This window comes from Alistipes putredinis DSM 17216 (assembly GCF_000154465.1).
Taxonomy (GTDB): Bacteria; Bacteroidota; Bacteroidia; order Bacteroidales; family Rikenellaceae; genus Alistipes; species Alistipes putredinis.
The window spans coordinates 755,584-986,269 of sequence record NZ_DS499577.1 but is presented as its reverse complement, the minus strand read 5'-3'; the positions used below and the strand labels follow the sequence as shown (position 1 = coordinate 986,269).

The window sequence follows — 230,686 nt, the reverse complement described above, 5'->3', positions numbered from 1 at the left end:
GACATCGTTACCCAGGAACAATTTGACCGCTTCCTGAAAAAAGTGGACTATTCCAAACTGCCTTCCGGCATCGAATTCCAACTCAAATCCGCGTGACATGATACAGGTACAATACATTCAGGAATGCGTATGCGGAGCGATGACCGTAACATTCGAGAACGGCGCAAGTAACAGTATGAGCCGCGAGGTTTTCAACCGTATAGGATTTACGGGAGAACGTTTGCCGCAGGTCTTCTGTAATTGCAATCATTGCGTCAACCATTGGGGCATCGATCTCTGCAAATGCGGCTCAGGGCAGCCCGTCGGCAAATGTGACTGCGGAAGCGATGAGGCCAGCGAGGAATTCGGCATAAAAAGACCTTTTATCGGATGGGTATTTTAGCAGACCAAATCAACGCACTCGACCGTTTGGAAGAACAGTATAAACGGGAGAAAGAACGTATTGAACAGGCCATTGCCGATACCGTGCGCAGCGTAGGGCAAAATCCGGCTGTCAGGCCAATCGGGAAAAACATGTTCACGATTCCCATGTCCGAACTGATAAACGCCCCTTGGTCTCCGGAATTTCACGACTGGACGATTCAAGCGGAACGCCTGTTGGCCGTACTGAACAAAAAACCGGTCAAAGATTGGCTGACATTCATAAGGGAACTGCTCGACAAGAACTCCGGTAACGGGTGGTCCGGTGTCACAGTCTGCAAACAGGTACTGAGCAAAAAATTCCTCCGGAAGGTTCTCGAACGACTATAAAAATTAACACGAGAGAGAAGGTTATCGCCTTCTCTTTTTCATTTTCAACTATTCTTCAACAGATAAAACAGAAACATCATGAGATACGTCGTAGATGCCCCGATGGTCGCCCATCTATGGGCACATCAAAGTCAGGATAGCGCACGGAATGGGCGCAACTTCTACTTCGAGGGCAAAGATATTTATTCCTATGGGTCACATTTCCGATGTGCCTCGGTAGAAGCAAATCAACAAGGGCAAAAAGCCTATCTGGTAACAACCCGGACCTATTCCAACACCACCTGCAAACACATGGGCATGGTGCGGAAAGCGATTCCCTACGGAGAACTGATTTTCTACACGCCCCGGTCGGTTTCCCTACACAACGACAGGCTGTCGGAATACAGCTATTACGAATCGGCATATTACATTGTCGATCAAGTAGAAAAAATCAGTGATTACATCAATGCACAGCAGAAATCCCGCACTCAGAATTATACGGAACATGTCAAAGAATGCCTGCTCAACATCGGTCGCTGGATTGAATTCTGGGGACTTGACAAACGGCAAAAGTCCGCAACCGGTCGCTGGCTCATGCCGGTACTGGCCAAATTGAGCAGTACCGCAAAAAAAGACATTACGAAATTCTGGACCGTAACAGGCGAACGACCTCGTTATTCCAGTGAACTACCGAGAGAAAACAAGTCCGAATATCAGGAGTTGTTCCTCGATATTCTTGCACGCGGTCTGCTTCAAACCACATCAGCCGCAGAATACAAAACCCGGCTCTCTCAACTCTTTATTGACCGTACCGACGACCCGCTGCTGTGGGAGCATTTTGCCGAACGTAAAGAACGGCAGGACGCAATCAATCGTCGAAATGAAGAACTACGGGAGCAGCGGTATGCCGAACGTCGTGAGAGATGGTTGCGTGAGGAAGAGGAGCGGCACCGTATAGCCAACATGTCTTTTGAGGAGAAAAAAGAGCTATGGTATTCGGGCGAAATTTCAAATAGATGGTTCACCGTTCCTTACGGCCTTGACTTCAATGCGTTGCTCCGGGTACACAACGGGTGCATCGAGACCTCAATGGGCATTCAGGTCAAAGCCAAGGAAGCTGTCCGCCTTTGGAAACTGGTTGAACTGTTCCACAAAAACGAAGCCGACTTCCGACATGACCTTGTCCATGATGCCAACAACCATAATTGGAGTATCAATTCATACAAGAACGACATTCTGACGGCCGGTTGTCATCGCATCAGATACGAAGAAATGCGGAATGCCGCAATGAAACTGGGCATTGCAGCCGATGGAACAGAAAACAATCCGCCAACTCAAAAAAGGAGAGCTCTTCCGCCTCTCAGACCGCGAAACCGCTCCGGTCTGGGTACGTGGAGAATATATCCGTGAAGCGAAGAAATACATCACCTACAAATACGATGATGTAAATCACGAGCGGTTACTCTCCGGCGACAAGCGTGTCATCGTCGATTTCATTTTTTGACCGACAATAAAAATCTATACAATATGAGCAGAAGTTTACACACCGGAAAAATCTACCGCATCGAATACATGAATTGCAACCACGGAATGTTCGGCGGTGACGGACAAGAAGCATTTTACAACATCCTATCAATGTTCGATATCGCCAATTCGGCAGAAGACGAGTTCGATGACGATTACGAAGTTCAACGCATTGAATTGGAACGCTTGCGAACGATCATTGGTGAGGAAAATGAAACATATCAGGCACATGCCGAGGAATTTCACGAGGAGTTGAACCGAGCACGAACAAGCAAAGAAGACTTTATAAATATGCTCGACCTCCTGATCAAAGAAAGCGATCCGAGCAATGATTGGGTTCTCATCTCTTGGTTCTAAAACATCTGAAAATATGAAACGAACAAATGAAAACATCGTCTCCAGCTTCTTCTACTACATGTGGAACCGCTGGAGCAAAGCGGAATGCAAAACCGTATTCGGTGGCATGGCCGGGCATTTCTGGGCAAAATGGTGCGGTCTGAGCAGTGCCACGTTGTCAGGTGCCGCCGAACGCTTCTATGCTGAACTGGGCAACAACGCCCGTGACAAAATCGTGGAACGGGCGTGCGAACTCTATGACGGACAAAGGTTCGTTACCGAAAGGGAGGAGGAAGATGAAAGTCAAATCAATGTATGCGAATGTTGCGGCTCCCGTGATATTCAGGTACGGGCATGGGTCGATGGCAATACGAATGAATACATCTCGGACATTGATGATTCCGATGACGATTTTTGGTGTGACTCGTGTGAAGAGGCTCACTATTTCGTCTCAATGAAAGAGTACAAAGAACGAATGTACCAATGGTGGAAACACCTTGATCTGGAAGAAAACAAACGGCTGTCCGGCGATGCCGAGGACCTCGACGCCTGGTGGAACTCCTTGTCTTTCGACCAGCAGCGGGAGCTGTACAAGAAAAACTATTGGGACGAAGAGTAGGAGGAACCAAAATGATGAAAGAATTGCATACTCTCGACCACTCTGTCGCCATTACCGATGACGAAGAGGAAATCGTTGAGGTTTGGACGACACCCCAAACCAACCCGAAAACTTTCCGAGAAAGGGTAAAAAGCCTGATGATTTCCGGTTTGTCGCAATCAGAGGCCGAACAAATTGCCTCCACCGAACCGATGAAACTGGAACTCTTCTATGATGTGGAACTCGGCAGCTTTGCCATTGACGCCGAAGCTGTCGGCAACACACCGTTATATCATCCCTTTACGGGCAATGAAATACCCGATGAAACGACTTAGTAAACACAATTTATTCACCCGAGGCGGAGAGCGAAAGTTCTTCGCCTTTTTAATTTTTCAGACATGAAATACAAGAAAGCAACTCTCCAAAAACGGCTGGAGCGTCTTGAAGAAAGCCGCAGCAAAGAGAACGCCCGACTCACACGGGTCGCCAACAACATCGGTTGGGGTGCCGGAATGCGCCGCACCAAATGTACCCCTTCGTTCGCAAAGCTGGACAGCATCGACGAGAAAATCCGCAATGTAAAACGCCTTCTGGCAGAATGTGAAGATTAAGATTATGGCAAAAGGATACAACGCCCCGGCAGAAGTCCGGGAACTGGAAAAACAAATCAACGACTTCACGTATCGGAACGGACTGGACGTGAAGACCGTCTTTCAGGACCTGTTGCGCTACATCGTACACGGGTTCTCGCTCCCTGACACGCCTCCGCTCTCCGATTGGAGGTATAATAAAGAACAGACCAAAGTATTCTACGACATGTTCGCCACATGGATTCAAATCATGTCACAGCAAATCAAACGGCACGGCTGGTACGATGCATTCGGTGACCTGTTCATGGCTCTGACTTCCCAGAGCGGCCAGCAACAGAAAGGCCAGTTCTTCACGCCTGCGCACATTACCGACCTGATGTCGAAAATAACAATGGGCAAGCAAGAATCGGATGCCAAAATCCTATCGGTGTGCGACCCTACGGCAGGCAGTGGCCGGACGCTGTTGGCGGCCAAGGCCGACCGACCGCAAAGCTATCTGGTCGCATGGGACATCGACTACACCTGCTGCCTGATGTGCGTGTGCAACTTTCTGATAAATGGCTGTGTGGGCGAGGTGGTCTGCATCGACTCACTCCGGATGGATAACTTCCGGGGAGCCTGGATTGTCAACGAAGCCCTATGCAGAACGGGACTTCCCACGGTTCGCAAACTCGACGAAAAAGAGTACAACCTTTTCAAGCAGGCCGACATTCCGCCTTACGTCTTCTTCATCAACCAGAAAGGCTACGACGACTATTTCCGGATGCGGGAAACGTGGGCGAAAGTCATGTCCCTCTTTCAGGAATCCCCGACACCCCAAACAGGCATGTGATGTCGCATTATTAACATAAATTCTATATGCCTATGTCAGTCAAAGGTCAAATCACTACCGCCGAACCTTTGGAATTCAAGGATTTCCTCCGCCTGCTCTCCAGCCTTCATGAAGACGGCAATTATCTTTGGGAACTTTACTGCTGCATCTCTTTCTGTACGGCCTGCCGTGTGTCCGATGTCCTGTCAATGACATGGAAAGACGTGCTCGATAGAGATGCACTTTACAAAATCGAACAGAAAACCGGCAAGACGCGCCAGATTCCGTTCAACGAAAACGTACAGCGGCGAATCACGTCGCTATATAAACTGCTCGGTTCACCGGACAAACGGTTGCCGGTCATCTGCAACCCAAAAACGAAGAAACCCTATACCACCCAATACATCAACGACACCCTCAAATACCTGCGGGTAAAATACCGGCTGCCAATCAAGCGATTCTCCAGCCATACCTTCCGCAAGACTTTCGGCCGCTACGTTTACGAATCGATGGGACGTACCACCGAAGCGCTCATACTGCTGTCGATGATTTTGAAACACTCGTCACCGCAAGTGACAATGGTCTATCTGGGAATCCGGCAGGAAGAGATTGCCGGAGTTTACGGAACCATTCAACTCAATTATTGATACATCATTCGCCATAATGATAACCGGAGCTGTCCTGACGTGAGTCCCGGCAGCTCCACTTTTTTTTTGAAAAATCAATGGACGGGCAACGCCCGCCTCTCCAACATATTAGCTAATCTTAATAAAACCCGTTTATGGACAACATCAGCAATATCATGGCCGCCATTGTGGCCATTATGAAAAACAATGGTCTGACGGAACTCTCGTTGGGCGATTATGCAGAACAGGAGGATCCGACCTTCATTATTTGGTTCGATAACGACGGAACTCCTTACGACGACCCGGCCATCAAAGTCATCGTGGAGAACTCCGAAATCTCGGTCGAAGTGGAGGCCCGTGACTTCTCCAACAACGTAACCCTTCAGGATTACGAAATAGACCGTCTGGAATGGTGGCAAGGTCTCCATGCCGGTGTGTTGAGGATTCTCGAAACGGATGGCAAACGCCGTTGTCCGGCCTGCGGAAAACCGCTTCGTGCCCGGCAGAAATACTGCTCCGAGACCTGCCGGAAATTCGCAATGCCCCAGCCGACACCGCAAAAGGTAGTCGAACTGGCAAACAAACGCATTCAGAAACTTATCGCCTGCATCGCACAGGGAAACCGGAAACTCAAACGATCATTAACAGAAGAATATTTTATTAAACTCTGACGATTATGAACTTACACCAGTATTACAAAGAAAACAAAGACGAAATCAATTCGTCTATCATGGAAATTGCCAGCGACTTGGCTATTGCCCGATTAGTTGACAAACACAAACTGCCTTTCGATGCCTATGTCGAACCGGAGGACCCTGACGATCCTGACAGCGGAACCTGTTACAAGGAAGAGTATCAGGACGAATACAACCGGTTCTACGACGAAGAATACAACCGCCTTGCCCAACTGATGAAATTCGACATCACTTCTCCCGATGGCATCGCCAGGAACGGCAACGAATCTCGGGTAACCGAAGTCAAGACGGTTTACGCCACGGTTCGCTACGACATCGAGAATCGAAACGGTGGCGAGGTGTCCGAGGAGGATATCGACGACATCCTCGACCAGCTCTGCCGAGACACGAAAACCGTGGGCGACTTCATTGTGAACTCAGAAATATGCAGCCGCAATGACGAAAGTGGTTTTTAGAAAATGGAAGAACGGCGACATCATCGCACTCTTTCCGGATGATGTGGACCCACATGACGGCACTGTAACATCCTACATGCACATCGAACAGCATGGGGCCGCAGACTATGCCGGTGTCATTGCCGACACGTCTCTTGCGCAAGAGGACGAATACAAAGATTTGCTCAATGAACTGAAAGCCATCGGTTATACCGATCTGCGTGTTGTTCAGCGAGCACGACCCAAATTCACTAACAAAAACATATAATGGAAAATAAGACTTACGAAATCGAAATAGACGGACGAATCATTCCCGTCACGACAAAAGAAGTGCTGGACTTTTATCCGAAAGAATATCGTCTTACCGAAGACGACATCCGGCAATATGCTGCCGCTTACACTGCCCGAATTAAATGTTACAGAGAGTATGACGGTCTGCTTGATGCCACTCTCGTTCGCAGGCTTCTGGACGAAGAACGCCTGATGAAAAACGGAGAGTCGGACGGCTTCCGTCTGCAACTTGATTGCAGATGGTATGTGGAACTTCGCAAAGAAGACGGACCGCGAGTTGCCCCGTTCAAATATGCCATAGAGGCTTATTGCTTGGACAATATCCAATCTTTCTCACGTCGGTACGTCAGCATGGAAAAGGCACTGCTGCATTGCCTGAACGGATTCAATGAAAATACCGCCATACCGGACCGCTACACATCCATCCAAGATTATCTTTCCAAACATCCCGAACAATGATAAAAGCAACTATCATATTTGGCGGCGATGCCACCAGATACTACAATGAGACCAGCCAACTTCCGTCTTCCGAATGGCTGATGGACAACGGTGGTGTAGTCAAGAATATAGAATTTTCTACCAAGGCGGAATACGACGCTTACGTGCAAGGCGTATCGGACGCCCACCTATGGGATGATTACCATATCCTCCCAAATGCGGACGAAGAGCCCCAACCGGAAGTAACGATCTGGATGCGCTTAGGCGTGACCGTACATGGAAACAAGGATGATATCGAGAACATCATCCAGGGAGATAGTGCAACCTTGAACCGACTACTTAAACGGCGCAGTTTCGACATCGATGGAGAAGCGTATATCCCTGCATCCGTAATCGAAGAGTACAACAAGGAAAATCAAACCGACTTCGACGAAGAGGATATTGATTTTCCGACTACTTACATATCACAATAAATTATGACACCGCAAGAACAAGAACGGAACTTATCGCAGAATATCATAGATTCTCTCTGCCACATATCCGAACGCCCCGACGGGTGGTTGCCTCACATCGTGTTTGTGGAAGAAGAAGGTGAAGACGGCTATCCCTGCTATGTCAGGTACAACCTGCTCGACTATCACGCGGACGGTACTTGTACGCTCCAGCGCCCGAATACGGATGTTCAGGAAACAGACCGCGAGCTTCGTGAAATCAACGTAGATTGGCTTATAACTATCTGGAATTGGTACAAGGAACTTTGTGCAGAACAAAACCTATCTTCTAAAGAGTACTCTCGTCCTCCTTTCCGAGGCGGTGATTTTGTTCGCCTGACCGACGATGCCATCGCAGAAATCCGCAGAATATTCGGAGATATTCCGGCTGACTATCGGAGAAATATGCTGCTTCAGGTAAAATACATGCGGCAGAATAGCGCGAACAGTTCATGGCACATCGGCGTACAGGACATCCACGAAGACGATGTGCTGGAATTTGACAGTAATTTTCTTCGTTCGGCAACGGTGGACGACATTAGCTCCCTTTCCAACAAAGAACGGTTCTATGCTTTCGTTTGGAGTTGCAATCATCTGAACCGCAGTGTTTCGGATGCAGAACTGCTCGACGCCTGGCGAAACGGTCCTTCCCGCAGTGCCATTGACGAAGAAGACGAAACCGAATACGAGGTCGAACGCCTGACGCTGGACGAATTGGCAGAGCGCATCAACGATGAATGCTTTAACGATACCGAAGATTATGTCCGATTCATACAAATAACCGATTAACATAGAAAATACCATGTTCATATCGAAATCATTAGCGAAGAAACTCCGTCATCCCGCTTCTGTATTGTTGCGCGACGGAGTAGACAAAGACGGCATCCCGAAAATCGTGGTGCGTCAAGTAAAATCAGCATGGGGCAAATTCGAGCCGACCGGTCGTCAAGGCGGAGTCTGTTTCTCCGCCTTATCCGACGGTACTACCCAAACCATCTATGCAGGCCTGTTAGGCTACCACACCGGAACAGAGGCCAGCATCCAGCCTTTGATACTCAACGACTATTTCTGGCGGTCGAAAATGCCGTACAATGACTGGCCGGACTTCCTTCGGCAGGCGGCGGAAAAATTGCTTGCTTCCCGAGCAGACACCGATCCTCGTATCACAGCCTCAAAGCTCACAACCACGAACTATTGGTTCTGTGACAAATGGTACGGAAACCGGCTCTCTTTCGTCCGCTTGCGGGACGCGAAGAAAGCCGCACGCGAGCAAATCGGAGAAAGCGTAACCATATTCTCCAACAAGACTGGAAACATTGTCTGTTTCGCCTCGGCATCAGGGTATTGTCCGCCCTGATTGCCTTATGAAAGAACTAAATACATTCAGTATCCCGAGAGATTTCCGGAAAGTTATCATCTACTGTTCCGGGGATATTTCCGTGAATACTGTATTCTTTGGCTGAGATAGTGGATTCCGTATCGTTTTCATGGTCTTCTTTACGGAACAAAATGGGAATAGCCTCAGATTGATAGGATTCCTGCTCATTGCTAACCGCATATCTTACTTCATACGCCTCATCGAAAGGAGTTACCAAAAAGAGGCGGAGAGATGCTGAATATAAGTACAAAGGATGTCGCACCATTTCGCCAGGTAATATAGGTTTGGTTTCACCTTGCCTTATAGCGATATAATCCCCTTTAGGCTTTATGGTTATATCGGAATGATGCTGGTCTGTATGTACAATTATACGGTAAATCTCAATGGGATAAGACAAATTCTTGACCAATATCTTCATACCCCACATCACATCATGTTTCAATGTAATTTGGATTTTGGGATATATGGTGTTCCCGGCCTGAATACGTGCCATTTCATATTGGCGCGTAAATGTAGCTGCCATTTGGGATAGACTGTCAATCTGTTTTTGAGTCCCTTTTTGACTTCTAATCACATAAATAAAGGTTCCTGCGGTTGCCAAAGCACCGAGGGCTGTAATACAATTGATAATTATTTCAAAATTAGACATAAACATACTTTAATACTTAAATGCAAAGATATGAATGATTTACAATGCAGCAAAATTTCATTCAATATCATATCAATAAAACCAATCAATCATGAACAAAGACAGACGAAAACAACTCGAAGATGTGAGAGATTCACTGGACGAAATCATCTCATCCTTAAACGACATCAAGGACGAAGAACAGGATGCCTACGACAACATGCCCGAAAGCCTCCAGTCATCAGACAAAGGCTCCCGCATGACCGATGCCATCGATACTATTGACGAAGCTATCTCTTCCATCGAGGAGGCGCAGCAGCACATCGACGAAGCTGCCGCATAAAAATAACAAAGCGGCTTGCACCGGTTCCTTCGTCCGGACCATTATTCTTTATTTACATGAACCATTAAAAGCAACGTTATGACAATAGAAGAACTGTTAAACAGCTACTTTCAGCGCGCGGCAAAAGCCTCCGGACAGCTCGACATCATCGAACGTGCCGAAGCCGAACGGCAACCCGTGCCGAAATTGAACATTACGGTACCGAATTATGCGGATGAAGTCATCCGGCCCATTCTGAAAATGGTGGCCGAAGCTCTTCCCGAATACGAAATCTCAGTGCCGTCCTCCAAGCAATGCAAACTGGTCAACGGACTGTTCCAGATACGTACCCCGAAAGTTTGTCTCGGCGGTCTCTCGTATCCGACCAAGGACGACCACAAACTCTATTTCGCCCCGCTATTTCATCGTAAGGCCGGCGAAAGACAGGAAGTGAAGAATTTGGAGCAGTTAGTGAAAATGCTCCGTGAGGAACTCAACAAACGGGGATTGTTAATCCTTCCGAAACACCTTTAATTCAATGATACCATGACAGAAGAAGAATTGAAACGACAGACGGAACGGGAAATCCGGTGGCGGATAGGCTTCCGGCTTCTTCCGTGGGGTCTCCTGATACTTATTATCTGTATCGGCCTGCTCAAAGACTGCGTCCGCTCACGAGACCCGATTGATGACAGCATCAACCGCTCGCAGGAGGTTGTCCGGCATCTCGAAGTATGCGACACCACCCGAAACGGATTCCGTGTAGTTTACGTCACCAACAATGCCGTTACAACAGAACGGTTGAACGAAATCCGACTACGCCGACCGTTGAATCTGGCATTCTGCAAACTCCAAGACAGTGCAGCATTCTACTTCGGCGGGAGCCTGCTCCAAACCGACATCTACGACTTTGCCGCATACGCCCGCCGGTTCGATGTGGACGATGACGTGCGGATGCAGAACATCTTCATTTTCGGCACTGAGAAACAGAAATTGTATGTCGGAAAGAACCCACGGATAGCAAATTCCGCTTCATGGATCAATCCGGCCACCGAACAAGGAGTGCAGTACATCAACGCCGACGATATTTATTTCCGTATAGAAAAAGGCGAAAGAGTCTATCGGTACTGGAAATGTCACGGCAACCACTCAACCTCCACTGCCGACGAACGTTTCAGCCATTTTTCCGAAGACGAAAGACTATGGTAACAAACTCTGTTTCTCTCTGTAAATAGCCGGTTTATCGGTCTGAAAATAGTAGTAAATTTATTTGTTTACTCCAAAACGAAAATATAAATTTGCGTTATAATTTTTAATAATAATGACTGATTTACATTTTGTTAATTGAGCGTAAAACCAGATTGGAAAAATATGAAAGCAGAGTATGATATCAGAGCGAACGCAATTAAAATTTGCGACCTCGGAAAGAACCGGCGAGATCATCGGATTCGTGTCGCGCCACTCGAAGACAAAGCAACTGCGAGGAGTACGTGAGGATTCACCTTACAAGAAGAAAATTTGTGTATTGTCTGAAGACCTGAAAGGCAAAGTCCAGCCGAACATATTGTATTCGGTCGAACTCAAAGCAATGCACTCACGCAACGGTTTTGTCGTAGTAGCGGCTACACCGCTTCTTTTCAAGGCCACGATTGACACACTGGTGATACCGGGTGGAACTTACCGGGTAACTGTCAACTTCGGAAACAAAACCGTTTACTTCGATCCGCTGGGAGGTAATTCATACTCCAGCAAGACAGTATCGGGAGTTGTCTCCCTGTTACAACGCCGCACCGACATCGAAAACTTGGAGGGCGTAATCAACAGCTTCAAATCCGCTGCCGCAAGACTTCTGCGGAGAATGGCCGACGACGGATTCAGCACACCGACCATTCCCGGTTTGTAATGCGCCCGAAACGTGGAATAGCCACCGACGGGGCACATTCTATGAAAAGAGGAGTTACCCGGTACAGAGCCGTTAATTTGGCCACCGGCGAACTCCTCTTTGAACAGAATATCGGAAACCAGACCATCAATATCGGTGAATTTTTAGGCGTTGTCGAAGCCGCAAAATACATCATCGAACATCGTTTCAGTCCGGCAATCATCTACACCGATAGTCTTACCGCCCTGACGTGGTTTAACGAGAAACGAACAGCCTCGCGCAAAAGAAACGCCGCACTCAAAAAAGCGGAAATCTTTCTCAAAGCGATGGCCTCCGAAATCGACAAAATCGAAGTGCTCCATTGGAACAATTCCCTGTGGGGCGAGACGCCCGCTGATTTCGGCGAGAAATAACAATTCAACACCCCGCGACTTATGGCAAGACTTAAAAAAGACCTCCACAAATACGTCGAGATTCGGGAAGAAGACTACCTCCAATTAGTTGAAAACACAATGATAGTTGAGGCCATGAAACTGGCCGGAGTAGAAAAACTTCCCCTATGGAAAGCTGTCCGCCGAATCTTGGACGACAAACGTATCGAGATACACGTCAAACCCGTCAATCGACGATACGCTGACTGACCCCAAACAACCGGTTCCTTTCAAAAATGAACCGGTCTATAAAACATCAAAAGCCCTCGAAAACAACGTTTTTTCGGGGGCTTTTATCGTCCATGTATCTCGTAATGAGTTCGATACTCCTTTCACTTTTGTCGGAGAGTGAAAACAGACACAAAAATCTGACAATTAACGTCTTATATTGAACAACTCTGTATATCTTTGTACTCGAAACAAATTCTAACATTAACCGGCTCATGTACGGCTGTATGTTAGGAATAGCACACTGCCACCAATTAACACCTGATAAACAGGGAGTTGATATTAAAGTTGAATAGTCCTTTCAGATCTTGATGCTTAAAATATATTTCATTGTATTCATTTCGTATTGCTTCAGCATATTCTGATGATGAAATATTGGCAATCATGTGATGCGCTATTGTTGAACCGCATAATGGACAATCTACATCCTTCAGCTGAGACACCAAAGAATTTCCAGCATTAATAAATTGCAACCGACTCATTTCATCTTCGTAATCAGATTTTAAATTATTCAGCCTTGATATAAGATGAAGTAACTTCTTTTTTTCCGTCTCATATATCCTAACCTCTTCTAAAATTTGTTCTCGCTTATTATACAAAGCTTCCTCCTCCGAAGCAACCTCTGACAATTTCTTTCTATAAACATCAATAAAGCTATCATCAGTTAATGAAATATATCCAACATCGCCCAAAGATTCCAATTTTAATTCTGCCTCTTTAAGAGTTTGAGTCAAATACTCAATTTTCCCATTTATGCGAGATTTTTTATCTTTAGGATCTTCATTTGGTCTAAATTCACTATCATCAACGCCTGTCATCAAATATGCAATAAGGTTTTTCTCAACCCATTGCTGATTCGGAACAGAGTTATAGACTAATGGAGATTTGTCTTTTGCTGCAACTCTTGTTTCATCTATCATACATAAGTGACGAATAGCTGGATATGATATTTTCGTCGGATTCTTTCTCTCCGAAGATTTAGAATATATGGTTGGGACATTAGAAATTGACAACAAAAAATCAGACAAACTAATATTTGAAGAACCTTGACAACTATATTCAGTTTCTTTGTGCTGTCCATCATATTCACTTAACAAACATGGAGAAACATATACAGACATTGAATTTATGCTTCTCCTCAATGTATATACTCTTTCATCGTAAGTATGAATTTCAAGTAAGAAATCTGTATAACCATCCCCCTCTGGAGGTAAGGTCAAATCTATACTTCCTTTACCTAATACAAACTCAATTATTGAATATAATGTCGTTTTTCCTGTGTCTGATTTTCCTAGAACAACATTACACCCTTTCTGAAAAGTCAACTTCGATGTTGATACATTTTCCCCACGAGCCTCAAACTCTTTTATATATAATCCATTGTTATTCATCATGAATCTCAAATTTGGCTATTAATATATGACAGCAATTGCTCTTTCGCAATATCATGCAAGATGATATCAGTTTGGTGTATTGCTTTATATAGTTTTACTGCATATACTTCTGTTGCCAACTCTGTAACCAAAGCATTTCCTATATTACTCAGCAAATACATATTTTCATTTTGATTTATTTTGCAAACTATTAATTGTTTAGCCAACAGCAGATGCAAAGAATCATTGATTGTTTTTTGAAGTCCAACATACGTAAACTGATGATTCTTCCAATCATTATTACATGACACATAGTCGTATACAACAATACGTTCTTTTTCCATCGATTTATTATATACCGACAATATAAATAACACCCTCAAAGAGACATCCAAGACGCCATCAAGTATCTTTATTCGTTTACAGTCCATTTTATTCTATTTTCATTTGAAAGTTGATGACACACACCAACACATACATTACTATCTACTAAATGAGAAATCAGCATTGATGTCGGCATATTATAAGTTCCTGCCTTTTTTTCAACTGATTTTACTTTTGTAAAACCATCAGGATAATCATCATCCAGTTCATTGCCAATATATCGTTCTATAGATGTTACTAAATCATTAAATTCATCAGAATCTGGAGCAGTGGATTTTCTACTTGCAATCTTTACTTCTTCCGATTCATAAAACGATATTCTAGCTCTATCCAAATGTTTTCGATATTTACTTACAACTGCATTATCATCATCTATAACATTTATAATATGACCCGCATGTTCGGAATAGGCATCATTAAGATTCTGAATATAATTACGTTCTGTGTTTATTGGAGAATGTGGTACTTGAAGAGGAGTACGTTTAATCATATTAAATCCACCTCCAAAATAATAGAAATAATAAGGACTTTGACGTATCTCATCAATAAACTTTATCGGCTCTATTTTCTTTATAATATTAAAATTAAATTCATCAATATAAGTAGATAATTCCTCATTTAATGCTACCCAGTTAGTACCAACTTTTTTATTTATCACAGTTTCCCAGTCGTTTTTCAGCTTAATTTTAAGATTTTTTCCATTATTGCTAAGCAAATCAACGAAAGACTGACTAACATCTTTGGGACAAAGAATATAATAATTCTGTGGTATCGGATAGGTGTTATTAAAAGTATATATCAATAATTTGCCCATTTCTCCACACAGGTCACTATAGGTTAGTGCTGATTTATATTGTTTACATTGATATAAGTCAAATGCGCCTTTTACCCTATCATAATATGCCAAAACATCACGCCCTTTATCCCCAGCCTGACCGACTCGGTATACTTCAGTATATCCTTTATTGCCCAAACAGGAATATGCCCATACGCATACCAGTTCTTCATATGTATCTTCATCAATACTATAAAGTCTTTGTAATGGAGTCATATTACAAAGAACCCTATCTTCATTACTTAACATATTTGGGGTGTTTGATAAAGGTTGCTCAATAGGCTCAAGTACTAATGAATCCAAATTACTCATATAGGCATAAATAAAAATTAAACTTGATATTTCAGTTAATTTATTTCTATCCTCTATTTCCTTAAAGAGAACCTATCACTTTCCATTGCCCACCTTTATCTGGACCAACACGTTGAATCAATCCTTCATCCACAAGTGTTTTTAAGCGACGTTTTACACTACTATCATGAAGCCCTGTCTTTTCAGATATTTCAGTTCTGCTTATACTAGGATTCGACTTTATCAATTCAAGTATAATTCTCATCTGGTCGCTTTTCTGGTCGCTTTCTGGTCGCTTCTGGTCGGACTTGGTAGTTTCTTGCCATTCCTCCAAAACATTGGCGCATACAGTCGCTTTCATGATGAAGGCAACCAAGTTGTATTGCGGCTCTTTGACACCTAATGCCGACAACTCACGGCACATACGGTCAACTCCCTCTCCGAACTCTTTTACATAGTCATATGCTTTGAGGAATTCCGCAATTTTCGGATTGCGAGAGAAATGGGTATGACGAATATTGTCAGTGCGAACAATGCCCGGCAACTTGCCTGGTGTTTCGAACACAAGACGGTCGTCGAACATCTTTATCTGAATTTCCGTGCCCTTAATACTGTAATCGCGATGGCAAACGGAGTTCACCACCATCTCTTGTATTACAAACTTGGGGTATTCGCGGTCGGTTTTGAAGATGCCGTCCTCTCCGAGATAGGAATGCTCCTTGACCTGCGTTTCAAGATATTCGACAGTTTTCTGGATCTGTTCAAGAATACGACCATCGAAAGTAACATCTTTGATGACATTCATTTCACGTCCCACCTTTTCCTCTGTGCCGAAATATTTGATAAAACGCACTCTTGCACGAGGAAAGAATGTCTGAGGATGCTTGCCAAAAAGCAATATACAAGCTGCACTGACTTGCGGCACATCACCTTTATAGGTCACAAAACCTTTGTTCTCTTGCAGATATTCCATTGCAGACTTGCCATAGCCAATCCGTTTCATGTAGGCTTTGACTGCATCCATATCTATATCATCAAGCGTGGCATCGTATGCTGTGGAATCCTCGTAATAGCGTTCTCCTTTGTCGTACATAAGTTGCAAACGCTCATCAAAAGTCAGTTTGCGTGATTTGTCTCCTACACGCCAAAACACTTCATCGGCTTGATTCGCATGAAGTCGCGGACTTGCAGGGATGTGCATCAACAATACACGGTTATCACGTCCCTCAGCATCCGTACAAGGCACATAATCCGTAGTGACAGAAACTGATGGAACACAAAAGTCCAAAGGTGTCCGCAATATATCATTGAGATGTTCCTTGTCCTGGTTAACACCCTCTATTCTGCGAGTCTTATCGGATATACCCACAGCAATCATTCCACCATCTGCATTCGCCATAGCGACTATGATAGTGGCAAGGTGTTTAGGCTCAATTAGGATACTTTTACAGTCAAAAGTCTGACCTTCCTGCATCTGCCGTATTTCTTCTATTGTATATTTCATATCCTCTATTTTTCTTTTGTATGGCAAATCAATCTGTGAATATCCACATCCAGCACTTCTGCTATCCGCGCCAATGTGTATAAATCAGGTTGCGAATGATTGTTGCACCACTTTGACACCGTTGCCGGATCTTTCTGCAAAGTTTTAGCAAGCCACTTACTCATAATGCCTTTCTCAGCTAATACAGCCTTTATACAGTTCAAATTCGCCATATTATATTCAATTATAAATTGCGTCAAATGCAAAGCTACATATTTTATTTGGTTTGCGAGCATGATTGAAAAATAAAATCCTATATCATAGTGTTTTGGCAAAAGAATTTAATGAAAAGTGATGTGAGAATGGAATTTATTTGCTAATTTTGCATTGCTTTTAAGACAATAAAACATTAACAATGCAAAGAAACAGAATGAACATATTTTCAATAACAACCACAATTCAGAGCAACAAACGCACTGAATCCGTGTCGAGTGTTCATGTTTCATGCATTGAACCTCGTAGAGCAAATACTTTCCAGCGAACATAACGAGTACATTATTGTACTATGAGAGAAAAGAAACTGAATAGTTGGAGAGTCCTTACCAAACTTTCCAACTATTCAGTTTGTATGCCCATTTGTGACAGTCGCCTTTGTGATGCTCTTCTGCCATTTCCGTCTGATGGGCTGTTGGTAACCGGATTATTAACGTGCAGTGATGCACACAAATTGCAAAGAAATGAACTATAAATTTGATGGCAGTAAGGTGTTCTTTACATCCGATACCCATTTTTATCATGGGAATATCATTCGTTTCTGCAACAGACCGTTTAAGGATGTGGAAGTGATGAATGAGACTATAATCTCCAATTGGAATAATACAGTCGGGCAGGATGATATCGTGTTTCATCTGGGAGATTTCTGTCTTGGCGGTTCAGCCGAATGGACTAAAATCCTTGACAGGTTGAACGGAAAGATATATCTGATTATGGGTAATCACGATTTGAAGAATATACGCCAAGGCTACATTGACAGATTTGAACATGTGGCAATGCAGATGCACATAGAAATTGGCAAACAGAGGATATATTTGAATCATTATCCCTTTCTATGCTTTGATGGAGGATATAAAGATGTGTGGCAACTATTCGGACACGTTCACACAAGAAAGAACAACACCGGAATAGATGCTGCCCGGCTTCAGTATCTCTATCCAACGCAATATGATGTGGGAGTAGATAACAACAACTTTACCCCTGTTTCATTTCAACAAGTGAAGAGAATAATTGAAAATCAAGTGGGACAATTTAATAAGAATAAATGATAAGGAAGATTAACAATGAGTGAATATACTACCATTTATTTAAGATGCAAGGAGATACCTTTGTTGAAGTACAAAGAGCATCCTTCGTATGAGGAATATCAAAAGTTATCTAAGGAAGATTTAATGAAAGTTAATCGAGAGATTGATGAATATAACAAACAAGTCACCAAGTCTTTGGGATGTAAATTGTTTTATCTTAGCACTACTCCAAGCCGAGAGTTGACGATACTTCCATGGAGTCCTTCTCCGAGTATACTAACCAAAGGCCTGCTTGATGAGATTCTTTATTTCTACCAAGAAGAGATTGATAATTACAAAAATGCTATTGCTAAAAATAAAGAAGATATAGCCAAGTTGGAAGTCCGTATATCCAAAGCAAATGTCAATTTGTACGGTAGAATCAGCAAGGAGATAGACGAATGCTATGAAAGAATAAATTTTGAAGAAGAAGAACTCGAACACTACCAATACTTGTACAACAAATTTGCTTTCTGTAGCAGTATCATAAACAACGAATCAAATTCAGAGTATTATGAACTGATTTACACAAAAAGTTAATAACATAAATAGATTATGAAGATACAATATATGAGTGACCTGCATTTGGAGTTCAGCGACAACAGCAGGTGGTTGAAGCATAATGAATTGCCTGCGACGGGCGATGTTCTGGTTCTTGCCGGAGATATATTCTATTTGAAAAACAAGGTCGCGCCTTTGGCTAACTTTTGGAAATGGGCATCTGCGAATTATCGTCAGGTGCTCATTGTGCCCGGAAACCATGAGTATTACAATTATTGTGATGTAATGGACAAGGGATTGCAATGGAAATGGCTGTTCAAGAACAATGTAGGATATTATCAGAATCAAGTAGTGCGGATTGATGATACCGACTTTATCATGAGCACTTTGTGGTCTCGAATATCTCCATCTGACGAGTATTTTGTGTGGAAGGGCATGAACGACTTTCGGCAGATAATGTATAATGGCAAATTGCTCCAAACAGAGGAATTCAATCAGATGCACAACTTCTGTTTGGATTTCATCAAGCAAAGTCTGGTGGAAACCACCGCCAAACACATTGTGGTAATAACGCATCATCTTCCCACATTGGAGGTTGTTGCATCTCACCATAAAGGTTCTGTGTTGAATAGTGCATTTGCAACTGAACTGAGTAGGCTTATCGCCGACAGTCGCATTGATGCATGGATTTATGGGCATTCACATACCAACATTGATGCTGAGATAAACGGAACAAAGGTAGTTTGCAATCAGATGGGATATGTTTTTGAGAACGAACATATCGCCAATGGTTTTAATCCGGGCAAGTGCCTTGTCTTGTAAAAGGCATGAACTCGTCAGCAATACGCTAAAGCCTCAATATATCATATAGTAACTAAAAATGCTCCTTTTTGTATATTATATGATATGTTGGGGCTTTAAAAATTCAGTTATTCGAAAATTTCCAATAACTGAATTTTTGCTTGCCAAAAGAAAAAGATATGTCTCCACTCTCAACTTGACTTTAATGACCGTTATTATATACACGGGCAATAAAGTTAAGTCAAATAGAGGGAGAGAAGAAAATTAGCCTACTGGGTATTTTTTCTTTTCGCCAGCAATCAATATCAGTCACTCCGTGTTCAATCTTGGAGGAGCAACCAGCAATATAGACATAGGCATAACACTAGATGAAATGCTATGCAAAATCTTCCGAAAACCTCATAGTACAGCTGGCAAATTTGCCCCCAAAACCACCTTTTTTATCAAAGTCTTTTCATTTGTTTTCCTGTACCGGAAAAACGCATTATCTTTGCATCAGTTCAGCGAAGAATAAAGAGCAAAATAAGACTTTCCTACCGTTTAATTTTCAAAACATTGGTAGACAATTAGTCCAATATGCTGCATCGGTATCGAACTGGGCAACGCTCAAAACGGCACGGTCGATTTGGGGCGCTTCTCGCTCGACAACATGGAGTCGGTGACGCTCTACAACGGGCAGAAATGAGAAATGTGCGGTTGAATTTCCGCCAACAGGAACGTTCGCACCTGATGGAAAATATGATTTACAACGATTTGATCCGCAGGGGATATTCGGTAGACGTGGGAATAGTAGAACTGACGCGAATCATAGAGGGCCGACGCCGCTCGTCGCAATACAAGATCGACTTCGTGGTCAACGTGGGCAATGACAAACTGTATATCCAGTCGGCATTACACGTAGACACGCCGGAAAAGAAGGCACAGGAAACCTTCTCTTTGAGAAACACCGGCGACTTCTTCCGCAAGATCGTCGTGCTGGACGGCAACAGCAAGCCGTGGACGGATGAGGATGGCGTCATGTATGTGGGCGTGATCCCGTTCCTGCTGGAAGATATTGTGGCCGAGGCGATCGGATAAAACAGGGGACGGCGTTTCCTGTCCCGCAGGGAAAAACGGACGGTACGGACTATCGGTATCCACCACGGTACAAGAGGCTGTCGGCCGGCTTGCCGGCCCCTCCTGCCGCTTTTCCAATGCAAATACGGGTTGTTTTTGTCGTTTTTCTACGATTCGAGGTTTTTGGGCGGAATACAAAAGGATGGCGACCAGAGAAAAAAGGGACGGGGAGCGGCTTGTGCATAAACCGCTCCCCGCGCGTCTGTCTGCCGTCACGGCCTGACGGGCCGGAACCGGAAGGAGCGTCAGGCCAGCAGTCGGTCGATCATGGACTGCAACCGCAACAGATCGCAATATTGATTGGTGCCGCCGGTATAGTCCTCGGCATGCCGGGCCGTGCGGATCAGGAACGAATCGAGTTCTATTCTGACCGAGCCAATCCTCCGGGACAATCCGGAGGAATGGTTTATGTAAACGAATTTGCCGTTGCGCTCGACAAAACAGCTCGTAAAGTAATGCCCCTTGGTCTTGGCTACGACCGCCGCATCCACGGCTTTGGCATATTTGGATATTTCACGGACGAGCGCCGTCTGGAAATTCCGGTATTCTCTCGAGACATAACACCCTGCGTCCGCAAGGAAGACATATTGCCATTTGGTATAAAAACTCTGTGCCATAATCCAATTTGTCCGTTATCGTGTGTTCTGTAAATAAATTCGCCACTCCTCGCCGTCGATGGTAAGGCTGTTCAGTTCCCAGTCGTACTCCACTTCCGGCATATCGGAATAAGGGAAATGAACGGCATAGCCTATCTGTCCGTAGGAACAGAGCAGCGGCGTGACGCAAACTTCACGACCGAAATAGGTCTGCGGAGTACAGTATTTGCGCCAGTCGAAACGGCCTGCGGTCACATTGCCGCAGAGCCGTGCGAGGATCGCCCCGTCCGTCATCGCTTTCATACGTCGGCACCTCCTTTCTGTACCAACGTCAGTTGGCCGGGGCGGTCGGGGAACCAATAGGCGTCGTTGTCTGAAAAGACGATGCCGCAATCCTCGTCCTCGGGGTAACGGTGCGGACAAAGGAAACTGTCCGGACGGCAAAACCCCAGCACTTCGTGGGGGCCGAACGTCACTCCATAATCGTTTGTAAAGAGAACCGTGTCGCCGACGGCCAGGTCGTCGTCCGTGTCGATGACCTCCGAAAGACGGTCGTAAATCATCTTGCCGTGTTTTTTCTCCACTTCTGCCTTCCAACGCAGAAATTCCGCTTTGTAACTTCGTTTCGTACTCATTTCAATGCTGTTTTCAGGGTTTCATAAAGCGTGTCGATCATTGCCTCGGCCGCTTCCATATCGCTCACGATGTCTTTGATGTGGTAAGGGGCGCCGTTCTTGCCGTGCCCGTCCGTGCCGATCCACAGATAGGCTTCATAGTCGGAGTCGTAAGCCTCGTAATACTTTTCCAGCTCTTGCAGGAGGCTGTCGGGATCGCCGTTCCGCATTTCGACGCTGAAGCCGAAGTCCTGTCCTGCGGGCGTGTACTGCCGGAACTCGAACTCCGTGAAGCCGGGACGACTGGCGTCCGTTTCCACACTCCAGCCCAAAGCAGTGGCCACATTGGTAATCTGTTCTGTTGTTGTCATCGTTTCCGTTTTTTCTTTCCCTCCGTTCGATGTCTTCCGACTTCGCCCGAAGGGGATGTTTTCACGTGCGGAGTCGGACGGGGGATGCGAGAACGACGGGCAAGGAAACGGAAGGAAATTTTATGAAAGGCCGGAATCCCGGATTCCGGAAAGTTTGCGTCAAATTTCATTACAGGTAACGGCAGCGGTCCTTGAACCGTGTTCGTCCACCGTACCTTTGCACACGAAAACGAACCCGGCGGCGAAAGTCGAGACAACGAGAGGGTTATACTCGGTATATCGGGCGTCGTCCGGCAGGTATATAAACGGAAGGGGCGGCGGTCCAAGCCGTCCACAGGGTGAGCTATAAAAGCAACCGGGGGCGCAAACAGCAGGAAAAGATACGAACGTGCATACCGTTTCCGGTACGGGATTCGTTATATAGGTATCAAGGGATACGCCGGCGATACGGACTTTTCGGTTATATCCCGGAATTTATTATCTTTGCCGAACAAGAGGATAGCCTTACGACGAATTAAATACCTGACCGCTATGACACATATAATGATCGAAGACAATACGCCCGAAGGAAAGTGGCTGCTGGAGCTGATCCGGGGACACAAGAGCGTGACTGTCATGGACGAGAAAAAAAAGAAGGGGTTCCGGGAAGCCGTGGCAGAATGCAATGGCCGTCCTGCCGCTGAATTTTTCGACGAAATGAGCCGACAGGCTAAAGAGCATTTCGACCATGCGTGAGGTTATCGTATCCGAACATCTGTGGGGTAAGATTAAAGAGGTAAACGATTATCTCATAAACGAATTACACCTGTCTGAAGAAGCGACTGAAAAGCGAATCCGCAGGATGGAACAGTTCGTCATGGATTTTGCGAAACGGGTCGATCATCCCTTGTGCCGTTTCAAAAAGTGGCGGACACTGGGTTACCACTGCGCCGTATTCGAAAAAGACTGGGTATTCGCCTACGAGGTGTTCGACGAAGGCGTGATCGTGCGCGATATGGCCAATACCGCACTCTTGGCGGAATAACAAGATATATTCATCAACGCAAATCGTCCGAAGCAGGATATTCGGACGGTTTGCGGTCCCCCTACCCCATAGCCGGAACGATTTACGGACCTACAAAAGCAACCGAACCGCAAACAGCGGAAAAAGACGGGAAAAGATACGAACGGCTATCCGCCACTTTACGCATTCCGCGAATTGTTCATCCAGTTTTTCGACCTTTCTTTCATCATACTACCGGATTACATAATCCGGCCCATCTTCAGTGTTCGATCCGTGGTAGAGTTTCATCTCATACCTCCGCCGTTATTGTAACACACACGGGTCAAATCCTGTACGCTGTCGCCGACAGGTGCTCAGCCTCGTAGTGTTCGGCGAGAAAGTCCAACCCCTTGTAGCGGTTCAGGTAGTTGCCGGCTTCGCGCACCGTCATGCCATGCGTACGTGCAAATTCGCCTATATTGGCCACAATGTAACCGATTAAGCGCCGGTCTACGGGAACCGCCACCTGCAAGCACACCGACGCCGACTCTTTCGCCCAGTTTCTCCTGTGTCATTCTGCAACGGGTCCGTTCACGGCGGATCAAAACTCCGATATTGTTGATTTCCATATTCATAGTCTCTCGATTTCACAAAGAAAATCCAAAGTTGCCTATTTTGGAAACTATGCGGCAAAAATTTAGCTTAAAAAAGTAAAAACAGCGTCCGGCAGGTATAGAAACGGAGCGGAGCGCGTGAGGCTTAGAAATGGCCGCAGGAGATATTTCCGCCGGAACGTAATTTCAGAGATCCGCAGGAAATGTTTGCTTTTACGCCCCGAATACGGGATATGGCGCAACTGACAGTTCATGATTCTGCCGGATTTGCAGTATAGGGATAAAATGAGCACTCTCCCCGGTTAGACGATGGCATTCCGTTTTACCGTTCTTCCTTCCGATATTATATATCGAAACGACTTCCTTTACCCTATCCGGCCCTTCGGGAGAATAGAGAAAATACAGATCGGACACTTCGAATAATATTTCGCATATCTCTTTCCCGCACATTCCTCTGACAGCACTGTCTTCGGATACCATTTATGGATTATAATCTCAATCCAAAATACCAAAATGTGGGGATTGCGAGGGGGGGGGATTGCTGTAAATTTGCAGTCGAATAAAAAAACACCTAATCTTATTTTCCGACCGTTTAACCTTTTCAAATATAATCGTTAAAATATGAAACATTTTACAATCAAACTAATGACGGTGGCCGCAACCCTGCTGGCCTTCGCCTCTTGCAGCAAGGATGATGACGGACCGTCAGGGAAGATCGACCTGAAAGTTCAGGCTGTTGCTCCGACTACGGAGGACAAGGTTTCGGACTATTCTCAGTTCACCGTAACCGTATCCTCGGAGCGTGACGGGAAGACCATGACGGAATCTCTGGATGCCTCCGGTTCCGCGACATTCAACCTCGATATCGGCAGTTACGGAATCGAGATCCGCGGCAAGGAGAACGGCAAGGAATATTTCGGTACGACGGGTATGGCGCAATACGGCCAGAGTACCACGGTAAGCGTCGACGTGGAGAACCTCTCGGTACACTATACGGGCAATATGGACGGCATCGTTCTTTCCGAGCTGTTCTATAACGGCGGCACCTACGGCGGCACGATGATGCACCCCGACCAGTATATCGTCATTGCGAACAATTCGGACCGTGAGATCAACGTCAGCGGACTGGCACTCGCACAGGCTTCGAATATGAATACGCTGCCATGCTCGGACCTGACCTCGCTTCTGCCGGATTACGTGGTGGCTGCCAATATTTACCAGATACCGGCCGGACAGAATTATACACTCGCACCGGGCGAAGTTTACGTCATCGCTTCGCAGGCGCAGAACCACACGGAAAGCTACACGCCCAATCCGGAGAAAGACACCGGCATTCCGGTCGACCTTTCGGGTGCCGATTTCGAACTCGCCGATAACGACGCAGCCATGTCCGGTTCGGCCGTGGACAATCCGAAAGTTCCCAACCTGACGAAAGTCGCCAACAGCATGCCGGGCGGCGTCACGGCATGGATGCATCCTTATGGTATCCGTCCGCTGTTCCTGTTCGACGCCAGCGGTATCGAGTGGAGTTCGTTCAAGAGCCAGAACGGGTTTACCTACAACGACCGTCCGAAAAAGGATGCCGCCATTCAGGAATATCAGGGTTACAAGGTTCCTACGAACCTGATCGTGGATGCCATCGAAACGACCTCTGCAACCACTCCTTACTGGGGTAATTACACTTCCAAGTCGCTGCCTGTGACCGTCGACAAAAGCTATGTCCAGGCTACGATCGAAGGCTGTCACCACAACACGTTCATGTACCGCGTGAAAGGTACCGACGGGAAGTTCCAGGATACCAACGATTCGAGCGTGGATGTGAAGATCGAACACCGCAGCGACTTCAAGGGTTACCCGGAAGGCTGGAGAAACGAATAATCACCGGAGAATGGATTTGTCAGGGCTCGTCCGGGAAACTCCCGGGGGTGTTCTGACAATTCTGTAATTCCGGTCCCAGATAACGGGGCAGGTCCGTATACGGAGACCGGAATGGAATGACGAGGGGATAAATGAAGAAACTGATATTCATAGCCTTTTTTATATCGGGTCTATGCTCCGCACTCTTCGCGCAGACGGATAAAGCCACTGTGGAGGGTGTCGTCCGGGACTCGGACGGCAAGCCGCTGAGTTTCGCCACGATGTTCATCGCCGAACTCGGAACGGGAGTCTCGACGGACCTCGAGGGAAAGTTTCGGTTTACGGGAACGAAGGGAACGGAATATACGTTGAATGTTTCGTACCTGAACCATGTCGACAAGGAGGTCAAGGTGAAGGCCGGTAGCCCGGAACCCTTGGTGATCGTACTCGAAGAACAATCGTACGAGCTCGCGGAGGTGGTCGTCATGGCGGATTATAAGAAAAACCAAGGCTCTACGGCCGTCATCAACCAACAGGCGTTGGAGCATATCCAGCCCACGTCGGTAGCCGACGTGCTGTCGTTGATCCCGGGCGGATTGTTCCGGGAGTCGAGTGCCACCGGTTTCAACCGCATATCGCTGCGTCAGTCGGGCAGCGACGACAATACGTCGCTGGGTATGGCAGTCGTCATGGACGGCATCCCTCAGGATAACGACGGCTTTCGGGCTTCTATCCCGGGGTTGTCTACCGACGAATACAGCGACCGGCTCGGCATGAACAGGGGCATCGATCTGAAAACGCTTTCGACCGACCATATCCGCAAAATAGAGATCGTCAAGGGCATTTCCTCGGCCAAACTGGGAAACCTCTCGTCGGGCGTCATTCAGACGACCTCGAAGATAGGCATTACTCCCGCACAGCTTCGCATGAAGGTCGATCCGCTTACCAAGCTGATCTATCTGGGCAAGGGGTTCCGCATTTCGCCGAAGATGGGTTATCTGCATACCGGAATCGACTATACTTCGGTTTACGACGACCGCCGCGACCCTATGAGCAAATACAGCCGCCTGACGGGCCAGGTCACCTATAACAATTCCGTCGATGTGGGGGACAAGACGCTATTCCTCTTTTTCAAACTGTCCGAGGTCTATACGCTGAACCAGGCTAAGGAGGACGAGCTGACGCAGGATTACAACGAGTCGTTCCGAAACAAGTATTCGAGGACCGGCGCTTCATTCAAGGCGCAAATGTACGATCTGGGGAAGATCGTCGATAATGTCGAGTTCATCGCTTCGGCGGACTATACCTACGACCTGATAGACCGCAATCGCCTCGTGCAGACCGGGACGCCGCTTCCGTCCCCGCTGGCGACAGAGGAGGGCGAATCGGAGGGCATATACCTTCCTTCTACCTATTACAGTCCCTTCCAGATCGAGAACAAGCCGTTGTCGCTGCTTACGCAACTGAATGCCGAATCTCTTTTCGAGACGCGTTCTTTCCGCCACAAGGTGATATACGGTCTTTCATGGAAGCGGACCAAGAACTATGGGGAGGGCGTTATGGTCGACATGACCCGGCCGCCCTATCCGGGGAACAACGAATACGTGCGTCCGGTGCCCAACCGAAGCATTCCCGCACTGTCGGTCGGCGCAGCCTATGCGGAAGAACAACTGAAGCATTCGAACCGCTGGTTCGATTTCGAGCTGAACGCCGGGGTCCGGTTTACGCAGATGTTCAATTTAGACACGAAATATACCGAATTGAGAAAGTTGCAGGTCGAACCCCGTATCAATGCGGCGTTGTCGTTCAATATCGATCTTGCCGGCGGCAAATCGTTACGCAATATGTTCCGCTTCGGGTTCGGACAGGAGAACAAGCTGCCTACGCTCGATTACATCTACCCGGACAGGGTCTACAAAGATATGATCGTGTTGAACGCTTATACCAAGCAGGACGATCCGTTCAACCATCTGATCACCTATACGAAAATCTACGATGTCACGAACAATAGCCTGCGTCCGAACCGGAATACGAAATACGAAGCGGGATGGGATGTGGAATACGAAGGCTACTCCCTGTCCCTGACTTTTTTCAAGGAGCACTCCGACCGGGGATTCGAAAGCGTCGCCGAGTATTCTCCCGTACGTTACACACGCTATGTCGATCCGATCGACGGACAGCCGATCGTCGGCCGCCGGCCGGAAAAGGAGGATTATGTGGCGGACCCGTATGCCACGTTCGTGGATATGGACATCGTACGCAACAGCATGAAGGTCGAGAAAAAAGGTCTGGAGTACCTGCTGCGCTTCCCGAAAATCATCCCTCTGTCCACGACGGTGGAGATCAACGGCGCATATTATGATACGCGTTACTCTTCGGGCGCTCCGTTGCAGTACCATCCTGCCTTCAGGGACGACGACCGTCCGCAACCGTACGTGGGAATTTACCGGCGTCAGGATATCACCCGCCAGCGGATTTTCAATACGAACCTTTGGTTCAACACGAATATTCCGCGCTATAAAATGATTTTCACTACCTTCTTCCAGTTCATCTGGCTGAATGAAGAGATGCGTATCAACGGAGATGAATACCCTTCCGCCTATTTCGATACGGACGGTCGGATGCATACCGTGGACGACCGGATACTGCAGTCGATTAAGGACGGACATACGGTGTGGCGGCACTATCATATCTATAAGGAGGATTTCAGCGAAACGCTGCCCGTATCGCTGACGGTTAATTTCAAGGTGACCAAAGAGTTCAGCCGGATGATACGCGCCTCGTTTTTCGTGAACAATATTCTGGACATCAATCCCCTGTATAAGAACCGCTACAACCAGAACGTGCGCGTATGGCAGAAATCGTTCTTCGGGGCCGAGATGACATTCAGTTTTTAATATACACTGAGGATGCCTTTAAGACACACATATTTCACACCGGGAATCGTCGCTGCGCTCCTATGCAGCCTGTGTAGCGTTCCTTCCGTCAGGGGGCAGGAGAGGCTGACCTCGACGGCGTCGAATTCCCCGTTGCAGACCGAGTTCGAGAACCGTTCGTTGCGGCCCGGGACGGACATGCGGGACGCTTATCTGAGAAATCCGGCCCTGATACACCGCATGGTCGGCGAGCGGCGCTACTTTTCGGCCGAAAATCCCGGGTTCGTCAGAGAGAAGCCCGGTACGATCTTCATCGCTGCGGACGGGGCTTCCGGACGACAGGAAGGGGATTATCTGCCTTACGAGGGGCAGGAGTTCCGCGATTTTTCTGTCCGGGCGGACGGATACAAGCAGGGCGACCGGGCGACGTTCTTCGCCCGGATCGGATTTACGGCAGGAGGAAACGACAACGTCGGTTGGAGCGCACTGCGCAATCCCGGACTGTACTGGCCTTACATTGTTGCCGATTCGACGGGCGGCGACTTCCGTTATGAAAAGTACGATCTGATGTGCGGGTACTCGTTCCGGCTCGGGCGGTTCGATCTGGGCATGTCGGGGGAATATACGGGCGATTTCGCATTCCGCCAGAACGATCCCCGTATAGAGGATATCTCCACGTGGCTTACGTTCAAGGCCGGTGCCGCCTATGCATTCCGCCGCCATGTCATAGCCCTGAACGCGGAATTCATGCACCATCGCCAGCATGCGGATGTCAAACACTTCCGGACCGGACAGTTCGCCGGTTTCTTCATCGAATACGGGTTCGGTATGTTCGACTACATTTTCAGCCCGATTTTCAATTCCATGGAACAACGGCAGCATATCAACGCTTACGGCGTGAATCTGACGTTCAATTCCGACCCTTCGCGGGCGTTGCGCCTGAATCTGTTGCTGGGATACGGCCGTGAAACGATGAAGACGGAAGAGAACAATTATAAGGTGAATCTCTACCGGGCTCCGGCCAATACTTTCGATGCCGATCTGGGCATATTGTGGAATGACCGTCGGTGGGGAGCGGAATTTTTGGTGAAGGCCGCTTATGAGGATAAAAAGGGAACGGAAAATATCTTCGAACGTTATATTTCGTCGTCTCAGGACGGTGTGGACGTGTACGATTTCCGCAAGATCGGAGAACAGAACCGCTATGGAATGAAGCGTCTGGACGGAAGTGCGGAACTCAAGGTTTCCCGTTTTCTGGGACGGCACTATACCGTGTCGCTGCTCGGAGGCGTCGGCTATATGATGCGCGAGGAGACCTACAAGGACCACGATTACCTGATCCGCAACGTGTTGCTGACCCCCTCCCTCGGAATCGGAGCCCGGTATTCCGGGGAGAAGTTCGATGTGGAGTTGCGCGGTTGCTGGAGCCACCGGACAGTTCCCGAGAGCCGCTATGAGGTCGGAGTCGACCTGGAAAAAAACACGGAATTCCAGCATGCGTTCACGACTTATGCCTACTATGCCAATACGGCGGAGCTGTATACGGCGGAACTGACCGTGGCAAGGCATTTCCGGTTCGGAACGTTCGGTCTGCGGGGGCAGATGCTTTGCGGACGGGGCAACCGTATTCCGGAGGCCGTCTACGATCTTTCCCGCTACGAGCAGGCCGTACCATCGACGTCGCAGCATACGATCAGCCGGACGCCGGACCGGCACGACTCGGTCTGGTTCCGGGTGTCGCTGTTCACCGTTTTTTAACAGAAAACAATCAAATTCAATTCATACACATAAACACGGAAGAAATGGAAATAAAAGTATTGGGAGGAGGATGCTCTTCATGCAGCCAGATGTACGACAACGCCCGGATCGCAGTCGACGAACTGGGGTTGGATCTGGAGGTGGAGTTCATTCACGACATCACGAAGGCATTGCAGTACGAGGTGCTGCAGATGCCGGCGCTCATCATCGACGAAAAGGCCGTATCCTTCGGCCGCGACCTGTCGGTGGACGAAATCAAGGAAATATTGAAAAAGTATCGATAACCAATTAAAAGAAGACGAAAAATGAAAACCGTAAAAATCATGCTGCCTCTTCTGGCAGCCCTCATGTTCGGCAACGGAGTTGTCCGGGCTCAAAACGAGGCGAAGCACGACAAACCGGCCGTAGAGGTCGTCGTGTTCCATGGAGTGAAACAGTGCCAGACCTGTCAGGCTATCAAGAAAAATTCGCAGGAGGTGGCGGAGGAACTTGCCGCCGACGGGAAGAACGTCTCTTACCGGGTCGTGGATTTTTCGAAACCCGAAGGCAAGGACGAAGCCAAGAAATATGAGATAGCCTGGACTTCGCTGTTGCTGATCCGTCACGATGCCGGTGATAAGGAAACGGTCCGTAACATTTCCAAGTTCGCCATCGAAAATGCACGGACGAATACCGAAAAGTTCCGCAAGCAGTTGGCCGAAGATATCGGGAAGCTGTTGAAAGAATAAGCCCGTGCGATGGAGCAATTCGTAAATTCTTTACTCGATAATTGCAATCTGCCGGTTCTCACGGCGTTCCTGCTGGGTATACTGACATCGGTGAGTCCCTGTACTTTCACGACCAACGTCATGGTCCTCGGATACATCGGCCGGGATATGAGCGGCGGCAGGCGTGTGTTCGCAAACGGACTGTTCTATACTCTGGGGCGCATCGTATCCTATACGGTGCTGGGACTGATCTGTATTCCCGTTTTGAAGAAAGGGGCCAGCACGTTTTTTGTTCAGAGCCTCGTCAGCGACTATGGCGGGTACATTCTCGCTCCGACGCTGATCGTCTATGGGGTATTCCTGCTGCTGGGCAGTAAGTTCCCTTTCGGCAAGTTCGGTTTCCGAGCTTCGGAGAGCAGCAAGCGTCTGCGGGGCAGTTTCGGAGCGTTCGTGCTGGGGCTGCTGTTCGCGCTGGCCTTTTGTCCCATCAGCGGCGTATTTTATTTCGGTATGCTGTTGCCGATGGCGGCGCTGGAGCCGGGAGGCTACCTCTATCCGGTTGTATTCGCCGTGGCCTCGGGAATTCTGGTGGTGCTCATCGCCTGGATCGTAGCCTTCGGCATGTCGAGCCTGGGGCGATTCTACAACCGGGTAAACCAGTTCCAGAAATGGTTGAACCTGATCGTTGCGGTCGCGTTCATTTTGGCAGGGATTTATTATTTTGTGATTTATTACATTTAATGTATCGAGATGAAAAAATTGGAATTGATGAAAGGGCCGTTTTCGCCCAAAGAAAAAATCGAGTATGCCGAAGGCAGTATCGTAAGTCAAGAGTTCATCCATAACCGGGCGGGTAACCTCACGCTTTTCTCGTTCGACGAGGGACAGCAACTGAGCGAGCATACCGCGCCTTTCGATGCCGTATGTCAGATACTGGACGGGGAGGCGGAAATTCACATCGCAGAGGACGTTTATCGTCTTACGGAGGGTCAGATGCTCATCATGCCGGCAAACGTACCCCATTCGGTACATGCCGTGAAGGCATTCAAGATGCTGCTTATTATGATCAAGGGATAAACCTTTATTCCTGCGCCCTTTTTCTGTCCCTGCAGAACAGGAAAAGGGCGTATTTATTCAGACAGCAAAATAACAGCCGGGACTACTCCGTCCCGCAATCGACAGATGAAAATATATTTCAATTCCGGAAGGACCGAGACTCTCGAGAAGAAACGCCTTGAATCCCTGCTCTGAAATAGGTTAAAATTCATTGCTTTATTCTTATACAATTTGATTTCAAGTTGACGGAAGAAGATAGAAAAGTAATCCACAGCCTGAATAGCGGCAAGTTGAAAGTGGTCCACAACACCCCTATACAGGCAAAATTCTTCTGGGATTACGACAAAAATCTCAAACCGGGCAACTGATATCCTGCTTAAAGAATCCGGAATACAACATCTACTAAAAAAGAGAGTATCTTTTCGGCACACCCTTTTTTCGGACACAACTTTTGTGATTAGGAAAAATAGTTGATTGATAACGAGTTAGTAAATGACACAAGTACGGATTTATCCGTATAAACATTATTTCGCTAAGGAAACTACTCTTTTCATGTAGGTTTCTATGTAGGTTAATTAATACCAATTGATTCCTACTAATGCGAATTAATAATAAGTCATTAACTAACTCGTTATCAGTCTATGTACACGATTAACATCAGGGGTAAGCAGAACCCGAAAGACACCAAGATGGTCAAGCTGGAGATAATTTTCTTCAAGACCGGTTACGCCCGTGTGCCGAAGGTTATAAACATCACAGGGCTATTAAAAGACTGGGATGTCAAGTCTCAGAGTTTCCGTGTAGGGAGTGCGGAGGCCACTACCAAGAACAAACTGCTTTTCGATTTGCGAACCAAATATCTGCATGTCGCCGATACCTGGGAGATGGAAGGCAGGAACTGGTCGCCCGTCCAGCTATCACATTGCTTCGATGAAATCAAGGCGGCCAAACCCGAGGTCAAAGTAAAGAGTGTCCAGCAGATGATCGATTATCTTGAAGAGACATTCAAAAACAAGAAACGCATCAAGAACGGTCAGATTGTCGACAGCACGACCAATGCTAAACGGTATGTCTATCTCAAGCGTGAACTGCAGGCGTTTACAAAGGAAAAATATGAAAAAGCCTTTTCCTCTTATTTCTTTACGGATATTACAGAAGAGTTTCTTCTTGACTTTGCGTTTTGGCTTAAAGAAAGAGGTATCAGAAATGGCAACAAGGCCGGACTTACACACAAACTAAGGTTGCTCCGTGCCGTATGCAGGCAGGCAGAAAAGAAAGAGATGTACGGGGTGAATATGGATAACTTCCTCTGTCTCGGTGATGATATTAATTGGCCGGAAACCACTTCAAGAGCAGTTCCGGAAACAGTCATAGCTAAAATCGCAAATGTTGACCGTACCTTGTTTACGAAAAAAGAGCAGTTGCATCTTGATTTGTTCCTGTTCAGCTACTATACCGGAGGTATGGCGAATGTCGATGTATGTAACCTGACATGGGATTTGGTCCAGGAAGACCGCATCGTCTATGAACGTATCAAGTTTCCCAAAACAGCCAAACCGGAATTACTCAGTAAAGCAAAAGCCATCATGAATAAATACCGTGGGCAAAGTTATGGAAATTATGTATTTCCTGTTTTTACTCATAAACACACGACCACTTCCAAGAAGACTACACGTGTCAAGCAAATTTCCACACGCCTTTCACAAACCTTGACGAAAGCATGCAAGATGCTGCGCATTAAAGAAAACATCACATGGTATTCCGCCCGTGGCTCTTTCATATCGAAGATGGTAGATGCCGGTAACAATCCGTATGTGGTTGCAGAGATGGCTGGTAACAGCCCATTGACCATCTATAAGCATTACTACAAGAATACAAAGCGGGAAGAAATCAAGCGGCAGATGGAAGAAATGTTCTGACCAGACATATCCATAAAGTTGTAAACACCTTGACAATTTCTCTGATGGATAAATCATACGGTATAATGGCTGTTAAAAGTCATTGATTACCAATGTGATATTTATTATATTGACAGAATCGCTCTTATTCTTGATTATTTTCACTACCTTTGTAGTCAATAACTTAAATAATATTTATATGAAAGAGTTGGTTTCAAAGATACAGGAAGTATATGCTACATTCTCCACGGATGCGGCACTTCAGATTGAAAAAGGCAACAAGGCCGCAGGTACCCGTGCCCGCAAGACTTCGTTGGAATTGGAAAAACTGATGAAAGAGTTTCGTAAGGTTTCCTTGGAAGAATCCAAGAAATAGCCTTTACACGTCCGGTCGTTATCACATAATGCCGGTTCTTCTGCAGATGCGGCATAAAAACCATATTGGCAGAACAACATAATAAAATACGGAAAGCGTTAGCTTTTGTCATGCACCGAAATCTGGTAAATTTCACTTATCCGCAGGACAAACAGTTTTCGCCTATGCTTTTGCGTGGGCTTAACTTGTTTGCGGATAGGTTTACCAGAACCTCGGTGCTACGGGTTATGTCCCACGCTTTTTGGTCTTGGTACATTGAATGCTTGACGGGACTCAAGCCAAATACGGAGATATTATGAACGACATGAATCTGATGGATGAACTTTTGAAAATTCCTGCTGATGCAACTGCCGCCACCGTACAAGGCATAGAAATGCTTCTTATCGATGAAAACAAGGCGGGGGCTTTATTGGAGTCGGATCCTAATGACAACACCATCCACGAATGCCTTTTAAGCAACGGCCGTTTCCTGTTCCAATCGGACAATGCCAACCTCGTTGCCCTGTATAAAGTAACAGGAGCATCTGAATAACGCTCCTGTTGCATATAATCACCTTATTTGTCTGATTTCATCCTTCCTGCAAAGGCTTTTGACGGCTTGAATGCCGGGATATTGTGGGCAGGCACTATCACCGTGGTATTCCTGCTTATGTTGCGTGCTGTCTTTTCCGCACGGTGCTTGATGATGAAACTGCCGAAGCCGCGAAGATAAACCTCCTCGCCGTTTATCATGGAAGACTTTACGCTATCCATGAATCCTTCGACAACTTGTAACACGACCTGCTTCTCCAGACCGGTCTGCGTTGCTATTTCCCTGACGATATCCGCTTTTGTCATATTAACTCTTGATTAAATACTGTCAATCCGTTCACAAAGATACATCATTTCCTGAAATATCCTCCTTTTACAAACACATATAATAAACATTAGCCGGCGTCCGTCTCTACTCTTTCGATACAAATAGTATCGAAGTATGAAGCTGACACTCAACCGCAAATTCAAAGGTCAGACCTATACCATAGGTGACCTGTCCATCGACGGCAAATTTTTCTGTAATACCATCGAAGATGCCGTGAGGGAACTTCCGGCAACCTGTCCGGATACTCCTCGCGGCCGTTCCTGTACCTGCAAGGAAAAGGTCTATGCCAAGACTGCCATTCCTGCCGGGACTTATAAAGTCACTCTTCAGTACAGTCCCAGGTACAAGAAGAAAATGCCATATCTGCATGATGTGCCGCATTTCCTCGGCATCCTGATCCATTCCGGCAATACCGAAGTCGATTCCGCCGGCTGTATCATCGTGGGAAAGAATACGGTCAAGGGAAAAGTTTTGGAATCCCGTACTACATTCCAAAAACTGTATGCTATACTCGAGTCCGAAAGGGACATAACCATTCAGATTGTATAAATCTAATGGCGGTCAACAGGCTCAAACCACCCAGAAACCTGCGCATCGAGTTCAAACCGTCCCCACGGCAGTATGAACTCTGGAAACTGTTGCAACCGAACTATTGTCCCCATTGTGGCGGGGAGATCGAGCAAATCCTTATCGGCTATGACCAGCAAGGCAACCCTCAGTACAGGCCCCAATGCAGGCATTGCAAGTCGCAGAACCTGCCGCAGCTGATACTGGGAGGCGGAGCGGCCGGCGGCGGAAAATCGTATATCGGCAGCGTTTGGCTGGTGTCTTCATGTATCCGGTTCGAGAATATCCGTGCGGTGGTGGCCCGTAAGACACTCAAGTCGTTGAAGGAATCGACATGGAATACCATCAAGTCGATTCTGAAGGATTGGGGACTGAAAGAGGATACAAACTACAAGATAAACAACCTCGAAGGCACGCTCACATTCTGGAATGACTCGGTCATCATCATGAAGGAGATGGCGGATATCCCCAGCGACCCCAACTTCGAGCGTTTCGGCTCTTCGGAATACACCATCGCCATGGTGGACGAGGTGTCGGAAATCTCGGAACGGGCCGTCGAAGTGCTGTTCTCCCGTCTCCGCTGGAGAACCCATGAGACATTCAAGACTCCGAGAATGCTGCTCACCACCAATCCGACGATTAACTGGGTGCGTTCCCGCTTCGTGCAGGACGAAAACGGAGACAAGGTCATCTGCCGCGAGGGTGAAGCGTATATACCTTTTTCCGTGTTTGACAACCCGAATATCGCTTTCCGTCAGGTGTACGAGGCGGCCCTGAACAAGATCCGGGATCAGGCGACAAAGGAACGCCTGCTCTATGGCAACTGGGATTTCGTGGAAGCCAACGATATGGCGATTTATAACAGTTTCGACGGCTCCCGGCATCTCGTTACCGGACTGAAAGAAAAAGCATACGATCCGACCAAGCCGCTCATCACGGTGTGGGACTTCAATGTTGCCCCCCAAATGTCGGTGCTCTCCGCACAAATAGACTATGAAAACAGGAAGGTCTATATACTGGAAGAGATACTCGGCAAGCCGGAGGAAAAGGAGAACAACACACCTGCGTTGGCACGGAAAGTACGCTTAAAACTTTACCGGGACAAGCATATCGGCGGAGTGGATGTGACCGGTGACCCTTCCGGGTTACAACGCTCCACCACCAACGAGGACGGCATCAACAACTATACCATCATCACGGACACTTTCGGCAGAGGAATCCTGCGACCGAAGGTAAAGCTGTTACGCAAGCAGCCTCCGCAGGCTACACGGTGCGAGTTCGTCAACGAGGTATTCGGGGGCTATGAAGGCTGGGAGATACAAATCGATATCAAATGTCGCAAACTTACCCAGGATCTGATTTACCAGCTTCGTAACGAGGACGGTACCAAGAGCAAACAGAAGACCACCGACCCGAAAACCGGTGTCAAATATGAACGGTACGGGCACTTGTCCGACTGCCTTGACTACCTGCTCTGTTACTACCTGCGCGACAGCTGGTACAAGTTCAAGAGCGGAGGCGACGGGAACGGGTATGTGGTCTCCACATCGGTAATTCAGGAAGGATTTTCATACTAATAACGGAACAAGGATATGTACAGACGGTTTCTCAATAATGACGACTATCTTGGGATAATTACTCCGGAAGCACTAGCACAACTCACGCGGGGCAATGATGCACGATTCATCCAGGCGGAAGAATCGGCGGAGATGAGCATTGTGGAATATTTGTCGGAGAACTACGAGATTGAAAAGGAACTTGCAAAAGGAAAATATATCGCCGAATACGACCGTCGAATTACCTATCCCGTGGGTGTGCATGTCTATTTCGAGGGACAAATCCATGAGGTGACACGCTCCGTCAGCGGCTATCGCAAGCCGGCAACGGCAATCTATTGGGAAGAGTGTTCCGATATCCACGTCGATGCGGGACAAGTTGTAAATTATTCCCAGTTCAACACCTATTATCCGGGTGATAAAGTAAACTACAACGGTGTTGTCTATATTTGCCTTGCCGAAAACGGGTACAAGTTCGATGATATCCGTATCCCGATGGTCGGCGGTTGGATCGAGACGGAAGTCACGTTATGGCAGCCTGTCGAGTATCCTCTGTGGTCAGTCGTTGAATATGAAGGGGCGTTCTATACTTTGATGACGCTTGACTGTTTCGATTGCAATCTTGACCCTATGGTGTCCGACTGTTGGGGAGCCATAGCCGATTACGATTCATCATACAATGCCTACGAATTGTCGGAACACGAATATGTAGTTTATGACGGACGGGTATTTTACCCGGAAACGGATGTGAACGCGGACACGCCGCAAGTCGGTCTAAACCTATCATTACACGATCCACGAAACTACAACCTCAAGAAGCATATGGTTCGATTGGCTATCTACGAGCTCACGAAACTCATTGCCCCGAATAATGTCAGTGTTGTCCGTATGCGCGATTACGAGGATAGCATGAAATGGCTTAATGATGCCGCCAAATTGCGACTTAATCCACAAATCCCCCGTAAAGTCGATGACACGAAAAAGCCGGTTACCGATTGGCAACTGGCTACTTTCCAAACAGATTATGACCCGTATCGAAACCCGTGGCTGACCTAAATAACAGTAAATACCGCTACCGGATTTGTTGTCGTAGTCTTTACCATGAACAAGAAACGAAATTACTGCTTGTTTGTTAGTTCCGTTTCCACAAGAGCCCCCCTGATCGGGTGGCAAGTTCCTTGTAATATGCCGCCAAAAGAAGATATAAATTTGGCCTTTTAGAATAATCCAATCTGCTATATTCCTTACTGCCTTTGCGGTATTTAATGATCTCAAGACATTGAATAATTACTTACTTGTTTTTGTGCCCGTTGGATTTAGGTTTGAATAAGGCATGAAGTCTTATCACGCACACCAACAATGTTTCATAATCAACATGAAAGTAGAGGCGTTCATCTTTCAGACTACATTGAAAGTGAATCCGATAGCGGCATGAAACGGTTCTCCCTACAGGACGGGCAGATGAGCAACTGCATGCTCTCTGCCCGTTTTCTATGGTACAAGGCAATTATAATAAAGCCATTTTTATTTTTCCCTGAAAAAAGTGTCGGTTATTTCATTGCAGAACAAAACATTTTTCTAATTTTGTATTTGAAGAAGTATTCACTCTAATAAACTGATATGTATGACAATGGATACATTGTAAAATGTCGCTCGATTTTAACAAATGATATTTGTTTGAGCGAAGCTTCGCATAAAGCGGACGTTTTTCTTGTGTGCATTAGTTACCTTACATATTCCCTTAAAAAGTGTATTGATAATTTGGCAGTGTGGAAAATTCGTGTAAACACACACACACACACACACACACACACAATTATCGCGCGTCAATATATAATAAAACATTTAATTTACAATGGATTACCGGAATCAATTATCCGGGGTTATCCTTGTCTTACGACAAAAGTTCCTATAAATACTCATCCTCTGCCATATTGTCTCAAAAAAGGCAGGATATTTTTATGGTCCGACGGTACTGGGGAGCGTTCTCTGCGCCCGAATATCGTCGGTTTTTTGTTTCCACCCATAACAGTCTGAAATCTCTTTTAGTGTTTAAGTATCTATGATTGGAATATATGGAAATAAACAAACCATGCCTGAATCCCAGAAAAAAGAACTTTTCTCCGCAGGTATTACCTATATGGTAAGTGGCGAATATGCCTTTGCCTTCTCCTGTTTCACGCAGGCAGGAAAGTCTGACCTGCCGACACTTTACAACAAGGCGTTATGCTGCTACTACCTTTCTCTGTATAATGACTGCCGTTCCCTGCTGTTGGAAGCGGAGAGGCTGCTGCCACCGTTAACGGAACGTCTGCCGGAAAACCTGCCGGAAGCCGTCCTCCGCTGGGAATACGAAAAAAGCCCTGCCGGTTGTCCCATGCCGGAGGATGCTCCCGATAACCTCGCCGCCGTACAACTGTTGAGGCTGAAAGCGAAAGTGTCGGCCAGACTGCACCTGCACACGGAGGTGCGGACTATCCACGCCCGTTTGGGCAATAAATATCAACACATTGAAGAACTGATAAAAAACATACAACCATGAAATACAGTGACATATACAGACTTTATTCGACAAGTCAGCCGAAGGATGCAATTCATCAGGCGCTCAGAGAAGTGCCCGTCGATGACAGCGACGAACAGTACGAAGACCGTTCTCCGTTGCATCTTGCCTGCCAGTATGGAGACGCGGAGGGGGTCAAGATACTTCTTGAACGTGATGCCGAACCCAACACGAAGGATGCAAACGGTTCCACCCCGATTCATATCCTCGGCAGAACCAGTGCCGGCCGTGCAGATGAAGACAAACTGAAAGAAATAGCTGTCATGCTCATGGAACATGGAGCGAATATACCGCGTTCGGCCAAGAATACGACGGCCCTTATCGAGTGCGTAAGGAACCGTCATTTCAAGATGGCGGAAGCGATCATAAATTCCGGAGCACGCGTCAACTCAACCGACCTTAACGGCGAGAACGTGCTTTTCGGTTTTTGTGCCGCTTCAGGCGACATCAGAAGGGATATCCGGTTCGCGAAAAAGGAACTGGACGAATCCGTACAATACAGTTACCCCGAAAACAAGATAGAGGAAATCAGGAGCAGGATTGCAAGGCTGGAGGATGATGGCGAAGTCGCCTACCGACTTGCCAGAAGGCTTGTTGAAGAAGACAAGGCCGATCCGGAAGACAAGTCAAACAGTGGAAAGACAGCCTGGGATGCCGCCATAGAGAACAAGGCGATGAAGATCGCGGCCTTCCTTTCCGGAAGCGACCCCAATGTTGACGAACTTTCGACCTTGCACGGCAACATGGACATATTCCAGGCTATGTACATGAAGGATATGGAGGCGCTGGATGCCATTCTGCGTTCGGGTGCAGACCTGCAGACGGTGTGCGAGCACAAGGATATGTATGACTTTGAAGGCAAGTCGCCCCTCGCTTGTGCGTTCAGTTGGTTTGACAGCATACAGGATGCTCCGGCCATGATTCTGAACGGCGGAGCGAATCCGAATTACCGTTTCCCGAATGAAGAGACGGCTTTTTCGGTATGGGTGAGTAAGGACTATTTCTGCAAGGATACCGAGGTTTACAAGGGGCTGCTTGACCTGATGAAGGAAAAAGGCTGGAATCCCGAGCTTCCTGTTGATACGGAAGGCAACACGGCACTTGCCCTTTCCTGCCGCCATACCGGCTACAGGTTGGGTAAAACGGCATTCGGTTGGCTGCTCAAGGGAAAGGCCGACCCCAACGCCGCCAATCTTTCCGGCCAAACTCCCATGATGATTCTCTTCGGTGGTCATAAGGCGAACGAAAAATATGTGCCTTACGGCTGGTCAGCCGGTTCTGACGACCCCACGGAAATCCTCGAAAAGCTTCTCGAAGCCGGAGCTGACGTGAACAAGACGGACAACCGGGGAAACACCCTCCTGCATTATGTGGCGGCATGTTGCCGTGACAGCATAGCACAGAAAGCGATTGAACTCCTGCTGGACTTCAAGCTGCCTGACGTAAATGCCGTAAACAATGAAGGCAAAACGGCCATGGACGTGGCGGCAGACTACAACAATGACAATCTCGTAAGACTATTATTGAAATATTCTTAAACAAAGATATATGGACAACAACCAGACATTTCTCAATGCTTGCCGAAACGGGCAGAAAAGCATTGTCCAGATATTCCTGAAAAAGGGAGGAATTGACATCAACAAAAGGGATCAGGAAGGAAACACTGCTCTTTATTATGCCTGTCAGAAAGGCTACAGGGACATAGTGGCTCTGCTTCTTGACAACGATGCCGACGCGTCATGTATCAACAACCGTTCCGAAAGCCCGCTCCACGCGGCGGCACGGAGCGGCAACAAGGAAATCCTCGGGAAGCTGCTCCAGAAGGGGGCCGACATCAACGTGACGGACAATGAAGGACGAACCCCGCTGATATGCCTGCTTGACAACAAGCGTACAGATGCCGCCCTTTTCCTGATGGATCAGGGAGCCGATACGGAGGTCGCCGATGCCTCCGGCCACAAGGCCATCGACTATGCCACAGCCCACGGGCTGCGGGAAGTGGTCGCCCGACTCTCGTGCGGGAATGACCGGGATGCACGTGGCAACACCCCGCTTCATCAGGCCGTGTATAACGGACAGGGTGAAATTGTCCGCACGCTGCTCCTGTCAGACAAGTCCATGCTTGACTCGACGAATGACGGCGGAGAGACTCCGCTGATACTCGCCTGTATGCAGGGGAATCTTGTCATGGTCAACCTTCTTCTCGGGGCCGGAGCCGATCCCGGCAAAGCTATGCTGAGCGGCAATGCCCCGATACATTACGCGGCCATTTCAGGTAACCGCTTTATAGGCGAGGCTCTGCTGAAGGCCAAAGCTGCGGTTGACGCACAGAATGACAACGGGGAAACCCCGCTTATTCTTGCAGCCAAGGAGGGCCACAACGATTTTGTGTCCGTCCTGCTTGAATTTCACGCGAATGTTAGCATCTCAGACAACCTCCAGCACACCGCCCTGTACTATGCAGGAGAGCGCGGCTTCAACGAAATCGTGGAAAAACTTCTTGAAAACGGAGCGGAATAAACAGGTAAGATATTCATTAACAAATTTAATATTAGAAAGATATGGCAGAAGAAACCAAGAAGACACCTCAGACACCCGAGGAAATCGCAAGAGAAGCACAGGCTCAGGCCATGAAAGCAGCACTGGAACAGGCGCAAGCCTTGTATGGCAACGTACCCGGATTTGAAGGCACCGACCTGATGAAGATGCATGAAAAGCTGATGCAGGACTCGGCCGAGATGTTCCCGGGAGTTGCGGAGGCACAGGCATACCAGGCAAAGATGATGGCAGAATCCGCCCAGGATCCCGAGGCGATAATGGAGACCTACAGCAAAAACATCGAGTTCGCAGGGAACATGATGCAGCAGGCAATGAATGCCGGATTCATGCCGGAAGGTTTACCGGATTTCTCGGACGGTTTTGACGTATATGCAGGTTGGGAAATCACCCGCAAGGGCGACAACAGCCTGACACCTGAACAGAACAAACTTCTGGCTTATGGGGCACCTCTGTTCCTATACAACGATGACAACGTGGACTCCCTTGAAAGTACAGCAGGCACGGACACCCTTAAGGAAATGCTTGAGGAATGGTGGGAAGTTACTGACAGGAAGAGTGCCCTGGAGACCATCTCATGGCTGCTGAACGAAGGCCAACATGCCGGTGCGGATCCGGCCTTGGCTGAAATCCGCCAGCGTGGAATCGAGGCCATCACCGAGGAAGAAAAGGCGGACGAGGACAGCAAGATCGGCGATGCGTTCACGATAGCTGAATTTGTAATGGGAGTAAATGAAACGACGGAAGCGGACCTGCCCGAAACCGTGCTGGCATGGGACCTTGTACGTGCCGTGAACATGGCCCGTTGGGCTTTCATCTGCGGCTACATCAATGAAGACGAAATGTGGGAAGCCATCAGAACCACTGCCGGCATAGCCAAGGAATCCTTCAGTTCATGGGAAGAATACGGCAACAGCTTTGCCGTGGGACGCGGAATATGGAGAGGCGAAACAGATGACTACGAGACTGCGGATGAAGTCGTGGGAGCGCTTCTCAATAAAGAAGATTCCCCTTGGAAGGCAATCGAATGGTAGAATCCAAAAAAAATAGAATCAACAATATCTTAAAAGTTTTACGATTATGGCACTTTTCAAAAATGCAGCAACAGAATGGGAGAAAACCATGACAGAGAATGATCTTGACCAAATGGAAGCACAAGGTCTTGACGTAAGTAAATACAGGGAGAAACTGGCCGCACGGCGTGCAAAGGAGGCCGAAGAAGCCAAGCGAGACAGGGAACTGTACAAGAACCCGACACAGCTTGACAAGATGAAACCGTACATGCAGACGCCACGCAGTTCTGAGACCGAGTTCTTCAAGAAACTTGCAGGAAAGGCACCATGGCTGGGCAAAAGCAAGTGGTTGAGAAAATTCACGGAAGGATATATCGTTTACGCGGGGATTGTCAGTGCCCCGGCAGAGGCGTGGAAAGGCGTGAAGCACAAGGACGACTCTTTCCATGGTATTGGCATATACGCACTGGACAAGGGACACATGAACGATATGGAATGGCTGAAGAGAGTGATGGAAAAGCTGCGCAACATGTGTGAAGGCAGGCAGCCGGTAGCTCCCGGATGTGAGGGCGTAGTCAGTCTTGCCAAGGAGGAGGACTGCTGGTCAACCGTGAAACTGAGTGGTGAAATCGTGGAAGGCGCCGATGTGGAAGTAAGGAAACTTGTCCTTTATTACAAGGAACTTCCCCAAGGCTATCTTCCTTCAGACGGCATCGTCCCCCACTTCTACTGGGAAGGGACAATCAGAGTCATACCGGCTGAATTGTATGTCTAAATCCATCTGAAAATATGATTATAGCCGTTATATGTATTATCGTGGTACTGCTCATAATTATTTTATGGGCAGTATTCACTAACAACAGCCTTATTGCAAAGAAGAACCGGGTCAAGCAATGCAGAAGTGGTATCTGCGTGGTCCTCAAACAGAGGAATGACCTGATCCCCAATCTTGTCGCATCCGTAAAGGCATACATGGGGCACGAGAATGAGATTCTCATCCGCATTGCCGATTTGCGGTCAAGGGCTTCGAACGCTACAGAGTCCGAGCAGATAAAAAGCGGTACGGAAATGTCCTCGCTTCTGTCAAGACTGAATGTGGCGGTGGAAGACTACCCGGAGCTGAAGGCGAACCAGCAGTTCCTTCATCTTCAGGTCCAGATCGAGGACATGGAGAATGAGCTGCAGGCAATCCGGCGCACCTACAATGCCGCTGCTACCGATTATAACAATTACATTGAAATGTTTCCGTCGTCGATAATCGCATCCTGGCGCAAGCATGAGCAGCAGGAGTTGATAGAGTTCCCGGAAAGTGAGATCAAGGAAGTGAAAGTGGGAGAATTATTCAAGTAAAGCATGGAAGAAAGTCAGAATATAGATTTCAAGGGCATTTCCCTTCACATGAAGAAAGAGATGTCCCGTATCAGGATGCTCCGGATTGTGTTCCGCATCCTGACCTCCATTGTCTATCTGTGTACCGTCGTGTGGTTCGGTTTCTGTATCTTCGGCGGATTCCTCGTGGACCGTACTGACTATGAGACTTCCGTCACCACGGGAAAATACCTCATGATAGGCTTTGCCGTATTTTTTGTACTTCATTTCGCATTCATGAAATGTTTTGCCGCGCTGAACAAGAGGGAAACCTACACGATGGCCCACATCATCTACCTGCTGTTCCCGGGAGCAAGGTACAATCCTTCCGGTTCCATACAGCCGAAAGTCTTTGCGGACAGCCGCCTGTTCGGAACGGCATTGTCATCGGGCAATTCGGTAAGTTCGACCTGTTACGGCCGTCTTGACATTCCCGTCGGAAATGACATGATGACTGTCGTGGATGCCGGTGTGACTTCAGCCAATTCGAAAGATTTCTCGGCCTTCAACTTCCTTGAAGTGCCGTACCAGTATTTTATCCGTCCGATATTCGGAGTCAGGATAGAGAGCACGATGCACAGTTTCAGGGGCATGTTCGGGTGCTGCAAGCTGAACCGCACCTTCAGGGGCTACGTGATGCTGCTGCCCGACCATCTGGAAAACAAAATCGGCTACCTGGCGCAAACAATCCAGGGAATGAAGGAAAAGTACGGGGCAAAATTCGTACATTTGGAAGACCCGGAGTTCGAGAGGCATTTTGCCGTGTACGCGGATGACGAGGTGGAAGCCCGCATGGTGCTCACCCCGGCGATGATGCGGAAGCTGACCGCCCTGCGGAAATCCTTCAGCCGTGACCTGATGCTCTCCTTCAACGGGAACATGTTCTACTACGCATCCGACACTCCGGACGGTTTCTTACGTCCCGGCAGGAAGTCGCTGGATGACGAACATCTGCTGGAACAACTGTACAGGGAGGTGAACTTCTGTCTCACTGTAGAAAATGGAATCAAATAATCAACAATAATCGAAAACGAATAAAAAGAATTACAACATGAGCGAACTTAAAAATCTGTCAGCCATTCTTGAAGGAGGTGCTGTTCCGGCCGGTTATAACGGGAAAGCAATCGGCAAATTGTCTAAGACATACCTCAAACTGGAAAACCGCAAAGTAGTAAACCTCTATCCCATCAGAACCGTGATGCACGAAGACAGCCGCTATTGCCTGTATGCCTGCCCGTTGAAAGGGACTGAAATTGACGAGGCCACCCTTCAGAGCATCAAGGCTGAAGTGGATACGCTGGAAATCGGTGAAATCCGTTATGATTCCGTACAGTCCTGTGGCTATGACTATTACATAGTAGATCCTGATACAGGCCGTCATATACTGACAGGACAACGGGATATGGATTCGGTAATGGAAATAAGCGATCATTATGACGGCGTCATCCTGTTCAGCAAATCGGTATTCTCGCCAAGAAAGGCCAATCAGCTTGATTGTGCCTATGCCTTGATCGGCATTGAAAAACAGCCCAACGAGTTCAAGATAGAGGCTATTCCTAATAGCGCGATAGGCCAAGCACCTACGATACTGGAATTTGAAGCTCCGCAGGAATCGCCTGCTGTCGAAAAATACAGGTCGGCCATGACGGTCCTGTCCATAATCATCACCGCGGCTCTGCTTATCTGGTACTTTTTCATAAAATAATATCACCGAACGAATAACTTCACTAATATCCGAATATGGCTACATTCAATTATTCTTCCAAATCGTCCATCAAGGACAATCTGACTGAAATCCTTGTCGGTGCCGGACTGATAATAGTACCGGTAGTTTATCCTTTCGGTATAAAAGTCGGTACACTTCGCATCCTCGGACCGTTACCAACAGCCATCATCCTTGCCCTTGTCGGACTGTACATGCTGTTCAGAGCCTGGCGGAAGATACATAAGGCCCGCAAGTTGGCTGCCAAAAGCTGTATCATCACGGTTGACGGCGATAAGGTGACATACCCGGTCATCGTGAAAGGAAATGTTGAGATGTGTTCTTTTACATTGTCGGAAATATCCAGTTCAAACTACAATTACGACAATGGTATTCTGACAATCACCCTCGCCAACGGCTCAACGGCCAAATTTGACGTTGATTTCTTTGACGGACTGCCACAGCTTAAAGAATTTGCGGCGCTCTTGAAAAAATAAACCGGTGAGATATGGAATGGTTGGATAAAATAAAGGATTTTCCGAATCTGATACAGCAGGAACCCCGCTACGGCTATCTGGTCGTGGCGGGCCTGCTTCTGATATGGCTTGTCGGTGTCATCTGTGGCTGGAAGTGGACGTATTCCCGTCCGGGTAGTACAGGAGGTAACTTCTGGATGAATCTGCTCGGTCCGAAAACTTTCCGGTTCTGGCTGGGAGTGATTCTTGCCGTCGGGATAGGACTGTCTCTGTACCTGTTCTCTATTTCCGGCAAATAGCTGAGTGCTCTTTCCCGGATGCCACCTGTAAACTTAAAAAGTGATTGAGTATGAAAACAATTCCAATTATAACCTTCTTCCTGTGCACGGTGATGTATGCCCATGCACAGCTTAACATCGTTCCCAAGAACGATGGACTGAAAGAGTACACGGTGACAAATGCCCACCCCTATGACAGCCTGACGAACGTGGAGAAGCGGAGTTTCACTTCCCTTCCGGGACAGACCCTGTACATGCATGGGGTAAAAAATGACAGGAACGGCTACTGGGATGCTTTCTATACGGTCAATTTCCTTACCGGGGATGACCGAACGGTGTACAAGGCGGTCAACATCAGTACCACCCCTTCTAAAGAGGTGGTGGGGAAATATTACGAGGTAGTGAAGGTCTGGACAAAGACAGACTACCTGTCGGCTGGATGCTGCCTGCTGCTCCGTGAAAAAGAAAGCGGTGATGAGATGTATTACAACCCATTCAGGTATCCGCTGAGCATGACCTGTATAGGGTATTATGAGAAACTGAAACGCTTTGTCGGACAGACATTCCTGTCACTTGCCAAGGCCGTCGAGACCGAGGACGGTCAGGTAATCACCCCGGCTGAAGGTGCGGAGTACCGTTGTGTGGACATCGGCCTGAAGATGAACAGTGACGGGGCGTTTCTGCTGATGGAAGGTGCTGACGGTGTCCGTGTGGAAGCATTTCCTATAGGCGGTGACGAGGTGTACGAGTTTGTAAGCACGGCACGTATCGGCCAGCTGGAAAAACGGTACGGCGAGAAATACGGGAAGCTGATTGCCTTCCGCAAGGTCGATACCGGCATGACGAGGGAAATGGTCATCGCCGCATGGGGCGAACCATACCACAAATCGGAAGTCAAGAAGGAAGGCAGGACTCTGGAGACATTGCGCTTTTCCGACAACCGCTATGTTGAACTGCTTGACGGGGAAGTACAGTATGTGCGCATCTATTGAACGGAGCGCAACCTTTATCTGTAAAGTCACAGGCAGGGCCTGCATTTATCGTATATTAACAGATGAAAGTACCAAGGAATCAGGGTAAAATACCTATCTTGCGCAAGAATCTTCAATAATTGACGACTCAAAAAGAAAGAACTATATGGAAAAGGATAATATCAAAGGATGCTTTGTCTCGTCCGTGTTGCTTTCACAAAATCAATGGGACAAGAAACAGTTCATCCATGACTTCGAGGAAGACTGGGGAATCGTCCTTACCGATGACGACGACAACGGTGACGTACTTGTCGGAATGTTCAGCGGCATGACATTGGCAATAGCCATCATGCCCGGTCCCGTACCCAACGGAGAAGCGGAACACTATGCACAGGGCAACTACCTGTGGAAAGATGCAACAGAAGTGGCACGACAACACGAGGCACATATCCTCGTATCCGTGACCGGAGACCAATCCAACCTGCTGGAGAGAGCCAAACTGTTCACCAGAGCCACGTCTTCCTGCCTGAAACAGTCCTACGCTACAGCGGTATATACCGACGGTATGGTGTTCCAACCCGAATTTTACAGGGATATGGCCGCACTCCTGCAAGAAGATGAACTGCCCGTCATGGACTGGGTATGGTTCGGCATCTACCGCACACAGAAAGGAATCCCCGGCATCTATACCTACGGACTGAGAAAATTCGGGAAAGAGGAAATCGAAGTGTATGCCCCTGCCGATCTGAGTGACATCCGTGATTTCCTAATGGACATCGTGCATTATATCCTGTCGGATGATGTCACCTTGCAGGACGGGGAAACCATAGGATTCTCCGAAGAACAGAAACTTGCCATCACGCTTAGCGAAGGCATCGCTTTGGACGGCATGACATTGAAACTTGAATATCCGGACGAATGAGAAAGGCAAAGGGAAACATAAGAAAAATGCTTGCGGCCATCGTTCTCACGCTGCTGTGTTGTTCTGCCTTCGCACAGCGGATCGTGGAATCCGGTGACTTGCGAACCACCACGGACGAACAGCATGGAACAGTCGTCCATTATCTGAAGGGCGGAAAACGTCCGCTATCGGGCAAATTCCGTATCTTGCGGGGGCAGGATGAGGAAATAGTGCATTTTTCCAAAGGGGTTATGCAGGGCGAGTACAGGCGTTTCCGCAACGGCAGCCTGCGGGAAAAGGGCAAGTATACCGACGGCAGACGGCATGGTCTGTTCGTTTCCTATCATCAGAACGGAAAGACACCGCAACGGGAAGCACCCATGCAGTACGGGAAGATAGACGGTACGGTAAGGACATGGTTCAGCGACGGGAAGCCGGACATGGTTCAGGAATATAGGCAGGGCAAGCGGAACGGCAAGGAACAACGCTTTGACCCGAAAAGCGGCAAGCAGATCTACGAGGCAAACTATACCGACGACCGGAAAGAGGGAAAACAATGGAAAATCAGCGAGGATACCACCGAGAGATGGGTCAGCAAAACCGTCAGCCACTATAAGAACGGCGAACTGGACGGCCCCTACGAATACACGGCCCACCTACATGGCAAGCTGTACGCCTACAAATCCGGCTCGTACAAGAACGGCTACAAGCACGGTTCGTGGAAAGAAATCGACCGGGACGATATCGCAGTCCAAGGCGAATACACCGAGGGACGCGAGACGGGACACTGGATACGATATGATATCATAAGCGGAGAAATCCTGAACGAGTGGGACCGGTAAAATTTAAAAAACATGGAAATATATACTCCAAAACCCAAAATCAAACTTTCTCCTGTGGTAAGAAACGGGAGAGAATTTGTCGAAGTGACTTTCGGTAATGACAATGACATCCGCTTGTCGCTGTCGAAGGAAGAAAACGTACTGCTTGTCGGTGGCAGAGCTTATCTACCGGCAGAGAATTTCGTGCTTGCCGAGTTCTTCGACCGCTATGTGAAAATGGCGTTTATAGACTATTCCGCCATCAAGGAAACCGCACCCCGTAAAGAGGAAGACAAACGGCCGCCACTGCCGGAAGGTTATCTGGAAAAACTCCAGCAAGTGCGTTACAGTGACCATACCGTAAGGGTATATACCTCCTATTTCCGCGATTTCCAACAATATTTCGAGGGGCGTAAGATTGAAACGGTTACTCCCGGCGAGATAAACGACTACCTGCTGTATCTCATCCATGAGAAAAACATATCCTCCTGCCAGCAAAACCAGCGTATCAACGCCATCAAGTTCTATTACGAGAAAGTTCTCGGTCAGGAACGGCGGTGTTACAAGGTGAACCGTGCCAAACGGGAGAAGACGCTGCCCGACGTGTTGAGCAAGGAGGAAATAAAGAAAATACTCGACGTGACAGTGACAGACCTGCGTTTCTTCTGTATGTTCTCCATACTCTACTCCGCAGGGTTGCGCATCAGCGAACTGCTGGAACTGAAACCCGGCGACATCAACGAACCCCGCTCCCTGATACGGGTGCGTCAGGGAAAGGGCAAGAAGGACCGCTACACCCTGCTGTCAAAACCGTTGATGAAAAAGCTGACGGAATATAACAGACTATACAAACCGAAAGTGTGGCTCTTTGAACACAGACCGGGCGAACCTTTTACCGAGAGTATCGTGTCGAAACGGTTGAAGGCTGCGGCTCGGGAAGCGGGAATCACGAAACGGATTTACCCGCACCTGCTGCGCCATTCGTTCGCCACCCACTTGCTGGAGCAGGGAATCGACATCAAGATTGTGAAAGAGCTTATGGGACATAACAACATCAAGACAACGGAAAGGTATGTCCACATAGCCGACACTTTCAAAAGCAATATCAAAAGCCCGTTGGACGATCTGTTGATGGAGGAAGACGAGGTCTGATACTTAAAGAAAATAACAGCCAAATCGGCTGATAGTATAACGTTAGTTGCCAATGTAGAAAAATAATATGTGAAACATAAAAATAACAAATTATGAGTTACGATTTAATGGTTTTCGAGCGGACAAAAGCTCCGCAAAAACGCAAAGAGTTTCTTGTATGGTATGACAAAGAAACAGAATGGAGTGAAGAACACGGTTACAACGACCCTGCCGTCACATCGTCTGCCCTGCGGGAATGGTATGAAGAAATGATTAAGACATTTCCAAACATGGATGCTTCTGACGTAGAGGTGGAAGACGATGATGCCGAAGCACACTTGACCGATTACAGCATAGGGCATAATGTCATTTATGCAGCATTTGCGTGGTCGGTAGCAGAAGAAGCATACGAAAAGATGAAAGCCTTGGCGCAGAAATATGGTGTTGGCTTCTTCGATGTGAGTAGTGATGACGGAGATATTATTTTACCTGATGGGAATTTAATGGAATAAGGCAACTAACAAGCGAATAAACTGCCCTAACGGTCAGCTATTCGCAAGCCATTAGCAATAAAATTTGAAATATGGATAAAGACGAGATAATATCAAAATTAGGATGGTTTACTCAAATGAAGTCTATACCACCCTTAACTGATAAATTCAAAACAGAGCAAATTATCTTTTTTGAAAATATCATCCATTTCTTACAAGATAATGGATTGACAACTAAAGAAATACTAAAAAAAGGAGAAAAGCCTACAGATAATACTGAAATAAAAATTGGAGATTTAACGGAAGAGGGATTAAAGTTTTATCTGTATGGCATTAGAAAATGGCGACAAAAATACGATAGAGCAAAAGACGGGATTAAAGCAATCAATGACTTTGCTTTTATTGAAAAGAAATTAAAAGAATTTAGAAGTAAAAATATTGCTAACAAAGCGTGATAACGCCTAACAGCGTTCCCCGCTTAGCCATTATCGTCATTAAAAAAGAATATGGAGAAAGGCATTAGAAAAATTGAGCAGAATGGTGTTCACGTTGCATATTTTACTTGTCCTCAAATCAAATTGAACAAGTATAAAGATGCAACTATGTTATCGTTGTGGCATATCAAAGGCGACTCAATGGATTTTATTTTGGATATGCCCGAATTGCAAGATATTAGGATGTATGCGTGTAAATTCAATGACTATACAGCATTAAGCAAATTGACACATCTAAGGAAATTATGTATTAATGGTATTGCCACAAAGGAAGAGCAAACTTTTGATTATATAGCCAATCTTTCTTCTTTAGAAGAACTAATCATTGGTTACATACAACCGTTTATCAAATTCCCCAATTTATCGAACTTACATAGTTTATATAAATTATTTATTTTTGAATGTAAAAATTTAGTTGATATAAAAAGTATAGCCAATATTCCCAATTTGCGTGTATTTGATTGGTGTTGTTCTCAATTAAAGCCTACTGAATTGGAATTTGTAATGCAAAAAGACAGTATTCAAAAAGTTGCTGCTCAATTTGGAGGCAAGAGGTTAAATGAAGAATTTAAATTATTATTAATGAAGTACAATTTATGACGATAACAAGCGGATTAATCTCTCCGAAAATTGATTATCCACCGAACATTATCTGCCCATAAAAAGAATGAATATGAAAATAGAATTAGAAAATTGTCAAAAAAGTCTTACTCTCAAAGATTTTGAAGAAGTTGAGAGCAAGTTGGGTCATGTTTTGCCGGAAAGACTGAAAGAGTTCTATTTACAATATAATGGAGGAGAACCTAAACAGCAAACCATCTCCATAAACAAATATTACGAAGTGGAAATTAGAATTTTCCAACCGTTCAAATATAATAAGAGTTTTAAGAATGCTCTTTTTCATACTGTTGAAGGAGAAACCTTGGAGCATCGTAGTTCTAATTCGATTTCTGACAATATTCTGCTATTTGCCAGTGGACATAACAATTTGAGAAATATTGGTGTAATTGCAATCAATATAAAAAACAGAGCTGTATATTTTTATAAAATTATTGGTTTTGTAAAAAATAGCGATGCATTTATTTTTGATGAACCTCAATTGATAGCGGATTCAATAGATGATTTTTTCAATAATCTCGTTGCTTTCCCAAAAATCGAAGAGGAACAACAAACGGAGATTATAGAAATAGAAGGTGTAATGCCTGAACTTTCGGACTGTTCGGCTTCGCTAACAAAAGAAGATATAAAGAATTTTGAGGTTGAGTTGAATGTAAAGATTCCGGCAGGCATGAAGAACTTTTACCTCAAGTTCAACGGTGGTATGCCATCACCATATTGTTTTCAACCGCAGGACGAGGATTTGGATTGGGTGGAGATAAATGCGTTCTTTCCGATAAAGGAACGCACCAATGCTTTTGAAACAATTGAAGTCATAGCCAAAGACATGTGGAGCAGAAATCTAATGCCAAGCAACCTGTTGCCTTTTGCTATGGATTCGGGTGGAAACTATTATGCGTTGAACTTGAAGAATAAAAAGATTTACTATTACTTGACTGACGAGTGGGACGAAAACGCTTCAAGAGAATACAACTTTGAAACAAATACTCGTTACATCGCCCAGTCATTCAATTACTTTATAAATCATTTTATCGAAGAAGAGGAATAAAGCGGGCAGATAACAAGCGGATCAATCTCCTTTAATGATGATTATCCACCAAACATTACCAATAAACAAATAATTGAAATGTTAGATTTTAGCAATACAATGAATAATCATCACTTCGCTTTGAATGATGTTGAATTGAGAATATTACAACCTGTCTTTTTGGAGTTTCATGCAAAGACAGGATTGAGTATTGATGAATATGGAGATACAAGATTGATACCTCAAAATCTTGAATTACTTATTAATTTGGCAAATGATTATATAAAGACGTTAGATAAACAATCAATGAAAATTGTAATAGAGTTTATTAAGAATTTGCGTCCTATGATAATAGATAAAAACACAATTTGGGTAAGTGGAGATTGAAATATTGGTAACAAGAGAATGAACTGCCTTAACGGTCAGTTATTCACAAACCATTATCCGCATATACGATAAACCATAATGAAGATAGCTAAAATAAAAGTTGGACAACTGATTGCATGGGTAATATACTTACTTATGTTTGCTCTTGTCTTGATGGAGCCCAACCAATTAATGAGCATAACTGAAGTTAATGATGGTCCGGGAGCCGCGGTGGACGGATTGATGGCGTTGATTGGTTTTGTAGTAATCTGCGTATTATTCATATTTCTTGACCTTTTCTTCCACTTGTTTCTGCGTCATAATAAATTCAGATTGTCTGCCATTATACTATTGCTATTCAATGGTGTATATAAAACATACGAGTATTATTTCATCTATTTAGGATATGAAGGCAAGTATTTAACCGAAAATACGTATGAAAGTGTTCCTACGGCAGGTGACTTAGTGCTTTTTGTTGAGATAAATGGTATAATAGTATTGTATCTGGTTATGATGATACTGTTCAGTAGGTTTTTGGGATATTGGAGTCGAAAATAAGATATGAACATTAAACAAGAAATATAAAAATGACGGCAAAATTGAGGGGATATAAAGGCTTAATAATAGTTTTATTATCCGCAATAAACAAAGGAAATAGATATGGAAAGTAAAATCGAAAAAGCTAAACAAGTATTTAGGAAAATGCTTGTTGACGAGTACGGTATAAAATCAGCTGACCAGTTTTTCTCTACCGAAGGCGAGGCAATGGCTGAAATATACGAGAGTATGAAAATTGAACAAGAAAATTTCAATCTTACAGACGATGAATTGAATAGTCTTTTAGATTCAATTTTTGATGAAATGTAAATGCGGATAACGGTCAGCTATCCGTCGGATATTATACCGAATCAAGTAAAAAAAATAAGAATGTGTTGGTCTGTCAAACAAACGAAAATAACGGTTCTGCTTCTGCTGTTTTGCAGTGTGCTTTGCACCCATGCGCAAGTGTGTAACCGGTGTGTGGAAATGCCTGATAGCGGCTTCATTTCTTACAGATTGGAAGGAGAACCGGCACACCGTCTGTTTCTGCAAGAAGACACGCTGCGCGTAAAGGTCAAGGGGATGGGGTTATTTCCGCCTTACACGCTGTTTTATGTGATTGCACAAGACGGTTGTTTGCGACGTATCGGCATGCCAAACGCCGAACAGACAGCTACCAAAGGCATAGACATAGATTTGCCAATATCCGCTTCGCTGGATGGGAAATACCTGAAGCGTATTTCAGACAGTGAGATACGTATATCCGGGGATAATCGCCCATATTTCAGCGCACAAACAGTGAAAGGCATATTAAACGGAATGGATTTGTTGTGGATCTATGACGGTACGATGGTAAGAGATTCCGCAGTGTTTGGGAAGTTGAATAAAATAATCAAGGACAATGTGGAAAATGTACAGATTAAGATACTGTACGGCAAACAGGCGTACTGCCAATATGGTATAGCCGGAATCAACGGGGCTATAATTATTGAAACTAAGGTCGCCAGTAGAGGGCAGAACCATTGAATACTATTTATCCGTCAGACATAAGATAAATAAGAAAATGAGAATACCTATCATAATCCTGCTTTTAGCAAGCCTGTTTGCTGCAAGTTGCGGAGATCCACCCATGCCGCCATCGGACGAGGAAATGATACGCCACTTTGCCACGCACGAGGCGGCGTTCCGCAAGGTGTACGAAATCATGTCAGAGAGTTCAGAAGGTAGTTTTCACTACCCGCCGTTTTCTCCTGACGGGATCATTATACTTGATTCAATGGAGCAAAGTGATACATCCTATGAATCAAATGACGAACAAGACCTCCCGGTATATGGGCTGTTAAAGCCAGACCGAATCCTACTCGACTCCCTGTTATCAGAGATTGGATGCGGTTTTATCCTTGTTGATCGCAGGGAATGGGAAACGGCAGATTCGGTATATGTGAGCCTTTTTATGCCATACTACTCCCTCGGTATCGTAGATGCAGGAACGTCCAAGAGTTTCGTTTACGATCCCGGATTGAGAAGCCGTCGGAATATCCGTATCACCGAACATGGCGACCTAAACGAGATCTACCGCAGGACGTACAACGACACCACGCTTTACAAGCCCATCAAGGAAGGTTGGTACATCGAGCTAGACCATTCACGATAACCTGAAATGATGAACAAAACAATATGAAATCAAGATTGGTATTAAGGATATTGTGGGGACTATGCTGTCTGCTATTGCTGTGGATGGTTGTCAGTGATTCTATACAATTCTCAAAGCATCCGGAACTTTACCCGATAGGTTGTGAAGGATTAGGTTGGAGCTATGAATCTTCCGAAAACTATATCTTTACAAGCCGGGTGGCGATTGGTTGGAGTGCCATCGGCTTTGTCGCATCTGCCTGCTATCGTTTCAAGTATAGCGGAAAAATACTGTTGGTACATTTTGTACTGACACTACTTCGATGTTGTTGGAATTGTATAGTCATTTATGGATAGGGGTTTGCTTTATTGTCCCTAACTAACGGTTAAACGCCGGGAAACTTTCGGGCGAGACAGCTCCATCGACCTTAGGGAGAACGTCCAAACAAGCATCCCCAAAAAATGCTTTTGAGCATACCATAGAAAAAAGGAAGACCGAATGTTCTGAAGTTTCTTCCTTATGATATATATTTGTAATTGAGCGAAATGAAAAGATTGCCATAAACAGCGATTGGCTGCCGAACATTATGTTTAGAATGAAGAAACAGGAATATAAAGAGCAAGAACGACATTATTATTTCTTCGACTATCTGTTTTGGTTGGGAGAAATAACATGGGAGCATTATCACAAGGTCAGTTTCAAACAACCCCGTGGGAGTGATATGCTGTGGGCCTGTATCACGTTTTTTATATTCATGCCGGTTCTGACCATAGGCGGTCATTTTCTGGATGACTTGGCATTCGAGGTGTTTGGAGCCGTTCTTCTAATCGTGTCCTCCGTTTCTGTCTTCATGACAGACCGTCTGTTCGGCAAAATATACCCGCCTTCCCGGCGGAAAGCGGTCATGCAGCATTATGCGGGACGCAAGTTCAGTCCCTTCCGGCGCAACCTGTTCTTTTTCCCTCTCTATTTGCTTCTTATTCCCGCAATGGTTTTATTAGGAACTGCTCTGAAATGGATAACTGAAATACTCAAATGACAAATAGAAGAAACATATTCAGCCGTTTTTTCCGCCTGTTGGTGATGCTGCATAAAATTTCCTACGCGCATTTCACGGAATGGAACAATAAAAGGAAGCGAAAGGCATTTGCTGCCGGAATATACTTCCTGAGCATCCTCCCGGAATTCGTCCTGTTGGCCGGCACATTTCTGGCGGCAAGGGGACAAGACGGGTATGTACATCTGGTAAACGTGCCACAAAAGGTTGTTTTCTACGGTCTGGCGAGTCTGGCGGTGCTGCTGTCAGCCATCCCTCTGGGATTTTTTGACGACAAGAAGATATGCAAGGAAGTCCGGCAGGAACTCCGTGAACGTCCCCGTTACTGGAAACGAGCAATAGCAGTCTATTGGGCAGTTATCGTGGCTATGGTGGTGGCGGCGAATATTGTGTTTCCCACTTTTTCGGACAAGACAATGCCGCCGGAGAATGAGCGGACTGAAGTACCGCAAAGGTGGGGGGATTACCTTTCACTACGTTTTGCCATAGTAGCCCGTCAGGAAACGCCCAATGAAGTCTTGCAGCGTCTGATCGACCAAGACGGGCGCACGACACGCTACGGGAAACCAGTCTATGCCATGCAAGTAAGAAAGGAGGACATGGCTGGAGAGTTCCGTGTAGGGTTGCTGAGCCATGCCACATTCGAGGAAATCAGAGACGGCAGACGAAAATTTGTAGAATGTACATGGGTTAAGGGATATACGCCTGACAGCATTAGGATATTGCTGACCGTTTGGTACGAAATGAAGAAAGTAGAGCTTTGTCCGGTGGACTCTTTGGAATGGACGGAGGATATGGAGTTTTAAGATTTACAGAAACATGAAAAAAGTAATAACGGCCTCCGGCAAATGCTATGGGTATAACGTTCAAGATAAATGTGCAATTTATTTTGAATGAGTATGATGAAAAGTAGAATTTTAAGCAGAAAAAAAATAAAGACTATGAACGATGAAATGTTTCAGAGAATACTTGATGAAATAAAAAGTTCGTCAAAAACGATAAATGTGCTGCCTCTGGATGAAGCAGCAAGGCAGGCAATGAAAGAGAAGTACCGGATCAAGAGCGGTAGCCTGATGGCTGCAATCCTTGAAAACACAGGTGGTATAGTCATTGACAACTGGATAAGGCTGTACGGTTCGGGAGAACTAAACTTTGTCACTAGAAACAGTCTGTTCCCGTTCAACGAGATAGTGATCGGCGAAGACATACTGGGAGGATTGTTCATCTGTCTTGACGACGGCAATATCGGCTATTTTGCCCCCGACTGTCTGGAGATGGAAGATATGGAGATAAAATTTGGACAATTCGTCTATTGGTGTCTGCATGGCGATACGGATAAGTTCTATACCGATTACAGATGGGACGGCTGGCAGAACGATGCTTCGAAACTGAAGAGCAGTGAGGGCGTAGCTTTTTATCCTTTCCTTTGGGCTGAGGCGGAAAGTCTGGAGAGCAGAGTCCGAAAAGTCGTTCCGATGGATGAAATCCTGAGACTTCAGTTTGCCTTTCTGGGCCAGAATGACAAGAATGAGTGAATTCATTGCTATCCTCTGACACAAAGCTGCAAATGCGCTTAAATTCCTCATGATTTTCATGGGAGGGGGATTTTTTGTGTTACGGAAGAACTTGTACCCCAATGTAGTGAACTGACAAAATGTTGCTAAACTATGATTAAAAGCATGGATTTCCATGTGGAAGGCGTATTGTATTACAATAGTGCCAAATTTCTGTTATTATTAACAAATTAAATGTGACCAGTTGGAATAAAATCGGTATCTTGCATTTATAAACAAAATAATGAAATTATGGGACTTGGATTCACCATTCACACTAAAATCAAGGATATTGAAAAGTTTCAACAGACTGTAGAAAGTCAGGCTGTTGAGTCCGGTTATAATGCAGAGCACGATGAATCATCTTCGACGGTAAGTTTTTGCAGGCTGGGCGACTTGTTCCTAAATTATCAACATGAGGGAGAAGGAAATACAGACAACGTCATTTCCGTAAACGGAGACTGCCAGACCAACATGCTTGGTCCCGGCTTCCACAAGGCAGCAATAGAGTTCATCGACAGACTTCAACAGGCGACCCGTACCCGGTTTGAGGTTGAAGACGAGACGGACTATTACACGGAAAGGGACTTTGAGGCCATGAAGAAGAAACATTTTCACAAGTGGCTGGCCAAACTGTTTGAAATCATCCAGGAGCAGAATAACAAAGGCAGCACGTCTTTGTTATTCTGTTGGGATATCAATAAATATTACCCTCAATCAGACAACGGCATTGTCATTTCACCTTTGGGTTCTTTCCGTCTTTCAGAGGTCGTTAGGCGTATCCGGGAAGAAGGAATCGAATCTTTTGCCGATGATTTCTTCATCTGGAACAATTCGGAACGTGATGCACGTTTTCATAGAGGCATGGCCCTGAATGCCATGTGGGAGGACTGCTATTTCATGCCGTCAGAAAGAAGTGAAGAAGATGCCCGTATCAACGGGTACATCATAAGCGAGCTGGAAACGACAGCATCACTTGACCCGTCTCTTCCTTTCCCCAAAAAGGAATACGAGGAACTTTGCAGACTCCATGGTTGTGTTCCTGTCCCGACTGACGGGATACCGCCCTACGAAACGGAATTTGCCATCGGCTACCGGCGCGGAATTGTCAACCATAAGGTCGGGAAGATCAGGTTCAGCCTACCGGGCAGCTATCTCGAAGATACGGATGAAGGCACCCTCGTCTATTATGATGCGGCTGCAGACAACTGGCACACGGTTAGATGCACCGGATACTCTACCGATGGTGAGCCGGATTTCCTTGATGTGGAAGAGGAAATGATTGAAGAAAGGGAATTTGACGGCGGAAAATACCGCCTCTATGACATGGGTATCGACCAAGATTCAGAGGATGAAGAACCTTATCCCGTTTACAGCTGTCATGCACTGTGTCCCAACCAGTACACCCTCTTCACGTTGTGTGCCTCCCGGTTAGAGGACCTGAAAAAACTTTCAAGTGAATTCCTCCCGACTTTGGTTGCAGACCAGCCTATAGAACCAGAAAAAAAGCAAATCATATATACCGGAGAGAACATGAATGACGAATTGATGGAGCAGATAGACGAATGGCACAAGGCCGAAAAGCATCAGGAAATCATCGATGCACTGGAACAGATTCCGGAAGCCGAACGGGATTTTGAGACGACCGGCTTTCTTGCAAGGGCGTACAACAATATTGAGGAATATGCCAAAGCCGCAGAACTGCTCGAATCCGTCAGGGAGGAAGGCGCAGAAGATGAGCGGTGGAATTTCAGAATGGGATATGCCCAGTATTTTCTGTGCAATTACCGGGAGGCCCTGAGTTATTTCAGCAAGGCAAGGGAGCTTGAACCGGAAAATGGAGACGCCTTGAGTTTCATCCGTCAGTGCAATATGGCCATGCCGTTAACCAGGCGAGTGAAAGAATTCTGGAACTGGTTTGTTGAAAACGAAGAAAAGTTGTCAGGCATGATGTGTCCGAACTCCATGGAGGAAGCTGATGCCTTCATAGAGTTTATCAGTAAAGGAACCAATCTGATATCGGAAGACATGCACTTCAATATTGGAGGTGACCATGAGTTCACGTTCTCGGTAGAAGGATGGCCGGATCTCTTCATCATCTATCCTTACATCATATCCTGTATGCCGGAGTGTCTGAAAGGCAAATGGAAGTTCTTCCCCTTCAACCCGGGCAAGGTCGGGTCTTTCGCATACCGTGTACACGATACCGATGTCGATATGGGCAAGATCATGGTAAAAGCATCCTATGACGAAAAAAGAGAAAACTTCAACATCAGGTATTACGACAAAAATCTTTGTGCCTTACCGGAAGAAAATAGTGACGGAAACTTTCATGTCATTCTGGAACTTGTACTGGGAGAAGGCGTCTCGTTCAAATATGTCAATGGTATAGAAAGGGCGTCAGGAATTGAGGAAGGTATGATTGCCTTGTCCGGGTTGAGACAGCACATAGAGGAAACCGTGAAATCCCACGGCCATGAATTCTTCGAGAATCCGAAGGACGTTTATACGGGATATCAACTGACCCCGAAGGAAAGTGATGAACTGCGCTTCGATGTGATAGTAGGATCTACCTGTCTGAGCTCCATCGTAGCTGACTATTATCATGGTTCAACCGAGATATTTGACCATGCCGACGGTTTCGGCGTTCAGGCTCTTTATATGGTTTTCCAGAATGGTGTTGGCGAAGATAATATACTGAACTTCCGTCATGATCTTGAAGACAGGATAACGGAAGAGATTCTTGAACCGGGCAATCTCGGTGTGATAACAGGGGGTGCAACCGGAACGGAATACAGCTATATCGACCTGTTTGTCTATGACCTCAGGGCTTTTGTCAAGAAGGTTATACCTCTGCTCGATGAATACCCCGAATACTCTTTCTACATTTCAGACTTCATCCGTAATGGACGGATACACCAACTGACAGAAGCGGCCAGCGAGGCTATACCATACACCAAGGAAAATAAAGAAGAGTTTCTTGCCCAGATAGAGAAATGGAATGACATGGAAAAGTTTTCCAAGTGTATCAAAGCACTTGAGGACATTCCCGAAGCTGAACAGGACTACGACATGGTCATGTTGCTGGTGCGGGCATATGAGAATTATGCGATTCTGGGAGATAATGGCGAAGAACCGGAAGATGACGAAAAGGAAAGGGCGTTGAATAAAGCACTTGAACTGCTGGAATCGATCCGTGAAGCCGGAGAAAGTCAGGCAGGATGGAACAAGCGCATGGCATACGCATACCAATATCTTGTAGAACAGGAAGAAAAGGCGATAGAATATGCCAAACGCTGGGCGGAACTTGATCCGGAGGACAGCAGTGCAGTTGCTGTAATAAATGAGTGTAATGAAGAACTGGAAAAACGAAAAATAAAGTGTGAAAGTTGTTGTGATGATGATAATGGCGACAATAAGTCTATTGCTCCAGAAATGTACTCAGAAGATGAAATAGATATTATAGAAAAGCATATCGAGCACTATTATGGTAATTTTGAATTCGTTTTTCACGAAAAAGTATCACCGGACATTCATGTGGATATTTGTTTGATTCCTCCATCTGAAGAGTGTAACTGGTACACACTTGTGACAATGGGAATGGGGGCACACTTGATGAATGTGCCTAACCAATTGAAAGAAGATCAGCTGGAACGGGCAGAACTTGTCATCTGTCTGCCAGAGTATTGGAAATTGGATAAAGAACATTTGAAAGACGAAAAATGGTATTGGCCTATACGGTTGTTGAAAGAACTTGCTCGCTTCCCGGGAGAAAACAATACTTGGCTTGGTTGGGGTCATACAGTCAGTTATGATGGACCTCTTTCATATACGACAGAGCTTTGTGCTTCCATTCTGATAAATCCCCCATGTGGAAATATAGGTGGAAATACTTGTACACTACCTGATGGAGAGGAAGTCAATTTTTATCAGATAATACCTTTATATGGAGATGAACTGGAGTTTAAGCTCAAAAATGGAACGCAAAAACTTCTTGACAAGATGAATGACAATATTCTCCTTGTAAATCCGCACCGTCTTAATGTACTGAATCAAATAGATATTGAAACTAACCCAATACAATCCAGTGAAATTTCAATAAGCTCTGTTGCACGACAGGAAGTGATAGCACATATTGAAAAGTATTTTGGTAAGATTAACAATTTCTTGCATGATGACTCGTGTTCAGAATATCCATTGGACATAGCTGTTATTGCCCCGAGGAAAGAGCATAACTATTATACATTGATAACAGTCAACATGAGTAATCATGAAGTCCTTGAATCGGACGATATAGACGGCAATACCTGTCATCAAGAATTGCTTATCAATTTACCACCTGACTGGAAACTCGGATTGTCTGATTGGACAGAAGAGAAATGGTGTTGGCCTATACGACTTATTACGTCGTTGGCAAGACAATGCATACGTCATAGGACCTGTATCAGCTGGGGAAAGACAATGGAACTTGGAGGTGATAATACATTCTCAGAAGGCACCAAGCTCTGTGCTATTGTTCTCCTGTCTCCAAGTATATTTGGAGATAAGTCAAGTACATGTAAAACACAAGGAGCAGGAAGTGTTGAGTTTTATCAGGTTATCCCTTTATATAGGGAAGAGTTACAATTTATCCAAGATAAGGATATAGATGAATTCTTTGAAATATGTCCTGATGATGCGCTGGAAACAATTAATCCGTTGAGACTAAATGTTGTTACAGATGCAGAGAAAATAGGTTATGACATATCTTATATTGACGATGCGAAGAAACATGAAGAAAAGATAGAAGAGTTGCATTTGTCAGCAGATGAATTGGCTCCTTACAACCACATGGCGATTTATTTACGATGGTGTATAGAACACAATCTTATGAGCCAACCTTTCCTGTTTAGACATGGAGACCTGGTTGATAGGGTCAAAGCAGAAGACAGTATTGATTTAAGAGAATTTATTAGAGATAATGAGGATCTGCATGGCGGACTTTCTACTATCTTGCTAAACAGAGTGGGAACGATGTTTACCAAATGGTATAATTGGGAAAACCGTAGTACACCTTATGCCTATATTAAAGATATACAAGCATATGCCATGGACTATTTCAAAGGCAGGATATGGAATAGTGAGGATGAGACAGATGCTGCTTATCTGTTGCTGCCTTGGACAGAAAAATATTATCATGATATGGCAGCTCTCATTGACAGCCGTTTCAAAGAGTGGGAGGATGAACCACAGACGGATCCGCAATTCTTACATATACCGCAGGACAACATCAAATTACTGCTGAAAGATTGGAGTAAAGCCATTGAATGTACTGTAAGCAGCCGTGTTTTAGTAGTTGGATGTGAAATAGCAACTTGCATTCGTCAAAAGCCCTTTGCTGAGGACATGGGTTGGGACAGCGGTTGGCTTTTCCTTGCTGATGGGGATGAAGATAATGACGAATGTCGATATGAATATTGTGATTTGAATACCATCTGCAACTATTCTCCGGACGTTATGCAATATTTGGATTTTCCATATGACACCAGACTGGTTCGCAAGGAAGACGGCAAGTTATATGTGGATGAAGAGTGAAGTATAAATTAAAAACATTCAAGATATGAGACCAACACAATATGAAGCGGCTCTGGCTGCAATGACGGCCTGGCTCTCGCACCCGCAGGAACTGGGACACGAGCCGGCAGAGATAGAGTGTACAGGCACGTTCGTACTGCACGATATGACCTACTACATCTTCAAATACAAGGATACCAAGGACAGTGAATGGCTGCTGGGTGTGAATGGTGGATACGAAGGAGACAGCTTGTCTGACTGCGGCCATACCTTCAGTGAGATGGAACCTTATGACGAAAAGACGGCTGTCAAGGATGCTACGGCCCTTGTCGAGATGGTGCGTTCCTACTGGATGGAACAGGCAAAGCAGGCCGAGGAACGTGAGAAAAAGACCGGCACATTCGTGGGATTCGCCCTGCTCTCCGACAACAGCTGGGACAAGGAAAAATACATCAGAGATTTGAAAGAACAGTGGGACATCACCGCTGAAGAGAAATCTGACGAGGAACGGAATCCCGAGTCACTGGTCTTTGACGTGGGTGACATGATGGCGGCGGTAAGCCTGATGCCTGCCCCCGTACCTAATGGCGAAGCCGAAGAATGCGCGAAGAACAATTACATGTGGCCGGAGGCCGAAAAAACAGCCAAAGAGCATAAGGCACACATCATGGTTGCCGTTATCGGCAAAGAGGAGTCCCTGATCGAAAGAGGCAAACTGTATGTGAAGCTGTTGTCTGTCTGCTGCCACCAGAAGAACATAACCGGTATCTATACCAGCGGTGTCGTTTTCCAGCCCCGTTTCTATGAAGGCTTTTCCGGAATGATGAAGGAGGATTCGCTGCCTATATACAACTGGATATGGTTCGGGCTTTACCGTACCGAAAAGGGAATCAGCGGCTACACCTATGGAATGGAGTGTTTCGGCAAGGACGAAATGGAGGTCCTTGACGTGGATGCCGACCCGTCAAAGGTGAGAGACTTCCTGGCCAGCATGGCAGGATATGTTCTGGAATACGATGCAGTTCTCAACGACGGAGAAACCATAGGCTTCTCTGCTGTCGATAAACATAGGATAACACGTGGACAGGGTGTTGCCCTTCCGGACAAAGTGACTCTGAAAATCTCATACGGCAGCGAAGACGATGCCGATGGCGGTCCCGATTTCCCGGATGACACGGATGAAGTGATGGACGATGCGGAAGGCCATCTGGAGAAGTTCAAAGAGAAGGATCTGCCGTTAGATACAATTACGGCCTACAATCATCTGGCAATATATCTACGCTGGTGCATGGTAAATGACCTTATGAGGGATGATTTTCTTGAACAGTTCGGAGACCTTGTGGCCCGGATCAAAAGCGGCTCGGCCGATGATGACCTGAGGGTGTTCATAAAGGACAACCTGAACGGGCAGCTTACAAGATTCCTGTTCAATAAACAGGGCCGTGCATTTGCCGACTACTATTATGGCAGTTACTATGGCGCCAACGAAACTCCATTTTATCCCGGAGACATTGACAACCACGCCCTGGATTATTTCGGTCCGGAAAGGTATCATTCCGATGAGTTCAAAGAGGAAGCATACCTGTTTGTCCCGTATGACGAGGATTATTACCAGGCAATGTCACAACGCATAGACAGACGCTTCGCCAACTGGCAGGGGCTGCATATAGACAAAGATACCGTTGAGCCAGACGAACTGGCCCGTGCCTTCATGGATTATCTTGATTGTGAATGCACCTATTTCCCATCCATGAGTGACGATGACCCTATCATGTCAGCCTATACCTATGCCCAACGGCTCGGCGTACGGGAAGGCTTCATCCCCGTTCTGGTCAATGTCGATGAAGGTTTGTGGGAAAACATAATCGGGAACTCGGATCCTGACAGCGAAAGCTCGGATGATTACACATTCAACCGGGAAAAAGTCAATGAATTCCGCAGAAGGCTGCTTGAGGCTCCTGTCATGGACGGGAAATCCATCCTTGACAAGCTGACCGGGCAGGACAACGATGATATTGATGAAGAGCCTGAAGGCGGATTCGACAACAACCGTTATTCGAGCTACTGGAATACCGATACGAACATGACGCATCCGCTGATCCTTGCCCGTATTCCGGTCACGGAGCCGTGGAAAATATTCGCGTACCTGCCATTCGGCAACTGGAACGACTGTCCTGCAAACCCCGAACTGATGGCCATCTCAAAGTATTGGTACGAGGAATACGGTGCTGTTCCGGGAACCTTTACCAGCGACCAGCTGGAGTATGAACTTCCAGCTCCCGTTCCGGAAGACAGAGCAATGGAAGCCGCAATACAGCAATATGCTTTCTGTCCGGATATGGACCAGAGCTGTGACGGCATAGGCAGTCTTGCCGACACGTTGCGTCAATCCAGAATATGGTATTTCTGGTGGGATTAACCGATTCTTTCACATTCAAAAGCATTTCAATATGAATCAAGTATTTCAACAAGACCTAAATACAAAGGAACTGCAGCCCGGAGGACCTTTACTTATAAACCTTCTGTTCAAGGAACCGGTTGAATTGCCGGATACGCAGAGGGTGGCTGATGTATGCCGGAAGCATTTCGGCAATGTAGAATGCCGCGAAGGTGATGACAAGTCTGTCTTCATCACAGCTTTGGACCACATGGTGGAGTTTGAGGACGGGAAAGCACCCGTGCAGTTCCTGATGACTTCGTGCATGGACTTTGACGGAAAGACCGTGGACGACTTCACCCGGAGCCAGATGTGGGACTGCCAGGAAAGCCGTGACCGTATCCTTGAGGAATGCCGGTACAGTATGCTCGCTACGGACTTCCTTGCCCGCGGCCTGTCTTCTCTGGAACGTGCCAATCTGGAAATGGACTACCTTGAAGTGCTCGCCGAACTGTTCCTGTCCTGCGAAGCGTTCTTCTTCAGCGGCAGCGGGAAACTGTTCGAGGCGGAGGAAATCCGCGGCAATCAGATAGAAGGTCCTGACCGGTTCATCCGCTATGCCGTAAACGTCCGTTTCTTCACGATTCAGGGTTCCGACGACATGCTGGTCGATACACTCGGGATGAACACGCTGTTCCTGCCTGACCTGCAGTACCACTTCCGCGGACTTGATCCGAACTGGATAGTGAACCATGCCTACAACGTGGCTTCCTATCTGCTTACAAGCGGCAACGAAATAGATTCGGGAGAAACCATCGATGGAATCAAAGACGGTGATATGGACCGCAGCATCCAGTGGAAATGCCAATACGAAGACGCGCTGATACAGCCCAAGCGTCCCGTACTTGACATCAACACGGGAGAATATGCAGCCGGGAACAGGGAATGATTTACCAATGACCAATTAACTTGTTGCGTATGCCATTGAACTTGACAGAAGAACAGATATTGCAGCTCGCTCCCGACGACTCATCTGTAAAGGCCGGCAAAGGACTTGCGACCTTGAGCAAATGGGTACTGAAGGAATGCAGCGGACGTGCCGTCTGGGGTCATTGCCAGGGAAGCGGAAAGAATCCCTACCAGACGGTGATAGACTTGAATGACATTGCGTTCAAGTGTTCCTGCCCGAGCCGCAAATTCCCGTGCAAGCATGGGCTTGGCCTGCTGTTGCTGTACGCCCGCCAGCCTGACCAGTTCACGCAGGCGGAAGAGCCGGAATGGGTGACGGCGTGGCTTGCCAAAAGAACGGAGAAGGCCGAAAAGAAGGAGCAGAAAGCCAAAAGCGAAACCCCTGTGGATGAAGCGGCTCAGGCCAAGAGGCAGGAGAAGCGGCACCAGAAGGTACTGGGAGGCATATCCGACCTTGAGGTATGGATGAAGGACCTGGTGCGCAACGGATTCCTGAATGTTCCGGAACGTGCCTATACCCTGTTTGACAACATGGCCCGGAGGATGGTGGATGCCCAGGCACCGGGACTTGCGGGGAGACTGAGAGCCATGGAGGCTATAGACTTCGACTCGGAAAGCTGGAAATCCGACCTGACGGAAAGCATGGGCAGGCTGTACCTGCTCATGCAGAGCTACAGAAACATGGACGGCCTTCCCGAAGAATGGAAGGACGAGATACGCACGCAGATCGGATATCCCCAGTCCAAGGACAACGTCCTTGCCGGAGAGCCGGTGGCGGACAGCTGGCTCGTGCTTCACAAGCAGTCCCGTAAAGTCAACGATATCAATACCGACATCTACTGGTTTTACGGAAAGGAAAGCAGACTTTTCGCCAGATACCTGAGTTTTGCCGTTGCCGGTACCTTTTCCACCGAGAACTGGATTCCGGGCAGTGCCTATAAAGGGGCGCTATGCTTTTACAACGGCACGGGTACATGCCGGCGTGCATTGTTCCGGGAGTCCGTACTCGCGGAAGAAAACTTTGTGCCGGCGTGCAGCCCTAACCTGAAGCAGGCTGCCGCGGTGTACCGCACGGCCATGCTGACGAATCCGTTTTTCGAGGACGTCCCCCTGCTTGTGGATGACGTGAGGGTTGCCCGTAACGGGAAAGACTACACGCTGCTGGACAACGCGGGCAATGCCGTCCGTGTGGCGATGCCCGAGGAAACCTTCATCGACATCCTCGCCATTACCGGCGGCAATCCGTTCGCCTCGCTGGTCATTGTAAACGGGGATATATGGGAACTGAAATCCATTTGGTACAACAAAGAATATCATACTTGGAGAGATGAACGTAACTGAACCTATCATACAGGCTGCACTGCTTGGAACAGCCAACCGTGAATTCGTTCCCGGAGCCTTTCCCGAGTCCCTTCAGACTCTGGTTGACGGGATCCACGGGAAAGCCGAAGACACGGAATCGTTCCTGTACATGACAGCCGCATCCGCCTTCGCCTACAGGCGTGCCGGATGGGAACCGGCCGGAGCGGAAGGCATTGTCCCCGTGAAAACAGCCCCGGAAGAGGAACTGCCGTATTTCGACAAGGACCGGAGTCAACTCTTTTCCAGACTCCACGGTACACGCTATATGCTAGCCTACGCCTACCGTCTGGCGCAGGGGTCGGGAAAAATCATTTCGCCCGAATACCTCCAGCCGCTTATCCGGCGTGCCTATGACCGCAACAATCCGTTGCGGTTTGAAGAACGCAGGCTGCTGAAAAATCTCGTCGGGAACAGAGGCTTATGGCTGATCAGGCAGATGGGCCTTGTCGGAGAGGAATGCGGGATCACCGATTCTTGGGATACGGCCACCCACGGCGAGCGTAAGGAGATGCTTGCCAGATTCAGGCAGCAGGATTCTGCCGCAGCCCTTGAACTGCTGCGGAAAGACTGGAAGAGCGAACCGGCCAACCAGCGCAACGAGCTGCTTGAATGTCTCCGGATAAACATCAGCAAGGCCGACGAGCTCTTCATACAGGAAGTGCTGGAGTCGGACCGCAGCTCCATTGTCAAGGAAACGGCACGGAAACTTCTGTGCATGATTCCCGATTCAGCCATGGTGATGCGCTGCTGCGAACTCCTGCGTGGACATATCAGACACAACATGCTTACCGGATGGTCATACGACGAGATCGGATACACCCCGGAGATGAAGGCCATGGGGCTGTCCGAGGTAAGCTCCAACAAGAAAGAGGGCGATTCCGAATTCATCCTGAGGCAGCTCGCCGAACGGGTGCCTTTGAGTTTCTGGTGCGAGGTATATGGCTGCGGTAAGGAAGAGGCCGCGAGAAAATTCGCCAAGCATCCCCCTTTCAGGAAGTTCCTGGAGCTGGAGGACCCGATACTCAACTTCTCGGACGGGCTGTGGGCTTTCCACACCCTGAAGGAAGACCCTTCCTATCTGCGCAAGCCGGAACTCGTGGCGATGCTCACTCCCTCCCAGCGGGAGGAAATCAGCTGGCCGGAAACGGTCCGGGATTTCGGATTCATACCCGACTCATGGTACGGCAACGACTACGAGGCATGGGGCCCGAAATTCTCTTCCAGCGTCATGTCTTGGATTCTGAAAAAGGATTACCTGTACTATGCCGCAGACATGGCGGAACGGCTTGCCATGCATATCCCGTCACATCTAAGGAACCTGATCAAGGCCAAGGCCGCCTCTTCGGCGGAGGCTTCGCCGTCCATGAACGAGTTCTGCTCGAAGATGCTGGAATTCATGGATCTTAAATCTGAAATAGACACTTTGTTAAATGAAAAATAAATATTGATATTCATATGAGCACTTTACTGAGACAACATGCCGAGCAACAGTTTGCAGAGGAACTTCATGAACTGAAAAAGAACGAGACCAACCCGATTCCCGAAAACTGGGAGATGTCACCCCAATCCGTGGTCACCTACCTCATGGGAGGGATACTGAAGAACGGTTTTGAGGTTTCACCGAAATACATAGGCAACCGCCGCCTGATGGAGATTGCCGTGGCCACCCTTGTCACCGACCGGGCGCTGCTTCTGTACGGTCTTCCCGGTACGGCCAAGAGCTGGGTCAGCGAGCACATGGCGGCAGCCATATCAGGCGATTCGACGCTGATAGTACAGGGTACCGCCGGAACGGGAGAAGAGGCCATCCGCTATGGCTGGAACTATGCCCGTCTTCTCGCCGAGGGGCCGAGTGAGGGTGCCCTGGTACAGACCCCGGTGATGAAGGCGATGCAGGAAGGCAAGATCGGCCGCATTGAGGAGCTTACCCGTATCGGTTCTGACGTGCAGGATACGCTCATCACCATCCTTTCGGAGAAGACCCTGCCCATCCCCGAGCTGAACAAGGAGGTGCAGGCCATCCGCGGATTCAACATCATAGCCACGGCCAACAATAGGGATAAAGGTGTGAATGACCTTTCAAGCGCACTGAAACGCCGTTTCAACACGGTCATCCTCCCGTTGCCCGACACGCTTGAGGAAGAAGTTGACATTGTCCGCCGCCGCGTGGAGAGCTTCGAGAAAGTGATGCAGCTGCCGGCAGAGAAACCTGCCCTTGATGAAATCCGTCGTGTCGTCACCATTTTCCGTGAGCTGCGTCAGGGAGCCACCGGCGACGGCAAGACGAAGCTCAAGAGCCCGAGCGGCACACTGAGTACGGCAGAAGCCATATCCGTGGTGAACAACGGCCTTGCCATGGCCGGCTATTTCGGTGACGGCCAGATCCATGCGGAGGACCTCGTTTCAGGCATCCTCGGTGCCGTGGTGAAAGACCCTGTACAGGACAAAGTGGTATGGCAGGAATACATGGAGACAGTGGTCAAGAACCGTGAGGGCTGGAAAGACATCTACAGGGCTTCAAGAGATATGATTTGATTGACGTATTTTGCATGAGACAAGTAATATGACAGACATTCATCTATTGGGAATACGTCATCACGGGCCGGGCTCCTGCCGGAACATCCTGCAGGAACTTGAGCGTATCCGTCCCGACCTCATACTGCTTGAGGGACCGGCGGAGGCCGAGGCTCTCATGCCGTTCGTCTCCTACGGGCAGATGAAGCCTCCGGTAGCCCTGCTCGGCTATCAACCCGATGTGCCGCAGAATGCCGTATTCTATCCGTTTGCCGACTTCTCGCCGGAATGGCAGGCTTTGCGCTATGCTCTCCGGGAGAATGTCACCTTACGCTTCTTCGATCTCCCGCTTGCCCATTCCCTTGCCTTCGAAGCGGAAAGGAAGGATGGCAACGAGCCTGTAGAAGCGGATGATGAAGCTATTAAACAGCCGGGTGATCCGTTTGACCTGCTGGCAGAAGCTGCCGGCTATACTGACGGTGAATCGTGGTGGAACATGAACATAGAACAGCGCAGAGACGGCAGCGGCATCTTCGAGGCCGTCAAGGAAGCTGTGACCGCGCTCAGGGAAGCCCTCCCGGAACATACCTCCCGCAGGAACCTTGTCCGTGAAGCGTGGATGCGTCGCATGATACGAGCGGCCCAGAAGGAACCTTTCGGGTGCATAGCCGTAATCTGCGGGGCATGGCATGTCCCGGCACTGGAGAATATGCCGAAGGTGAAGGATGACAACGAGCTGCTGAAAGGGCTCCCGAAGGTAAAGGCGGAATGCACGTGGATTCCGTGGACGTATGACAGGCTCACCTTCCGCAGCGGTTACGGGGCCGGCATAGACTCTCCGGGATGGTATCATTACCTGTGGCATCATCCGGAAGATGACGGCACCTGGTGGGTCAGCCGTATAGCGGCCCTTCTGAGGAAGAAGGACATGGACATCTCGGTGGCCCACGTAATCGAGACAGTCCGTCTGGCGCAGACGACAGCTGCGTTGCGTGGATTGCCCGCCCCGACGCTTGAGGAATACAACGAGGCGGTGACCACCGTAATGGGCTTCGGGGACGATATGCTGCTGCAGCTCGTCAGGGAATCGCTCATCGTGGGCAACTGTCTGGGCAAAGTGCCGGAAGCGGTACCCAAAGTCCCTCTCCTGATTGACGTGGAACGGCAGCAGAAACGCTTGCGTGTTCCTTTCACGGCGGAAATAAAGGAGATGACACTTGACCTGCGCAAGGAGACCGACCTGGAACGCAGCCTGTTCTTCCACCGCCTGGCCCTGCTTGACATAGACTGGGCCAAGCCGGAAACCGCAGGCGGCAAGGGTACTTTCAAGGAAAAATGGAGTCTTTACCATAGACCGGAACAGATTGTCTGCATCATAGAACGGGCAGTCTGGGGCAATACCGTGGAGGAAGCCGTGCAGAAGTACGTCTCCGACCGCATGACCGGAATCACCAGAATCCCCGAACTGACGGGACTTCTTGACCGGGTCATTCCGGCCAACCTTCCGGAGCTTGTGGAAGCGATGACCATCCGTCTTGACCGTCTGTCGGCGGCATCCACAGACATTGTGGAGATGATGGAAGCGGTTCCCGACCTGGTGAACATCGTCCGTTACGGCGATGTCCGCAATCTGGATTTCAGCAAGGTGGGCAACATGCTCCGGGCCATGGTGGCACGTATCCTTGCAGGAGGTCTGCTCGTCTGCATCAACATCGACGAGGAGGCAGCCGGAGAACTTCTTGAACACCTGTCGGCTACCAACTATGCCGTATCCACGCTTGATGACGAAGAGCTGAACGGCATGTGGTATGGGTTCGTGCAGCAGATCCGCAATTCATCAGGAGCGCATCCGCTGCTCTCCGGGTACGCGGCACGCATACTCTACGACAAGGGCAGGATATCGCGTGAAGAGATGCGTGACACCTTGAGCTTCTATTCATCGGTGGGCAACGCACCTTCCGACATCGCATACTGGTTTGAGGGATTCCTGCGTGCATCAGGTTCGGTACTGCTGCTGGACGACAACCTGTGGCAGCTCGTGAACGGCTGGCTCTGCGGTTTGAGCGACGCAAATTTCATAGAACTGCTGCCGGTGATCAGACGTACATTCAGCAATTTCACTACAGCCGAGCGCCGCAAACTCGGCGAGAAGGCCAAAGGATTCGAATTGAACGGAACCGATACCGGAATCGCCTCCGGGGAACATTCCTGCAATGACGGGGATGCATCCAAAGTAATACCCCTGCTCGGCAGACTTCTGGGAATCGGATAAAAAAGGAACAGAACATGGAAACAGAATATTTGAAAAGATGGCGTATGGCTCTCGGCGGGAATGCCGCTGACGGGACGGGTGTAACGCTGACGGTGGAAGAACAGCGCCTTGACAGTTCGCTGGAAGCCGTCTATGACAGTGACCGCCGCGGCGGACTCGGGTCGTCGGCCCCAAAGGTAAGCCGCTGGCTTGGCGATATCCGGGAGTTTTTCCCACAGACCGTCGTGCAGGTCATCCAGAGGGATGCCATCAAGCGTCTGCATATCGATTCGCTGCTTACCGAGAAGGAGATGCTGGCAACAGTTGTCCCTGACGTACATCTGGTAGCTACACTGATGTCACTCGGCAGGGCCATTCCCGAAAAGAACAAGGACATGGCCCGTCAGGTTGTACGCAAGGTCGTGGATGACCTGCTGCGGAAGCTCTCTTCCCCGACCCAGCAGGCCGTCACCGGTGCTTTGAACCGTTCGGCGAGAAGGCGCAATCCCCGTTACAACGAGATAGACTGGAAGACGACCATCATAAAGAACCTGAAGAACTACCAGCCCCAGTACAAGACCGTCATTCCGGAAGTCAGGATAGGCTACGGCAGAAAATGCAAGGCTCTGAAGGACATCATTCTCTGTCTCGACCAGAGCGGTTCGATGGGAACCTCTGTCGTATATTCCGGCATCTTCGGTTCGGTACTGGCCTCCCTGCCGTCCGTCAATACGCGTATGGTGGTGTTCGACACTTCGGTCGTTGACCTTACCGATGACCTGCAGGACCCGGTTGACCTGTTGTTCGGTGTCCAGCTCGGCGGAGGAACCGACATAGCCAGGGCCCTGACTTACTGTCAGGGTGTGATCACACGGCCGCAGGACACTGTGCTGGTACTGGTGACCGACCTCTATGAAGGCGGTGACGAGAAGGAGATGCGCAAGCGTTTCGCCTCCATTGTGGCCAGCGGTGTGCAGCTGATTGTGCTTCCGGCCCTGAACGATGACGGGGCGCCCTGCTACGACAAGCGTAATGCCGAGTATCTTGCCGGTCTGGGTGTTCCCACATTTGCCTGTACGCCTGACAAATTCCCCGACCTGATGGCTGCGGCATTGAGCAAGCAGGATATCGGGATGTGGGCATCAAAGAATATCAAAGAAAAATAGAGGAATATGGAACTTTCAGATGAACTGTACGACAGAATCGAAGAACTGTCAGAAACGGGAAATGAGGCGATGGAAAGCGAAGATTACGCGAAAGCCATCTCCTGTTTCCAAGAGGCACTGGACATCCTTCCTGAACCGAAGGAAGACTGGGAAGCATATCTCTGGCTCGTCGGCTCAATCGGTGACGCCCATTTCATGATGGGGAACTACGGCAAGTCGCTGGAGTTTTTCCGCAAATGCTACAATATCGGAGAGACAGACAATCCTTTCATCCTGCTGCGCCTTGGCGAGAACTATCTGGAAATGGAGGATGAAACCAATGCAACTGAATTTCTTCTCCGCGCCTATATGCTCGAAGGGGAAAAGATTTTCAAGGAAGACTGGAAATATTTCCAATGGCTGTCCGGGCATGTGAATCTCAAACAAAAATAATAACAAAATTATACGGCACTCATGAAAAAGGAAATAACAGACAGAATCAGGCTACTGGGCGGCAACGTAGCAAACCTGAAAGGGAATTCACTGAAAGAGGATCTCTGTGCCATTACATTCGATACGGCCTTGTTCCTTAAACCGGTGGACACGCCCTGGCTGGCTGCCGAAGATACAGAGCCGATTGAAGGTTTGGGCGATTGGGTGGATGAGCATATGGAGTTGTTCAATTCTGACAGGGAGGCGTTCTATAAGGAAATGACAGATACGTTCTTTACCTTGGATGAAGAACCTCGCCGCCAACTGTTTTGGGTTGCCAGACCATTTACGCCATTCCAAAAAGGGACACCGGATTTTGAAGAATGGAATGGTTGGTTTACGGATAATGCAGAGCTGGGTGAAATCATCAAGTATTCAAATTGTGCCACTCCGGATTTTGTAGAGCTGCTTTATACGGACGGTTATCCCAATTACTATCTCATCTGCCTGTCAGATAACGACCCTGAGAATCCTGTCGTCTGGAGTACGGATCATGAGGAATTTTTCACGGAAGTAACCAATGAGGGACGACTGAATGATTTTCTCGACAGGTTCATGACTAAGGAGGAATTCCTGAAATTGGTGAAAAGTAAACTTGAAGAGTGAATATAATAGTTGGATTAATGCTTTATTTTATAGCAAAGCTATAAGAATGGAGAAATTTCTTCAAAATAAATATAATAAGCGGTTTGCCCCCCCCTGAAAATCAGTTTGCCACAGAACATTATCAACCTCGAAAAATAAAAATATACGACATATGAATAGAATGTTGATACTATACATTTTTTTGTTGCTTTGCGGCACGGTTTCCGCACAACAAACAGTAGAATGGAATGATTTGCAGCCCCTGACGGATGATGCACACCGCACAGTATATTATAAAAAAGACAGTAAACGGCCGTTGCAGGGAAAATATCGCATTATACGAGGGCTTGACGAAGAACACGTGAAACTTTCAGACGGCATGATAAACGGTGACTATCATCGCTACCGTGACGGGGTATTGCGTGAGTCGGGCATATATGTCAAGGGCAAGCGTAACGGTACATTCACGGAATACTACCAAGACGGCGTTACTCCCCGAAAGGAAACACCCATACTACAAGGCAAGATAGACGGAACTGTAAAGACCTATTTCCGTAACGGAAAAATAGAGATAGAAAAGGAGTACAAACAGAGTGTGGAGAACGGGCGGGAACGTCGCTTTGCCAACAAGACGGGTAAGCAGATTTTTGAATCTCATTATATCGACGGGAAAAAAGATGGCGAGGAATGGGAAATCTTCGAGGACGGCCGCGCAATACGCAGCAAGACTACATGCCACTACCGTAATGGAAAACTCGACGGTTCGTATCGTGTGGAATCAACATGGGAGGGTAAACCCTATATAACCATTGAGGGACAATACACCGACGGTGAGAAATCAGGGCAATGGATACAGCATAACTATCAAGATAATACCCAAACCTGCACATGGCATGGTGAAGGTGGGGCTTAAACTTAGATGAAAACCGTCATCATAACACTACTTTTGACGGCTGCATCGGTCATGAGTTGCAAGCCGCCTATGCCTCCGACAGACAATGAGTCCGCCTGCACATCTTCATGCAAACAAGACCAACGGACAGCGGATGTTATTGGCGAAGCGGATATAATAACGGGGATTGCTTCCGATGATTTTCCCTCCCTTTTCATACAAGGCAATCATTTCCAGTTCCAACGCAAGAATGGATTATATGCTCCTTTGGGTATTGGGTTCATGGAGGTCATAGCCGAGCAGAACCCCGTCATACCATTATACCGGACAGCAACGTGCAAGGAGCCGGAAGATAGCATTGCACTGCATCAGTATCCGTTTGACAAGGATATTGCCGAGCGGAAAAGGAAGGATGACAATCCGCAGGAATGGCAGGACGGACAGAATAACGCTTCATGCAAAGATGGCAGATATTACTATCGTTACTCTTCGGAATCAGATACGTTAATGCCCTTGGCATGGAGATCCGGAAGCAACATACATGAATACTTAGAAGAGACGGCAAGTCTGATCTACACTTTTCCCATGCTCCGTTTTAGAGTGTTGGGCTTAATGGCGGGAAGGGCTGAAATTGTACTGAACGAGGAAAGCGGAAAAACGGCATGGATCAACTGTTCATCTGGGCAGATTATGATGCATGGAAACAGGATGCAACGCAACCGCAGCCTCATGCGGATAAATGGTATTCCAGCGAAAAGAACGCATGACTTTGACACCTACTATATCTCTTGGGAAGACTATCTTCGCATGGTGACGGTAGTCTGCTTCAAGGACAATACAGAAGTCCGAAAACCGTTTGAGGTACAAGGCGATACAATAAAGAGTGAACAAGGCTGGAAATTATGGAAACAAGGAGAAGAGCTACTGATAAAAGATATTATAGAATACTACCTTGAATAATGTCGGCTGCCGGACAAACGCCGGGGAACTCTTTCGGGCGGGACGGGGCGCGGGAAGTTTCGGCGAACAGCCGAAGCCCCGTGTGTCAAAGTGCAAGCGCAAGATAGTGAAAACCCTTTCACCCACGTTAGGGATTGCAGGGGAAAAGCCACAGCATAGCGAGGACTTGTAGCGGAAAGCCCGACCCGAAGGGGGAACGCCCAAACAACCACCCGAACAAACTGCTTTTTGGCAAGGATTGCATTTATGGAAAAATACGAAGTAGATTATAGTGAGTCATCCTATTTTGTTTTTTAATACAAACAATGCGATTTCGCCCAATAGCAAAGTCAAAAAGCTACCTATCCAAAGATAATAACCTGTTGACAAATGAAAAACTCCAAGAGTGCTTTCAATGCCCCGTTCGAGAGTGTAAAATAAACTGTGTCAGGCTATAATAATAATAGTTTAACACAGTTTTTATAATATGGCCAATTTGGAAATAGACTACAAGAAAGCAGCCCAGCAGCTGCGTAGCGGTGAAGCACTCTTCGGTAAAGACGGAGCTTTGGCTCCTATGCTAGAACGTATCCTAAACGCAGCCTTAGAAGGTGAGATGGATGCTCACCTTAATAGCGTTGACTGCAGTTCTGGCAATCGTCGTAACGGCAAGATGAGCAAGACCGTACAGACAAAGTATGGAGAGGTGATAGTCGAAACCCCTCGTGACCGTGACGGTTCTTTTAAACCGGAGACAGTTAAGAAACGTGAGACAATTCTTGCTGAAGGTATGGCAGATCAAATCATCAACATGTATGCTCTTGGTACAAGCACTCGTGATATAAGCAAGTACTTTGAGCGTGAGTTTAACACAACCCTTTCAGCAGAAACCATCAGTGCTATAACCGACCGAGTTATTCCCGAAATAACAGCCTGGAAGTCCCGTATGCTTGACCCCGTCTATGCCATTTGCTGGCTTGACGCCATTCACTACAAGGTAAAAGACGATAAGGGTCGTGCAGTCACTCGTGCAATATACAATGTCCTAGGTGTAAACAAGTCTGGTCACAAGGATCTTCTTGGTATGTATATATCTGAGAGTGAGGGTGCTAACTTCTGGCTTGATGTTATGACCGACCTTCAGAACCGTGGTGTACGTGATATTCTGATTTGTTGCGTAGACGGTCTTAAGGGATTCCCTGATGCCATCCAAAGTGTATTCCCGGAAACCTCCGTTCAGCTATGTGTAGTCCACCAAATCCGTAACTCAATCAAGTATGTAGGAAGCAAGCATCAGAAAGAGTTTCTGAAGGATCTCAAGACCGTATATGGTGCTGTAAGCAAGGATTCTGCATTAGCACAGCTTGACATGGTTGATGAAAATGGGGTGAGATGTACCCCATAGTAATCAAATCCTGGCGCGACAACTGGGAGCGTCTTACGGAATATTTTCAGTATACTCCTGCAATCCGCAAACTTATCTACACAACCAATACGGTTGAGGGCTATCATCGTCAGGTGCGTAAAGTAACGAAGAACAAAGGTGTGTTCCCGTCAGACACCGCACTTGAAAAGCTTGTGTATCTTGCCTATCGAGACATTAGTGGGAAATGGACTATGCCACTGTCTAATTGGGCACTGATATCACAGCAACTTGCCATAAAATTTGGTGATAGGTTCAAGATTATGTAACTTTGCTTGTGAAAGGCTCCTCTTATTTGTATGCAGATGTGAAATCTGCACACAAATAAGAGGGAAAGAATAAAAAACAGAGCCGTGACACAGTTCAGTTTACACTACCCCCGGATGAATGTTCGGGGGATTTTTTTTCTTTTGGGCGTTCCCGTGGGACGGTCGGGCTTTACGTTTCAAGTCCTCGCCTAAAGGCTGTGGGCTTTACTCTGCAATCCCTAACGCATGGCTGAAAAGTCCTCTTGCCGGTGTTCTTCTTCATACAGCCTCATGCGTTCTTGTAATGCTTCTTTTAAATTGTCGCTTTTTTTCAGTCCGAGTTTGGCACGTATGTTCGCTCGTTGGCTGGTTATGTTTCCGCTACTCCGATGTAATAATTCGCATATTTGGCTGACGGTCTTGTCTTGCAGTATTAAACGGCAGATGTTTAATTCGGACGGGGATAAATTGGGATATATTCTCCTGATTGTATCAAGTTTACTTTTTTCCTTTTTCTGGTATGCGGCAAGGGCTGTAAAAAGATTTTCTTTGGATTGTTCCCCTATTATGTTTAACAGGGAGCTTGTCTTTTCTTCCGGGTTATTCTCGCTTAACAACTCGGCGAACGCGAATAGTTCTTCCTTTTTCATTTGGAGACGTTTCAAAAGCATTTCCTCTTCCTCTTTTAGCAAGTTGCTACTTTTTAGCAAGCTGCTGATATTACTGTGTAAGGATCTTCCTAATAAGGGGATCATGGTGTATATGATGATGATCAAAGGCAGATAACTGTATAGGAACGGTTCGTCGGTGATAAGTGTGCAGATTGTATAGGAAGCTATGGTAAGGGAGGACAATAGGATGGAGATATTACTCATATAGGCACAGATGGAAAGCATGGTAAATAAGAGAGAGATAGTAATGTTACTCATTATCAATGCTCTTTGATAACTATATTCATATCCGCTACATATTGAGCAATAAATTATTTCGATAAAAATCTCGATATGTATGGCTATCAGTATAATGGAAAAGGTCGTGGTCAGATTTACTCTCTTTTTTAAATAAGCGAGAGTGCACATAATGATAAACAGGAATAATACGCTGTTAATATAATAAAACTGTTCATTGGGAAATGGAACTGAATATATGTATATGGGTGCGCATAAGGCCAGCATGAGCAGGGATAGATGAAAGACACGTTTTTGTTGATACGTTATTATCATTTCGCTTTCTTTTTTGTCGTAAGTTTGAGTTTTTATTGAACTTAGAAAAGTAGCGGCTTTTGTGCTGAATTTCATGTGTTTTATTGTTTTAAGTGTTATTAAGTATAATGTTTCCTGCAAAAATAACTGTTTTTTTCTTTTTTTTGTATGTTTAAGTACTTTTCTTTATGATGTTAAGTGTTTTTAATTGTTGTGTAAGCGTGATTGGCTGCTGTGGTAAGTGTTGTAGCTGTTGTGTGGTTGTCTTTTTAAGTATTTATAAGTTTAAAATACTTGTTTTTTGCTTTGGAGGTTGGTTTATAGGTGCATATCTTTAGCGGTTGAAATTCAGGGGGTGTAAAAGCCTGGGTTTGGATTGTCATATTAACAAATGATTAAATGACGAAAAGATGTTTTTTTATATTAAATGTGTATTGTTCGTGCTCGTGTTGAGTATAAGCGGAGAAATATCCGCTCAGGAGAAGCGTGATTCGGTAAGGATCTATTTTCATCAAGGAAAGGTAAATATAGATACATGTTTACTTGACAATGGGAACGAGATGGAGCGGTTTGCTAAAATCTGTTCCGCATTGAACGACTCCGTCCGTCTTATCAGGAAAATTCAAATAATAGGAGGAGCTTCCCCGGAAGGAGGGGGGCTGTTGAATGGAAGGCTGTCTGAAAAACGAGCAGAGGTTTTGTGGCGGTATATATCACCTTATATAAAGATTCCGGTATTGGAGTGGGATTTTCATTTTTCGGGAAGCGACTGGAACGGACTTATAACGATGGTGAGAGCGGATGTGAATGTTCCGGAGAGGGAGGATGTCCTTCGTTTGTTGGAGAAGATCGTACGTTTGGAAAACCAGGACAGCCCTTATTTGGGGGGGGGAGAACTGAAAAGACTGAAAGGGGGGAGGCCATACTCATATTTGTATAAATTCCATTTTCCGAAACTTCGTTCGTCGATGGTGAAAATATGCTATGATAGTGATCCGATAAATCCCGTCAGAGATACGGTATATATACATACACGTGATACGTTGTGCATCCGTGATACCGTTACCGTCATAGCTCCGGTAAAGAAACGGCCGTTTTGCATGGCGGTGAAAACAAACTTGCTTTATGACGCTGTTTTGATACCTGACATCGGGGTTGAGTTCTGTTTGGGGAAGAACTGGTCTGTGGCCGGGAATTGGATGTATGCCTGGTGGAAAAGTGATCGGAAGCATAATTATTGGCGTATCTATGGGGGAGATGTGGAGTTGCGCCGCTGGTTCGGTCGGAGAGCGGTGGAAAAACCGTTTTCCGGGCATCATGTCGGATTGTACGGGCAGATCGTCACCTATGATTTCGAATTGGGTGGGAAAGGTTACTTGGGGGATAAATGGAGTTACGGGGGAGGCGTGGCTTACGGCTACTCGTTACCTGTGGGACATCGGTTCAATGTGGATTTCACGTTGGGAATCGGCTACCTTGGAGGATCGTACAAGGAGTACATCCCTTTGGACGGTCACTATGTATGGCAGACCACTAAAAAACGCCGCTGGTTCGGCCCGACCAAGGCGGGTATCTCTTTGGTGTGGTTGATCGGCCGTGGCAACTACAACGAGAAGAAAGGAGGCAGGCAGTGATACGGATACGCTTTTGTCTGGTGTTCATATTTTTATGGATAGGACTGACGGCTTGTGAGCATAAGGATTTATGTTACGATCATCCGCACTTTGCCAAGGTGCGGGTAGTATTCGACTGGACCAAGATTTCCAATCATGACAAGCCTGAAGGCATGAGGGTCGTATTTTATCCGACCGACGATGAAAGCAACACGTGGATATTTGATTTCCCCGGAGGAGAGGATGGGGAAGTGGAGCTCCCCGAGAATGATTACCGGGTAATTTGCTTCAACTACGATACCGACGGGATGGTTTGGAAAGAAAACGGCAGTTACACGCTTTTTACTGCCGATACGCGTGATGTTCAGTCGCCGGATAACCGGACAATGGCTGTCACCCCACCCTGGCTGTGTGGCGACCATATAGACAGAGTTATCCTCAAGGACATTCCGGGAGGAAGCGCGGAGATAGTACGGCTAACTCCCGTAAACATGGTATGTCACTACACGTATGAGGTGAACGGTCTTCGGGGACTGGATAGGGTGGCGGATTTGCGGGCTGCTCTTTCCGGCATGTCCGGCTCGCTTAACATGTCCGGCGACAGTTTGCCCGCCGGTCTTTCGGAGAGCCTGCTCTTTGATGGAATGGTTTCACGGAATCAGATTATAGGCGGATTCTATACGTTTGGACATTCCGCACTTGAAGGAGAGCCCAATGTTTTCCGGCTGTATCTCAAGAACCGTTCCGGCAGCATGTCTGTATTGGAACAGGACGTGAGCGACCAAGTGCATGATGTCCCGGTAGCGGGGCATGTCGGTGATGTGCATCTGGTGTTGAATTTTGATTATGAGGTACCATCCGAGCCGGGAAGTGACGGTGCGGGATTTGATGTGGACGTTGATGATTGGGATGATGTGAATATGGATATAGTGTTGTAATACGAGTTTGTTAATTATATGTATCAATTTAAATTGTTTTTATTTATGAAAAAAAGTACAGTAATGCTTTGGGCAATCTTTGGAGCTCTACTCATGGGTTGCTCAGACGAGGAGATTGCGAATGTGGAAACCTCCTCACGGAATGCGATTGGTTTTAACGTGTTAAGTAATGCGGCGGAAACGAGGGCTATCCCTACTACCCCCGACAACTTGACGAGCACCGATTTCGACGTGTTCGCTTTTACGACGGATGGTACTGCCTTCATGGGAAAGGTAGACACGGATTTTGGACATGACGGAGTGAAGATCGTGTACAAAAATGGTAAGTGGGATTATGACGATGCGAACGACCTTCGTTATTGGCCTACCGAGGCTTTGGACTTTTACGCGTTCAATCCCGGAACGGTTAGTGAAGACATGATAGTGTTTTATAGTTGGGAAGCCACCAAGGATGTCCAAAAGATAAGTTATACCTGCATGGATGAGTATGGAAGCGGTACTACTCATGCAAACTACGACGTGATGTATGCCATGGCCAAAGGCCAGACAAAAGACATGAACAACGGAATAGTGAAATTTAATTTCAAACATATTCTGTCACAGGTCGTATTCAAAGCAAAGACCCAATACGATAACATGCAGGTGGACATCGACGTGATCAAGATTCATAATTTCAAATTTGCCGGCGCCTTCACATTGCCTGCGGCAGCCGATGGAACGGGAAGTTGGAGTTCGTCTGATTTAGCATTTCCACACGCATTTACCGTAGTGAAAAACGCAAACATCACGGTCAATAGCAATACCGAAGCTACCGATATTACCACAAATACTCCTATGCTGAATATACCACAGGAGCTGACTGCTTGGAAAGTTTCCGAAACAGCCACCAAAAGCAAGTTGGAGGCCGATAATGCGAAGCAATGTTATCTGGAGATCGCCTGCAAAATCCGGCAGTCCGGAGCTTATCTGTTGGGTTCAGCAAGCGAATACAAAACAATTTATGTTCCGTTCGGAGATACATGGGAACAGGGCAAGCGTCATATCTACACGTTGATTTTCGGTGGTGGTTATGATGATCAGGGAGAGGCTGTGTTGAATCCGATCCAGTTTGATGCAGAGACAACAGGCTGGGTTGATGCAGATAAAGACGTAAACGTCCAACCTTAATCCAAACGTTTATTAATATCGTACCCGTTGGCAGGTTAAACATACGCAAGATTAACCCTGCCAACGGGTTTTTTATAGGGAATCGCATTTTCAATATACTTTTTGATGTGTAGGGGTGCTTTTTGCGTACCTTTTTCCTGGAGAATTTCTTTTGTGGAGTGTTTGCCCTGTATATTCCCGATACGCTGTTATAGCAGGGAACTGTTTTTATCCAAGTAGTCAGATATAGCCTCTTGCAATACCGATTTTAGCGAATCGCCTTTGCGGATCGCGATCAGCTTTAAGTTCTGGTGATAGGTTTCGTCCATGACAAAATTACAATGCACGGTTTTCGCTTTCTTCGGCTTTTGAGCCTCTTTTTGCCCGGCCGTGGATTGGGTCAGGCTGTCTAATCCCCCGGTCAGCCCGGCCGACATACTGTTTTTTAAATCGTTCTTCTTTGCCATATGGTTACTTTATTTCTGTTAGCAGTTCGTTACATACCTTCTCGTAGTCCTCTGCCCCGGCAGATTTTGGGGCATAGTGAAAAATATCCTGCCCTTGTGTCGGGGCTTCGGCCAGCGTAATGGCGTTGCGTATATGGGTGCTGAACACTTTGCCCTGGAATGTTTCCTGTACCAGTTCCGAAACGCTCTTGTTCAGGTTCTTTCTTCCGTCGTACTGGGTTATCAGGACCCCGGCGATCGAAAGATCCGAGTTCAAACGTTGCTGCACCTTGTGGACGACCTGCATAAGTTTGGCCATTCCACGCATTGCCAGGAATTGAGCCTGAACCGGGATAATCAACCGATCCGAGGCCGTCAGTGCGTTAAGCGTGAGCAGCGACAGCGAGGGGGGGGGCAGTCGATCAGGATATAATCGAATTTTTCCTTTTGGCCCTTGATAAGGTGGGCTAAGATAAGTTCCCGCCCGGCCTCGTTGATTAACTCCGTTTCAACGGCCGAGAGATCCAGGCAGGAGGGAACGACGCTAAGACCGTCCTTATGCTCGTAGATCGGCAGGTCGTATTCGCCTTTCATCGCGCCGTAGATCGTTTGGGGAAGCTCCGCGGAGAAGCCCAGCGATTCGGTCAGGTTGGCCTGCCCGTCAAGGTCGATCAAAAGAACCTTGTACCCTTTTTGACGTAACGCGCCGCCCAGGTTGATCGTGGTTGTGGTCTTTCCTACTCCCCCCTTGTGATTCAATACGGAGATTACTTTTGCTTTGCTCATAAATTCAGTTTTTTAAATGGTTGTCATGTCCGCAAATATAGTTAAAATACTAATATACTAAAATACTAAAAGTAGTATTTCTCGTTTTTTGCGTGTTTTTTGTACCGATCGGGGAAGCGTACCGAAATAAATCCTGTTTCCGTCTTTCGGTACGTTTTGTTTCTGTACCGGAATTAATCAAAGATTAGAATAACCATAAATGTTTTTATACGTTAATCATACGTATGTATATATGTATATATTTGTTTTTGAGTATCTTTGTGTGCTATAAATAAAAAATAAAAGACATGAGCACTTATTCGTATAAAAATCCGAAGTTTATAAATTCCCCTAAAGGGGTGGTTGAAGTTGTAGAAGTGATTTATGACGGCAAAGATGATCCGGCCTATTCACTGGCTATTATTAAATGGGAAAATACCTATAAATTAGGTATTCGTTGGAACATCGCTTATAGTGAATGGGACGATTACCGCAAACAGAACGGGCAAGATGAATGTATAGGTAATCCACAGTCGAGAGGTATTCCCACCTGGTTTGTTTTGCCCGATGATATGATGTTTGGTGAGAAGTTCAGCGGTGCGATGCAGAGGCTTGATGAATTAAGAAAAGGTAAGTAGGGACAGTCGCGAAATAGGCTTAAAATTATAACAAATTGATTGTCAATGTGATAAAAATTTCATATCTTAGCTACAGGAATTAAAAATTCCTCCGAACACCCTGGAAAAGTGACTTTCGGAGGAAATGAGCAAAAATAACTCATGGCAAAAGTACGAAATTTATCTGACATTCAGCAAGAGATTGCATTTACAGAGTTTGATTTTTATCAGCGATACGAAGAGAGCTTCAAAACATCGGAACTTGGACGGATCAAGTCACTTCTTCCTCTTCGAGAGATGGCGATATCGTTCGGTTTAGTAGAAGAGAAGCCGAAGAGTTTGAGAGTGAAGCGAGGACGAAAGTCCTTCTTCACACCTGAGGGCAAGGTGGCGTTGGCGTTCTTGAAGATGTATACAGGATTGTCAGCTCCGAAGCTGATGGATGCGTTGAATGGAAACATCCATTATCAGATCTTCTGCGGGATCAGGATCAGTCCTGAGAACCAGTTGACAAACTACAAGCTGATCGACAGCATTCTGGTAGAATTGTCCAAGAAACTGAAGATTCAGGAGCAGCAGAAGGTACTTGCAGATGCATGGAAGCCGTACATGAAGAACCTTGATACTGTCTATACAGATGCCAGCTGCTATGAAAGCCTGATGCGCTTTCCAACTGACGTGAAGTTGCTTTGGGAATGTGTAGATAGAGCATACAAGATGATGTGCGGTATCAGTTCTCAGCTTGGTGAGCATCGAATGAGAACAAAGTACAATGATATCGACAAGGCGAACCTGGCATATAGGAAGCAGCGCAAACATACTCATAAGCAGACCAGAAAGATGATAATGAGACTGCTTGCATTGCTGGGCAAGATACTGGGAGAAATCCGCAGACAGATGCGCGTCCATCCGGATGAAGAACTATTGAATTACAAGCAGTTGGATATGCTTGAGACTGTCACAAGGGTATATCGTCAGCAGAAGAACCACTTCAAGAGTGGTGACTCTCGTGAGAGTATCCCTAACCGTATTGTAAGTCTCAGCAAGCCTTACATCAGACCGATAGTCAGAGGCAAGGAGACCAAGATAGTCGAATTTGGAGCGAAGTGCAACAACATATTGATTGACGGAATATCGTTTATTGAGAAGCTATCATTCAATGCATTCAATGAAGGAACGAGACTTAAGCACTGTGTGTCATTGTCGAAGAAACTTACAGGCGTTGATGTAAAAAAGATAGGTGGCGACCAGGGTTACTCGGGTAATGACAACAGAACTTTCTGCAAGGAGAATGGTATTGAAACCTCATTCACTCAGAAAGGACGAACTGGAAAGAATGAAGTTAAGAACGCTACTAAACGAGAACTTGCACGCGTTCGAGCTACAGCAATGGAAGGCTCTTTTGGAACTCAGAAGGAGCATTATGGTCTGCGAAAGATTGCTGCAAGGATAAAATCGACAGAGATCATGCTGATCTTCTTCGGTATCCACACAGCAAATGTGGTAAACCTTGCAAGACGAGAGTCAGTCCAAGTAGCTCTTGCAGCCTGATGTTCCACGCATGGAACACGACTTTACGGGAGTGGTAGCTCCAGACGTGACTGAAAATGAAAAAATCGGCCCTAAAAACAGAGCCGATGATATAAAAAACGATGAGTATGATCGGAAAAATAAGGGAAAGTCTGCTGGTTAATTCAAATTGAAGGAATTAAATGACTATCCCTAAATTATGCTGCATCCCTTGCCCAAGCGTTTGCAGGTCGTCGGGTTTATCCCATTCGACACTGCAAAAATACTATTGTCAGCGACCCTTTGCAGGGAGTAAAAAACAGCCCATTTCCTACTCCCTAAAATCCATAGATAGCGGATTCAGTATGCGGCAGCTTGTTTGCATAGGTTTTCAGCACTCCTTTCAGCGATTCATCGCTATCCTTAAAGTTTACATTTCGTGTCAGCCGCATAAAATAGAACAGACGGGAAATAAGCAACATTTTATTATAAGATACCTCTTTATCGCATCTGTGTTCATTCGCCGCACCTCGATTCGGCAATTTCAAAGCATCGAACAGATGTTTGAACTTATCCGCCGCAAAGCACATATAATAGGATGAATTTGTGAATGTCGTTGTGTAGGTAGAATGATCTATTATGCGGTAAAACTCCTTGTCTTTCCACTCTTTGAGTTTTTGCCTTAATCCATACATAACTGCTGCTTTTACATTTGGGTCTGCTTCGCGGCTCTTTTTACCCTTTACGCGGAATGTAATCTCAAAATCTTTTGAATCTCCGATATAGTCCAATATTTTGGTTAATGATTTTGGCGGGAGTTTAACCCAAAAACATTTGGTAAACTTTTCAATCGACCAATCGTAAACAAACAGCACAGCCCACCAAAATTTATTTACGTCCAATCCGAAGCCTTTAATTGTCGCTATAATATCCGTTTCCTGCAAAAACATTTCTTTTGTAAACGGGGCTTTTATCTTCTCCTGACAGACCCTATCCCAAAATCTGCGTGGGAAAGTGTCTATGACTTCATCACCCATATAATTCCAAGAATCGGTAATCGCATATACATATTCCAACTCTTTTTCTTCTTGTTCGTCGGCTTCATAAAAGACAAATCCTAAATCGTCGGTTCTAATACTCATAATCCAAATTATTTTATTTCCAAATTTAGCGAATTTCGCTGAAAAGCCCTCATTTCGGCTCCCGATAAAGAATTCCCCGATTCATTTGTTTGCTGAAAATAACCTCTGTACCTTTACAGAAGCCAGCAAGAGGGATAAGGGCGATGCCTAAATCTGTCCCCTGCTTCGTGCTCAAAAGTGGCACTTATACCACTACCTACCCAACCAACACCTAATTTAGGCTCTCGGCTCTGAAGAGCCTCAAACCCGATTTTCAGACTATGCTGTACTATGTAACGCAAAACAAATGATTCGACAACCGAAAAGCCGCCAAAGCCGCATTAGGCTCCGCCTGCTTTCGGAAATTATTAAAAACAAAAGAAATACTATTTACTAATTACGTCGCTAACGATGAATTATACAACGATTCCAAAATCAATTTGCCAGCTTCAGACGGGCAACGGCAAACCGACCGACATTTACGTTTGAGCAACGATTAAATGCAAATCGGACTACAAGACACAGACAAGCCATATAACGGAAGAAAGGCTGTCCCAAATAACGGGAGTAAATATCCGTACCGTCAAACGGTCTGTCCAACGATTAAAGGAGTGCGGAGCAATGCAGGTTACAACCCGCATAATCGACGGATGCAAACGCCGTAATTCCTATTATATAGCCAATCCCCAAACGGATTTCTATTTCGTGGATAACCGATTCTTTACAAAGAGCCACCCGCCGAAAATTGCGGGCTTTCTGCTCTTATTAAAGGCTATATGTCTTAATAATACGAATTCTATCCTCCTTTGAAATATCGGACAGATTGCCGATGCTGTCGGAATGAATCGTAATACGGTTTCCGCTCTTATTAAAGAGAGTAACGGATTAGGTCTGATTAAGGCCCTGCCGAACGGCTACGAAATAACGGATGATTGCTTTATAAACCCGCCGCAGAAAGACACGGCACACGCCGTCTATAATGAAATATGCCGATTCTGCATGACAAAGGGAACGAATCCGCCACAATGAAATGAACGGGCAATGAATCGGATTCTTACTAAATACAACATTACGAATCTGTCGGCCGATAATCCGCTGTCGGTTACTTATGCCCTTAATGAACGGTGCAAGATGATTCCCGAATCCGTGTCGCTGGCTTATTTCGTTAAAGTGTTATGCACCCAAGACCCGATAAAGGCAAACAAGCTACATTCACAATCTTTTCTACTCACATAATATACTTTCGTTCAGACGCTCCGATTTTATAGTCGGGGCGTTTTGCTTTGATACCCCGACCGAGCGGACAATCCCTATTTTTCACCCCTCCCCATTTTCGGATGGAAAACCGAATTTTTATCTATTCCATTAATAGGATTCCACATAAAACAGACCACCCCCTATTTATGCCCGAAACCATCTAACAGCATAAGATTATTGATATTACATGAAGTTGGATTACTACTGATAAGCGATAAACAAAAACTTAACCGCTATGTACGAAACACAAGAGAGAGCTAAACGGATTACGGACATCCATGTTTTATGGGGACAAAGCACGGTTATCGAAGAGCTGATCCAAGCGGGGAAAATCGACGAGGAATACCTCTATCCCTTTAATGGGGACGAGGTGTTGGAATGGTGGCTTGTTACTCCGTGGCTGGCCGAACGACTGAAAGAGCAGGGCGAAATCATCATCGACGAATTAGGGTGTCGTTGGTGGGGACGGCTGACAAGCGGGCAGGCTATTTACATGGACGGCGTAATACAAGAAATCTGCGGGAACGATTAACCCAACTTACAACTAACAAAGTTTCGATTCCATACTCCCGACTATTGGATAGAAACTTTGTTTTCAAGAACTTTGCACAATTAATCACAGCAACAGCACCCGAAAGGGCAGGATGTTTTGCAATTTCCGCTGAATATGCTACTTTTGCAGTAACATATTGAATACACGGAAAGTGTAGCTTATTCTCGTAGAGAAATCTGGTAAATTTCAAGCGATGAGAATAGGCGAACATCTTACCGCGTCATATCCTTTACGGATACGGCGTGGTGTTGTTGCTTATTTTATCGCAGGGCATACCAGAGCCTCTCTACAAAAGTAAGTTTTCAGCACCACGCTTTCTGTTTAATTAAATCTAAAAATTAACCGTCGCGTTGGTGCTGGGCGACAACCTAAACTTATTGCAACTATGAAAAAGTTGTTTCTTATTGTAGCCGCTATGTTTGCGGTAGTTTCTTTCTCGGCTTGTTCCGATGATGATGACAACAAGGATGCGTCAATTGTTGGAACGTGGCAGATTACTTATTATGAAGGGTGGGCGACGTTCAGCGATGGTACACGAGATGATTGGTCGGATGCATATCCCCTTACGTCAGAAGGCAACTATTATTGGACATACACTTTCAATGAAAATGGAACTTGTGTGCAAACCGACTATTCAGATAATAAAAACGATGATAGCTCGCCCATGCATTTCACATATTCTGTTAATGGCAACACACTCACAATGACAGAATCAACAGGTGAATTTCAAAATGTTTTTCAAATTAAGAAACTATCTCAATCACAACTTGTTTTATTCCGTAGTGGAGAGGATGCACACGAAAAATTTGAAGAAACTGAAACGTACAAAAGGATAAAATAAAAAAAGACAAAATATTAGGACAGACTTTGGAAAACGGTCTATAAATTAAACTGTTTGTGTAAGTTTGTCCTTTCTATTCCGAGTGACAGACTTTGTGAAAAGGTTAATCTATAAGACCCTTTTGCAGAGTTTGTCACTTTCTTATTTTGTTTATTTCGCTAATAATCTTATCTTTATACTGCAAAAGACCTTGCACCGTTTCTCGATCTTAAAAGATAAATAACAATTAAATTTTAGCTAAAATGAACAGATACAAACAACCTAAAACTGAATGAAAGACCGACGCATGAGAGGATAAACAGATAATCCAAAAGGCGGTTAAATGGAGCCAAACAGAGGGAATAGTCCTGCTTGTAGGAAAACCCAAAGACGAAATATTTCCCGAAACATTTATCTACTTGTTTGCCCCTAATATGGCAGACATTACAAAACCCGTCGAAATTGTCCTTACAAAGAACCGACAATACATATTTGGATGAAAATGCGAACTCGAAGATATGGACGGGATAATCGGCACAATGACGGCTAACGAGGCACAAATCGAGGGAACGGGCGAAAAGGTGAATTTGTTCGACTACCACGTGAAAGCCGATACAATCCTATTCCAATACACCACACCCGACGGACGGAACGAGATGGTGAAATTCCCGTTAGCTGGATTTTGCGAAAACTATCTGATGCAGTTTGTAAAATAATTCGGTGGAATTGAATTGCATCGTATCTATAAAGGTTAAGGAGAAAGGGCCGAAAAAATGCGGCGTTTTCCCTTATACATAAAATTTCAGATTAAAAACAAGGCAAATTTTTTCGTTCATTAGTTAGTTTGCGACAATTTTGATTATTTTCTGTAGCATCTGTATATTTATTCAAATTAGGCCAACAGCGTGGGCCGTACGGCAGCAAAACACTATCCAACACGATACTGAAATCCGGAGACCATAAAATAACAGTATCGCCTTCGATTCGCCAAGCACCTGTAGCTCCGTCAGCATAGGCCATTTGGTACAAAAAGCCGCCATCAGGATAAAAGTAAACATATAATCCAGGAGTTCTTGCATCATCTACACAAGTTGTACTTCGAAACCATTTACCGGTCAGTTTGCCGGGCCTGACACTACAACAGGAAACAATAAAGAAAAGTCCGATTAACAAAATTATTAGTCGTTTCATAATTACATTTTTTCTTTGTAGAAAGATAGATAAAATTCACCAATCTACAAAAGAAAACTGCCGGACATTAAGTCCGGCAGTAACAATCAAAGATTACTTATCTTTTTTCGGCCCAAAATAAATTCCTCTATTATATAGACCTAATTCAGGGCCCGGTTTCGGTATTGCGTACAAATATTCTATTAGAGACTTCCCGTTTTTCAGTACAGGATATAAAGTATCTCCTTTAATAATATATGCATCTCTATTACCCTCCATATCCGTAAATTTATAATACTCATCAGGAAAACGCCAATCTGTAATCTCTTCTTCTGCAAAAATATAAAGATCAATAGGACGAGTTTCGACATTGAAATTTGGCGAAGATAAAATCACTGTATCACCGCTTATGTACCAATGGCCGATTATATCATAACAGCCAGCTGACCTATATAAAAACGTACTATCGGCATAAAACTCAGCATACAAATGAATACCATAATCTGGCGATAAGGATAACCCAAGTAACATTTTCCAACTATTCTGCTGGATTTTACAACGGCACAGGAGGCAATGAAGAAAAGACTGATCAATAAAATTATTAATTTTTTCATAATTTTCCAGGATAATAAGTTTCACCATTTACACGAAATGCATGCTTCGAATATCCCAAATCTCCCATGTTCCTCCGTTTTATAAGCTAATATCCGAAGAGATCCTTATCAAAGGAGAAAAATCAGCTTTCCAAATATCCACTTCACAAATCTCATGATCTTGATCGAGATATAATGAGGCTAACACATCTATTCCATCAGAATCCTTAAAAGAGCACTCACTGACAAAAATCGTTGATATTATTTCTTTCGGCGGTAAAGACATATATAATTTCATACTGCCCATTCCTCCATCATTCAAACAAGAAACAGTCAAAGATCTTTCCCAGCCCTCGGACATATTCAAAGATGCCTTTTGTACCAAAAACTTAATGAGTCGTAGCTCCTCCGGATTCGGTTTTCTAATGTTTTTCTTGTATTCGTCCAACATCGACCCCACTTCTCTTCTTTTATTTTAGCGTCTTTTTTCGAAGTTGGACTACCGGTTTTTCCGGACAATACGGGCCGTCGATTGAGTTCTCTGCAACAGAAAAACCTCCGGCCCCGAAGCATATCGCTCCATCAAATCGCCGTTATAGCCCCGGATGGTGAGCAACTCCATGTTCTCGACCTTCATTACGTCGAACTCCTCGTTTCGGAGGGCTTGGATCGCCTCGTCGATATGCCAGGAGTTATCCACGCAGAGGCTGAGGTTCACCGCCGAGTTATGCACCAGATTGACCTTGATACGGTATCGCTCCAGCAGGGAGAAGATCGCCGCGAATTTCTCTTCGAGCACGAAGGAAAAGTCCCGCGAACGGATCGTCAGCAATACCTGATCCTTCTTCAGAATCAGAATCGGAACCTCGATCGGCGCCGACATACGGCGAATCACCGTGCCCGGTTTTCGCTTGTCCCCGAAAGGCCGCACGTAGAGCGGGATGTTCTTGTTTTGCAGCGGTTTGATCGTTTTGGGGTGGATGATCTGTGCCCCGCTGTAAGCCAGCTCGATGGTGTCCAGGTAGTTCAGTTCCGCGATCTGCACCGCATCGGGGAAAACCTTCGGGTCGGCATTCAGGATGCCGTCCACATCTTTCCATACCGACATGGATTCCGCGTCGAGGATATTGGCCGCCACCGCTGCCGAGTAATCCGAACCTTCGCGTCCCAGGGTAGTGGTCGTGCCGTCCGGAGCACCTCCGATAAAGCCCTGCCCGATGAAAATACAGGCCTTAGACTGTTTCATGGCGTTGCGCAGCAGAGTCCGCGATGCGGCGATATCGACCGAGGCGTCCTTGTGTCGCTGTTCGGTGCGGAAGCAACGTCGCATATCGAGCCAGCAATTGTCGATACCCCGTTCGGAGAGGTACTCCGAAATGATCGTCGTCGAGATCAGCTCGCCGAAAGCGACGACGGTGTCGTACCACAGCTCGGCGTCTTCCGGACGATAGACCGTTTCGGTCGCCACCTGTTCGAGCTCCCCGAAAAGCCGTTCGATCTTCTCGAGCCGGGTCGGAGCGCCGTACAGTTCGTTTACGATTTCGGCGTGGTATTGCCTCAGCGCGGTGATGTGCTCCATCGAGAAGGCTTTGTCGCCCTTCTGCAACCCTTCGAAAACCTTCTCCAAGGCATTCGTGGTCTTACCCATTGCCGATACGATGATGAACAGATCCCGTTCGTCACCGATGATCTTCAGCAGGTTTTGCACACCGTCCGCGTTGCGGACCGATGCGCCGCCGAACTTGTAAACTTTCATCGCTCAATAAAACAGTATGGTTATCGGCCGGTACTTCGTCGTGCCGGGTTCCGGACCCGCATCGGGATCGGCCCGGCTGCTTCCGAAACTCCGTTTTCAACGAAGTTTCGGACATGCGACCGGAATAGCATTATTTCGTTTCGACCGTCTTGTAAGGCGTGTCCGTATTCTCGAACAGGAACGAGAACACGTCGGTAGCCTCTTCGATGCGCTTCGAGACGGGTTTGCCGGCGCCGTGGCCCGCCTTGGTGTCGATGCGGATCAGGATCGGAGCGTCGCCGCCCTGGGCGTACTGCATCTCGGCGGCGAACTTGAACGAATGAGCCGGCACGACACGGTCATCGTGGTCGGCAGTCGTTATCAGCGTCGCAGGATACTTCGTGCCCTTCTTGATGTTATGCAGCGGGGAGTATTTGTAGAGGTAGCCGAACTGCTCCTCGTCGTCGCTCGAGCCGTACTCTACGACCCAGCCCCAGCCGATGGTGAACTTGTGGTAGCGGAGCATGTCCATCACGCCGACCGCCGGCAGGCAGACGCCGAACAGGTCGGGACGCTGCACTTCGCAGGCACCCACCAGCAGGCCGCCGTTCGAACCGCCCGCGATGGCGAGTTTCTTCGACGAGGTATATTTGTTGGCAATGAGGTATTCGGCCGCTGCGATGAAATCATCGAAAACATTCTGTTTTTTGTCCAGCATGCCGCCCCTGTGCCACTCTTCTCCGTATTCCAGGCCGCCGCGCAGGTTGGCTACGCAATAAACGCCGCCCTGTTCCATGAACATAATGGCAGCCGGGTTGAACCAGGGCGCGAGGCTGACTTGGAACCCACCGTAAGCGTAGAGGTAACAGGGGTTGTTGCCGTCGAGCTTCAGTCCGTTGCGATAGACGATGAACATCGGGACTTTCGTGCCGTCCTTGCTGGTGTAGAACACCTGTTCCGTAGTGTAGTCTTCGGGGCTGAATTTCACTTCGGGACGCTTATACAGGGTCGATTCGCCCGTTGCGAGGTCGTAACGGTAAACGGTCGAAGGTGTCGTGAAGTTGGTCAGCGAATAGAAGGCCTCCGTTTCGCCTTTTTTACCGGAGAATCCGCCTGCCGATCCGATGGCGGGCAGCTCGACTTTCCGAATGAGCTTGCCGTTCCAATCGTACTGGTAAACCTGGCTTTGGGCATCCTCCAGGTAGGAAGCCATCATATAGTCGCCCGGTTTGCTGACGATCTCAAGCATATTCTTCGGATTTTCGGGGATAATCTCCTCGATCACCGAAGGATTATTCAGGTCGATGCGGATCACGCGGTAGTTGGGAGCATCGAGGTTGGTACGCACGTAAAGTTTATCGTTCTCGGCGCGAATAATCTCGTGGTCGTTGGCAAAGCCGGGAAGCAGCACCTTGAACTTCTTATCGCTGCTTTTTCGGTAGAGGATCTCACTGCCCGACGTACCCTCCGATGCCGTGATGAAAAGCCACTTGCCGTCCTTGCTGACACTGGAAGCGAAATAGCGCAACGGATGTTGTGTGTCCATATGAATCAGACGATCGGAAGACTGAGGCTTACCGAGCGTGTGATAATATACCTTCTGATATTGGTTCTGGGAAGAATAGACGCCCGCTTCCGGAACGTCGAACGTACTGTAATAGAATCCCTTTTCGTCGGGTGTCCACACTGCGTTGGAGAGCTTCACCCATTTTACGATATCGCCCGTGGGCTGCTTGTCCGCCGTACGGATGACATGAATGTCGCTCCAGTCCGAACCTGAAGCCGAAGCCGCATAAGCCAGGTAGCGGCCATCTTCCGAGAAAGAGATGCCCGACAGCGCAACCGTTCCGTCCTCGGAGAGCGTGTTGGGATCGAGGAATACCTCCGGCTCGGCGTCGAGCGAAGCCTGGCGGTACAGCACGGCCTGGTTCTGTCGTCCGTCGTTGCGGTAAAAATAGTAATAATCCCCGAATTTAGCCGGAGCTCCCTCCCAGGGATAAGCCCACAGCTCGGTCAGGCGGGCACGCATCGCCTCGCGGAACGGAATTTGATCCAGGTAATTCTGCGTCACGGCATTTTCGGCAGCGACCCAGGCGGCCGTCTGTTCCGAACGGTCGTCTTCGAGCCAGCGGTAGGGGTCGGCGACTTCGGTGCCGAAGTAGTTATCCACGACTTCCGTACGCTCGGCATCGGGATAAGGCAGGTGTTTGATTTTCATAGATGACTTACAGGCGGTAAGTGCAGCAGCGGCACAGAAAACCGCCAAAGTAATTTTAACGTGTTTTAACATATTTTAGTATTTGAAGGGTTTCGAAAGACAAATATACGAAAAGTCCGGCGCAATCGTGCAGGTTTGTTCGCAAAGATTGTCCGAACATTCCATATATTCGCAGAATATACGAAAAAGTTGCCGGCATCCGGCGATCCGCAGGAGAATTTTGTAACTTTGAAACCGGAATAACGAAAGCGAAAAACAGGAATGGACAATCAGTTGCGACAAATTATCGAAGAGGCCTGGAACGACCGGGCATTGCTTGCGGAGTCCCGTGTGCGGGAGGCGGTCCGCGCCGTTATCGAAGAACTGGACAAGGGCCGCCTGCGAACGGCCGAACCCATCGATCCGTCCCGGAGCCAATGGCAGGTCAATGAGTGGGTCAAGAAGGCGATTCTGCTCTATTTTCCGATGCAGGAGATGCGCACCATGCGGGCCGGAGAACTCGAATGGCACGACAAAATGGACCTCAAGCACGGCTACGAGGAGCTGGGCGTACGGGTTGTACCGCACGCCGTGGCGCGCTACGGAGCTTACATTTCGCCGGGGGCGATCCTGATGCCCTCCTACGTCAATATCGGAGCCTGGGTCGGTGCCGGCACGATGGTCGATACGTGGGCGACGGTCGGCTCCTGCGCCCAGGTCGGCGAGCGCGTCCACCTGAGCGGCGGTGTGGGCGTGGGCGGTGTGCTGGAACCCGTGCAGGCGGCCCCCGTCATCATCGAGGACGACTGTTTCATCGGCTCCCGGGCCATCGTGGTCGAAGGGGCGCACATCTGCCGCGAATCGGTGCTGGGCGCCGGCGTGGTGATTACCGGATCGACGCATATTATCGACGTAACGGAGGCGGAACCCAAACAGTACAAGGGATACGTCCCCGCCGGATCGGTGGTCATTCCGGGCAGCTACCCCAAGCGTTTCCCGGCCGGGGAGTACGGCGTTCCCTGTGCGCTGATTATCGGACGCCGCAAGGAGTCCACCGACAAGAAAACTTCGCTCACCGCGGCGCTCCGGGATTTCGGAGTTTCGGTATAGTACCTTTCGGATGCACAGGACCCGTTATCACTTTCTCGAAGAGACGACCTCGACCAACGACGAGGCCCGGAATCCTCGCTACGGACACGGCGATGCGATCTGCGCCGAGCGGCAGACTGCCGGACGCGGCCAGCGGGGGCATACCTGGAGCAGCGAGGAGGGACGCAACCTGATGTTCTCGCTGGTATGGGAACCCCGTTTCCTGCCCGTTTCGGAACAGTTTCTGCTTTCGGAAGCGGTAGCTTTGGCTTTGACGGACCTTTTCGGCGGTTACGGCATCGACGCCCGGATCAAATGGACGAACGACATCTATGCGGGCGACCGCAAGCTGGTCGGCATCCTGATCGAACACAACCTGACGGGCGACCGTCTGTCGCGTACGATCGTCGGAATCGGGGTGAACGTCAATCAGACCCGGTTCGATCCGTCGTTGCCGAACCCGTCGTCGATGTGCCTCGAAACTGGCTGCGAATACGATCGGCAGGAGGTGCTGCACCGCTTGGGCGACTGTCTGGCTGCCCGGTACGAACAACTCGAGAAAGGGGATCGGGAGGCGCTACAGGCCGACTACCGGCGGCGGATGTACCGGCTCGGAGAGCGGCATCGGTACCGTTATCCCGACGGCCGGACAGTGGAGGCCGTGCTGCGGGGCGTGCGCCCTTCGGGAGAGCTACTGCTGGAGCTGCCCGACGGCCGTACCGAAGGGTACCTGTTCCGGGAGATAGAGTTCGTTATCGAGGGGAAGCGGACGGCTCGAACGGACGGGACGGGCTGCGTGTTAAAAAAATAACAGGATAACGTTGGCCGAACGAAAAATAACCTTATATTTGCAATGATATTTTAGACCGCGAATAAATTTCATTTTAACCAATTCAAATACCGAAAATTATGAACGTACCTGCAAATCTGAAGTATTCCAATGACCACGAATGGTGCCGCGTAGAGGGCGGTGAGGCTTTTATCGGCATTACCGATTTCGCACAGAGCCAGTTGGGCGACATCGTATTCGTCGATGTTCCGACCGTCGGCGAAACCTTGTCCGCCGGTGACGTCTTCGGCTCGATCGAGGCCGTGAAGACCGTGAGCGACGCTTTCATTCCCGTCGGCGCCGAAGTGTTGGAGTTCAACCCTGCAGTGGATGCCGATCCCTCCATCGTGAACCGCGATCCCTACGGAGAGGGTTGGCTCGTCAAAGTGAAACTGACCGATCCCAAGGAGTGCGAGTCGCTGCTTACCGACGCGCAGTACAAAGAGTTGATCGGCTAATATTCGTTCGATGTAAATCGAACCCCGCAGCCTCCCGTTTTCGACGGGTGTCGGCAGGGAGTGTCAGGATAGAATCCGGCATCAAAAGATACCGTAACGTGAGTCCGACGTGTTCTGTTGTGACAGTATTTTTGTTTTACATCCGAAATCAATACGTCGGACTCGCCTTAAAACTATAACATTATGTCAAAGGTAACAGTTGTGGGCGCGGGCGCCGTAGGCGCTACTTGCGCCAATGTGATGGCTTGCCGCGAAGTGGCGAGCGAAGTGGTCCTCATCGACATCAAAGAGGGCCTGTCGGAGGGTAAGATGCTGGATATGTACCAGTGTTCTACGCTGATGGATTTCGATACGAAGCTCGTCGGCGTGACCAACGATTACAAGCAGACTGCCAACTCGGACGTGGTGGTGATCACCTCGGGTATTCCCCGCAAGCCGGGTATGACCCGCGAGGAGTTGATCGGCACCAACGCCAACATTATGAAAGGTGTGATCGAGAACGTGGTGAAATATTCGCCCCGCGCGATCATCATCGTGGTCGCCAACCCGATGGATACGCTGACTTATCTGGCGCTCAAGGCTTCGGGACTTCCCAAAAACCGGATTATCGGCATGGGTGGCGCCTTGGATTCGGCCCGTTTCAAATGTTACCTGGCGAAAGCCACCGGCGCCAACATCAACAACGTGGACGGCATGGTGATCGGCGGTCATGGCGATACGACGATGATTCCGCTGCTTTCGAAGGCTTCGGTCAATGGCGTGCCCGTGACGCAATTCGCCTCGAAGAAGAAACTCGAAGAGGCTGTCGCCAGCACGATGGTCGGCGGTGCCACGCTGACCAAACTCATCGGCACTTCGGCCTGGTATGCTCCGGGCGCCGCTGCTTCGATGATGGTCGAATCGATCCTGCATGATCAGAAGAAGATCGTCCCCTGCTGCTGCTACCTCGAAGGCGAATACGGCCAGAACGACATCTGTATCGGTGTTCCCGCCGTGATCGGCCGCAAGGGTATCGAGAAGATCGTCAAACTCGACCTCACCAAGGAGGAGGCTGCCAAATTCGAGGCATCGGCTGCTGCGGTCCGCAAGACCAACCAGGTGCTTCACGAGATCAAGGCGTTGTAAGCGTTTGCCGACAACGATAGCAGATCCCCGGTCTTTCGACCGGGGATTTTTCGTGAAAGAGCCTTCCGCCGCACATTTCGTCGGAAGTAAGTCGTATTCTATAAGAAACTTACCCGCATCCGGAAGCGGAAAGTTTCCCGTCTGACCCGTATGAACGGAACATAACAACCGATTTCGCTCCTTGCCGGGCAACAGCGGCCATATTCTTTCGGAACATTGCGACAACGGTCGCTCCCGGAAAAACTTTTCACTTCCCCGGAGTGTCTTTTTTACATACGTCGGAGGACAGTCTTCACCGTCTGCGAAGCACCTGCGTCATGCAGTGTGCGGCACCGTAGCCTTTGCAAAGGTTGTCAAGCCCGACCCAGGTGACCTTCACCCCTCGGTGTTTCAGTTCGGTCCGCAGGGCTTCGGACTGGCCCGCTACCCCGATGATACGGCGCGACCCGACCGTCAGGAAATTACCCGCCAGCCGGTCGGCATCCTCTTCGGAAATGGGGATGATGGCGGCACCGATACGGCTCCTCAACAATTCGACGAATCCGACATCTTCTTCGGTTTTGGTATAGACGCCGTTTGCACCTCGGAGATAAATATCGGCCAGCAACAGATCCGGAGAATCCGGATCGGTGGTCATACGCCGAGCTGTGAGCGTCACCAGATTGCGGTCTATAATGTTGAAATAGGTGTCCAAGTGCATTTCCGCCTGGCTGAACAATCGGTCCTTGACTACGACCAGACGGTTGCAGCCCAGCAGGTCGTGCTCCATAAGCTGATCGATGGCCGGTTGCGTGGTGCGCATCCCGCAGCCGATGAAAGCCGTATCGCCGAACGGATAGAAATCCCCGCCTTCGAGATGAGCTCCCTCCCCTTCGATGCGGTGTAACGGTTTCATGCCGATTTTTTCGAGGCAGAATTGCAGAATGTCGCATCCTTTCTCCCGCTGCGGGGAGTTCATGCGTCCGATTACGATGCCTTTGGCTGTGGTTATCAACTGGTCCCGCGTATAGAAGAGATTCATCACGGGGTTTTCCGAATATTCGGCCTTGAGCCCCGTGTTGATCTGCGTTTCCGACAGTCGGATGATCGGTTGTCGCAGAATAATCCGCACCAGATCCCGGGGCGATGTCTTGGCGAGGATGGATTGTCGGTACTCCTTTTGCTGCTCGGCTGTTTCCGGAGAGAGGTTTTGGGTGTCGAAGGTAAGAAAACCGGCCGCGAAGCGGCGCAGGTTCTCCAGCTTCGTCCGGTCGGCGGGTTTCCCGTCCGCGCCGGTTCCGTCGAGCAGGATCTGACGTACCGTGAGTACCCTCGCTCCGGCCTCCTCGAGCACTTTGCGATAAGTAGCATGTTCGGCGATGAGTTCGGGGATATCGATATGTTCCCGGAAAAGAGCCGCAGCCGGATGAAGGGCCCCCAGAAACAGCTCTTCGCCCGGGTCGTGGGTCAGGATGAGTCTGGCCTTGCGGTACTCGCACGTTTGGCCGCAGCGGACGGAGCGTCGCCCGCGCATGATAGATCCAATCAGTGAAGAAAGAAACGTCGAGATGGAGATGGAAGATCGGGAGTTAAACATAACGATTCGGGGTTAAATCTGGTTATAGGGATCGTATGTCGGTTATTCAAGCCACCCCTGTTTCGAGAACAGAACAAAAATCGCAGCAAATACGAATTTTGACGGATGGATCGATATATTAAAAACGAGAAAAACCGTAAAATTGTTTTGCGGCTCGTGCAAATCGGTGCAATAATGGTTGCTAAAGCGTTCGGCCGCCATGAGCGAACGGAGCCGCCAAGCAGCTCCGTTCGGTTTATACCCGGAAAATATCATGACTTTCCGAAAGCGATATTTTCAAAAAAGTTCCGTATGCCGTCAATCCGGATGAGCGACAACGATATTCCCTGTCCGGCGAAGCAAGGAGCCGCCGGAGCTTCCGGCAGACCGTCAGAAGCTGATCTTCGCACCGACGAACCAGCTGCGGGGTAGCGACGGGCCATAGATGTAACCCGAATCGCGGTTGGCCCCCCGGTCGAAGTCTTTCTGGTAGGCGTTGAAGATATTTTGGATGCCGGCATGGAGTTGCAGGGCGATCTCCTTATAGAGAATGACGTCGTACGACACTTTGAGGTTCAGGTCGAAGAAACGAGGTGTCGTGACGGCCCGATCGACGGGCGTGCCCGAACCCGCCATGTGCTGCACGAGCATTTTGCCCGTGTAAGTTCCGGTAATGGCTGCCTGCAAATTGCGTACGGGGGTCAATTCAGCCGTAAGGTAGCCGTAGGTGTTCGGCGTGCGGAACATCTTGCGGGTCGGTGCGACCTCCGGATCTTCGCTCCACTGTTCCGGTTCCTTGTAGCGGCTCTGCTGAAGGGTGATTCCGGCCTGCAGGTCGAACCAGCGGGTGAAGGCGGCCTTGCCTTCGATATTGATGCCCATGACGCGGGCGCCCGAGCCGTTGTAACGCTCCTTGATCGTACTCCCGTCCGTATCCGGATCGGGCAGCGGACGCAAGGCGAAAACGTGGTCGAGCGTCGTGTAAAAACCTTCGACGAGCAAGTTGGTCTGGACTTTTCCGAAACGGTGATAAAGATCTGCCGAGAGGCTGAGGCTGTGCGATCGCTCCTCGCGCAGATCGTCCGCCAGGCGAATGCGTACCCGCTCGCCGCCCACGATGGCGATGTGCATATCCTCGTCGAAGGCCTGCGGAGCACGGAAGCCGCTCGAATAGCTTAGGCGCAGGCTCGCCCCCTCTCCGGGATTGTAGCGCAGGTTGGCACGCGGACTGAAGATTACGTGATCGACGAGGCTGTGCTTATCCAGACGGCCGCCGATAAGCAGCGACCAATGCTCGTTTTTCCACTCGTTTTGCAGGTAGGCGCCGATGATGTGCACCTTTTGCTTCGTTCGATAATCATAGCCGATCGATTCGTCGTCCAGATCGTTGTAGTTATATTCCACGCCCAGGGTCAGGTCGGCGGGAAGGAACCACAACCGGTCGAACGAATGGATGTACTGGGCGCCGGTCGCCACGGTGAGGTCGTGCGTGCGACCGTAGGCGTCGGGATCCTGCTTGGAGCCGTAGTAGCTCTTGCGGGCGATGTGCTGGAACGAAGCATAGACATTCACACGGTTGGAGAAGTCGGCGGACGAGAGGTCGAACGAGAGGCTGCCGCCGTTGATGTTGTGGTCGGTCTGCTCGGCGATCATCGCTTCGTGCGGCGGCAGGTCGAGCCGGTCGCCGCCCCGGCGGTACTCCATGACGGTATTGTACTGGAGCGTAATACGCGAATAAGCGCTGGTCTTGAAGAATGAGCGCAGTCCGAGGGATTGGGATTGCAGTTGCGGAATTTCGGTGAAGCCGTCCCCGTCGTGGTCGTACCCCGAGCGGTGGCGGTTCTGTCCATAGACATAAAGTCCCGCCTTACGGCTGTCGGTGACGAGCGAGGCATTGGCCGAGGTGACGTTGTCGTAACTGCTGCTGTTGCCGATCGCCGTGATCGTGTGACCGACTTCGGCGCTGTTGCGGTCGGGGTCCTTGGTGATGATGTTGATCGTACCGCCGATGGCCGAGGAGCCGAAGAGTGCCGAGCCGCCTCCGCGCATCACCTCGACGCGGTCGATCATGCTGGCCGGAATCTGCTCCAGTCCATAAACGCCCGAAAGGGCCGAAAAGACGGGATGCGAATCGACGAGAATCTGCGAATAGTGTCCGTCGAGTCCGTTGATACGCACCTGCATAAAACCGCAGTTCTGACAGTCGTCCTCAACGCGTACGCCGGGCTGGAAACTAAGCCCCTGAGCCAGACAAGCCGAGTTGGTGTTGTCGAAAATCTTGCGGTCGAGGACGTTCACCAGGGCCGGGGCCTTGCGACGCGTGGTTTCGCTGCGGCTGGCCGAAACGACTACGTCGTCCATGGTGATTCCGTTTTCCGTGATCTCGAAGTTGAGTTCGAGGGATTGTCCTTTCCTGAGCGATACCTCATGGCGCACAGGATCGTAACCCATCATTCGGGCTTCGACGGTAATCGTGCCCGTCGGCAAGTTCTTCAGGAAATAGTGCCCGCTCGCATCGGTGGCAGTACCGATGGTCGTGCCGGGGATCGTAACAGTAACATACGGCAGATGTTCGCCTGTTTCGCTGTCGATGACATGACCGTAAAGATGAGCGTCGCTTTGAGGTTTCGGGGTCGTTTCGTCTGCAAAAAGTGTATGATAAACCAGGCACATTACGGCCAAGAGGATCAATTTTTTCATATTATAATAATTAAGCGATTATATCTTCAATGTCCCATTATCCGACGGTCGCGGAATCGAGTTCGAGGGCGTTTATTCGCGGCCGGAGGCTGCGTCTGTAATGAAGTCCTCCTAAATCTCCTCCTCGGAATGGACTCGGGGCGCTATGCTCCCAAATGGATACACAATATAATCCTATGTTTTAAGATGTAAAATGGGTCTGTTTTCGCCAGGCAGGGGCAACGGCCCGTAATACGGCCGATGAGAGAGAATACCCTGTGAAAACGATGTTTTGCCGCGCCGCTCGGCACGTGCGGTCGAATAGTCCCGGAAACGAATGGTTCCGGAACGAATTTATCTACCCGATTGCAGGCGGCGCACGGAGCTGCGAGCCCGATATCGCAACGATTGCCGGATCGTAACACTCCGGCCGGAAAAAGGTTTCCAGCAAACGGAACTCACTGTCGAGGACCCAGTCGGTAGAATGGATATACGAGAAGAAATGGAAATGGCAAATCGCACAGTCGTCCACAAGAGCCGGCGACGTGGTATTTGCATCGTTCTCCGTGAGGTAACGATAGTACTCATCGGGATGGGTATGCAGGCTTTTGCCCGCATAGGCCGCGAGCAGGATCAGCAGCAGCGCCCCCGCATTGAATACCCGTATGAGTTTTTGTCCGCTCATTTCAGGTGCAAAAATAATGAAAAAAGGTTACCCGGCAAGGTGCACTCTCCCAAATACCTATATATTGGGATGCTTCTGCAGGGAATCAAATATCAATATCTCGAATCCCAAACATACCCTTTTCCTCGGGTATAAACGGACACAGGCTCCGAATTTATTCGAATGGTCAATATAATATCACAACAGCATCATACCCCAAGTTACTATGACCGGTTTCTTTACTTCCGGCAGTTCCGAGAATACGAATACAAAGTTACCTCTTCATAAGACATCAATCCAATTTTAAAAAACTTAAATTTAACATCCTAAAAAATCATCCGTTTTTTGTTTTCTCACTACTTTTATTTATTTTAGTAGTGAATTAATCACTAAAAAATAATAAGATTATGAAAAAAATTTTAATTCCTTTTCTTATTTTGGCGGTGTTCGCCGGAGCATGCAGTGACGACAAAACCGACGTACCCCCCCCCCCAAACTGATCCTAATCAACTGACATTCAAGGTATCAGTAAGTAACATTACTCCGACGACAGCTGAAATCACGGTTTCTCCGAGCAACGAAACAAAAAGTTATTTCAGTGATATCGTCACCGACGCCGATTGGCTGGAATCCCAAAAACACGGTTTTGACGATTACCTACAATATTTCATCGAGGTAGTGATGATGGAGCAGCAGGAGATGACCCGCGAGGAGGCGGTCAAAGCCATTACTTCTTACGGCAACGATGCATATACGGCCAGAGGACTCGAACCGGGAGCCAAGTATTGGGCCGTCGCAGTAGGTATCGATGCCGACGGACACACGACGACGAAGCCTACCGCAGAAGCTTTTACAGCGCAGACTGCACCCGAATCCACCAATACATTCGAAATCGCAACGACAGCAATCACACAGACAGGAGCATCGATTACCGTTACACCGTCGAACAGCGATGTTTACTTCCTGGATGTTCTGTCGGCTGACATCCAGTCCCAGGTGCCGACGGGTACGGATTATCAAAAATATCTGATCGATCGTTATTTCGGCTGGGGTATGCTCGACATGTATCTCCACGAGGGACCTTTCACGTATGAAGCAAAAGAACTCAACCCGGGCTGGGAATATCAAATTGCGGTTTTCGGATGCGAACAGGGATTCCCGACCACACCGATCAAAACCGAAACATTCAAGACTCTTGAAGGAGGGGATCCCCAAACGTTCGACGTTCAATTCGAATGCACTTTAAGTTCGGTTGTCGCCTCCAAGTTCTCCACCGTTCCGTCAGCAGACGATGTCGTTTACATATTCGATCTTATCTCGGAAGAGGATTATCAGGCCTTCGGCGAAAATATCGAGGAGGGTATGAAAAAAGTGCTTGAATCCAAAATCAAAGACTATATGGGCACCACCGGCCTGCATGCCGAGGCGGTTTCCATGCTCGCGGCCACAGGTCCTGTAGAATTTGAACGGAATCTTCAGACAGGCGATCAATTGCGAATGTGGGCCGTTGCCATCGATCAAAAAGGAGTCCCTGTCGCTCCCTTCATCATCAGTGAAACATATACGGTAGAAGAGAATACCGCTGCGCTTGCCGAAGTAAGCATCGACAGCTACGCATGGTATGATGGCGCAGAACTCGCCCAATTGGATCCCATCAACTTCGCAGGCTTCGAAGAATATGCCGTTCTGTTGTTGAAAGTATCCCACAACGACAAGGCAGCTCATTGGTGGACAGGATGTTTCATGGGCGATTTGAGTAATCCGGACGAATATTCGGACCGCAGCATAATCAACAATCTGGTTACTTACGGAATACCTGAATTTAAGGATGCGGTAGATCAGTTGCTGGCAGTCTATTGGGATGAAAACACCATCTGTGGCGTAGCAGCGGATGCAGAAGGCAACTATGGACCCGTTATCCGCCAAATGGTAAATCTGACCAAAGAGGGTGCAAGCCCCGCCGGAGAACTCATCGGTGGTGGCCTGTCAAATATCAATCTTATGGATATGCGACAGGCAAAATTCGCACATCGTTAAAATAGCTCCTCCAAAACGAGAAAACAGAGAACGTCCGACCTTAAGGTCGGACGTTCCGTTTATTGCGCGATCATGGCACCGAACTCCCCTTGCATGCAATCCGCCGTACATAGCAGCAATCGCCGGTATCGACTGACAAAGCACCGGAATCATACAAATACGAACAAAAAAGGAACGCCCGAAAGCATTCCTTACCAAAAAATAATCAACAACAGTTTCTACATCCTAAAAAGATTGCCTCACCCCGATCTCCCTATTTCAGATGTTGATATCCAGAATTTCGAAATGGATCGTCCCGGCAGGCACGGTCACGTCCACCCGGTCCCCTTTCTTATGTCCCAGCAGGGCTTTGGCAATGGGAGTGCCGATGGCCAGCTTGCCTTCGCGCAGGTTGGCTTCGTGCTCGGCGACGATAGTATAGATCACCTCCTTGCCGGTATTGTGGTTCAGAAGAGTTACCCGACTCAAGATCTGCACCTTGCTCTTATCGACTTTCGATTCGTCGATGATACGCGCATTGGCAATGGTATCTTCCATTTTGGCGATACGCATTTCGAGCAGTCCCTGTGCTTCCCGGGCCGCGTCGTATTCGGCGTTTTCCGACAGGTCTCCCTTGTCGCGTGCTTCGGCAATGGCCGCCGATATAGCCGGACGCTCCACCGAGCGCATATGGTCGAGTTCGTCCTTGAGCTTCTTGTAACCCTCTGCCGTCAGATAAATAATCTCTTTTGCCATGGTTTTATCAAAAAAATAAGAATCCCGACCCGTGAAGGTCAGAACCCTGATACGTTTGTTTTACAAAGATAGAAAGTTAAATCGGATTCTCCAAATATTTTTTACAGGCTCCGGGCTTTCCGTGGTGTGGCTATGTTTTTTGCGAATCGGACAACAACGGAAACCCCGATCGCCGTCATCGCCTCCTCCGGCCTTACAACAGCGGGGAAAAGAGCCGCATGAACGACTCGCTCAATCGCTGCGGAAGAGGTCGCCGCAACCATTCCGAAGGAATAAGCCGCCGGCACGAGCGCAGGTCTTCGTCGAAAACACGACGCATTGCCGTATTGAAATCCTGTCCGTAAACGAACGCGTTGATTTCGAAGTTGTGCTCGAAACTGCGGAAATCCATGTTCGCAGAACCCACAACCGTCAGCAGATCATCGACGATAAGCATTTTGGCATGCAGGAAGCCTTTGGTATAAAAGTAAACCTTCACCCCGGCCCGGAGCATATCGTCGATGAACGAATGCACGGCTTTATCGATAATCCGGGAATCGGAACGCTCGGGCAGCATCAATTGTACGTCAATACCGCCCAATGCCGCCGTTTGCAACAGGGAGTTCAGGCCCTCGGTCGGCAGGAAATAGGGCGTCTGGATGCAGATACTCCGTCGCGCACCGGCGATAGCCGTCATAATACCCTGCAACAACGTTCGCCAGGGCCCCAACGGACCGCTGGTAGCGAATTGCATGGTCGATGAGGTATAGTTGTCGGCTTCGGGAAAAAACTTCGAGGTATCCAGGTGTACGCGTTCGACGGTCGACCAATCCACCAGAAATGCGGATTGCAGGCCATACACCCCCTTTCCTTCTACCTTGAAGTGGCTGTCCCGCCATACCCCCCAACCCGGTCCTTTCACATAGCGGTCGGCGATATTCATACCGCCGAAAAAACCTACCCGGCCGTCGATGACCACGATCTTGCGGTGGTTGCGGTAATTGACCCGGTCGGTCAGCATCGGAAAGCGTACATGCAGCAGGGCATGAACCTCCGCACCCGCATCGCGCATCTGCTGGAAAAATTCTTTCTTGACCCCGTTGCAGCCTACGTCGTCATAGAGTACGCGGACTTTGACACCCTCCTTTGCCTTGCGGATCAGCGCCTGCTGAAGACGGGCACCCGTTTCATCGTCACAAAAAATATAATAGAGAATGTGAATATGGTCGCGGGCCTTTTCGATCTCTTCGAGCAGGGCGGTCATCTTGGAAGCCCCGTCGCCGTAATGGGTCAGGCGGCTGCCGTAAAAGGAAACCGCCTGCGAAGTATTGGTAAGCAGAGTGGACAGGGATTGACATGCGGCCGGAACGGGGGCATCGCTTCGACGCACATGGGCCGGAAGAGCATAGACCATGAGCCGCTTGTAGGTACGGCGCGAAATAATCCGCTTGCGCCGCAGATCCTGCCCGAAGAAGAAATAGAAAACCAATCCCACGACCGGAGCGAAAATCAGCACGACGACCCACGGGATCGTCTTGAGCGGGTTGCGGTTGCCCAAAATGACAACCAGGATGATGCCGATAACCGTCGCCGTATAGATGGCGATGAACAGATATGTCAGGAATTGCAACACCGGGGCGGCGGATTATCAGGATTCCGACGAGATTGCTTCGGGTTTCGGATTTGCGTCCCGGGATGCCGGAGCATCTGATTTTGCCGCCTCCCGCCTGCCAGCGGTGACAGTCGCAGATGCGGAACCGGTCGCTGCGGGGAATTTCACCAGATGAAGCAAGTGTTCCACTTCGCGCATATAATTGCGTTTGGGAAGTTTCGGAGAATAAACATAACAATCCAGCGTGAAAACCCGGTCGGTCGCCGTATCGACGGTCGTATAGCTTACGAACGGACCTCCCATGAAATCCCCTTCGACATCCCAGAATCCGCGCATTTCGACCCAGGCTCTGCCTTCGAGCCGGAAAAACCGATACCGGGGCGTAAAGACTTTCGATGTGGTCATATAGGAGCCGTCGCTCGGCCCCGGAATGCGAGCGGCGAAACGGTTGCGGGCAGCCAGCAACGCCTCCTCCGAAAGGGACTGCTTCCCTTCGTAAGGATAGGAATAGAGCATGAAGCCCTGGCTCGCAGCCGGGAATTCGTACCGGAACCAGAGGAAATCATCGCTTTGTTGGGCCAGGATGTAGCCTTTGGGAATCTTCATCTCCACGCCGAACTTTTCTCGAACGAGCTTGCCGGATTCCGTCTGATTGAACTTGTTGGCGAAAGCGATCGAGCGGTCGCGCTCGGCCCCTTCGAAGGTTTGCACCAACTCCGCACGATGCTCCGCGACATATTGCGTAAGTGCCTCCCGGGTCGGTCCCTGAAGCGTCACCACGACCTGCGGAGAAGCCGTAACATCGTATTGCACACCGGCCGAAGCCGCCGCAAGGGAGGGATCGACGAGCACTTTGAGGATATTGCGGTAATCGACGACCGTACCTTTGAATCCCGATTCCGGAAACTGCATCACGTTGAACAGAGGTTCCCGTTCGTTCAGATAGGGAATCGGAGCCAACAGCACCGAACGCAGCGTATCACCCAACTCGCTCTCCCACAACTGTTGGTTGCACACGACAATCAATTCGTACGGTGCCCCCTGAGCGGCTTTGAGTTTCGAATCCATCAGAGTATGGAACGCTTTGCAGCCCGTCATGAGGGTAACGAGTAGCAGCAATGTCAGCAGATACGATAATTTTTTCATAGTCCGGTCCGGTTAATCTGTTTACTACAAATGTAGGGATATTTTTCGAGAATGCAAACGGCTTCGGCAGAGTTTCCTGCAAAAACCCGGCCGGGAAATATTCCCCGGCCGGGTTTCGTGCCTGCAAACAAGTCGCTCCCGTATGGTTACTGCTCCTTCATCGGCCCGCGAGCCACGGCCGCATCGTAGTCGGCGTTGGTGAAGGTATAGGTCCACCTGCAAAATCCAATATAACCATCGATATTCGACCGTTCCACCGTATAATTACATTCAAGACAGGGATTAAACGCCGTAACCTTATCTGTCCTGAAAAATACACCCCCGTACGGGCCATCGTCGAACACAATCGAAACACCGTCTATCATATATCCTTCAAGGCTCGGAGGGGTAACGAAACCGACCTCCTCCTGCAACAGGCTTTCTCCGGGAAGGATCTCTTTCTTCTCGAATCGATCGGTTACCGTCATCGTTATCCGGTGATCACTCTCATTCGACCAAATAAAAAGGCTATATCCGGGAGGATCGCCATGCAGCCCCATATCCTGACCCTCTTCGTTGTCACCACAGCCTGCAAGCATAATCGCCGCCAATATCCATATCAAATTTTTCATAATCCAATGTTTTTTCAATAATTATTCATACTATTTATACCGATCATAATCTTCATCCTCGATTAAAGAGTAAACCGCCCAGTACCGATCGATTTCCTCCGAAGTAAAACCGTATCGGGCGGCGTACTGCCGAATCCATCCGATAGCCTCCGATTTGTTTTTCGATCCAAAAGCAATCTCTTGGATTTCCCGAATAGTCAGCATGCAAATATCATCATCCGGGGTCCTGTCCAAATCATCTTTTGTTCTGCCGGGAGACCAATATCCATACCATTTATTTTGATTGAATGTATCGTATAAATCTACAAACATGGGAGTGTACAATCGCACAGTCTCATCTCTTTCAGCCCCTAATCCCAAGTACCACATTTGCTGATTATAATAATCCGGAACCTGAAATGCCACCAAATGCTGATTCGGATTAAATAATCGACTTTTATGCAATTTACCATATAGGCCCAAATCCTTGTATTCCGTTTCCGTTAAAATGTAGCGGGTAAATTGTGCCCAACTCTCCTTAATCAAGGCATTCGTCTTTCCATTAAATTTCGGATTGAAAGCATAATGGGCCGCATGCCCAATCTCATGAGCTACAGTTCCGAAAACATAGCTGGCATTTCTCTTACAGGCCACTTCTATATCAGGATCAGCATCACTATTTACGACAGGATGAAATAGGCCGGAAGCACTTAACTCTTTTCCATTCCAATAATATGTGAAACCTACCGAATTATGGCATGTAATTCTCACTTTCCTACCCAAATTGGGTGCGGTCAATCCCAATGCCGGCATCTTGTGCCAGTATCGGTAGCGGCCCGAAAAACCGTCGCAGGACCACTAATAACATCATCTCCGGAAATCTTCACATTCCAGGCGCCCTGCACGCTGGGACCCCGCAAGTTCGCCGAACTCACGGCGCTGCTCTTGATCGTCCAATACACCGTATTCCACGAAAGCGCATAATTAACTGGCTCCTGAACTGACCCCGACATTCTGAATTTACCATCCTTATCTGTCCTCGTTGTCAAGACCCTCAACAAGTTATCAGGAGGCATGATAGTAACCATAACACCCTCGATCGGAATGTAATCTCCGGCAATATTGTCCCAAACCTTAATCTCTCCGGAAGGAATGTAAGGAATTATTTTCCCCGGATGGCGCCCGTCGTCGATCAAAGCACGAGCCTCGGCCCAGACCCGATCCGCCCACACTGGATCCGCAACGCCCCGCTCCGTAACCGACGGGTCGTACAACTCTTTCAAAACCTCGCTCGCAATCGTATCGGGCAAGACGACCGTCGTACGAAGTACCGCGTAGAGCTGTTCCGGAGTATCCGAAGGTCCGGACATCCGGAAGCCCTCATCCGCACTTACCGGAGAAACCTCATCCAACGGAAAGTTATAACAGGTAAATTCATCCTGATCGAACAAAGCGTCGAACTGCGCTTTCGTGGCCGGAGAGAAACGTACGTAACGGTGGGTAGGTTCGATCTGAGCACCCGATACCGAGGCAGAACGGCTGCGCTGCCCGCTATGGGCAGCAACGCTGTCCACCGCACGCTGCATGATCTCCAACGAACCCGGATCGGGACCAGGCTCTTCCACCGCCGAAACCGACAACTGACGCGGAGAATCCCCCGGGGCCGGAAGAACCTCCTCTTCGAACGTCGAGCAACCCCACAACAGGACTGCAAGCAACAAAAAGTACGATTTCTTCATAGGCATAACGTTTTTGCAGACAAACTACAGTAGCGTATTTTTCTCAAAGATAGATAACTCGATCAAATCCTGCAAATATTTTCGCACGAAAGTTCCCGCCGAAACAGCCGTTTCGACGGGAAGCGAATCGCAACCGTTCGACTATTCTTCCCAAAACCGTTTTAATTCCGCGATCTCCTCCGCCCAACGCAATTCGTCGGGGGTTTCGAGAATCAGCGGCATATTCCGCAAAGGAGGAATTCATATTTTTCATTTTGCCTATAAAGCGAACGCACCGGAAGATCGTCTGTTGAAAATCGGCGATTTTGTACTATCTTTGTCGATGCCGTACTCCGCCGGAGTATTTTTTCTCGTCATGAAACTCAAGCCGCCCAAAATAATCCGTCACCTGTTCCCGTCGCTGATCTGGGAGATCGACGACCCGGAGGGGGTTTTCCTGACCTTCGACGACGGCCCCACACCGGGCATCACGGAGTGGATTCTGGCGATGCTGGAGAAGTACGACGCCAAGGCGACGTTTTTCGTTCTGGGCAAAAACGTGGAGGCTTATCCCGATCTTTTCCGCCGCATCGTGGACGCGGGCCACAAGGTCGGTAACCATACCTACTCCCACCAGAAAGGCTGGGGGATGAGCCTGGAACGCTACATCGAGGATGTCGATTTCGCCAACGATTTGATTCACAGCGAACTGTTCCGACCACCCTACGCCCGGATCACGCCGGCGCAGGCCCGGGCGTTGTCGCAGCGCTACAAGCTGGTGATGTGGGACGTGCTTTCGCGCGATTACAGCCGGTCGCTCTCGCCCCGCAAATGCCTGAAGAACGTAACCAAACACCTCGAACCGGGAGCTATCGTGGTTTTCCACGACAGCGAAAAATCGTTCCGGAACATGCGTTATGCCTTGCCCCGCACGTTGGACAAGATCCGGAAGTTGGGGCTCAAATGCAAAACCATCGAATTGTAACTCTATGAAAATCGTCGTCGCCGTCACAGCCGCCAGCGGCGCTCTGTATGCCCGCCTTTGCCTCGAGCAACTGCTCCGGGCCGAAGAGGTTTCCGAAATCGCGCTCGTTTACAGCACTCATGCCAGTGAAGTGGCTGATTTCGAAGGAGTTACTATGCCAGAAGATCCTCGCATCCGCATTTTCGACAACGACGATTTGTTCGCTCCTCCGGCCAGCGGTTCGGCCGATTACGACGCGATGGCGGTCGTTCCTTGTTCGGTCGGAACCCTGGGACGCATCGCCTGCGGCGTTTCGCAAAGCTTGATCGAACGGGCTGCGGACGTGATGCTCAAGGAGCGCCGCCGCCTGGTGCTGGTCGTGCGAGAAACGCCCCTCTCGCTGATTCACCTGCGCAACATGACCGCTCTTACCGAAGCCGGCGCCGTCGTGTTGCCCGCTTCCCCCGGATTTTACGCCCGCCCCTCGTCCGTAGAGGAGTTGTGCCGGTCGGTGGCCGAGCGGGTCACGGCTCTTTTAGGTATTTCCGGACCGCGCTACCGATGGACCGGCGAGGGACGATCGGCGGGACGAAACGATTCGGATTCGGAAAAATAAGCCGACGTTGCCCGATTTACGCAGATTTTTCGTAACTTTGCCTCCGCGAAAAATCGTAAATAAAAATATTCCTATGGCAACTACAGCAGACATCAAGATCGGCATGTGCATCGAATTGGACGGCAAGACCTTCCAGATCGTAGATTTTCAGCACGTGAAACCGGGCAAGGGCCCCGCTTTCGTGCGTACCAAACTCAAAAACCTGGAAAACGGCCGCGTGCTGGAGAATACCTTCTCCGCCGGTGCGAAGATCGAGCCGGTGCGTGTGGAGCGCCGTCCCTATCAGTTCACCTACGAAGACGATCTGGGTGCGCACTTCATGCATACGGAAACTTTCGAGGAGATCAACATCGACAAGAACCTGATCGACAATTACGACCTGATGGCCGACGGTCAGATCGTCGAGGTGATGTTCCACACCGAGAAGGAGAGCGTTCTTTCCGCCGAGCTGCCCCCGATCGTCGATATGGAAGTGACCTATACCGAACCGGGCATCAAAGGCGATACCGCCTCGACCAACTCGCTCAAACCCGCAACGGTGAATACGGGTGCGACGATCAAGGTTCCCCTGTTCATCAATACCGGCGACAAGATCCGCGTCGATACGCGTACCCGCGAATATTACGAGCGCATCAAATAAAGACTTCCGTTCGAACCGGGCTTCTTCTGCCCGGGTGGAAAGAACGAATATTACGCCGTCGCACATAGATTGCGGCGGCGTTTTTTGTCGTCTTCCTTTCGGAGCTGTCTTGCCTCCTGCGGAGGATTGTTCGGCCCGACAGCTGCGGCGTAGTACCCGGCTTCGATGCCTACGGAGCGATTTTATCCGGTATATACAGAATTATCGTAAATTTTCGGGGAAAAACACGAGGAATCCCGGAAGAGGTATTATATTTGTAAAAATACAGTTTCACTTAATCTAAATATTTTCGGACTATGAAAAAGTATCGTTGCACAGTTTGTGACTACATCTATGACCCTGCGGTCGGTGATCCGGACAGCGGCATCGCTCCCGGCACCGCTTTCGAAGATCTGCCCGACGATTGGAGCTGCCCGCTTTGCGGCGTAGGCAAAGATATGTTCAAGCCTGCGTGATGCGGAGCAGAGCCTGCGAAAAAGGCCGGAGTTTTCACTCCGGCCTTCGTTTTTTATTTCGGCAGCCTGTTCCTTTCGAGGGCGAGCAGGAACTCTTTGCGCGGCAGACCGCCGGCGTAACCGGTCAGCTTGCCGCCCGCACCGATGACCCGATGGCAGGGAATGACGATCGGAATCGGATTGTGATGGTTGGCACCGCCTACGGCCCGCGAAGCCTGCGGATTACCTGTCCGACGGGCGATTTCGCCGTAAGTCATGGTTTGTCCATAAGGAATTTCCGTGAGGACCTGCCAAACTTTCTTCCGATAAGGGGTTCCCTCCGGTTCGAGCGGCAGATCGAAGGAGGTGCGCTTTCCGGTGAAATATTCGTCCAACTGTTTCGCTGCCTGTTCGAGCAAGGGGGTCGTATGTTGGACGGCATCCCCGGGGAGTTGTTCTTCGAAGAGAATGTCGGTGATGGCCCGGCCGTTCTCGACGATTCCGACCGTTCCGATCGGTGTGGGATGCAGCAGCAGATTTTTCACGGTATTTTGCCGGTTACAAATTTTCCAACGTATAACGGAGCATTTTCTCGCGGACGTGTATCATATCGTCGGGCATCATCGAATGGTTCTGGTCGGGATAGACCATCATGTCGTACTGCTTCCCGAGCTTGTTCAATGCACGGACCATCTCCATCGTGTTCTGGAAATGGACGTTGTCGTCCGCCGTACCATGAACGATCAGCAGACGCGTGCTGTCGTCGCGGAACAGGTGCGCGAGATTGACGGGCGAATTGTCGTCGTATCCCTTCGGATGGTCTTCGGGAAGACCGTTGAAATTTTCCGTATAGATCGAATCGTAGTAGCGCCACGAAGTGACGGGAGCTACGGCGATCGCCATTTTGAAAAGGCCTTCGCCCCTGAAAGCGCATCCTAGGGCCATGAAACCTCCGTACGACCAGCCGTAGATGCCGATTCGCGCTGGATCGACCCAGCTCTGACGGGCCATGTAGCGGGCGGTCGAAATCTGGTCTTCGACCTCCAGCCGGCCGAGGTCGCCGTAAGTGAGTTTCTTGAACTCTTCGCCCCGGTATCCGGTGCCTCGGGGATCGACGCACACGACGATATAGCCATGCGTGACGAGCGCGTCCTCCCAGTCGGGACCCCACACTTCGGCAACCTGCTGCGATCCCGGACCGGAATACTGGGTCAGCAGCACGGGGTAGCATTTTGCCGGGTCGAAGTCGAGCGGCTTGAGCATGTAACCGTTCAGCTCGTCGCCCCGCTCGGTGGTGAAGGTGAAGAACTCCCGGACGGGAAGCCCCGCCTCCGCGAGCGCTTCCTTCAGCGGTGCGTTGTCATAGAGCGTGCGCACCCGTTTGCCGGCGGCGTTGAAAACGTCGGTACGGCCGGGGGCGGAGCTGCCGCCGCCTTCGCAGATGTAGTAGGACAGGTCGGCGCTGGGATAGATCGAATAGTAACCGTCGCCGGGAGTGAGGCGCTCCTTGTGCTTGCCGTCGAGTCCGATTCGGTAGAGGTCGCGTTTCAGGGGCGAACTTTCGGTCGAGATGTAGTAAACCTTGTCGCTGCGCAGTCCGACGAAATCGGTAACTTCCCACTCACCCTGCGTAATGGGGTGAAGCACACCTTGGCCGATGCCGTACAGGTAGAGGTGCATATAACCCGTCGAGGTCTCCTCCCGAACGATGAAACGGCGTCCGTCTTCCAGGAAATAAAAAGTCTTGTTGAGGTGATCGACGTATTTGGGCGAGCGTTCGTCATAGATCACCTGCTGCGTGCCATCCGGATTGCACAGTACCGCTTCGAAATGGTTCTGACGACGGTTCATCCGCTGGAAACAGAGCCGTCCGTCGGGCGTCCATTCCGGTTGAAGGATGTACTGTCCCCGGTCGGGACCGACATCGACACGCTCCGTTTCGCCCGTTTTAAGGTCGTAAACGTAGAGATCGACCACCGAATTGGCGTCGCCCGCTTTGGGGTATTTGAACGAATAGGCTTCGTTATAGAGCTTGCCGTCGTAACGCATCATCTCGAAAACGGGTACGCGGGATTCGTCGAAACGCAGGTAGGCGATCTTCTGTCCGTCGGGCGAAAAAGCGTAAGCCTTCGTGAAGGCGCACTCCTCTTCATATACCCAGTCGGTCGTACCGTTGATAATCCGGTTCCATGCACCGTCTGTCGTGATCGGACGCACGGAATCCCCGACGATGTCGTAGAGGTAGAGGTTGTTGCCGCTCGAGAAGGCGATCGTCCGTCCGTCGGGCGAGAACGAAGCGTCGCGCGTGTCGGACAGATCGGTCAGAATGGGGCGCAGGCCGTCGGCGTCTTTCAGGTAGTAATCGGTGGTATAGGAGTGCCGGTAGATCGGTTCGGAGCCGATCGAGAGCAGCAGCAGTTTTCCGTCGGGTGAAAACTGATAGTCGGCGATATCGCGGTTTTCTTTGTCGTTCTTCCATTCGAACAGCAGCTCGCCGGGAGCGTCCTTCGTGTAGCTGTGACGCTCGATGGCGTTGCCGCGAAGAGTCGTATAGGATTTTCCGTCGGCTGCGGGACGGATGCCCTGCGCCCGCTGGTTCATCGCACGGAGCCGGGCGATGTCGCGGTAAGTGGAGGGAGCGGCGGCTTCCGCTTGTGCGGTGAAAGCAGTGCCGAGAAGGATCAGCAGGAGTAATTTTTTCAGCATGGTTCTCTATATCTGTTTCTGATTCTAAATGTCGTCCACATCGAAATCGTATCCCAGGCGCTTGCCGGTTACGAATTTCGAATTATCGAGTTTGGTATTGAACTGATCGACCGTCACGCGCTTGTTGTCGTCGTAGGAGGGCAGCAGCAGGTCGAAATTGAGGGCATAATAGATCGCCGATTCGAGAATGCGGACCAGCGCCTCGGAATCGATCTCCGCTTTGCCAAACTGCATGGGGCGCATCGAGGTCTGCTGTTTCCCTTCGACGAAGTAGCACTTTTCACGGTTGATGAAAATGCGGCCGATGAGATAGCCTTCGTCGGCATTGCGGTTGAACTTGAACGAGTCCGAAAGGAAGTTGTAGATGTTGATCACGCCGCAGTAGGAGTTGTCCCGGTCCGTCTGCACGTAGGGATTCTGCCAGATGACGTGGTTCGGCTCGAACTCGAAGACGTCGGTGTGCATCTGGAAGATCAGCAGGTCGTTGGCCACCTGTATCTGGGCTTCGAACTTGCCCCGGTCACGGTATTCGAGCCGCACGCGCCGGTCGAGGAGTCCGTCCAACTGGTCGTCCATTTCGGAAGCCATCTCCAGCAGGGTTTCTTTCAGGTCGTTGAATGTGGCGAACGTGTTGTCGAAAACCTTCTGTTTGAGCGTCGATTTGCTTACGATGGTTTCGAGGATTTTCTTTCGCAGGGGTATGCTTTCCATGCTATATCGAAGGATTGATTATCGTATCTTGATCGTTGTACCGGGAGTCAGCGCATCGCCTTCCTTGAGTTTGTTCAGACGTGCCAGCGATTTGGTGCGGATGCCGTAGGACTGTCCGAGCGACCAGAGGGTTTCGCCCTCGCGCACGGTGTGCAGCAGAACGTTGCCGTCCCAGCGCTTCTTCTTGCGGCCGATGTAGATCACTTCGTTGGCAACGGGCTGGGCATTTTTGCTTACATCGTTGAATTTACGCAGGTTGCGGGCCGAAATGCGGAAGTCGCGGGAAATTTTCTCGAAGGTATCTCCGTCGTGAGCCAGGATGTAGTTCACGCCGTTGGTACGATAGACGTTGTAACCCTTATGGGCATTGACCGTCACGCGGTAGTCGTCGGGATCGACTGCCCCCGAAGCGATCGCTGCGGCTTGATCGACGTTGCTTTGGCCCGAGAACCAGTCGTCGGTGAGGTGTCCGGTTTGCGCTCCGTAAATGGTAAGTCCGTCCTCGCGGTCGAGCAGGTAGAGTTTACTCTCTTCGATGATGCGGATGAGTCGCTGCGCATAGTCCGGAGCCGTAGCGTAACCGGCGGCCTTCAGCCCCCGGGCCCAGCTTTTATAATCGTTGGGAGCATAGGAAAAGAGCGAGTCGTAGCGCGGCTGGCTGTCGAGAAATTCGGCATGATCCTGATAGGACGCCTCGACCGAAGGATAGCTGCGGAAACATTCGCCCTTTTCATCGTCGTCGTAATAGACCACGTCGCCCGTCCAGTTACGCTTGCACTTGATTCCGAAATGGTTGTTCGAAGCCTGTGACAGCCAACTGTTGCCGCAATCGGATTCCAGGATGCCCTGGGCCATGGTAATGCTGGCGGGAATCCCGTAGCGTTCCATGTGGGCGACGGCTATTTTTTTGTACTTGTTTATGTATTCTTCCCGCGTTTGCCGCACTTGAGCCTGCGCAGGGAGGACGGTCAGTAATACAAAACCCGCCAGGGATATTGCTTTGTGATAAAAATTCATTACCTTTGTTTGATCTTTGTATGCAAAGACAGTGAAAGCCGATCGGCAAGCCGAACTTGTTCGAACCGGCTTTGGATATATCCTATCTTCTGCAAAGATAATCGTTTCCTCGGATAATTACAAAATAAAAAGGATAGACTATGTTTACTCAAAATGCGAATAAAATATTCGCCCAGGCGATCGACGATTACCATCGTTACGACGACGTGGATCATCAGCTTTCGAATCCCTATGCGGAGGGAACGATCGACCACCTGCTCTATATGAAGAACTGGGTGGATACGGTGCAGTGGCACCTGGAAGACATTATCCGTGATCCCCGGATCGATCCGGTCGAGGCGCTGAAGATCAAACGCCGCATCGACAAGTCGAACCAGGTTCGCACCGACATGGTGGAGTACATCGACTCCTACCTGCTCGATAAGTATAAGAATATAGACGTGCAGCCGGGGGCGCGTATCAATACCGAAACCCCGGCCTGGGCCATCGACCGCCTCTCGATCCTGGCCCTGAAGATTTACCACATGCGTCAGGAGGTGCTCCGCAAGGATGTGGACGAGGCGCATCGCGCTGCCTGCCAGCAAAAACTCGATGTGCTGCTGTCGCAGCAGGTTGATCTTTCGACTGCGATCGAGGAGTTGATCGAGGATATTGAAGCCGGACGTAAATACATGAAGACCTACAAACAGATGAAGATGTATAACGATCCGGCGCTCAATCCCGTGCTTTATGCCGCGAAAAAATAAAAAGCTGCCCCGGCACCTGCTCGTGATCCGTACTTCGGCGATGGGCGATGTGGCGATGTTGCCCCATGCGCTCCGCGCCCTGAAGGAGGCGTATCCCGAGGTGAAGGTGACCGTTGCGACCAAATCGCTGTTCCATCCCTTTTTCGAAGGGGTGGATGTCGATTTTTTGGATATCGAAACCCGCCGCACGCACCGGGGTATCCGGGGCGCCATTCGGTTCGCCCGCGAAGCGGCCGAGTTGAAGATCGACGCGGTGGCCGACATGCACAATGTACTGCGTTCGAAGATGGTGCGTGCGGCACTCCACCTGCGGGGGATTCCCGTTTCGGTAATTCACAAGGGGCGGATCGAAAAATACATGCGGCTGGGACGCGGTTCGGAAGGTGTGAAACCTTTGAAACACACCGTCATCCGTTATTGCGACGTCTTCCGTCGCTTGGGATTCGACTTTCCCGATCCCCGGCCGGCCGAGAAACGCCCCCGACCCAATCCCATGGGAGAAAAACAGGGTATATGGATCGGTTTCGCGCCGTTCTCCGCCCAGCCGGGCAAGACTTATCCCGAAAAGTTGAGCGCCGAAGCCGTCCGTCTGTTGAGCGGGCGTTTCGACCGGGTTTTCGTCCACAGCGGCGGCGGAGAGGAAGCCGAATTCGCCCGCCGCATGGAGGCGCTCTATCCGAACGTCACGGCATTGTATGGCAAGATAAAGCTGGGGGATGAGATGAACCTCATTTCCAACCTGGATTGCGTGGTGTCGATGGATTCGCTGGTGATGCATCTGGCTTCGCTCATGGCTACGCCCACCGTGTCGGTGTGGGGAGCGACCCATCCCGGGCTCGGCTTTCTGGGTTACGGGTTCGGACAGGAAGGTGTCTTGCAGACCGATTTCGCTTGCCGACCTTGCTCCGTATATGGAAAGAAACCCTGTAAATATGGCGATTACCGCTGTATCTGGAGCATAGAACCGCAGATGATCCTCGACCGGGTCGAGCGGTTGGTCGGTAAAACGGAGTAATTTCGGCTTATCGTTTCGTCGATTCCCTTTGCTCCCATTTTTTACCTGTTTCCGCACTCCTTCCCGACGAAGTTCCGTTGTTTGGTTCCGAATCCCGATTTCCGGCACCCGATAAAAAAACTCACGCTTTTCAAGCGTGAGTTTTTTTATCGAACCAAGCCGTATATGAAACGGCATCCAATTTAGATCAGATCTTTTTTGGTCAGAACGACCGCATCGATCTTGAGGGCCGGCTTGCCGTCCATCTCGATAATTTCAGCCGTTTGCTCGAAAGGATACGGCCCGCCGCTTCCTTCCGATACGCCGCTCAAGATAATTCGATCTCCTTCGGGCGCCAATTCCCAAGCTTCGTAGCGCAGAGTCAGCATATTGATCGAAGCGGCGACGCCGTTTACTCGAATTTCAATGCCTTGTTCCTGCTCGGGGTCGATCGGATTGGGCTCCACCCAGCGGCCGATGGCCGTAACATAGGCGGGATCGGTCACCACCTTCAAAGCCGGAGTCGTCTCGCCGAGCTTCCCCCGGTAGGTAACGGTCGCCGTATTGCCCAGCAGCAGGCCGTAAGCCTCCTGCATATCGGCATCCTCCGTGGTGAAAGTCACCCTTCTTCCGTCGGCCGGGGACTCTACCGTGACGGTATTCATCGTTCCATCGACGATCTTACCCGTGAATTGCTCCGGAGCTTTGGGTGTACAAGCCGTCGTCCCGATGAGCACAGCAGCGAATGCGGCGAAACAAAATTTCCTCATATCTTGCAAGCGTTTAATGCTTTTTTTGACGGATGTATTCGTCGATGGACTTGGCGGCTTTACGGCCGGCGCCCATGGCCAGGATGACCGTCGCGGCTCCGGTTACGGCATCGCCGCCGGCGAAGATCCCTTCACGGGTAGTCGCACCCTTTTCATCGGCCACCAGACACCCCTTGCGGTTGGTTTCCAACCCTTCGGTGGTCATCTTGAGCAGCGGGTTCGGCGAAGTGCCGAGCGCCATAATCACCACGTCGCACGGAATTTCGAAATCCGAACCGGCCTTTTCGATCGGAGAGCGGCGTCCGCTTTCGTCGGGCTCGCCCAACTCCATCTCGACGCAACTGATACCTACGACCCAGCCCTTCTCGTCGCCGATGATCGAAGTCGGATTGGTCAGCATGCGGAATTCGATCCCCTCCTCCTTGGCGTGGTGGACCTCCTCCACGCGGGCGGGCAGCTCCTTCTCGCTGCGGCGATATACGATGGTCGCTTCGGCCCCCAGGCGCTTAGCCGTACGTACGGCATCCATCGCCACGTTACCGCCGCCGACCACCACTACGCGCTGACCGACATAGATCGGTGTATCGTAATGCGTATCGTAAGCCTTCATCAGGTTGGTACGCGTGAGGAACTCGTTGGCCGAAACCACGCCGTTCAGGTTTTCGCCCGGGATGCCCATGAAACGGGGCAGGCCGGCACCCGAACCGATGAAGACGGCCTCGTAACCCTCTTCGTTCATCAGTTCGTCGATGGTCACGGTGCGGCCGACGATCACGTCGGTTTCGATCTCTACACCCAGCTTCTTCACGGCCTCGACCTCCCTGGCTACGATCTTCTCCTTGGGAAGACGGAATTCGGGAATACCGTACACCAATACGCCGCCGACCTTGTGCAGCGCTTCGAAAATCTTCACTTCATACCCCATGCGGGCCAGGTCGCTCGCGCAGGCCAGTCCCGAAGGACCGCTGCCGATGACCGCTACCTTGTGTCCGTTGCGCTTGATGTCGGGAGCGGGCATCTTGTCGGCATTCTCGATTTTCCAGTCGCCGACGAAGCGCTCCAGCTTGCCGATAGCCACCGGCTCGCCCTTGACTCCCAAAACGCAGGAGCCTTCGCACTGGCTCTCCTGCGGGCAGACGCGGCCGCAAACGCTCGGCAGCGAGCTGTCCTCGGAGATAACGGCGGCAGCCGCAGCGAAATTACCCTCCACGACCTGATGGATGAAATCCGGAATACGGATATTCACCGGACACGCCGCCACGCAGCGGGGATTCTTGCAATTCAGGCAGCGGGACGCTTCGAGCGTGGCTTCCTCGACATTATAACCGTAGCACACCTCCTCGAAGTTGGTGGCCCGGACTTTCGGATCTTGTTCGCGCACGGGAACGCGCGGAATTTTATTTGCCATAGTTGTTTGCTTTCATTGTTCTGTGGACGCCTTCGGCATTCGGACGCAGAGCATCGCTCCATACTCGTCTGCCGGAAACGTCCGGTTGTGTGTGGATCGGTAGTTATTTGTCGAGCCCGACACGGCATTTGTGACCGTTCTCGCGCTCCTGCTCGATGGCGCGGGCACGCTCTTCCTGCGTGCGGTACATACCCTGACGGCGCATCGCTTCGTCGAAATCGACCTGGAACCCGTCGAATTCGGGGCCATCGACACAGGTGAAGACGGTCTTGCCGCCCACCGTGACGCGGCAGGCGCCGCACATGCCCGTACCATCGACCATCAGCGTATTGAGCGATACGACCGTCGGCAGGGAGTACTCCTTGGTCGTGAGCGTCACGAACTTCATCATAATCATCGGACCGATGGCCACGCAGACGTCGTACTGCTTGCCCCGGTTGTCGATCAGGTCTTTGATCAGGGCCGTTACCATACCTTTGAAGCCTTCGCTGCCGTCGTCGGTAGCGATGTAGAGATTGTCCGCTACACGGGCCATCTCCTCGGTATAGATCAGCATCGACTTGGTCTTGGCACCGATGATGACATCCGCTTTCACCCCGTGTTCGTGAAGCCATTTTACCTGCGGATAGACCGGAGCCGTACCCACGCCGCCCGCTACAAACAGGAAGCGTTTCTTGCGCAGGGTGTCGAGATCTTCGTGAATGAACTCCGAGGGGTGCCCCAGCGGACCGACGAAATCGGCCAGCGCATCGCCCTGCTCCAGGGCGCAGAGCTTGCGGGTCGAGGCTCCGATAGCCTGCGTGACGATCGTTACCGAGCCTTGCTCGGCGTCGTAATCGGAGATGGTCAGGGGTACTCGTTCGCCGAATTCGTCGATGCGAACGATGATGAACTGTCCGGGTTTTGCCGCTCGTGCTACGCGGGGCGCATGAATGCGCATCAAATAAATGTTCTCCGCGAGCACTCTTTTTTCAAGGATTGTGTACATTACTTTTTTATAAAAGGTTCTATTTGTTTCCGTTCTCTCCGCTCGGCTCCGTCCGTACAGGTCGGTACCGCGCCTGTCTGCCGGAAAATGTCGGAGTTCCCGTCTTTTTCCGTCCGGCCTCCTGTTTCGGCCGGGTCTCTTCGTACCTTACTCTTCGACAGCGGCCATCAGGCGGATGCTCTGCATCGGACGCGCGGGGTCGTTGGCGATAAGTATCAATCGCTCCGACCAAAGACCGTAATCCCGCCGCGACGCATCGAATGTCACCACGATTTCGCACGCCTGGCCGGGTTCGATCCGCTCTCCGCCGCGAAGCGAACATCCGACACCTTTCGGAGTTTCTACGGCCCGGATTATCAGGGTCGATTTGCCGTAATTACCAAGTGTCAGAGATCGCTCTGCCGGAGCTCCTGTCCGTTTCACGGGGCCAAAATTAATAATATTTTTGTTCACTTGCCACTTTGGGGCGTTTTCTTGTTCCACCCGGCGGGGATCGTCCACGGCAAAGCCGTGCAGAAAGATGTCGGTCCGTGTAGGACGACCGTCGATACAAACCGTGAGCAACTCTTTCAACGTGCCGTAACGGGGATTGTCCGCCGGCAGGTCGTAGCTGAAGGTAAGGACTCCTCGTTCGTTCGGAGCGATCCGGCGGGGATAGTCCGCCTGAAGAAGTCCGCTCGCCTCTTCGGGACGCAGCTCCAAAGTCAGGGGTTTGTCCGAAAGGTTGGCATATCCGATGGTAGCGACCGAAGTTCGGCCGTTATAAATATAGGTGAAAGCGTGAAAATTGTCTTCGAGTCGCAGTCCGTCGCCGCAGTCGATGGGATAGAGCTCTTCGGGGGTCTTCGGACGACCGATGACGGAACCCGTAATGCGCAGTTTGGCGGCGATGCGGCGGTCGGCCGTAAAGACGGCCAATTTCCGCGAAAAGTTGCCGGGGCGGTTGGCAGGATCGTAAGTTACCGTGATTTCAGCCTCCTCGCCCGGGAGAATCGGTTTACGCGTATATCGGGGTGTGGTGCAACCGCAGGTCGTAGTGACCTGGAGGATCACTTCGGGGTGTTCCCCTTCGTTGCGGCAGACGAAACGATGCGTAACCGGGCCGTCGGTTTCGCGGATGGTGCCGAAATCCCACGCGGGCCGGTCGAATACCAGCCCGGATTGGGCCAGGCACGACAAAGCGTTCAAAATCAGCACAAAAGTCAGTTGGTAGGTTTTTCGAAACATCTCGTAATACGATTAATTCTTCGTAAAGATACGAGGTTTTTGCAAAAAAAACGGGACAAATTTTGCAGGAATAAAAAAATGCTATATATTTGCACTCCGAAAACAGGGGTAAACCCGGGTTTTCGAAAAAGCCTGAATAGCTCAGTTGGTTAGAGCACATGACTGTTAATCATGGGGTCCTAGGTTCAAGTCCTTGTTCAGGCGCTTAAGAAGGCTTCTTGCCTTTCGGGAGCTTAGCTCAGCTGGTTCAGAGCGTCTGCCTTACAAGCAGAGGGTCGGGGGTTCGAATCCCTCAGCTCCCACCAAGTTCTGCAAACGGAGCTACCTGAAAAATTGAAAACCGTGTATCAACAAGATAGACGGTTTTTTCATTTTATCCGTGCACCGGCGGCAATAAGCGCAAACTCCTTAACAGTCGCCGAAATATGATTGAAAGAGTTTTTTCTGCGCCCACCCAATCACCCCGACATTCCGGACGATCGATACGGCGACACCTAAAACAAACGGCGCCCGTCCTGACTCAAATAAATTTGGCGCAGCCCCCGGCTTACACTATATTTGCAAAAATATTTCGTTGCAAAAGTGCCAGCTTTTCCGGCAAAAAGAACAACGACCGCATATTTCACACATGACGAACGACTGGAAAGCGAGATTGGGAATGGTCTATTCGACCAACCCGAATTTCAAATACGACACCGAGGAGGCTCCGCAGATCGAAACCCTCGCCCCCGAACGACAGGACCTGCGCGTCTGGCTCGACCGCAAGCAGCGGGGCGGCAAGACCGTCACGCTCGTCAAAGGTTTCGTCGGCTCGGATGCCGACCTGGGGGAACTGGCCCGCCTGCTCAAAACCCGCTGCGGCGTGGGCGGGGCAGCCAAGGACGGCGAAATCATCATCCAGGGCGACCACCGCGACCGGGTGGTCGAAATCCTCGCCAAAGCGGGTTACAAATGCAAAAAGGCCGGCGGATGACCCGGCCTGCTCCCATGCGCCGTTTCGCAGCGATTCTGTTCCTGCTGGGATTCCTCTTCATCGGAGGAAAATCCGTTCGCGCCCAATACTATTCGTGGGGTGCGGATGCGGCTGCGCTGCGCTGGAAACACCTGCGCACCGAGGACGTACGGGTCGTCTTTCCCGACACGGCATCGGCGCTGGCGCACCGAACCCTGTATTATATCCAGGCGGTACGCCCCACGATTACACACGGTTTCAGCCACCCGCCGCTGAAAATCCCTTTCGTGCTGCATACCGAAAATTTCCAGTCCAACGGTCTGGTGATGTGGATGCCCAAACGCATCGAATTTCTCACCACGCCCTCCGTCGATAGCTACTCGATGCCCTGGGTCAAGCAGCTCGTAGCCCACGAATACCGCCACGCCGTTCAGTACAACAACCTCAACCGGGGGTTGATCCGCATCCTGAGTTACCTGATCGGGCAGCAAGGATCGACCGTCGGACTGCTTTTCATGCCCCTCTGGGCGCTCGAAGGCGATGCGGTGATGAACGAAACCGAGATGTCCTCCTACGGCCGGGGCCGCCAGCCGCGCTTCACCATCGAATATCGTGCCCTGGGTTACGAGGTGCTCCGCAGGCGCAACTGCGACAAGTGGTTCTGCGGCTCCTTCCGCGATTTCGTTCCCGACCACTACCAAATGGGCTATCAGATGGTCGCCTACGGCTACGACCGCTATGGGGACGGAATCTGGGACAAGACCCTGCGCTACGGCGTCCGCAACGCCTACATGCTGACCTTCAGCACCAGCGTCGCCTTGCGCAAATTCTACGGCACGGGCGAGGGCATCCTCTTCCGGGACGCCTTCGCCGACCTGAACCGTTTCTGGGATTCGCTGCCGAAGGTCACGGATTCGGGCCGTACCCTCACGCCGCTGCCGGAGAAAAACTACACCACCTATACTCATCCCGTGTCCCTGAACGACACGACGCTCGTAGCGCTGAAAACGGACTTCGACCGCCCTTCGCGGCTCGTTGCGGTCGATTCCCGAACGGGACGCGAGAGGCGGCGCACCTGGACAGGACTCGTCTCGAGCCGCCCCACAACCGACGGACAACGGGTCTGGTGGACCGAATACCGGCGTTCGCTGCTCTTCCCCGAGCGGGTCAATTCCCGGCTCGTCGTCCTCGCCCCCGGAAAAAAACGCCCCCGCAACGCACCGAAACTGCGCAATGTCCTCTACCCGACCCCGATCGGGCGAAGCGGCGCCCTGGCCTGGGTGGAATATACGCCCGACGGACACTACACGATCGTCGCCGAAGATTCACTGCGGCAGCGCACCGCCTGGCCCATGCCGGGCTTCTCCGAAGTGCACGGACTGGCCTGGGACAATGCGACCGAACGGCTCTACACGCTCGTCACCGACAATTCGGGCATGTGGATCGGCCGGATCGAACCCGGCGAGGGCTTGCAGGCTGTCACCCGAGGCGCCTACATCACGCTGAGCGACCTGCGGGCCGCCGACGGCAAGCTCTACTACGGCTCGATCGCCTCGGGCCGCGATGAAGCCCACTGCTTCGACCTCGGCGAAGGGCGCGAATACCGTCTTTCGACTTCGACCTACGGCAGCTTCGCCCCGGCTCCCGCCGACAGCGGAGCCGTCTGGACGACCACCTACGACCGAAAGGGCTACCGCATCACCCGTCAGGAAAACATCGAACCGATTCCGGTCGCCCCGTCGCAACTGCCCGTCGATCTGGTCAATCCGCCCCGCCGCCGCTGGAACGTGGTCAATCTCGACACGGTACGCTATACCCCCGCCGACTCGGCCTCCCTGCACCGCAAATATCCGGCACGCCGCTACCGCAAGGGATTGCACCTGCTCCGGGCGCACAGCTGGGCCCCCGTATCGTTCGACCCGTTCAAGACCATCGAAGAGTTCAACCCCCGGCTCATGTGGGGCGCCACCGTTCTCTCCCAAAATCTGCTGTCGAGCACCGAAGCCTTCGCATCGTGGGGCTGGAGCCGGTCCGACGGCCATGTGCTGAAAGGTACGATCCGGTATAGCGGCCTCGGCGTACGACTGGAAGCCCGGGCCACCTACGGCGGCGACCGCATGACCTACGGCATCGCCCAGCGGGGTGCCGACGGCAAGGCCGAGCGCCAACCGGCCCCGGCTCATGCCAAATATTGGTCGGCGGCGGCCGGCGCCACACTGCCCCTCTATTTCGACCGGGGGCGTCATATCCGACAGCTCTCGCTCTCGGCGGGCTGGGAGTATTCGAACGGAATGGTGGCCGACGTGGATGCGATCCGTTACGACGCAGAGGGACGCATCGCCAACCTGCAAACGCTCGGCTACCGCGAAGGACTCCACAAACTCTCGCTGGGCATCGGCTTCTCGGACGTGGTGCGCGCCGCCTACCGCGACGTCGGGACCCCTTGGGGTTATACGCTCTGGGCCGGGTACGACCTCAACCCCGAAAACCGCAACTTCAGCGACCTCGTATCGGCCTACGCCCGGATCTACACCCCCGGGTTCTTCCGCCACAACTCCCTCTCCGTAGCGGCGGCCTACCAAACCTCCGTCGGCGGCTACCGCTTCCCGTCGGGTCTGCGATTCCTCGGCTACAAATCGACCCGGCTGCTGCCCCGGGGCTTCTCCTCGTCCGACATTTCGAGCAATAATTACCTGGCCGGCTCCGTTGATTATCAGTTCCCGCTCTGTTATCCCGAAGGTGGAATTTCGGGCGTGATCTACTTCAAACGCATCCGGCTGAACGTCGGGGCCGACTACGCTCGGTTCCAGGAGTTCGGCAGCCGGGGCAAAACATGGCGCGACATTTACTCGTACGGCGGCGACCTGCTTCTGGACCTCAACATCCTGCGTATGTCGGCAGCCGCCACAGCGACCGTAAAGCTCTCGCTCTACAAGCCCAGCGAGGGGAGCTGCTGGTTCGGCTTCGGCCTGGAGCTGCCGTTCTGATCCGTCCGGGCGGCAGAACCGATAAAATCAGCAAGCGACCCGCAGAAAACCGGAACGTATAATCCGAGATTTTTCATACCTTTGCGAAAGCGAATGCTTTCATTTAGACAGGCTTCGCCGAGGCATAACCGAATAAATTTGTCCTTGCCCTCGGCTTGCGCCATCTTTCCAGAAGATGGGAAGCGCCTCGGAAAACTGGGAACAAGCTCCCGTTTTCTCTCGGCTTTCACTATCTTTGCAGAAGATAGGAGGCGGTTCGGCAATTTTCGAGAACAAGTTCTCACAATTGCCCTCACCTTTCACTATCTTTGCGGCATATTGAATTGAACCGATGAAAAAACAGACCCCGCATAAACCGCTGCCCAAATCCGTCAAATGGCTCTGGGGCATCGTATTCGCCCCTTTCGCACTCTTGCTGCTCCTGCTGTTGCTCACGGCCGCCGGCCTGTTCGGGCGGCTGCCGTCGTTCGAGGAGCTGGAGAACCCCAAGAGCAACCTGGCCACCGAGATTCTCTCTTCGGACGGCAAGGTACTGGGCACGTTCTTCGTGCAGAACCGCTCCTACGTACAGTACGACGAACTCTTCCCGCTCGACTCCGCCCAGCTGCTCCGGCTCGACGGATACGACGTGCCGCCGATCATCGCGGCCCTGGTCTCGACCGAGGACGTTCGTTACCGGGGACACTCGGGCATCGACCTGATGTCGCTGGTACGCGTAGGCGTCAAGACCGTCCTGATGCAGAACACCTCGCAGGGCGGCGGCAGTACGATCACCCAGCAATTAGCCAAAAACCTCTTTCCCCGCGACATCAACGAGAACCGGGGCAAGATCGCCCGCACGACCAAGCTGGTCGTATCCAAACTCAAGGAGTGGATCACGGCCCTGAAACTCGAATACAACTACACCAAGGAGGAGATCGCCGCCATGTACCTGAATACCGTGGAGTTCGGCTCGAACGCCTACGGCATCAAATCGGCGGCCCACACCTTCTTCAACAAGGAACCCCACGAACTCAACATCCAGGAAGCCGCCCTGCTGGCGGGACTGGTCAAGGGTCCCACGATGTATTCCCCCCGCCGTAACCCGGAAAATGCCCTCGCACGCCGTAACCTGGTGCTCGACCGCATGGCATCGGCAGGCGCCATCACACGCCACCAGCGGGATTCGATCGCGGCCCTGCCGATCCTGCTCAACTACAAGCCGGTCTCGCACAACGAAGGCCCGGCGACCTATTTCCGGGAGATGCTCCGCCTGACGATGAACGCCGAACGGCCCAAGCGCCGCCAGTTCCAGAACGACTGGGACTACGAACAGGCGGTCAAGGAGTACGACGAAAATCCGATCTACGGCTGGTGCCTGAAGAATACCAAAGCCGACGGCACGCCCTACGACATCTACCGCGACGGTCTGAAGATCTACACCACGATCGACTCCCGGATGCAGGAATACGCCGAGCAGGCCATTCAAAAGCAGATGGAGTCGGTGATCCAGCCCCAGATGGACGCACAGTTCAAACGCACCAAAACGCTCTTCATCGACGCAGACAGACAGGAGCGTGAGCGCATCATGCGCAACGCGATCCGTTACTCGGACCGCTACTACCAGATGCAAAAGGCAGGCGTGGACGAAAAGACCATCCTGGCGAGCTTCGACAAGCCCTGTCCGATGAAGATCTTCACCTACAAGGGAGAACGCGACACGGTACTCACGCCCCGGGACTCGATCCTCCACCACAAGCGGATCATGCGCGCCTCGTTCGTGGCGATGGATCCCCGCTCAGGATACGTGAAGGCCTACGTGGGCGGTCCCAACTTCCGCTACTTCAAATACGACATGGCCAAGCAGGGCAAGCGGCAGATCGGATCGACGATCAAACCCTTCGTCTATACCTTCGCCATCGACCACCTGGGACTGAGTCCCTGCACGCCCGTACCGAACCTGCCGGTGACGATCGAAACCGCCAACGGGGTACCCTGGTCGCCCAAGGAGGCCGGCAAGGTCGAACAGAACGGCGAGCTGCACCCCCTGAGCTGGGGCCTGGCCCGCAGCCGCAACAACTATTCGGCGTGGATCATGAAACAGGCCAAGCAGCCGCAGGCCGTGGCCAACTTCATTCACAACATGGGCATCCACAGCTACATCGATCCTGTGCCTGCGCTCTGCCTGGGAACCTCGGAATCCAACGTCTATGAAATGGTGAGCGCCTTCTCGACCTTCGCCAACGAAGGCGTCTATACCACTCCGATCTTCGTCACCCGCATCGAAGACCGTCAGGGCAACCTGATCGCCAGCTTCGCCCCCCGGACGCAGGATGCGATCAGCGAACACACGGCCTACACGATGCTCACGATGCTCGAAGGAGTGATCCGTTCGGGTACGGGCGGACGCCTGGGATGGGCCTACAACATGCAGAATGTCGAAGTCGGCGGCAAGACGGGGACCTCGCAGAAGAACCGCGACGCATGGTTCATGTGCGTCCTTCCCAAACTGGTAGCCGGCTGCTGGGTCGGCGGCGAGGATCAGGCAGTGCGCCTGGTATCGCGCGGCGAAGGCAGCGTAATCGCCCTACCGATCGTGGGCGAATTCCTCAACCGGATTTACGCCGACCCTTCGACGGGTATCAGCAAGCAGGATCTCTTCACGCGTCCGGCCGTCATGCCGGTTTACGATTGCGACGAAACCGAGAAAACGGACGACAGTGCAACCCGGTACGAAGAAGACGAATTTTTTGAGTAATACAACCTATAACACCTTTGAGAAAGCCATGAAATTAGCCATTGTCGGGGCCAGCGGAGCCGTTGGCCAGGAATTTATGAACATTCTGGAAGAGAGCCGTCTGCCCATCGACGAATTGCTGCTTTTCGGTTCGGAGCGGAGCGCCGGACGCAAATACCCCTTCCGGGGCAAGGAACTCACCGTACGGCTGCTCGCCCACAACGACGACTTCTGCGGCGTGGACATCGCGCTGGTATCGGCGGGCGGCTCCACCTCGAAGGAGTTCGCCGAAACGATCACCAAGCACGGCACGCTGATGATCGACAATTCGAGCGCTTTCCGCATGGACGAAGACGTTCCCCTGGTGGTTCCCGAAGTAAACCCCGAAGACGCCCTGAACGCCCCCCGGCGTATTATCGCCAACCCCAACTGCACGACGATTCAAATGGTCGTGGCACTCAACGCGCTCGAAAAACTCTCGCACATCCGCCGCGTGCACGTAGCCACCTACCAGTCGGCCAGCGGCGCCGGCGCACAGGGGATGGCCGAACTGGAAGAGCAGCACGCGGCTCTGGCAAAAGGCGGCGAACCCCGTGTGGAAAAATTTGCGTATCAACTGGCTTACAACCTGATACCTCATATCGACGTCTTCACCGACAACGACTACACCAAGGAGGAGATGAAAATGTACCACGAAACCCGCAAGATCATGCACTCGGACATCGTGGTTTCCGCGACCTGCGTGCGCGTACCCGTGATGCGGGCCCACTCGGAAAGCATCTGGGTGGAAACGGAGCGCCCGATTTCGCCCGAAGAGGCACGCGACGCCTTCGCGTCGGCCCCGGGTGTCGTGCTGCAGGACGCTCCGGGCGACAAGGTCTATCCGATGCCGCTGTTCGCTGCCGGTCGGAACCCGGTGTACGTGGGTCGCATCCGACGCGACCTCACCTCGCCCAACGGCCTCACGTTCTGGTGCGTCGGCGATCAGATCCGCAAGGGTGCCGCACTGAACGCGGTGCAGATCGCCGAATGGCTCATCGCACACCGCGCCTGACGGAACAACCGGAAAATCACGGCGGGACCCCGATTCGTCCCGCCGTTGTTTTTCCGCAAAAAACCGTCGGCATAGCATCGATTCCGCAGCGCCCACACTAAAAAATTTGGGATTTCGTTAAATAAAGAGTAACTTTGTGCGATTATCGCCGGATAATTACGGAAAAACCTGATCCCGATGAGAAAAGAAAGGCTATATGTCTTGTGCACAGTGTGCTTTGCGATCCTCGCTGCGGGCTGCAATAGCGTACAGCAGGTTCTGAAAAGCGGTCGGCCCGACCACATGTACCAAACCGCTCTGAAACATTACCAGAACCAGAAGTGGTCGAAAGCCGCGATGCTGTTCGAAGCGGCCGCACCGTACTACTCCGGAACGATGCAGGAGGACAGTATCGCCTTCATGACCGCTTTCTGCAAGTTCAAGACCCGCGACTACGAGGTAGCCACGTCGATGCTCGACGATTTCCGCCGCAAATTCGGACGCAGCGTTTTCCTCGAAGATGCCGAAGGAATTCTCGCCTTGAGTTACTTCTACCTGGCACCGGGCCCCACCCGCGACCAAACGATGACCACACAGGCTATCGTGGCGGTCAATGAATACCTGGCCCACTACCCCAACAGCTCCCGCAGCGACGAATTCCGCGAGATGGACAAGATCCTGACCCAGCGGCTGCACGACAAAACTTACCTGAACGCTTACACATACTATAAAATCGGACGTTACAAATCGGCGATCGTAGCTCTCAAGAACGCGCTGAAGCTCTATCCCACCAGCTCCCACCGCGAAGAGATCATGTACCTGATCGTCAAATCCGGCAGCAAGCTGGCCGACAACTCCGTGCAGGACAAGCAGGCAGACCGCTACCTCTCGACGCTCGACTCCTATTACTCGTTCGTGGCCGAATTTCCCGAATCGCACTACCTCAAGGAGCTCGACCGGCTGGCCCAGAACGCCAAAGACTTTTTAGACCGAAACAACAAAGAAAAACAATAATTCCATGGAGATCAAGAAAAGCACTCCCACCAACACCGTAACCCGTAAACTGGTCGATCTGGATAAGGAAACCGGCAATATTTACGAAACGGTCAATATCATCGCACGCCGCGCCAACCAGATTTCGACCGAACTGAAAGCCGAACTCACGCGCAAGCTGGCGGATTTTTCGTCGCCGACGGACACGATGGAGGAAACTTTCGAAAACCGCGAGCAGATCGAGATCTCGCGTTACTACGAACGTCTGCCCAAACCGGTGCTGATCGCCACCGAGGAGTTCCTCGACGGCGAACTCTTCTACAAGGAGAACAAACCGCAAGCCTAAACATCGCGGTATGAGCCTCGAAGGACGACATATCCTGCTCGGCATCACAGGCAGCATCGCCGCCTACAAAGCGGCCATACTCTGCCGCCTGCTCAAAGGCGCAGGCGCCGAGGTGAAAGTCGTAATGACTCCGCTGGCCAAGCAGTTCATCACTCCGCTGACCATGGCGACGCTCTCGAAGCATCCCATCCTGGTCGAATTCTTCAATCCGGAAAACGGGGAGTGGAACTCCCACGTCTCGCTCGGCGAGTGGGCGGACTGCCTGCTCATCGCCCCCGCGACGGCCAATACGCTGGGCAAGATGGCACACGGCATCGCCGACAACCTGCTGCTGACGACCTACCTTTCGGCCCGCTGCCCGGTAGCGGTCGCCCCGGCGATGGACCTGGACATGTTCGCGCATTCGGCCACACAGGAGAATCTGCGGATTCTGCGCAGCCGAGGCGTACGGATCGTCGAACCGGCCGAAGGGGAGCTGGCGAGCGGACTTTCGGGCAAGGGACGCATGGCCGAACCGACCGACATCGTCGCATTCGTCGAAGCCCTTCTTTCCGAAAAAAAAAAGAGCCTGCGAGGTAAACGGCTGATCGTTACCGCAGGCGCAACCATCGAAGCCATCGATCCGGTGCGGTTCATCTCGAACCACTCGACGGGCAAGATGGGGTATGCCATCGCCGAAGCGCTCGCCCGGCGGGGCGCCGAAGTCGTACTCATCAGCGGCCGCACGTCGCTGCCCACCCCGACCGGAGTTCGACGTATCGATGTCCTCTCGGCACAGGAGATGTACGAGGCTTCGGTGAGGGAGTTCGCCACAGCCGACGGAGCCGTCATGTGCGCCGCCGTCGCGGACTATACTCCCGAAGAGGTCGCCCCGACCAAACTCAAGAAAGGGGACGGCGAGCTGACGATCCGCCTCAAACGCACGCACGACATCGCAGCCGAGCTGGGAGCGCACAAAGCGGGTCGGATCCTGGTCGGCTTCGCCCTCGAAACCGATCACGAAGAGGCCAATGCCGAAGGGAAACTCCAACGCAAAAACTTCGATTTCATCGTTCTGAACTCACTGCGCGACGCCGGGGCCGGATTCGGCGTCGATACCAACAAGGTGACGCTCATCGACCGCGCAGGACGCGAGGAGCTTCCTCTGCTCTCGAAAGCCGAAACGGCCGAGAAGATCGCCGACAAAATCGAATCCATTCTGAAATAGCCATGCTACGTCGTCTGAAAGTCGAAAACTACGCCCTGATCGACCGGCTCGAACTGGAGCTGGACGACCGGCTGAACATCATCACGGGCGAAACCGGCGCCGGAAAGTCGATCCTGCTCGGCGCGCTGGGCCTCCTGCTGGGGAACAAGAACGACAACGCCACCCTGAAAGACGACAAACGTAATTGCCTGATCGAAGGCGTTTTCGATCTCGGAACAAGGGACCTGCAGGCATTCTTCGACCGAAACGACCTGGATTACAGCCGCGAAACGACACTCACGCGCCAGATCACCCCGGCCGGCAAGAGCCGCTCGTTCATCAACGACACTCCCGTTCCCCTTGCGTTGCTGCGCGAACTGGGATCGCAACTGATCGACATCCACTCCCAACACCAGAATCTGATCCTGGGATCAGAGGCTTTCCGCACGCAGGCCGTCGATACGGTCGCCGAAAACCACGACCTGCGGATGCAATATACGACCCTCTACGAACGGCTCTGCCACCTGCGCCGTGAACTCGCACGGCTGCGCGAAGAGGCCGAAGCCGGACGCAAGGACGAAGAGTGGCTCCGCTACCAGGTCGAAGAACTCGCAGCGGCCCACCTGAAGGAAGGAGAACAAACCGAACTGGAACAGGAGCTGGAGGTTCTTTCGAACGCCGACCGCATCAGCGAAACCCTCACGGCGCTGCGCAATGCCCTGGACGACGAACAAATCGGGGTGTTGGTACAACTCAAGGCCAGCGAAACGGCCTGCCGCCACCTCGAAGCCGGCTATCCTTTCGCAGCGGAAGCCGCCGGACGGCTCCGCTCCGTGCTCGAAGAGCTGAAGGATCTCGGCGCCTCGGCCGCCGCACAGAGCGAACGGCTCGACGCCGATCCCGAACGGCTGCAAAAAATCGGCGACCGACTCAACACCATCTACTCGCTCTGCCAGAAACACCGTGCTGCGGATCTCGGCGAACTCCTCGCCAAACAGACCGATTACGAAGCACGCCTGCAAGCGATCACGCACGGCGACGAAGCCATCGCCGCCGTTGCGACCGAACTGACCGCCACCGAAGAGAAGGCCGAAGAGCTGGCCCGGAACATCCACGCCACCCGCGAAAAGGCCGCACCGACGTTCAACGATGCGATTCAGACGACCCTCGCACGGCTCGGCATGCCCGAAGCCCGTTTCGTCGTACAGCTCACCCCCGCACCGGCCTTGACCCCCACGGGTGACGACGAAATAGATTTTCTGTTCACAGCCAACGGAAATTTCGCTCCTCAAAAAGTGGAACGCATCGCCTCAGGCGGTGAAATTTCACGCGTAATGCTGGCTCTCAAAGCGTTGCTCGCTCACCGCATGGAGCTGCCGACGATCATCTTCGACGAGATAGACACGGGCGTTTCAGGCCGCATCGCCGACGCCATGGGCGAGATCATCGCCGACCTCTCGCAGACCATGCAGGTCGTGGACATCACCCACCTGCCGCAGGTCGCTTCGAAAGGCGACACTCACTTCGTGGTTTACAAAGACGCCGAAGGATCCCATATCCGCCGCCTCGACCCGGAGGAGCGGATTACCGAAATCGCCAAAATGCTATCGGGCAGCCAAATCACGGAAGCCGCACTCGCACAGGCTCGTATCCTGCTCAAACCATAAGCACCCGTCACACAAAAGAATCCATGAAACTTAAAGACCTCGCATTCATCGGAGCCGTCGTACTGCTGCTCGCTCCCTTCTTCCTTTCGAACGATCTCTACGCAGCCTACCTGGCCTGCAATGCATCTCACCCCTACCTGATGGCCCTGCTCAAATTCGGCATCCTATCGACTGCCGGCGAGGTGATCGGGTTGCGCATCAAGACCGGTCGCTACAACGAGCCGGGATTCGGTATCCTGCCCCGCGCCGTGGTGTGGGGCTTCCTGGGCGTCTGGATCGCCGCTATGATGAAGACGCTATCGATCGGCGTGCCGGCCGTGGCGGAGAGTTTCGGCATCGAGGGGGTAGCCGCAGCCATGAAGGGAGAGCTGACCCCGCTGAAATTCATCGGCGCACTGCTCATCAGCCTCACCATGAACACCACCTTCGCCCCCGTATTCATGACCCTGCACAAGATCACCGACACGCACATCCTGAACAACGGCGGTTCGCTGCGGGCTCTCGTCCGCCCGATTCCCATGCGGCGGATCATCTCGTCGCTCAACTGGGAGGTGCAGTGGGGATTCGTATTCAAGAAGACAATCCCGTTCTTCTGGATTCCCGCCCACACGATCACCTTCCTGCTCGCCCCCCAATACCAGGTGCTGTTCGCGGCGTTGCTCGGGGTGATGCTCGGCATCCTGCTCTCGGTGGCAGCCGTCGCCGGCCGCAAATAGGCTTACCCGCCCTGTGCGAACCACAAAGGGGCAAAAACTTACTTGCGAAAAAACGGCCTGCCCCCTTTTGCGGGGGATAAAACGAAATGTATGGAAGGAGAGTAGCGAGATAAATAGCCGATATATATCAAAGGGTTATAAGTACAACACCCCCGAACACGCTGCGAAGCCGAATGTTGCTTCGACGTTGCATTCAGGCCGCATCGCCGACACCATGGGCGAAATCATCGCCGACCTCTCGCAGACCATGCAGGTCGTGGACATCACCCATCTGCCGCAGGTCGCTTCGAAGGGCGACACTCACTTCGTGGTTTACAAAGACGCCGAAGGATCCCATATCCGCCGCCTCGACCCGGAGGAGCGGATTACCGAAATCGCCAAAATGCTATCGGGCAGCCAAATCACGGAAGCCGCACTCGCACAGGCTCGTATCCTGCTGGACAAATAACAGATACGTCGGCACACGATCATTTTCACGAATCGAACGATCCGACCGCCGCTATTCCCGGTCTGTCAATACCTTTACAAGGCTGATTTTCTCTCACGCAAGAGAGTACGAACTTTACCGACCTGCAGAGCCGGGCAATGGATTTCCCGTCGAAACCTACAGTGCAGGCATTTCGCCATCGGAAATCCTTCCGTAACGGGTTGCCATATCCTTTATGGAAATTCCCGTTCCGCAAAATCCGCAGCAAACCCTTCCATCCGACGCCGGCAAACAAAAATATATCGGCATACGCCGTTTTTTTACGCTTCGGTTAAATCTTTTTCGCAGCGGGTACGTCTTATGAATAGACGCGTCGTTAAAACAGACAGAATATGCAAGAAACGAAACTGAAACTCCTCGAGCGGATCGTCGATCGGCGACAGGATTCCCTTTACCGCTTCGCCTATTTCCGCACGGGATCGCAGGCCGATGCGGAAGACATCGTGCAGGACGTCCTGCTGCGGCTCTTCCACTCGGATTGCAACCTCGACCGCATCGACGACGTGGAGCGCTACCTCTGGCGGGCGATCGCCAACCGCTGCTGCGACTACCACCGCCACCGGCGCAATGCGACGCTGCCGACCGAACGGGCCGCCGCACTTGCGGACGACTCCGGCGATCAGGAACTCCGCGAAGAATACGAACGAATCGCCGGGCTGCTCGCAACCCTCCCGGAAGAACAGGCCGAAGTGATCCGCCTGAAAACCTCCGACTCCCTGACTTTCGCCCGGATCGCCGAGCTCACCGGCAGCACCGAGGCGACCGTCAAATCCCGTTTCCGTTACGGGATCGGCAAGCTCCGCAAACTCATAAACCACTAAAAATCATCCGCCATGAAATGCACCGATTTTGAAAACCGAATCGAACTGCTGTTCGATGACAATACCCCCGCAGAGGTTCGCCGCGAAATGTTGGAACATCTCGAAACATGTCCCGCCTGCGCCGAATTCTACCGCCAAACGAAAGCAGCCTTCAACACCGTCGCTCCCCGCGTCGAAGTGCAGGCTCCGGCCGGTCTGAAAGCCCGCATTCTGAAAACCGCCGCACAAGCCGAAAATACGCCGGCAACCGCACGAACGACCGCTCCGGCACGGCCTCGGCAATTGTGGCTCCGGCCGCTGTCCGCGACGTTGAGCGCCGCAGCCCTCATCGCCCTCGTACTGCTCGTCTTCGATCCCGTCGGCCGCTACCGGGCCCACGCCGCAGGACGTATCTTCCGCGATGCTGCCGCTCAACTCGACAAAAGCCGTTCGTTCCGCCTCGAAATGAATGTCCGCACTCTTCCCCAGGAAAATTTCAGCTACATCGATGCCGAAGTCCCCTTTGTTCCCCACCGTATGTGGGTGGAACCGGGTTCAGGCCGCTGGCGGCTGGAAAAAGCAGGACGGATCGCCCTGAGCGACGGGGAACGGATCCTGATGTGGAGTCCTGAGATAAACTCGGGCTTCATCATGCGTCCCGGTAGCGGCGCAATCGAAGATTTCGCCACCCTGCTCGACCCCTACACCCTGCTGCTGCGGGAAGAGCTCAACTTCGCCGAGCGCCGGAACGCAAGTTACAGCAAGCAAGTCGGACCGGAAACGATCACGCTGACCGTCGAAGCACCGGCCGAAGGGGATTTCAGCAACGACTACCTGTCGGGGACCTCGATCGACGAATCCGACACCCGGCGCGAATACCGCTTCGATCGGACGACCGGACGGCTTATCGGGCTGAAAATCGAGCAGACCGACGGGAAAACGCCCGTAACCATCGCCGAATTGCAACGCATCGTTTACGACATACCGTTGTCCGATACCCTCTTTCGGGCTTACGACGGCATCGAATGGATCGACCTCACCAAACCGGTCGGCGGCGTACACTTCGCAGCCATCGCACCGGAAGAGGCGGCCCGCACACTCTTCGCCGCCATGCAGACGTGGGATACGGAAATACTCGCCGAAGGACTCGTTTTCTATCCGCTCGACCTTATGAAGGAACGATATGCAGGCTGCCGCCTCCTCGAAACCCAGCCGGCCTTCCGTTCGGGACAGTACGCGGGAGTATTCGTTCCCTGCCGAGTGAAAATGTCCGACGGCCGCATCGAAAAAATAGTGCTCGCTCTGCGCAATGACAACCCCACCGGTTCGTGGGTGGCCGACGGCGGCCTCTGACGCTCCCGGAAATAAAAAGTTCCACATTCCCTCCGTTTTCCGGCAGACAAGCTACGGATCACGACCGCATCAGTCGTGTATGAAAAGCCATCGGAATTTCCCCGAGCCCTTTCCGTATGTCTTTCCAACAGCAGGCAGCGTCGTATTCGTATGAACCGCAGAACGCCCGCCGCCCTGAAAACGGCTCTCCGGACTTCATACACGACAGCCCGGAATAAAAAAGTTCCCGGAATCGCATTTGCGATTCCGGGAACTTTTCATAAGAGAAGCGATGGACTACATCATACCGCCCATGCCGCCGCCCGGCATCGCAGGCATTGCGGGAGCGTCCGACTTCTTCTCGGCCAATACACACTCCGTGGTAAGGAACATCGAAGCGATCGAAGCCGCATTCTCCAACGCCACACGCGAAACCTTGGTCGGGTCGATGATACCCGCTTTGAGCAGGTCCTCATAACGGTCGTCGCGGGCGTTGTAACCGAAGGCGCCTTTGCCCTCCTTCACCTTATTGACAACCACCGAACCCTCGCCGCCGGCATTCGTCACGATCTGACGCAGCGGCTCTTCGATAGCGCGTTTTACGATCTGGATACCGGTCGTCTGGTCTTCGTTGTCGCCCTTGAGCGTCTCCAAAGCCTCCACCGCACGGATGTAAGCGACACCGCCGCCCGGCACGATACCTTCCTCGACGGCAGCACGGGTCGCAGCCAACGCATCGTCCACACGGTCTTTCTTCTCTTTCATCTCGACCTCGGTCGCAGCGCCGACGTACAGCACAGCCACACCGCCGGCCAGTTTAGCCAAACGTTCCTGAAGTTTCTCCTTGTCGTAATCCGACGTAGCGGCTTCGATACCGGCGCGGATCTGCGCCACACGGGCAGCGATAGCGTCCTTCGAACCGGCGCCATCGACAATCGTCGTATTCTCCTTGTTGAGCGTAACCTTCTCCGCCGTACCCAGCACCGAGAGGTTCGCGTCCTCGATCTTCATACCCTTGTCGGTCGAAATGACCGTGGCACCCGTCAGCACGGCGATATCTTCGAGCATCTCCTTGCGGCGGTCGCCGAAGCCCGGAGCCTTGCAAGCGGCGATCTTCAACGTACCGCGCAGCTTATTGACAACCAGTGCGGAAAGTGCCTCGCCATCCACATCTTCGGCGATAATCAGCAGCGAGCGTCCGCTCTGAGCCACCGGCTCGAGCACACCCATCAGCTCCTTCATCGTCGAGATCTTCTTATCGGTAATCAGGATATAGGGTTTGTCCAACTGCGCCTCCATCTTCTCGGTATCGGTGATGAAGTAGGCCGAGATATAGCCACGGTCGAACTGCATACCCTCGACCACATCCACATGGGTTTCGGTACCCTTGGCCTCCTCGACGGTGATGACACCCTCCTTATTGACCTTGCCCATCGCCTCGGCGATCAGCTTGCCGATGGTACCGTCGTTATTGGCGGAAATCGTAGCGACCTGCTCGATCTTCGCGAAATCGGTGCCTACGGTCTGGCTCTGCTTCTTGAGTGAATCCACGACCACACCGACAGCCTTGTCGATACCGCGTTTGAGGTCCATCGGATTGGCTCCGGCGGTCACGTTCTTCAGTCCCACGCCGATCATCGCCTGCGCCAGCACGGTTGCGGTCGTCGTGCCGTCGCCGGCATCGTCGTTGGTCTTCGAAGCGACCTCCTTGACCATCTGGGCGCCCATGTTGGGAATCGCGTCCTCCAGCTCCACCTCCTTGGCGACGGTCACACCGTCCTTGGTCACCTGGGGAGCACCGAACTTCTTGTCGATGATTACGTTGCGTCCTTTGGGACCGAGCGTTACCTTCACAGCGTTCGACAAAGCGTCCACGCCCTCCTTGAGAAGCTCACGGGCTTCCACGTTGTATTTTATCTCTTTTGCCATAATCGTAATTTTTTTAATCCAACCGAACTAATTAAATGATAGCCAGAATATCCTGCTGCTTCATAATCAGGTAATCCGTGCCATCGACGTTGATCTCCTGACCGGCATACTTGCCGTAAAGCACCTGATCGCCGACTTTGACTTCCATCTTGATTTCCGAAGTACCGGGACCAACGGCGATTACTTTGCCTGCCAGCGGTTTCTCCTTCGCCGTATCGGGAATGATCAAACCTCCGGCCGTTTTCTCTTCCGCCGGGTTGGGCAGGATCAACACGCGGTCTGATAATGGTTTTACGTTCATAGTGGTATGATTTTAATTGTTATAAGTTATATTTAACAGTTTTTCAACTTCGCATTTGCGACGATAACTCCAACAAGAGATATGCCAAACGATTTTTGACAGAAAAGTCTGACAAATCGGGCAACAAGACTGTCATTTTGACAAAACGGCAGATACATCATCCTGACACCGTACGTTTCCGCCTCGTCGATACCGCCAGAGAGGGCCGTACGCACAGAATCCGAAAAGAATTTCGCCGTTTTTTTGCACGGACGAAAAAAACCTATTATCTTTGCACTCCGGTTGATCTTCGGTATCGACCGATATGGTGGATGTAGCTCAGTCGGTTAGAGCGTCGGATTGTGGTTCCGAAAGTCGTGGGTTCGAGCCCCATCTTCCACCCGAAAAGGCCTTCTTCGGAAGGCTTTTTTTATAATACACAAATTACCACGCACTTATCATTCAGAGTACATCCCGAAAAGGGAAATATACCGGAGTTCTGCCAAGACATCAAGCCCCGAAACAGGGATCTACAATCCCCGAATAAACCCCATACCTTCGCGATAACCGTCTTTGAAAATAAAGAATACGACAAATATCGCCCGCTTTGAAAACTGGCCCCGATAAAAAGCCGGAATCGTCATTTTATTGAATTTTGGCAGACTTCTCGATTGGCTTTTCGCGTCCCCAGCGCCCCCTACTTCCGCTCGGAGCACATAAACGAAAAAGGCTCGGCAATCATCAGATTACCAAGCCTTTTCATCAGTCGGGGTGACAAGATTCGAACTTGCGACCACACGCCCCCCAGACGCGTACTCTAAACCGGGCTGAGCTACACCCCGAACTCTTTCGGAGTGCAAATATACGAACTTTTGCCTTACAAAAAAATGAAAAGCAAATATTTTTTCACTCTTCGGCAAAAAACCGGCTTAAAATCTCCCGTTATTCCATTCTTACAATGTCAAAGTACGCTCCTTTCGGCCTAAAAAAGTTCTCAACATCAATCTTACCTTGCGTGATTATCCCTCTTTGGAAGCGCAGGCCCCCAACCTTCCGAGGGAAAGGGATTATAAACGTGGAAACAGGTCGCAAGTAAACACCTTCGGATTAGATCCCGCGATCGTCGGATAATGGTGTCATATAGTCGTATATTATCTTACCTTATTATATAATAATTCATAGACGGCCGGCATATTCCTGTTTTTTTCATATCGCATATCGAAAAAAAACAGATATTCCCACATTTTTTTTGCATAGAAAACTTTTTTGTTTACCTTTGCACCGCTAAAGGTTTCCCAATCGAGGGAAAACGGATAGCACAGGAGGCCCATTCGTCTATCGGTTAGGACGCAAGATTTTCATTCTTGAAAGAGCAGTTCGACTCTGCTATGGGCTACACGACAGCGTTTTAAGCGCATAACGACGGCCGGTAAGGCCGTATGTTGTGTTTTCAGGGCGCTGACGGGGAAACTACAACGAAGGAAGCGGGTTTCGGCCTATTCCGCAGGCGGCCAAGGCCGTCACGAACAAGGCGTCATTTCAACATATGTCGCCGTAAAACTAAAGAACGAAAAAAATTAAAAATAAAAATTAACGATTATGGCAAACCATAAGTCATCCGAGAAGAGAATTCGTCAGACTGTAGCCAAGCGCGCACACAACCGTCTTTTCCACAAGACGGCACGAAACGCCGTGAAAGCACTCCGCAACACGACGGACAAGAGTGCGGCCGAGGCACTTCTCCCGAAGGTTACTTCGATGCTGGACAAGCTGGCCAAGCACAATATCGTGCACAAGAACAAAGCCGGCAACCTGAAAAGTTCGTTGCAGATGCATGTAAACGCCTTGTAAGGGACTGTTATCCAATGCTTAAATTTAAGAGCCGTCAAAATTTGACGGCTCTTCGTTATTTGTATCGCTTTACGGAAATCCTACTTTTTGAATAGCTTTACTGCATTTTGGGCCTTGCTCCGGCGATGCTTTACCCCGAACTTTGACGTATGTTTCAAAATCCGAAAATCGTCCTGTCGCCGACATACGCATACTTGCAGCAAGAGATCCGAAAAATCCCTGCGGGCGACTATCGCATCCTGGAAACTTACTGCGACCGGCGTAATATGGTCCGCAAAATCGAGCTGGCAGGAGGTCGGATTTTCGTCCTGAAACAGTATAAACGCCCGACCCGCCTCAACCAATTCGCCTACACTCTTTTCCGCAAAAGCAAAGCCTGTCGGGCCTACGAATACGCCTTGCGGTTACAACAGTTGGGATTCGAAACCGCCGCCCCGGTCGCTTACCTGGAAATCTCACGTCACGGTCTGTTCCACACGGGGTATTTTCTTTCGGAATTCATCGCCCACCCGTTGCTGAATACCCTGCAGGAAGGAGATGAAGAATCCCGCAAAATTCTGGAGGATTTCGCGGCTTTCATCGTCGAAATGCACGAAAAGGGAGTGTTCAACCTCGACATGAACCCAGGCAACGTATTCTTTTACAAATCCGGCGAAAAATACCGATTCGCACTGATCGACATCAACCGCATCCGGTTTTGCCGCCACCTGACACGCAACGACTGTGTAGAGGTTTTCAAACATCTGGACAACCTTCCGCCTCCGGCCCTCTCGGTCGTACTGGTCCGCTATGCCGAACTGCGCCAATGGAATCCCCAAATTCTGTGCGGAGCCGTCATGCTGCGGCAGGGCGTCAATCTGCCTCGCCGCATCAAAACGGGCTTCCGGTCCCTGTTGTCGCATCTGGGCCTGCGGAAATAGCCCTACTCCTTATCCCGAAATCCCTGGGCTTTGAGCCGGATCTCGCCGCCGTCGGGCGTTACGAGATAGGCTCCCGTATTTTCCGCCGTAATATGTCCGATCACATCGACCCCGCCCATGCGCATCACCCGCTCTTGCAGGGCCAGCGGCACGGTGAACAGCAACTCGTAATCTTCGCCGCCGTTGAGCGCCGCCACGACGGGATCGGTATGAATCTCCTCAGCGAAAGCCGTCGTCTGACGGGCGATAGGGATCCGGTCGAGGTAAATGCGGGCTCCGCATTTCGAGGCTTTACAAATCTGAAGCAGGTCGCTCGCCAAACCGTCCGAAAGGTCGATCATCGACGTAGGGACGATCTTCTCCTCGGCCAACAGCTCGACGATATCCTTGCGGGCGGCAGGCTTGAGGTAGCGTTGCAACAGATATTCGTTTCCTTTGAACTCGGGTTCGGGATCTTTCACCCCCCGCAACACCCGCTTCTCGCGTTCGAGCAGTTGCAGTCCCATGTAGGCTGCCCCCAGGTTGCCCGTAATACAGATCAGGTCGTGAAGCTTGGCGCCGCCGCGATAAACCACCTCCTCCTTGCGGGCCCGTCCGAGCGCCGTCACGTGAATAGCCAGCCCGGTCACCGAAGCCTTCGTATCGCCGCCGACCAGATCGACCTCCATCTCCTCGCAAGCGAATCGAATCCCCGCATACAGGTCGTCCAACGCCTCCACCGAAATCTTGGACGATACCCCGAGCGACACAAGCAACTGCTCGGGACGCCCGTTCATCGCCAGCAAGTCACTGACAGCCACAACAACAGCCTTGTACCCCAAGTGCTTAAGAGGGAAATAGGTCAGATCGAAATCGACCCCTTCGAGCAGCAGATCGGTGGTACAGAGTGTCACTTCGTCGGCCCCCGCCGCAATCACGGCGGCATCGTCGCCCACCCCCCGAAGCGTCGAGGCATTGCGCACGGAAAAAGAATCCGTCAGGTGGTCGATCAGCCCGAATTCGCCGAGCGAGGCGATCTCGGTAGGTTTTTTATCAGCCATAGGAATATTGTTTACAGTCGTATGTACCTCCCGCATACGGATTCTCTTCCCGTGCGGGTTATCGTCGCAGCGAAATTCGAAAAATCTGCGCTATATCTTACAAAGATACCGAAACTTTGTCGTTTTGACAAAAAAAGATTATATTTGTTAGCGTTAAAAAATTCTTAACCGATGCTGAACATTGTTTTATTCGGGGCCCCGGGATGCGGCAAGGGAACGCAGGCGGCGCGGCTCAAAGAGAAATACGGAATCGATCACGTATCGACCGGTAACGTAATTCGGGAAGAAATCGCCCGGGGGACGAAACTCGGCAAAGAGATGGAGTCCTATATCACCACGGGCAGACTCGCTCCCGACCAGGTGGTGATCGACATGATCGCCGACTATATCGCGGCGCACAAACACGCGAAAGGCAACATTTTCGACGGCTTTCCCCGTACGACGCACCAGGCCGAGGAGTTCGACCGGATGCTGTCCGAACAGGGGTTGAAGGTCGATGTCATGATCTACATGGACGTTCCCGAAGAGGAGCTGGTAAAACGCATCCTGCTCCGGGGCAAAGAGTCCGGGCGAGCGGACGACGCTTCGGAGGAGGTGATCCGCGACCGTATCAAAGTATATCACGAACAGACGGCCATCGTCGCGGACTTTTACGCCAAACAGGGAAAATTCGCCGACATCAACGGTCTGGGCACCATGGATGAAGTCTTCGACCGCATCTGTCAGGTCATCGATTCCATTCGGAAGTAACTCCGACCTCATACACATCTATTTCACGGGATTCCTTCGACAGGAATCCCGTTGTTTCATCCTCCTTCCGGAACAAAATTCGCCCCGGAGTCCGCGCAAAACTCGGCTCGCACCGGACACACCGGGCAAACGGCACGCTCCGCCCTCCTTCCGACCGAACGCCCCGGCCCCCGACAACCCCAGTCGGCAAACAGCCAGGCGGCACCGGCACCGAAAATATACCGATATAAATAGATCCTGTCGGCGATAAATAAAAAAGAGGCCTCGCAAGGCGATTTTTACATTATTTTTTGTACCTTTGCATCCGCTAAATGCATATTAATCTAATTAACAAACGATTATGAACAATTACGAAACCGTTTTCATTGTCACGCCGGTCCTTTCCGATGCACAGGTCAAGGAGGTCGCTGACAAATTCCAGGGTGTAATTACCGAAAACGGCGGTCAGATTGTGAACAGCGAGGCCTGGGGCTTGAAGAAGCTCGCCTACCCGATTCAGAAGAAGACCACCGGATTCTACTTCCTGATTGAGTTCACCGGTGAAGGCTCGATCGTCAACACCCTCGAAACGCAGTATCGCCGCGACGAGCGGATCATCCGTTTCTTAACTTTCAAGCAGGACAAATTCGCCGTAGAGTACTCGGAGAAACGTCGTGCGAAACTTTCTAACAAGCAGGAGGAGTAAACCATGGCACAGGAAAACAACAACCAGTCTGAAATCAGATACCTCAACCCCGTTTCGGTTGACGTCAAGAAAAAGAAGTACTGCCGTTTCAAGAAACTCGGCATCAAGTACGTGGATTACAAGGACGGCGAGTTCCTCAAGAAGTTCCTCAACGAGCAGGGCAAGATTCTGCCCCGCCGCCTGACGGGTACTTCGCAGAAGTTCCAGAAGAAGGTAGCGCAGGCCGTGAAACGTGCCCGCCACCTCGCGATCCTGCCCTTCGTAACCGATTGTATGAAATAATAAAGAGGAGGAGAGAACATGGAAGTAATTCTTATCAAGGATATCGAGAATCTGGGTTACGCCAACGACATCGTGAACGTAAAACCCGGTTACGCAAATAACTACCTGATCCCCCAGGGTTACGCGAAGGCAGCTACCGCAGCCGCGAAGAAGATCCTCGCGGAGAACCTCAAGCAGCGTGCCCACAAGGATGCCAAGATCCTGGCCGACGCACAGGCTCTGGCCGAGAAGATCGCCAACCTGCCGCTGGTAATCGCTGCCAAGGCAGAGGAGGGACGCATCTTCGGTGCGATCACCGCTGCCGACCTCGCCGAGGCTTTGGCTGCCAAAGGAATCGAAATCGACCGTAAGACCATCGCCGTGGAGAACATCAAGACCCTCGGCGAATACGAGGCCGTCGCCAAGATCCACCGCGATGTCAAAGCGACGATCAAATTTACGGTAACCGCAGAGGAGTAATCCCCAGCCTCCGTTTCAATCGAAAAGGCCGATCGTACAGATCGGCCTTTTTCGTCGGATCGCCCGAAAGAAAGACCGCCCCCGCATGCCCCCCTCCTTCGCGGAATCCGGAAATATCGATCGGCAAAAACAAAAAAATCGCTACCTTTGCAAATGGCTGCGGCCCCGGACGACGAAGGTGGCCGCGTCAAACTGACGCAAGGAGAATCCGATCACGGAGAAATTCACGCTTCGGAGCAATGCACGGTCGGGAACATAGCGTACCAACTCCGCAGAAAGACCCTGCACGACTCGCCTCGCATATGAGGTATTGTCCGGACCGAAACCCAAATGTACGAACACCGCACGCATAAACACGAAATCGTCCCCGCTCATACCGGCATCGACGAAAAAACGCACTCATGTACCTGAAAAAACTGTCGCTCATCAATTTCAAGAACATCCGGGAAGAGAATCTCGAATTCCGGCCCGGCATCAACTGCTTCGTGGGCGACAACGGAGCGGGCAAAACCAACGTGATCGACGCGGTCTATTTCCTTTCGATGTGCAAGTCGTCGCTGGCGATGACCGACGGGCAGAACATGCGCCACGGCAGCGACTTCTTCCTGCTCGACGGCCAGTACCTCACCGACGAAGGCCGCAGCGAGAGCGTCGTGTGCGCCTTCGCCCGCAAAGGAGGCAAAACCCTCAAGCGCAACGGCAAGGAGTACGAACGACTCTCGGACCACGTGGGATTGATCCCGGTGGTGATCGTCTCCCCGGCCGACACGATGCTCATCAGCGATGCCGCCGACGAACGCCGCCGCTACCTGAACGGTTTTATCTCCCAGTTGGACCGTGCTTATCTGCAGGCTCTGGTACGCTACAACGCCGTATTGGGCGAACGCAACCGCCTGCTCAAAATCTCGCGGGACGAACAGATGCTCTGCATATACGACCGTCAGCTGGTCGAACAGGGAGGCATCATCCACCGCAAACGCAGCGAAATCGCAGCTCTGCTCGAACCCGAAGTCGCCCGATACTACCGCCACCTCTCCAGCGACCGCGAACAGGTGACGCTCGAATACCGCTCGGAGCTGAACGACACCCCCTTCGAAGAGTTGCTGCTCAAGTCCCGGGAAAAGGATTTCGTCAACGGATTCACCACTGCGGGCATCCACCGCGACGACCTGGTACTCCACATCGGCGGCTATCCCCTGCGCAAATACGGTTCGCAGGGACAGCAAAAATCGTTTCTGATCGCTCTCAAACTCGCCCAATATGCCCTGGTCGCCCAAGCCAAAGGGGAAAAACCGATCCTGCTGCTGGACGACCTCTTCGACAAACTCGACGCCGGGCGGGTCGAACAGCTCATCCGGCTGGTCGGGGACGACGGTTTCGGACAGATCTTCATCACCGACTGCAACCCGACGCGTCTGCGCACCATTCTGGACAAAACAGGTGACGACTACTCGCTCTTCACGGTCGAAAACGGAGGAATCGTGCGATGAAACGAAGCAAGACGGTCACCGTCGGCGAACTGCTCGACGAATTTTTCCAGCGTCCTTACGTCGCCGCCAAAGTCGCCGAAGGACGGCTGCGCGACACCTGGCGCGAGATCGTCGGTCCGGCAGCCGACGCCGAAACCACCGAGCTGCGGCTCGAAAATCACATTCTGCACGTCCGCATCCGTTCGAGCATTCTGCGCAACGAACTTTTCTACCAGCGCGAAGCCTTGGGCGCCGAAATCAACCGCCGCTCGAAAATCCGACTGGTCAATGCGGTCATCATCCGGTGAAATTCATCTTTTTTCTTCGTGGCGGCTCTACAATTCTCGGCAGATATTGGCATTATTCAAAGAAAAAATGTATTTTTGCACGTTAGAAGCGAAAATTCAAACTAAAACTGCATATTTCTATGACAAAGCAAAACGAGCAGGAAGCACTCGGCACAGCGATGAATAAAACCGAGATGTTTTTCGAGAAAAACAGCAAATCGATGATCATCGCGCTGCTGGCCCTCTTCGTACTCGCCGCAGCCATCTTCGGCTATCGACAGTTGATCTCACAGCCCCGCGAGCGTAAGGCGGCCGAGATGATCGCTCAGGCCCAGTACCGGTTCGAATCGACCACGCCCGAATACCAGCTGGCTCTCGAAGGCGATGCCAACGGCCCCGGCTTCCTCGATGTCATCGACCAGTACGGTTCCACGCGTGCGGGCAACCTGGCCAAGCACTATGCCGGCATCTGCTACCTGCGTTTAGGCGACTTGGACAACGCGGCCACCTACCTGGCAAAATACAAACCGGCCAAAGGCATTCCCGCAGAGATCGTCAATGCCCAGAACATAGGTCTGCAGGGCGATATCGCCGTCGAGAAGGGCGATTATGCCGCAGCGATCAAACTGTTCGAGAAGGCAGCCAAGGTTTCGGACAACAACCTGACGGCCCCGATGTACCTGCGTAAAGCGGCTCTGGCAGCCAATGCCATGGGCAACAAAGAGCAGGCGCTCGGATTCGCCCAGCGGATTCAAAACGAATTCCCTGCATCGGCCGAAGCACAGAATGCAGAAAAACTGATGGGCACGATCCAGCAATAACGCGAAACACCCGAATCCAAGCATGTCAACCAAGCATCACAACCTTTCGCAGTTGGACGCCCCGCTGCCGTCGGCAGCCGATATGAAGTTCGGCATCGTCGTAGCGGAGTGGAACCGGGAAATCACGGAAGCCCTGCTCGAGGGAGCGGTCCAAACCCTCCGCAGCGCCGGATGCAGCGACCTGAATATTCAGATCAAATATGTCCCCGGCACTTTCGAGCTGACTCTCGGTACCCAGTTTTTCGCCGAATATACGGACGTGGATGCGGTGATCGCTCTGGGCTGCGTCGTTCAGGGTGAAACCCGCCATTTCGATTTCATCTGCCAGGGCGTGACACAGGGTATCACCCAGTTGCAGATACAGTGGAATATGCCTGTAGCATTCGGTATCCTGACGGTGAACGACCAGCAACAGGCATTCGACCGGGCGGGCGGAAAATACGGAAACAAGGGCAATGAAGCGGCAGCGGCGGCCATTCAGATGGTCAAGCTGCAAACCGACATGGAAGCTGCATCGCCCAATACGGTTCCCGACCGTAAAAACATCAATTAAGCGAATTTTTCTTGTATAAAAGTATTTTTCCGATTCAGCCGGACTTGTAAAGAAGTCCGGCTGAATTTTTTATGAAATCGGACGTTTGAATAAGCGAAGACCGCGATTACCACCTATTCTATGCTGAATGAAATATTGGAATCCCTCTCAGATTTATTGTGAATATGCCTTAAACAAGCTATTAAAATCGTCGAAGGAATAGTAACCCGATAGGCCGGCGAAGCAAAATCCAAAGCCATCCAAGCAGCAGTAATCGCCCATGCAATAGGACCTAACGGGACCATAACAACTCGCCCACTCGCATATCGTATCACCAACCTTACTCCCATATGACTAAGCCAACTACTGAAAGACATCAAAATGAGCTCCGTCATTTGATCCGGGTAATGAGTAAATTCTTCCACATATTTTTTCATCTCTTCTACCGACTGTTCTCCGGAAGCATTTTGTTTTGCAATCTGCTCCAACATTTTATCTGCGACAGTCTTAAGAAGCGCGGCTTCCATTATTTCGACTGTATCAGTATCACTTTTAGCAATACCGACTGTTTTGCACACATCTTTCAGTATCTCTCGGTACGGGACTCCATGCCCCCGTATTATATTGGCAATCGTATTTCCTCCGAAACGTTGGTATTCGTCCACGATTTCAGGCAACAGTTTCTTCATGTCGTGCGGATAATACACGGCATACGATGCTCTTGCAGACAACCTCTCCGTATAACGCTTCTTATGATCCTTAGGATCAAAGACTAAAACATCCGCTAACAATCTCAATTGTTCATTACTGCAGTCTGTCAGAAAAGATAAATCACTATTATTCATAATTTAGCAATACGTCTCACCGACTCCTATAAGAAAACTCTATACAAAAAAGAAAGTGTGGAGTCGTTCGTTTATCTGGCAGGAGGCTCTGGTAAGCCCAAGTACAAATAAACAATACCCCACACCGAATAGTCTATATCTGGATAATGATATATAACTACGCACGGTGATGAGTGTCGTATTGCCTATCCTTGTACTTTGAAATTTACCAGATTTCCTGCCAAGGATTAGCGAAACACTTTCACTAAACTAATATGTCGCCGCCCATACGGGCAGGCAGGGCAAAGTTAGAAAATGTTTTTCAAATACGAACACCACGCGGGGTATTGTACGGACAAATTTCGCACGAAAGTTCCGGAAAATCAAGATTGACCCGACGAAAAGTTTATCGTTATTTGGGAACATATACACCTGAATTCAGAAACGGGAGAAGCGATAAAAAAACACGGGACGATGCCCGTAAAGAAGAACTCAAAAAGACGACCGAAGAACAGCGTAGGAAATCTATACTAAAGAAATACAGGGAACCACGAAAACAACGACCGGAAAAACGGGATGCAGGGGGGGGGGAAATCCAATGCCGCTTATCCGGTGACAAACAGTAAGTATTTATACTACTTTTCACGAAAAGAATCCGGGAGGTTTGAACATCCCGACAATTATTTTTACTTTTGTGGACTACTGAAACGCATAATCTTAAAATCAAATAACGAACTCGTATGGTAGATATTTTTGAACGCCTCGAAAAGAATGCCGGAGGCCCTATCGGTATGTACATGGGTTATGCCCACGGGTATTTCGCATTCCCCAAACTCGAAGGAGAAATCGGTCCCCACATGACCTTTCGGGGACAGAAGATGCTGAACTGGAGCCTGAACAACTACCTGGGCCTGGCTAATCACCCCGAAGTGCGCGAAGCCGACGCCAAAGGTGCCGCCGAATTCGGCATGGCTGCCCCGATGGGCGCCCGCATGATGAGCGGTCAGACCAAATACCATGAACAGTTGGAGCGCGAACTGGCAGAGTTCGTCGGCAAACCCGACGCCTTCCTGCTGAACTTCGGCTATCAGGGCATGATCTCGATCATCGACTGCCTCCTCACCCCGCGCGACGTGGTGGTCTATGATGCCGAGGCACACGCCTGCATCATCGACGGCCTGCGCATGCACAAGGGCAAGCGTTTCGTATATGGCCATAACGACATGGCGTCGCTGCGCCTGCAACTCAAGCACGCTACGGAACTGGCGGAGCAGCAGAACGGCGGCGTACTCGTCATCACCGAAGGCGTATTCGGCATGAAGGGCGACCTGGGCAAACTGGACGAGATCGTGGCGATGAAGAAAGATTTCAATTTCCGCCTGCTGGTCGATGACGCCCACGGCTTCGGCACGATGGGTCCCCACGGACGGGGCACGGCCGCTCACTTCGGCGTCGTGGACGGTGTGGATGTGCTGTTCAACACCTTCGCCAAGTCGATGGCCGGCATCGGAGCCTTCGTCTGCGGTCCCCGCTGGCTTATCAACCTGCTGCGCTACAACATGCGTTCGCAGCTCTACGCCAAGTCACTCCCGATGCCGATGGTGATCGGCGCGTTGAAGCGTCTGGATCTGATCCGCAAGCACCCCGAATACCAGGAGAAGCTCTGGGAAATCACCCGTGCCCTGCAAGGCGGACTGAAGGAGAACGGATTCGAGATCGGTGTAACCCAGTCGCCCGTAACTCCCGTCTATATGAAAGGCGGCATCCCCGAAGCGACCAACCTGATCGTCGATCTGCGCGAGAAACACAACCTCTTCTGCTCGGTAGTGGTCTATCCGGTGATCCCGAAGGGCGAAATCATCCTGCGCCTGATCCCGACGGCAGCCCACACGCTCGACGACGTGAAGTTCACGATCGAGGCGTTCAAAGCCATCCGCAACAAGCTCGAAAGCGGCTTCTACCGCGACAAACCGATGCCGATGAAAGCCGACGAAGGATTTTCGGTGCGTTAAACCGCCCTGTCCCATAAAAAAATCCCCGCTGTAAAAACAGCGGGGATTTTTCACGAATACGAGTATCTCTACCCGACAAAAGCGCTTCGCCTTTAGTTTTTGAAGGTCAGGCCATCGGCGTCGGCATCGATGACGATCGGATGCTCGCGATTGACATCACCCGCCAAAATCCGCTTCGACAGATCGTTCACCACGTAACGCTGAATCGTACGCTTGACAGGACGTGCGCCGTACAACGGATCGTAACCTATGCGGGCGATCCACTCTTTCGCCTTCTTCGTATAGTCGAGCTCGATGTTGTTTTCCTTCAGCAGCTTGCGGACTATATTCATCTGAATATCGACGATCCGCCCGATGTCTTCGTGCGTCAGCGGCTCGAACATCACGATCTCGTCGATACGGTTCAGGAACTCGGGCTTGAGCTGCATCTTCAACTGCTCGATCACCTCCAGACGCGTCTTTTCGACCACTTCCGGCGAAATTTTATTGCCGTCGAAAGCCGGAGCGAAATTCTCCTGAATGACCTGTGCCCCCATGTTGGAGGTCATGATGATAATCGTATTGCGGAAATCGACCGTACGCCCCTTGTTATCGGTCAGCCGTCCGTCGTCGAGCACCTGCAGCAAGATGTTGAACACGTCGGGATGCGCCTTCTCGATCTCATCGAGCAGCACGACCGAATAAGGCTTGCGCCGCACAGCCTCGGTCAGTTGTCCGCCCTCGTCGTAACCGACATATCCCGGAGGCGCACCGACCAGACGCGATACGCTGTGACGCTCCTGGTACTCGCTCATGTCGATACGGGTCAGCATGTTGTCGTCGTTGAAGAGGAACTCGGCCAGCGCCTTCGCCAGCTCGGTCTTACCTACACCCGTCGTACCCAGGAAGATGAACGAGCCGATCGGCTTGCGGGGATCGTTCAGTCCGGCCCGCGAACGGCGCACGGCATCCGACACAGCGGCAATGGCCAAATCCTGACCGACTACGCGGCGATGCAACTCCTCCTCCATGTGGAGCAGCTTCTCACGCTCGGAAGCCAGCATACGCGAAACGGGAATCCCCGTCCAGCGGGATACCACCTCGGCCACATCCTCGGCATCGACCTCCTCCTTGATCATCGCCCCGCTGGCCGAAGCCGCACGGAATTCGTCCTGAAGAGCCGCGATCTGCTTCTCGGCCTCCTGAATCTTGCCGTAACGAATCTCGGCCACACGGCCGTAATCGCCCTGCCGTTCGGCCTGCTGAGCCTCGATCTTCAGGTGTTCGATCCGGTCCTTGTTCTCCTGGATCTTCTTCAGCACGTCCCGTTCGCCTTCCCACTTGGCACGAAGCTCGGCGCGTTTGGCCCCCAGCTCCTCGATCTCATGGGTCAGTTGCTCGACACGCTCCTTGTCGTTCTCGCGGCGGATCGCCTCGCGCTCGATCTCGAGCTGACGTACCCGACGATCCAGCACATCGATCTCCTCCGGCACGGAGTTCATCTCCAGGCGGAGTTTCGAAGCCGCCTCGTCGATCAGGTCGATCGCCTTATCGGGCAGGAAACGGGAGGTGATGTAGCGCTGCGAAAGTTCGACGGCCGCAACGATCGCCTCGTCCTTGATCCGCACCTGATGGTGGTTCTCGTAACGATCCTTCAGTCCGCGCAGGATCGAAATCGCATCCTCGGCCGTCGGTTCATCGACCATGACTTTCTGAAAACGACGCTCGAGCGCCTTGTCCTGCTCGAAATATTTCTGGAACTCGTCGAGCGTCGTAGCACCGATCGTACGCAGCTCACCGCGCGCCAGGGCCGGTTTGAGAATATTGGCGGCATCCATCGCACCCGACGACTTGCCGGCTCCGACCAACGTATGAATTTCGTCGATGAAGAGCAATATCTCGCCCTCGCTGGCGGTCACCTCCTGCACGACGGCCTTCAGACGCTCCTCGAACTCACCCTGGTACTTGGCCCCGGCGATCAGCGCGCCCATGTCGAGCGAATAGATCACCTTCGAGCGCAGGTTCTCCGGCACGTCCCCGTTCACGATCCGGTGGGCGATACCCTCCGCAATGGCCGTCTTACCCACGCCGGGTTCTCCGACCAGCATCGGATTGTTTTTGGTACGGCGCGAAAGAATCTGCAATACACGGCGAATCTCCTCGTCGCGGCCGATGACCGGATCGAGCTTGCCGCTGCGGGCCATCTCGTTCAGATTGATCGCATACTTGCCCAGGGCATCGAACTCCTGCGACGCCGTCTGCGAATCGACGGTCGCCCCCTTGCGGAACACCCGAATCGCCTCGAGCAACTCCTTTTCAGTCGCCCCGGCGCCTTTCAGCAGATCGGCGGCAGTACCCCGCTCGGCGATCAGTCCCAGCAGCAGATGCTCTACCGAAGCGTACTTGTCCCCGAAATTCTTGGTAAAATCGACGGCACGCTGGATTACTTTGGTCGTATCCTGCGAAAAGAACTGTTCGCCGCCTCCCGAAACATGGGGCAGCCCCCGCACGGCCCGCTCCACTTCGCCGCGCAGTCCCCGCACGTTTACGCCGACACGCCCCAGCAGAAATACCGACAGCGAATCGTCCTCGCGCACGAGCACATTGAGCAGATGCAGCGGTTCGACGGCCTGATTGCCCTGCTCCCTGGCAAGAGACACCGCAGCCTGCAGCGCCTCTTGCGCCTTAATAGTTAAAGAATTAATGTTCATAGTGCATTATATTATTTTCAATTCATTTCTTTGACTTACCTATCGCAAAATATCTGCCAAGTCTGCAACTTCTGCCGTCCTGTCCGATTTTGTCATATCCCGGACAACATCGTAATGACAAAATGGCTACCTTTGCAGGACAAAACCAAATTATCTAATCAGACAGAATGAAAAAACTTATCCTCGCCATTACGGCATCGCTCTGCATCGCGACTCTGATCTCTTCATGCAACAACCTGGGCATCAACGCTCCGAAAATGGATTCCGACGAAGCGACGCAACTCATCGTCGAAACTCTCGAAAAGAATATCAACTTCGACGAGTGGAAAATATATGAAATCCGCTGGATGGAGGCGGACGAGCTGGAGAATAACCTGACAGTTTTATTCGTCGAAATGGTAAACAAGGCCGGCGACTGTTTCTCGCAGACCTTCACGCTCTCCGGTCCCGGCAAAGGCAACATCTCCGACCTGAACGAAGCAGGCGGGCTGCGAGGGAAACTCGATTTCGAAAAAGTCAAAGGCCTGACTCCGGCCTCGATCAACGTCGAAGCCATCCGCAAACAGTACGAAGAGGCCAAAGCCATGATCCCCGAAAACTATACGTTCAAGAGCATCGGCGACTACCTGATTCAGGAAACGGTTCCTTCGGGCAACGAATTCCTCGACCGAAATAAAACGTTCGGCGAAGTGAAAGCAGAGTTCAGTATGAACATAACCGAAAACGGCAAGGAGATCGTCGAAAGCGCCGGCAAGAAATCGGTCCAGTATTACGAAGTCACCTTCAATGTGCTGCCCGACGGATCGGTTCAGATGGAAGAGTAAGGCAACCTGCGGCGACACACTGCGAAAGACGGGAGTTTCGGCTTCCGTCTTTCTTTATTCTTGAGGCATACTCGCACCGAAGCGAGTCACCTGCGAAAATTACCGAACAGATCGCCGGTGCGGGAAACGGATTTTCGAAAACGATACACCGCGCTTCATTCCGCCTATTCCACCCGACAAAGTGCAAATAAATTTGGCGCAGCACCCGGCTTTCACTATCTTTGCAGAAGATAGGAAGCGCCTCGGAAATCTTCGAAAATAAATTTTCCCGATTTCGCCCGGCTTTCACTATCTTTGTTCCGCCATGAGTGATTTTATCGTCAGCGCACGCAAATACCGCCCCGCCACTTTCTCTTCGGTCGTGGGGCAGAAGCACATTACCTCGACCCTGAAGAACGCGATCGAACGCGGCCAACTGGCCCACGCCTACCTCTTCTGCGGGCCGCGCGGCGTGGGCAAGACGACCTGCGCCCGCATCTTCGCCAAGGCGATCAACTGCCTGCATCCCGAAGGGGCAGAAGCCTGCAACGCGTGCGAATCGTGCCGCAGCTTCAACGACGGGCGCTCGCTCAACATCCACGAGCTAGACGCCGCGTCGAACAACTCGGTCGAGGACATCCGCTCGCTCATCGAACAGGTGCGCATCATCCCGCAGGTGGGACGCTACTCGGTCTTCATCATCGACGAGGTCCACATGCTCTCGGCGGCCGCCTTCAACGCCTTCCTCAAGACGCTCGAGGAGCCGCCCGCACACGCCATCTTCATCCTGGCGACCACCGAAAAACACAAGATCATCCCTACGATCCTCTCCCGCTGCCAGATCTACGACTTCAACCGCATCCGCGTCGAGGACTCCGTGGAATACCTCAAATACATCGCCTCGCAGGAGGGAATCACCGCCGACGACGAGTCGCTCAACCTGATCGCACAGAAAGCCGACGGCGGCATGCGCGACGCCCTGTCGATGTTCGACAAGGCCGTTTCGTTCTGCGGGCAGGAACTCCGCTATCAGGAGGTGGCCCAGACGCTCAACGTATTGGACTACGACACCTACTTCAGCATGACCGAAACGCTCCTGTCGGGCAACTATGTCGAGGCGCTGCTCTCTTTCGACAACGTGCTCGCGCGGGGATTCTCCGGCCAGACTTTCATGGCAGGACTCAACCGCCACCTGCGCGACCTGCTGGTGGCCCGCAACGAGCCTTCGCTCCGGCTGCTGGAATTTACCGGTACGCTGATGGAACGATACCGGACGCAGGCGGCCGCCTGCCCTCCCGAATTTCTTTTCGGCGCCATATCGCTGCTCACGGACCTCGACGGCAAAATCAGGCAATCGTCCAACCAACGGCTGCTCGTCGAACTGGGACTGATGAAGATCGCCGGTCTCGGTCAAAAAAAAAATAACCCCGTCGATCCCGTAAATCTTCCGTTGCCGGAACTGGTTCGGACCGCCCCCGCGCAATCCGCACCGGCCCGTCCGCAATCGACACAACAGACGGCTCCCGCGCCCGCTCCTCAACCGGCTACGGTCCAACGGCCGACGGCTGCGACGGCAGAATCTTCGCCCGGAATCGCGGCATCCGCTCCGGCTGCAACGCCTGCGGCAAAAGCCGCAGCCGATCCCGCACCTCCGGCGACATCGGCCGCTGCCCGTACATCCGCAATGCCGACGCCGTCCATTCAGCCGGTCCCGGAACGAACGCAGGCCGCAGCAACGCCGGTTTCGACACAACCGCAAACGGCGCGTCCCCGTCCCGTACAGTCCAGACTCGCATCGGGAATCTCCATTTCGGCGCTGATAAACGATGCAGCCCCGGAACCGGATACAGAAACCGCCGTGCATGCCGCAGCACCCCAGCCGGTCATCGACCCGCTCAGCGCCGAAAAACTCGAAACGACCCGTGAAAAAATCCTCACGCTCGTCCGCGAGATGCGTCCGCGCTTCGTCGCGGCGTTCGAACGGATGCAATTTCAGGGACACGTGATCCGTATCGCAGTTCCGTCGGAAGCCCTGCGCGAAGAGATCCTGCGCAACAAAACCGAACTGCTGCTCCGCATCGCCGAAACGTCCGGCGTGCAGGGTATGCTGGAGCTCGACGTCACGATCAACGAAGAGATCCGGGCCGCCCGCCCGATCAAACTCGAAGACCGGGTCAAGTATATGACCGAAAAAAATCCTCTGCTGGCCGAGTTGCGCCGGGCGCTCGACCTGGAGGTAGAATAAAGCATAAAGTAAAACCAAATACACAAATGGCAATTAAGAACTTTGTCGAAGAATTGGAATGGCGCGGTATGATTCACTCGATCATGCCGGGCACACAGGAACAACTTCAGAAAGAGATGTCTACAGCTTACGTGGGCATCGACCCGACGGCGGATTCGCTGCACATCGGACACTTGGTGAGTGTAATGATCCTCAAGCACTTCCAGATGTGCGGACACCGTCCGATCGCTCTGGTGGGCGGCGCGACGGGCATGATCGGCGACCCCAGCGGCAAATCGCAGGAGCGCAACCTGCTCGATGAAAAGACCCTCCGCCACAACCAGGAGGCGATCAAGAAACAGCTCGCCAAGCTGCTCGATTTCGAATCGGACGCTCCCAACGCGGCGATGCTGGTGAACAACTACGACTGGATGAAGGGAATCACCTTCCTGGATTTCATCCGCGACATCGGCAAGCTGATTACCGTGAACTACATGATGGCCAAAGATTCGGTAAAGAAACGCTTCAACGGCGAAGGCGAAGGGATGTCGTTCACCGAATTCACCTACCAGCTCGTGCAGGCCTACGACTTCCTGCACCTGTACGAAACCGTAGGTTGTAAACTGCAGCTCGGCGGCGCCGACCAGTGGGGCAACATCACCACCGGCACGGAGCTGATCCGCCGCAAGGCCGGCGGCGAGGCTTTCGCCCTCACCTGCCCGCTGATTACCAAAGCCGACGGCACCAAGTTCGGCAAGACCGAGAGCGGCAACGTATGGCTCGACCCGCGTTATACGTCGCCTTACAAGTTCTACCAGTTCTGGCTCAACACCAGCGACGAGGACGCCAAGCGCTACATCAAGATCTTCACGCTGCTCGATAAACAGACCATCGACGACCTGATCGCCGAACACGACGCAGCCCCTCACCTGCGAATCCTGCAAAAACGGCTGGCGCAGGAGGTTACCGTGATGATCCACTCTCAGGAGGAGTACGAAAAAGCGGTCGAGGCATCGAACATTCTCTTCGGCGGGGCTACCTCCGAAGCGCTTCGCAAACTCGACGAACAGACCCTGCTGCAGGTTTTCGAAGGAGTCCCGCAATACAAAATCGCCCGTGCGGAACTGATCGGGCTGCCCTTCATCGAGCTGTGCGCCGAGCGGAGCGATATCTTCCCCTCGAAGGGCGAATGCCGCAAGATGGTACAGGCCGGCGGCGTGAGCCTCAACAAGGAGAAGGTGGCCGACCCCATGCGTGCAATCGCCGAAAGCGACCTGATCGACGGGAAATACCTGCTCGTACAGAAAGGCAAGAAAAACTACTACCTGGTAATCGCCGAATAAGATGGAATACCGTATCGTTTTGAACCGGATGGAGTTCCGGGCTTTCCACGGCTGTTACGACCTGGAACAGCAAGTGGGCAACCGCTTCACGGTCGATCTGGAGATCACGGCCGAGCTGGGGGAAGTGGCGAGCGAGGACTGCGTGGAAAAAGCGGTCAATTACCTGTTGGTTTACGAAACCGTACGCGAACAGATGCGCGTCACCCAGCGCACGATCGAACGCGTGTCGATGAACATCATGGATGCCCTCTATGCCCGGTTTCCGCAAATCCGCCATATCCGCTGTACGGTTTCGAAGCTGGCGCCCCCGCTGGGCGGGAAGCTCGAAAAAGTGAGCGTCGTGCTGGAGAAATAAACCACACTGCGACAACGAATAAAGCGAGAGGAATCGATTCCTCTCGCTTTATTTTTCTTCCCGACGGAATAATCACAACCGCTCGAAAACGATCCGTCCGTAATACTTTACCGAGCCTGCTTCTGTTGCGAGAACCTTCCACACCATTCGCCGCTCGCAAATTTCCGACACCGTAAGCCGTGCCGGAATAAATCCGTAATCCACAGTTATCCGTCTTCCTGTCAGACTCCAGGCAAAATGCTCCCCGTTATCGGCCACACCCCGTCCATCGTGTTCGAAAGTCATAATCCCCAAAGCATGGGCACATCACAGGCTCCATCGTCGTCCGAATCATCCCAATCGTAATCCGGCTCCTCGACCGCACGCCACCTACCCAAGATATTTTCGGCATCGATCGCTTCCTCCCGGATGCCCTTGTCACATGCGAAAAGTGCCAACGAGAGCAAAGCAAACAATGTAACAAGACACAGATAAAATCTTCGCCCCCTCTATAATACAGACAATAAATAACGTCCGATCGACAAATTCTTCGAAGGGGTCTGAAATTCCCCCGTCGTTCTTCTTTGCGTTACGCCACCGAGCAGGGGATTCCCAGCGCCTCGACCCGGGCAGCGATCGCCTGCAAATCTTCGCGGGGGACTTTCTGCAAGGTTTTGCACGGAGTGTCGCGGTCGAGCGAATAGACCATCACCTGACGGGGCCGGATCTCTTCGACCAGCTTCAACCAGGCCGCGACCTCCCGCTCGGTCGTGTTATCCACCGTGCGGCCCTCGCACTCGCCCCGCAGGAACATCGTCTGCAGGATCATCTGCCCGTCGAACAGTTTCATGTTCTTCACCACCTCAGCCACCGAATAGGTCCCGCACGGGTTATTGATGAGCCGAACCGTATCGTCGAAAGCGGAATCGAGTTTCAGGATGTTGTTATCGACCCGACGCAAGGCCCGGCGCACGCTCTCGCGGCCGATCTGCGTCGCATTGCTCAACACCGAAATCCGCGCCGAAGGGCAAATTTCGTCCCGCAAGACGATCGTATCGTCGATGATCGCCTCGAAATCGGGGTGCATCGTCGGCTCGCCGTTACCGGCGAAAGTAATCACGTCGGGCGGCGTACCTTCGGAAACCATCTGACGCAGGGTCGCTCCGAGCATGGTACGCACGTCCTCGCGCGAATTGAACCGGCGGGCGCCCGGATGTTCGGCATTCCAGCCGCATTCACAATAAATGCAATCGAAGCTACACAACTTCGATTGAGTGGGTAACAGATTGACACCCAAAGACAGACCCAATCTGCGGGAATGGATCGGGCCGAAAATAATATCGCTATACAGTGCAGTCATATTGACAAAATTAGAAAATATTCTCTTCTTTGCACAAATATTGCTCCCTTTTTATACGTTAATAGAAAAACGGCATGCAACGGGACCTCCGAAAAACGAATTCGGTCCGAATCGGGAACACGATCGGCCCAAGGCCCCGACGCATGAATCGTCCAACCGAAAACCAATGAAACGACACCTTATGAAGCATAAATTCGGCTTACTTCCCAAAGTGCTCCTGGCTATCGCGCTGGGCATCGTATTCGGCCTCTTCGTTCCCGAGTGGTTCACCCGAATCGCATTGACCTTCAACAACATTTTCGGCAATTTTCTGAACTTCGTCATCCCGCTGCTGATCCTGGGCCTCGTGGCTCCGGGCATCGCCGACCTGGGTAGCAAGGCAGGACGGCTGCTGGTAATCACCGCAGCCCTGGCCTATGCCTTTACCCTGTTTTCGGGATTCGGAACTTTCTTCACAAGTTTCGGGATATTACCCCGGCTATTGGGCGGTACGGAGATGAGCGCCCCGGGAGAAACCGCCGCAACACCCATGCAACCGTTCTTCACGGTCGAAATGCCCCCGTTGATGGGCGTGATGACCGCCCTCATTCTCGCCTTCGTGCTGGGACTGGGCATGGCTTACATCCACAGCGACAAGCTCAAGGGCATGATGGATGATTTCAAACTCATCATCGAGCGTGTCATCTCGAAGGTCATCATCCCGCTGCTGCCCTTCTACATCTTCGGCATCTTCCTCTCGATGACTCAGTCGGGGCAGGTATCGGGTATTCTGGGCATTTTCCTCAAGTTGATCGTGATTATCTTCGTGATGACGGTCGTCCTGCTGCTGATCCAGTTCTCGATCGCGGGCCTCGTGGCAAGGCAGAATCCGTTGAAGATGCTCCGCACGATGATGACCGCCTACATGACGGCCCTCGGTACGCAATCGTCGGCAGCCACGATCCCCGTGACGCTGGCACAGACGGTCAAAATCGGCGTCCGCCCCGAAGTGGCGGGATTCGTCGTCCCGCTCTGCGCCACGATCCACCTCTCGGGCTCGATGATGAAGATCGTCGCCTGCTCGCTCGCGGTGATGATGCTCTCCGGGCTGGACGTTTCGATGGGCACCTACTCGGGTTTCATCCTGCTGCTGGGTATCACGATGATCGCCGCACCGGGCGTACCGGGCGGAGCCATCATGGCTGCGATCGGATTGCTGGAGTCGATGCTCGGGTTCGACGAAAATATGATCGGACTGATGATCGCCACCTACATTGCCATGGACAGTTTCGGTACGGCGACCAACGTAACGGGCGACGGTGCGATCGCGGTGATCGTAAACGCCATCGACAGCCGAATGGTTCGCGGGGAAAAACGATAAACCTACTGTTAATATTTTCACATTCGAAAAAAAATCTTTAACTTTGCGAGCATCGTTCATAAACGAACAACCGCTGTCAAGTGAAATAAGAGGATTAATTAAATCAATAATTATGGCTAAAATCAATTTGAAACAGTACGGCATCACGGGTACTACGGAAGTAATCTACAACCCGTCGTACGACGAACTCTACCGCGAGGAGACCCGCAAGGGCCTGCGCGGTTATGAAAAGGGTCAGGTAACCGAAATGGGTGCCGTGAACGTGATGACCGGCGTTTACACGGGTCGTTCCCCGAAAGACAAGTTCTTCGTCATGGACGAAACCACCAAAGATACTATTTGGTGGACCTCGCCCGAATACAAGAACGACAACAAACCGGTGACGAAGAAGACCTGGAAGGAGCTGAAAAAGATCGCTGTCGAAGAGTTGTCGAACAAGAAGCTCTTCGTCGTGGACACGTTCTGCGGAGCCAACGAGAACACCCGTCTGAAGATCCGCTTCATCATGGAGGTCGCTTGGCAGGCGCATTTCGTGAAAAACATGTTCATCCGCCCGACGGACGAGGAGCTGGAGAAATACGGCGAACCCGATTTCGTGGTGCTGAACGCCTCGAAAGCCAAAGTCAAGAACTACAAGGAACTCGGACTCAACTCGGAAACGGCGGTCGTGTTCAACCTCACCGAAAAAATGCAGGTAATCATCAACACCTGGTACGGCGGCGAAATGAAGAAGGGTATGTTCTCCTACATGAACTACCTGCTGCCGCTGAAGGGCATCGCGTCGATGCACTGCTCGGCCAACACCGACAAGGAGGGCAAGAACACCGCCATCTTCTTCGGTCTGTCGGGAACGGGCAAAACCACCCTTTCGACCGACCCGAAGCGCGAGCTGATCGGCGACGACGAGCACGGTTGGGACGACGACGGTGTCTTCAACTTCGAGGGCGGATGCTATGCCAAAGTCATCAACCTCTCGAAAGAGAACGAGCCCGATATCTGGAACGCGATCCGCCCCAACGCCCTGCTGGAGAACGTTACGGTGGACAAGAAAGGTAAGATCGACTTCGCGGACAAGTCCGTGACGGAGAACACTCGCGTATCGTACCCGATCTTCCACATCGATAACATCGTGAAGCCCGTATCGAAAGCTCCGGCAGCCAAGAAGGTGATCTTCCTTTCGGCCGACGCCTTCGGCGTACTGCCCCCGGTTTCGATCCTGACTCCGGAACAGACCAAATACTACTTCCTCTCGGGCTTCACCGCCAAGTTGGCCGGTACCGAACGCGGTATCACCGAGCCGACGCCGACCTTCTCGGCCTGCTTCGGTGCAGCGTTCCTCTCGCTGCATCCGACCAAATACGGTGAGGAGCTGGTAAAACGCATGAAGCAATCGGGCGCTACGGCCTACCTCGTCAATACGGGCTGGAACGGTACGGGCAAACGTATCTCGATCAAGGATACGCGCGGCATCATCGACGCCATCCTGGACGGTTCGATCGACAAGGCTCCGACCAAGACGCTGCCGGTATTCGATTTCAAGATCCCGACCGCACTTCCGGGCGTGGATCCCAAGATTCTCGATCCGCGCGACACGTACAAGAACGCCAAGGAATGGGACGAGAAGGCGGCAGATCTGGCCGGTCGTTTCGTCAAGAACTTCGAGAAGTTCACCGGCAACGCCGAAGGCAAGAAACTCGTAGCTGCAGGTCCGCATCTCAAATAAGACGACGAGCAGCAAGCTATTTTCACAAAGAGAACGGTCCGGGGCTAACGCCCGGACCGTTCTCTTTGTCGCTCGACCGCACGATCACTCCCCTTCGGCAACCTATATTCGGACAGCCCTGCCCTACAAGCGGTATCGTGGAACACTATTTGCAACACCTTCTTATAATCAATCCATTATATTATGAAAAAAGTAATCCACAGAGCCGGCACACGAGGTCATTCCGACCACGGTTGGCTCGACAGCTACCATACGTTCAGTTTTGCAGACTACCACGATCCCGAGCGCATCCATTTCGGCGCATTGCGCGTACTCAACGACGATACCGTAGCCGGAGGAGAGGGTTTCGGCGCACATCCCCACGACAACATGGAGATCGTTTCCATCCCGCTCGAGGGCGAACTACGACATCAGGACAGCATGGGACATACTTCGGTGCTGCGCACCGGGGAAATCCAGGTAATGACGGCCGGAACGGGAATCATCCACAGCGAATTCAACAACAGCCCCGACCGTCCCGTCAAATTCCTCCAGATATGGGTATTCCCGGATCGACGCGGACTTCCGACCCGTTACGAGGAGATCACGCTCGCTCCGGCACGCACCAATGAGCTGCGCACGATCGTGGCTCCCGAAGGCAATGGTTCCGAGCATACGGCTTGGATTCATCAGTCGGCCTGGTTCCACACCCTGAACCTGGAGAAAGATACCTATGAATACGCCATGCGCCGGGAAGGAAACGGTCTTTACGTCTTCGTCCTCGAAGGCGACGTAACGGTCGAGAACGAAAAGCTGGCCTCCCGGGACGGCATGGGCATTTGGGAGCAGAACGACATCACCCTCCATACGGACGGGAAAGCCAGCCTGCTTCTGATCGAGGTACCGATGCGGTAATTACCCCAACCTTTCCCAAGAAAAATAGCGGCACTTCTTGGTGCCGCTATTTTTTAATTCATCCGCCCATTCGGATCAGAAAAACTTGACTTCCCGGCCTTCGATAGCCGTAAGCAGATTATTGGCCGCCGACGAAGCTCCGATACGGAACAATTCGGGCGTAAGCCACTCCTTGCCCAAAATCTCCTCGACGATCGTATAATACAAAGCGGCATCTTCGGCACTCCGGACACCGCCGGCCGGCTTGAAGCCCACCTTACGTCCCGTTTTCCGATAGTAATCCCGGATCGCCTGGCACATCACCACCGCCGCTTCGGGCGTGGCGGACACATCGATCTTGCCGGTCGAAGTCTTGACGAAATCGGCCCCGGCGAACATCGAAAGCAACGATGCCTTGCGGATCAGATCGGGAGTTTTCAAAGCTCCGGACTCGATAATGACCTTTAACACGACCTCGGGACTCATCTCGGTACGAATCACCTCGACCTCGTTAGCGACCTCGTCGTAATGCCCCTCCAACATCTTACCCACGTTCAAGACGATATCGATCTCGTCGGCTCCGTTCTCGACGGCCATAGCCACTTCGAGAACCTTCACCTCGAGAAACGTCTGCGAAGAAGGAAATCCGCCCGCAACGCTCGTGATACGCATATCCGTACCATCGACCACCACACCGACCGTTTCGACGAACGGCGGATAGATGCAAATCGACGCCACATTGGGAAGATGAGGGAACTGTTGGTAAAACTTGACGGCTTTGCCGGCAAATTCCGTAACCGACTCCACGGAGTCCGTACACGACAGCGTAGTTAAATCCACCGCCGAATAACAGAGTTTGTAAACTTCCGGAGTATGGTTTCGTACCGCAGCTTTGCGGATACGATCCACTTCCTCGGCCACCTGCGCCTCGCTCATAGCCGACGCATATTCTTTCAAATGATTCGCGTATTCCATAATTTTCTATTATTTACACAAGCGGTTCGCCTTCAAAGCGCAATAAAAATAAATATCGAAGTTCCCGTTCCGCAATTCCCTTTACAAGATTACACAGACCGCGTGCAAAAAATTCATTCCGCCGAAAGCAAATCCCTCGTTCGGGATAGCCCTTCAACAAATCGGCTTGCACCGAAACCGATCAAAACCTGGCAAAAACAAGTAAATACGGCCGAACTCAACGCTCTTTCGACAAAAATAATAAAATTTTAGATCTTTTCCGTATTTCTTTCGATATCCTGTATGATATTGCAAATATCGTGCAGATCCTGTCCAGCCGACGTCCATAAAAATAAAAAGTGATGTCTCGGAATCCTTGTTGGGATCCAAATTCGGAACTGATCCTCCCGGTCGCCAACCGTATTTATGAACCGACATGGGCCTAAAAATGCCTGTCTTGAAGAAAGGCGGACGAAAATACGACCAATAATCGAACAAGCTCAATAAATCGAGACAAAAAATATCCGCACCGTTTCCGGTGCGGATATTTTTCATCGAATCCGAACGGATTAGAACTTCAGACCCTCTTCGAAGAGTTTCTTGAAGTGGATATCCTTCATGGCTTTCTTCGCCATCTTCTCATCCTTCTTCACGGCGCTCTTCAACTGTGCCTCTGCCGTTCTCATATCGCCCTCTTCCGAAGCGATCACGGCACGCAGGTAATCGGCCTCTGCGCTCATATCCTTAGCGATAGCACGCTTTGCAGCCGCATAGTCCTTGTTCATCGTGTTAGCGATAGCGGCATTCATACCGTCGAGCTGCTTGGCAGCGTCGTTGTAGTTACCCTGTGCTGCATTGACCAGGCTCTTCGCCTTTGCATCAGCGCCCTTGGCATACTTCTGAGCCTCTGCCATATTGCCGTTCGCCAAGTTGGCAAGAGCCAGGTTGGTGTTCAGCGCCTCGGAAGCCTCGCCCAACTGAGCGGCCTTCTGGAAGCATTTCAAAGCATCAGCCGTGCGGCCTTCCTCCGTAAGAACGATACCCAGGTTGTTGTAAGCGCGGGCGTCGTTATACTTCTCGGCAGCATAAGCCAATACGATGTTCTTGGTAGCGTTGTCCTGTGCGATCGACTCCGCAACGAAGAGCAGCTCATTCAGGTTGAGCTGATCCAGCTTGCCAGCCTCGACAAGCGCCATCATCTCGGCGTCGGTCTTGCCCTCCAGATCGATGGTGTTCACGATCACCGAACGACGGAGCTGCGGCAGAATGTCTTTCTTCAGCTCGTTGAATACGGAAGACATGTTCTTGATCTCATCCTCGCGCTGCGTCGAAGAGGAGTACATGCTCAAAACTTGGAGAATCAGATCCTTGTCTTTGATGTTCGACTTCGAAACCAGCTCCTTGAAACCTTCCCAGTCCTCACCGTAAGCGGCAACGTCGATATCCAGACCCGAATTTTTCAGCAGTTTCGCAAGAACTTTGTCGCCCGATTCGCTACGCTCCTTCGACAGCGTGTCGTTGAACTTCACGGGACCGTCGGGAGAAGCATAACCCTTCACGGCAACATGCTGGGTAGCACGGTCGTTTTTCAGGTTCTCATCCACATTCGCCTGGAATGCCTCCAGATCGGCGTCTTTCAGCGCTTTCTTGGTTACGTTAGCCTTGTTGATCGCATAGAGGATCTCGGTCTTGTCCACGCTGGTAGTCACGCGTTTGTAGTCGCTCGGCAGAGCTGCCATCGCATCGGCGTAAGCCAGATCCTGCTGCAGGGTATTCACACCCTCGGCAACGACCAGACCGCACTCGCGTACGATTGCGGGGTTAGCCTCGAGCTCCTTGGCCTTCACGACCTTGCCCGTATTGGCATTAACCAGCGTAAACTCGTCGCTACCCGGACATTTAGCCTCGACACGCAACTGGAGTTCGGAAATCTGCATACGCTCATCGTAAGGGAACTCGACATGCATGGTGAACACACCGCCCGTCTTCTTATCAACGACCGTATAGTTCTCTTTCACTTTCGAACCCTGGAAGAATTTCGGAGTACCGGCAACTTCTCCGCCCTCGAATACCATCACCGGAGTAACCTTCACGATAGCTTTGGGGTTGAAGTACTTCACGGGGAACTGTGCCGTAATGTCGGCGGCAACCACACCGTTATTCAGTACCAGCACTTCAGGTGCACACGTCAGCGATACATCATCGCTGTTCTTTGCCATCTTCTTGAAGCAATTACAGCTCGAAAACGTCAAAGCAACGACCACGAGCAGCAAGCTCAATTTCATCAGCTTTTTCATAAACTAATCTTTTAAAAATTAAATGTTAAATCCTTTCTTTTTCTATTTATGCCTGTTTTATCTGCCCCACAAAAGCTACGGAGTAATGCAAATATAAAAATTATCTACAAACATTGTACAATATTCCGGCCAAAATTTCCGAACAAAACCGAAATTATCTCCGTAGCAGCGATCCGGACCCGCAGAGTTCTACTCCTTGTGCTCAGGACGGCGGCGCGGGCGATCGCCGCGCTCGCGGGGACGGCGCTCCGGCTCCGTCCAGCCTTCGGGCTGCGGAATCAGCACGCGGTGCGACAGCTTGAGCTTGTTGGTCTTGGGATCGATGCCGATGACTTTCACCTCGATCATATCCCCCTCTTTCAGGCCGGTCTCCTCCATCGTTTCGAAACGCTTGTAGTCGATCTCCGAGATGTGCAGCAGGGCGTCCTTGCCCGGCATGATCTCGACGAACGCACCGAACGGCATGATCGAACGAACCTTGCCGTTATATACATCGCCGACCTCGGGCTGCGCCACGATGCTCTTGATGCGGGACAGGGCTGCATCCATCGCCTCCTTGTCCAGACCGAAGATATCCACGACGCCCTTGTTGTCGGTTTCGGTGATGGTAATGGTCGTACCCGTCGTCTTCTGAATATCCTGGATCACCTTGCCGCCGGGACCGATCACGGCACCGATCATATCCTGCGGGATGGTGATCTGTACGATACGCGGCACGAACGGACGGTAATCCGCACGCGGCTCGGCGATACACTCCGTCAGCTTACCCAGAATGTGCATACGGCCCACGCGAGCCTGTTCCAGCGCCTTGGCCAGCACCTCGTACGAAAGGCCATCGACCTTGATATCCATCTGGGTAGCCGTGATACCGTCCTTGGTACCCGTCACCTTGAAGTCCATGTCGCCCAGGTGGTCCTCATCGCCCAGGATGTCGGAAAGCACCGCCCAACGACCGGTAGCGGAATCCGAAATCAGACCCATGGCGATACCCGAAACGGGTTTCTTGAGTTTCACGCCGGCATCCATCAGCGCCAGCGTACCGGCACAAACCGTCGCCATCGACGACGAGCCGTTCGACTCGAGAATATCCGACACCACACGCACGGCATAAGGATTTTCCTCTCCGACGGGAACCATCGGCTTCAGTGCGCGCCATGCCAGATGGCCATGACCGATCTCGCGGCGGCTCAGGCCGCGGGCGGCTTTGGCCTCGCCCGTCGAGAAAGGCGGGAAATTATAGTGCAGCACGAATTGCTCGGTACCCTGTACCAGCACTTCGTCCTTGACCTTCTCATCCATCTTCGTACCGAGGGTCACCGTAGTCAGCGACTGCGTTTCACCGCGCGTGAAGATCGCCGAACCGTGAGCGGCGGGCAGGTAGCCCACCTCGCACCAGATGGGGCGGATTTCGTCCGTGCGGCGGCCGTCCAAGCGCTTGCCCTCGTCGAGGATCATGTTGCGCATGGCCTTCTTCTGTACGTCGTCGTGGAAATATTTGTGAATCAGCGGTGCCTTCTCGACCAGCTCCTCTTCCGAAAAACGGGTGGCGAACTCGGCCTCCAGCGCATTGAAGGCATCTTCGCGCTCATGCTTCATCGTACCGCTGGTGGCGATGGCGTAAGCCTTGTCGTAAAGCTCCCGAATGATGGTCTGACGCAGCTCTTCATCATTCACCTCGTGGCAATAGGTCCGTTTCACGTCCTTGCCCAGCTCCTTCGAAAGTTCGATCTGTACGGCACAGTGTTTCTTAATCTCTTCGTGAGCGAACTTGATAGCTCCGAGCATCACCTCCTCGGACACCTCCTTCATCTCGCCCTCGACCATCAGAATATTGTCGATGGTACCGCCGACCATGATGTCCAGATCGGCGTCCTGCATCTGCGAGAAGGCCGGGTTGATGACGTACTGACCGCCGATACGGGCCACACGCACCTCCGAAATCGGACCGCCGAACGGGATGTCCGAAACAGCCAGTGCAGCCGATGCGGCCAGTCCGGCCAGAGCATCGGGCTGAATATCTTTGTCCGCCGAAATCAGGTTTACGGTCACATATACCTCGGCGTGATAGTCCGACGGAAACAGGGGACGCAGCGCACGGTCGATCAGACGGGCTACGAGGATCTCGCTGTCGTTAGCCTTGCCCTCACGCTTCATGAAACCGCCGGGATAGCGACCGCAAGCGGCATATTTCTCCTTATACTCCACCTGGAGCGGCATAAAATCAGTGTCGGGTTTCGCGTCCTTGGCGGCTACCACCGTTCCCAGGAGCATCGTATCTCCCATCTTCACCACGACGGAGCCGTCGGCCTGCTTGGCCAGTTTGCCCGTTTCGATCATGATTTCGCGGCCGTCTGCCAGCGTGATCGTCTTCCGGACTGCATTGTACAACTTCTTTTCTTCCATAGATATTTTTACGTCAAAATGTATGTTCCAAATTACAAATGGGGCTGCCAAAAGAAACTTTGGCCAACCCCATTTTTCTGCCTCCGGGACTATTTACGGAGATTGAGCGTCTTGATGATTGCTCGGTAGCGCTCGATATCGACCTCTTTCAAATACTCCAGCAACTGGCGGCGCTTGCCGACCAGACGCAGCAACGCACGCTGTGTACCGAAGTCGTGTTTGTTGCTACGAAGGTGTTCCGTAAGGTGGTTGATACGGAACGAGAACAGCGCGATCTGGCTCTCGGGAGAACCCGTGTCGGTGTTGGACTTTCCGTACTTACCGAAAAGCTCCTGCTTTTTTTCAGCTGATAAATAACCCATTTTCAAAAGTTTATTTAGTTCCACTCTACGACGCATTCCCCTTACCGTGAATAACGCCAGAGCGTGGCGCAAAGGTACGAACTTAATTCACAATAACCAACTTAAACGAATACAATTTTTTAGCTGAAGAGCCCTCTTTTTTTGCAAACCGGAGCGAAAAACACTATTTTTGCCAAAAAAGAAGACACATAGAACATGAAAAAGATCGCCCTGCTGCTCTACACCGTTATCGTTCTGGTCCTTGCAGCGAGCTGCGACCGCCGCGCAGAGTACCTTACGGCAAGCGGCGCGATGCTGGGTACGACTTTCCAGGCAACGGGCGACATCACGGACTGCACCGCACAGGAACTCTACCGGGCCATTATGCAAATCGACGCCGAAGCCAAGGCTTCGATGTCGATTTTCGACTCCACCTCCCTGCTGAGCCGCATCAACCGGGGAGAGACCGACTCGCTCGACGAACATATCATCTACAACCTCCGTCTGGCCGAACGGTTCAGCCGCTTGAGCGAAGGTCACTACGACGTGACGGTCAAGCCGCTGGTCGATGCCTGGGGATTCGCCGGGCACGAGGCGGAACGCACCCCGAACCTCGATTCGCTCCTGCAATTCGTAGGTTACCGGCGCGTCCATATCCGGGACGGCAGGCTCGTGAAGGACGATCCCCGCGTACAGCTCGATTTCAACTCGATCGCCAAGGGCTATACGGTCGATCTGGTCGCGGCCCTCATGGAGCGCTGCGGCGCGAAGAACTATCTGGTGGAGATCGGCGGCGAATGCCGCTGCCAGGGTGTCAGCAGCAAAGGCATTCCCTGGCGGATCGGCATAGAAACTCCCTTCGACGGCAATATGTCCGACGGCGCCTATCTCACCGGACGTATCCGCATGAGCGAAGGAGGCCTGGCCACTTCGGGCAACTACCGCCGCTTCTACCGCGACGCCGCAGGCAATAAGATATCCCACACGATCGACCCGACAACGGGCCGCAGCGTCACGTCACGATTGCTTTCCGCCACCGTGGTCGCGGACAACTGCGCCGAAGCCGACGCCATGGCGACCATGTATTTGAGCCTGGGCGCGAACAAGGCCATCGCCCTCTCCCGGAAAATTCCCGACGCGAAGGTCTATTTTATCCTCGACGACGGGAAAGACGGCTACGAAATTTACTGCTCGCCGGCGATGCAAGAAATGATGATTCCAGAATAATCCCATTGCGTACGAATGAAACAAGTTCTATTTCTCTATAACCCCCAGTCGGGAAAAGGAAAAATCGAAAAAGATTCCCAAGCCATCGGCGAAATGTTCCGGCAGGCCGGCTACTCGATCGTAGACGGCCCGATCGATTTCAGCCGCAACCCTTTCAATGGACACGAAACGGTCGATCTGGTGGTCGTGGCGGGCGGCGACGGCACGGTCAATTACGTGGTCAATCGGATGAAGGAGAAGCACCTCGACCTGCTGCTGGGCATCATCCCGGCAGGTACGGCCAACGACTTCGCCGGAGCGCTCGGCATGGAGAAAAACCCGGTCAAGGCGGCGGCGCAACTCCTCGGCGGCACGGAAGAGCGGGTCGATTGCGGACGCGTGAACGACCACTATTTCGTTAATATCTTCAGTTTCGGCATCTTCACCACCACGTCCCAGCGCACGCCGGACAAACGCAAGCACCAGATCGGCAAGCTGGCCTACCTGATCGAGGGCGTGAAGGAGTTCCGCTCGGTACACGGCATTCCGCTGCAAATTCTCGCCGACGGCAAAGCCTTCGACCTCGAATCGCTCATGGCCTTGATATTCAACGGAGAAACGGCCGGAGGATTCCACCTTGCCCCCCGCTCGAGCATTAAGGACGGTATGTTCGACTGTCTGTTGCTGCAAAGGCGCAACATGCTCTTCTCGGTCGTATCGATGCTCCGTCACCTGCTGGGCGGTCGGCCCTCGCAGGTAAAACATTTCCGAGCCCGCACGCTCGACATCACCTCGCCGATCAACGAACCTACCGACGTGGACGGACAGAAGGGGGCCGATTTCCCGCTGCACATCGAATGTCTGCACAACGAGCTCCGCGTCGTCTGCCCGCTGTCGGAGGCACCCCGCCGGGGCCGGTTCGCCTATTTCAAGAATCTGATCAGCAAACTGGCATGGTGGCGGACGAGATAACCCTGCAAAAAGTTTCGATCTCCCGCATCAAGCAGGAGATGCGGGACGTTTATTACCTGTCGGACGACCTGGTGATCGCTTCGTTCGACATCCACCGCGATACGCTGGGCAACTACCCCGCCCTGATCGACGGCTTCTCGGCGATCATCATGGCCAGCGGTTCGGCCGTCGTAGCGATCGATACGGAAGAGTACGAAGTCGTGCCCGACACGATCGTCTTCTTCAGCCCCGACCGCGTGATCCGCACGGTGGCCAGCACCAGCGATGCGGCGGCCTATTTCGTCGCCTGTTCCAAATCGTTCATCAACGAGATCCAGATAGACCTTTCGGCCTCGCTGCCCGTCTATATGCGTTTCGGCAAACAGCCCTGCCTGCGGGTGACACCCCAGGACACGCACGAGATCCGACAGGTGTTCCAACTCATCAAGACGATTCTTGCCAGCGACAAGGAACATTACAGACAGGAGATCATCCGCTGCCTGTTCACCGCAGTCTTCTACATCATCACCGAGCTGAACATGCGCGAGCAGAAAAACACGGTCAAGTTGGGGCGCGGCGAGGTGATCTTCGAAGAGTTCATGGAATTAGTCCGGCAATACAGCAAACAGGAGAGGAACGTCCGGTTCTATGCCCGCCGCCTCAACATCACCCCCAAATACCTTTCGACCGTTTCCAAGGACGTGAGCGGCAAAACCGCCGCCCGGTGGATCGACGAAGCGGTGATCCTCGAGGCAAAAAGCCTGCTGCGCTATTCGGGCATGAGCATCCAGGAGATCGCCTATCACCTCAACTTCTCGACCCAGTCGTTCTTCGGCAAATATTTCAAACAACACACGGGCTACAGCCCGTCGCGGTTCAAGCGCAAGGGCAGCTGACGGACCGAGGCATCCCGGAATAAAAAAGGGACGTGTCAAATCGAGAAATTCGGCGCATCCCTTTTCAGGTATGTAAAAACAGGTAAAATACAAGGCATCGAGGTTCACGGCGAAGAGTGTGTACCGACGCACATGATCGAGCCGTGACACCGATAATAACGAAGCAGTTTGCCTGTTATGACGCACCGCCTTTTTCGACCGAAAGATTATCGCACCCCGGCTTTCTCCCGATCGGAACCCTTTTTCCTCGGCGACGGTTTGGTCTTGCGGACCGGCGGCTTCCGGTCGAACGCCTTCTCCACTTCGATCTCGAAATCCGAAAGCACGTTCATATAGTTGATAAAGGCATCGTAGGACGATTCGTAAGGATTGAAATAGGCATGTACGTCCCCGTCCGACAACCACTTGGTCGCCATATAATAGAAATGATCCGAAGCCTGCATGAAGTTCCACACGTGGTCGAAATCGGGATCCTTCAGCCGGGCGATCTTATCCCGCAGGGCATACAGTTTTCCGAAAGCTTCGTTCTGCAATTCGTTGCCCAGCCACGCCGTGATGTCACGTTCCTCGTCCGCCCAAGACATCACGTGCGGACAATGGAGTACGGCGACGGGCTGGTATTTCGCAGCGGCTTCGCTCACCGTAGCGAACTCCAACCCCTCCCGCTTCAGAACAGCCGGAACGAGCGCCTTCATAAAGTCGAAAATACCCGTATCGGCACGCTGGTGCTCGCCGAAGGTTTCGTAATCCATGAAGAGATTGACCACATCCCCCTCCAGCTCGTCCGAAGCGAGCCACCCCGTGTATTTTTCCGCCGTGAGAGGCCATTGGTCCCACCCTCGGTTGGAGAAACGGAACGCGATGTCGTCCGAGAGCTTGTAATTGCGCAGCAACAGCCTCAAGCGCTGGTCGAGCGCATTGGCATAAACATAGCCGGGCGACTTCCATCCCAGTACGTGTCGGGCTCCCTCGGCCAACATGGTCTTGAAACCCATCTCGGCCACATCGGAGCCGATCCGGTCGGAATAGATCAGTTCGGTATTGCGAAAGGCGGTCGGCGCAACGCCGAACTCCTTTTTCATCAGTTCGGTATGGAGCGCAACCTGCTGCATGAAATCCTCCTTCGACGAAAGCGAAGCCAGCGAATGGGAGTAAGTTTCGGCCAGGAACTCCACGCAGCCCGTCCGGGCCAGGCGGCGGAACGAATCGAGCACCTCGGGCGCATACGCCCGCATCTGTTCGACGGCCAGCCCCGTCAGCGAAAAGGTACAGCGGAAACGCCCCTCGCTCTGCCGGATCAGATTGAACAGCAAGGCATTCATCGGCAGATAGCACTCACGCGCGACCTTCTGCATGATCGAGCGATTGGTCAGGTCGTCCAGGTAGTTGTGGTCACGGCCCATATCGAAGAAACGGTAACGCTTCAGCCGCCAGGGCTGGTGTACCTGAAAATAGAAACAAATCGTTTTCATACTCCGCAAATATTTTAATTGTTCGCCTCCGCGACGACAGTTTCGTAAACCGTCTTGATCTTCGCTGCGGCATTGGTCCATTTGAGTCCGGTCACCTCTTCCAGCCCTTTCGAAGCGAACATCCTACCCAGAGCCGGATAAGTAAGAAGCCCGTAAATGGCATCGGCCAGAGCATCCACGTCCCAGTAATTCACTTTAATGGCGTAATCCAGCACCTCCGCCACACCGCTTTGCCGCGAGATAATCACGGGAACGCCCGAACGCATGGCCTCGAGCGGCGAAATACCGAACGGCTCCGACACCGAAGGCATGACATAGACATCCGACAGACGGAACATCCGCTGCACCTCCCCGCCCTTGAGGAACCCCGTGAAATGGAAGCGGTCGGCGATCCCCAACTGGGCCACGCGCCGCACCACATGGTTCATCAGATCGCCCGAGCCGGCCATGACGAAACGCACATCCGAAACCCGTTGCAGCACCTTGGCCGCAGCCTCGACGAAATAATCGGGACCTTTCTGGTAGGTGATGCGTCCCAGGAAGGTGACGACCTTATCCTTGACCGCCCGCTCCGGCGCAGCCTCCTCCGACTCGCCGAAACGCACGGCGTTATGCACCGTCACGACCTTATCGGCCAGAATGCCGTACTTGCCGATGACGATGCGACGCGTCAGCTCCGACACCGCGATCACCCGGTCGGCAGCCTGCATACCCGCCTTTTCGATGGCATAGACCCGACGGTTGATATTCTCGCCGCTGCGGTCGAACTCCGTGGCGTGCATGTGCACCACCAGCGGCTTACCCGAAACCCGCTTGGCCGCAATTCCGGCGAAATAGGTCAGCCAGTCGTGGGCATGGATCACGTCGAACTGCCCTTCGAGGTCTTTGGCCACCTGCGCCGCCACCATTGCATACCGGGCGACCTCCTCCATCAGGTTGGCGCCGTATTTTCCGGAGAAGGTGTAGCGCTGTTTCCATACGTCGGTCCACTCGTGTGTCCGGCCGCTGCGAACGAACTCGTCGTGGTAGGCGGCATACTCCTCCGGAGAGATGTAGGGCAACATGTTCGAATCGATGTGGATGAACGAAACCTTCTCGAGCAGCTCTTCGGAAAACTCATGATCGCGCGTACCGATCGTTTCCACGTCGCTCGCATTCACCACGCGGACGAAGCGCTGGTCCTCGTCGCCATAGGCACGCGGCATGACGAAAACGACCTCCACACCGTTGCGTGCAAGACCGCGCGTCATACCGTAGCAGGCCGTACCCAGCCCGCCGGCGATATGGGGAGGAAACTCCCAACCGAACATCAACACTCTCATTTGTATTCTATTTTTTTATTCTAACAATTATATCTTTCCATGTACCCTTATCCGACGGTCGCAGCATCGAATCCGAGGAGTGCTTATTCGCGGCCCGAAACCGTGTCCGCCATGCACCCTTCCCCTAAATCCGCTTCTCGGAGGGAATTTGGGACACTGCGCCCCCGAAAAGGTACACTCAAAGTATATAATCACGTTTCATTTCGTAACTTATTCGACTTCGCGAAACACCGGTCGCCCCTCCCGGCAACCTCCATCCCGGCCTGCCCGGGCCGACAGAAAAAATTTCGGACACCTTACGCGGCGGCAAGTTCTTTTCCTTCGCATCCTTTAGCGCTTTTTCCGAAGACCCGGCAACAACCCGTGTCCCCGGCGACGACGCCAGCGTTCGGTCGTTTCACGGATCATCAACACCGCCCCGACACTCCACGCCTGCGACACGGCGCCCCAAGGCGCATGCGGAGGATCGCCGTCGAATAGCTCGTTGATCGATCCGATACCGTAACTCTGAATCTCCTCGCCGAAACGGGCGAGCAGCTCCTCCGCCCGAGGCAGAAACTCACGGCCACCGAGGTCGAACGAAGCCTTGACATAAAACCAAAGCGGCCAAACCCATACGGAGCCGTTCATCGAAGCCTCCGCACGAACGGCTTCATCGCCCTCGCAGCGGTTCTTATAGCGAGGATTGCGGGGCGAAAGCGAACGCAGCCCTTTGGGTGTCAGCAAATGCTGCCCCACGATCCGAAGCACCGAAGCCTGCTGCTCCTCATCGAGCATCTTGTAATCCAAACCGCACGCCACCACCATATTCGGACGAATCCACCGATTCGGCCCTTCAGGACCTACGAAATCGGCCAGATACCCGTCGTCGCCGCTCCAGAACATCTCCCGAAAAGCGTTCCGAATCCGCTCGGGCCACGCTTTCCACTCGCCGACGAACTCCTCCTCGCCGAAACGGGAAGCCAGCTCAAGGGCATAACACACGGCGTTGTACCAAAGTGCGTTGATTTCGACCGGATACCCGTCCCGCGACACGACGGGGACACCACCCGCCAGCGCATTCATCCAGGTGAGGGCTTTGTCGGGCGCCGAGGCCCACACCAAACCGTTATCGTGCACGGCCACGCCGCCGACGCCCCGGCGATAAGCCGCCAGCAGCTCTTTCATCACGATACCGTAGCGCTTCCATATCTCCTCCTCACCCAGCGTCCGCTGCAACTGCTGAAGCACCCAGAAAAACCAAAGCGGAGCATCCGCAGCCTCGGCAGCCGAGAAAGAACCCGTAAACATACCGTCCCGGCGTCCGCGCACGACCGTATCGAGCACATCCAGGCAATCCTCCGTGCGTCCCTGCTCCAGCGCGATGCCGGGCAGCGCTACGAGCGTCTGACGTCCGATCTGCCCATACCAGGGATACCCGGCCAGCACCTCGGCCCGCCCGTCCCGGCGGCGGACGACGAACTGCCGGGCAGAGTGGCGCAGGCAGCTCAGAAAATCGACCTTGCGGCTGCGGGCGCTCAGAGCCTCCGCAAACATTCCGCCGATGGCCGCAGGATCGGGAATGGCTTCGACGGACGCAGAGAAAATCACGCTTTGCCGCCGACCGAGACTGAGTTCGAAATAACCCGTCGTAAGCAGATCCTCATCTCCCTCGTATCCTCGCTCGATCTCTCTGGCGTATTCGAAATTATAGTACCAGTCGGGAGCCGGCACGAACTCCGCATCCCGACAATCGGTTTGCAGGTACAGCCAGGGAAAATCGGAATACAACCGACACTTCACCCCGCCCGGAATCGGCCGGGAACGTCCGTCGGCCTCCATATTGGCATGCGTGAGCGCATGTTTGTCCCGGAAGGCGAAGAAAGGCCGGAGCCTAAGCCGGACATCGGACGGCGCCTCCAGCAGCGTATAGCGGATCATCAACTGCGTGCGGTTGTGTATCCAGAGCAGCTCTTTCCGCAACACGATGCTTCCCACGCGGTAGGTGATCGTCGGTGTCGGCGTATATTCGAAATCGGTGATGTACTTATGCCCCCGAGGTTCATAGGTTCCCGGGAAACGGTGCAGCGCCAGGTTGAAGGATTGCCCGTCGTGCACGACGGTTTCATCCACCGACGAGAGCAGCACGTAAGCGCGGTCGCTGTCGTCGATGGGTGCCACCATCAGGCCATGATACTTGCGCGTGTTGCAGCAAACGATGGTCGTGCTCATATAGCCGCCTCTGCGATCCGTAGCCAGCATTTCGCGCTGCAACGAATACTCCAGATTTCCCAGTTCCTTCTTATCAAATGTAAGTACCGACATAACTGTTTGTTCTTTATGTTCATTTCCGACAGAGCGGAACGGCAAAATCAGCCCGTACTCCTGCCGGACCCGTCGAATCGTTTATTTCGTTTTCTCCGCCGACCGGATCAGAAAAAGTTCCGGTCCGCTTGAACGATCTTTTCTGAAAGATACTCTTTTTTTCGCAGACCATCAAGTCCAAACCGTGCGAAAAATCAAAAATTATCAGAAAACGACCTTTTTTTCAACAATCATTTCATGCCCACTTCACCAATGCGAAATCCATACGATGCGGCAACATCGGATTCTGCGGGAAAATGCGCAGCGCCATATCGAACATCCCGGCCTGTTCGGGAACATAGTCCAAGGCGAAAGTCACCTGGCTGCCCGAAACCTGCACCTGGCTGAGCGGCACGGTACGGATGACCTCCACGACCCGGTCCGGCTCCACGGGACGGGCCACGACCAGTTCGGCCCCCACGTCCTCCGGAGCGAGTCCGGCCAGGTCGAGCGTAAGCTCGAAATGGTAACTGCGTCCTATGAAGATCGGCTTGTCGCCGACCCGGGCACGCTGCACGTCCACGATCTTCACGGCAGGCCACGCAGCCAGCACCTTGTGCTTCCAGGCGACGATCTCGCGCGCAACGGCGAAGTCGTTCTCCGACAGTTCCCGCTTGCGGGCCGCCAGCCGGTTGTAGAAACGCACCTCATAGTCGCGCAGCATCCGGTTGGTCGTGAAGTTCGAAGCGATTTCGGCAATACATTTTTTCACCGAAGCCATCCACGCACGGGGAATACCGTCGGCATCCCGGTCGTAGTATTTCGGCACGATCTCCTCTTCGATCGTATTGTAAATCATCTCGGCGTCGAGTTCGTTCTGATACTGCGGATCGGAAAAGACCGTCTCCATCGGCAGTGCCCAACCGGCACCCTCCTTGTATCCTTCGACCCACCAGCCGTCGAGCACCGAAAACTGCAGCACGCCGTTCATCACGCACTTTTCACCCGACGTACCCGACGCCTCGAGCGGACGAGTCGGGGTATTGAGCCACACGTCCACCCCCTGCACCAGACGACGCGCCAGCTCCATATCGTAATTCTGCAGGAAGATGATCTTGCCGGAGAACTGCGGCATGGCTGCGACTTCGATGATTCGCTTGATCAGATCCTGCCCCGGCTTGTCATTGGGATGCGCCTTGCCCGCGAAGATAAACTGCACGGGACGCTCCTTGTTATTGACAATGGCCGCCAGGCGATCCAAATCGGTGAAGAGCAGCAACGCTCGTTTGTAAGTGGCGAACCGGCGTGCGAAACCGATCTTCAGCACGTCGGGCTTGATCCCTTCGAGTACCTGCATGACCTGATGGGGCGAATCCATGCGCACATGGCTGGGATCGCAATAGCGACGGCGGATCATGCGGACGAGTTTCTCCTTGAGCACCAGACGTTCCCGCCACAGGTCTTCGTCCGGGATGTCGTACACCTTCTTCCACTCGGAAATACGATATTCGTGCCCCTCGAACCCTTCGGGAAAATAGCGGGCATACAGACGACGCAGGCGCGTCGCCGTCCAGGTCGGGAAGTGCACACCGTTGGTCACGTAACCGATATGCAGCTCGTTTTTGAAGTAGCCCGGCCATAAATTCCCCAAAATCTCTTTGGAAACCTCGCCGTGCAGCCACGACACCCCATTGACCTCCTGCGAAAGGTTGCAGGCGAGCACCGACATCGAGAATTTCTCGTTCGGATCCTCCGGATCGACACGTCCCAGACCGATGAACTGCGCCCAGCCGATCCCCAGTTCCTCGGGATAATGAGACAGATACTGCCGGATCATCGCCTCGGGAAAGGCATCGTGTCCCGCAGGAACGGGTGTATGGGTCGTAAACAGCGACGAAGAGCGGACAATCTCCAGCGCTTCGGAGAAAGTCAGGCGGCGGCGCAGCACCAAATTGCGGATACGTTCCAGGCCGAGGAACGCCGCATGTCCTTCGTTGCAATGGGAAATATCCTGCGCAATATGCAGCGACTGAAGCGCCCGCACCCCGCCGATACCCAGCAGAATTTCCTGTTTGAGACGGTTTTCCCAGTCTCCGCCGTACAGGTAGTGAGTCACCCGACGATCCTCCTCGAGGTTGGCCTCGTAGTCGGCGTCGAGCAGATACAAATCGGTACGTCCCACCCGGCAGAGCCAAATGCGGGCCGTCAGCGTACGCCCCGGCAACGGAATCGTCACAGTCGCCCAGTTACCCACCGCATCGCGTACAGGCTCGATCGGCAGCTTCGAAAAATTCTGGGCCTCGTAAGTCGCCTCCTGCGCTCCTTGAGCGGAAAGCTTCTGGGTAAAATAACCGTACCGGTAAAGCAGTCCGACCGCGACCATCGGCACGTTCTTGTCCGACGCCTCCTTGAGGTAATCGCCGGCCAGAATTCCCAACCCGCCCGAGTAGATTTTCAGCGAAGCGTGCAGGCCGTACTCCATCGAGAAATAGGCGATTTTCGGCGTCGCCGGATCGGGTTTCTCGGACATGTAGCTCCTGAACTGCGCATATACCGCATCGAGCAGCACCAGAAACCGTTCGTCCCGCTCCAACTCCTTCAGACGATTCACACTGAGCAAGTCGAGAAAAGCGATCGGATTACGCTCGCTCCGGTTCCAAAGGTCGGGATCTATCTCTTCGAACAGATCTCTGGCTCCGGGATTCCAGCACCACCAAAGGTTATGAGCCAATTCCTCGAGAGGGCGGAGCCGATCGGGCAGATTCTTCTCCACCATCGTCCGGCTCCAGTCGGGACGTTCGGGACGGAGCACCTGATACACCAATTTAACCTGCTGCTCTGGCAACTGCGCCGTATCCGCAGCCGCATGGTTCATCCGCACATCGGCATTGTCGATCGCCTGGGCATAGGCCTCCTCATACGCCTTGAACAGCCGGCTCCAAAGCGCCTCTTTCGACAACTCGCCCGCAGCACGACGCATCTCCTCCACACGAGCGGCTTCCAACTGCGAAAACCGCAGCACGGCGTCGGCCAGCGCAGAGGCCACCTCGTCGTCGTTGCCGTCCTCGCGGCAGAGCACCGCTACGCCGGGATGCTCCTCCCGCCGGTCAATCCAAAGACCGAACCCGGCCAGCGTCGTGGTGACGGTCGGCACGGAAAAGGCGATCGACTCGAGCGGAGTATAGCCCCACGGCTCGTAATAGGAGGGAAACAGCGTCAAATCCATGCCCACGAGCAACTCGTAATAGCTCTTGTCGAAAATACCGTCCCGGTCATCCAAATACGAAGGTACGAAAATCACATGCACTTTGGACGCGGGATCGGCCAAAGGGCTGCCGTCGATCGCCCGCACGATCGGGTCCCACTGCATATTCTCCAGATAATGGGTCGCCCAGGGCCATTGCGAGCCGTCGATCGGCTGCGAGGGATCCTGCAGGTGTTTCTGCAAGTCGGCGCGGGCCCCCCGGTTGGCGGCCGGCACCATGACGTACAACACGACTTCACGCTCCAGACGCTCCAAACCGGCCAGCCGCTTCATACCCTCCAGCAGCACATCCAGCCCCTTGTTGCGGAATTCGTACCGGCCGCTCGTGCCGACGATCAGCGGATCGTCCTGCAACTTGCGTCCCAGACAGGCTTCCGCCACGGCGATCAAGGCCGTGCGGGCCTCCTCGCGCTTGACCCGATAGTCGTCGCCCTGCCAGACGAAATCGTCCTCGAAGCCGTTAGGCGTAACGGCATCCGCTTCGTGACCGAGCAAATACCGACATTCGACGGCCGTAATTCCACTGACGGTCAGGAAAACGTCGCTGTTGGCCGCCGCCTTCTTTTCGATCGAATGCTTGGCCGTCACGCCGAAACGACGGGCCAGGTCGTCCGCATTGAACGTAGTCAAATCCTTGTAAAGCGCCATTCCGTTTCCGGCGATGCTGCGTCCCAGCACGGTAGCGTGCGTGGTGAACAACGTGGCTACGTAAGGCGACTCCCGGCGCAGATAAAGTCCTCCGGCGGCGGTCATCCACTCGTGGAAATGAGCCGCGACCCGGTCGGCGGACTTACAGAAAGTTTCGACGTAGGAGGCTACGACCAGTCCGGCGGCATAGCCGAACAGCACCGGCTCGATGTAATCCCACTGGCCCGAAATCGAATCCACGCGGTAGCTCTCCCAAAGGAACTTCAAGATGTCGTCCTTGCGGGGAATCAGCGAGGAGAAATCGACCAGGATCACCTGCGGCCGCCCGACGATGCGCCAACGGCCCACTCGGACACGGATCCCCTTTTCATACAGGGTCTGCCGCCACCCCTTGAGCAGCGCCGGGTCCTCCTCGAACTCCCGGTCAGCCCCCTGCCCCAGATCGGGACCGATCGTAAAATAGCGATCGCCGTACTTTCCGCATACGGTCCGGGCCTTGGTCGCTATCACGGTGTTGATACCGCCCACTTTATTGCATACCTCCCAACTGATCTCGAAGAGACAGTCGGGTTTCAGTTTCATATCGTTCATATTTCAAAGGTTTGATTATTCAACAATCAGTCGTCCGCCTCGAACAACGCGCCGATCACGGCATCCGACACCAGAAACTTCTCCGCCGGAATCGCCAGCCGACCGGCCGCGAGACACAACTCTCCGACCCGCATGAAAGGCTCCGCCTGCCGCAGCAGCCGCTCCGCCCGCTCTTTTCCGAAACAGGTTTCGACCGTCGCCAACTCGAGTCCCTCGGCCGTGCGCAGGCGGGTCATCAGATACTCGTTGTAGCGATCCCGCTCCGTAAGCCGCTCCTGTTCGTAAATCGCCTCCGTTCCGGCACCGGCCAGGTAGCCGTCGATCGACGCAGCGGCCCAGCGGCGCGACTTCCCGTTGAAGGAGTGGGCTGCAGGCCCGATGCCCAAATACTCGTCGCCCGACCAATAGGCGGCATTGTGACGGGCCCGGCAACCGGGCAGCGCATAATTCGACACTTCGTAATGCTCGAATCCAGCCCCGGTCAGCGTTCGGTGCACCTCCAGGTATTCGCGTTCGCTCACCTGTTCGTCCACCTCGGAGAACCGCCCGCGCTCCAGGCGACGCCCGAAGGCCGTATTTTTCTCTACTGTCAAATGGTATGCCGAAATATGCTGCACGCCGAGCGCCAGAGCCTGTTCGAGGTTACGTTGCAACACTTTCCCGCCGAAACCCGGAACGCCGAAGATCAGGTCGATCGTCAGATTCGCAAAACCCGCAGCCTGTGCCCTCCGCACAGCCTCGACAGCCTGCGCACCGGTATGGCGCCGGTTCATCAGCCGCAGCTCGTCGTCGTCGAAAGACTGCACGCCCACGCTCAACCGGTTCGCACCCGTACGGGCCAGCGCCTCCAGCCACTCTTCGGTCATATCGTCGGGATTGGCCTCGACGGTAAACTCCTCCACACCGCTGCAATCCAGCAGCGTCGCCGCCCGGTCCGCCAGTCCCTGCAACCGGGCGGGATCGCAGAGCGACGGGGTCCCGCCGCCGAAATAGACGGTGCGGATCCGACGGTCGGCGAGCCAATCGACGGCTCCGTCCAATTCGCGCCCCATCGCATCCAGCACGGAATCGACACGCCCCACCTCGGCGCTTTTGAAAAAGTCGCAATAGGCGCAAATCCTGCGGCAAAAAGGAATATGGAAATAAAGTCCGGCCATGTGACTAACGAATGAAAACCGAACGCCAGGCGGATCTACTTCAACGCAGCCCGCACGCATCCTATATTGTTACAAATATAACAAAATATAAGACGCATTATTTCTCTGTAACAGAAATTTCACACAATAGAATAATAAAAACGGAACGAAAAACCCGATGATCGAAACAACGGACAAAAGAGGAAATACAACTCCCTGTAAATACCGGCGGAGGAACCCCGAAAGGTTCCTCCGCCGCAAAATCCGCGCAATCCGGCTATCTGGCCTGCAAAACAGCCCGCAGTTCGCCGTCGGTAAGAAGCATCAGCATATCGCCGTCCACTTCATAATGAGTCGCTCCCGACAAAACGTCGCCGAAAGCCTGCTCCCGATCCAAATCGGGGCAGAACATCCGGGTCGAAGCCATGTTCTGACCGACGGTCAGACCGCCTGTTTCCGTGGTTTGGTAGGAACCCATAAACCGGTTGCAGGCTCCGAGCCCCGAAAGACGTCCGTCCTCACCGAAAACGACGGTAAAGAGGTCGCCTTCCACCGGTACGGCACGACCGTTGAGCTGCACAAGCTGCCATTCGGTGCCGACAAAAGGTTTGCCGTCGCCTTTCCGATGTTTACGGCAGGGACAACAGGAGGCTACGAGCATCACGAGGGCGGCGAGTGCCGCCAGTTTCATAAAACGTGTCATAAGCTATCGATTTTGAATCTTTATCCAGCAAAATATGTGCAAACATAACCAAAATAATCGTAACTTTGTACTCCGCCACGGTTCCCGAAGATAAAAACGGCCCGGTCGCAGGAAAATAGAACTTAAAATCGAACATTCATGCGAAACGGGGCGAAAAACGGGGTTGCCGACATACCCTGCGACCGAAAAAGCACGCACCCTATTTCCGATCAAACGAGAACCGGGTACAACGAAAAAGAAAATTCAACCATAAATTTTAACGAATCAAAATAATACGACACTATGAAAACCATTATCGCATCTCCCAAAGCCCCCAAAGCGGTGGGCCCCTATTCGCAGGCAGTAAAGTGCGGCGACACGCTCTACATTTCGGGACAGCTCCCGATCGACGGCGCCACCGGCGCGATGCCCGAAAGCATCGAAGACCAGACGCGCCAGTCGCTCACCAATCTGGGGCACATCCTCGAAGAGGCGGGTTATTCCCACGCCGATATCGTGAAAACGACGGTCCTGCTCACCGACATCGCCGATTTCGCCGCGATGAACGCCGTTTACGCCACGTTCTTTACGAAGGATATGCCCGCACGCATCTGCTATCAGGTATCCAAGCTGCCGATGGGTGCGAAGGTCGAGATCGATGCGGTCGCCGTCAAGTAAAACGCGTCCGGTCAGCGGAAACACGGACGGAAGGACCGCGCTTCGCCGCCCATAAAAACGATTATATATACTCGAACGACGCGAGATTCCGCGTTGTTTTCCGGGCTTGTCCGCAACCGCCTGCGATCGGCGTGCATATGCGCGAATCCGACGCGCCGTTTTCTATCCGGTCGGAGGGAAACCGGACCGCAGAGCGGGAAAGAACTCCCGACAGGGAGCATCAAACACAGGGGCAACAAAGTTATATAATCATGTTACAGAGGTAGTAAGCTCAACACTTCGCCGTATAGATGCACGACGGGCAAACCGGCTTGCCGGGCGAAAAACGAGGACTGACGACTCCGCCATTTTCCAAAATGTGCGTCCCGGATCACTGGGACGCACGTTTTATCCATTGTTGATAACTTTGGAATAATTTGTCGCGGGAAGATTCGAAAATCCCGAAGAAAAGCAGGAAATTTGTATAGTTGGGACCGAACGGAACAAGCCTGCATCGGTCCCGATTCCTGTAAAGACATAAAGAAATAAAACTCAAGATATCATGTCAAGCAACAAACAACCGGGCCTCCCGACCGAAGTGTCCTACAACGAAGCGGTCGAAGCGTCGAAAAAATATTTCGACGGAGACGACCTGGCCGCTACGGTTTGGGTAAGCAAATATGCCCTGAAAGATTCGTACGGCCATATTTACGAAAAAACTCCGCGCGATATGCACGAGCGCATCGCCGCCGAGATCGAACGGATCGAAAAGAAGTACCCCAATCCTATGAACCGGCAGGAGGTGTTCGAACTGCTCGACCACTTCCGCTACATCATCCCGCAAGGCGGTCCCATGACCGGTATCGGCAACAACTTCCAAGCGGCTTCGCTTTCGAACTGCTTCGTCATCGGCCACAAGAATCCGGCAGACTCCTACGGCGGCATCTTCCGCATGGACGAGGAGCAGGTGCAACTGATGAAGCGGCGCGGCGGCGTGGGGCACGACCTTTCGCACATCCGCCCCACAGGTAGTCCGGTGCTCAACTCGGCGCTCACCTCGACCGGTATCGTCCCCTTCATGGAGCGTTACTCGAACTCGACGCGCGAAGTGGCCCAGGACGGTCGCCGGGGAGCTCTGATGCTCACCCTTTCGATCAAACATCCCGACGCAGAGCGTTTCATCGATGCCAAAGTCGATACGAGCAAGGTGACCGGCGCCAATGTTTCGGTCAAAATCGACGACGAATTCATGCGTGCGGCACTCGCCGGGAAGAAATACCACCAACAGTTCCCGATTCACTCGGACAAACCGCTCTACCAGCAGGATATCGACGCCAAGAAACTTTGGGACAAGATCATCCACAACGCCTGGAAATCGGCCGAACCGGGCGTAATGTTCTGGGACACGATCATCCGCGAGAGTATTCCCGACTGCTATGCCGACGAAGGATTTACGACCGTGGCGACCAACCCCTGCGGCGAAATTCCGCTCTGCCCCTACGACTCGTGCCGCCTGCTGGCGATCAACCTGTTGAGTTACGTGGACAAACCTTTCACCAAAGAAGCGTCGTTCAACTTCGAGAAATTCAAGCAACACGTCGAGAAGGCGATGCGTATGATGGACGACATCATCGACTTGGAATTGGAAAAAATCGAGTTGATCATCAATAAGATCGCCGCCGATCCCGAAGACGAAGACATTCGCCGCGTGGAACTCGAACTCTGGAAAAAGATCCGCACGATGGCCCGCAAAGGACGTCGTACGGGACTGGGCATCACGGCCGAAGGCGACATGCTCGCAGCATTGGGACTCCGTTACGGTACGCCCGAAGCGACGGCTTTCGCCGTGAAGGTACAGAAGACCCTCGCACTGGAAGCCTACCGCGCCTCGGTAAAGATGGCCGCAGAGCGCGGAGCGTTCGAAATTTTCGATGCACGCAAGGAGGAGAAGAACCCGATGATCGGCCGCATCCGGGAGGCCGATCCGGAGCTCTACGCCGAAATGGTAAAACACGGACGACGCAATATCGCCATGCTGACCATCGCCCCTACGGGAACCACCTCGCTCATGTCGCAAACCACGTCGGGCATCGAACCGGTTTTCCGTCCCGTCTATAAGCGTCGCCGCAAGATCAACCCTTCGGACCAGGATGCCAAAGTGGCTTTCGTGGACGATATGGGCGAAAAGTTCGAAGAGTACAACGTCTATCACCACAACTTCGTCAAATGGCTCGAAGCCAACGGATACGATACCTCGAAACTGCAAGACATATCGGACGATGAGCTCAACCGGTGGGTAGCCGCATCGCCCTATCACGGCGCGACGGCCAACGACATCGACTGGGTGGCCAAAGTCAAGATGCAGGGCGAAATTCAGAAGTGGGTCGATCACTCGATTTCGGTGACGGTCAATCTGCCGAACGACGTTTCCGAAGCACTCGTAGCGGACGTATATCGCACGGCCTGGGAGTGCGGCTGCAAAGGGGTAACGGTTTACCGCGACGGCTGCCGCGAAGGCGTACTGATCGATAAGAAGAAAAAAGCGGCAAAAGAGGAGAACGGGCAGACCATTCTCAAACGCCCCAAATCGATCCCGGCGGACATCGTGCGTTTCAAAAACGGCAACGAAAACTGGATCGCCTTCGTCGGCCTGCAGGATGGACGCCCTTACGAAATCTTCACGGGTAAAATCGAAGAGGACGCCATGTATATTCCGCCCAAAATCAACAAGGGCTTTATTATAAAGGTACGCGAGGAGAACGGTTCGAAACGGTACGACTTCCAGTATATCGACCGATACGGCTACACCAACACCATCGGCGGCATTTCGCGCCTGTTCAACGAAGAGTTCTGGAACTACGCCAAGCTGATTTCGGGCGTCCTGCGCCACGGCATGCCGATCACCAACGTCGTATCGCTCATCGAATCGCTCCACCTGAACAGCGAAACCATCAATACCTGGAAGCTGGGTGTGGAACGAGCACTGAAGCAATATATCTCGGACGGCACCAAAACCAAGGACAAGTGCCCGAGCTGCGGCCAGGAGACGATGGCCTATCAGAACGGGTGTCTTACGTGCATGTCCTGCGGGTACTCGAAATGCGGTTGATTCTCTGCCGACAGACAATAAAATATACAAAACGTCAAACGAGGTCCGGGCTTTTGGCCCGGACTTTGCTTTTAGCTTCTACAAAAGGATATATAGAGATGAATCAAGCTCCCGTGTAAGGGTTTACATACACGAAAACAAAAAATTATTACACATTAAATTCGAACTACATGAAAAAATTATTCATTACGATGGCACTCGTTCTTTGTGCCGCAGCCGCTTCAGCCCAGGTTGTCGCTGTCGCAGAAGAAATCGTCGTAGAAGAGCAACAGCCCAAGAGACGAGGCTGGGCCGGTTACGAAACCAACCGTTTCTTCGACAACTGGGAAATCACCGTCGCCGGAGGCGCCCAAATTATGGTCTTCAACGGCACGCTGGGAAAAGACGATTTCGGATCGTCGCGCTTCAACCACATCAACTGGCAGGCCGACTTCTCGCTGACCAAATGGTTCCACCCCGTAATGGGTGCCCGCCTGCAAATTCAGGGCGGCCAGTACCAGAACGACACGGCATTCGGCAACCAATACATGAAAGACCCGTACATCTTCACGCACATGGACTTCATGGTGAATCTGTCGAACTGGATCGGCGGCGAGCGTGACGACCGCGTCTATTACGCAGTGCCTTTCGCCGGCTTCGGTTACCACGTATCGGGTTTCACCGACAAATTCCAGCGCGACTGGGGCTACGGGACGGACCACTCGTTCGCTTTCACGGCCGGTTTGCTGAACAAGTTCCGCGTATGCCCGGCCCTGGACATCGAACTGGAACTCAAGGCTTGGATGCTGCCCAGCAGCAACATGCCCTCAATCCTGAATTCGGGAACACAGAAAGTAGCCGCAGCCTACAGTGCCACGATCGGTCTTACGTACCGTTTCAACCGCCGCGGCTTCAAACAGGCTTCGCCCTACACCGTCGAAGATGTAATGGCTTACCAGGCTGTCATAGCCGACCGCGACCTGGCTCTGGCTGCTGTACAGGCCGACAACGCCGAACTGGCCAATGACCTGGCTGCAGCAAACAAAGCTGCGAAAAAAGCCGCTGCCGAAGCTGCCGCCGCGAAGAAAGCTGCCGAAATGGCGAAGTGGGGTCCCAATCCTATCCCGGCCGACCAGCTCGACGGCAATGCCTACACCGATGACATCTATCTGACCGGCAAAGGCATCACCTTCTTCAACATCGGCCAGACCGAGCTGAGTCCGAAAGAGAAACTCCGCCTGGACATCATCGCTACCCAAATCAAGAATGCGCCGAAAAACAAGATTTACGTGATCGAAGGCCATGCCGATCCCCAAACCGGTTCGAAGGCCGTGAATACCCGCCTGGCCGAGCAGCGTGCGAAGAAGGTTTACGACTACCTGATCTCGAAAGGCGTAAAAGCCGAGAACCTGCAGTACAAGGGTTACAGCGACACCAAGTCTCCGTTCAAGACCGAGCAGGAGAACCGCGTAACGGTAATCCGCTAAATGCCAAATACAAAAAAAATCCCGCTGTAAAATACAGCGGGATTTTTTTGTGCAAGGATCAGAAAGAGGCGAATAATCGTACGGATTCGTACGTAAAGATCGCCGAACCGCCTCCTGTCCGGTACAAAAATAATCGAGCCGACGCAGCGCCGAATCTGCTCGGACATCCGCGTCAGCGGAATTTATTTTATACGACAATCGCTGAAAGACGCACCGGATTTCGCGGGTGATGAAGATACGATACGCCGCCCACGCAGGATCGCCGCCTAATCAAAAAGAAGGGAGAGAATCTTTTTCAGCCCCTCTTCATCCTCCCGGTCGAACGCATCCAACCGGTCGCTGTCCACATCCAGACAGGCGAACACACGCCCTTCCCGGTCCCGAATCGGCAGGACGATCTCGCTGCGGGATTTCGAATTACAGGCGATATGTCCCGGAAACCGCTCCACATCGGGCACGATCACGGTTTCTCCCGTGCTGACCGCCGCCCAGCAAACTCCCGTATGATGCCGCAGCTTCTGACAGGCAACGGGCCCCTGGTACGAGCGGACAATCAGTTCGTCGTCGATAAGGGCATACACCCCTGTCCAGAAAAAAGTCTGCATCTTATGATGCAACACGGCCTCCATCGTGGCCAGCCGTGCCCAAATGTCGTCGGTCGTCTGTACATAGCCCTTGATCTGCTCGTACAACCGGTCGTACTTCGCCAGTTTCGCACTCATCGTCGCAATCGTTAAAAGAGAATGCTAAGTAATCAATTTTTTTTCAAAAATCCGCCGGATTCATCCGCTTTTAGCGATTCACACCACGAAAAAGCGGATCTATGGAAAACCATAGACCCGCCCGAATCATCGACCGGCTCCGTCAGGCCAACAGCAACACGAGCACCACGCCCCAGATGATGAGCAGCGTATTACCGATGGCATAAGTGATGGTATATCCCAGCGAGGGGACATTGCTGCCGATCGTATCCTCGACAGCACCGAGAGCCGCCGTAGTCGTTCGCGCTCCGGCGACGCATCCGAGCGTCAGGGCATCGTTGAAACGGAACAGGTAACGGCCGATCAACACGCCCAGCACCAGAGGAAGAGTCGTGGCACCGGCCCCCACCAGGAAAAGGCTCCAGCCCACCTGCTGAAAACCGGCGACGAACGACGGTCCGGTCGAAATGCCGACGATCGCAATGAAAGTATTCAGTCCCATATTGTTCATGAACCACACGGTCTGTTCGGGAATGCCTCCCAAAGTCGGGCGCCGCGAACGGGCCCAGCCGCAGAAAAGACCTGCGAGCAGCACGCCGCCGCTCACGGTCAGACTCAGGGGAATCGCCCCTATCTTGGCCACCAGCATCCATCCGAAGATCAGACCGCCCAGACAGATACCCAGCCCCAGCAACGGAACGCTGCTCTCGGTCTTCACCGGATCGCTGAAACCCAACTGTGCGGCGGCACGTCGCACGTCCTGCGGCAGCCCGACCAATTCGATCCGGTCGCCGGCATCGAGTTTGGCTCCGCTCCGCACGGGGATCTTCACACCCGCCCGCACGATGGACCGGATATTGACCCCGTGCATGAATTTAGCCGACAAGACCTTTCCGATCCTCTCCCCGGCAGCCCCCTTGCGATTGACCACGACAGGAAGGACCTGAACGGCAAAATTCGTCAGTGTCGTATCGGACACTTCGGCACCGATCCACTTCTCTTCGCTGATGACGTATTCGCGGCGACCGCTGACGACCAGTTGATCGCCCGGACGGATCACTGTCCGGGGTGTCACCTCATCGACGACCTTCCCCTGCTGGCAGAGCCGTTCGACGAAAATACGCTTTCCGTCGCGCTGCATGACGGTTTCGAATTCGTGGACGGTACGCCCGCCCTCGAACCATTCGTTATCGGCGCTGAAAACCCGGAAAACGATCTCCCGGGCCGCCGGGTCGAAGCCGGCTTTCAGGCTGACGTCTTCGCCCATCTTCTGCTCCAGATCGCGCGCAGACTGCTTCACCTTCGCCACGCCGCCCAGCAGCCGGGGTCCGATCGAACTCAACACCCATGCGGAACCCGCCGTACCGAAGATGTAAGTTACCGCATAACAAACGGGCATTGAACTGAGATCGGTTTCCGCTCCGCCCGGCAGTTCGCGGATCGTATCGGTCGCCACGCCCAGCACGGCCGACATCGTCTGCGACCCGGCCAGCAGCCCCGCAGCCTGCGAAAGCGTATAGCCCATCAGCCAGGAGAAGAGCCATACCGACCCCAAACACAGCAAACAGACCACCACGGCGAAGGCCACCTGCGGCAATCCGTCCTTCTTCAACCCCCGGAAGAACTGCGGGCCGACCGCATATCCCACGGCGAAGAGGAACATCAGGAAGAAAAGGGTTTTGGCCGGTTCGGGAATCTCGATACGAAGCTGCCCGACGATCACGCCCACCAGCAGCACGCTGGTCACCGTTCCGAGCGAAAAGCTGCGGATGCGCAGCTTACCCAACAAAAATCCCAGCGCAATGGTCAAAAAAACGGCCAGCGCGGGATTTGCTTGGATGAAATGCGTGAATTGTACACCTGTAAACATAATTTATCTCGTTTTCTTCGTTAGGTTTCACGTCAATCAAACGGCAAACCGTGTGCCGCAAACGCACAGACGAAGAATCAGCGGGATAAATAACGCTCCGTAAGACGGGAAACGGCGTAATCGCCGAGGGTTTCGCGCGAAATGACGAGCATTTCGCGCAAGGAGGGCGTCCAGCGCTCCACGACGATCCGGTAGAAAACAGCGTGGATCGCCCGGTGCGAAAGCTGATGCACGGGCATCTTGACGGTCCCGGCAAGGCATACCGTCCCGGCATCTTTGAAGAGAGCGCAAAACTCCGGCATCGCGGCCAGCACCGTATATTCCACCGGTTCGGGAGTTTCGATGAGCGGAAATTCGTACAACCCCTGCCAAATGTCGCCGGCACCCCGTCGGCGCAACACCAATTCATCGCCGCATTCGACGTGCAGGTAGTTGAAATAGCGGGGTTCGACAGCCGTACGCCCCTGTTTGACGGGACGGACATCGACCGTACGGGCGGCAAAAGCCAGACAGCGGTCACGCAAAGGGCACTCCGTACAGCGGGGCTGTGCCGGAAGACAGCAAAGAGCCCCGAAATCCATAATGGCCTGGTTGTAAAGTCCCGGCCGCTGCCGGTCGATCAGCGAATCGGCCAGCGCAGCGAACGTCCTCCTTCCGGAAGTCGTATCGATGGGCGTATCGAGATCGTAAAGGCGGGAAAGCACCCGAAAGACATTGCCGTCGAGTGCGGCACAGGGTTCCTCGTATGCGATCGAACAGATCGCCGCAGCCGTATAGTCGCCCACGCCGGGCAATGCCCGCACGTCGGCATAGGCCGTCGGGAAAACGCCGCCGTGCGTCTCCACGATCCGCCGGGCTGCGGCCAGCAGGTTCCGGGCCCGGGAGTAGTAGCCGAGCCCCTGCCAGCACTTGAGAACCAGATCTTCGGGAGCCGAAGCGAGGGCCGCGACGTCGGGGAACAGTTCGAGAAAACGATGATAATAGGACATACCCTGCGCCACGCGGGTCTGTTGCAGGATCACTTCCGAAATCCAGATCCGGTAAGGGTCCCGTGTGCGACGCCAGGGGAGGTCGCGCCCCTCGCGTCCGTACCACTCCAGGAGCCGCGAAGCGACCTCGGGATCGGGAACGTATGTCTGCTGATCGTTTTTCAAAATCCTCCGGGAAAAGACGATTCCCCGGGACAAAAATAGGGATTCAAGGCGATAAAAGCAAACCCGTCAGGTGCCCGTTCCTTCGCTCTTAAACGAAGCCGCCTTGCGGCGCGGGCGCAGCAGCCACAGGAAGGGCAGTGCCGAGGCCAACGAAACGAATGTGACGAAAAGGAAATCGTCGGAGATACCGGCCACGTAGCTTTCCGCCGAAGAGAGCCCGCCCTGCGCCGAATGGAACGCCGTACGGCCGGTCAGAATAACGGTAAGCAGGGCGATGCTGACGCTGCCCGAGAGTTGCTTGATGCTGTTGGAGATACCGGCTGCCGAAGCCATATCGCACTGGCTCAAATTCATGAGCGAGAAATCGTTCAGCGGGGCAAAGGTCAGTCCCATGCCGAAGCCGCGCAGATAGAGTACCAACATGATCTGTGCATGCGTAGTATGAAGAGTAAACCGGCTGGCGAAATAGAAACTCAACGTCATGACCAGGATGCCGGTCACGGCGATGAAAAGCGGCTTGACGTAGCGGGTCAGGAATCCCGAGCAGGTCGAAAGCACGCCCTGGATCAGGCCGACGGGCAGAAAAACGCTTCCGGCCATGATCGCCGTATAGCCCAGCCCCTTCTGCATGTAAAGCGGCAGCAAATAGGTACCGCCCAGCATGCCGATACCGAAGATCGCCAGCACAGCCATCGAAACGCCGAAATTACGTTCGCCGAGCAGTTTCAGATTCAACAGCGGATTTTCGCACCGCAGCTCCCGGACGATAAAGACAATGAGTGCCGCAGCCGCAACCGCAAAACATCCGATCACCTCCGGAGAACTCCACCCCTCGGGATTCGAAGGCGAATTGCCTCGGGCCAGTGCGAAGATCAAAAGGGGCATGAAACAGACCACGCACAGAAAACCCGGCCAGTCGAAACTGCCCGCACGGGCACCGCGCCACTCCTTCTGGATAAAAATTGCAAACAGAATGGCCGCCAGTCCCACAGGAACATTGACATCGAAGATCAGGTGCCAACTGTAATCGTCCACCAGATAACCGCCGATCAGAGGACCGAACGAGATCGAAGCGGCGGCCGCCACCGACCACAACCCCAGGGCCAGCCCCCGCTGTTGCGGAGGAAACTCCCGGGTAACGATCGCCAGGCCGAGCGATTGGATGATGCCGCTGCCGAAGCCTTGCAGGGCACGGGCCGAAATCAGGAACATATCGCTCCCGGCGCGGCCGCAGAGCCACGATCCGAAGGTGAAGAGCACCAACCCCAGAATATACATCCGTTTGTTGCCGATGCGGTCGGCGATCCAACCCGCCGAAGGCAGCATGAGCGTCATGGTAATCATATAGGCCGTAATGACCCATTCGGCGGTCGAAATGGGGATGTGAAATACCGACATAATGGTCGGCAGGCCGACGTTCACGACCGTCACGTCCATCACGGCCATGAAAGTCCCGAGCATCACGAGGCTCAAAATCCACCATTTATACCCCCTACTGTTGCGTATGCGTTCTCTCGGATTCCTCATTGCATGTTTATTCAGGAAACAAACGGGACAAAAAAAGTGCCATGAGACAGAGTGCTTCGAAATCCGAACCGAACGAAGGACATATTGCTTTCGATACGGTTTGTGCGGCAAATCTCCCGCTCTTGGCACAATCCGTGAACGGAACGGATAATACCGCCTCGACAAAAACGTTATAATTAAATGAAATATACGCCATGAAAACCATTTTTTTCGGGACACAGCCCTACGACCGCGAATCGTTCGACCGGATCAACGCCGACTACGGGATACGGATCAAATACCACCGCAGCCACCTGAACATCGACAACGTACCCCTGGCACAAGGCGCCGATGCGGTCTGCATCTTCGTCAATGACTCGGCGGATGCCCCAACCGTCGGGGAGCTGGCCCGCATGGGTGTACGGTTGATCGCCCTGCGCTGCGCGGGTTTCAACAACGTCGATCTGAAAGCCGCCGCCGAGCACGGCATCACGGTAGTCCGGGTACCGGCCTATTCGCCCTATGCCGTGGCCGAACACGCCGTGGCACTGATGCTCTCGCTCAACCGGAAGGTACACCGCGCTTACTGGCGTACCCGGGACGGAAATTTCGCCCTGCACGGCCTCCTCGGCTTCGATATGCACGGCAAAACGGCCGGCATCGTCGGCACGGGAAAAATCGCCCGTGCCCTCATCCGCATCCTGCGGGGTTTCGGGATGGAGGTCCTCGGCTACGACCCCTGCCCCGACGAGGCGTTCGCCCGGGAATCAGGTATGACCTACGTTCCGCTGACCGAACTCTACCGCCGCTCGGACATCATCTCGCTGCACTGTCCCCTCACGGACCGAACCCTCCACATGATCGACGCCGAAGCCATCGGTCAAATGAAAGACGGGGTCATCATCATCAACACGGGACGCGGGCAGCTGATCCGCACGAGCGACCTGATCGAAGGACTCAAGGAGAAAAAGATCGGAGCGGCGGGGCTGGATGTCTATGAGGAAGAGGCGGATTACTTCTATCAGGACACCTCCGACCGGATCATGGACGACGACATGCTGGCACGCCTGCTCTCCTTCAACAACGTGATCCTCACCTCCCACCAGGGATTCTTCACCCGCGAGGCGCTGGACAACATCGCCCGCACGACCCTCGAAAACATTCAGGCATTCTCCCACGGAGAGTGCCTCAACGAAGTGAAATACAAATAAAAACAGATCATACCATGAAAAAAATCGTACTGTTGCGGCACGGCGAAAGCGCGTGGAACCGCGAAAACCGCTTCACGGGATGGACGGACGTCGATCTCACGGACAAAGGCGTCGAAGAGGCCCTCAAAGCCGGAGAATTGCTCAAAGCCGAAGGATTCCGTTTCGGCAAAGCCTACACCTCCTACCTGAAAAGGGCCGTCCGGACCCTGAACTGTGTTCTCGACCGGCTCGATCAGGAATGGATCCCCGTCGAGAAAAACTGGCGCCTCAACGAGAAACATTACGGCGTACTGCAAGGGCTCAACAAGAGCGAAACGGCGGCCCGCTTCGGCGAAGAGCAGGTGCACATCTGGCGGCGCAGCTACGACGTCGCACCCGATCCGCTGGCCGAAGACGATCCCCGCAATCCGCGCTTCGATCCCCGCTACGCCGGGATCCCGGACGAGGAGCTGCCCCGCACCGAATCGCTCAAGCAAACCATCGAACGGGCGCTGCCCTACTGGCAATGCGTGATTTTCCCCGAACTGTCCGTTCACGACGAAATCTTGGTGGTAGCGCACGGCAACAGCCTGCGGGGTATCATCAAACACCTGAAAGGCATCTCCGACGCGGCGATCTCGGAACTCAACCTCCCGACGGCCGTGCCATACGTCTTCGAATTCGACGACAAGTTACGTCTGGTGAAAGATTACTTTCTGGGCGATCCCGAACAGATCCGCAAGCTGATGGAAGCCGTAGCCAATCAGGGCAAAAAATAGCGCCGGGAATACCGGAGAAAGATAAAAAAAGAGAGCGAAGGCTGATCTTCGCTCTCTTTCAATTTTCGGGAGCTGTCCACCACCTGCCCGGCAGCGTGTCGGACCGGTCCAAACGTACCGGCTCGCCGATTCGCGGCAGCACGATCCCCGCCTCGGGATTCTCCGCCGCGAGTGCAGCCGCATTGTTCAGCGGCTCGTCCCAGGGATGCCGCGCCAGAGCGTATTTGGAATTGTGCACCGGAAAAACCCGCCGGGCGCCGAGGTCCTCTACGGCCCGCTTCAGATCGGCCGGAAGCATGTGGATATAGCGCCAATCCTCGCTGTACTGGCCGTCTTCGAGCACGGCGACATCCAGATTCGGAAACTCGCGTGCGACGTCGGCGAAATGGGTATCGTACCCGCCGTCGCCGCCGAGGAAAATCCGCTGCGACGGAGTTTCGACGACGAACGAAGCCCACAGCGTCCGGTTCGCCCGAAACGTACGTCCGGAAAAGTGCCTCGCGGGACGGCAATATACCGTAAAGCCGCCGCCGAGCGCAGCTTGTTCGCCCCAATCGAGCTCCGTGATCCGCTGCGGATCGAAACCCCAATATTCGAAATACTCGCCCACACCCAGCGGGCAGACGACACGGCCCGTGCGGTCGCGCAGCTTCGTTACCGTGCCGTAGTCGAGATGGTCCCAATGGTCGTGTGTGATGACCAGCAGGTCGATCCCAGGCATATCCTCGGGTTTATAGAGATCGGTCCCCTCGAAAGGTCTGTTGAAAAACGGCAAGGGCGAAGCCGTTTCGAAAACGGGATCGACCAGAATACGCAGCCCGTCTGCCTGAATCAGGTAGGAGGAGTGGCCGAACCAGACCAGCAGGTTCTCTTTCGGATCGAGCGCTTTCAGGTCGGTCTTCACTGCAGGCAGCGCATGATCGGGACGATTGCGCTCCTTACGCTCGAAAAGGAAGTCGTACATCGTAGCCCACCAGCCCTTTCCCGATGTGAGCTGCGGCGTCGCATGCCGGTTGCGGAAAGCGCCGTCGCGGTAATTGGGCGAACGCCAGATCCGTTCCAGCCGCTCCCCGCGCGGAGCACGTCCGAATTCGGGTCGATTCATAAAAAGAGCGATCGCCGCGACCAACAGAGCCGCGACTGCAAGGAAAACGATCATAGTGCGAATTATTTTACGTTTCATATCGAACAACAAACGTGCATTTCGGAAATTTCATATCCCGAGCCGTCGAACCGTTTCAAAGATAATCCGAAAAACCGGAAATCCGCCGCATCGCAACGGAATAAACCGACATCATGCCGCCGAAAAGCCGCAGGATGTCCCTCCGATTTGTATTCCGGGGCGTCTCCCGTTATCTTTGCAAACACCCATCGGCCTCTCCCCGCTTTTCCGAAAAAAGCGGAAACCGTCACCCCGCCCCGAAGTCCTGCGCTTCGCCGACCCAATCCGAAACGGGCTACCTTCTCCCGTCTCCTCGGGCGGAACCTTATCCACTCCCGTCCGAATCCGGTCATCGCCCCGATTCCAACCCCTTTCACACTTTTTTATTATGGCAAAACTCGAAAGACTCGTCATCCACTGCACGGCCACGCCGCCCGGCCGCGAAGTGAGTGCCGCCGATATCCGCAGGTGGCACACAGCCCCCGTTTCCCAGGGCGGCCGAGGCTGGCGTCAGGTGGGTTATACCGACCTCATCCACCTGGACGGCAGCGTCGAACGGCTCGTTCCCAACAACGAAGACCGCACGGTCGATCCCTGGGAGATCACCAACGGCGCCTGCGGCTACAACGCCACCAGCCGCCACATCGCATACGCCGGAGGAGTCGCCGCCGACGGCACGACCCCCTGCGATACCCGCACTCCGCAGCAAAAGAGCGCCCTCGAACACTACGTCCGGGATTTCGTCGCCCGATTTCCCGGCGCAGCCGTCGTAGGGCATAACGAACTGGCAGCCAAAGCCTGCCCATCGTTCGACGTGCAGGCATGGCTTCGGGAAACCGGCATTCTCTAACCTCCTTCGACACGAACTACCGAAATGAACCCGACACTTATCACCGACCTGCTGACCTATGCCCTGCCGAGCGGCTTTCTGGCCGGAACCGTCACCTGGCTGGTCAGCCGCCGCAAGCGCCGCAACGACATGCTGGCCGACATGCAGCGCTCGATCGACCTGTTGTGCGAAAAGTACAACGACGTACTGCAGGAGAACGTCACCCTGCGCCGGGAAAAAGCCGACTGGCTGGTCGCCCAACAGGAACTGCTCCGCAAAATCGACAAACTGACCCGCGAAGTCGAAGGGCTCCGCAAAAACTTCAACCGCAAAACCCAGAAAAAAACCGATGAAACCTCCCCGACGAAAAAAACGGCCCGTGCTGCTGCCGCTGCTGCTCCTGACGGCAGCCGGATGTGCGACGACCCGCACCACGACGCAGACCTCGGACATACAGACCCGAATACATTCGGAACGAAGCGTCGAAAAATCGCAACGCGACAGCCTCGTACGACAACTACGGCAACAGCAACAGGAGTCCGACTCGACATCACGAACCCTGCTGATTGCGACCGAATCCCTGCCGACGGACCGGACCCGGCTGGCGATCCCGCTTAAAGACCTCGACCATCTTCCCCCGGGTGCGGCCTACACCGCCCGCAGCGGACGGGCCGCGATCCGAGCCGAAAAACAGGACGATTCGCTCATCGTCACCGGTATAAGCGACCGAGCGGAACGGCGTACATGGCTGCTGACAAACCAGACTTTCCGGCGGCAGCGGCAATCGGACAGCCTCGCAAGCCATACCGGTCTGCGAAACCTTTCCTCCTTCGCCCGCGATACGACCCTCCTGCGTGAAACACACGCCTCGACGACCCGAAAAAAATCTTCCGGCAATCTGTTTCGCACGCTCTTTACCGGCATCGCACTCGGAATACTCCTGACCGTAGTGTTCCGCAAAACAGGAGTATGGGCGGCCATCCGTCGCTTTCTGAAAAACCTCCTCCCGTAACATCTCCTTCCGACGACCGGACGCAGTTTCTCTACGAAAGTTGCGTCCGGTCATCCTTTCTCCCCACCCGACAACGAGTAGGGAAAACGAAAAACCATCGGTACAAACATCCGACGAAACAGTTCCGATTTCCAATCATGAAATCCCGGCAACGGTATTGCCTTCGCAAGGGAAATCCGGCAGGTTAATTCTGTTTATTCATTATCCTATTTGTACGATTATCAAACGGAATATTGTATATTATTTGTGCTTTATATCCTTTTTTCCTATTTTGCGACCAAATTACAAAAAACCGTATTCTATGACGACTCCAGTAGAATTTTCTACTGTTCCACCTCTCACATCCACCATGCAGGAAGAAGGTTATACCTTCTCCCGAACGGATAAATGCAGCCTTTTCCTCTGCCAAGGCGGGGAACTCGACATCATTCAGGAAGACAAGACATATCACATCCGCCAGGGAGACATATACATCTCTCCTCTTCTTATGTCCATTCAGATAAAACATAGGAGCAAGGATCTGAAGGGCGTCGTACTCACAGTCGATATAGATTACGTCCTGACCAATGCGAAAAAGACATTCCATCCGACCTGGAATTTTTTCATCTACGAAAACCCCTGCCTGTCTCTGACGAAAGAACAATACGTACACATTGACCAATTGATCGACGCATTGCGGAAGCGGATTGCGGCAATAAACACCTCGGTGACAAATACGCAACAAAAGATCATCAATCACGAGTTGGTAACGGCAATGGGCGAAGTACTCTATTATGAAATTCTGAGCATCTATTTCGCACGCCAACCCCAACAGCCCCAGCACAAGGACCGGAAAGACCATGTGTTCCAGAACTTCATAATCTCTCTTTACCAGAATCACCGCATGGAACGGGAGGTAACCTACTACGCCCAGGAACAATATCTGACACCCCGCTATTTTTCGGCAATCATCAAAGAGAAATCGGGCATTTCGGCCCTGCAGTGGATCATTCGCATGGTCATTGCCGACGCCAAACAGATGCTCCGTTCCTCGGACTTAAGTATCAAGGAAATAGCTTCCGAACTGAATTTTTCGACCCAATCCTTCTTCGGCAAATATTTCAAACAGTACGTCGGGATTTCTCCGACTGAATATCGAAACGGGAAACTGGTCGGCCAGAGCCAACAGTCGGTTTTAGAGCGATAATTCCCGAAAGAGAGTGAAACAGACGCCGTTATCTGCCGGAAAATAAAAGGCTTTTGGCTTCGGTCCCTCAAAATATTTCCCCGGATCCAATTATATCCTGCCTGTCGGTGACAAGCAGGAGTTTTTCTTTTATTGCCAAAAATCTTTCCATTGCCTTGTCAAACAGGAACAACGGACTCTCCATTTCCTCAAAAATTCTCTGAACTTATCCGTATCCCGTCTGATAATATATTTGGAATCACGCAGGAGCATCAACTCTTCTCCCGAATAATAAACCATCTTTTCATGAAGAAGGAAACAGAATTCGAACCAGCGCTTCGACAGGTAATTTCGCAAACTTTTATTGATACTCCCGCCCCTCGAAAGACGAGATACAGGATCATTCATCCGGACCTCAATACACTGAAAAACGCAGAGGACAACCTTTCGATTGTCCTCTGCGTTTCAGAGCGGAAAACGAGACTCGAACTCGCGACCCCAACCTTGGCAAGGTTGCGCTCTCAAGCCCCCAAAACGCTGCGCGTTTAGGGGTAACCAACTGAGCTATTTCCTTTTACGACGATTTTCTCGAATGTGTTTTACCTCGTTTTTCGCATTGGTTAAACGGATGGTTAAACATTTGCGTCTATCTACTGGTTTGTAAATGATTGTTAATTAAAGAATTGTTTAATGGGCTAAATAAGTTCTGTAACACGTTCTTTCTTGTTATTCATTGGCATAGTGAATTTATAGTTTTCAAATAAAAATTCCCGACCGTTAAGCCGAGAATTTGTGTTTGTCTACTGAAAGCAAAGGAAAACCGCATTTTTTCGGCCCTCTTTCCCTATTCTTTAAGATACGACGCAATTTAACTCCAAACTAATTGCTATCTATTTTTAATTCTATCTCATTCATCGTTTGATAAAATTGAATCAACTTTTTCAAAGGGTTTATGATAAGCCCCCCTCCCTCTTGTCAAAGTCGGTTCTTTTTCTTCACCCACCAATCAGTAAGGCAAATATGGGGAGTAAGTAGGGTTTCATAATTAGTGACCATTATAAGCAATATATGGGATTATTTCTTCTGTTAAAGTTGATAGTGGCAGATTTGTCCCAATTAACATTTCAATCAGACATTTTTGGATAGTCTTACTATTAGTGGTAACGATTTTTTTATAAAATTGAGGTCGGTGATCGAATCCTACTCCGACATTTCCTCCGATTCCGAGCAAATCCAAATAAGGACTTGTTCCCCCTTTATGTAATAACCCCAATCGCAAAACCCGAAGACGCTCTTGGGTGTAATCGGAGTAATATCTTTTATGATGAAAATATATCTTCTCCACTATTTCTCCTCCTGTCATTCCAGTACCTACAAGTAATCCATCTTTATTTGAACAAAACTTTTTCGATGTTTGAGTTATCGTCAAAATTCCAGACTGCAAAAGTTGCCCAAAATCTAATTTTGGGAAAGCCCTTCTATAAGCAGAGCCTCCCCAATTTCTTTTAAGCGTAGATTCAATTGATGTTATTTTGTTCAAGCATAACAAGCACTCCGCACATTTAAGAACAAGCTCTTCAGTATACCTAAATATCATTTGCAAGGAGACTTGTGGGTTCTTATGGTGCAGTTGCTCTGGGTCGATTGTTATGATAAAATCGAATGAAGAAGAAACATACATTATTTCATCTAATGCGAGTTTTACCAATTCTGTCCCTTCCAATTCTAACGGTAAAATCGCAATAAGCCCTTTAATGCGATTGTCCATATTGTTTAGGATTAGTGGAAATGTAGAGGGAAAGGCATCATCGCCTAATTTACATACAAATAATATTAAATCTTGCTGCTCATTAGGTATATTTATATTATCGTTAGGTAATGCGTATTGACTTTTATCTGCAATGCATTGTGTATCCTTCAAAGCACATGTTTCCTCTTCCTTTTTCGAAAACAGCTGATGTATAAAATTTCTCAATCCCATATATTTAGTAGATAGCATTTCATTGGTCATGTTGTGTGTATATAGATGGTGACGCATTTTGCAAAATTCTCTCTTATATAGCCCTTTGAAATTATGTCACCTAATCTGCTTCTGTTCTTCCCATCTCCTTATGAACTCCTCTGCATCCGTATAATAATTGATGTCATTCTTGGGCAATTTCTTAAACACCTCTGCGGACTTTTGCATCATCTGAATAGCATTCTCCAAATCTCCTACACGTTCGTATAAATGCGCTTTTTCCTTATAGGTCATTGCTGTCATTTGGCAGACCTTTCCATATTCCTGTTCTGCATATTTCAGCATATTATCGTATAGGTGCTGTGCATTGTCTACTTGTCCTGCATCTATATAATCAGAGATTAGAGTGAACATCATTTCCTCTTTCATTGTAGGATTGGAATATTGCCGAGCGACTGAATCTGCCTGCGCTTTCTTTACAAAGTTTTTCAGCACACTATCGCCGCCTACTGTTCCCACGTTGAAATTCAGAACGACATCATTCAGCATTTCATCATAGGTCGGTTCTGGTCGGGAATCTCCACACGACACAATCAGTAGGGTAAGTAAAGGTATTAAGTAGTTTTTCATATTATTATCGCGTGGATAGTCTGACCAACTTTTTCAAAAGGTCTATATTAAGACCCTCTGACAAAGTCGGTCCTAAATTATTTTTTCTGTAAAATCAGAAACCAGCCGATCTTTTCATTCGTCGGGTCAGGTAGTTGTAAAGCAATGCCTACATCCTTTTGATTGATAAGTGCCTGATGCCAGTAAACATCTGCCGAATGTTCGCCCGCATGATATAGCCCCATGACACGATGCCGCCATGCAAACCACGTGCGTTGAACATAGTGTAGTTGCCATTCCAAATCAGCTAACTGTTGCAGGACTGGTAATGATGATTTAGCCGTTAAGCGGAAATCTCCGTTATCGTTCGTTTGTAGGGTTAAGCGTTCGCCACGCTGGGGAACATCATGCACCGTAAGAGAATCCGCATGAATAGCAGATTTCGGGCGAATCTGCCAATCGACTAATTCGTATTCTCCATTGAGCAATTCCAACCGCTCTTTTTTCGATATGGAGTTAGCCCAAAGATATGCCCCACACCCTACAATCAACAGGGAGAAGATGCCTATTAGATATTTTTTCATGTACTTGTCGTTATTCCCTTTCGTAGTAGATGATTACCATTTTCTCTTTGGATTTAGACGGATATGATGGATTTCTGTTATTTTGAAAAGGATTGGATGATTGATATGAATTTCTAACAAAATTAGGATTCTCCTCAAATTTGGAAAGTCCTTTAAATGGTGTGCTTTCTATCCGCTTTGTTTCTGCATCAAAAACTTTTTGAAACCTATCCCATGATTTCTTACTTTCTATATTCCTAATCGAATCTTGTTTAGCAAGCATTTGATTAAAACGCTGTAAGTCTTTGACTGTTTGACTATATCCTGTTGTAAATAATATTGTAAAAGCAGATGCAATGATTAGTTTTTTCATAATTTTAAAAGGTATTTTTATGATAGAGGTTTATTGTTCGTGTGTTAGTATTTTAGAATTTACAAGGTTTGTCGAGAAAATCTCGAAGTAAATATGCAATGATTATGACAGCTGCAACGGCTCCAAGGAGTGCTAAAAAGTCTATCATGATTCTGAAATATTTAGTTGTTTAACAATATAATTCGTGAATATTATCGTCATTTCTTTTTCTTATATTAGAAAATGGCAAACCACAAAATTCTTTTGTCATATTAAGCACCATTATTAGACTGGGGCTTAATTGTCCAATGGAAAGTCCGAGAATATTATCATTGACATCAATAAAAACCTTTAAATCTTGAAATAATTTATTCCCATTAAACATAAATCCATCACATGATTTAATACGCGATTTATCAATGTGGATCATATCTAATGGTTTAACAGGAGCAATCACCTTAATTGCGCTTATTCCATTACTCTCTAACCAATGCTTTAGTTTGGAATAAAAGACATCTTTTTTCATCATATACTATTCATTTTGCCATTCCAACCCACAAACAGCGGTTAGTAGTAAAAAGAAAGCGCAGGGTTGTACGCTTATTTATGATGTTAGGCTCTGGTAAGCCCTGCGATAAAATAAGCAACAACCCCACGCTCGTATCCAATAGGATATGGCGGGAGATTAGGTCTGCTTATTCTCATCGCAATTAAATTTACCAGATTCAACATCGAGAATAAACTTACGCTTCCGTAGTTCGTATGTTCCACAAATTTAGGAAACATTTTCGGAAAAATGCATAGCCCTAACTCCTTTTCGGGGTTGTTGCCCTTATTTTTGATTCTATGGTGCTGGCATAGCCTTATTTATTTAGTCATTACATAAAAACAGACCTTGCAGTCGGTTGTCAGTCCGTCTGCAAAGTCTGCCGTTCGTGTCATTCGCTCCAATCGTTGTACTCGTCGGTCGGATAGAAATCGGGAAAGAGGTCGTGAAAATGGAATGCGAAAAACGCCATATCGGTACACATCGTCTGGCGAAAGCATGTGCCCATTGCAAAATCTTCGTCGTAAACATTGTAGTCTACACATCCGAACGCGATGCTTTGACGACCGATTTTCTTCTCGCCCTCTGTAAAGCCGATGTAATAATAGGATTTTTGTCCTGTCCTGCGGTTGAATCGTCGGTTGAAAAGAATCGAATCCTTTTCAATCGTGTAGGCAAGATGATTACGCTCCAATAGCCGCCGAACGGATTGCATCGACAACTCTACATTCTTGACTGTCCCCATTTTTTGAATGTTTTGATTTATGATATAGTCGGGACAGGATGGGGAACCCGTTTTGAAGCGTAATAATCTATTCGTGCTACATGGTTTTCGTGCCTTTATTATTGTTGTTTCTGCAAAAGTAAATAATCGGATTCAGATTTGCAAGGGGAATCAGTCGATTCCCCCGCAAATTCTCTGAATTACATAATCCATGTAGATAGCCTGCCCGCTGGATTGTCTGCCCCACCAGTAGCAACCGTATTCCTCGATGATAACCTCGCCTTGCGCTTTCAGTCGTTCAGCCAGCCAAGAATCAATCAACCACCATTCCATGACATCATCCGCGAACGGATAAAGATATTCTTCGGAAATAAGGTTTGCCCGTATCATTTCCTCGATAACCGTGCTTTGATTCTTCAAAACACAATTCTGTACTACTCGTTGCGCATTCATATAATCGGTTGTTGCGAGTTCATGCGTATTAGCCATCGGTTTGCAAAATTTGTGTGGTCAGCCTGTCGTTCCTCGGCGCAATTCTCCATTCCGTTTTCTGTCGGGTACGCACTATGCGATTCAATGCGGAGAGTTTTGTTGCAGTAATAGTACGGGATAAATTGCTTTGTACTTGTGTCAAATGCAAAATTCATTTCTGTATTCTGCGCAAGTTTACCTTTAGATTCGTAATATTCTACCAGCGAAATAAGGTTGTACTTTCCATTGCGCCCAATCATTGCGGCACGTAAGCGTGTGTAAACTCCGTTTCCGTGGTCGATTCTGTAAGCCCGCACGGTTAACAAGGCTTTCAGAATCTCTGTCGCCCTTTCATTTAATGTTTTCATGGTCTGTAAAGTTTAGAGTTATTCCCCATTACTTGTAAAAAGATAACTCCATTCATAACCAACTAAAAAGGGCGGCATATCTCCATGTAAGAATAGTTTTCCGATTCTATATAATGCAGATAATTTGATTCTGTTATATGGTTTCGGACGCAGATAGAGGCGGTTTGTTTTATGTGGAATCCTATTAAATGGTAAGTAAAAAATTCGGTTTCCCATCTGAAAAGGGGGAGGGGTGAAAAATAGGGATTGTCCGCTCGGTCGGGGTATATGTACCGAAAAACTCCGACCGACTTTTCAGCCAATCGGAGTTGCGCTATTATTCCGCAGCAATCTTTTTCCTCGCAACGAGTTTATCCCTTATGATGGTGTAGCACTCGGTGTTCTTGCCGTCGATGTTCTTGTAGCCTTTCGCGGTATCGAATCATTGGGCAATATCCGTCGCTTTTGCTCTGCGCTCAACCCCCAAATCGTCGTATATGGTCTGTAATCTCTCTTTAATGATTTTAGAGGGTATCGCCTTTCCGTGGGGTAAATCGGCATTTATCCGTTTGACGATTTTATATGCGAGTTCGTCCGCCGAACATTTAATCAGTTCGCGCCGTATCTGCGTCTGATTGTATTTGAGTTCCCGCACCCGTTCTGTCCCCAATATCTCAAAGGCTTGTTTTACCAACGGGTTCCGCCGCTCGATAAGCGATAATGCGAACACGTCCGTCGAAAAAGGATTCGTGTCGGACGCTTTGAGTTCGGCGTATCGGTCGAACAACTCCTTAAACGGTATCTTGGCTTTGGCGTTCTTTTCCAACTTGGTCAGTCGGATGTCATGCCGTTCGGCAGTTGTTATCTTGTTGTCGTTACGCTCGTATTCCGTAATAAGGTTACGGCTGTCGGCATAAATCTCGGCATAGTTGCGGAAATTCAGCAGTTCCAATTTGATTCGGTTGCGGTCTATGGTCATTGTATCGGTATTGATGTATTTGTTATTGGTGTAAATCTGGTTGCGTAAATCTTCATCCGCCGTCGCATATCATTTCACGAAGCGTTCGGCCTTGTCCAATTCTTTTTCCGTTGCGGCTTTGAATTGCGGATAGGTGATGCCCTCGGCGTATCGTACCGTCGAGAAGATGTGCGTTATCTCTTTGTAATGCGTATCTCGTATGCGTCCTGCAATCTGCCGTATCGTCGCCGAAACGTCCAGCAGGTGATGTCGTGCCGTGCCGTCGCTCACGACGTATATTTTGCCCTGCTTATCGTAAATGTCGCACCCCTCGAAAGCCGTCGAGGTGTAGAAATTGATTTTGCGCACCGCTTTGTCGGGAATCCCTATCGAATAATCTCCGCCTAATTTCTCGCGGTTTATCTGCTCGGATGTCCCGCTTGTCGAACAGACGATTTTCACCTCGTCGGGCGACAGTCGGGCATGATGCAACACCCGCCCGATAAAATCGACGCTGTTTACAAAGAAATGCAGGTTATAGGACACGCCATGCGTTACGGCGTTGTGGCAAAGATTTACGACCGATGCCAACGGACTGTTTTCATGCCACAACCGCACCTGCATCGGCGGTTCGCTGGGTCAGACAATCCGCGTTGTCGGCAAGGTCTGCAATTCATCCAGCAGAAATTCCCGCTCGATGGGTGTCGCGGACATATAAGTCGCGCGGCTGAATTTGGGCATTTCGGCAAGCAATCCCGTAACGGCTCGGTGTCGAAATGAATAGTCGAACAGCAGGCGGTGATATTCGTCTACCAACAGCAGGGCTTTGGCGTATATCTCCGCTCCTGCAACCTCTGCGACACGCGGAATCGCATCATAGGTGGCCATGATTTTTCAGCGGTCGTGCGTTTTCAGATAGTCGGCTATCTCTTGGTTGCTAACACCGCCGTAAACCCCCAGCAGGTCGGCGTGTTCGGGCAGTTTGTTCTTGATAAGGTTCACCGTCGGAACGGCAATTAAAGTCGATATGCGGTTCTCGATGGCAAGTGTCGTTGCACCGCATCCCGTCTTGCCCTTATTAAAGATGCAGTTTTCGGGTAATTTGTTGTCGAGTTCGGGAATTTGCTGAACGTGGAGTGCGTCCGAAGGTGCGGTAATGATTGAATTCATAAGTAAAGAGTAAGGAAAAAATTACGCCGCATATTTTTTGTGCGGGTAACATCTTTATTAGTAAATTTAATTTCCGACACACTTTTTATGCGGCCGCATTTTTTCGGTGTGGGAATCTATTTTTATAAGGAGAATTGATTTCCGACACAAAAAATATGCGAGCAGGGCACAAAAGCAAGGGACACCGAAAATGCCCCTTACATGACCTTACCCTTACTTGTCGGATTTTCCTCTCTCGTATTATAAAGATAGCACCTTTTTTATTGGGAACAAAAGTCGGACAGCAATTAATCCGAACATTTTTATCTATGTCTTAGATGGCCTTATAGGGCTGTTTACGGGGTGGCGGAGTGTGTTCGACGGGGAAATTAATGTGCAAAAAGTAGTATTAGCGGGTATTTTACATAGTCCGTTGTTCTAAAACACCTTTCGTGTCATGTAATTCAGTACTATTAGCGGTTCGGTACATGGCGCGGCTGTTCTGAAATTCCTTTCGAACACGTGTTTTAAGTGCTAATAGCGGTTTTTGCATGGTAAATAAGTGCGATGTACACGTAAAAAGCCGTAAATTTGGGTGTAAAACGCTATTTTATGAATGAGAAAGAAGCCGATGCCATCCGTAAGAGTATGTATGAATCCTTACTGATGGATGAAAACGATAAGATTGTGCATTGGGATTTCGACCCGATGCGCCGAGAGTTGCGCGAGTATGTCGATATTGCCTGCGGATGCGATGAACAGACGTATGGAATCCGCACGCCGCAATTCGAATATCGCTACTGTACGGGGAAGATTAAGATGCCCTTTGCCAAGTCGGATTATCTTGCTAACGACGATATAATCGCTACGGTTATGGGATTGGGGCTGGATGTCGAGAAATTCTGGTTTGTGCTGGTCTTTATTTACGATTATGTCGAAACCTCGTTTAAGAACTGCGGCCTTGTGAAACCCGCGTCTTTGGATAAGGCGGTGCAAAATCTGTTCAAAGAGTTAGGCGAGGATTTCGCGGACGATGATATTGAAATAACCCTTAAAAAGAACCGAAAGAAAGTCGAGGTTCTGCCCGTTATAAAGCGTGGGATTTTGGACTGGTTGCGGGAAACCTATGAACGGGAATGCAAAGGCAGGAAGATTCAGTATTACGGGATTGACACGGGCAATTTCGACCAAACCTATCCGAGTACGTCGTATCGGATTTATCGGACTGTGGAGATGTATCGGGATATGCTGAACACTTTATTGGGGGATAACCGCCCGAAGCAACCCGATAAGAGTGTTTCGTTGAATCGGCTGTTGCTGATTTCGCGTATCTGTTACCTCTACAAATTTACCTATAACGACAGTTTTTTGTATAGCGACGATTCGTTAAAAGGAATAATTAAGTCCTGCAAGGGGCGCATGCCTGCAACTTATTCCGCTGTTTATCTGTAATTTGCAAAGGGAGAGTAAAAACGCCCTTTATTTCACTCCCCGTGTTTGGGGTGCGAAAAGTCAAATCTTTGTAGTGTCGAAAGGGATAAACCCGACGACCTGCAAACGCTTGGGCAAGGGATGCAGCATAATTTAAGCCCCTCTGTAAAAGGAGTATTTAAGATTATGGCTAATGCTATTATGAATGGTCAGAGCAATGTAAAGGAAATTAACGCGGCAAACGCCGCAACCGCTACGCCTGCTCCCGTTGCTGAACAGAAAGAACAGCAGACTGCGCAGACCGCGCGCCGCCGCCGTTCGACTACGCCCCCGATGTGGCGGGTAATGACGCAGGCGCGGCCCGTTTTCGATGTCCAACTGAAAAAGGATAACGAAATTAAATTGGCCTGCATCAACAAATTTATGAATGCGGCTTACTCGGATGCAAACAAGTTTTGGGCTGATTTCATGGAGCAGGTAAATATCCTGCTTGACAGCCGCAGGTATTGCCGCGAGTGTGAAATCTTGGGCTTGAAGCCTGAATATGTCGCGGAACATATTGTGTTCCTCGGTAGTGCCACGATGAAAAAGGTGCTGAAAGACGGTGTATCCCGTACATTAGGGGCTGATGTGCAACTTTACGGGAAACGCTTCTCGCACGAAGATGCGGACAGATTTCTGTCGGAAGATATAAAACGGCTTCCCGAACAAACGACGGTCGCCTAATTTCAGCCTGCTGTCATTAGAATTAAAAAAAAGGACACTCCGTATATTCGTCGGAGTGCCCTTTTTCGTTCACAATAGATTCTGCATTGCCGCGTCGATTTGGCTGTTCTCAAAGCTATCCAAGTAAATCTGTGTCGTGGATAAATCGGAATGACCGAGCGATTCGGAAATGATTGCAATATTCACTCCTGACCGCTTCAAAACCGTGGCGAACGTGTGCCGAGCGACATAGGTAGTCAGCTCGATTTTCAGCCCCAATAATCGGCTCCACTCGTGCAGGGCCTTGTTCACGTGTTTCAGCACCTTGCGCACTCGGTCGTAAATCTGTTGCTCGGTCTTGTGTATGCGGCGGTCGAGTATCGGGAAAATATAATCTTCGTCCGCATGGTCGGATTTGGCGTATTTGCCGATAATCGCTTTCGACTGTTCCGAGAGGTGGCAGGTCATCTCCTTGCTGGTTTTGTGGCGGGCATAGTAGATTCTTTCCTCGTCCATATCGCAGTAACGCAGGGTGGCGATGTCCTTGAAATTGATGCCTGCCGAGAGATAGGAAAACAGGAAAATGTCCCGTGCGAAATCCAGATAGGCCGAACCGTCGGCGGGTATCTCCGCCTGCATCAGCCGTTGCACATCCTCCTTGCGGATGGCACGTTTGCGGGTGGCTGTCCACAACCGTCCGATTTTGAATTGCAGAAACGGACTGTGCGGCGTGGTGAAAATTCCCTCGGCAAGAGCCTTGTTATAGACGGCTTTCAGAACGCTGAATTTCGTGGCTATCGAATTGCTCTTGTTACCCTTTTTCATTAGGAACAGTTCGAAATCACGCAGGTAGCCGACCGTAATTTCGTCGAAACGGATATTGGTCGAGCGGAATTGTTGCAGGAGTGAGAACGTGACCTTGTGTTTCGACGCCGAGCCGATTTTACCCACCGATTCCAACTGTGTAATCGTGCGGCGGAAATATTCGGCTATCGTGCAATAGACCCTCCGTCCGTCGGTTTCCAGAACGTTATCCAGCGTTACGGGAACCTCCAACGCTTCGAGCCGTTTGATGCGCTTGTCGTATTTCTCGATTTGCTCGTAAATCCGTAGCTGAACGGCGGGATTTTGGGTTTTAAGCGTTTGGGTGTCGAAATCCCAATCATCGGCGGGGATATTGATTCCCGTACTTACATAGCGGCTGCGGCGATTGACGGTAAAACGCAGGTAGATGTTCGTGGTGCGGTTTTGATTGATGCGGTCTTTTCTGCAAATGGCATTGATGCTGACATTCATAATGTTGCGGCATTATGCAGACAGGCGCGGGCGGTGTTCTACCGCCGTAAAACATGGTTAAACAAATGGTAAAACAATCTTCGGAAAACGGCGCGAAAAAGGCATTACGGAGCGTTTCATTTCGCACCCGCAAAAAGAAAAACGAGCGATAATCCATTGATTATCACTCGTTTGCCTTGAGCGGAAAACGGGACTCGGACCCGCGACCTCAACCTTGGCAAGGTTGTGCTCTACCAACTGAGCTATTTCCGCATTAGTGGTATTTCGGAGTGCAAATATAAACGGTTTTTTTTATTCCTCAAAATTTTTGCCCGGAAATTTACGAGACAAAAATCAAAAAAACTGTCATACAACCCTTCAGAACCGGTTTTTAATGCTAAATCCGACTATCTGACAACAGAAAGCTATTCCGCCACCACTCCCCAGCCGCCGCCTAACGCCTTATAGAGCTGCACCAAAGCGAGGTGTTCGTCCCGTACGGCGTTGCTCAAACCGATCTGGGCATCGAAATACCGGCGCTGGGCATCCAGCACGTCGATATAATTGATACTGCCGCCCCGGTACTGCAAATTGGCCAGTTCGACGTATTTGCGGGCAGCATCGCGCAGAGCGACCTTCAACGCGGCCGTTTTGCGGACGTTACGGTAAGTGACTACCGCATCGTTGGCTTCCTTGAAAACCTCCAGCACCTTCTTCTCGTACCCCAGCCGGGCTACGTCGTATGCCGCCAATGCCGCACGATATTTGGCCTGCTTGCGTCCGAAGCCGAAGACCGGAGCGGCGATCGCAGCGGCCACATACGAGAACGGGGAGCGAAAGAAACCCTGCAACGCATCGTTCTCCCAACCGCCTACCAGATTGAAGGTCAGCCGGGGAAAACGATCTGCATAGGCCATCCCCGCCGAAGCCATCGCCGAACGCAACTGTTGTTCGGAAGCCCGTACGTCGGGACGCCGCTGCAACAGTCCCGAAGGCAGACCGACAGGCAGACTGTCCGGAAACTCGGCTTCGATATTCATTTGACCGCGCAACACCTCCCAGTCAGGAGATTTTCCCATAAGCAATGCAATACTGTTTTCCATAATTTCGATCCTGCTCTCCAGATCCGGAATCAGGGTCGCCGTCGAAGCGTATTCCACTTTGGCCTGCTGGTAAACGGTTTCGGAGGTAAGACCGCCCTCGAACCGCAACTGCGCCTGCTGCACACCCTCGCTGCGCGTTCGGAGCGTACGACGCACGATGGAAAGCTCGTTATCCAAAGCCATCAACTGAAAATAGGCCGTCGCAACTTCCGCGACGAGAGTCATACGCATCGCACGCCAATCCTCGACCGAAGAGAGATACTCCGCCCCGCCCTTGCGCTTGGCCCAGCGCAGGTTTCCCCAAAGGTCCAGCTCCCAACTGACGGAGAGCTTGGCACTGAACTCCGGATCACGGCTCGACTCCTCGTCGGCATAATCGTTCGTTTCGTAATCAGCCAGCCCTTTGGCCGAAAAATTCGGCAAACGCTCGGCCTTGCTTATCCGATACAACTGCCGCATCTGCTCCACACGAGCCGCCGCCGCAAGCATATCCTTGTTATTTTCCAAGGTCAGCTCGATGACCCGGCGCAACGTCGAATCCCCGTAAAACTGCCACCAGCTCAGATCGGCGATGGTCAGCGAATCGGTATAGCCCGAAGCGATCTGCCCGGGCATCTCCACCTCGGGGGCCTGACAGTGCCGCACAGCCGAACAGGAAGAGAATCCGACGGTCAGTGCAGCCAAAATGACAAATATCGCAACTCGTTTCATCGTTTCTTCAGTTTTGCTTTAATCCGGTAAATCCACACGAAGAAGAAGGGCACGAAGACGATGCCGACAGAGATAGCTACCAGCATACCGAAAAAGACGCCCGTACCGATACCCTGACGGCTCGCCGACCCCGGACCCGATGCGAACACCAGCGGCAGCAGGCCGAGGATGAACGCCAGCGAGGTCATCACGATCGGGCGGAAACGCAGGTGTGCGGCCTTGAGTGCCGCCGACACCACGTCGCGGCCTTTTTCCACCTCCTCCTTGGCAAACTCTACGATCAAAATGGCATTCTTGGCCACCAGACCTACGAGCATCACCAGGCCGATCTGAAAATAGATGTTGTTTTCCAAACCGCAAACCCAGATACCCAGATAGGCACCGATTCCGGCTACGGGCAGCGAGAGAATGACCGCGACGGGCACCGACCAGCTCTCGTACTGGGCGGCGAGGAAGAGGAAGACGAACAGGAAAGCCAGCGCCAGCACAAGACCCGTCTGTCCACTCACATGCTTCTCCTGGTAAGAAAGGCCGCTCCACTCGACGCCCACCGACGCAGGCAATTTCTCACGCACGATATTTTCCAGCTCGTCCATCGCCTGTCCCGAACTGTATCCGTGAGCCGCTTCGCCCGTGATGGTCGCAGCGTTGAACATATTGAAACGCTTGATCGTACCGGCACCCGTCGTATAGTGCGTTGTACCGAGCGACGTGACGGGAATCATCGCCCCGTCGGCACCCCGTACGAAGAAGAGGTTCAGGTTGTCGCGGTAAGCCCGATAAGGCGCGTCGGCCTGAATATATACACGGTATATACGGTTGAACATATTGAAGTCATTGACGTAGATCGAACCCGTGAACGCTTTCATCGTAGAGAAGATGTCGGACATCGAAACCCCGACCAACTGCGCTTTGTCGCGGTCCACGTCGAAATAAAGCTGCGGAATATCGGCTTGCATCGAAGAGGCCAGCCCCGTAAACTCGGGCCGCTGCTCGGCATAGTGCATCAACGTATCCACCGCCCGCTGCAGATCGGCATAGCCGGCATCCCCGCGAGCTTCGAGCACCATTTCGAAACCGCCCGAGGTTCCCAGACCGGGAATGACGGCAGGCGTCGAAAGATAGACCTTGCTTTCGGGATAACGCGACAACTCGTCGCGCACACGTTTCATCACTTCGCTGATATCCTCCGATTCCCGCTCCTTCCAGGACTTGAGGATCACTGTCAGTTGGCTGCGGGCCTGGTTGCTGCCCACACGAGGACTCGAACCCGTCACGTTGAGTACATACTCCACATCGGGATCCTGCATCAGAAAGGCCATCGCCCGGTCGGTCACCGTACGCGTACGCTCGATGGTCGCCCCTTCCGGAAGTTCCAGTTCGACGGTGAAATACCCCTGATCCTCCTGCGGCATGAAACTCTCGGGCACGAGTTTATTCATCAACCAGATACCGATGAGTACCACGCCGAAGGCGGCGAACATACGGCGCGAATGGGCGAGCGCCCGGCCGATCATACGGCCGTAGAGCTTATTGCCTTTCGCAAGACCGAAATTGATATACCGGAAAAACCGTTTCTTCCGGCCGCCTCTGTCGGGCTTCAACAGGTAGGCGCACATCACGGGGCTGAGCGTCAGCGCCACGACCGTAGAGATGATTACCGATACGGCGATCGTAATGGTAAACTGGCGATAGAGCTGCCCCGTAATGCCCGAAAGGAAGCTCACCGGGACGAACACGGCGCACAGCACCAGCGACATGGCGATCAACGCTCCGCTCAGGCTCCGCATTGCCTTCTTGGTCGCTTCGTAGGGCGAAAGCCCCTCCTCGTTCATGATGCGATCGACGTTTTCGACCACGACGATCGCGTCATCGACCACGATACCGATGGCAAGAATCAGACCCAGCAGGGTCAGCATATTGAGCGAGAAGCCGAACACGAGCATCACGCCGAAGGTACCGATGAGCGAGATCGGCACGGCCACGATCGGAATGAGCGTCGCCCGCCAGCTCTGCAACGAAAGGAATACCACCAGAATCACCAGCAGCAACGCTTCGAAAAGCGTCTGATAGACGTGATGGATCGATTCGGAAATGTAGGTAGTCATATCGAAAGGAATCTCGTAAGAGATACCCTCCGGAAAATTGCGGCTGATCTCCTCCATCTGGGCCTTCACCGCCTCGGCCACCTCCATTGCATTGGCTCCCGGAAGCATCTTGATCTCCAGCACGGCGGCATTACCGCCGTTGATACCGCTTTCGGTATTGTAGGACGACGCTTCGAGCGAAATGCGCGCCACGTCTTTCAGGCGGATGATCGAACCGTCGGGATTGGCCCGGATGACGATATCTTCGAACTGGCTGACCGACGACAAACGTCCCTGCGCCGTAATGGGGATCGTCACGTCGAGGCCCGTCATCGGAGCCTGCCCCAGCACGCCGGCCGCCGACTCGCGGTTCTGATCCTTCAACGCGGATTGCAGATCCTTGACCGTCAGCCCCAGGTCGGCCAGCTTGTCGGGCTGCACCCAGATCTGCATGGCGTAGTAGCGGCTGCCGACGTTCGAAATACTGCCCACGCCGGGAATACGGCGCAGCAGGTCCAGCACGTTGAGCGTGGCGTAATTACTCAAATATATTTCGTCGAACTTGGGGTCGGACGAGAGCAGCGTGATGGTCATCAGTTTGCTGGCGGCCTGTTTCTCGACCGAAATACCGTTCTGCACCACCTCGGCCGGCAGGCGTGCCTCGGCCTTCTTCAGGCGGTTCTGGACATCCACGGCCGCCAGATCGGGATCGACCGAAATATCGAAGGTGACGGTCGCGGAGAAACCGCCCGAGTTGGAGCTCGACGACTCCATATAGATCATGCCGGGCGTACCGTTCAGCTCCTGCTCGATGGGGGTAGCAACGGCCTGTGTCACGGTCTGCGCGTCGGCACCGGGATAGGACGCCGAAACACGCACCACAGGCGGTACGATCTGCGGATACTGATCGACGGGCAGCAGCGCGAGGCCGATGGCGCCGACGATGACGATGATGATGGAAAGTACCGTGGAAAAGACCGGCCGGTCGATGAAAAAGTCGGCTTTCATGGGCTACTCCTCCTCTGGATTCGCCTCCTCTTCACGAGGAGCCACGGGTTCGACCTTCATGCCGTGCGTCAGCTTGTGATAGCCTTCGACGACGATATTTTCATACGAGGCAAGTCCTCGTTCGACGATGAAGTTATTGCCCGTTTCCGGACCCGTTTCCACGAAACGCTTCTCCACGATGCTGTCCCGGCGCACGACGAAGACATAGGCGCCGCCCTTCTCGATAATCAGGGCCTTCTTGGGAACCACGACCGCCCGTTCGAGCACGTCGAGCAGCAGTTTGACCTTAGTGAACTGTCCGGGGAGCAGGATATGGTCGGGATTGGGCATCTCGGCCCGCACGGAGAAGGTACCCGTCTGGGGATCGACCTGCGGATCGGCGAAATCGACCAGTCCCCGATAGGGATACTGCGCCCCGTCGGCCAACGTGACCGTAATATAGGGGTCCCACTTGCGGGTCGAATCCTTATGGCCCAGATTGACGTTACGGGCCTTGCTACGCAGGTAATCCAGCGCGGTCATACTGAAATCGACCCGCACCGTATCGCTCTTTACCACGGTGGCCAGCAGCGACTTGCCGCCAGGACCGACGAGCGTACCGATATCGGCGTTCCGCTCGGAAATGTAACCCGAAATGGGCGACTGCACGGTCGTGTAGCCGAGTATCATTTCAGCCTGCGTAAGGTCGGCTTCGCTCACCACCACGTCCGCCACAGCGCTCTCGTAGGAGGCGATGGCGTTATCCAGGTCGAGCTGACTGGCGGCATTCTGCTCATACAGCGGACGAATACGGTTCAGGTCGCGCTCGGCCTTCAGAGCCTGGGCCCGGGCTTTGTTCAACTGCGCCTTGGCCTTGTTCGCACGGGCGCGATAGACCGTCGGGTCGATGATGAAAAGCGTCTGGCCCTTCTTGATATAGGTTCCCTCGGCAAAGAGCATCTTCTCCAGATAACCTTCGACGCGGGCCCGGATCTCGACGAATTGCTGGGCCCGGATACGGCCCACGTACTCGCCATAGATGCTGACATCTTCGACCTGCACCGGTTCGACGGCCACCACCGGCAGTGCGGCGGCCTGCGGCCGGGGACGCAGCAACACGACGAGCAGAACGACCAGCACCACGACGGCACAGCCGATGAAGATCCAGTGCTTACGAGTCAGTTTCACCCGAATACGAGGTGTTTTGGCCGCTATTTTTTTCAGTTTCTCCAAATTCAACTCTTTCAGATTCGGTTTCATTTCATAAGTAGTTTTTATCCATAAAAGGGTTAAAGGACTTTACCCAAACCCCGCGCCAATCCTGTTCTATCCGGATAAGCGAATCATACACAATATAATACGCCTGCAACAGACGAGGCCGATCCTGTGGCGTGAATCTACAAAATGTAGAATTATTCCACACCGGAGCCTACCGGCTGTGGCGTAAAAACCCCCGGTGCCCGATAATCGCCGCCAGGCGCCCCGGATGCAGGGATTTGCCCGCAACGATAAGGGTGACGGCCAACAGGATCAAGCCGATACCCGCAGCAAGCCGCGCAGTGAACAATTCACCGAAGATAGTCACGCCGATCACCACTGCCGTCAGCGGCTCCAAAGCCCCCATAACAGCGGTCGGAGTAGAACCGATGGCATGCACGGCAACGGTCATCAACACCAGCGAAACGACCGTAGGAATCAGAGCCAGCATCGCCGCCCACCCCCCCCACATCGAGGGTGTCGAGAGAAGCTGCAAAGGCTGGTCGGGACAACACAGCGAATACAACACGATCGCAGCCACGCCGAACAACAGCACGTAAAACGTAAGCTTCACCGACGACATATTCAACGAAGCACGGTTGACCACCACGATATAGAGCGCATACGAGAGCGACGAAGCCATGACCAGCACAACGCCCGCAGTATTGAGTACCGCACCGCCCTCACCCCGGTACAGCAACGCGATTCCGCACAGAGCCAGGGAAATGGAGAGGACCGTGACCAGCGAAATTCGCTCCCTGAAGAAAATCGCCATGATGACGGCCACCATGACCGGATAGACGAAAAGAAGGGTGGAGGCGATCCCCGCATCCATATAGTGAAAACTCATGAACAACGTGAGCGACGATACGGCGAACATCACTCCCAGCAATCCCAGCACGGAGAACTCCCGGCGCGTAATGCGCAGCGAAGTTTTCTGCACCAACAACAGGGCTGCCAGCAGTACGGCGGCAAGCGCATAGCGGTAAAACAGCACGGAATTGGTGTTTATTCCCGCCCGGTAGAGTGACAAAGCACCGAGGGGATTCATCCCGTAACTCACGGCGGCAACGATGCCGCAAAGGGTTCCTTTCGATTTCTCGCTCATGGATCGACAATTTCAACCGGCCGCAAAAATACGAAATAATTCGGCCGTTCGGTAAAGATAGCGCTTATAAATCGACCTCGGAAAAGGGAACGAGATGCGGTAATTCGTCCGGAAAGGTTAAAATATCGGCCGGGTTTCGTATCTTTGTGCCACTGTTTCCGATAACCCTCCGGAACCGCCCGGTTCCTTCGGAGCGATCCGGAACAATACGGTTTTACGGAAAATGCCTTTCGGGGCCAAATACATATCGAAATGAAAAAGTTACTTCTGATCTTTCTGCTGATCGCCGCCTGGAGTGTGCAGGCCCGCGAAGTATATCCGCTCTGCGACGACTGGCTCTTCTCGTTCCGCTACGAAAACAGCAGCGACAACGCCCGCTGTGTCACGCTGCCGCACACCTGGAACCTCGATGCACTGGCCGGGACGATCCCATACCTGCGCACGACCGCCGACTATCAGCGCAAACTCTACGTACCGCAGACCTGGACCGGAAAGCGGCTCTTCCTGAAATTCTACGGCGTGGAGAGCGTCGCCCACCTCTTCGTAAACGGAACTTACGTCGGCGAGCACCGGGGCGGAACGACCGCTTTCGTCTTCGAAATCACCGACCGGGTGAAATACGGCAGCGAAAACCTGCTTCGCGTAGCCGTGAGCAACGCCATTACGGGCGACGTGCTGCCGCTCTCGTCCATCCACAACATCTACGGCGGCATCAGCCGGGAGGTAGAACTCATCGTCACCGACCCCACCGCCGTATCGCCTCTGTATCTGGGCTCGTCGGGAGTCCTGATCCACCCTCGGGCCGTATCGACCGAACGGGCCGAAGCCGAGGCCGAAATCCACCTCATCTCGAAAGGCGACAACTTCTGCCGCGTGACCCTCGAAGCGTTCGATCCGGACGGAATTCAGGCCGCAGCCAAAACGATAAAGGCCAAACTCGACGGCAAACCCGTCGTCATCCCCTTCACGGTCGAAAATCCCCGACTGTGGGACCTCGATCACCCCAACCTCTATCGAATGCGGGTATCCGTCGAGAGCGACACCTCGCGCGATGAGATCGAAATCGCCACGGGCTTCCGCAACATCCGCGTCACACCCGAAGAGGGTTTCCGCCTCAACGACTCGCTCGTTCGGGTTCACGGCGTAACGCTCTACTACGACCGTCCGGGCACGGGTAGCGCTATGGAGGCGGAGGACTATGCCGAAGATTTCGCTTTCATACGCGAGTTGGGAGCCAATGCCCTGCGCTCGCCCGCAGGACCGCACGCCCCCTGTCTGTACGACCTCTGCGACCGCACAGGCGTACTGGTCTGGATCGACTTGCCGCTGATCCGGGCACCTTTCCTCAGCGACGTTTCCTATTATCCGAACCCGCAACTCGAGGCGAACGGTCGCCAGCAACTGCGCGAAATCATCGCCCAGCATATCAACCGGCCGTCAGTGGTCATCTGGGGACTCTTCGACTGCCTCTGGCAACGGGGCGAAAACCCCGTGCCCTATGTGCGGACACTGAACGAACTGGCAAAAAAAATGGACCGCAGCCGCCCGACGGCGGCCACCAGCAACCAGGACGGAGAACTGAACCAGATCACCGACCTGATCGTATGGGCGCAGAACATCGGCTGGGACAAAGGCCGCACGGAAGACCTCGAAATCTGGCTCGGCCAGCTTCGGTCGGGGTGGAACCAGCTCCGTTCGGGCATCTGCTACGGTGAAGCGGGGCAGATCGAACAACAAGGCGATCCGGCTCGCCGACGCCGCTCGAACAGCCTGCTCTGGCAGCCGGAAGGACGGCAGACCCGTTTTCATGAAGATTACACGAAATACCTGGCACAAGACACGCTGCTGTGGGGAACCTGGATCAACACCCTGTTCGACTACGGCTCGGCCCGCCGTCCGCAGGGCGTGGAGGCTACGGGGCTCGTCACGCTGGACCGACGACGCCGCAAGGACGCTTTCCATCTTTACAAGGCTTTGTGGAACAACACCGAACCTACGCTCCACATCGCCGGACGCCGGGAGGATGAGCGTAACGGCGACTTGCAGACCGTAACCGTCTATTCTTCGGCCGGAGAGCCGGTCGTAACCCTCTCGGGCGACACGCTCGCGGTCGAGCAATACGCACCGTGCATCTACCGCTGCGACTCGGTACGGCTCAACGGCCGGATGAAGATAGAAGCGAAAGCCGGGGATTTATACGACGAAACGTTCCTTACCGGAAACTGCGCCTTAGTAGCTCCGCCGCGTCGGGACCCTCAGCAAACAGCAGGTCTGCGACTGACAAATTAGGCGCGAAAGGCAGCCGGTCGGAAAAGACCTGGAAATAGGACTCGGCATGAAACGCCGGGTCCTCTTTTTGTTTGGGCCTCAGATCGAGGTCGCCGGGAGCGGCTTCGACGTATTGCTCCGAAATACGGGGGCGGTTCTGCACATTCAGTTTTTGAAGCAGCACCTCCGTCAGTTCGAGGTCGTAATCGACCAGAAAATCGTATTCCCGCCGATAGAAAGGCTCGAACGAGGAGCGGTAGTGATCGAAATAGGGCGATCCCCGGTAAGCCGACACCAACGAAATCCAATGCTGGTGCTGCCACCGCTTCGAATAGTCGAGCCGCACATCCCGCATCGGCGTACGGGGACGGTTGGCATGCCGCACGTGCACCGTGAGGTCCATCACGCCGCCCGAAGCGAGAATTTGCGCCCGATTGCGCTCCGAACGCTTGACAAAATGTTCCCCGAGGTCGATGACGCAATCGTCGCACAGCAGGTGTGCGAAATATTCGACCGACCCCAAATAGGCTGCAGGCAGAATCGTCATGGTCGTTCCGGTTGATTTTCAGGATCGGCCCAATCGCCGTTGGCCTTGATGAGCGCCACGAGCCGATCGAGCGCCTCCTCCTGAGGGATATTCTTCTCCACCACCGTGCGCCCCTTGTAAAGGGTGATACGCCCCGGAGCGGCGCCCACGTAGCCGTAATCGGCGTCGGCCATCTCGCCGGGTCCGTTTACGATACAACCCATCACGCCGATTTTCAAATTTTTAAGGTGCGAGGTTCGGGCACGGATCGCGGCGAGCGTACCCTCTATATCGTAAAGCGTACGACCGCAGCTCGGGCAGGCGATGTATTCGGTGCGGGACATCCGCACGCGGGCTGCCTGCAGGATCATCAGCTCGATCTCCGCGATCTCCTTTTCCGAAAGGTGCGGCGCGTCGATCCGAATGCCGTCCGCCAGCCCGTCCAGAAAGAGCGACCCCAGATCGGCGGCGGCTTTGACGGCGACGGCTTCGACCGTCGTATCCTCGTAACGGCGGCACACCGCGACGGGTTCGTCCGCCCGGTCGAGGCTCAGGATCGCAGCCCGCAGTTCGGCCGTAGGATTCTCGGTCAGGGCTTCGATCACCCGCCAGTCGGCAGGCAACTCGGAGTGAATCAAGGGAGTTTGCACCCGAGTGCGGCGGCTGTATCGCGTCGGCGTATAGCGCTCCGGGTATTTGACGGAGAACACCCCGCTGCGGCGGGCAAAATGATCGACCAAAAGCTGCGCCACGGGGATCTCGTTCTCGGGCGCTTCGGTCAGCGAAACGCGGATCGTGTCGCCGATACCGTCCGCCAAAAGCGCTCCGATACCGACAGCGCTCTTGATGCGTCCTTCGATCCCGTTTCCCGCTTCGGTGACGCCCAGGTGGAGCGGATAATCCATCCCCTCCCGCTCCATCGCTTCCGCCAGAAGCCGGTAGGCGGCCACCATGACCCGCGTATTGCTCGACTTCATCGACACCACGACCTGATCGAACGCCTTTTCGCGGCAGACGCGCAGGAACTCCATCGCCGAGGCCACCATCCCTTCGGGGGTATCGCCCCACTCGTCGAAAACGCGCTTCGAGAGCGAACCGTGATTCACGCCGATGCGGATCGCCACGCCGCGCTCCCGGCATCGGTCGATGAGGGCTTCGAACTCCCCGTGCGATGAGTTATAATTTCCGGGGTTGATGCGCACCTTGTCCACGTATTTCGCAGCGATCGCAGCCACTTCGGGCACGAAATGGATGTCCGCCACGACGGCGGCATCGCATCCCTCCTCCCGCAAACGGCGGACGATCCGCTCCAAATTCTCTCCCTCCCGACGCCCCTGGGCCGTCAGCCGGACGATAGGACCTCCGGCCCGGAAGATGCGTTCGATCTGCCGAATACAGGCTTCGGTATCCTTGGTGTCGGTATTGGTCATCGACTGCACGGCGATCGGGCGGTCACCTCCGATCACAACCCGTCCGATGCGAACTTCACGGCTCGGGCGGCGCTCATACTTGGTCAAATTCATGTCCTGCCAGAATTTATTACCACAAAGGTAGTGAAAATGAAGGCAGGATAAAACAGACATTCGCGTTTTATCCTGCACAAACCGGAATGGCGACCGTTCGGCGGCGCCGCGCTATCGGGCAGTCATATTCTCCAACTCCTTGAGGATGTAGTAGCGGTTCAGGGATACGGGAGCCTTCTTTTCGTCCAGATAACGGTAAATGGCCGTAATGCCGCAGGCGAGCCGGACCGTCGCGTCCCGATCGGGCGAAGCGGCCGCGAAATCGAACAGCAGCTCGGCGAATTTTTCCAGGTTCTCGTCGCTGAAGCCATACTCACGGGTCAGCACGCCGATAAAGTCCTCCCGGGCCAGCAGAGTGTCGATATCCAGATCGAGCGCCTCCGCCAACTCCGTCCGGGCGGTTTCGCAAACGGCCTCTCCCGCCCCGCTTCTCCGCAGGATGCCCGCCTTCTGCAAAAGGGCTTCGATGAGTTTGCCGATCTTGTCGATCTCCCGCAGGATGTAATCTTCCATAACTCCTCCTTATTTGCCGAAAGGTACTGAAAAATCTTCGGAAATATCCGTCCCTGCGGACAAAATCGGGCAAAATATCCGATCGACAAAAGTTCGATACTCTGCTACGAATCCTTTTCCGCCCTGTTCGGGTCGCCGAACACTTACTTTTCATTATCTTTGTAGAAGATAGGATGCACCTCGGAAAAACGGGAACAAGTTCCCGTTTTCTCTCAGCTTTCGCTATCTTTGCAAAAAGCAGCACCGGCAAAGACAGGCGGTTCTCGAATAAATCCGATACGGCCTCGGGTTTACCGTCCCTGCTGAAGACGACGCTTCGGCGACGTTCGATTAAATTTGGCGCTGCTCTCGGCTTGCACTATCTTTGTCAGGCAAACAACGTATGGCGAACTATCTCGACAACGACATCAAATTCGTCGCGGGCGTAGGCGAGGCGCGGGCCCGGCTGCTGGAAAAGGAGCTGGGCATCCGCACGCTGGGCGATATGCTCTGCCACTATCCGTTCCGCTACATCGACCGTACGAGGATCTACCGCATCGACCAGATCGCGGAAGGGGATTCCGCACTCATCCAGTTCCGGGGGCGCATCACAGGCGTCAGCTATGCCGGAGCAGGGCGCAAACGACGTTTCACGGCCGTCGTGAACGACGGCAGCGGCGTGGCCGAACTGGTCTGGTTCCAGGGAATCAAATGGATCGAAAAACGGATCGAAGTGGGGCGCGAATACCTGATTTTCGGCCGCCCATCCTTCTTCAAGGGCGAACTGTCGGTGGTACATCCCGAAATCGAAACCATCGAGAAAGCCTTTTCCCGCAAGGCCGAAAGCGGTCTGCAAGGCATTTACTCCTCGACCGAGCGGCTTTCGAGCGTCCTCGGCACCAAAGGCATCTACACGATCGTCTGCAACCTCTGGCCGATGGTGCGGGATCATATCCGCGAAACGCTGCCCGACCGAATGCGGACCCGGTACGGCCTGCTGTCGCTGCGCGATGCGCTCTACAACATCCATTTCCCGCAATCGCCCGAACTGCTGCGGCAGGCGCAATACCGGCTGAAGTTCGAAGAGCTACTCGGCATTCAACTGGGTATCCAGTCACGCCGCACGGCCCGCCTGTCGAAAAACAACGGATTCCTCTTCCCCAAAGTGGGAGGCGTATTCAATACCTTCTTCAACACCAGGCTGCCGTTCCCGCTGACCGGGGCACAGAAGCGCGTGGTCAAGGAGATCCGGCAGGACACGATCTCCGGCTACCAGATGAACCGCCTGCTGCAAGGCGACGTGGGCAGCGGCAAGACCCTCGTAGCGCTGATGTCCATGCTGCTGGCCGTCGATAACGGCTTCCAGGCCTGCATGATGGCTCCGACCGAAATCCTCGCGCGCCAGCACTACGCCACCTTCCAGAGGATGCTCGAAGGAATGGACGTGCGGGTGGCGATCCTTACCGGAGCATCCAAAGCACGCGAACGGCGGGAAGCCCTCGCCGGAATTGCCGACGGCTCGATCGACCTGCTGATCGGCACGCACGCCCTGATCGAAGACCGGGTACAGTTTTCGAACCTGGGATTCGTGGTGATCGACGAACAGCATCGCTTCGGCGTCGAACAGCGGGCACGGCTCTGGACGAAGAACGAGCAACCGCCCCATATCCTGGTGATGACCGCCACGCCCATTCCCCGCACGTTGGCGATGACCCTCTACGGCGACCTGGACGTTTCTGTGATCGACGAGCT

Annotated in this window: 221 protein-coding genes, 7 tRNA genes and 3 pseudogenes (2 of these 231 running past the window's edge); 149 read left to right on the top strand and 82 right to left on the bottom strand. The window is 51.6% G+C overall.

Going from position 1 to position 230,686, the window contains the following annotated elements; all coding sequences use genetic code 11:
- The 16 genes from ALIPUT_RS04795 to ALIPUT_RS04710 all read left to right on the top strand — a co-directional run.
- On the top strand, positions 1–96 hold the final stretch of the coding sequence (locus ALIPUT_RS04795) for a hypothetical protein (protein WP_004328608.1). It extends 789 nt beyond the left edge of the window; the window shows 96 of its 885 coding nt (coding positions 790–885); the start codon falls outside the window, past its left edge; its stop codon occupies positions 94–96.
- A 273-nt stretch (positions 97–369) separates the two neighbouring features.
- Entirely contained in the window at positions 370–750 is a 381-nt protein-coding gene (locus tag ALIPUT_RS04785; RefSeq protein WP_004328606.1) for a hypothetical protein, read from the top strand.
- A gap of 78 nt (positions 751–828) precedes the next feature.
- Entirely contained in the window at positions 829–2,139 is a 1,311-nt protein-coding gene (locus ALIPUT_RS04780; protein ID WP_004328605.1) for a hypothetical protein, read from the top strand.
- A gap of 117 nt (positions 2,140–2,256) precedes the next feature.
- On the top strand, positions 2,257–2,610 hold the full coding sequence (locus ALIPUT_RS04775) for a hypothetical protein (RefSeq protein WP_004328604.1): 354 nt from the start codon (positions 2,257–2,259) through the stop codon (positions 2,608–2,610).
- A 13-nt stretch (positions 2,611–2,623) separates the two neighbouring features.
- The gene (locus tag ALIPUT_RS12400; RefSeq protein ID WP_004328603.1) at positions 2,624–3,208 is read left to right on the top strand and encodes a hypothetical protein; all 585 of its coding nucleotides are present in this window, start codon (positions 2,624–2,626) and stop codon (positions 3,206–3,208) included.
- Positions 3,209–3,219: 11 nt separating this feature from the next.
- Complete coding sequence (locus tag ALIPUT_RS04765) at positions 3,220–3,522, top strand: hypothetical protein (protein WP_004328602.1); 303 nt, start codon at positions 3,220–3,222, stop codon at positions 3,520–3,522.
- A gap of 63 nt (positions 3,523–3,585) precedes the next feature.
- Positions 3,586–3,798, top strand: coding sequence for a hypothetical protein (locus tag ALIPUT_RS04760; RefSeq protein WP_004328601.1), 213 nt, complete (start codon positions 3,586–3,588; stop codon positions 3,796–3,798).
- Positions 3,799–3,802: 4 nt separating this feature from the next.
- A complete protein-coding gene (locus tag ALIPUT_RS04755; protein ID WP_147554520.1) occupies positions 3,803–4,609 on the top strand; it encodes an N-6 DNA methylase in 807 nt (268 codons plus the stop codon).
- A gap of 32 nt (positions 4,610–4,641) precedes the next feature.
- The gene (locus ALIPUT_RS04750) at positions 4,642–5,235 is read left to right on the top strand and encodes a tyrosine-type recombinase/integrase (RefSeq protein ID WP_040293212.1); all 594 of its coding nucleotides are present in this window, start codon (positions 4,642–4,644) and stop codon (positions 5,233–5,235) included.
- Positions 5,236–5,369: 134 nt separating this feature from the next.
- On the top strand, positions 5,370–5,885 hold the full coding sequence (locus ALIPUT_RS04745) for a DNA gyrase inhibitor YacG (protein WP_004328598.1): 516 nt from the start codon (positions 5,370–5,372) through the stop codon (positions 5,883–5,885).
- A gap of 5 nt (positions 5,886–5,890) precedes the next feature.
- Positions 5,891–6,364 (top strand): hypothetical protein, encoded by a 474-nt coding sequence (locus tag ALIPUT_RS13005; RefSeq protein ID WP_004328597.1) that lies wholly within the window; start codon positions 5,891–5,893, stop codon positions 6,362–6,364.
- Positions 6,345–6,611: a hypothetical protein gene (locus ALIPUT_RS04735; protein WP_004328595.1), complete on the top strand. Its 267-nt coding sequence runs from the start codon at positions 6,345–6,347 to the stop codon at positions 6,609–6,611. The genes ALIPUT_RS13005 and ALIPUT_RS04735 overlap by 20 nt, the downstream gene beginning before the upstream one ends.
- Positions 6,611–7,093: a hypothetical protein gene (locus ALIPUT_RS04730; protein WP_004328593.1), complete on the top strand. Its 483-nt coding sequence runs from the start codon at positions 6,611–6,613 to the stop codon at positions 7,091–7,093. The genes ALIPUT_RS04735 and ALIPUT_RS04730 overlap by 1 nt, the downstream gene beginning before the upstream one ends.
- Positions 7,090–7,545: a hypothetical protein gene (locus ALIPUT_RS04725; protein ID WP_004328592.1), complete on the top strand. Its 456-nt coding sequence runs from the start codon at positions 7,090–7,092 to the stop codon at positions 7,543–7,545. The genes ALIPUT_RS04730 and ALIPUT_RS04725 overlap by 4 nt, the downstream gene beginning before the upstream one ends.
- A gap of 105 nt (positions 7,546–7,650) precedes the next feature.
- Complete coding sequence (locus ALIPUT_RS12745) at positions 7,651–8,352, top strand: hypothetical protein (RefSeq protein WP_147554519.1); 702 nt, start codon at positions 7,651–7,653, stop codon at positions 8,350–8,352.
- Positions 8,353–8,365: 13 nt separating this feature from the next.
- Entirely contained in the window at positions 8,366–8,920 is a 555-nt protein-coding gene (locus tag ALIPUT_RS04710) for a hypothetical protein (protein WP_004328590.1), read from the top strand.
- A 16-nt stretch (positions 8,921–8,936) separates the two neighbouring features.
- On the opposite strand, the gene ALIPUT_RS04705 is transcribed toward ALIPUT_RS04710, so the two are convergent.
- Positions 8,937–9,590 carry a hypothetical protein gene (locus ALIPUT_RS04705; RefSeq protein WP_147554518.1) on the bottom strand — a complete coding sequence of 218 codons (654 nt, stop codon included), beginning with the start codon at positions 9,588–9,590 and terminating at the stop codon, positions 8,937–8,939.
- A gap of 91 nt (positions 9,591–9,681) precedes the next feature.
- Here ALIPUT_RS04705 and ALIPUT_RS04700 point away from each other — a divergent pair, with 91 nt between their 5' ends.
- The 6 genes from ALIPUT_RS04700 (at position 9,682) to ALIPUT_RS04675 (ending at position 12,414) form a co-directional block, all read left to right on the top strand.
- Positions 9,682–9,912 carry a hypothetical protein gene (locus tag ALIPUT_RS04700; RefSeq protein WP_004328588.1) on the top strand — a complete coding sequence of 77 codons (231 nt, stop codon included), beginning with the start codon at positions 9,682–9,684 and terminating at the stop codon, positions 9,910–9,912.
- A 78-nt stretch (positions 9,913–9,990) separates the two neighbouring features.
- Positions 9,991–10,425, top strand: a complete 435-nt coding sequence (locus ALIPUT_RS04695; RefSeq protein ID WP_004328587.1) for a hypothetical protein — start codon at positions 9,991–9,993, stop codon at positions 10,423–10,425.
- Between the two features lie 12 nt (positions 10,426–10,437).
- Positions 10,438–11,100 (top strand): hypothetical protein, encoded by a 663-nt coding sequence (locus tag ALIPUT_RS04690; protein WP_004328586.1) that lies wholly within the window; start codon positions 10,438–10,440, stop codon positions 11,098–11,100.
- Between the two features lie 175 nt (positions 11,101–11,275).
- On the top strand, positions 11,276–11,794 hold the full coding sequence (locus ALIPUT_RS04685) for a hypothetical protein (protein WP_004328585.1): 519 nt from the start codon (positions 11,276–11,278) through the stop codon (positions 11,792–11,794).
- On the top strand, positions 11,794–12,186 hold the full coding sequence (locus ALIPUT_RS04680; protein WP_004328584.1) for a ribonuclease H family protein: 393 nt from the start codon (positions 11,794–11,796) through the stop codon (positions 12,184–12,186). The genes ALIPUT_RS04685 and ALIPUT_RS04680 overlap by 1 nt, the downstream gene beginning before the upstream one ends.
- A 21-nt stretch (positions 12,187–12,207) precedes the next feature.
- Positions 12,208–12,414 carry a hypothetical protein gene (locus ALIPUT_RS04675; RefSeq protein ID WP_004328583.1) on the top strand — a complete coding sequence of 69 codons (207 nt, stop codon included), beginning with the start codon at positions 12,208–12,210 and terminating at the stop codon, positions 12,412–12,414.
- A 272-nt stretch (positions 12,415–12,686) separates the two neighbouring features.
- Here the strand turns inward: ALIPUT_RS04675 and ALIPUT_RS13000 are convergent, their stop codons facing one another.
- The 5 genes from ALIPUT_RS13000 to ALIPUT_RS04650 form a co-directional block, all read right to left on the bottom strand.
- Positions 12,687–13,826 (bottom strand): V-type ATP synthase subunit I domain-containing protein, encoded by a 1,140-nt coding sequence (locus ALIPUT_RS13000; RefSeq protein WP_187117663.1) that lies wholly within the window; start codon positions 13,824–13,826, stop codon positions 12,687–12,689.
- A 5-nt stretch (positions 13,827–13,831) separates the two neighbouring features.
- The gene (locus tag ALIPUT_RS04665; RefSeq protein WP_011109311.1) at positions 13,832–14,149 is read right to left on the bottom strand and encodes a hypothetical protein; all 318 of its coding nucleotides are present in this window, start codon (positions 14,147–14,149) and stop codon (positions 13,832–13,834) included.
- Positions 14,150–14,217: 68 nt separating this feature from the next.
- Entirely contained in the window at positions 14,218–15,336 is a 1,119-nt protein-coding gene (locus ALIPUT_RS12395) for an ABC-three component system protein (RefSeq protein ID WP_229034974.1), read from the bottom strand.
- Positions 15,337–15,397: 61 nt separating this feature from the next.
- Positions 15,398–16,819, bottom strand: coding sequence for an RNA-binding domain-containing protein (locus ALIPUT_RS04655; RefSeq protein ID WP_004328579.1), 1,422 nt, complete (start codon positions 16,817–16,819; stop codon positions 15,398–15,400).
- Positions 16,820–16,824: 5 nt separating this feature from the next.
- Positions 16,825–17,031, bottom strand: coding sequence for a helix-turn-helix transcriptional regulator (locus tag ALIPUT_RS04650; RefSeq protein WP_040293447.1), 207 nt, complete (start codon positions 17,029–17,031; stop codon positions 16,825–16,827).
- 504 nt (positions 17,032–17,535) lie between these two features.
- Between ALIPUT_RS04650 and ALIPUT_RS04645 the strand changes: the two genes are divergently transcribed.
- From ALIPUT_RS04645 to ALIPUT_RS04630, 4 genes are all read left to right on the top strand, one after another.
- Positions 17,536–18,120, top strand: coding sequence for a metallophosphoesterase (locus ALIPUT_RS04645; RefSeq protein WP_004328577.1), 585 nt, complete (start codon positions 17,536–17,538; stop codon positions 18,118–18,120).
- A 15-nt stretch (positions 18,121–18,135) separates the two neighbouring features.
- Positions 18,136–18,678, top strand: coding sequence for a hypothetical protein (locus ALIPUT_RS04640; RefSeq protein WP_004328576.1), 543 nt, complete (start codon positions 18,136–18,138; stop codon positions 18,676–18,678).
- A gap of 15 nt (positions 18,679–18,693) precedes the next feature.
- Complete coding sequence (locus ALIPUT_RS04635) at positions 18,694–19,461, top strand: metallophosphoesterase (protein WP_004328575.1); 768 nt, start codon at positions 18,694–18,696, stop codon at positions 19,459–19,461.
- A 660-nt stretch (positions 19,462–20,121) separates the two neighbouring features.
- Positions 20,122–20,517 (top strand): ATP-binding protein, encoded by a 396-nt coding sequence (locus ALIPUT_RS04630; RefSeq protein ID WP_004328573.1) that lies wholly within the window; start codon positions 20,122–20,124, stop codon positions 20,515–20,517.
- Between the two features lie 284 nt (positions 20,518–20,801).
- Here ALIPUT_RS04630 and ALIPUT_RS04625 read toward each other — a convergent pair whose 3' ends face one another.
- The 4 genes from ALIPUT_RS04625 to ALIPUT_RS04610 are packed head-to-tail and all read right to left on the bottom strand — an operon-like array spanning position 20,802 to position 22,137.
- Positions 20,802–21,173 (bottom strand): hypothetical protein, encoded by a 372-nt coding sequence (locus ALIPUT_RS04625; RefSeq protein ID WP_004328572.1) that lies wholly within the window; start codon positions 21,171–21,173, stop codon positions 20,802–20,804.
- Between the two features lie 15 nt (positions 21,174–21,188).
- Positions 21,189–21,446 (bottom strand): hypothetical protein, encoded by a 258-nt coding sequence (locus ALIPUT_RS04620; protein ID WP_040293444.1) that lies wholly within the window; start codon positions 21,444–21,446, stop codon positions 21,189–21,191.
- A 5-nt stretch (positions 21,447–21,451) separates the two neighbouring features.
- The gene (locus ALIPUT_RS04615) at positions 21,452–21,787 is read right to left on the bottom strand and encodes a hypothetical protein (protein WP_004328570.1); all 336 of its coding nucleotides are present in this window, start codon (positions 21,785–21,787) and stop codon (positions 21,452–21,454) included.
- Positions 21,784–22,137 (bottom strand): hypothetical protein, encoded by a 354-nt coding sequence (locus tag ALIPUT_RS04610; RefSeq protein ID WP_004328569.1) that lies wholly within the window; start codon positions 22,135–22,137, stop codon positions 21,784–21,786. Before ALIPUT_RS04610 ends, ALIPUT_RS04615 begins: the two co-directional genes overlap by 4 nt.
- Positions 22,138–22,668: 531 nt before the next feature.
- Between ALIPUT_RS04610 and ALIPUT_RS04605 the strand changes: the two genes are divergently transcribed.
- Positions 22,669–22,872, top strand: coding sequence for a hypothetical protein (locus tag ALIPUT_RS04605; protein ID WP_004328568.1), 204 nt, complete (start codon positions 22,669–22,671; stop codon positions 22,870–22,872).
- The gene (locus tag ALIPUT_RS04600) at positions 22,865–23,161 is read left to right on the top strand and encodes a hypothetical protein (RefSeq protein ID WP_004328567.1); all 297 of its coding nucleotides are present in this window, start codon (positions 22,865–22,867) and stop codon (positions 23,159–23,161) included. The genes ALIPUT_RS04605 and ALIPUT_RS04600 overlap by 8 nt, the downstream gene beginning before the upstream one ends.
- 301 nt (positions 23,162–23,462) lie before the next feature.
- Here the strand turns inward: ALIPUT_RS04600 and ALIPUT_RS13140 are convergent, their stop codons facing one another.
- On the bottom strand, positions 23,463–23,606 hold the full coding sequence (locus ALIPUT_RS13140) for a DUF3791 domain-containing protein (protein WP_227088790.1): 144 nt from the start codon (positions 23,604–23,606) through the stop codon (positions 23,463–23,465).
- 748 nt (positions 23,607–24,354) lie between these two features.
- On the opposite strand from ALIPUT_RS13140, the gene ALIPUT_RS04585 reads away from it, so the two are divergent.
- The 10 genes from ALIPUT_RS04585 (at position 24,355) to ALIPUT_RS04530 (ending at position 34,793) form a co-directional block, all read left to right on the top strand.
- On the top strand, positions 24,355–25,611 hold the full coding sequence (locus ALIPUT_RS04585; protein WP_004328564.1) for a DUF4876 domain-containing protein: 1,257 nt from the start codon (positions 24,355–24,357) through the stop codon (positions 25,609–25,611).
- A 131-nt stretch (positions 25,612–25,742) separates the two neighbouring features.
- Positions 25,743–28,487, top strand: a complete 2,745-nt coding sequence (locus ALIPUT_RS04580; protein WP_004328563.1) for a TonB-dependent receptor — start codon at positions 25,743–25,745, stop codon at positions 28,485–28,487.
- Positions 28,488–28,499: 12 nt separating this feature from the next.
- On the top strand, positions 28,500–30,224 hold the full coding sequence (locus tag ALIPUT_RS04575; protein ID WP_004328562.1) for a DUF6850 family outer membrane beta-barrel protein: 1,725 nt from the start codon (positions 28,500–28,502) through the stop codon (positions 30,222–30,224).
- Positions 30,225–30,268: 44 nt separating this feature from the next.
- A complete protein-coding gene (locus tag ALIPUT_RS04570) occupies positions 30,269–30,508 on the top strand; it encodes an MTH895/ArsE family thioredoxin-like protein (RefSeq protein ID WP_081443362.1) in 240 nt (79 codons plus the stop codon).
- Between the two features lie 21 nt (positions 30,509–30,529).
- Positions 30,530–30,952 carry a nitrophenyl compound nitroreductase subunit ArsF family protein gene (locus ALIPUT_RS04565; RefSeq protein WP_004328560.1) on the top strand — a complete coding sequence of 141 codons (423 nt, stop codon included), beginning with the start codon at positions 30,530–30,532 and terminating at the stop codon, positions 30,950–30,952.
- Between the two features lie 9 nt (positions 30,953–30,961).
- Positions 30,962–31,672, top strand: coding sequence for an aromatic aminobenezylarsenical efflux permease ArsG family transporter (locus ALIPUT_RS04560; protein ID WP_004328559.1), 711 nt, complete (start codon positions 30,962–30,964; stop codon positions 31,670–31,672).
- Between the two features lie 9 nt (positions 31,673–31,681).
- Complete coding sequence (locus ALIPUT_RS04555) at positions 31,682–32,008, top strand: cupin domain-containing protein (protein WP_004328558.1); 327 nt, start codon at positions 31,682–31,684, stop codon at positions 32,006–32,008.
- 620 nt (positions 32,009–32,628) lie between these two features.
- Complete coding sequence (locus tag ALIPUT_RS04545) at positions 32,629–33,906, top strand: phage integrase SAM-like domain-containing protein (RefSeq protein ID WP_004293508.1); 1,278 nt, start codon at positions 32,629–32,631, stop codon at positions 33,904–33,906.
- Positions 33,907–34,084: 178 nt separating this feature from the next.
- Positions 34,085–34,261, top strand: a complete 177-nt coding sequence (locus ALIPUT_RS04540; protein WP_004293509.1) for a histone H1 — start codon at positions 34,085–34,087, stop codon at positions 34,259–34,261.
- Positions 34,262–34,556: 295 nt separating this feature from the next.
- Positions 34,557–34,793 carry a hypothetical protein gene (locus ALIPUT_RS04530; protein WP_008860755.1) on the top strand — a complete coding sequence of 79 codons (237 nt, stop codon included), beginning with the start codon at positions 34,557–34,559 and terminating at the stop codon, positions 34,791–34,793.
- 23 nt (positions 34,794–34,816) lie between these two features.
- On the opposite strand, the gene ALIPUT_RS04525 is transcribed toward ALIPUT_RS04530, so the two are convergent.
- Positions 34,817–35,098 carry an HU family DNA-binding protein gene (locus ALIPUT_RS04525; RefSeq protein WP_004293511.1) on the bottom strand — a complete coding sequence of 94 codons (282 nt, stop codon included), beginning with the start codon at positions 35,096–35,098 and terminating at the stop codon, positions 34,817–34,819.
- Positions 35,099–35,234: 136 nt separating this feature from the next.
- On the opposite strand from ALIPUT_RS04525, the gene ALIPUT_RS04520 reads away from it, so the two are divergent.
- The 42 genes and pseudogenes from ALIPUT_RS04520 (at position 35,235) to ALIPUT_RS04305 (ending at position 79,570) form a co-directional block, all read left to right on the top strand.
- The gene (locus tag ALIPUT_RS04520; protein ID WP_004293512.1) at positions 35,235–35,669 is read left to right on the top strand and encodes a DUF5675 family protein; all 435 of its coding nucleotides are present in this window, start codon (positions 35,235–35,237) and stop codon (positions 35,667–35,669) included.
- Between the two features lie 5 nt (positions 35,670–35,674).
- Positions 35,675–37,264: a phage terminase large subunit gene (locus ALIPUT_RS04515; protein WP_004303996.1), complete on the top strand. Its 1,590-nt coding sequence runs from the start codon at positions 35,675–35,677 to the stop codon at positions 37,262–37,264.
- Positions 37,265–37,279: 15 nt separating this feature from the next.
- Entirely contained in the window at positions 37,280–38,299 is a 1,020-nt protein-coding gene (locus ALIPUT_RS04510) for a hypothetical protein (RefSeq protein WP_004328553.1), read from the top strand.
- Positions 38,300–39,335: 1,036 nt separating this feature from the next.
- Positions 39,336–39,785, top strand: coding sequence for a hypothetical protein (locus ALIPUT_RS04500; protein ID WP_040293443.1), 450 nt, complete (start codon positions 39,336–39,338; stop codon positions 39,783–39,785).
- Positions 39,782–41,341 carry an ankyrin repeat domain-containing protein gene (locus ALIPUT_RS04495; protein WP_004328550.1) on the top strand — a complete coding sequence of 520 codons (1,560 nt, stop codon included), beginning with the start codon at positions 39,782–39,784 and terminating at the stop codon, positions 41,339–41,341. Before ALIPUT_RS04500 ends, ALIPUT_RS04495 begins: the two co-directional genes overlap by 4 nt.
- Positions 41,342–41,351: 10 nt before the next feature.
- The gene (locus ALIPUT_RS04490) at positions 41,352–42,323 is read left to right on the top strand and encodes an ankyrin repeat domain-containing protein (RefSeq protein ID WP_004328549.1); all 972 of its coding nucleotides are present in this window, start codon (positions 41,352–41,354) and stop codon (positions 42,321–42,323) included.
- A 41-nt stretch (positions 42,324–42,364) separates the two neighbouring features.
- Positions 42,365–43,393, top strand: coding sequence for a DUF1266 domain-containing protein (locus ALIPUT_RS04485; protein ID WP_004328548.1), 1,029 nt, complete (start codon positions 42,365–42,367; stop codon positions 43,391–43,393).
- Between the two features lie 46 nt (positions 43,394–43,439).
- Positions 43,440–44,147 (top strand): hypothetical protein, encoded by a 708-nt coding sequence (locus ALIPUT_RS04480; RefSeq protein WP_004328547.1) that lies wholly within the window; start codon positions 43,440–43,442, stop codon positions 44,145–44,147.
- A gap of 14 nt (positions 44,148–44,161) precedes the next feature.
- Positions 44,162–44,722 (top strand): LemA family protein, encoded by a 561-nt coding sequence (locus ALIPUT_RS04475; RefSeq protein WP_004328546.1) that lies wholly within the window; start codon positions 44,162–44,164, stop codon positions 44,720–44,722.
- A 3-nt stretch (positions 44,723–44,725) separates the two neighbouring features.
- The gene (locus ALIPUT_RS04470; protein WP_004328545.1) at positions 44,726–45,754 is read left to right on the top strand and encodes a DUF3137 domain-containing protein; all 1,029 of its coding nucleotides are present in this window, start codon (positions 44,726–44,728) and stop codon (positions 45,752–45,754) included.
- A 37-nt stretch (positions 45,755–45,791) separates the two neighbouring features.
- Positions 45,792–46,445, top strand: a complete 654-nt coding sequence (locus tag ALIPUT_RS04465; protein WP_004328544.1) for a hypothetical protein — start codon at positions 45,792–45,794, stop codon at positions 46,443–46,445.
- Positions 46,446–46,480: 35 nt separating this feature from the next.
- A complete protein-coding gene (locus tag ALIPUT_RS04460) occupies positions 46,481–46,939 on the top strand; it encodes a hypothetical protein (protein ID WP_004328543.1) in 459 nt (152 codons plus the stop codon).
- 11 nt (positions 46,940–46,950) lie between these two features.
- Positions 46,951–47,217, top strand: coding sequence for an immunity 17 family protein (locus ALIPUT_RS04455; protein ID WP_004328542.1), 267 nt, complete (start codon positions 46,951–46,953; stop codon positions 47,215–47,217).
- A gap of 50 nt (positions 47,218–47,267) precedes the next feature.
- Positions 47,268–48,188: a hypothetical protein gene (locus ALIPUT_RS04450; RefSeq protein WP_004328541.1), complete on the top strand. Its 921-nt coding sequence runs from the start codon at positions 47,268–47,270 to the stop codon at positions 48,186–48,188.
- A 145-nt stretch (positions 48,189–48,333) separates the two neighbouring features.
- A complete protein-coding gene (locus tag ALIPUT_RS04445; RefSeq protein WP_004328540.1) occupies positions 48,334–49,089 on the top strand; it encodes a DUF4261 domain-containing protein in 756 nt (251 codons plus the stop codon).
- Positions 49,086–49,910: a toxin-antitoxin system YwqK family antitoxin gene (locus ALIPUT_RS04440; RefSeq protein WP_004328539.1), complete on the top strand. Its 825-nt coding sequence runs from the start codon at positions 49,086–49,088 to the stop codon at positions 49,908–49,910. Before ALIPUT_RS04445 ends, ALIPUT_RS04440 begins: the two co-directional genes overlap by 4 nt.
- 12 nt (positions 49,911–49,922) lie before the next feature.
- Positions 49,923–51,041: a tyrosine-type recombinase/integrase gene (locus ALIPUT_RS04435; RefSeq protein WP_004328538.1), complete on the top strand. Its 1,119-nt coding sequence runs from the start codon at positions 49,923–49,925 to the stop codon at positions 51,039–51,041.
- Positions 51,042–51,133: 92 nt separating this feature from the next.
- On the top strand, positions 51,134–51,532 hold the full coding sequence (locus ALIPUT_RS04430) for a hypothetical protein (RefSeq protein ID WP_004328537.1): 399 nt from the start codon (positions 51,134–51,136) through the stop codon (positions 51,530–51,532).
- 71 nt (positions 51,533–51,603) lie between these two features.
- Complete coding sequence (locus tag ALIPUT_RS04425; protein ID WP_004328536.1) at positions 51,604–51,966, top strand: hypothetical protein; 363 nt, start codon at positions 51,604–51,606, stop codon at positions 51,964–51,966.
- Between the two features lie 51 nt (positions 51,967–52,017).
- The gene (locus ALIPUT_RS04420; RefSeq protein WP_004328535.1) at positions 52,018–52,605 is read left to right on the top strand and encodes a leucine-rich repeat domain-containing protein; all 588 of its coding nucleotides are present in this window, start codon (positions 52,018–52,020) and stop codon (positions 52,603–52,605) included.
- 67 nt (positions 52,606–52,672) lie between these two features.
- A complete protein-coding gene (locus ALIPUT_RS04415; RefSeq protein ID WP_004328534.1) occupies positions 52,673–53,671 on the top strand; it encodes an SMI1/KNR4 family protein in 999 nt (332 codons plus the stop codon).
- Positions 53,672–53,749: 78 nt separating this feature from the next.
- Positions 53,750–54,037: a hypothetical protein gene (locus tag ALIPUT_RS04410; RefSeq protein ID WP_004328533.1), complete on the top strand. Its 288-nt coding sequence runs from the start codon at positions 53,750–53,752 to the stop codon at positions 54,035–54,037.
- 78 nt (positions 54,038–54,115) lie between these two features.
- Complete coding sequence (locus tag ALIPUT_RS04405) at positions 54,116–54,574, top strand: hypothetical protein (RefSeq protein ID WP_004328532.1); 459 nt, start codon at positions 54,116–54,118, stop codon at positions 54,572–54,574.
- 102 nt (positions 54,575–54,676) lie between these two features.
- A complete protein-coding gene (locus ALIPUT_RS04400) occupies positions 54,677–54,883 on the top strand; it encodes a hypothetical protein (protein WP_004328531.1) in 207 nt (68 codons plus the stop codon).
- 159 nt (positions 54,884–55,042) lie between these two features.
- Entirely contained in the window at positions 55,043–55,582 is a 540-nt protein-coding gene (locus ALIPUT_RS04395; RefSeq protein WP_225982424.1) for a hypothetical protein, read from the top strand.
- Positions 55,583–55,619: 37 nt separating this feature from the next.
- Positions 55,620–56,210: a DUF4948 family protein gene (locus ALIPUT_RS04390; RefSeq protein WP_004328529.1), complete on the top strand. Its 591-nt coding sequence runs from the start codon at positions 55,620–55,622 to the stop codon at positions 56,208–56,210.
- A 574-nt stretch (positions 56,211–56,784) separates the two neighbouring features.
- On the top strand, positions 56,785–57,228 hold the full coding sequence (locus ALIPUT_RS04385; RefSeq protein WP_225982423.1) for a hypothetical protein: 444 nt from the start codon (positions 56,785–56,787) through the stop codon (positions 57,226–57,228).
- On the top strand, positions 57,225–58,052 hold the full coding sequence (locus ALIPUT_RS04380; protein ID WP_004328527.1) for a hypothetical protein: 828 nt from the start codon (positions 57,225–57,227) through the stop codon (positions 58,050–58,052). The genes ALIPUT_RS04385 and ALIPUT_RS04380 overlap by 4 nt, the downstream gene beginning before the upstream one ends.
- Positions 58,053–58,187: 135 nt before the next feature.
- Positions 58,188–58,781, top strand: a complete 594-nt coding sequence (locus ALIPUT_RS04375) for a DUF2625 family protein (RefSeq protein WP_009316581.1) — start codon at positions 58,188–58,190, stop codon at positions 58,779–58,781.
- Between the two features lie 270 nt (positions 58,782–59,051).
- Positions 59,052–64,373 (top strand): immunity protein Imm33 domain-containing protein, encoded by a 5,322-nt coding sequence (locus ALIPUT_RS12380; RefSeq protein WP_004328522.1) that lies wholly within the window; start codon positions 59,052–59,054, stop codon positions 64,371–64,373.
- 25 nt (positions 64,374–64,398) lie between these two features.
- A complete protein-coding gene (locus ALIPUT_RS04360) occupies positions 64,399–66,771 on the top strand; it encodes a DUF4253 domain-containing protein (protein ID WP_004328521.1) in 2,373 nt (790 codons plus the stop codon).
- A 142-nt stretch (positions 66,772–66,913) separates the two neighbouring features.
- Positions 66,914–67,678 carry a DUF4261 domain-containing protein gene (locus ALIPUT_RS04355; protein ID WP_231290539.1) on the top strand — a complete coding sequence of 255 codons (765 nt, stop codon included), beginning with the start codon at positions 66,914–66,916 and terminating at the stop codon, positions 67,676–67,678.
- A 29-nt stretch (positions 67,679–67,707) separates the two neighbouring features.
- On the top strand, positions 67,708–69,039 hold the full coding sequence (locus tag ALIPUT_RS04350) for an SWIM zinc finger family protein (protein ID WP_004328519.1): 1,332 nt from the start codon (positions 67,708–67,710) through the stop codon (positions 69,037–69,039).
- Entirely contained in the window at positions 69,026–70,501 is a 1,476-nt protein-coding gene (locus ALIPUT_RS04345; RefSeq protein ID WP_004328518.1) for a DUF5691 domain-containing protein, read from the top strand. The genes ALIPUT_RS04350 and ALIPUT_RS04345 overlap by 14 nt, the downstream gene beginning before the upstream one ends.
- 14 nt (positions 70,502–70,515) lie before the next feature.
- Positions 70,516–71,595, top strand: a complete 1,080-nt coding sequence (locus ALIPUT_RS04340) for an ATP-binding protein (RefSeq protein ID WP_004328517.1) — start codon at positions 70,516–70,518, stop codon at positions 71,593–71,595.
- A 28-nt stretch (positions 71,596–71,623) separates the two neighbouring features.
- Positions 71,624–73,846 carry a DUF5682 family protein gene (locus ALIPUT_RS04335; RefSeq protein ID WP_004328516.1) on the top strand — a complete coding sequence of 741 codons (2,223 nt, stop codon included), beginning with the start codon at positions 71,624–71,626 and terminating at the stop codon, positions 73,844–73,846.
- Positions 73,847–73,860: 14 nt separating this feature from the next.
- Positions 73,861–74,991, top strand: a complete 1,131-nt coding sequence (locus tag ALIPUT_RS04330; protein ID WP_004328515.1) for a vWA domain-containing protein — start codon at positions 73,861–73,863, stop codon at positions 74,989–74,991.
- A gap of 6 nt (positions 74,992–74,997) precedes the next feature.
- Positions 74,998–75,423, top strand: coding sequence for a tetratricopeptide repeat protein (locus ALIPUT_RS04325; protein WP_004328514.1), 426 nt, complete (start codon positions 74,998–75,000; stop codon positions 75,421–75,423).
- Positions 75,424–75,444: 21 nt separating this feature from the next.
- On the top strand, positions 75,445–76,068 hold the full coding sequence (locus ALIPUT_RS04320; protein WP_004328513.1) for a hypothetical protein: 624 nt from the start codon (positions 75,445–75,447) through the stop codon (positions 76,066–76,068).
- 151 nt (positions 76,069–76,219) lie between these two features.
- Complete coding sequence (locus tag ALIPUT_RS04315) at positions 76,220–76,960, top strand: toxin-antitoxin system YwqK family antitoxin (RefSeq protein WP_004328512.1); 741 nt, start codon at positions 76,220–76,222, stop codon at positions 76,958–76,960.
- Between the two features lie 6 nt (positions 76,961–76,966).
- On the top strand, positions 76,967–77,899 hold the full coding sequence (locus tag ALIPUT_RS04310) for a hypothetical protein (protein WP_004328511.1): 933 nt from the start codon (positions 76,967–76,969) through the stop codon (positions 77,897–77,899).
- A gap of 466 nt (positions 77,900–78,365) precedes the next feature.
- Positions 78,366–79,570 (top strand): annotated as a pseudogene (locus ALIPUT_RS04305) (IS256 family transposase).
- A 218-nt stretch (positions 79,571–79,788) separates the two neighbouring features.
- Here ALIPUT_RS04305 and ALIPUT_RS04300 read toward each other — a convergent pair.
- Positions 79,789–80,847, bottom strand: a complete 1,059-nt coding sequence (locus tag ALIPUT_RS04300; RefSeq protein ID WP_004328508.1) for a helix-turn-helix domain-containing protein — start codon at positions 80,845–80,847, stop codon at positions 79,789–79,791.
- Positions 80,848–81,161: 314 nt separating this feature from the next.
- Between ALIPUT_RS04300 and ALIPUT_RS04295 the strand changes: the two genes are divergently transcribed.
- The 3 genes from ALIPUT_RS04295 to ALIPUT_RS04285 are packed head-to-tail and all read left to right on the top strand — an operon-like array spanning position 81,162 to position 84,469.
- Positions 81,162–82,385, top strand: coding sequence for a DUF3575 domain-containing protein (locus ALIPUT_RS04295; RefSeq protein WP_004328507.1), 1,224 nt, complete (start codon positions 81,162–81,164; stop codon positions 82,383–82,385).
- Positions 82,382–83,302, top strand: a complete 921-nt coding sequence (locus ALIPUT_RS04290; protein ID WP_004328506.1) for a DUF5119 domain-containing protein — start codon at positions 82,382–82,384, stop codon at positions 83,300–83,302. The genes ALIPUT_RS04295 and ALIPUT_RS04290 overlap by 4 nt, the downstream gene beginning before the upstream one ends.
- Before the next feature lie 45 nt (positions 83,303–83,347).
- A complete protein-coding gene (locus ALIPUT_RS04285) occupies positions 83,348–84,469 on the top strand; it encodes a fimbrillin family protein (RefSeq protein WP_026314684.1) in 1,122 nt (373 codons plus the stop codon).
- Positions 84,470–84,657: 188 nt separating this feature from the next.
- Here the strand turns inward: ALIPUT_RS04285 and ALIPUT_RS04280 are convergent, their stop codons facing one another.
- Positions 84,658–84,915 (bottom strand): hypothetical protein, encoded by a 258-nt coding sequence (locus ALIPUT_RS04280; protein ID WP_004328504.1) that lies wholly within the window; start codon positions 84,913–84,915, stop codon positions 84,658–84,660.
- A gap of 4 nt (positions 84,916–84,919) precedes the next feature.
- Positions 84,920–85,680 (bottom strand): annotated as a pseudogene (locus ALIPUT_RS04275) (ParA family protein).
- A 287-nt stretch (positions 85,681–85,967) separates the two neighbouring features.
- On the opposite strand from ALIPUT_RS04275, the gene ALIPUT_RS04270 reads away from it, so the two are divergent.
- Positions 85,968–86,297 (top strand): hypothetical protein, encoded by a 330-nt coding sequence (locus ALIPUT_RS04270; RefSeq protein WP_004327465.1) that lies wholly within the window; start codon positions 85,968–85,970, stop codon positions 86,295–86,297.
- A 141-nt stretch (positions 86,298–86,438) separates the two neighbouring features.
- The gene (locus tag ALIPUT_RS04265) at positions 86,439–87,827 is read left to right on the top strand and encodes a transposase (RefSeq protein WP_004328501.1); all 1,389 of its coding nucleotides are present in this window, start codon (positions 86,439–86,441) and stop codon (positions 87,825–87,827) included.
- Positions 87,828–88,123: 296 nt separating this feature from the next.
- On the opposite strand, the gene ALIPUT_RS04260 is transcribed toward ALIPUT_RS04265, so the two are convergent.
- Positions 88,124–88,927, bottom strand: coding sequence for a hypothetical protein (locus tag ALIPUT_RS04260; RefSeq protein WP_004328500.1), 804 nt, complete (start codon positions 88,925–88,927; stop codon positions 88,124–88,126).
- Positions 88,928–90,398: 1,471 nt separating this feature from the next.
- Here ALIPUT_RS04260 and ALIPUT_RS04250 point away from each other — a divergent pair.
- The 3 genes from ALIPUT_RS04250 to ALIPUT_RS04240 all read left to right on the top strand — a co-directional run bounded on the left by ALIPUT_RS04250 (position 90,399) and on the right by ALIPUT_RS04240 (position 92,252).
- Entirely contained in the window at positions 90,399–90,695 is a 297-nt protein-coding gene (locus ALIPUT_RS04250; RefSeq protein WP_004328496.1) for a hypothetical protein, read from the top strand.
- Between the two features lie 406 nt (positions 90,696–91,101).
- A complete protein-coding gene (locus ALIPUT_RS04245; protein ID WP_004328495.1) occupies positions 91,102–91,557 on the top strand; it encodes a lipocalin-like domain-containing protein in 456 nt (151 codons plus the stop codon).
- Between the two features lie 497 nt (positions 91,558–92,054).
- Positions 92,055–92,252, top strand: a complete 198-nt coding sequence (locus tag ALIPUT_RS04240) for a hypothetical protein (RefSeq protein WP_004328493.1) — start codon at positions 92,055–92,057, stop codon at positions 92,250–92,252.
- Between the two features lie 91 nt (positions 92,253–92,343).
- Here ALIPUT_RS04240 and ALIPUT_RS12730 read toward each other — a convergent pair whose 3' ends face one another.
- The 5 genes from ALIPUT_RS12730 to ALIPUT_RS04220 form a co-directional block, all read right to left on the bottom strand.
- Positions 92,344–92,727: a hypothetical protein gene (locus tag ALIPUT_RS12730; protein ID WP_147554516.1), complete on the bottom strand. Its 384-nt coding sequence runs from the start codon at positions 92,725–92,727 to the stop codon at positions 92,344–92,346.
- A gap of 93 nt (positions 92,728–92,820) precedes the next feature.
- Positions 92,821–93,348 carry a hypothetical protein gene (locus tag ALIPUT_RS04235; RefSeq protein WP_004328490.1) on the bottom strand — a complete coding sequence of 176 codons (528 nt, stop codon included), beginning with the start codon at positions 93,346–93,348 and terminating at the stop codon, positions 92,821–92,823.
- Between the two features lie 51 nt (positions 93,349–93,399).
- The gene (locus ALIPUT_RS04230; protein ID WP_004328489.1) at positions 93,400–93,750 is read right to left on the bottom strand and encodes a DUF6984 family protein; all 351 of its coding nucleotides are present in this window, start codon (positions 93,748–93,750) and stop codon (positions 93,400–93,402) included.
- 48 nt (positions 93,751–93,798) lie between these two features.
- Complete coding sequence (locus ALIPUT_RS04225; RefSeq protein ID WP_004328488.1) at positions 93,799–95,055, bottom strand: aspartate kinase; 1,257 nt, start codon at positions 95,053–95,055, stop codon at positions 93,799–93,801.
- A 130-nt stretch (positions 95,056–95,185) separates the two neighbouring features.
- Positions 95,186–97,324 carry a prolyl oligopeptidase family serine peptidase gene (locus tag ALIPUT_RS04220; protein WP_004328487.1) on the bottom strand — a complete coding sequence of 713 codons (2,139 nt, stop codon included), beginning with the start codon at positions 97,322–97,324 and terminating at the stop codon, positions 95,186–95,188.
- Positions 97,325–97,513: 189 nt separating this feature from the next.
- Here ALIPUT_RS04220 and ALIPUT_RS04215 point away from each other — a divergent pair, with 189 nt between their 5' ends.
- From ALIPUT_RS04215 to mdh, 4 genes are all read left to right on the top strand, one after another.
- Positions 97,514–98,341, top strand: coding sequence for a 2,3,4,5-tetrahydropyridine-2,6-dicarboxylate N-succinyltransferase (locus ALIPUT_RS04215; protein WP_004328486.1), 828 nt, complete (start codon positions 97,514–97,516; stop codon positions 98,339–98,341).
- A 10-nt stretch (positions 98,342–98,351) separates the two neighbouring features.
- On the top strand, positions 98,352–99,131 hold the full coding sequence (locus ALIPUT_RS04210) for a biotin--[acetyl-CoA-carboxylase] ligase (RefSeq protein ID WP_004328485.1): 780 nt from the start codon (positions 98,352–98,354) through the stop codon (positions 99,129–99,131).
- A 98-nt stretch (positions 99,132–99,229) separates the two neighbouring features.
- Entirely contained in the window at positions 99,230–99,607 is a 378-nt protein-coding gene (gcvH, locus tag ALIPUT_RS04205) for a glycine cleavage system protein GcvH (RefSeq protein WP_004328484.1), read from the top strand.
- Between the two features lie 183 nt (positions 99,608–99,790).
- Positions 99,791–100,732, top strand: coding sequence for a malate dehydrogenase (gene mdh, locus ALIPUT_RS04200; protein WP_004328483.1), 942 nt, complete (start codon positions 99,791–99,793; stop codon positions 100,730–100,732).
- Between the two features lie 292 nt (positions 100,733–101,024).
- Here the strand turns inward: mdh and ALIPUT_RS04195 are convergent, their stop codons facing one another.
- From ALIPUT_RS04195 to ALIPUT_RS04180, 3 genes are all read right to left on the bottom strand, one after another.
- Positions 101,025–102,308 carry an arginine deiminase family protein gene (locus ALIPUT_RS04195; protein WP_081443361.1) on the bottom strand — a complete coding sequence of 428 codons (1,284 nt, stop codon included), beginning with the start codon at positions 102,306–102,308 and terminating at the stop codon, positions 101,025–101,027.
- Between the two features lie 369 nt (positions 102,309–102,677).
- The gene (locus ALIPUT_RS04185) at positions 102,678–104,987 is read right to left on the bottom strand and encodes a TonB-dependent receptor (RefSeq protein ID WP_004328479.1); all 2,310 of its coding nucleotides are present in this window, start codon (positions 104,985–104,987) and stop codon (positions 102,678–102,680) included.
- Between the two features lie 337 nt (positions 104,988–105,324).
- Positions 105,325–105,651, bottom strand: coding sequence for a hypothetical protein (locus tag ALIPUT_RS04180; protein ID WP_022459780.1), 327 nt, complete (start codon positions 105,649–105,651; stop codon positions 105,325–105,327).
- Between the two features lie 660 nt (positions 105,652–106,311).
- On the opposite strand from ALIPUT_RS04180, the gene ALIPUT_RS04175 reads away from it, so the two are divergent.
- On the top strand, positions 106,312–107,667 hold the full coding sequence (locus tag ALIPUT_RS04175) for a hypothetical protein (protein ID WP_040293198.1): 1,356 nt from the start codon (positions 106,312–106,314) through the stop codon (positions 107,665–107,667).
- A gap of 258 nt (positions 107,668–107,925) precedes the next feature.
- Here the strand turns inward: ALIPUT_RS04175 and greA are convergent, their stop codons facing one another.
- The 6 genes from greA to ALIPUT_RS04145 form a co-directional block, all read right to left on the bottom strand.
- The gene (greA, locus tag ALIPUT_RS04170; protein WP_004328475.1) at positions 107,926–108,402 is read right to left on the bottom strand and encodes a transcription elongation factor GreA; all 477 of its coding nucleotides are present in this window, start codon (positions 108,400–108,402) and stop codon (positions 107,926–107,928) included.
- 193 nt (positions 108,403–108,595) lie between these two features.
- On the bottom strand, positions 108,596–110,014 hold the full coding sequence (gene cls / locus ALIPUT_RS04165) for a cardiolipin synthase (RefSeq protein WP_004328474.1): 1,419 nt from the start codon (positions 110,012–110,014) through the stop codon (positions 108,596–108,598).
- Positions 110,015–110,029: 15 nt separating this feature from the next.
- Positions 110,030–111,139 (bottom strand): DUF4837 family protein, encoded by a 1,110-nt coding sequence (locus ALIPUT_RS04160; protein WP_004328473.1) that lies wholly within the window; start codon positions 111,137–111,139, stop codon positions 110,030–110,032.
- A 146-nt stretch (positions 111,140–111,285) separates the two neighbouring features.
- Complete coding sequence (locus ALIPUT_RS04155; RefSeq protein ID WP_004328472.1) at positions 111,286–111,750, bottom strand: hypothetical protein; 465 nt, start codon at positions 111,748–111,750, stop codon at positions 111,286–111,288.
- A 30-nt stretch (positions 111,751–111,780) separates the two neighbouring features.
- The gene (locus ALIPUT_RS04150) at positions 111,781–112,542 is read right to left on the bottom strand and encodes a hypothetical protein (protein WP_004328471.1); all 762 of its coding nucleotides are present in this window, start codon (positions 112,540–112,542) and stop codon (positions 111,781–111,783) included.
- A complete protein-coding gene (locus ALIPUT_RS04145) occupies positions 112,524–113,468 on the bottom strand; it encodes a hypothetical protein (protein ID WP_040293196.1) in 945 nt (314 codons plus the stop codon). The genes ALIPUT_RS04150 and ALIPUT_RS04145 overlap by 19 nt, the downstream gene beginning before the upstream one ends.
- Before the next feature lie 355 nt (positions 113,469–113,823).
- Between ALIPUT_RS04145 and ALIPUT_RS04140 the strand changes: the two genes are divergently transcribed.
- The 4 genes from ALIPUT_RS04140 (at position 113,824) to rd (ending at position 116,122) form a co-directional block, all read left to right on the top strand.
- A complete protein-coding gene (locus tag ALIPUT_RS04140) occupies positions 113,824–114,432 on the top strand; it encodes a polysaccharide deacetylase family protein (RefSeq protein ID WP_050751474.1) in 609 nt (202 codons plus the stop codon).
- Positions 114,433–114,436: 4 nt separating this feature from the next.
- A complete protein-coding gene (locus ALIPUT_RS04135) occupies positions 114,437–115,027 on the top strand; it encodes a UbiX family flavin prenyltransferase (protein ID WP_004328468.1) in 591 nt (196 codons plus the stop codon).
- Between the two features lie 73 nt (positions 115,028–115,100).
- Positions 115,101–115,667 carry an elongation factor P gene (gene efp, locus ALIPUT_RS04130; RefSeq protein ID WP_004328467.1) on the top strand — a complete coding sequence of 189 codons (567 nt, stop codon included), beginning with the start codon at positions 115,101–115,103 and terminating at the stop codon, positions 115,665–115,667.
- Positions 115,668–115,963: 296 nt separating this feature from the next.
- A complete protein-coding gene (gene rd / locus ALIPUT_RS04125; RefSeq protein ID WP_004328466.1) occupies positions 115,964–116,122 on the top strand; it encodes a rubredoxin in 159 nt (52 codons plus the stop codon).
- A 53-nt stretch (positions 116,123–116,175) separates the two neighbouring features.
- Here rd and ALIPUT_RS04120 read toward each other — a convergent pair whose 3' ends face one another.
- Genes ALIPUT_RS04120 through ALIPUT_RS04105 form a run of 4 tightly spaced genes read right to left on the bottom strand, consistent with a single transcriptional unit; the run spans position 116,176 to position 120,535 of the window.
- Positions 116,176–116,646: a methylated-DNA--[protein]-cysteine S-methyltransferase gene (locus tag ALIPUT_RS04120; RefSeq protein ID WP_004328465.1), complete on the bottom strand. Its 471-nt coding sequence runs from the start codon at positions 116,644–116,646 to the stop codon at positions 116,176–116,178.
- Positions 116,647–116,659: 13 nt separating this feature from the next.
- Positions 116,660–118,807 carry a S9 family peptidase gene (locus ALIPUT_RS04115; RefSeq protein ID WP_004328464.1) on the bottom strand — a complete coding sequence of 716 codons (2,148 nt, stop codon included), beginning with the start codon at positions 118,805–118,807 and terminating at the stop codon, positions 116,660–116,662.
- Between the two features lie 24 nt (positions 118,808–118,831).
- Complete coding sequence (locus ALIPUT_RS04110) at positions 118,832–119,518, bottom strand: hypothetical protein (protein WP_004328463.1); 687 nt, start codon at positions 119,516–119,518, stop codon at positions 118,832–118,834.
- Positions 119,519–119,536: 18 nt separating this feature from the next.
- Entirely contained in the window at positions 119,537–120,535 is a 999-nt protein-coding gene (locus tag ALIPUT_RS04105) for a glucosaminidase domain-containing protein (RefSeq protein WP_004328462.1), read from the bottom strand.
- Between the two features lie 140 nt (positions 120,536–120,675).
- Here ALIPUT_RS04105 and ALIPUT_RS04100 point away from each other — a divergent pair, with 140 nt between their 5' ends.
- Positions 120,676–121,281: a DUF4254 domain-containing protein gene (locus ALIPUT_RS04100; protein WP_004328460.1), complete on the top strand. Its 606-nt coding sequence runs from the start codon at positions 120,676–120,678 to the stop codon at positions 121,279–121,281.
- Positions 121,265–122,296, top strand: a complete 1,032-nt coding sequence (locus tag ALIPUT_RS04095) for a glycosyltransferase family 9 protein (RefSeq protein WP_004328459.1) — start codon at positions 121,265–121,267, stop codon at positions 122,294–122,296. Before ALIPUT_RS04100 ends, ALIPUT_RS04095 begins: the two co-directional genes overlap by 17 nt.
- 182 nt (positions 122,297–122,478) lie before the next feature.
- Here ALIPUT_RS04095 and ALIPUT_RS04090 read toward each other — a convergent pair whose 3' ends face one another.
- From ALIPUT_RS04090 to ALIPUT_RS04075, 4 genes are all read right to left on the bottom strand, one after another.
- A complete protein-coding gene (locus ALIPUT_RS04090; protein ID WP_004328458.1) occupies positions 122,479–123,045 on the bottom strand; it encodes a lipocalin-like domain-containing protein in 567 nt (188 codons plus the stop codon).
- 13 nt (positions 123,046–123,058) lie between these two features.
- A complete protein-coding gene (gltA, locus tag ALIPUT_RS04085) occupies positions 123,059–124,453 on the bottom strand; it encodes an NADPH-dependent glutamate synthase (RefSeq protein WP_004328457.1) in 1,395 nt (464 codons plus the stop codon).
- A 103-nt stretch (positions 124,454–124,556) separates the two neighbouring features.
- Positions 124,557–125,441 (bottom strand): sulfide/dihydroorotate dehydrogenase-like FAD/NAD-binding protein, encoded by an 885-nt coding sequence (locus ALIPUT_RS04080; RefSeq protein ID WP_004328456.1) that lies wholly within the window; start codon positions 125,439–125,441, stop codon positions 124,557–124,559.
- A gap of 147 nt (positions 125,442–125,588) precedes the next feature.
- Positions 125,589–126,668: a DUF1573 domain-containing protein gene (locus ALIPUT_RS04075; protein WP_004328455.1), complete on the bottom strand. Its 1,080-nt coding sequence runs from the start codon at positions 126,666–126,668 to the stop codon at positions 125,589–125,591.
- Between the two features lie 130 nt (positions 126,669–126,798).
- On the opposite strand from ALIPUT_RS04075, the gene ALIPUT_RS04070 reads away from it, so the two are divergent.
- The 14 genes and pseudogenes from ALIPUT_RS04070 (at position 126,799) to ALIPUT_RS04005 (ending at position 141,904) form a co-directional block, all read left to right on the top strand.
- A tRNA-Asn gene (locus tag ALIPUT_RS04070) sits at positions 126,799–126,872 on the top strand.
- Between the two features lie 23 nt (positions 126,873–126,895).
- Positions 126,896–126,973: transfer RNA gene (locus ALIPUT_RS04065), tRNA-Val, on the top strand.
- Positions 126,974–127,296: 323 nt separating this feature from the next.
- On the top strand, positions 127,297–127,641 hold the full coding sequence (locus tag ALIPUT_RS04060) for a translation initiation factor (RefSeq protein WP_004328453.1): 345 nt from the start codon (positions 127,297–127,299) through the stop codon (positions 127,639–127,641).
- Complete coding sequence (locus ALIPUT_RS04055; RefSeq protein WP_004328452.1) at positions 127,638–130,607, top strand: BamA/TamA family outer membrane protein; 2,970 nt, start codon at positions 127,638–127,640, stop codon at positions 130,605–130,607. The genes ALIPUT_RS04060 and ALIPUT_RS04055 overlap by 4 nt, the downstream gene beginning before the upstream one ends.
- Positions 130,608–130,938: 331 nt before the next feature.
- Positions 130,939–133,344, top strand: a complete 2,406-nt coding sequence (locus tag ALIPUT_RS04050; protein WP_004328451.1) for a transglycosylase domain-containing protein — start codon at positions 130,939–130,941, stop codon at positions 133,342–133,344.
- A 28-nt stretch (positions 133,345–133,372) separates the two neighbouring features.
- Complete coding sequence (locus tag ALIPUT_RS04045) at positions 133,373–134,377, top strand: aspartate-semialdehyde dehydrogenase (RefSeq protein WP_004328450.1); 1,005 nt, start codon at positions 133,373–133,375, stop codon at positions 134,375–134,377.
- A gap of 177 nt (positions 134,378–134,554) precedes the next feature.
- Positions 134,555–135,370, top strand: a complete 816-nt coding sequence (locus ALIPUT_RS04040; protein ID WP_004328448.1) for an outer membrane protein assembly factor BamD — start codon at positions 134,555–134,557, stop codon at positions 135,368–135,370.
- A gap of 4 nt (positions 135,371–135,374) precedes the next feature.
- Positions 135,375–135,695, top strand: coding sequence for a DNA-directed RNA polymerase subunit omega (locus tag ALIPUT_RS04035; RefSeq protein ID WP_004328447.1), 321 nt, complete (start codon positions 135,375–135,377; stop codon positions 135,693–135,695).
- A gap of 10 nt (positions 135,696–135,705) precedes the next feature.
- Positions 135,706–136,902, top strand: a complete 1,197-nt coding sequence (gene coaBC, locus ALIPUT_RS04030; protein ID WP_004328446.1) for a bifunctional phosphopantothenoylcysteine decarboxylase/phosphopantothenate--cysteine ligase CoaBC — start codon at positions 135,706–135,708, stop codon at positions 136,900–136,902.
- A gap of 2 nt (positions 136,903–136,904) precedes the next feature.
- Positions 136,905–138,548, top strand: coding sequence for a DNA repair protein RecN (gene recN / locus ALIPUT_RS04025; RefSeq protein WP_004328445.1), 1,644 nt, complete (start codon positions 136,905–136,907; stop codon positions 138,546–138,548).
- A 23-nt stretch (positions 138,549–138,571) separates the two neighbouring features.
- On the top strand, positions 138,572–139,264 hold the full coding sequence (locus tag ALIPUT_RS04020) for an Mpv17/PMP22 family protein (protein ID WP_004328444.1): 693 nt from the start codon (positions 138,572–138,574) through the stop codon (positions 139,262–139,264).
- Positions 139,265–139,457: 193 nt separating this feature from the next.
- Positions 139,458–139,712, top strand: a pseudogene (locus tag ALIPUT_RS04015) (DNA repair protein RecN); the annotation flags it as partial.
- A 371-nt stretch (positions 139,713–140,083) separates the two neighbouring features.
- On the top strand, positions 140,084–140,572 hold the full coding sequence (locus ALIPUT_RS12075) for an RNA polymerase sigma factor (RefSeq protein WP_004328441.1): 489 nt from the start codon (positions 140,084–140,086) through the stop codon (positions 140,570–140,572).
- 12 nt (positions 140,573–140,584) lie between these two features.
- On the top strand, positions 140,585–141,904 hold the full coding sequence (locus ALIPUT_RS04005; RefSeq protein WP_004328440.1) for a zf-HC2 domain-containing protein: 1,320 nt from the start codon (positions 140,585–140,587) through the stop codon (positions 141,902–141,904).
- 276 nt (positions 141,905–142,180) lie between these two features.
- Here the strand turns inward: ALIPUT_RS04005 and groL are convergent, their stop codons facing one another.
- Entirely contained in the window at positions 142,181–143,812 is a 1,632-nt protein-coding gene (groL, locus tag ALIPUT_RS03995) for a chaperonin GroEL (RefSeq protein WP_004328439.1), read from the bottom strand.
- A gap of 31 nt (positions 143,813–143,843) precedes the next feature.
- Complete coding sequence (locus ALIPUT_RS03990) at positions 143,844–144,113, bottom strand: co-chaperone GroES (RefSeq protein WP_004328438.1); 270 nt, start codon at positions 144,111–144,113, stop codon at positions 143,844–143,846.
- A gap of 306 nt (positions 144,114–144,419) precedes the next feature.
- Between ALIPUT_RS03990 and ALIPUT_RS03985 the strand changes: the two genes are divergently transcribed.
- Positions 144,420–144,495, top strand: a tRNA-His gene (locus ALIPUT_RS03985).
- Positions 144,496–144,858: 363 nt separating this feature from the next.
- Here ALIPUT_RS03985 and ALIPUT_RS03980 read toward each other — a convergent pair.
- Positions 144,859–144,934, bottom strand: a tRNA-Pro gene (locus ALIPUT_RS03980).
- A gap of 482 nt (positions 144,935–145,416) precedes the next feature.
- Here ALIPUT_RS03980 and ALIPUT_RS03975 point away from each other — a divergent pair.
- The 3 genes from ALIPUT_RS03975 to ALIPUT_RS03965 all read left to right on the top strand — a co-directional run bounded on the left by ALIPUT_RS03975 (position 145,417) and on the right by ALIPUT_RS03965 (position 146,863).
- A tRNA-Glu gene (locus tag ALIPUT_RS03975) sits at positions 145,417–145,488 on the top strand.
- A 203-nt stretch (positions 145,489–145,691) separates the two neighbouring features.
- Complete coding sequence (rpsT, locus tag ALIPUT_RS03970; RefSeq protein ID WP_004328434.1) at positions 145,692–145,943, top strand: 30S ribosomal protein S20; 252 nt, start codon at positions 145,692–145,694, stop codon at positions 145,941–145,943.
- 149 nt (positions 145,944–146,092) lie between these two features.
- Positions 146,093–146,863 (top strand): lipopolysaccharide kinase InaA family protein, encoded by a 771-nt coding sequence (locus ALIPUT_RS03965; protein WP_004328433.1) that lies wholly within the window; start codon positions 146,093–146,095, stop codon positions 146,861–146,863.
- Positions 146,864–146,865: 2 nt separating this feature from the next.
- Here ALIPUT_RS03965 and thiL read toward each other — a convergent pair whose 3' ends face one another.
- Positions 146,866–147,903: a thiamine-phosphate kinase gene (gene thiL / locus ALIPUT_RS03960; protein ID WP_040293193.1), complete on the bottom strand. Its 1,038-nt coding sequence runs from the start codon at positions 147,901–147,903 to the stop codon at positions 146,866–146,868.
- A 171-nt stretch (positions 147,904–148,074) separates the two neighbouring features.
- On the opposite strand from thiL, the gene ALIPUT_RS03955 reads away from it, so the two are divergent.
- The 9 genes from ALIPUT_RS03955 to ribH all read left to right on the top strand — a co-directional run bounded on the left by ALIPUT_RS03955 (position 148,075) and on the right by ribH (position 153,209).
- Positions 148,075–148,653 (top strand): adenylate kinase, encoded by a 579-nt coding sequence (locus tag ALIPUT_RS03955; RefSeq protein ID WP_004328431.1) that lies wholly within the window; start codon positions 148,075–148,077, stop codon positions 148,651–148,653.
- A gap of 340 nt (positions 148,654–148,993) precedes the next feature.
- On the top strand, positions 148,994–149,338 hold the full coding sequence (gene rpsF / locus ALIPUT_RS03950; RefSeq protein ID WP_004328430.1) for a 30S ribosomal protein S6: 345 nt from the start codon (positions 148,994–148,996) through the stop codon (positions 149,336–149,338).
- Positions 149,339–149,341: 3 nt separating this feature from the next.
- On the top strand, positions 149,342–149,620 hold the full coding sequence (gene rpsR / locus ALIPUT_RS03945; RefSeq protein WP_004328428.1) for a 30S ribosomal protein S18: 279 nt from the start codon (positions 149,342–149,344) through the stop codon (positions 149,618–149,620).
- An 18-nt stretch (positions 149,621–149,638) separates the two neighbouring features.
- Positions 149,639–150,079 (top strand): 50S ribosomal protein L9, encoded by a 441-nt coding sequence (gene rplI, locus ALIPUT_RS03940; RefSeq protein ID WP_004328427.1) that lies wholly within the window; start codon positions 149,639–149,641, stop codon positions 150,077–150,079.
- 153 nt (positions 150,080–150,232) lie between these two features.
- Entirely contained in the window at positions 150,233–150,385 is a 153-nt protein-coding gene (locus tag ALIPUT_RS12725) for a hypothetical protein (RefSeq protein WP_155813744.1), read from the top strand.
- A gap of 95 nt (positions 150,386–150,480) precedes the next feature.
- The gene (gene recF, locus ALIPUT_RS03930) at positions 150,481–151,569 is read left to right on the top strand and encodes a DNA replication/repair protein RecF (protein WP_004328424.1); all 1,089 of its coding nucleotides are present in this window, start codon (positions 150,481–150,483) and stop codon (positions 151,567–151,569) included.
- On the top strand, positions 151,566–151,856 hold the full coding sequence (locus ALIPUT_RS03925) for a DciA family protein (RefSeq protein ID WP_004328423.1): 291 nt from the start codon (positions 151,566–151,568) through the stop codon (positions 151,854–151,856). Before recF ends, ALIPUT_RS03925 begins: the two co-directional genes overlap by 4 nt.
- A gap of 119 nt (positions 151,857–151,975) precedes the next feature.
- Positions 151,976–152,656: a tetratricopeptide repeat protein gene (locus ALIPUT_RS03920; RefSeq protein WP_004328422.1), complete on the top strand. Its 681-nt coding sequence runs from the start codon at positions 151,976–151,978 to the stop codon at positions 152,654–152,656.
- A gap of 22 nt (positions 152,657–152,678) precedes the next feature.
- Complete coding sequence (ribH, locus tag ALIPUT_RS03915; protein ID WP_004328421.1) at positions 152,679–153,209, top strand: 6,7-dimethyl-8-ribityllumazine synthase; 531 nt, start codon at positions 152,679–152,681, stop codon at positions 153,207–153,209.
- 113 nt (positions 153,210–153,322) lie between these two features.
- Here the strand turns inward: ribH and ALIPUT_RS03910 are convergent, their stop codons facing one another.
- Complete coding sequence (locus tag ALIPUT_RS03910; RefSeq protein ID WP_004328420.1) at positions 153,323–154,033, bottom strand: DUF3944 domain-containing protein; 711 nt, start codon at positions 154,031–154,033, stop codon at positions 153,323–153,325.
- Positions 154,034–154,752: 719 nt separating this feature from the next.
- On the opposite strand from ALIPUT_RS03910, the gene ALIPUT_RS03900 reads away from it, so the two are divergent.
- Entirely contained in the window at positions 154,753–156,024 is a 1,272-nt protein-coding gene (locus ALIPUT_RS03900) for an aminotransferase class I/II-fold pyridoxal phosphate-dependent enzyme (RefSeq protein WP_004328418.1), read from the top strand.
- Between the two features lie 92 nt (positions 156,025–156,116).
- On the opposite strand, the gene clpB is transcribed toward ALIPUT_RS03900, so the two are convergent.
- Positions 156,117–158,714, bottom strand: coding sequence for an ATP-dependent chaperone ClpB (clpB, locus tag ALIPUT_RS03895; protein ID WP_004328417.1), 2,598 nt, complete (start codon positions 158,712–158,714; stop codon positions 156,117–156,119).
- Between the two features lie 167 nt (positions 158,715–158,881).
- On the opposite strand from clpB, the gene ALIPUT_RS03890 reads away from it, so the two are divergent.
- The 4 genes from ALIPUT_RS03890 to folB all read left to right on the top strand — a co-directional run bounded on the left by ALIPUT_RS03890 (position 158,882) and on the right by folB (position 163,439).
- A complete protein-coding gene (locus ALIPUT_RS03890; protein WP_004328416.1) occupies positions 158,882–159,538 on the top strand; it encodes a hypothetical protein in 657 nt (218 codons plus the stop codon).
- Between the two features lie 304 nt (positions 159,539–159,842).
- Positions 159,843–161,762, top strand: coding sequence for a DNA polymerase III subunit gamma/tau (locus ALIPUT_RS12370; protein ID WP_004328415.1), 1,920 nt, complete (start codon positions 159,843–159,845; stop codon positions 161,760–161,762).
- 26 nt (positions 161,763–161,788) lie between these two features.
- Positions 161,789–163,084 carry a tyrosine--tRNA ligase gene (gene tyrS / locus ALIPUT_RS03880; RefSeq protein ID WP_004328414.1) on the top strand — a complete coding sequence of 432 codons (1,296 nt, stop codon included), beginning with the start codon at positions 161,789–161,791 and terminating at the stop codon, positions 163,082–163,084.
- Between the two features lies 1 nt (position 163,085).
- Positions 163,086–163,439, top strand: a complete 354-nt coding sequence (folB, locus tag ALIPUT_RS03875) for a dihydroneopterin aldolase (protein ID WP_004328413.1) — start codon at positions 163,086–163,088, stop codon at positions 163,437–163,439.
- A gap of 568 nt (positions 163,440–164,007) precedes the next feature.
- On the opposite strand, the gene ALIPUT_RS03870 is transcribed toward folB, so the two are convergent.
- On the bottom strand, positions 164,008–164,778 hold the full coding sequence (locus tag ALIPUT_RS03870; protein ID WP_040293188.1) for a radical SAM protein: 771 nt from the start codon (positions 164,776–164,778) through the stop codon (positions 164,008–164,010).
- 181 nt (positions 164,779–164,959) lie between these two features.
- Here ALIPUT_RS03870 and ALIPUT_RS03865 point away from each other — a divergent pair, with 181 nt between their 5' ends.
- The 3 genes from ALIPUT_RS03865 (at position 164,960) to ALIPUT_RS03855 (ending at position 168,755) form a co-directional block, all read left to right on the top strand.
- Positions 164,960–166,138, top strand: coding sequence for a dicarboxylate/amino acid:cation symporter (locus tag ALIPUT_RS03865; protein WP_040293187.1), 1,179 nt, complete (start codon positions 164,960–164,962; stop codon positions 166,136–166,138).
- Between the two features lie 112 nt (positions 166,139–166,250).
- A complete protein-coding gene (gene pckA, locus ALIPUT_RS03860; protein WP_004328408.1) occupies positions 166,251–167,861 on the top strand; it encodes a phosphoenolpyruvate carboxykinase (ATP) in 1,611 nt (536 codons plus the stop codon).
- A gap of 183 nt (positions 167,862–168,044) precedes the next feature.
- Positions 168,045–168,755 carry a pirin family protein gene (locus ALIPUT_RS03855; RefSeq protein ID WP_004328407.1) on the top strand — a complete coding sequence of 237 codons (711 nt, stop codon included), beginning with the start codon at positions 168,045–168,047 and terminating at the stop codon, positions 168,753–168,755.
- 75 nt (positions 168,756–168,830) lie between these two features.
- On the opposite strand, the gene deoC is transcribed toward ALIPUT_RS03855, so the two are convergent.
- The 4 genes from deoC to rpsO form a co-directional block, all read right to left on the bottom strand.
- Positions 168,831–169,709, bottom strand: a complete 879-nt coding sequence (deoC, locus tag ALIPUT_RS03850) for a deoxyribose-phosphate aldolase (protein WP_004328406.1) — start codon at positions 169,707–169,709, stop codon at positions 168,831–168,833.
- 548 nt (positions 169,710–170,257) lie between these two features.
- A complete protein-coding gene (locus ALIPUT_RS03845; RefSeq protein WP_004328403.1) occupies positions 170,258–171,985 on the bottom strand; it encodes a hypothetical protein in 1,728 nt (575 codons plus the stop codon).
- A gap of 189 nt (positions 171,986–172,174) precedes the next feature.
- The gene (gene pnp, locus ALIPUT_RS03840; RefSeq protein WP_004328402.1) at positions 172,175–174,388 is read right to left on the bottom strand and encodes a polyribonucleotide nucleotidyltransferase; all 2,214 of its coding nucleotides are present in this window, start codon (positions 174,386–174,388) and stop codon (positions 172,175–172,177) included.
- Between the two features lie 89 nt (positions 174,389–174,477).
- Entirely contained in the window at positions 174,478–174,750 is a 273-nt protein-coding gene (gene rpsO / locus ALIPUT_RS03835; protein WP_022043534.1) for a 30S ribosomal protein S15, read from the bottom strand.
- Between the two features lie 195 nt (positions 174,751–174,945).
- On the opposite strand from rpsO, the gene ALIPUT_RS03830 reads away from it, so the two are divergent.
- The 3 genes from ALIPUT_RS03830 to ALIPUT_RS03820 are packed head-to-tail and all read left to right on the top strand — an operon-like array spanning position 174,946 to position 177,782.
- The gene (locus tag ALIPUT_RS03830; RefSeq protein WP_004328400.1) at positions 174,946–175,956 is read left to right on the top strand and encodes an FAD:protein FMN transferase; all 1,011 of its coding nucleotides are present in this window, start codon (positions 174,946–174,948) and stop codon (positions 175,954–175,956) included.
- A 15-nt stretch (positions 175,957–175,971) separates the two neighbouring features.
- On the top strand, positions 175,972–176,907 hold the full coding sequence (locus ALIPUT_RS03825) for a diacylglycerol/lipid kinase family protein (protein ID WP_004328399.1): 936 nt from the start codon (positions 175,972–175,974) through the stop codon (positions 176,905–176,907).
- Positions 176,889–177,782, top strand: coding sequence for an AraC family transcriptional regulator (locus ALIPUT_RS03820; RefSeq protein ID WP_004328398.1), 894 nt, complete (start codon positions 176,889–176,891; stop codon positions 177,780–177,782). Before ALIPUT_RS03825 ends, ALIPUT_RS03820 begins: the two co-directional genes overlap by 19 nt.
- 206 nt (positions 177,783–177,988) lie before the next feature.
- Here ALIPUT_RS03820 and ALIPUT_RS03815 read toward each other — a convergent pair whose 3' ends face one another.
- From ALIPUT_RS03815 to ALIPUT_RS03790, 6 genes are all read right to left on the bottom strand, one after another.
- The gene (locus tag ALIPUT_RS03815) at positions 177,989–179,254 is read right to left on the bottom strand and encodes a glycoside hydrolase family 57 protein (RefSeq protein WP_004328397.1); all 1,266 of its coding nucleotides are present in this window, start codon (positions 179,252–179,254) and stop codon (positions 177,989–177,991) included.
- A gap of 14 nt (positions 179,255–179,268) precedes the next feature.
- Positions 179,269–180,576 (bottom strand): glycosyltransferase family 4 protein, encoded by a 1,308-nt coding sequence (locus ALIPUT_RS03810; RefSeq protein ID WP_004328396.1) that lies wholly within the window; start codon positions 180,574–180,576, stop codon positions 179,269–179,271.
- Positions 180,577–180,906: 330 nt separating this feature from the next.
- Complete coding sequence (locus ALIPUT_RS03805) at positions 180,907–182,880, bottom strand: amylo-alpha-1,6-glucosidase (RefSeq protein WP_004328395.1); 1,974 nt, start codon at positions 182,878–182,880, stop codon at positions 180,907–180,909.
- A 235-nt stretch (positions 182,881–183,115) separates the two neighbouring features.
- The gene (glgP, locus tag ALIPUT_RS03800) at positions 183,116–187,363 is read right to left on the bottom strand and encodes an alpha-glucan family phosphorylase (RefSeq protein WP_004328393.1); all 4,248 of its coding nucleotides are present in this window, start codon (positions 187,361–187,363) and stop codon (positions 183,116–183,118) included.
- Positions 187,364–187,389: 26 nt separating this feature from the next.
- Positions 187,390–188,520, bottom strand: coding sequence for a radical SAM family heme chaperone HemW (gene hemW / locus ALIPUT_RS03795; protein ID WP_004328392.1), 1,131 nt, complete (start codon positions 188,518–188,520; stop codon positions 187,390–187,392).
- Between the two features lie 256 nt (positions 188,521–188,776).
- Positions 188,777–189,202, bottom strand: coding sequence for an META domain-containing protein (locus tag ALIPUT_RS03790; RefSeq protein WP_004328390.1), 426 nt, complete (start codon positions 189,200–189,202; stop codon positions 188,777–188,779).
- A gap of 282 nt (positions 189,203–189,484) precedes the next feature.
- Here ALIPUT_RS03790 and ALIPUT_RS03785 point away from each other — a divergent pair, with 282 nt between their 5' ends.
- The 3 genes from ALIPUT_RS03785 to ALIPUT_RS03775 all read left to right on the top strand — a co-directional run bounded on the left by ALIPUT_RS03785 (position 189,485) and on the right by ALIPUT_RS03775 (position 194,413).
- Positions 189,485–189,859 carry a RidA family protein gene (locus tag ALIPUT_RS03785; RefSeq protein WP_004328387.1) on the top strand — a complete coding sequence of 125 codons (375 nt, stop codon included), beginning with the start codon at positions 189,485–189,487 and terminating at the stop codon, positions 189,857–189,859.
- 541 nt (positions 189,860–190,400) lie between these two features.
- Positions 190,401–192,947 (top strand): adenosylcobalamin-dependent ribonucleoside-diphosphate reductase, encoded by a 2,547-nt coding sequence (locus ALIPUT_RS03780; protein ID WP_004328386.1) that lies wholly within the window; start codon positions 190,401–190,403, stop codon positions 192,945–192,947.
- A 170-nt stretch (positions 192,948–193,117) separates the two neighbouring features.
- A complete protein-coding gene (locus ALIPUT_RS03775) occupies positions 193,118–194,413 on the top strand; it encodes an OmpA family protein (protein ID WP_004328385.1) in 1,296 nt (431 codons plus the stop codon).
- A gap of 266 nt (positions 194,414–194,679) precedes the next feature.
- Here ALIPUT_RS03775 and ALIPUT_RS03770 read toward each other — a convergent pair whose 3' ends face one another.
- The 4 genes from ALIPUT_RS03770 to ALIPUT_RS03755 all read right to left on the bottom strand — a co-directional run bounded on the left by ALIPUT_RS03770 (position 194,680) and on the right by ALIPUT_RS03755 (position 199,665).
- The gene (locus ALIPUT_RS03770; protein ID WP_004328383.1) at positions 194,680–195,135 is read right to left on the bottom strand and encodes a GAF domain-containing protein; all 456 of its coding nucleotides are present in this window, start codon (positions 195,133–195,135) and stop codon (positions 194,680–194,682) included.
- A gap of 142 nt (positions 195,136–195,277) precedes the next feature.
- Positions 195,278–196,984: an aspartate-alanine antiporter gene (gene aspT / locus ALIPUT_RS03765; protein WP_004328382.1), complete on the bottom strand. Its 1,707-nt coding sequence runs from the start codon at positions 196,982–196,984 to the stop codon at positions 195,278–195,280.
- 77 nt (positions 196,985–197,061) lie between these two features.
- Complete coding sequence (gene mutY, locus ALIPUT_RS03760; protein WP_004328381.1) at positions 197,062–198,138, bottom strand: A/G-specific adenine glycosylase; 1,077 nt, start codon at positions 198,136–198,138, stop codon at positions 197,062–197,064.
- Positions 198,139–198,204: 66 nt separating this feature from the next.
- Positions 198,205–199,665 carry a DHA2 family efflux MFS transporter permease subunit gene (locus ALIPUT_RS03755; protein ID WP_004328380.1) on the bottom strand — a complete coding sequence of 487 codons (1,461 nt, stop codon included), beginning with the start codon at positions 199,663–199,665 and terminating at the stop codon, positions 198,205–198,207.
- A gap of 194 nt (positions 199,666–199,859) precedes the next feature.
- On the opposite strand from ALIPUT_RS03755, the gene ALIPUT_RS03745 reads away from it, so the two are divergent.
- Together ALIPUT_RS03745 and gpmA are read left to right on the top strand one after the other, a co-directional pair.
- On the top strand, positions 199,860–200,855 hold the full coding sequence (locus ALIPUT_RS03745; protein ID WP_004328378.1) for a 2-hydroxyacid dehydrogenase: 996 nt from the start codon (positions 199,860–199,862) through the stop codon (positions 200,853–200,855).
- A gap of 14 nt (positions 200,856–200,869) precedes the next feature.
- Positions 200,870–201,613 carry a 2,3-diphosphoglycerate-dependent phosphoglycerate mutase gene (gpmA, locus tag ALIPUT_RS03740; RefSeq protein WP_004328377.1) on the top strand — a complete coding sequence of 248 codons (744 nt, stop codon included), beginning with the start codon at positions 200,870–200,872 and terminating at the stop codon, positions 201,611–201,613.
- A gap of 58 nt (positions 201,614–201,671) precedes the next feature.
- Here the strand turns inward: gpmA and ALIPUT_RS03735 are convergent, their stop codons facing one another.
- Positions 201,672–202,796 carry an MBL fold metallo-hydrolase gene (locus ALIPUT_RS03735; RefSeq protein WP_004328376.1) on the bottom strand — a complete coding sequence of 375 codons (1,125 nt, stop codon included), beginning with the start codon at positions 202,794–202,796 and terminating at the stop codon, positions 201,672–201,674.
- A 367-nt stretch (positions 202,797–203,163) separates the two neighbouring features.
- Here ALIPUT_RS03735 and ALIPUT_RS03725 point away from each other — a divergent pair, with 367 nt between their 5' ends.
- From ALIPUT_RS03725 to ALIPUT_RS03710, 3 genes are all read left to right on the top strand, one after another.
- Complete coding sequence (locus ALIPUT_RS03725) at positions 203,164–203,625, top strand: N-acetylmuramoyl-L-alanine amidase (RefSeq protein WP_040293182.1); 462 nt, start codon at positions 203,164–203,166, stop codon at positions 203,623–203,625.
- A gap of 358 nt (positions 203,626–203,983) precedes the next feature.
- A complete protein-coding gene (locus ALIPUT_RS12995; protein WP_187117661.1) occupies positions 203,984–204,616 on the top strand; it encodes a hypothetical protein in 633 nt (210 codons plus the stop codon).
- Positions 204,617–204,917: 301 nt separating this feature from the next.
- Complete coding sequence (locus ALIPUT_RS03710; protein ID WP_040293179.1) at positions 204,918–205,802, top strand: helix-turn-helix domain-containing protein; 885 nt, start codon at positions 204,918–204,920, stop codon at positions 205,800–205,802.
- Positions 205,803–206,253: 451 nt separating this feature from the next.
- Here the strand turns inward: ALIPUT_RS03710 and ALIPUT_RS12715 are convergent.
- From ALIPUT_RS12715 to ALIPUT_RS12985, 13 genes are all read right to left on the bottom strand, one after another.
- Positions 206,254–206,355, bottom strand: a tRNA-Gly gene (locus ALIPUT_RS12715).
- A gap of 471 nt (positions 206,356–206,826) precedes the next feature.
- A complete protein-coding gene (locus ALIPUT_RS03700; RefSeq protein WP_004328366.1) occupies positions 206,827–207,792 on the bottom strand; it encodes a hypothetical protein in 966 nt (321 codons plus the stop codon).
- Between the two features lie 66 nt (positions 207,793–207,858).
- Positions 207,859–208,371 carry a tetratricopeptide repeat protein gene (locus ALIPUT_RS03695; protein WP_040293176.1) on the bottom strand — a complete coding sequence of 171 codons (513 nt, stop codon included), beginning with the start codon at positions 208,369–208,371 and terminating at the stop codon, positions 207,859–207,861.
- A 77-nt stretch (positions 208,372–208,448) separates the two neighbouring features.
- Positions 208,449–208,934, bottom strand: a complete 486-nt coding sequence (locus ALIPUT_RS03690; RefSeq protein ID WP_004328364.1) for a hypothetical protein — start codon at positions 208,932–208,934, stop codon at positions 208,449–208,451.
- Between the two features lie 10 nt (positions 208,935–208,944).
- Complete coding sequence (locus tag ALIPUT_RS03685) at positions 208,945–209,286, bottom strand: hypothetical protein (protein ID WP_004328363.1); 342 nt, start codon at positions 209,284–209,286, stop codon at positions 208,945–208,947.
- A 169-nt stretch (positions 209,287–209,455) separates the two neighbouring features.
- On the bottom strand, positions 209,456–209,794 hold the full coding sequence (locus ALIPUT_RS03680; protein WP_004328362.1) for a hypothetical protein: 339 nt from the start codon (positions 209,792–209,794) through the stop codon (positions 209,456–209,458).
- A 409-nt stretch (positions 209,795–210,203) separates the two neighbouring features.
- Positions 210,204–210,557, bottom strand: coding sequence for a hypothetical protein (locus tag ALIPUT_RS03675; protein WP_004328361.1), 354 nt, complete (start codon positions 210,555–210,557; stop codon positions 210,204–210,206).
- Between the two features lie 150 nt (positions 210,558–210,707).
- Positions 210,708–210,989 carry a hypothetical protein gene (locus ALIPUT_RS03670; RefSeq protein ID WP_004328360.1) on the bottom strand — a complete coding sequence of 94 codons (282 nt, stop codon included), beginning with the start codon at positions 210,987–210,989 and terminating at the stop codon, positions 210,708–210,710.
- A complete protein-coding gene (locus ALIPUT_RS03665; protein WP_004328359.1) occupies positions 210,986–211,375 on the bottom strand; it encodes a DUF6908 domain-containing protein in 390 nt (129 codons plus the stop codon). Before ALIPUT_RS03665 ends, ALIPUT_RS03670 begins: the two co-directional genes overlap by 4 nt.
- A 421-nt stretch (positions 211,376–211,796) precedes the next feature.
- On the bottom strand, positions 211,797–212,333 hold the full coding sequence (locus tag ALIPUT_RS12060) for a hypothetical protein (RefSeq protein ID WP_004328358.1): 537 nt from the start codon (positions 212,331–212,333) through the stop codon (positions 211,797–211,799).
- A gap of 69 nt (positions 212,334–212,402) precedes the next feature.
- A complete protein-coding gene (locus tag ALIPUT_RS12055) occupies positions 212,403–212,903 on the bottom strand; it encodes a hypothetical protein (protein ID WP_231290537.1) in 501 nt (166 codons plus the stop codon).
- Between the two features lie 48 nt (positions 212,904–212,951).
- Entirely contained in the window at positions 212,952–213,200 is a 249-nt protein-coding gene (locus ALIPUT_RS12990; RefSeq protein ID WP_004328356.1) for a hypothetical protein, read from the bottom strand.
- 6 nt (positions 213,201–213,206) lie between these two features.
- On the bottom strand, positions 213,207–213,482 hold the full coding sequence (locus tag ALIPUT_RS12985) for a hypothetical protein (RefSeq protein WP_004328355.1): 276 nt from the start codon (positions 213,480–213,482) through the stop codon (positions 213,207–213,209).
- Positions 213,483–214,073: 591 nt separating this feature from the next.
- On the opposite strand from ALIPUT_RS12985, the gene ALIPUT_RS03645 reads away from it, so the two are divergent.
- Together ALIPUT_RS03645 and ALIPUT_RS03640 are read left to right on the top strand one after the other, a co-directional pair.
- Entirely contained in the window at positions 214,074–214,913 is an 840-nt protein-coding gene (locus ALIPUT_RS03645) for a hypothetical protein (RefSeq protein ID WP_004328354.1), read from the top strand.
- 165 nt (positions 214,914–215,078) lie between these two features.
- Positions 215,079–215,618: a hypothetical protein gene (locus ALIPUT_RS03640; protein WP_231290536.1), complete on the top strand. Its 540-nt coding sequence runs from the start codon at positions 215,079–215,081 to the stop codon at positions 215,616–215,618.
- Between the two features lie 69 nt (positions 215,619–215,687).
- On the opposite strand, the gene ALIPUT_RS03635 is transcribed toward ALIPUT_RS03640, so the two are convergent.
- From ALIPUT_RS03635 to ALIPUT_RS03610, 6 genes are all read right to left on the bottom strand, one after another.
- A complete protein-coding gene (locus ALIPUT_RS03635) occupies positions 215,688–216,893 on the bottom strand; it encodes a site-specific integrase (RefSeq protein WP_004328352.1) in 1,206 nt (401 codons plus the stop codon).
- Positions 216,894–217,072: 179 nt separating this feature from the next.
- Positions 217,073–217,145 (bottom strand) — tRNA-Gly (locus tag ALIPUT_RS03630).
- Positions 217,146–217,297: 152 nt separating this feature from the next.
- Positions 217,298–218,686 carry an efflux transporter outer membrane subunit gene (locus tag ALIPUT_RS03625; RefSeq protein WP_004328351.1) on the bottom strand — a complete coding sequence of 463 codons (1,389 nt, stop codon included), beginning with the start codon at positions 218,684–218,686 and terminating at the stop codon, positions 217,298–217,300.
- Positions 218,683–221,781, bottom strand: a complete 3,099-nt coding sequence (locus ALIPUT_RS03620) for an efflux RND transporter permease subunit (RefSeq protein ID WP_004328350.1) — start codon at positions 221,779–221,781, stop codon at positions 218,683–218,685. The genes ALIPUT_RS03625 and ALIPUT_RS03620 overlap by 4 nt, the downstream gene beginning before the upstream one ends.
- A gap of 3 nt (positions 221,782–221,784) precedes the next feature.
- Positions 221,785–223,020 carry an efflux RND transporter periplasmic adaptor subunit gene (locus ALIPUT_RS03615; protein ID WP_004328349.1) on the bottom strand — a complete coding sequence of 412 codons (1,236 nt, stop codon included), beginning with the start codon at positions 223,018–223,020 and terminating at the stop codon, positions 221,785–221,787.
- Between the two features lie 169 nt (positions 223,021–223,189).
- Positions 223,190–224,125, bottom strand: coding sequence for a DMT family transporter (locus tag ALIPUT_RS03610; RefSeq protein ID WP_004328348.1), 936 nt, complete (start codon positions 224,123–224,125; stop codon positions 223,190–223,192).
- 252 nt (positions 224,126–224,377) lie between these two features.
- Here ALIPUT_RS03610 and ALIPUT_RS03605 point away from each other — a divergent pair, with 252 nt between their 5' ends.
- Positions 224,378–226,414 carry a glycoside hydrolase family 2 protein gene (locus ALIPUT_RS03605; RefSeq protein ID WP_004328346.1) on the top strand — a complete coding sequence of 679 codons (2,037 nt, stop codon included), beginning with the start codon at positions 224,378–224,380 and terminating at the stop codon, positions 226,412–226,414.
- Here ALIPUT_RS03605 and ALIPUT_RS03600 read toward each other — a convergent pair.
- The 3 genes from ALIPUT_RS03600 to ALIPUT_RS03590 all read right to left on the bottom strand — a co-directional run bounded on the left by ALIPUT_RS03600 (position 226,338) and on the right by ALIPUT_RS03590 (position 228,955).
- Complete coding sequence (locus ALIPUT_RS03600) at positions 226,338–226,940, bottom strand: WbqC family protein (protein WP_040293168.1); 603 nt, start codon at positions 226,938–226,940, stop codon at positions 226,338–226,340. The genes ALIPUT_RS03605 and ALIPUT_RS03600 overlap by 77 nt on opposite strands.
- Complete coding sequence (gene ispG, locus ALIPUT_RS03595) at positions 226,937–228,442, bottom strand: (E)-4-hydroxy-3-methylbut-2-enyl-diphosphate synthase (protein WP_004328344.1); 1,506 nt, start codon at positions 228,440–228,442, stop codon at positions 226,937–226,939. The genes ALIPUT_RS03600 and ispG overlap by 4 nt, the downstream gene beginning before the upstream one ends.
- Before the next feature lie 111 nt (positions 228,443–228,553).
- Positions 228,554–228,955: a hypothetical protein gene (locus tag ALIPUT_RS03590; RefSeq protein WP_004328343.1), complete on the bottom strand. Its 402-nt coding sequence runs from the start codon at positions 228,953–228,955 to the stop codon at positions 228,554–228,556.
- A 382-nt stretch (positions 228,956–229,337) separates the two neighbouring features.
- Between ALIPUT_RS03590 and recG the strand changes: the two genes are divergently transcribed.
- Positions 229,338–230,686: the 5' portion of an ATP-dependent DNA helicase RecG gene (gene recG, locus ALIPUT_RS03585; protein WP_004328342.1), read on the top strand. Its footprint extends 763 nt past the window's final position; 1,349 of the gene's 2,112 nt are visible here — the first part of the coding sequence; the start codon lies at positions 229,338–229,340; the stop codon falls past the right edge of the window.

Bases quoted from the DNA above. Each gene is read 5' to 3' on its own strand.
- ALIPUT_RS04785 (WP_004328606.1), top strand. From the start codon at position 370: ATGGGTATTTTAGCAGACCAAATCAACGCACTCGACCGTTTGGAAGAA.
- ALIPUT_RS04780 (WP_004328605.1), top strand. From the start codon at position 829: ATGAGATACGTCGTAGATGCCCCGATGGTCGCCCATCTATGGGCACAT.
- ALIPUT_RS04775 (WP_004328604.1), top strand. From the start codon at position 2,257: ATGAGCAGAAGTTTACACACCGGAAAAATCTACCGCATCGAATACATG.
- ALIPUT_RS12400 (WP_004328603.1), top strand. From the start codon at position 2,624: ATGAAACGAACAAATGAAAACATCGTCTCCAGCTTCTTCTACTACATG.
- ALIPUT_RS04765 (WP_004328602.1), top strand. From the start codon at position 3,220: ATGATGAAAGAATTGCATACTCTCGACCACTCTGTCGCCATTACCGAT.
- ALIPUT_RS04760 (WP_004328601.1), top strand. From the start codon at position 3,586: ATGAAATACAAGAAAGCAACTCTCCAAAAACGGCTGGAGCGTCTTGAA.
- ALIPUT_RS04755 (WP_147554520.1), top strand. From the start codon at position 3,803: ATGGCAAAAGGATACAACGCCCCGGCAGAAGTCCGGGAACTGGAAAAA.
- ALIPUT_RS04750 (WP_040293212.1), top strand. From the start codon at position 4,642: ATGTCAGTCAAAGGTCAAATCACTACCGCCGAACCTTTGGAATTCAAG.
- ALIPUT_RS04745 (WP_004328598.1), top strand. From the start codon at position 5,370: ATGGACAACATCAGCAATATCATGGCCGCCATTGTGGCCATTATGAAA.
- ALIPUT_RS13005 (WP_004328597.1), top strand. From the start codon at position 5,891: ATGAACTTACACCAGTATTACAAAGAAAACAAAGACGAAATCAATTCG.
- ALIPUT_RS04735 (WP_004328595.1), top strand. From the start codon at position 6,345: ATGACGAAAGTGGTTTTTAGAAAATGGAAGAACGGCGACATCATCGCA.
- ALIPUT_RS04730 (WP_004328593.1), top strand. From the start codon at position 6,611: ATGGAAAATAAGACTTACGAAATCGAAATAGACGGACGAATCATTCCC.
- ALIPUT_RS04725 (WP_004328592.1), top strand. From the start codon at position 7,090: ATGATAAAAGCAACTATCATATTTGGCGGCGATGCCACCAGATACTAC.
- ALIPUT_RS04710 (WP_004328590.1), top strand. From the start codon at position 8,366: ATGTTCATATCGAAATCATTAGCGAAGAAACTCCGTCATCCCGCTTCT.
- ALIPUT_RS04705 (WP_147554518.1), bottom strand. From the start codon at position 9,590: ATGTCTAATTTTGAAATAATTATCAATTGTATTACAGCCCTCGGTGCT.
- ALIPUT_RS04700 (WP_004328588.1), top strand. From the start codon at position 9,682: ATGAACAAAGACAGACGAAAACAACTCGAAGATGTGAGAGATTCACTG.
- ALIPUT_RS04695 (WP_004328587.1), top strand. From the start codon at position 9,991: ATGACAATAGAAGAACTGTTAAACAGCTACTTTCAGCGCGCGGCAAAA.
- ALIPUT_RS04690 (WP_004328586.1), top strand. From the start codon at position 10,438: ATGACAGAAGAAGAATTGAAACGACAGACGGAACGGGAAATCCGGTGG.
- ALIPUT_RS04685 (WP_004328585.1), top strand. From the start codon at position 11,276: ATGATATCAGAGCGAACGCAATTAAAATTTGCGACCTCGGAAAGAACC.
- ALIPUT_RS04680 (WP_004328584.1), top strand. From the start codon at position 11,794: ATGCGCCCGAAACGTGGAATAGCCACCGACGGGGCACATTCTATGAAA.
- ALIPUT_RS04675 (WP_004328583.1), top strand. From the start codon at position 12,208: ATGGCAAGACTTAAAAAAGACCTCCACAAATACGTCGAGATTCGGGAA.
- ALIPUT_RS13000 (WP_187117663.1), bottom strand. From the start codon at position 13,826: ATGATGAATAACAATGGATTATATATAAAAGAGTTTGAGGCTCGTGGG.
- ALIPUT_RS04665 (WP_011109311.1), bottom strand. From the start codon at position 14,149: ATGGAAAAAGAACGTATTGTTGTATACGACTATGTGTCATGTAATAAT.
- ALIPUT_RS12395 (WP_229034974.1), bottom strand. From the start codon at position 15,336: ATGAGTAATTTGGATTCATTAGTACTTGAGCCTATTGAGCAACCTTTA.
- ALIPUT_RS04655 (WP_004328579.1), bottom strand. From the start codon at position 16,819: ATGAAATATACAATAGAAGAAATACGGCAGATGCAGGAAGGTCAGACT.
- ALIPUT_RS04650 (WP_040293447.1), bottom strand. From the start codon at position 17,031: ATGGCGAATTTGAACTGTATAAAGGCTGTATTAGCTGAGAAAGGCATT.
- ALIPUT_RS04645 (WP_004328577.1), top strand. From the start codon at position 17,536: ATGAACTATAAATTTGATGGCAGTAAGGTGTTCTTTACATCCGATACC.
- ALIPUT_RS04640 (WP_004328576.1), top strand. From the start codon at position 18,136: ATGAGTGAATATACTACCATTTATTTAAGATGCAAGGAGATACCTTTG.
- ALIPUT_RS04635 (WP_004328575.1), top strand. From the start codon at position 18,694: ATGAAGATACAATATATGAGTGACCTGCATTTGGAGTTCAGCGACAAC.
- ALIPUT_RS04630 (WP_004328573.1), top strand. From the start codon at position 20,122: ATGAGAAATGTGCGGTTGAATTTCCGCCAACAGGAACGTTCGCACCTG.
- ALIPUT_RS04625 (WP_004328572.1), bottom strand. From the start codon at position 21,173: ATGGCACAGAGTTTTTATACCAAATGGCAATATGTCTTCCTTGCGGAC.
- ALIPUT_RS04620 (WP_040293444.1), bottom strand. From the start codon at position 21,446: ATGACGGACGGGGCGATCCTCGCACGGCTCTGCGGCAATGTGACCGCA.
- ALIPUT_RS04615 (WP_004328570.1), bottom strand. From the start codon at position 21,787: ATGAGTACGAAACGAAGTTACAAAGCGGAATTTCTGCGTTGGAAGGCA.
- ALIPUT_RS04610 (WP_004328569.1), bottom strand. From the start codon at position 22,137: ATGACAACAACAGAACAGATTACCAATGTGGCCACTGCTTTGGGCTGG.
- ALIPUT_RS04605 (WP_004328568.1), top strand. From the start codon at position 22,669: ATGACACATATAATGATCGAAGACAATACGCCCGAAGGAAAGTGGCTG.
- ALIPUT_RS04600 (WP_004328567.1), top strand. From the start codon at position 22,865: ATGCGTGAGGTTATCGTATCCGAACATCTGTGGGGTAAGATTAAAGAG.
- ALIPUT_RS04585 (WP_004328564.1), top strand. From the start codon at position 24,355: ATGAAACATTTTACAATCAAACTAATGACGGTGGCCGCAACCCTGCTG.
- ALIPUT_RS04580 (WP_004328563.1), top strand. From the start codon at position 25,743: ATGAAGAAACTGATATTCATAGCCTTTTTTATATCGGGTCTATGCTCC.
- ALIPUT_RS04575 (WP_004328562.1), top strand. From the start codon at position 28,500: ATGCCTTTAAGACACACATATTTCACACCGGGAATCGTCGCTGCGCTC.
- ALIPUT_RS04570 (WP_081443362.1), top strand. From the start codon at position 30,269: ATGGAAATAAAAGTATTGGGAGGAGGATGCTCTTCATGCAGCCAGATG.
- ALIPUT_RS04565 (WP_004328560.1), top strand. From the start codon at position 30,530: ATGAAAACCGTAAAAATCATGCTGCCTCTTCTGGCAGCCCTCATGTTC.
- ALIPUT_RS04560 (WP_004328559.1), top strand. From the start codon at position 30,962: ATGGAGCAATTCGTAAATTCTTTACTCGATAATTGCAATCTGCCGGTT.
- ALIPUT_RS04555 (WP_004328558.1), top strand. From the start codon at position 31,682: ATGAAAAAATTGGAATTGATGAAAGGGCCGTTTTCGCCCAAAGAAAAA.
- ALIPUT_RS04545 (WP_004293508.1), top strand. From the start codon at position 32,629: ATGTACACGATTAACATCAGGGGTAAGCAGAACCCGAAAGACACCAAG.
- ALIPUT_RS04540 (WP_004293509.1), top strand. From the start codon at position 34,085: ATGAAAGAGTTGGTTTCAAAGATACAGGAAGTATATGCTACATTCTCC.
- ALIPUT_RS04530 (WP_008860755.1), top strand. From the start codon at position 34,557: ATGAACGACATGAATCTGATGGATGAACTTTTGAAAATTCCTGCTGAT.
- ALIPUT_RS04525 (WP_004293511.1), bottom strand. From the start codon at position 35,098: ATGACAAAAGCGGATATCGTCAGGGAAATAGCAACGCAGACCGGTCTG.
- ALIPUT_RS04520 (WP_004293512.1), top strand. From the start codon at position 35,235: ATGAAGCTGACACTCAACCGCAAATTCAAAGGTCAGACCTATACCATA.
- ALIPUT_RS04515 (WP_004303996.1), top strand. From the start codon at position 35,675: ATGGCGGTCAACAGGCTCAAACCACCCAGAAACCTGCGCATCGAGTTC.
- ALIPUT_RS04510 (WP_004328553.1), top strand. From the start codon at position 37,280: ATGTACAGACGGTTTCTCAATAATGACGACTATCTTGGGATAATTACT.
- ALIPUT_RS04500 (WP_040293443.1), top strand. From the start codon at position 39,336: ATGCCTGAATCCCAGAAAAAAGAACTTTTCTCCGCAGGTATTACCTAT.
- ALIPUT_RS04495 (WP_004328550.1), top strand. From the start codon at position 39,782: ATGAAATACAGTGACATATACAGACTTTATTCGACAAGTCAGCCGAAG.
- ALIPUT_RS04490 (WP_004328549.1), top strand. From the start codon at position 41,352: ATGGACAACAACCAGACATTTCTCAATGCTTGCCGAAACGGGCAGAAA.
- ALIPUT_RS04485 (WP_004328548.1), top strand. From the start codon at position 42,365: ATGGCAGAAGAAACCAAGAAGACACCTCAGACACCCGAGGAAATCGCA.
- ALIPUT_RS04480 (WP_004328547.1), top strand. From the start codon at position 43,440: ATGGCACTTTTCAAAAATGCAGCAACAGAATGGGAGAAAACCATGACA.
- ALIPUT_RS04475 (WP_004328546.1), top strand. From the start codon at position 44,162: ATGATTATAGCCGTTATATGTATTATCGTGGTACTGCTCATAATTATT.
- ALIPUT_RS04470 (WP_004328545.1), top strand. From the start codon at position 44,726: ATGGAAGAAAGTCAGAATATAGATTTCAAGGGCATTTCCCTTCACATG.
- ALIPUT_RS04465 (WP_004328544.1), top strand. From the start codon at position 45,792: ATGAGCGAACTTAAAAATCTGTCAGCCATTCTTGAAGGAGGTGCTGTT.
- ALIPUT_RS04460 (WP_004328543.1), top strand. From the start codon at position 46,481: ATGGCTACATTCAATTATTCTTCCAAATCGTCCATCAAGGACAATCTG.
- ALIPUT_RS04455 (WP_004328542.1), top strand. From the start codon at position 46,951: ATGGAATGGTTGGATAAAATAAAGGATTTTCCGAATCTGATACAGCAG.
- ALIPUT_RS04450 (WP_004328541.1), top strand. From the start codon at position 47,268: ATGAAAACAATTCCAATTATAACCTTCTTCCTGTGCACGGTGATGTAT.
- ALIPUT_RS04445 (WP_004328540.1), top strand. From the start codon at position 48,334: ATGGAAAAGGATAATATCAAAGGATGCTTTGTCTCGTCCGTGTTGCTT.
- ALIPUT_RS04440 (WP_004328539.1), top strand. From the start codon at position 49,086: ATGAGAAAGGCAAAGGGAAACATAAGAAAAATGCTTGCGGCCATCGTT.
- ALIPUT_RS04435 (WP_004328538.1), top strand. From the start codon at position 49,923: ATGGAAATATATACTCCAAAACCCAAAATCAAACTTTCTCCTGTGGTA.
- ALIPUT_RS04430 (WP_004328537.1), top strand. From the start codon at position 51,134: ATGAGTTACGATTTAATGGTTTTCGAGCGGACAAAAGCTCCGCAAAAA.
- ALIPUT_RS04425 (WP_004328536.1), top strand. From the start codon at position 51,604: ATGGATAAAGACGAGATAATATCAAAATTAGGATGGTTTACTCAAATG.
- ALIPUT_RS04420 (WP_004328535.1), top strand. From the start codon at position 52,018: ATGGAGAAAGGCATTAGAAAAATTGAGCAGAATGGTGTTCACGTTGCA.
- ALIPUT_RS04415 (WP_004328534.1), top strand. From the start codon at position 52,673: ATGAATATGAAAATAGAATTAGAAAATTGTCAAAAAAGTCTTACTCTC.
- ALIPUT_RS04410 (WP_004328533.1), top strand. From the start codon at position 53,750: ATGTTAGATTTTAGCAATACAATGAATAATCATCACTTCGCTTTGAAT.
- ALIPUT_RS04405 (WP_004328532.1), top strand. From the start codon at position 54,116: ATGAAGATAGCTAAAATAAAAGTTGGACAACTGATTGCATGGGTAATA.
- ALIPUT_RS04400 (WP_004328531.1), top strand. From the start codon at position 54,677: ATGGAAAGTAAAATCGAAAAAGCTAAACAAGTATTTAGGAAAATGCTT.
- ALIPUT_RS04395 (WP_225982424.1), top strand. From the start codon at position 55,043: ATGCCTGATAGCGGCTTCATTTCTTACAGATTGGAAGGAGAACCGGCA.
- ALIPUT_RS04390 (WP_004328529.1), top strand. From the start codon at position 55,620: ATGAGAATACCTATCATAATCCTGCTTTTAGCAAGCCTGTTTGCTGCA.
- ALIPUT_RS04385 (WP_225982423.1), top strand. From the start codon at position 56,785: ATGAAGAAACAGGAATATAAAGAGCAAGAACGACATTATTATTTCTTC.
- ALIPUT_RS04380 (WP_004328527.1), top strand. From the start codon at position 57,225: ATGACAAATAGAAGAAACATATTCAGCCGTTTTTTCCGCCTGTTGGTG.
- ALIPUT_RS04375 (WP_009316581.1), top strand. From the start codon at position 58,188: ATGAACGATGAAATGTTTCAGAGAATACTTGATGAAATAAAAAGTTCG.
- ALIPUT_RS12380 (WP_004328522.1), top strand. From the start codon at position 59,052: ATGGGACTTGGATTCACCATTCACACTAAAATCAAGGATATTGAAAAG.
- ALIPUT_RS04360 (WP_004328521.1), top strand. From the start codon at position 64,399: ATGAGACCAACACAATATGAAGCGGCTCTGGCTGCAATGACGGCCTGG.
- ALIPUT_RS04350 (WP_004328519.1), top strand. From the start codon at position 67,708: ATGCCATTGAACTTGACAGAAGAACAGATATTGCAGCTCGCTCCCGAC.
- ALIPUT_RS04345 (WP_004328518.1), top strand. From the start codon at position 69,026: ATGAACGTAACTGAACCTATCATACAGGCTGCACTGCTTGGAACAGCC.
- ALIPUT_RS04340 (WP_004328517.1), top strand. From the start codon at position 70,516: ATGAGCACTTTACTGAGACAACATGCCGAGCAACAGTTTGCAGAGGAA.
- ALIPUT_RS04335 (WP_004328516.1), top strand. From the start codon at position 71,624: ATGACAGACATTCATCTATTGGGAATACGTCATCACGGGCCGGGCTCC.
- ALIPUT_RS04330 (WP_004328515.1), top strand. From the start codon at position 73,861: ATGGAAACAGAATATTTGAAAAGATGGCGTATGGCTCTCGGCGGGAAT.
- ALIPUT_RS04325 (WP_004328514.1), top strand. From the start codon at position 74,998: ATGGAACTTTCAGATGAACTGTACGACAGAATCGAAGAACTGTCAGAA.
- ALIPUT_RS04320 (WP_004328513.1), top strand. From the start codon at position 75,445: ATGAAAAAGGAAATAACAGACAGAATCAGGCTACTGGGCGGCAACGTA.
- ALIPUT_RS04315 (WP_004328512.1), top strand. From the start codon at position 76,220: ATGAATAGAATGTTGATACTATACATTTTTTTGTTGCTTTGCGGCACG.
- ALIPUT_RS04310 (WP_004328511.1), top strand. From the start codon at position 76,967: ATGAAAACCGTCATCATAACACTACTTTTGACGGCTGCATCGGTCATG.
- ALIPUT_RS04300 (WP_004328508.1), bottom strand. From the start codon at position 80,847: ATGAAATTCAGCACAAAAGCCGCTACTTTTCTAAGTTCAATAAAAACT.
- ALIPUT_RS04295 (WP_004328507.1), top strand. From the start codon at position 81,162: ATGTTTTTTTATATTAAATGTGTATTGTTCGTGCTCGTGTTGAGTATA.
- ALIPUT_RS04285 (WP_026314684.1), top strand. From the start codon at position 83,348: ATGAAAAAAAGTACAGTAATGCTTTGGGCAATCTTTGGAGCTCTACTC.
- ALIPUT_RS04280 (WP_004328504.1), bottom strand. From the start codon at position 84,915: ATGGCAAAGAAGAACGATTTAAAAAACAGTATGTCGGCCGGGCTGACC.
- ALIPUT_RS04270 (WP_004327465.1), top strand. From the start codon at position 85,968: ATGAGCACTTATTCGTATAAAAATCCGAAGTTTATAAATTCCCCTAAA.
- ALIPUT_RS04265 (WP_004328501.1), top strand. From the start codon at position 86,439: ATGGCAAAAGTACGAAATTTATCTGACATTCAGCAAGAGATTGCATTT.
- ALIPUT_RS04260 (WP_004328500.1), bottom strand. From the start codon at position 88,927: ATGAGTATTAGAACCGACGATTTAGGATTTGTCTTTTATGAAGCCGAC.
- ALIPUT_RS04250 (WP_004328496.1), top strand. From the start codon at position 90,399: ATGTACGAAACACAAGAGAGAGCTAAACGGATTACGGACATCCATGTT.
- ALIPUT_RS04245 (WP_004328495.1), top strand. From the start codon at position 91,102: ATGAAAAAGTTGTTTCTTATTGTAGCCGCTATGTTTGCGGTAGTTTCT.
- ALIPUT_RS04240 (WP_004328493.1), top strand. From the start codon at position 92,055: ATGGACGGGATAATCGGCACAATGACGGCTAACGAGGCACAAATCGAG.
- ALIPUT_RS12730 (WP_147554516.1), bottom strand. From the start codon at position 92,727: ATGAAACGACTAATAATTTTGTTAATCGGACTTTTCTTTATTGTTTCC.
- ALIPUT_RS04235 (WP_004328490.1), bottom strand. From the start codon at position 93,348: ATGGTGAAACTTATTATCCTGGAAAATTATGAAAAAATTAATAATTTT.
- ALIPUT_RS04230 (WP_004328489.1), bottom strand. From the start codon at position 93,750: ATGTTGGACGAATACAAGAAAAACATTAGAAAACCGAATCCGGAGGAG.
- ALIPUT_RS04225 (WP_004328488.1), bottom strand. From the start codon at position 95,055: ATGAAAGTTTACAAGTTCGGCGGCGCATCGGTCCGCAACGCGGACGGT.
- ALIPUT_RS04220 (WP_004328487.1), bottom strand. From the start codon at position 97,324: ATGTTAAAACACGTTAAAATTACTTTGGCGGTTTTCTGTGCCGCTGCT.
- ALIPUT_RS04215 (WP_004328486.1), top strand. From the start codon at position 97,514: ATGGACAATCAGTTGCGACAAATTATCGAAGAGGCCTGGAACGACCGG.
- ALIPUT_RS04210 (WP_004328485.1), top strand. From the start codon at position 98,352: ATGCACAGGACCCGTTATCACTTTCTCGAAGAGACGACCTCGACCAAC.
- gcvH (WP_004328484.1), top strand. From the start codon at position 99,230: ATGAACGTACCTGCAAATCTGAAGTATTCCAATGACCACGAATGGTGC.
- mdh (WP_004328483.1), top strand. From the start codon at position 99,791: ATGTCAAAGGTAACAGTTGTGGGCGCGGGCGCCGTAGGCGCTACTTGC.
- ALIPUT_RS04195 (WP_081443361.1), bottom strand. From the start codon at position 102,308: ATGTTTAACTCCCGATCTTCCATCTCCATCTCGACGTTTCTTTCTTCA.
- ALIPUT_RS04185 (WP_004328479.1), bottom strand. From the start codon at position 104,987: ATGAAAAAATTGATCCTCTTGGCCGTAATGTGCCTGGTTTATCATACA.
- ALIPUT_RS04180 (WP_022459780.1), bottom strand. From the start codon at position 105,651: ATGAGCGGACAAAAACTCATACGGGTATTCAATGCGGGGGCGCTGCTG.
- ALIPUT_RS04175 (WP_040293198.1), top strand. From the start codon at position 106,312: ATGATGGAGCAGCAGGAGATGACCCGCGAGGAGGCGGTCAAAGCCATT.
- greA (WP_004328475.1), bottom strand. From the start codon at position 108,402: ATGGCAAAAGAGATTATTTATCTGACGGCAGAGGGTTACAAGAAGCTC.
- ALIPUT_RS04160 (WP_004328473.1), bottom strand. From the start codon at position 111,139: ATGAAAAAATTATCGTATCTGCTGACATTGCTGCTACTCGTTACCCTC.
- ALIPUT_RS04155 (WP_004328472.1), bottom strand. From the start codon at position 111,750: ATGAAAAATTTGATATGGATATTGGCGGCGATTATGCTTGCAGGCTGT.
- ALIPUT_RS04150 (WP_004328471.1), bottom strand. From the start codon at position 112,542: ATGCCGGCATTGGGATTGACCGCACCCAATTTGGGTAGGAAAGTGAGA.
- ALIPUT_RS04145 (WP_040293196.1), bottom strand. From the start codon at position 113,468: ATGAAGAAATCGTACTTTTTGTTGCTTGCAGTCCTGTTGTGGGGTTGC.
- ALIPUT_RS04140 (WP_050751474.1), top strand. From the start codon at position 113,824: ATGAAACTCAAGCCGCCCAAAATAATCCGTCACCTGTTCCCGTCGCTG.
- ALIPUT_RS04135 (WP_004328468.1), top strand. From the start codon at position 114,437: ATGAAAATCGTCGTCGCCGTCACAGCCGCCAGCGGCGCTCTGTATGCC.
- efp (WP_004328467.1), top strand. From the start codon at position 115,101: ATGGCAACTACAGCAGACATCAAGATCGGCATGTGCATCGAATTGGAC.
- rd (WP_004328466.1), top strand. From the start codon at position 115,964: ATGAAAAAGTATCGTTGCACAGTTTGTGACTACATCTATGACCCTGCG.
- ALIPUT_RS04115 (WP_004328464.1), bottom strand. From the start codon at position 118,807: ATGCTGAAAAAATTACTCCTGCTGATCCTTCTCGGCACTGCTTTCACC.
- ALIPUT_RS04110 (WP_004328463.1), bottom strand. From the start codon at position 119,518: ATGGAAAGCATACCCCTGCGAAAGAAAATCCTCGAAACCATCGTAAGC.
- ALIPUT_RS04105 (WP_004328462.1), bottom strand. From the start codon at position 120,535: ATGAATTTTTATCACAAAGCAATATCCCTGGCGGGTTTTGTATTACTG.
- ALIPUT_RS04100 (WP_004328460.1), top strand. From the start codon at position 120,676: ATGTTTACTCAAAATGCGAATAAAATATTCGCCCAGGCGATCGACGAT.
- ALIPUT_RS04095 (WP_004328459.1), top strand. From the start codon at position 121,265: ATGCCGCGAAAAAATAAAAAGCTGCCCCGGCACCTGCTCGTGATCCGT.
- ALIPUT_RS04090 (WP_004328458.1), bottom strand. From the start codon at position 123,045: ATGAGGAAATTTTGTTTCGCCGCATTCGCTGCTGTGCTCATCGGGACG.
- gltA (WP_004328457.1), bottom strand. From the start codon at position 124,453: ATGGCAAATAAAATTCCGCGCGTTCCCGTGCGCGAACAAGATCCGAAA.
- ALIPUT_RS04080 (WP_004328456.1), bottom strand. From the start codon at position 125,441: ATGTACACAATCCTTGAAAAAAGAGTGCTCGCGGAGAACATTTATTTG.
- ALIPUT_RS04075 (WP_004328455.1), bottom strand. From the start codon at position 126,668: ATGTTTCGAAAAACCTACCAACTGACTTTTGTGCTGATTTTGAACGCT.
- ALIPUT_RS04060 (WP_004328453.1), top strand. From the start codon at position 127,297: ATGACGAACGACTGGAAAGCGAGATTGGGAATGGTCTATTCGACCAAC.
- ALIPUT_RS04055 (WP_004328452.1), top strand. From the start codon at position 127,638: ATGACCCGGCCTGCTCCCATGCGCCGTTTCGCAGCGATTCTGTTCCTG.
- ALIPUT_RS04050 (WP_004328451.1), top strand. From the start codon at position 130,939: ATGAAAAAACAGACCCCGCATAAACCGCTGCCCAAATCCGTCAAATGG.
- ALIPUT_RS04045 (WP_004328450.1), top strand. From the start codon at position 133,373: ATGAAATTAGCCATTGTCGGGGCCAGCGGAGCCGTTGGCCAGGAATTT.
- ALIPUT_RS04040 (WP_004328448.1), top strand. From the start codon at position 134,555: ATGAGAAAAGAAAGGCTATATGTCTTGTGCACAGTGTGCTTTGCGATC.
- ALIPUT_RS04035 (WP_004328447.1), top strand. From the start codon at position 135,375: ATGGAGATCAAGAAAAGCACTCCCACCAACACCGTAACCCGTAAACTG.
- coaBC (WP_004328446.1), top strand. From the start codon at position 135,706: ATGAGCCTCGAAGGACGACATATCCTGCTCGGCATCACAGGCAGCATC.
- recN (WP_004328445.1), top strand. From the start codon at position 136,905: ATGCTACGTCGTCTGAAAGTCGAAAACTACGCCCTGATCGACCGGCTC.
- ALIPUT_RS04020 (WP_004328444.1), top strand. From the start codon at position 138,572: ATGAAACTTAAAGACCTCGCATTCATCGGAGCCGTCGTACTGCTGCTC.
- ALIPUT_RS12075 (WP_004328441.1), top strand. From the start codon at position 140,084: ATGCAAGAAACGAAACTGAAACTCCTCGAGCGGATCGTCGATCGGCGA.
- ALIPUT_RS04005 (WP_004328440.1), top strand. From the start codon at position 140,585: ATGAAATGCACCGATTTTGAAAACCGAATCGAACTGCTGTTCGATGAC.
- groL (WP_004328439.1), bottom strand. From the start codon at position 143,812: ATGGCAAAAGAGATAAAATACAACGTGGAAGCCCGTGAGCTTCTCAAG.
- ALIPUT_RS03990 (WP_004328438.1), bottom strand. From the start codon at position 144,113: ATGAACGTAAAACCATTATCAGACCGCGTGTTGATCCTGCCCAACCCG.
- rpsT (WP_004328434.1), top strand. From the start codon at position 145,692: ATGGCAAACCATAAGTCATCCGAGAAGAGAATTCGTCAGACTGTAGCC.
- ALIPUT_RS03965 (WP_004328433.1), top strand. From the start codon at position 146,093: ATGTTTCAAAATCCGAAAATCGTCCTGTCGCCGACATACGCATACTTG.
- thiL (WP_040293193.1), bottom strand. From the start codon at position 147,903: ATGGCTGATAAAAAACCTACCGAGATCGCCTCGCTCGGCGAATTCGGG.
- ALIPUT_RS03955 (WP_004328431.1), top strand. From the start codon at position 148,075: ATGCTGAACATTGTTTTATTCGGGGCCCCGGGATGCGGCAAGGGAACG.
- rpsF (WP_004328430.1), top strand. From the start codon at position 148,994: ATGAACAATTACGAAACCGTTTTCATTGTCACGCCGGTCCTTTCCGAT.
- rpsR (WP_004328428.1), top strand. From the start codon at position 149,342: ATGGCACAGGAAAACAACAACCAGTCTGAAATCAGATACCTCAACCCC.
- rplI (WP_004328427.1), top strand. From the start codon at position 149,639: ATGGAAGTAATTCTTATCAAGGATATCGAGAATCTGGGTTACGCCAAC.
- ALIPUT_RS12725 (WP_155813744.1), top strand. From the start codon at position 150,233: ATGGCTGCGGCCCCGGACGACGAAGGTGGCCGCGTCAAACTGACGCAA.
- recF (WP_004328424.1), top strand. From the start codon at position 150,481: ATGTACCTGAAAAAACTGTCGCTCATCAATTTCAAGAACATCCGGGAA.
- ALIPUT_RS03925 (WP_004328423.1), top strand. From the start codon at position 151,566: ATGAAACGAAGCAAGACGGTCACCGTCGGCGAACTGCTCGACGAATTT.
- ALIPUT_RS03920 (WP_004328422.1), top strand. From the start codon at position 151,976: ATGACAAAGCAAAACGAGCAGGAAGCACTCGGCACAGCGATGAATAAA.
- ribH (WP_004328421.1), top strand. From the start codon at position 152,679: ATGTCAACCAAGCATCACAACCTTTCGCAGTTGGACGCCCCGCTGCCG.
- ALIPUT_RS03910 (WP_004328420.1), bottom strand. From the start codon at position 154,033: ATGAATAATAGTGATTTATCTTTTCTGACAGACTGCAGTAATGAACAA.
- ALIPUT_RS03900 (WP_004328418.1), top strand. From the start codon at position 154,753: ATGGTAGATATTTTTGAACGCCTCGAAAAGAATGCCGGAGGCCCTATC.
- clpB (WP_004328417.1), bottom strand. From the start codon at position 158,714: ATGAACATTAATTCTTTAACTATTAAGGCGCAAGAGGCGCTGCAGGCT.
- ALIPUT_RS03890 (WP_004328416.1), top strand. From the start codon at position 158,882: ATGAAAAAACTTATCCTCGCCATTACGGCATCGCTCTGCATCGCGACT.
- ALIPUT_RS12370 (WP_004328415.1), top strand. From the start codon at position 159,843: ATGAGTGATTTTATCGTCAGCGCACGCAAATACCGCCCCGCCACTTTC.
- tyrS (WP_004328414.1), top strand. From the start codon at position 161,789: ATGGCAATTAAGAACTTTGTCGAAGAATTGGAATGGCGCGGTATGATT.
- folB (WP_004328413.1), top strand. From the start codon at position 163,086: ATGGAATACCGTATCGTTTTGAACCGGATGGAGTTCCGGGCTTTCCAC.
- ALIPUT_RS03870 (WP_040293188.1), bottom strand. From the start codon at position 164,778: ATGACTGCACTGTATAGCGATATTATTTTCGGCCCGATCCATTCCCGC.
- ALIPUT_RS03865 (WP_040293187.1), top strand. From the start codon at position 164,960: ATGAAGCATAAATTCGGCTTACTTCCCAAAGTGCTCCTGGCTATCGCG.
- pckA (WP_004328408.1), top strand. From the start codon at position 166,251: ATGGCTAAAATCAATTTGAAACAGTACGGCATCACGGGTACTACGGAA.
- ALIPUT_RS03855 (WP_004328407.1), top strand. From the start codon at position 168,045: ATGAAAAAAGTAATCCACAGAGCCGGCACACGAGGTCATTCCGACCAC.
- deoC (WP_004328406.1), bottom strand. From the start codon at position 169,709: ATGGAATACGCGAATCATTTGAAAGAATATGCGTCGGCTATGAGCGAG.
- ALIPUT_RS03845 (WP_004328403.1), bottom strand. From the start codon at position 171,985: ATGAAAAAGCTGATGAAATTGAGCTTGCTGCTCGTGGTCGTTGCTTTG.
- pnp (WP_004328402.1), bottom strand. From the start codon at position 174,388: ATGGAAGAAAAGAAGTTGTACAATGCAGTCCGGAAGACGATCACGCTG.
- rpsO (WP_022043534.1), bottom strand. From the start codon at position 174,750: ATGGGTTATTTATCAGCTGAAAAAAAGCAGGAGCTTTTCGGTAAGTAC.
- ALIPUT_RS03830 (WP_004328400.1), top strand. From the start codon at position 174,946: ATGAAAAAGATCGCCCTGCTGCTCTACACCGTTATCGTTCTGGTCCTT.
- ALIPUT_RS03825 (WP_004328399.1), top strand. From the start codon at position 175,972: ATGAAACAAGTTCTATTTCTCTATAACCCCCAGTCGGGAAAAGGAAAA.
- ALIPUT_RS03820 (WP_004328398.1), top strand. From the start codon at position 176,889: ATGGTGGCGGACGAGATAACCCTGCAAAAAGTTTCGATCTCCCGCATC.
- ALIPUT_RS03815 (WP_004328397.1), bottom strand. From the start codon at position 179,254: ATGAAAACGATTTGTTTCTATTTTCAGGTACACCAGCCCTGGCGGCTG.
- ALIPUT_RS03810 (WP_004328396.1), bottom strand. From the start codon at position 180,576: ATGAGAGTGTTGATGTTCGGTTGGGAGTTTCCTCCCCATATCGCCGGC.
- ALIPUT_RS03805 (WP_004328395.1), bottom strand. From the start codon at position 182,880: ATGTCGGTACTTACATTTGATAAGAAGGAACTGGGAAATCTGGAGTAT.
- glgP (WP_004328393.1), bottom strand. From the start codon at position 187,363: ATGAACGATATGAAACTGAAACCCGACTGTCTCTTCGAGATCAGTTGG.
- hemW (WP_004328392.1), bottom strand. From the start codon at position 188,520: ATGGCCGGACTTTATTTCCATATTCCTTTTTGCCGCAGGATTTGCGCC.
- ALIPUT_RS03790 (WP_004328390.1), bottom strand. From the start codon at position 189,202: ATGACACGTTTTATGAAACTGGCGGCACTCGCCGCCCTCGTGATGCTC.
- ALIPUT_RS03785 (WP_004328387.1), top strand. From the start codon at position 189,485: ATGAAAACCATTATCGCATCTCCCAAAGCCCCCAAAGCGGTGGGCCCC.
- ALIPUT_RS03780 (WP_004328386.1), top strand. From the start codon at position 190,401: ATGTCAAGCAACAAACAACCGGGCCTCCCGACCGAAGTGTCCTACAAC.
- ALIPUT_RS03775 (WP_004328385.1), top strand. From the start codon at position 193,118: ATGAAAAAATTATTCATTACGATGGCACTCGTTCTTTGTGCCGCAGCC.
- ALIPUT_RS03770 (WP_004328383.1), bottom strand. From the start codon at position 195,135: ATGAGTGCGAAACTGGCGAAGTACGACCGGTTGTACGAGCAGATCAAG.
- aspT (WP_004328382.1), bottom strand. From the start codon at position 196,984: ATGTTTACAGGTGTACAATTCACGCATTTCATCCAAGCAAATCCCGCG.
- ALIPUT_RS03755 (WP_004328380.1), bottom strand. From the start codon at position 199,665: ATGAGGAATCCGAGAGAACGCATACGCAACAGTAGGGGGTATAAATGG.
- ALIPUT_RS03745 (WP_004328378.1), top strand. From the start codon at position 199,860: ATGAAAACCATTTTTTTCGGGACACAGCCCTACGACCGCGAATCGTTC.
- gpmA (WP_004328377.1), top strand. From the start codon at position 200,870: ATGAAAAAAATCGTACTGTTGCGGCACGGCGAAAGCGCGTGGAACCGC.
- ALIPUT_RS03735 (WP_004328376.1), bottom strand. From the start codon at position 202,796: ATGAAACGTAAAATAATTCGCACTATGATCGTTTTCCTTGCAGTCGCG.
- ALIPUT_RS03725 (WP_040293182.1), top strand. From the start codon at position 203,164: ATGGCAAAACTCGAAAGACTCGTCATCCACTGCACGGCCACGCCGCCC.
- ALIPUT_RS03710 (WP_040293179.1), top strand. From the start codon at position 204,918: ATGACGACTCCAGTAGAATTTTCTACTGTTCCACCTCTCACATCCACC.
- ALIPUT_RS03700 (WP_004328366.1), bottom strand. From the start codon at position 207,792: ATGACCAATGAAATGCTATCTACTAAATATATGGGATTGAGAAATTTT.
- ALIPUT_RS03695 (WP_040293176.1), bottom strand. From the start codon at position 208,371: ATGAAAAACTACTTAATACCTTTACTTACCCTACTGATTGTGTCGTGT.
- ALIPUT_RS03690 (WP_004328364.1), bottom strand. From the start codon at position 208,934: ATGAAAAAATATCTAATAGGCATCTTCTCCCTGTTGATTGTAGGGTGT.
- ALIPUT_RS03685 (WP_004328363.1), bottom strand. From the start codon at position 209,286: ATGAAAAAACTAATCATTGCATCTGCTTTTACAATATTATTTACAACA.
- ALIPUT_RS03680 (WP_004328362.1), bottom strand. From the start codon at position 209,794: ATGATGAAAAAAGATGTCTTTTATTCCAAACTAAAGCATTGGTTAGAG.
- ALIPUT_RS03675 (WP_004328361.1), bottom strand. From the start codon at position 210,557: ATGGGGACAGTCAAGAATGTAGAGTTGTCGATGCAATCCGTTCGGCGG.
- ALIPUT_RS03670 (WP_004328360.1), bottom strand. From the start codon at position 210,989: ATGAATGCGCAACGAGTAGTACAGAATTGTGTTTTGAAGAATCAAAGC.
- ALIPUT_RS03665 (WP_004328359.1), bottom strand. From the start codon at position 211,375: ATGAAAACATTAAATGAAAGGGCGACAGAGATTCTGAAAGCCTTGTTA.
- ALIPUT_RS12060 (WP_004328358.1), bottom strand. From the start codon at position 212,333: ATGACCATAGACCGCAACCGAATCAAATTGGAACTGCTGAATTTCCGC.
- ALIPUT_RS12990 (WP_004328356.1), bottom strand. From the start codon at position 213,200: ATGGCCACCTATGATGCGATTCCGCGTGTCGCAGAGGTTGCAGGAGCG.
- ALIPUT_RS12985 (WP_004328355.1), bottom strand. From the start codon at position 213,482: ATGAATTCAATCATTACCGCACCTTCGGACGCACTCCACGTTCAGCAA.
- ALIPUT_RS03645 (WP_004328354.1), top strand. From the start codon at position 214,074: ATGAATGAGAAAGAAGCCGATGCCATCCGTAAGAGTATGTATGAATCC.
- ALIPUT_RS03640 (WP_231290536.1), top strand. From the start codon at position 215,079: ATGGCTAATGCTATTATGAATGGTCAGAGCAATGTAAAGGAAATTAAC.
- ALIPUT_RS03635 (WP_004328352.1), bottom strand. From the start codon at position 216,893: ATGAATGTCAGCATCAATGCCATTTGCAGAAAAGACCGCATCAATCAA.
- ALIPUT_RS03625 (WP_004328351.1), bottom strand. From the start codon at position 218,686: ATGAAACGAGTTGCGATATTTGTCATTTTGGCTGCACTGACCGTCGGA.
- ALIPUT_RS03620 (WP_004328350.1), bottom strand. From the start codon at position 221,781: ATGAAAGCCGACTTTTTCATCGACCGGCCGGTCTTTTCCACGGTACTT.
- ALIPUT_RS03615 (WP_004328349.1), bottom strand. From the start codon at position 223,020: ATGAAACCGAATCTGAAAGAGTTGAATTTGGAGAAACTGAAAAAAATA.
- ALIPUT_RS03610 (WP_004328348.1), bottom strand. From the start codon at position 224,125: ATGAGCGAGAAATCGAAAGGAACCCTTTGCGGCATCGTTGCCGCCGTG.
- ALIPUT_RS03605 (WP_004328346.1), top strand. From the start codon at position 224,378: ATGAAAAAGTTACTTCTGATCTTTCTGCTGATCGCCGCCTGGAGTGTG.
- ALIPUT_RS03600 (WP_040293168.1), bottom strand. From the start codon at position 226,940: ATGACGATTCTGCCTGCAGCCTATTTGGGGTCGGTCGAATATTTCGCA.
- ispG (WP_004328344.1), bottom strand. From the start codon at position 228,442: ATGAATTTGACCAAGTATGAGCGCCGCCCGAGCCGTGAAGTTCGCATC.
- ALIPUT_RS03590 (WP_004328343.1), bottom strand. From the start codon at position 228,955: ATGGAAGATTACATCCTGCGGGAGATCGACAAGATCGGCAAACTCATC.